General features: G+C 71.2%; 206 protein-coding genes, 1 tRNA gene, 2 pseudogenes and 1 riboswitch (1 of these 210 running past the window's edge). Of the genes and pseudogenes, 143 read left to right on the top strand and 66 right to left on the bottom strand.

Going from position 1 to position 228,628, the window contains the following annotated elements; genetic code table 11:
• Positions 1-288 precede the first annotated feature (288 nt).
• The 10 genes from ACIP2X_RS31775 to ACIP2X_RS31820 all read left to right on the top strand — a co-directional run bounded on the left by ACIP2X_RS31775 (position 289) and on the right by ACIP2X_RS31820 (position 13,707).
• Positions 289-361 (top strand) — tRNA-Trp (locus tag ACIP2X_RS31775).
• A 105-nt stretch (positions 362-466) separates the two neighbouring features.
• The gene (secE, locus tag ACIP2X_RS31780) at positions 467-748 is read left to right on the top strand and encodes a preprotein translocase subunit SecE (RefSeq protein ID WP_401679706.1); all 282 of its coding nucleotides are present in this window, start codon (positions 467-469) and stop codon (positions 746-748) included.
• Positions 749-826: 78 nt separating this feature from the next.
• The gene (gene nusG, locus ACIP2X_RS31785; RefSeq protein WP_401679709.1) at positions 827-1,669 is read left to right on the top strand and encodes a transcription termination/antitermination protein NusG; all 843 of its coding nucleotides are present in this window, start codon (positions 827-829) and stop codon (positions 1,667-1,669) included.
• Between the two features lie 166 nt (positions 1,670-1,835).
• Positions 1,836-2,270: a 50S ribosomal protein L11 gene (rplK, locus tag ACIP2X_RS31790; RefSeq protein ID WP_033528316.1), complete on the top strand. Its 435-nt coding sequence runs from the start codon at positions 1,836-1,838 to the stop codon at positions 2,268-2,270.
• Between the two features lie 76 nt (positions 2,271-2,346).
• A complete protein-coding gene (gene rplA, locus ACIP2X_RS31795) occupies positions 2,347-3,072 on the top strand; it encodes a 50S ribosomal protein L1 (protein WP_399895389.1) in 726 nt (241 codons plus the stop codon).
• Positions 3,073-3,294: 222 nt separating this feature from the next.
• Positions 3,295-4,272 (top strand): hypothetical protein, encoded by a 978-nt coding sequence (locus ACIP2X_RS31800; protein ID WP_401679714.1) that lies wholly within the window; start codon positions 3,295-3,297, stop codon positions 4,270-4,272.
• A 290-nt stretch (positions 4,273-4,562) separates the two neighbouring features.
• Positions 4,563-5,093 carry a 50S ribosomal protein L10 gene (gene rplJ, locus ACIP2X_RS31805; protein WP_381276453.1) on the top strand — a complete coding sequence of 177 codons (531 nt, stop codon included), beginning with the start codon at positions 4,563-4,565 and terminating at the stop codon, positions 5,091-5,093.
• Positions 5,094-5,207: 114 nt separating this feature from the next.
• Complete coding sequence (gene rplL / locus ACIP2X_RS31810; RefSeq protein WP_401679717.1) at positions 5,208-5,597, top strand: 50S ribosomal protein L7/L12; 390 nt, start codon at positions 5,208-5,210, stop codon at positions 5,595-5,597.
• A 623-nt stretch (positions 5,598-6,220) separates the two neighbouring features.
• Positions 6,221-9,706, top strand: a complete 3,486-nt coding sequence (gene rpoB, locus ACIP2X_RS31815; protein ID WP_401679720.1) for a DNA-directed RNA polymerase subunit beta — start codon at positions 6,221-6,223, stop codon at positions 9,704-9,706.
• A gap of 101 nt (positions 9,707-9,807) precedes the next feature.
• On the top strand, positions 9,808-13,707 hold the full coding sequence (locus ACIP2X_RS31820; protein ID WP_401679723.1) for a DNA-directed RNA polymerase subunit beta': 3,900 nt from the start codon (positions 9,808-9,810) through the stop codon (positions 13,705-13,707).
• 60 nt (positions 13,708-13,767) lie between these two features.
• On the opposite strand, the gene ACIP2X_RS31825 is transcribed toward ACIP2X_RS31820, so the two are convergent.
• Positions 13,768-14,655, bottom strand: coding sequence for a prohibitin family protein (locus ACIP2X_RS31825; RefSeq protein WP_401679726.1), 888 nt, complete (start codon positions 14,653-14,655; stop codon positions 13,768-13,770).
• Positions 14,656-14,790: 135 nt separating this feature from the next.
• The gene (locus ACIP2X_RS31830; protein WP_401679729.1) at positions 14,791-16,101 is read right to left on the bottom strand and encodes a hypothetical protein; all 1,311 of its coding nucleotides are present in this window, start codon (positions 16,099-16,101) and stop codon (positions 14,791-14,793) included.
• 420 nt (positions 16,102-16,521) lie between these two features.
• Between ACIP2X_RS31830 and rpsL the strand changes: the two genes are divergently transcribed.
• From rpsL to ACIP2X_RS31855, 5 genes are all read left to right on the top strand, one after another.
• On the top strand, positions 16,522-16,893 hold the full coding sequence (gene rpsL, locus ACIP2X_RS31835; RefSeq protein WP_003948652.1) for a 30S ribosomal protein S12: 372 nt from the start codon (positions 16,522-16,524) through the stop codon (positions 16,891-16,893).
• A gap of 2 nt (positions 16,894-16,895) precedes the next feature.
• Entirely contained in the window at positions 16,896-17,366 is a 471-nt protein-coding gene (gene rpsG, locus ACIP2X_RS31840) for a 30S ribosomal protein S7 (protein WP_053759523.1), read from the top strand.
• 39 nt (positions 17,367-17,405) lie between these two features.
• On the top strand, positions 17,406-19,532 hold the full coding sequence (gene fusA, locus ACIP2X_RS31845) for an elongation factor G (protein ID WP_401679733.1): 2,127 nt from the start codon (positions 17,406-17,408) through the stop codon (positions 19,530-19,532).
• 156 nt (positions 19,533-19,688) lie between these two features.
• Positions 19,689-20,882, top strand: coding sequence for an elongation factor Tu (gene tuf, locus ACIP2X_RS31850; RefSeq protein ID WP_401679735.1), 1,194 nt, complete (start codon positions 19,689-19,691; stop codon positions 20,880-20,882).
• Positions 20,883-21,182: 300 nt separating this feature from the next.
• Positions 21,183-22,361 (top strand): acyltransferase family protein, encoded by a 1,179-nt coding sequence (locus tag ACIP2X_RS31855; RefSeq protein ID WP_401679738.1) that lies wholly within the window; start codon positions 21,183-21,185, stop codon positions 22,359-22,361.
• 67 nt (positions 22,362-22,428) lie between these two features.
• On the opposite strand, the pseudogene ACIP2X_RS31860 reads toward ACIP2X_RS31855, so the two are convergent.
• A pseudogene (locus tag ACIP2X_RS31860) lies at positions 22,429-22,623 on the bottom strand (carbohydrate-binding protein); the annotation flags it as partial.
• A gap of 14 nt (positions 22,624-22,637) precedes the next feature.
• Positions 22,638-22,853: pseudogene (locus ACIP2X_RS31865) on the bottom strand (LysR family transcriptional regulator); the annotation flags it as partial.
• A gap of 185 nt (positions 22,854-23,038) precedes the next feature.
• Between ACIP2X_RS31865 and gdhA the strand changes: the two are divergent.
• A complete protein-coding gene (gene gdhA, locus ACIP2X_RS31870) occupies positions 23,039-24,406 on the top strand; it encodes an NADP-specific glutamate dehydrogenase (protein WP_401679741.1) in 1,368 nt (455 codons plus the stop codon).
• Positions 24,407-24,499: 93 nt separating this feature from the next.
• Here gdhA and ACIP2X_RS31875 read toward each other — a convergent pair whose 3' ends face one another.
• Positions 24,500-26,227 carry an NlpC/P60 family protein gene (locus tag ACIP2X_RS31875; protein WP_401679744.1) on the bottom strand — a complete coding sequence of 576 codons (1,728 nt, stop codon included), beginning with the start codon at positions 26,225-26,227 and terminating at the stop codon, positions 24,500-24,502.
• A gap of 177 nt (positions 26,228-26,404) precedes the next feature.
• Between ACIP2X_RS31875 and ACIP2X_RS31880 the strand changes: the two genes are divergently transcribed.
• From ACIP2X_RS31880 to truA, 32 genes are all read left to right on the top strand, one after another.
• The gene (locus ACIP2X_RS31880) at positions 26,405-27,124 is read left to right on the top strand and encodes a YoaK family protein (RefSeq protein ID WP_401679747.1); all 720 of its coding nucleotides are present in this window, start codon (positions 26,405-26,407) and stop codon (positions 27,122-27,124) included.
• Between the two features lie 419 nt (positions 27,125-27,543).
• Positions 27,544-27,852, top strand: coding sequence for a 30S ribosomal protein S10 (gene rpsJ / locus ACIP2X_RS31885; RefSeq protein ID WP_003948644.1), 309 nt, complete (start codon positions 27,544-27,546; stop codon positions 27,850-27,852).
• A 17-nt stretch (positions 27,853-27,869) separates the two neighbouring features.
• Positions 27,870-28,514 (top strand): 50S ribosomal protein L3, encoded by a 645-nt coding sequence (rplC, locus tag ACIP2X_RS31890; RefSeq protein WP_107465881.1) that lies wholly within the window; start codon positions 27,870-27,872, stop codon positions 28,512-28,514.
• A gap of 8 nt (positions 28,515-28,522) precedes the next feature.
• On the top strand, positions 28,523-29,179 hold the full coding sequence (gene rplD, locus ACIP2X_RS31895) for a 50S ribosomal protein L4 (RefSeq protein ID WP_401679750.1): 657 nt from the start codon (positions 28,523-28,525) through the stop codon (positions 29,177-29,179).
• The gene (rplW, locus tag ACIP2X_RS31900; protein WP_401679752.1) at positions 29,179-29,598 is read left to right on the top strand and encodes a 50S ribosomal protein L23; all 420 of its coding nucleotides are present in this window, start codon (positions 29,179-29,181) and stop codon (positions 29,596-29,598) included. Before rplD ends, rplW begins: the two co-directional genes overlap by 1 nt.
• 40 nt (positions 29,599-29,638) lie before the next feature.
• Entirely contained in the window at positions 29,639-30,475 is an 837-nt protein-coding gene (gene rplB / locus ACIP2X_RS31905) for a 50S ribosomal protein L2 (RefSeq protein ID WP_217143312.1), read from the top strand.
• A 12-nt stretch (positions 30,476-30,487) separates the two neighbouring features.
• Positions 30,488-30,769, top strand: coding sequence for a 30S ribosomal protein S19 (rpsS, locus tag ACIP2X_RS31910; protein WP_356692142.1), 282 nt, complete (start codon positions 30,488-30,490; stop codon positions 30,767-30,769).
• A gap of 41 nt (positions 30,770-30,810) precedes the next feature.
• Positions 30,811-31,158, top strand: a complete 348-nt coding sequence (gene rplV, locus ACIP2X_RS31915; RefSeq protein ID WP_401679757.1) for a 50S ribosomal protein L22 — start codon at positions 30,811-30,813, stop codon at positions 31,156-31,158.
• Positions 31,158-31,994 (top strand): 30S ribosomal protein S3, encoded by an 837-nt coding sequence (gene rpsC / locus ACIP2X_RS31920; RefSeq protein ID WP_037694120.1) that lies wholly within the window; start codon positions 31,158-31,160, stop codon positions 31,992-31,994. The genes rplV and rpsC overlap by 1 nt, the downstream gene beginning before the upstream one ends.
• Before the next feature lie 5 nt (positions 31,995-31,999).
• Positions 32,000-32,419, top strand: a complete 420-nt coding sequence (gene rplP, locus ACIP2X_RS31925) for a 50S ribosomal protein L16 (protein WP_005313579.1) — start codon at positions 32,000-32,002, stop codon at positions 32,417-32,419.
• Positions 32,419-32,643, top strand: coding sequence for a 50S ribosomal protein L29 (gene rpmC / locus ACIP2X_RS31930; RefSeq protein WP_007494763.1), 225 nt, complete (start codon positions 32,419-32,421; stop codon positions 32,641-32,643). The genes rplP and rpmC overlap by 1 nt, the downstream gene beginning before the upstream one ends.
• A complete protein-coding gene (gene rpsQ, locus ACIP2X_RS31935; protein ID WP_399107319.1) occupies positions 32,643-32,927 on the top strand; it encodes a 30S ribosomal protein S17 in 285 nt (94 codons plus the stop codon). Before rpmC ends, rpsQ begins: the two co-directional genes overlap by 1 nt.
• 100 nt (positions 32,928-33,027) lie before the next feature.
• Positions 33,028-33,396 (top strand): 50S ribosomal protein L14, encoded by a 369-nt coding sequence (gene rplN, locus ACIP2X_RS31940; RefSeq protein ID WP_003998823.1) that lies wholly within the window; start codon positions 33,028-33,030, stop codon positions 33,394-33,396.
• Between the two features lie 2 nt (positions 33,397-33,398).
• On the top strand, positions 33,399-33,722 hold the full coding sequence (gene rplX, locus ACIP2X_RS31945) for a 50S ribosomal protein L24 (RefSeq protein WP_401679762.1): 324 nt from the start codon (positions 33,399-33,401) through the stop codon (positions 33,720-33,722).
• Positions 33,722-34,279, top strand: coding sequence for a 50S ribosomal protein L5 (rplE, locus tag ACIP2X_RS31950; protein WP_030788262.1), 558 nt, complete (start codon positions 33,722-33,724; stop codon positions 34,277-34,279). Before rplX ends, rplE begins: the two co-directional genes overlap by 1 nt.
• Positions 34,280-34,284: 5 nt before the next feature.
• The gene (locus ACIP2X_RS31955) at positions 34,285-34,470 is read left to right on the top strand and encodes a type Z 30S ribosomal protein S14 (protein WP_003948630.1); all 186 of its coding nucleotides are present in this window, start codon (positions 34,285-34,287) and stop codon (positions 34,468-34,470) included.
• Between the two features lie 210 nt (positions 34,471-34,680).
• Positions 34,681-35,079: a 30S ribosomal protein S8 gene (gene rpsH, locus ACIP2X_RS31960; RefSeq protein WP_015658459.1), complete on the top strand. Its 399-nt coding sequence runs from the start codon at positions 34,681-34,683 to the stop codon at positions 35,077-35,079.
• Between the two features lie 24 nt (positions 35,080-35,103).
• Complete coding sequence (gene rplF, locus ACIP2X_RS31965; protein WP_365451861.1) at positions 35,104-35,643, top strand: 50S ribosomal protein L6; 540 nt, start codon at positions 35,104-35,106, stop codon at positions 35,641-35,643.
• Between the two features lie 3 nt (positions 35,644-35,646).
• Entirely contained in the window at positions 35,647-36,030 is a 384-nt protein-coding gene (gene rplR / locus ACIP2X_RS31970; RefSeq protein WP_401679765.1) for a 50S ribosomal protein L18, read from the top strand.
• Between the two features lie 64 nt (positions 36,031-36,094).
• Complete coding sequence (gene rpsE, locus ACIP2X_RS31975) at positions 36,095-36,700, top strand: 30S ribosomal protein S5 (protein WP_009190144.1); 606 nt, start codon at positions 36,095-36,097, stop codon at positions 36,698-36,700.
• 2 nt (positions 36,701-36,702) lie between these two features.
• Positions 36,703-36,885 (top strand): 50S ribosomal protein L30, encoded by a 183-nt coding sequence (gene rpmD, locus ACIP2X_RS31980; RefSeq protein ID WP_003974250.1) that lies wholly within the window; start codon positions 36,703-36,705, stop codon positions 36,883-36,885.
• A gap of 2 nt (positions 36,886-36,887) precedes the next feature.
• Positions 36,888-37,343 carry a 50S ribosomal protein L15 gene (gene rplO, locus ACIP2X_RS31985; RefSeq protein ID WP_003974249.1) on the top strand — a complete coding sequence of 152 codons (456 nt, stop codon included), beginning with the start codon at positions 36,888-36,890 and terminating at the stop codon, positions 37,341-37,343.
• A gap of 243 nt (positions 37,344-37,586) precedes the next feature.
• Positions 37,587-38,900, top strand: a complete 1,314-nt coding sequence (gene secY / locus ACIP2X_RS31990; RefSeq protein WP_401679769.1) for a preprotein translocase subunit SecY — start codon at positions 37,587-37,589, stop codon at positions 38,898-38,900.
• A complete protein-coding gene (locus ACIP2X_RS31995; protein WP_401679772.1) occupies positions 38,900-39,562 on the top strand; it encodes an adenylate kinase in 663 nt (220 codons plus the stop codon). The genes secY and ACIP2X_RS31995 overlap by 1 nt, the downstream gene beginning before the upstream one ends.
• Positions 39,563-39,699: 137 nt before the next feature.
• On the top strand, positions 39,700-40,536 hold the full coding sequence (map, locus tag ACIP2X_RS32000; protein WP_401679775.1) for a type I methionyl aminopeptidase: 837 nt from the start codon (positions 39,700-39,702) through the stop codon (positions 40,534-40,536).
• Between the two features lie 154 nt (positions 40,537-40,690).
• Entirely contained in the window at positions 40,691-40,912 is a 222-nt protein-coding gene (gene infA, locus ACIP2X_RS32005) for a translation initiation factor IF-1 (protein ID WP_003948620.1), read from the top strand.
• A gap of 64 nt (positions 40,913-40,976) precedes the next feature.
• A complete protein-coding gene (rpmJ, locus tag ACIP2X_RS32010) occupies positions 40,977-41,090 on the top strand; it encodes a 50S ribosomal protein L36 (RefSeq protein ID WP_003974245.1) in 114 nt (37 codons plus the stop codon).
• Positions 41,091-41,283: 193 nt separating this feature from the next.
• A complete protein-coding gene (rpsM, locus tag ACIP2X_RS32015; protein ID WP_164587875.1) occupies positions 41,284-41,664 on the top strand; it encodes a 30S ribosomal protein S13 in 381 nt (126 codons plus the stop codon).
• A gap of 66 nt (positions 41,665-41,730) precedes the next feature.
• Positions 41,731-42,135: a 30S ribosomal protein S11 gene (gene rpsK / locus ACIP2X_RS32020; RefSeq protein WP_003956432.1), complete on the top strand. Its 405-nt coding sequence runs from the start codon at positions 41,731-41,733 to the stop codon at positions 42,133-42,135.
• A 150-nt stretch (positions 42,136-42,285) separates the two neighbouring features.
• Positions 42,286-43,308 carry a DNA-directed RNA polymerase subunit alpha gene (locus ACIP2X_RS32025; RefSeq protein ID WP_003966937.1) on the top strand — a complete coding sequence of 341 codons (1,023 nt, stop codon included), beginning with the start codon at positions 42,286-42,288 and terminating at the stop codon, positions 43,306-43,308.
• A 167-nt stretch (positions 43,309-43,475) separates the two neighbouring features.
• Positions 43,476-43,985, top strand: a complete 510-nt coding sequence (gene rplQ / locus ACIP2X_RS32030) for a 50S ribosomal protein L17 (RefSeq protein ID WP_401679778.1) — start codon at positions 43,476-43,478, stop codon at positions 43,983-43,985.
• A gap of 140 nt (positions 43,986-44,125) precedes the next feature.
• A complete protein-coding gene (truA, locus tag ACIP2X_RS32035; protein WP_401679781.1) occupies positions 44,126-44,983 on the top strand; it encodes a tRNA pseudouridine(38-40) synthase TruA in 858 nt (285 codons plus the stop codon).
• Between the two features lie 25 nt (positions 44,984-45,008).
• Here truA and ACIP2X_RS32040 read toward each other — a convergent pair whose 3' ends face one another.
• Positions 45,009-45,890 (bottom strand): hypothetical protein, encoded by an 882-nt coding sequence (locus ACIP2X_RS32040; RefSeq protein ID WP_401679784.1) that lies wholly within the window; start codon positions 45,888-45,890, stop codon positions 45,009-45,011.
• 74 nt (positions 45,891-45,964) lie between these two features.
• On the opposite strand from ACIP2X_RS32040, the gene ACIP2X_RS32045 reads away from it, so the two are divergent.
• The 4 genes from ACIP2X_RS32045 to glmM all read left to right on the top strand — a co-directional run bounded on the left by ACIP2X_RS32045 (position 45,965) and on the right by glmM (position 49,053).
• Entirely contained in the window at positions 45,965-46,213 is a 249-nt protein-coding gene (locus ACIP2X_RS32045) for a hypothetical protein (RefSeq protein ID WP_401679787.1), read from the top strand.
• Positions 46,214-46,487: 274 nt separating this feature from the next.
• A complete protein-coding gene (gene rplM, locus ACIP2X_RS32050; protein ID WP_401679790.1) occupies positions 46,488-46,931 on the top strand; it encodes a 50S ribosomal protein L13 in 444 nt (147 codons plus the stop codon).
• A 42-nt stretch (positions 46,932-46,973) separates the two neighbouring features.
• Positions 46,974-47,486 carry a 30S ribosomal protein S9 gene (gene rpsI, locus ACIP2X_RS32055; protein ID WP_401679793.1) on the top strand — a complete coding sequence of 171 codons (513 nt, stop codon included), beginning with the start codon at positions 46,974-46,976 and terminating at the stop codon, positions 47,484-47,486.
• Between the two features lie 208 nt (positions 47,487-47,694).
• The gene (glmM, locus tag ACIP2X_RS32060) at positions 47,695-49,053 is read left to right on the top strand and encodes a phosphoglucosamine mutase (protein WP_401679796.1); all 1,359 of its coding nucleotides are present in this window, start codon (positions 47,695-47,697) and stop codon (positions 49,051-49,053) included.
• Positions 49,054-49,133: 80 nt separating this feature from the next.
• Here the strand turns inward: glmM and ACIP2X_RS32065 are convergent, their stop codons facing one another.
• The 6 genes from ACIP2X_RS32065 to ACIP2X_RS32090 form a co-directional block, all read right to left on the bottom strand.
• A complete protein-coding gene (locus ACIP2X_RS32065) occupies positions 49,134-50,075 on the bottom strand; it encodes a DUF389 domain-containing protein (protein ID WP_401679799.1) in 942 nt (313 codons plus the stop codon).
• Positions 50,076-50,109: 34 nt separating this feature from the next.
• A complete protein-coding gene (coaA, locus tag ACIP2X_RS32070; RefSeq protein WP_401679802.1) occupies positions 50,110-51,096 on the bottom strand; it encodes a type I pantothenate kinase in 987 nt (328 codons plus the stop codon).
• Between the two features lie 84 nt (positions 51,097-51,180).
• Complete coding sequence (locus ACIP2X_RS32075) at positions 51,181-51,831, bottom strand: hypothetical protein (RefSeq protein WP_401679805.1); 651 nt, start codon at positions 51,829-51,831, stop codon at positions 51,181-51,183.
• 36 nt (positions 51,832-51,867) lie between these two features.
• Positions 51,868-53,175, bottom strand: coding sequence for a hypothetical protein (locus ACIP2X_RS32080; protein ID WP_401679808.1), 1,308 nt, complete (start codon positions 53,173-53,175; stop codon positions 51,868-51,870).
• A gap of 48 nt (positions 53,176-53,223) precedes the next feature.
• Complete coding sequence (locus ACIP2X_RS32085) at positions 53,224-53,889, bottom strand: hypothetical protein (RefSeq protein ID WP_401679811.1); 666 nt, start codon at positions 53,887-53,889, stop codon at positions 53,224-53,226.
• Position 53,890: 1 nt separating this feature from the next.
• Positions 53,891-58,822 (bottom strand): ricin-type beta-trefoil lectin domain protein, encoded by a 4,932-nt coding sequence (locus ACIP2X_RS32090; protein ID WP_401679814.1) that lies wholly within the window; start codon positions 58,820-58,822, stop codon positions 53,891-53,893.
• Between the two features lie 501 nt (positions 58,823-59,323).
• On the opposite strand from ACIP2X_RS32090, the gene glmS reads away from it, so the two are divergent.
• Positions 59,324-61,171 carry a glutamine--fructose-6-phosphate transaminase (isomerizing) gene (glmS, locus tag ACIP2X_RS32095; RefSeq protein ID WP_401679816.1) on the top strand — a complete coding sequence of 616 codons (1,848 nt, stop codon included), beginning with the start codon at positions 59,324-59,326 and terminating at the stop codon, positions 61,169-61,171.
• Positions 61,172-61,319: 148 nt separating this feature from the next.
• On the opposite strand, the gene ACIP2X_RS32100 is transcribed toward glmS, so the two are convergent.
• A complete protein-coding gene (locus tag ACIP2X_RS32100; RefSeq protein WP_401679819.1) occupies positions 61,320-61,493 on the bottom strand; it encodes a CsbD family protein in 174 nt (57 codons plus the stop codon).
• A gap of 136 nt (positions 61,494-61,629) precedes the next feature.
• Between ACIP2X_RS32100 and ACIP2X_RS32105 the strand changes: the two genes are divergently transcribed.
• The 7 genes from ACIP2X_RS32105 to ACIP2X_RS32135 all read left to right on the top strand — a co-directional run bounded on the left by ACIP2X_RS32105 (position 61,630) and on the right by ACIP2X_RS32135 (position 67,798).
• Positions 61,630-61,800 (top strand): hydrophobic protein, encoded by a 171-nt coding sequence (locus tag ACIP2X_RS32105; protein WP_401679821.1) that lies wholly within the window; start codon positions 61,630-61,632, stop codon positions 61,798-61,800.
• A gap of 247 nt (positions 61,801-62,047) precedes the next feature.
• Positions 62,048-62,419, top strand: coding sequence for a holo-ACP synthase (locus ACIP2X_RS32110; RefSeq protein WP_401679824.1), 372 nt, complete (start codon positions 62,048-62,050; stop codon positions 62,417-62,419).
• 55 nt (positions 62,420-62,474) lie between these two features.
• Positions 62,475-63,914, top strand: a complete 1,440-nt coding sequence (locus ACIP2X_RS32115; protein WP_401679827.1) for an NAD(P)H-hydrate dehydratase — start codon at positions 62,475-62,477, stop codon at positions 63,912-63,914.
• Between the two features lie 476 nt (positions 63,915-64,390).
• On the top strand, positions 64,391-65,614 hold the full coding sequence (gene alr / locus ACIP2X_RS32120; protein WP_401679830.1) for an alanine racemase: 1,224 nt from the start codon (positions 64,391-64,393) through the stop codon (positions 65,612-65,614).
• 154 nt (positions 65,615-65,768) lie between these two features.
• Positions 65,769-67,016, top strand: a complete 1,248-nt coding sequence (locus ACIP2X_RS32125) for an alpha/beta fold hydrolase (RefSeq protein ID WP_401679833.1) — start codon at positions 65,769-65,771, stop codon at positions 67,014-67,016.
• Positions 66,982-67,494 carry a tRNA (adenosine(37)-N6)-threonylcarbamoyltransferase complex ATPase subunit type 1 TsaE gene (tsaE, locus tag ACIP2X_RS32130; protein WP_401679836.1) on the top strand — a complete coding sequence of 171 codons (513 nt, stop codon included), beginning with the start codon at positions 66,982-66,984 and terminating at the stop codon, positions 67,492-67,494. The genes ACIP2X_RS32125 and tsaE overlap by 35 nt, the downstream gene beginning before the upstream one ends.
• Before the next feature lie 136 nt (positions 67,495-67,630).
• Complete coding sequence (locus ACIP2X_RS32135) at positions 67,631-67,798, top strand: hypothetical protein (protein WP_401679839.1); 168 nt, start codon at positions 67,631-67,633, stop codon at positions 67,796-67,798.
• Between the two features lie 60 nt (positions 67,799-67,858).
• Here ACIP2X_RS32135 and ACIP2X_RS32140 read toward each other — a convergent pair whose 3' ends face one another.
• Positions 67,859-68,419, bottom strand: a complete 561-nt coding sequence (locus tag ACIP2X_RS32140) for a hypothetical protein (RefSeq protein WP_401679842.1) — start codon at positions 68,417-68,419, stop codon at positions 67,859-67,861.
• A 174-nt stretch (positions 68,420-68,593) separates the two neighbouring features.
• On the opposite strand from ACIP2X_RS32140, the gene tsaB reads away from it, so the two are divergent.
• From tsaB to ACIP2X_RS32180, 8 genes are all read left to right on the top strand, one after another.
• Positions 68,594-69,247, top strand: coding sequence for a tRNA (adenosine(37)-N6)-threonylcarbamoyltransferase complex dimerization subunit type 1 TsaB (gene tsaB, locus ACIP2X_RS32145; protein WP_401679845.1), 654 nt, complete (start codon positions 68,594-68,596; stop codon positions 69,245-69,247).
• Between the two features lie 5 nt (positions 69,248-69,252).
• Positions 69,253-69,762: a ribosomal protein S18-alanine N-acetyltransferase gene (rimI, locus tag ACIP2X_RS32150; RefSeq protein ID WP_401680229.1), complete on the top strand. Its 510-nt coding sequence runs from the start codon at positions 69,253-69,255 to the stop codon at positions 69,760-69,762.
• On the top strand, positions 69,755-70,840 hold the full coding sequence (gene tsaD, locus ACIP2X_RS32155) for a tRNA (adenosine(37)-N6)-threonylcarbamoyltransferase complex transferase subunit TsaD (RefSeq protein WP_401679848.1): 1,086 nt from the start codon (positions 69,755-69,757) through the stop codon (positions 70,838-70,840). Before rimI ends, tsaD begins: the two co-directional genes overlap by 8 nt.
• Positions 70,837-71,094 (top strand): hypothetical protein, encoded by a 258-nt coding sequence (locus ACIP2X_RS32160; protein WP_401679851.1) that lies wholly within the window; start codon positions 70,837-70,839, stop codon positions 71,092-71,094. The genes tsaD and ACIP2X_RS32160 overlap by 4 nt, the downstream gene beginning before the upstream one ends.
• A 1,318-nt stretch (positions 71,095-72,412) precedes the next feature.
• The gene (locus tag ACIP2X_RS32165) at positions 72,413-73,492 is read left to right on the top strand and encodes a LacI family DNA-binding transcriptional regulator (protein ID WP_401679854.1); all 1,080 of its coding nucleotides are present in this window, start codon (positions 72,413-72,415) and stop codon (positions 73,490-73,492) included.
• A 57-nt stretch (positions 73,493-73,549) separates the two neighbouring features.
• A complete protein-coding gene (locus ACIP2X_RS32170) occupies positions 73,550-74,608 on the top strand; it encodes an LCP family protein (RefSeq protein WP_401680232.1) in 1,059 nt (352 codons plus the stop codon).
• Positions 74,609-74,775: 167 nt separating this feature from the next.
• On the top strand, positions 74,776-75,132 hold the full coding sequence (locus ACIP2X_RS32175; RefSeq protein WP_401679857.1) for a YciI family protein: 357 nt from the start codon (positions 74,776-74,778) through the stop codon (positions 75,130-75,132).
• A gap of 53 nt (positions 75,133-75,185) precedes the next feature.
• Positions 75,186-76,466: an RNA polymerase sigma factor gene (locus ACIP2X_RS32180; RefSeq protein WP_401679860.1), complete on the top strand. Its 1,281-nt coding sequence runs from the start codon at positions 75,186-75,188 to the stop codon at positions 76,464-76,466.
• Between the two features lie 26 nt (positions 76,467-76,492).
• On the opposite strand, the gene ACIP2X_RS32185 is transcribed toward ACIP2X_RS32180, so the two are convergent.
• A complete protein-coding gene (locus tag ACIP2X_RS32185) occupies positions 76,493-77,656 on the bottom strand; it encodes a methyltransferase domain-containing protein (protein ID WP_401679863.1) in 1,164 nt (387 codons plus the stop codon).
• A 90-nt stretch (positions 77,657-77,746) separates the two neighbouring features.
• Between ACIP2X_RS32185 and ACIP2X_RS32190 the strand changes: the two genes are divergently transcribed.
• From ACIP2X_RS32190 to groL, 4 genes are all read left to right on the top strand, one after another.
• Complete coding sequence (locus ACIP2X_RS32190; RefSeq protein WP_401679865.1) at positions 77,747-78,664, top strand: polysaccharide deacetylase family protein; 918 nt, start codon at positions 77,747-77,749, stop codon at positions 78,662-78,664.
• Complete coding sequence (locus ACIP2X_RS32195; RefSeq protein ID WP_401680235.1) at positions 78,664-79,458, top strand: polysaccharide deacetylase family protein; 795 nt, start codon at positions 78,664-78,666, stop codon at positions 79,456-79,458. Before ACIP2X_RS32190 ends, ACIP2X_RS32195 begins: the two co-directional genes overlap by 1 nt.
• Positions 79,459-79,726: 268 nt before the next feature.
• Positions 79,727-80,035 carry a co-chaperone GroES gene (groES, locus tag ACIP2X_RS32200; RefSeq protein WP_053135717.1) on the top strand — a complete coding sequence of 103 codons (309 nt, stop codon included), beginning with the start codon at positions 79,727-79,729 and terminating at the stop codon, positions 80,033-80,035.
• 116 nt (positions 80,036-80,151) lie between these two features.
• Positions 80,152-81,777: a chaperonin GroEL gene (gene groL, locus ACIP2X_RS32205; protein WP_401679869.1), complete on the top strand. Its 1,626-nt coding sequence runs from the start codon at positions 80,152-80,154 to the stop codon at positions 81,775-81,777.
• A gap of 68 nt (positions 81,778-81,845) precedes the next feature.
• Here groL and ACIP2X_RS32210 read toward each other — a convergent pair whose 3' ends face one another.
• From ACIP2X_RS32210 to ACIP2X_RS32220, 3 genes are all read right to left on the bottom strand, one after another.
• Positions 81,846-82,553 (bottom strand): ester cyclase, encoded by a 708-nt coding sequence (locus ACIP2X_RS32210; RefSeq protein WP_401679872.1) that lies wholly within the window; start codon positions 82,551-82,553, stop codon positions 81,846-81,848.
• 63 nt (positions 82,554-82,616) lie between these two features.
• Complete coding sequence (locus ACIP2X_RS32215; RefSeq protein ID WP_401679875.1) at positions 82,617-83,390, bottom strand: SDR family NAD(P)-dependent oxidoreductase; 774 nt, start codon at positions 83,388-83,390, stop codon at positions 82,617-82,619.
• An 82-nt stretch (positions 83,391-83,472) separates the two neighbouring features.
• Positions 83,473-84,141 (bottom strand): MOSC domain-containing protein, encoded by a 669-nt coding sequence (locus tag ACIP2X_RS32220; RefSeq protein ID WP_401679877.1) that lies wholly within the window; start codon positions 84,139-84,141, stop codon positions 83,473-83,475.
• 80 nt (positions 84,142-84,221) lie between these two features.
• On the opposite strand from ACIP2X_RS32220, the gene ACIP2X_RS32225 reads away from it, so the two are divergent.
• Entirely contained in the window at positions 84,222-85,118 is an 897-nt protein-coding gene (locus ACIP2X_RS32225; RefSeq protein ID WP_401679880.1) for a LysR family transcriptional regulator, read from the top strand.
• Positions 85,119-85,177: 59 nt separating this feature from the next.
• On the opposite strand, the gene ACIP2X_RS32230 is transcribed toward ACIP2X_RS32225, so the two are convergent.
• On the bottom strand, positions 85,178-85,504 hold the full coding sequence (locus ACIP2X_RS32230; protein WP_401679883.1) for a WhiB family transcriptional regulator: 327 nt from the start codon (positions 85,502-85,504) through the stop codon (positions 85,178-85,180).
• Positions 85,505-85,885: 381 nt separating this feature from the next.
• Between ACIP2X_RS32230 and ACIP2X_RS32235 the strand changes: the two genes are divergently transcribed.
• The 4 genes from ACIP2X_RS32235 to ACIP2X_RS32250 all read left to right on the top strand — a co-directional run bounded on the left by ACIP2X_RS32235 (position 85,886) and on the right by ACIP2X_RS32250 (position 90,663).
• Entirely contained in the window at positions 85,886-86,497 is a 612-nt protein-coding gene (locus tag ACIP2X_RS32235) for a response regulator transcription factor (protein WP_003948568.1), read from the top strand.
• A 690-nt stretch (positions 86,498-87,187) separates the two neighbouring features.
• Entirely contained in the window at positions 87,188-87,775 is a 588-nt protein-coding gene (locus ACIP2X_RS32240) for a sigma-70 family RNA polymerase sigma factor (RefSeq protein ID WP_401679886.1), read from the top strand.
• Positions 87,776-87,919: 144 nt separating this feature from the next.
• Positions 87,920-89,422 carry an IMP dehydrogenase gene (gene guaB / locus ACIP2X_RS32245; protein WP_401679889.1) on the top strand — a complete coding sequence of 501 codons (1,503 nt, stop codon included), beginning with the start codon at positions 87,920-87,922 and terminating at the stop codon, positions 89,420-89,422.
• A gap of 116 nt (positions 89,423-89,538) precedes the next feature.
• Positions 89,539-90,663 (top strand): GuaB3 family IMP dehydrogenase-related protein, encoded by a 1,125-nt coding sequence (locus ACIP2X_RS32250; protein WP_401679892.1) that lies wholly within the window; start codon positions 89,539-89,541, stop codon positions 90,661-90,663.
• A gap of 71 nt (positions 90,664-90,734) precedes the next feature.
• Here the strand turns inward: ACIP2X_RS32250 and ACIP2X_RS32255 are convergent, their stop codons facing one another.
• Together ACIP2X_RS32255 and ACIP2X_RS32260 are read right to left on the bottom strand one after the other, a co-directional pair.
• Entirely contained in the window at positions 90,735-91,229 is a 495-nt protein-coding gene (locus ACIP2X_RS32255; RefSeq protein WP_401679895.1) for a hypothetical protein, read from the bottom strand.
• A gap of 124 nt (positions 91,230-91,353) precedes the next feature.
• A complete protein-coding gene (locus ACIP2X_RS32260) occupies positions 91,354-92,562 on the bottom strand; it encodes a nucleotide sugar dehydrogenase (RefSeq protein ID WP_401679898.1) in 1,209 nt (402 codons plus the stop codon).
• Between the two features lie 306 nt (positions 92,563-92,868).
• On the opposite strand from ACIP2X_RS32260, the gene ACIP2X_RS32265 reads away from it, so the two are divergent.
• From ACIP2X_RS32265 to ACIP2X_RS32305, 9 genes are all read left to right on the top strand, one after another.
• Complete coding sequence (locus ACIP2X_RS32265; protein ID WP_401679901.1) at positions 92,869-94,575, top strand: glycerol-3-phosphate dehydrogenase/oxidase; 1,707 nt, start codon at positions 92,869-92,871, stop codon at positions 94,573-94,575.
• An 83-nt stretch (positions 94,576-94,658) separates the two neighbouring features.
• Complete coding sequence (locus ACIP2X_RS32270; RefSeq protein ID WP_401680238.1) at positions 94,659-96,701, top strand: protein kinase; 2,043 nt, start codon at positions 94,659-94,661, stop codon at positions 96,699-96,701.
• A 172-nt stretch (positions 96,702-96,873) separates the two neighbouring features.
• Positions 96,874-99,816 (top strand): protein kinase, encoded by a 2,943-nt coding sequence (locus ACIP2X_RS32275; protein WP_401679904.1) that lies wholly within the window; start codon positions 96,874-96,876, stop codon positions 99,814-99,816.
• Between the two features lie 152 nt (positions 99,817-99,968).
• Positions 99,969-101,582 carry a serine/threonine-protein kinase gene (locus ACIP2X_RS32280; RefSeq protein WP_401680241.1) on the top strand — a complete coding sequence of 538 codons (1,614 nt, stop codon included), beginning with the start codon at positions 99,969-99,971 and terminating at the stop codon, positions 101,580-101,582.
• Between the two features lie 137 nt (positions 101,583-101,719).
• Positions 101,720-102,769: a serine/threonine-protein kinase gene (locus ACIP2X_RS32285; protein ID WP_401679906.1), complete on the top strand. Its 1,050-nt coding sequence runs from the start codon at positions 101,720-101,722 to the stop codon at positions 102,767-102,769.
• 88 nt (positions 102,770-102,857) lie between these two features.
• Positions 102,858-104,621: a serine/threonine-protein kinase gene (locus tag ACIP2X_RS32290; RefSeq protein ID WP_401679909.1), complete on the top strand. Its 1,764-nt coding sequence runs from the start codon at positions 102,858-102,860 to the stop codon at positions 104,619-104,621.
• A 43-nt stretch (positions 104,622-104,664) separates the two neighbouring features.
• Positions 104,665-106,290, top strand: a complete 1,626-nt coding sequence (locus tag ACIP2X_RS32295; RefSeq protein ID WP_401679912.1) for a protein kinase — start codon at positions 104,665-104,667, stop codon at positions 106,288-106,290.
• Between the two features lie 104 nt (positions 106,291-106,394).
• Positions 106,395-108,020, top strand: a complete 1,626-nt coding sequence (locus ACIP2X_RS32300) for a succinic semialdehyde dehydrogenase (RefSeq protein ID WP_401679915.1) — start codon at positions 106,395-106,397, stop codon at positions 108,018-108,020.
• Positions 108,021-108,061: 41 nt separating this feature from the next.
• Complete coding sequence (locus ACIP2X_RS32305; RefSeq protein WP_401679917.1) at positions 108,062-109,858, top strand: GMC oxidoreductase; 1,797 nt, start codon at positions 108,062-108,064, stop codon at positions 109,856-109,858.
• Positions 109,859-109,948: 90 nt separating this feature from the next.
• Here ACIP2X_RS32305 and ACIP2X_RS32310 read toward each other — a convergent pair whose 3' ends face one another.
• Both ACIP2X_RS32310 and ACIP2X_RS32315 read right to left on the bottom strand, forming a co-directional pair.
• Positions 109,949-110,974 carry an LAETG motif-containing sortase-dependent surface protein gene (locus ACIP2X_RS32310; RefSeq protein ID WP_401679920.1) on the bottom strand — a complete coding sequence of 342 codons (1,026 nt, stop codon included), beginning with the start codon at positions 110,972-110,974 and terminating at the stop codon, positions 109,949-109,951.
• Between the two features lie 621 nt (positions 110,975-111,595).
• Entirely contained in the window at positions 111,596-111,898 is a 303-nt protein-coding gene (locus ACIP2X_RS32315) for a chorismate mutase (protein ID WP_401679923.1), read from the bottom strand.
• A gap of 304 nt (positions 111,899-112,202) precedes the next feature.
• On the opposite strand from ACIP2X_RS32315, the gene guaA reads away from it, so the two are divergent.
• Positions 112,203-113,777 (top strand): glutamine-hydrolyzing GMP synthase, encoded by a 1,575-nt coding sequence (gene guaA / locus ACIP2X_RS32320; RefSeq protein ID WP_401679926.1) that lies wholly within the window; start codon positions 112,203-112,205, stop codon positions 113,775-113,777.
• 6 nt (positions 113,778-113,783) lie between these two features.
• Here the strand turns inward: guaA and ACIP2X_RS32325 are convergent, their stop codons facing one another.
• Complete coding sequence (locus tag ACIP2X_RS32325) at positions 113,784-114,257, bottom strand: pyridoxamine 5'-phosphate oxidase family protein (RefSeq protein ID WP_401679929.1); 474 nt, start codon at positions 114,255-114,257, stop codon at positions 113,784-113,786.
• A gap of 144 nt (positions 114,258-114,401) precedes the next feature.
• Between ACIP2X_RS32325 and ACIP2X_RS32330 the strand changes: the two genes are divergently transcribed.
• The 3 genes from ACIP2X_RS32330 (at position 114,402) to ACIP2X_RS32340 (ending at position 117,415) form a co-directional block, all read left to right on the top strand.
• Complete coding sequence (locus ACIP2X_RS32330) at positions 114,402-115,196, top strand: class II aldolase/adducin family protein (RefSeq protein ID WP_401679932.1); 795 nt, start codon at positions 114,402-114,404, stop codon at positions 115,194-115,196.
• Positions 115,197-115,419: 223 nt separating this feature from the next.
• A complete protein-coding gene (locus ACIP2X_RS32335; protein WP_401679935.1) occupies positions 115,420-116,715 on the top strand; it encodes a hypothetical protein in 1,296 nt (431 codons plus the stop codon).
• Between the two features lie 166 nt (positions 116,716-116,881).
• Positions 116,882-117,415, top strand: a complete 534-nt coding sequence (locus ACIP2X_RS32340; protein WP_401679938.1) for a DoxX family protein — start codon at positions 116,882-116,884, stop codon at positions 117,413-117,415.
• A gap of 187 nt (positions 117,416-117,602) precedes the next feature.
• Here ACIP2X_RS32340 and ACIP2X_RS32345 read toward each other — a convergent pair whose 3' ends face one another.
• A complete protein-coding gene (locus tag ACIP2X_RS32345) occupies positions 117,603-117,827 on the bottom strand; it encodes a hypothetical protein (protein ID WP_401679940.1) in 225 nt (74 codons plus the stop codon).
• The gene (locus ACIP2X_RS32350) at positions 117,814-119,247 is read right to left on the bottom strand and encodes a PspC domain-containing protein (protein ID WP_401679943.1); all 1,434 of its coding nucleotides are present in this window, start codon (positions 119,245-119,247) and stop codon (positions 117,814-117,816) included. The genes ACIP2X_RS32345 and ACIP2X_RS32350 overlap by 14 nt, the downstream gene beginning before the upstream one ends.
• Positions 119,248-119,426: 179 nt before the next feature.
• On the opposite strand from ACIP2X_RS32350, the gene ACIP2X_RS32355 reads away from it, so the two are divergent.
• A complete protein-coding gene (locus ACIP2X_RS32355; protein WP_401679946.1) occupies positions 119,427-120,725 on the top strand; it encodes a PspC domain-containing protein in 1,299 nt (432 codons plus the stop codon).
• The gene (locus ACIP2X_RS32360; RefSeq protein WP_401679949.1) at positions 120,722-121,468 is read left to right on the top strand and encodes a LuxR C-terminal-related transcriptional regulator; all 747 of its coding nucleotides are present in this window, start codon (positions 120,722-120,724) and stop codon (positions 121,466-121,468) included. Before ACIP2X_RS32355 ends, ACIP2X_RS32360 begins: the two co-directional genes overlap by 4 nt.
• A 10-nt stretch (positions 121,469-121,478) precedes the next feature.
• Here the strand turns inward: ACIP2X_RS32360 and ACIP2X_RS32365 are convergent, their stop codons facing one another.
• Positions 121,479-122,546, bottom strand: coding sequence for an NlpC/P60 family protein (locus tag ACIP2X_RS32365; protein WP_401679952.1), 1,068 nt, complete (start codon positions 122,544-122,546; stop codon positions 121,479-121,481).
• Between the two features lie 513 nt (positions 122,547-123,059).
• Here ACIP2X_RS32365 and ACIP2X_RS32370 point away from each other — a divergent pair.
• On the top strand, positions 123,060-123,413 hold the full coding sequence (locus ACIP2X_RS32370) for a hypothetical protein (RefSeq protein WP_401679955.1): 354 nt from the start codon (positions 123,060-123,062) through the stop codon (positions 123,411-123,413).
• Positions 123,414-123,502: 89 nt separating this feature from the next.
• On the opposite strand, the gene ACIP2X_RS32375 is transcribed toward ACIP2X_RS32370, so the two are convergent.
• Complete coding sequence (locus tag ACIP2X_RS32375; RefSeq protein ID WP_401679958.1) at positions 123,503-124,699, bottom strand: NlpC/P60 family protein; 1,197 nt, start codon at positions 124,697-124,699, stop codon at positions 123,503-123,505.
• A gap of 7 nt (positions 124,700-124,706) precedes the next feature.
• A riboswitch (cyclic di-AMP (ydaO/yuaA leader) is annotated at positions 124,707-124,861 on the bottom strand.
• 311 nt (positions 124,862-125,172) lie between these two features.
• On the opposite strand from ACIP2X_RS32375, the gene pcrA reads away from it, so the two are divergent.
• The gene (pcrA, locus tag ACIP2X_RS32380) at positions 125,173-127,656 is read left to right on the top strand and encodes a DNA helicase PcrA (RefSeq protein WP_401679961.1); all 2,484 of its coding nucleotides are present in this window, start codon (positions 125,173-125,175) and stop codon (positions 127,654-127,656) included.
• A 67-nt stretch (positions 127,657-127,723) separates the two neighbouring features.
• On the opposite strand, the gene ACIP2X_RS32385 is transcribed toward pcrA, so the two are convergent.
• Together ACIP2X_RS32385 and ACIP2X_RS32390 are read right to left on the bottom strand one after the other, a co-directional pair.
• Positions 127,724-129,418: a M23 family metallopeptidase gene (locus ACIP2X_RS32385; protein ID WP_401679964.1), complete on the bottom strand. Its 1,695-nt coding sequence runs from the start codon at positions 129,416-129,418 to the stop codon at positions 127,724-127,726.
• A 301-nt stretch (positions 129,419-129,719) separates the two neighbouring features.
• Positions 129,720-130,619, bottom strand: a complete 900-nt coding sequence (locus tag ACIP2X_RS32390) for an esterase/lipase family protein (protein ID WP_401679967.1) — start codon at positions 130,617-130,619, stop codon at positions 129,720-129,722.
• A 666-nt stretch (positions 130,620-131,285) separates the two neighbouring features.
• Between ACIP2X_RS32390 and ACIP2X_RS32395 the strand changes: the two genes are divergently transcribed.
• Positions 131,286-131,702: a cobalamin B12-binding domain-containing protein gene (locus ACIP2X_RS32395; RefSeq protein ID WP_401679970.1), complete on the top strand. Its 417-nt coding sequence runs from the start codon at positions 131,286-131,288 to the stop codon at positions 131,700-131,702.
• 357 nt (positions 131,703-132,059) lie between these two features.
• Here the strand turns inward: ACIP2X_RS32395 and ACIP2X_RS32400 are convergent, their stop codons facing one another.
• On the bottom strand, positions 132,060-133,670 hold the full coding sequence (locus tag ACIP2X_RS32400; RefSeq protein WP_401680244.1) for a DUF5691 domain-containing protein: 1,611 nt from the start codon (positions 133,668-133,670) through the stop codon (positions 132,060-132,062).
• Between the two features lie 155 nt (positions 133,671-133,825).
• Positions 133,826-135,178 (bottom strand): SWIM zinc finger family protein, encoded by a 1,353-nt coding sequence (locus ACIP2X_RS32405; protein WP_401679973.1) that lies wholly within the window; start codon positions 135,176-135,178, stop codon positions 133,826-133,828.
• Between the two features lie 133 nt (positions 135,179-135,311).
• Here ACIP2X_RS32405 and ACIP2X_RS32410 point away from each other — a divergent pair, with 133 nt between their 5' ends.
• The 6 genes from ACIP2X_RS32410 to sucD all read left to right on the top strand — a co-directional run bounded on the left by ACIP2X_RS32410 (position 135,312) and on the right by sucD (position 144,437).
• A complete protein-coding gene (locus ACIP2X_RS32410; protein WP_401679976.1) occupies positions 135,312-136,451 on the top strand; it encodes an AAA family ATPase in 1,140 nt (379 codons plus the stop codon).
• A gap of 90 nt (positions 136,452-136,541) precedes the next feature.
• Positions 136,542-138,956 carry a DUF5682 family protein gene (locus ACIP2X_RS32415; protein WP_401679979.1) on the top strand — a complete coding sequence of 805 codons (2,415 nt, stop codon included), beginning with the start codon at positions 136,542-136,544 and terminating at the stop codon, positions 138,954-138,956.
• A 70-nt stretch (positions 138,957-139,026) separates the two neighbouring features.
• Positions 139,027-140,208, top strand: coding sequence for a VWA domain-containing protein (locus ACIP2X_RS32420; RefSeq protein ID WP_401679982.1), 1,182 nt, complete (start codon positions 139,027-139,029; stop codon positions 140,206-140,208).
• A 709-nt stretch (positions 140,209-140,917) separates the two neighbouring features.
• On the top strand, positions 140,918-141,625 hold the full coding sequence (locus ACIP2X_RS32425) for a hypothetical protein (protein ID WP_401679985.1): 708 nt from the start codon (positions 140,918-140,920) through the stop codon (positions 141,623-141,625).
• 721 nt (positions 141,626-142,346) lie between these two features.
• Positions 142,347-143,525, top strand: coding sequence for an ADP-forming succinate--CoA ligase subunit beta (gene sucC, locus ACIP2X_RS32430; RefSeq protein WP_401679988.1), 1,179 nt, complete (start codon positions 142,347-142,349; stop codon positions 143,523-143,525).
• Between the two features lie 27 nt (positions 143,526-143,552).
• Positions 143,553-144,437 (top strand): succinate--CoA ligase subunit alpha, encoded by an 885-nt coding sequence (gene sucD / locus ACIP2X_RS32435; RefSeq protein ID WP_365445882.1) that lies wholly within the window; start codon positions 143,553-143,555, stop codon positions 144,435-144,437.
• Positions 144,438-144,550: 113 nt separating this feature from the next.
• Here sucD and ACIP2X_RS32440 read toward each other — a convergent pair whose 3' ends face one another.
• Positions 144,551-145,741, bottom strand: coding sequence for a helix-turn-helix domain-containing protein (locus tag ACIP2X_RS32440; protein ID WP_401679992.1), 1,191 nt, complete (start codon positions 145,739-145,741; stop codon positions 144,551-144,553).
• Positions 145,742-145,837: 96 nt separating this feature from the next.
• Between ACIP2X_RS32440 and ACIP2X_RS32445 the strand changes: the two genes are divergently transcribed.
• The gene (locus ACIP2X_RS32445) at positions 145,838-147,820 is read left to right on the top strand and encodes a DUF6350 family protein (RefSeq protein WP_401679995.1); all 1,983 of its coding nucleotides are present in this window, start codon (positions 145,838-145,840) and stop codon (positions 147,818-147,820) included.
• Here ACIP2X_RS32445 and ACIP2X_RS32450 read toward each other — a convergent pair.
• Complete coding sequence (locus tag ACIP2X_RS32450) at positions 147,817-148,614, bottom strand: hypothetical protein (RefSeq protein WP_401680000.1); 798 nt, start codon at positions 148,612-148,614, stop codon at positions 147,817-147,819. The two genes, ACIP2X_RS32445 and ACIP2X_RS32450, sit on opposite strands and share 4 nt — an antisense overlap.
• A 411-nt stretch (positions 148,615-149,025) precedes the next feature.
• Between ACIP2X_RS32450 and purN the strand changes: the two genes are divergently transcribed.
• Together purN and purH are read left to right on the top strand one after the other, a co-directional pair.
• Positions 149,026-149,664 (top strand): phosphoribosylglycinamide formyltransferase, encoded by a 639-nt coding sequence (gene purN, locus ACIP2X_RS32455; RefSeq protein WP_401680003.1) that lies wholly within the window; start codon positions 149,026-149,028, stop codon positions 149,662-149,664.
• Positions 149,661-151,226: a bifunctional phosphoribosylaminoimidazolecarboxamide formyltransferase/IMP cyclohydrolase gene (purH, locus tag ACIP2X_RS32460; protein ID WP_401680005.1), complete on the top strand. Its 1,566-nt coding sequence runs from the start codon at positions 149,661-149,663 to the stop codon at positions 151,224-151,226. The genes purN and purH overlap by 4 nt, the downstream gene beginning before the upstream one ends.
• A 123-nt stretch (positions 151,227-151,349) precedes the next feature.
• Here purH and ACIP2X_RS32465 read toward each other — a convergent pair whose 3' ends face one another.
• Positions 151,350-151,907 (bottom strand): hypothetical protein, encoded by a 558-nt coding sequence (locus ACIP2X_RS32465; RefSeq protein ID WP_401680008.1) that lies wholly within the window; start codon positions 151,905-151,907, stop codon positions 151,350-151,352.
• A 262-nt stretch (positions 151,908-152,169) separates the two neighbouring features.
• On the opposite strand from ACIP2X_RS32465, the gene ACIP2X_RS32470 reads away from it, so the two are divergent.
• The 5 genes from ACIP2X_RS32470 (at position 152,170) to ACIP2X_RS32490 (ending at position 157,110) form a co-directional block, all read left to right on the top strand.
• Positions 152,170-153,024, top strand: a complete 855-nt coding sequence (locus ACIP2X_RS32470; protein WP_401680011.1) for a bifunctional methylenetetrahydrofolate dehydrogenase/methenyltetrahydrofolate cyclohydrolase — start codon at positions 152,170-152,172, stop codon at positions 153,022-153,024.
• Between the two features lie 223 nt (positions 153,025-153,247).
• Entirely contained in the window at positions 153,248-153,682 is a 435-nt protein-coding gene (locus ACIP2X_RS32475; RefSeq protein ID WP_401680246.1) for a DUF3017 domain-containing protein, read from the top strand.
• Positions 153,683-154,050: 368 nt separating this feature from the next.
• Complete coding sequence (locus ACIP2X_RS32480; RefSeq protein ID WP_401680014.1) at positions 154,051-155,184, top strand: DUF2690 domain-containing protein; 1,134 nt, start codon at positions 154,051-154,053, stop codon at positions 155,182-155,184.
• 451 nt (positions 155,185-155,635) lie between these two features.
• Positions 155,636-156,625 carry a malate dehydrogenase gene (locus ACIP2X_RS32485; protein ID WP_401680017.1) on the top strand — a complete coding sequence of 330 codons (990 nt, stop codon included), beginning with the start codon at positions 155,636-155,638 and terminating at the stop codon, positions 156,623-156,625.
• Between the two features lie 155 nt (positions 156,626-156,780).
• Entirely contained in the window at positions 156,781-157,110 is a 330-nt protein-coding gene (locus ACIP2X_RS32490; RefSeq protein WP_401680020.1) for a hypothetical protein, read from the top strand.
• 14 nt (positions 157,111-157,124) lie between these two features.
• Here ACIP2X_RS32490 and ACIP2X_RS32495 read toward each other — a convergent pair whose 3' ends face one another.
• On the bottom strand, positions 157,125-158,015 hold the full coding sequence (locus ACIP2X_RS32495) for a GNAT family N-acetyltransferase (RefSeq protein WP_401680023.1): 891 nt from the start codon (positions 158,013-158,015) through the stop codon (positions 157,125-157,127).
• 177 nt (positions 158,016-158,192) lie between these two features.
• On the opposite strand from ACIP2X_RS32495, the gene ACIP2X_RS32500 reads away from it, so the two are divergent.
• The 5 genes from ACIP2X_RS32500 to ACIP2X_RS32520 all read left to right on the top strand — a co-directional run bounded on the left by ACIP2X_RS32500 (position 158,193) and on the right by ACIP2X_RS32520 (position 165,362).
• Positions 158,193-159,728, top strand: coding sequence for an aldehyde dehydrogenase family protein (locus ACIP2X_RS32500; protein WP_401680026.1), 1,536 nt, complete (start codon positions 158,193-158,195; stop codon positions 159,726-159,728).
• A gap of 109 nt (positions 159,729-159,837) precedes the next feature.
• The gene (locus tag ACIP2X_RS32505; RefSeq protein ID WP_401680029.1) at positions 159,838-161,367 is read left to right on the top strand and encodes a GMC family oxidoreductase; all 1,530 of its coding nucleotides are present in this window, start codon (positions 159,838-159,840) and stop codon (positions 161,365-161,367) included.
• Positions 161,367-162,473 carry a glycine betaine/L-proline ABC transporter ATP-binding protein gene (locus ACIP2X_RS32510; RefSeq protein ID WP_401680032.1) on the top strand — a complete coding sequence of 369 codons (1,107 nt, stop codon included), beginning with the start codon at positions 161,367-161,369 and terminating at the stop codon, positions 162,471-162,473. Before ACIP2X_RS32505 ends, ACIP2X_RS32510 begins: the two co-directional genes overlap by 1 nt.
• On the top strand, positions 162,473-164,407 hold the full coding sequence (locus ACIP2X_RS32515; protein ID WP_401680035.1) for an ABC transporter permease: 1,935 nt from the start codon (positions 162,473-162,475) through the stop codon (positions 164,405-164,407). Before ACIP2X_RS32510 ends, ACIP2X_RS32515 begins: the two co-directional genes overlap by 1 nt.
• A 1-nt stretch (position 164,408) precedes the next feature.
• Positions 164,409-165,362 (top strand): ABC transporter substrate-binding protein, encoded by a 954-nt coding sequence (locus tag ACIP2X_RS32520; protein WP_401680038.1) that lies wholly within the window; start codon positions 164,409-164,411, stop codon positions 165,360-165,362.
• Between the two features lie 3 nt (positions 165,363-165,365).
• On the opposite strand, the gene ACIP2X_RS32525 is transcribed toward ACIP2X_RS32520, so the two are convergent.
• From ACIP2X_RS32525 to ACIP2X_RS32535, 3 genes are read right to left on the bottom strand one after another with little or no spacing between them, the layout of a single operon-like run.
• Entirely contained in the window at positions 165,366-166,094 is a 729-nt protein-coding gene (locus ACIP2X_RS32525; RefSeq protein ID WP_401680041.1) for an isocitrate lyase/phosphoenolpyruvate mutase family protein, read from the bottom strand.
• Entirely contained in the window at positions 166,091-166,537 is a 447-nt protein-coding gene (locus ACIP2X_RS32530) for a carboxymuconolactone decarboxylase family protein (protein WP_401680044.1), read from the bottom strand. Before ACIP2X_RS32530 ends, ACIP2X_RS32525 begins: the two co-directional genes overlap by 4 nt.
• Positions 166,534-167,040, bottom strand: a complete 507-nt coding sequence (locus ACIP2X_RS32535) for a carboxymuconolactone decarboxylase family protein (protein ID WP_401680047.1) — start codon at positions 167,038-167,040, stop codon at positions 166,534-166,536. Before ACIP2X_RS32535 ends, ACIP2X_RS32530 begins: the two co-directional genes overlap by 4 nt.
• Positions 167,041-167,086: 46 nt before the next feature.
• Here ACIP2X_RS32535 and ACIP2X_RS32540 point away from each other — a divergent pair, with 46 nt between their 5' ends.
• The gene (locus ACIP2X_RS32540; RefSeq protein WP_401680050.1) at positions 167,087-168,520 is read left to right on the top strand and encodes a PLP-dependent aminotransferase family protein; all 1,434 of its coding nucleotides are present in this window, start codon (positions 167,087-167,089) and stop codon (positions 168,518-168,520) included.
• Between the two features lie 266 nt (positions 168,521-168,786).
• Here ACIP2X_RS32540 and rocD read toward each other — a convergent pair whose 3' ends face one another.
• On the bottom strand, positions 168,787-170,007 hold the full coding sequence (gene rocD, locus ACIP2X_RS32545) for an ornithine--oxo-acid transaminase (protein ID WP_401680053.1): 1,221 nt from the start codon (positions 170,005-170,007) through the stop codon (positions 168,787-168,789).
• A gap of 225 nt (positions 170,008-170,232) precedes the next feature.
• On the opposite strand from rocD, the gene ACIP2X_RS32550 reads away from it, so the two are divergent.
• Positions 170,233-171,681: a glycine hydroxymethyltransferase gene (locus ACIP2X_RS32550; RefSeq protein ID WP_401680056.1), complete on the top strand. Its 1,449-nt coding sequence runs from the start codon at positions 170,233-170,235 to the stop codon at positions 171,679-171,681.
• Positions 171,682-171,785: 104 nt separating this feature from the next.
• Here the strand turns inward: ACIP2X_RS32550 and ACIP2X_RS32555 are convergent, their stop codons facing one another.
• The 4 genes from ACIP2X_RS32555 to ACIP2X_RS32570 form a co-directional block, all read right to left on the bottom strand.
• Positions 171,786-172,490: a hypothetical protein gene (locus ACIP2X_RS32555; protein WP_401680248.1), complete on the bottom strand. Its 705-nt coding sequence runs from the start codon at positions 172,488-172,490 to the stop codon at positions 171,786-171,788.
• A gap of 35 nt (positions 172,491-172,525) precedes the next feature.
• Complete coding sequence (locus tag ACIP2X_RS32560; protein WP_401680251.1) at positions 172,526-173,215, bottom strand: hypothetical protein; 690 nt, start codon at positions 173,213-173,215, stop codon at positions 172,526-172,528.
• Positions 173,216-173,428: 213 nt separating this feature from the next.
• Positions 173,429-174,352, bottom strand: coding sequence for a hypothetical protein (locus ACIP2X_RS32565; RefSeq protein ID WP_401680059.1), 924 nt, complete (start codon positions 174,350-174,352; stop codon positions 173,429-173,431).
• Positions 174,345-174,947, bottom strand: a complete 603-nt coding sequence (locus ACIP2X_RS32570) for an RNA polymerase sigma factor (RefSeq protein WP_401680062.1) — start codon at positions 174,945-174,947, stop codon at positions 174,345-174,347. The genes ACIP2X_RS32565 and ACIP2X_RS32570 overlap by 8 nt, the downstream gene beginning before the upstream one ends.
• A 558-nt stretch (positions 174,948-175,505) precedes the next feature.
• Between ACIP2X_RS32570 and trpS the strand changes: the two genes are divergently transcribed.
• A complete protein-coding gene (gene trpS, locus ACIP2X_RS32575) occupies positions 175,506-176,519 on the top strand; it encodes a tryptophan--tRNA ligase (RefSeq protein ID WP_401680065.1) in 1,014 nt (337 codons plus the stop codon).
• Between the two features lie 203 nt (positions 176,520-176,722).
• The gene (locus ACIP2X_RS32580; protein WP_401680068.1) at positions 176,723-177,301 is read left to right on the top strand and encodes a 2'-5' RNA ligase family protein; all 579 of its coding nucleotides are present in this window, start codon (positions 176,723-176,725) and stop codon (positions 177,299-177,301) included.
• A 35-nt stretch (positions 177,302-177,336) separates the two neighbouring features.
• On the opposite strand, the gene ACIP2X_RS32585 is transcribed toward ACIP2X_RS32580, so the two are convergent.
• Positions 177,337-178,092, bottom strand: coding sequence for a decaprenylphospho-beta-D-erythro-pentofuranosid-2-ulose 2-reductase (locus ACIP2X_RS32585; protein ID WP_401680071.1), 756 nt, complete (start codon positions 178,090-178,092; stop codon positions 177,337-177,339).
• Positions 178,093-178,218: 126 nt separating this feature from the next.
• Positions 178,219-179,649, bottom strand: a complete 1,431-nt coding sequence (locus ACIP2X_RS32590) for an FAD-binding protein (protein ID WP_401680074.1) — start codon at positions 179,647-179,649, stop codon at positions 178,219-178,221.
• Positions 179,650-179,894: 245 nt separating this feature from the next.
• Between ACIP2X_RS32590 and ACIP2X_RS32595 the strand changes: the two genes are divergently transcribed.
• Positions 179,895-180,830, top strand: a complete 936-nt coding sequence (locus ACIP2X_RS32595; RefSeq protein WP_401680076.1) for a YihY/virulence factor BrkB family protein — start codon at positions 179,895-179,897, stop codon at positions 180,828-180,830.
• A 218-nt stretch (positions 180,831-181,048) separates the two neighbouring features.
• Here ACIP2X_RS32595 and ACIP2X_RS32600 read toward each other — a convergent pair whose 3' ends face one another.
• Positions 181,049-182,347: a D-alanyl-D-alanine carboxypeptidase family protein gene (locus tag ACIP2X_RS32600; RefSeq protein ID WP_401680254.1), complete on the bottom strand. Its 1,299-nt coding sequence runs from the start codon at positions 182,345-182,347 to the stop codon at positions 181,049-181,051.
• Between the two features lie 103 nt (positions 182,348-182,450).
• Between ACIP2X_RS32600 and ACIP2X_RS32605 the strand changes: the two genes are divergently transcribed.
• The 3 genes from ACIP2X_RS32605 (at position 182,451) to ACIP2X_RS32615 (ending at position 184,997) form a co-directional block, all read left to right on the top strand.
• Positions 182,451-182,690 carry an SCO4848 family membrane protein gene (locus tag ACIP2X_RS32605; RefSeq protein ID WP_401680079.1) on the top strand — a complete coding sequence of 80 codons (240 nt, stop codon included), beginning with the start codon at positions 182,451-182,453 and terminating at the stop codon, positions 182,688-182,690.
• Positions 182,691-182,727: 37 nt separating this feature from the next.
• Positions 182,728-184,059, top strand: a complete 1,332-nt coding sequence (locus ACIP2X_RS32610) for a metallophosphoesterase (protein ID WP_401680082.1) — start codon at positions 182,728-182,730, stop codon at positions 184,057-184,059.
• Positions 184,060-184,583: 524 nt separating this feature from the next.
• Complete coding sequence (locus tag ACIP2X_RS32615) at positions 184,584-184,997, top strand: ATP-binding protein (protein ID WP_401680085.1); 414 nt, start codon at positions 184,584-184,586, stop codon at positions 184,995-184,997.
• 62 nt (positions 184,998-185,059) lie between these two features.
• On the opposite strand, the gene ACIP2X_RS32620 is transcribed toward ACIP2X_RS32615, so the two are convergent.
• Positions 185,060-186,526 carry a sensor histidine kinase gene (locus tag ACIP2X_RS32620; RefSeq protein ID WP_401680088.1) on the bottom strand — a complete coding sequence of 489 codons (1,467 nt, stop codon included), beginning with the start codon at positions 186,524-186,526 and terminating at the stop codon, positions 185,060-185,062.
• Positions 186,523-187,212, bottom strand: coding sequence for a response regulator transcription factor (locus ACIP2X_RS32625; RefSeq protein WP_401680091.1), 690 nt, complete (start codon positions 187,210-187,212; stop codon positions 186,523-186,525). The genes ACIP2X_RS32620 and ACIP2X_RS32625 overlap by 4 nt, the downstream gene beginning before the upstream one ends.
• A gap of 167 nt (positions 187,213-187,379) precedes the next feature.
• Between ACIP2X_RS32625 and ACIP2X_RS32630 the strand changes: the two genes are divergently transcribed.
• Entirely contained in the window at positions 187,380-189,782 is a 2,403-nt protein-coding gene (locus ACIP2X_RS32630) for an MMPL family transporter (protein ID WP_401680257.1), read from the top strand.
• Here the strand turns inward: ACIP2X_RS32630 and ACIP2X_RS32635 are convergent.
• From ACIP2X_RS32635 to ACIP2X_RS32655, 5 genes are all read right to left on the bottom strand, one after another.
• Complete coding sequence (locus ACIP2X_RS32635; protein ID WP_401680094.1) at positions 189,775-190,392, bottom strand: Uma2 family endonuclease; 618 nt, start codon at positions 190,390-190,392, stop codon at positions 189,775-189,777. The genes ACIP2X_RS32630 and ACIP2X_RS32635 overlap by 8 nt on opposite strands.
• A gap of 91 nt (positions 190,393-190,483) precedes the next feature.
• The gene (locus ACIP2X_RS32640) at positions 190,484-191,254 is read right to left on the bottom strand and encodes a TetR/AcrR family transcriptional regulator (protein WP_401680097.1); all 771 of its coding nucleotides are present in this window, start codon (positions 191,252-191,254) and stop codon (positions 190,484-190,486) included.
• A gap of 9 nt (positions 191,255-191,263) precedes the next feature.
• On the bottom strand, positions 191,264-191,722 hold the full coding sequence (locus ACIP2X_RS32645) for a thiol-disulfide oxidoreductase DCC family protein (RefSeq protein WP_401680099.1): 459 nt from the start codon (positions 191,720-191,722) through the stop codon (positions 191,264-191,266).
• A 122-nt stretch (positions 191,723-191,844) separates the two neighbouring features.
• Entirely contained in the window at positions 191,845-192,252 is a 408-nt protein-coding gene (locus ACIP2X_RS32650; protein WP_401680102.1) for a hypothetical protein, read from the bottom strand.
• A 110-nt stretch (positions 192,253-192,362) separates the two neighbouring features.
• Positions 192,363-192,773 carry a VOC family protein gene (locus tag ACIP2X_RS32655; protein ID WP_401680105.1) on the bottom strand — a complete coding sequence of 137 codons (411 nt, stop codon included), beginning with the start codon at positions 192,771-192,773 and terminating at the stop codon, positions 192,363-192,365.
• A gap of 68 nt (positions 192,774-192,841) precedes the next feature.
• Between ACIP2X_RS32655 and ACIP2X_RS32660 the strand changes: the two genes are divergently transcribed.
• Complete coding sequence (locus ACIP2X_RS32660) at positions 192,842-193,234, top strand: hypothetical protein (RefSeq protein WP_401680107.1); 393 nt, start codon at positions 192,842-192,844, stop codon at positions 193,232-193,234.
• On the top strand, positions 193,234-195,720 hold the full coding sequence (locus ACIP2X_RS32665; protein ID WP_401680110.1) for a DUF4132 domain-containing protein: 2,487 nt from the start codon (positions 193,234-193,236) through the stop codon (positions 195,718-195,720). Before ACIP2X_RS32660 ends, ACIP2X_RS32665 begins: the two co-directional genes overlap by 1 nt.
• Positions 195,721-195,783: 63 nt before the next feature.
• Here ACIP2X_RS32665 and ACIP2X_RS32670 read toward each other — a convergent pair whose 3' ends face one another.
• From ACIP2X_RS32670 to ACIP2X_RS32690, 5 genes are all read right to left on the bottom strand, one after another.
• Positions 195,784-196,545: a succinate dehydrogenase iron-sulfur subunit gene (locus ACIP2X_RS32670; protein WP_401680113.1), complete on the bottom strand. Its 762-nt coding sequence runs from the start codon at positions 196,543-196,545 to the stop codon at positions 195,784-195,786.
• Positions 196,545-198,299, bottom strand: a complete 1,755-nt coding sequence (sdhA, locus tag ACIP2X_RS32675) for a succinate dehydrogenase flavoprotein subunit (RefSeq protein ID WP_401680116.1) — start codon at positions 198,297-198,299, stop codon at positions 196,545-196,547. The genes ACIP2X_RS32670 and sdhA overlap by 1 nt, the downstream gene beginning before the upstream one ends.
• A gap of 22 nt (positions 198,300-198,321) precedes the next feature.
• Entirely contained in the window at positions 198,322-198,804 is a 483-nt protein-coding gene (locus ACIP2X_RS32680) for a succinate dehydrogenase hydrophobic membrane anchor subunit (protein WP_401680119.1), read from the bottom strand.
• 5 nt (positions 198,805-198,809) lie between these two features.
• Positions 198,810-199,190, bottom strand: a complete 381-nt coding sequence (gene sdhC, locus ACIP2X_RS32685) for a succinate dehydrogenase, cytochrome b556 subunit (protein ID WP_401680122.1) — start codon at positions 199,188-199,190, stop codon at positions 198,810-198,812.
• Positions 199,191-199,390: 200 nt separating this feature from the next.
• Entirely contained in the window at positions 199,391-199,909 is a 519-nt protein-coding gene (locus ACIP2X_RS32690) for a 2-oxo-4-hydroxy-4-carboxy-5-ureidoimidazoline decarboxylase (RefSeq protein ID WP_401680125.1), read from the bottom strand.
• A 212-nt stretch (positions 199,910-200,121) separates the two neighbouring features.
• On the opposite strand from ACIP2X_RS32690, the gene ACIP2X_RS32695 reads away from it, so the two are divergent.
• The 7 genes from ACIP2X_RS32695 to ACIP2X_RS32725 all read left to right on the top strand — a co-directional run bounded on the left by ACIP2X_RS32695 (position 200,122) and on the right by ACIP2X_RS32725 (position 206,277).
• Positions 200,122-201,741 (top strand): glycoside hydrolase family 20 protein, encoded by a 1,620-nt coding sequence (locus ACIP2X_RS32695; protein WP_401680128.1) that lies wholly within the window; start codon positions 200,122-200,124, stop codon positions 201,739-201,741.
• 186 nt (positions 201,742-201,927) lie between these two features.
• Positions 201,928-202,536, top strand: a complete 609-nt coding sequence (locus tag ACIP2X_RS32700; protein ID WP_401680131.1) for a hypothetical protein — start codon at positions 201,928-201,930, stop codon at positions 202,534-202,536.
• Positions 202,537-202,777: 241 nt separating this feature from the next.
• A complete protein-coding gene (locus ACIP2X_RS32705; protein ID WP_401680133.1) occupies positions 202,778-203,179 on the top strand; it encodes a hypothetical protein in 402 nt (133 codons plus the stop codon).
• Between the two features lie 162 nt (positions 203,180-203,341).
• Complete coding sequence (locus ACIP2X_RS32710; protein ID WP_401680136.1) at positions 203,342-203,956, top strand: RNA polymerase sigma factor; 615 nt, start codon at positions 203,342-203,344, stop codon at positions 203,954-203,956.
• Positions 203,953-204,159: a hypothetical protein gene (locus tag ACIP2X_RS32715; protein WP_401680139.1), complete on the top strand. Its 207-nt coding sequence runs from the start codon at positions 203,953-203,955 to the stop codon at positions 204,157-204,159. Before ACIP2X_RS32710 ends, ACIP2X_RS32715 begins: the two co-directional genes overlap by 4 nt.
• 352 nt (positions 204,160-204,511) lie before the next feature.
• Complete coding sequence (locus ACIP2X_RS32720) at positions 204,512-205,180, top strand: RNA polymerase sigma factor (RefSeq protein ID WP_401680142.1); 669 nt, start codon at positions 204,512-204,514, stop codon at positions 205,178-205,180.
• Complete coding sequence (locus tag ACIP2X_RS32725; RefSeq protein WP_401680145.1) at positions 205,180-206,277, top strand: hypothetical protein; 1,098 nt, start codon at positions 205,180-205,182, stop codon at positions 206,275-206,277. Before ACIP2X_RS32720 ends, ACIP2X_RS32725 begins: the two co-directional genes overlap by 1 nt.
• Before the next feature lie 144 nt (positions 206,278-206,421).
• Here the strand turns inward: ACIP2X_RS32725 and ACIP2X_RS32730 are convergent, their stop codons facing one another.
• The gene (locus ACIP2X_RS32730) at positions 206,422-207,255 is read right to left on the bottom strand and encodes a L,D-transpeptidase family protein (protein ID WP_401680147.1); all 834 of its coding nucleotides are present in this window, start codon (positions 207,253-207,255) and stop codon (positions 206,422-206,424) included.
• Between the two features lie 128 nt (positions 207,256-207,383).
• Between ACIP2X_RS32730 and ACIP2X_RS32735 the strand changes: the two genes are divergently transcribed.
• Positions 207,384-208,964 (top strand): methylmalonyl-CoA mutase, encoded by a 1,581-nt coding sequence (locus tag ACIP2X_RS32735; RefSeq protein ID WP_401680150.1) that lies wholly within the window; start codon positions 207,384-207,386, stop codon positions 208,962-208,964.
• Positions 208,965-209,003: 39 nt separating this feature from the next.
• The gene (gene leuE / locus ACIP2X_RS32740; RefSeq protein WP_401680153.1) at positions 209,004-209,651 is read left to right on the top strand and encodes a leucine efflux protein LeuE; all 648 of its coding nucleotides are present in this window, start codon (positions 209,004-209,006) and stop codon (positions 209,649-209,651) included.
• A gap of 55 nt (positions 209,652-209,706) precedes the next feature.
• Here leuE and ACIP2X_RS32745 read toward each other — a convergent pair whose 3' ends face one another.
• Together ACIP2X_RS32745 and ACIP2X_RS32750 are read right to left on the bottom strand one after the other, a co-directional pair.
• Positions 209,707-210,651 carry a class I SAM-dependent methyltransferase gene (locus tag ACIP2X_RS32745; protein ID WP_401680156.1) on the bottom strand — a complete coding sequence of 315 codons (945 nt, stop codon included), beginning with the start codon at positions 210,649-210,651 and terminating at the stop codon, positions 209,707-209,709.
• A 307-nt stretch (positions 210,652-210,958) separates the two neighbouring features.
• The gene (locus ACIP2X_RS32750; protein WP_401680159.1) at positions 210,959-212,125 is read right to left on the bottom strand and encodes an acyltransferase family protein; all 1,167 of its coding nucleotides are present in this window, start codon (positions 212,123-212,125) and stop codon (positions 210,959-210,961) included.
• A 286-nt stretch (positions 212,126-212,411) separates the two neighbouring features.
• On the opposite strand from ACIP2X_RS32750, the gene ACIP2X_RS32755 reads away from it, so the two are divergent.
• Together ACIP2X_RS32755 and ACIP2X_RS32760 are read left to right on the top strand one after the other, a co-directional pair.
• On the top strand, positions 212,412-213,917 hold the full coding sequence (locus tag ACIP2X_RS32755) for a glycosyltransferase family 29 protein (RefSeq protein ID WP_401680162.1): 1,506 nt from the start codon (positions 212,412-212,414) through the stop codon (positions 213,915-213,917).
• Positions 213,914-216,250, top strand: a complete 2,337-nt coding sequence (locus ACIP2X_RS32760) for a glycosyltransferase (protein WP_401680165.1) — start codon at positions 213,914-213,916, stop codon at positions 216,248-216,250. Before ACIP2X_RS32755 ends, ACIP2X_RS32760 begins: the two co-directional genes overlap by 4 nt.
• A gap of 113 nt (positions 216,251-216,363) precedes the next feature.
• Here ACIP2X_RS32760 and ACIP2X_RS32765 read toward each other — a convergent pair whose 3' ends face one another.
• The 3 genes from ACIP2X_RS32765 to ACIP2X_RS32775 form a co-directional block, all read right to left on the bottom strand.
• Complete coding sequence (locus ACIP2X_RS32765) at positions 216,364-217,206, bottom strand: FkbM family methyltransferase (RefSeq protein ID WP_401680168.1); 843 nt, start codon at positions 217,204-217,206, stop codon at positions 216,364-216,366.
• 185 nt (positions 217,207-217,391) lie between these two features.
• Positions 217,392-218,723, bottom strand: a complete 1,332-nt coding sequence (locus ACIP2X_RS32770; protein WP_401680171.1) for an alpha-2,8-polysialyltransferase family protein — start codon at positions 218,721-218,723, stop codon at positions 217,392-217,394.
• The gene (locus ACIP2X_RS32775; RefSeq protein ID WP_401680174.1) at positions 218,723-219,709 is read right to left on the bottom strand and encodes a glycosyltransferase family 2 protein; all 987 of its coding nucleotides are present in this window, start codon (positions 219,707-219,709) and stop codon (positions 218,723-218,725) included. Before ACIP2X_RS32775 ends, ACIP2X_RS32770 begins: the two co-directional genes overlap by 1 nt.
• A 198-nt stretch (positions 219,710-219,907) precedes the next feature.
• On the opposite strand from ACIP2X_RS32775, the gene ACIP2X_RS32780 reads away from it, so the two are divergent.
• Genes ACIP2X_RS32780 through ACIP2X_RS32795 form a run of 4 tightly spaced genes read left to right on the top strand, consistent with a single transcriptional unit; the run spans position 219,908 to position 224,646 of the window.
• Positions 219,908-221,257 (top strand): DUF6716 putative glycosyltransferase, encoded by a 1,350-nt coding sequence (locus tag ACIP2X_RS32780; RefSeq protein WP_401680177.1) that lies wholly within the window; start codon positions 219,908-219,910, stop codon positions 221,255-221,257.
• A 32-nt stretch (positions 221,258-221,289) separates the two neighbouring features.
• Positions 221,290-222,570: a cytidylyltransferase domain-containing protein gene (locus ACIP2X_RS32785; RefSeq protein WP_401680181.1), complete on the top strand. Its 1,281-nt coding sequence runs from the start codon at positions 221,290-221,292 to the stop codon at positions 222,568-222,570.
• Positions 222,571-222,584: 14 nt separating this feature from the next.
• Entirely contained in the window at positions 222,585-223,523 is a 939-nt protein-coding gene (locus ACIP2X_RS32790; protein WP_401680184.1) for an N-acetylneuraminate synthase family protein, read from the top strand.
• Positions 223,524-223,581: 58 nt separating this feature from the next.
• Positions 223,582-224,646 carry a hypothetical protein gene (locus ACIP2X_RS32795; protein ID WP_401680187.1) on the top strand — a complete coding sequence of 355 codons (1,065 nt, stop codon included), beginning with the start codon at positions 223,582-223,584 and terminating at the stop codon, positions 224,644-224,646.
• 20 nt (positions 224,647-224,666) lie between these two features.
• Here ACIP2X_RS32795 and ACIP2X_RS32800 read toward each other — a convergent pair whose 3' ends face one another.
• Positions 224,667-225,365, bottom strand: a complete 699-nt coding sequence (locus ACIP2X_RS32800) for a class I SAM-dependent methyltransferase (protein WP_401680188.1) — start codon at positions 225,363-225,365, stop codon at positions 224,667-224,669.
• 266 nt (positions 225,366-225,631) lie between these two features.
• Here ACIP2X_RS32800 and ACIP2X_RS32805 point away from each other — a divergent pair, with 266 nt between their 5' ends.
• From ACIP2X_RS32805 to ACIP2X_RS32815, 3 genes are all read left to right on the top strand, one after another.
• Positions 225,632-226,879 (top strand): amidohydrolase, encoded by a 1,248-nt coding sequence (locus tag ACIP2X_RS32805; protein WP_401680261.1) that lies wholly within the window; start codon positions 225,632-225,634, stop codon positions 226,877-226,879.
• Positions 226,880-227,144: 265 nt separating this feature from the next.
• The gene (locus ACIP2X_RS32810) at positions 227,145-228,197 is read left to right on the top strand and encodes a BMP family protein (protein WP_401680190.1); all 1,053 of its coding nucleotides are present in this window, start codon (positions 227,145-227,147) and stop codon (positions 228,195-228,197) included.
• A 330-nt stretch (positions 228,198-228,527) separates the two neighbouring features.
• Positions 228,528-228,628 carry the 5' portion of a BMP family protein gene (locus ACIP2X_RS32815; protein WP_401680193.1) on the top strand. The gene runs 949 nt beyond the window's last position, so only the first 101 of its 1,050 coding nucleotides appear in the window; its start codon is at positions 228,528-228,530; its stop codon lies off the right edge, out of view.

Here is a 228,628-nt window from a genome sequence, read left to right on the forward strand (position 1 = left end):
ATCGTTTCAGACCGGAAACCGGCCCGGCACACGGGTTTCACGGACTGAACAGCCCGGGGCAAACCGTTGAACAACAGTACGGATACCTCGGGTGGCCTCGGCGATCTTCGGCCGGTCCGCACGCCGCGGGGCGGTGATCTGCCCACAGCGCGGGGCGCACGGGGCCATTTCTGTTCGACGCCCGGCCCAGGACCACGTACACTCACACCTCGTTGGCCTCCAGCGGGCCCGCGTCGACCGGTGCACACCGAGCACCCGGTTGGATGCGGTACGTTGGGGGACACATGAAGGGTCGTAGCTCAATTGGTAGAGCACCGGTCTCCAAAACCGGCGGTTGGGGGTTCAAGTCCCTCCGGCCCTGCTACACACACCGCCAGGATGTGTGCGCAGGTACGTACAGCATTGCACCGCCGTGCGGCTCAAACCGGGCGCGGCACGGCCACGACCCGGGATCAGGTGAGGACGAATGACGGACGCCGTGGGCTCCATCGACACGCCTGATGCTCAGGATGAGGCACCGGAGAAGAAGACCCGCAAGGGTGGTAAGCGCGCCAAGAAGGGCCCGCTGAAGCGCCTCGCCCTCTTCTATCGGCAGATCGTCGCCGAACTCCGCAAGGTCGTCTGGCCCACCCGCACGCAGCTGACGCGATACACGACTGTCGTGATCATCTTCGTCGTCGTCATGATCGGACTGGTCACCGTGATTGACTATGGGCTCGACCACGCCGCCAAGTACGTCTTCGGCTGAGCCAAGAGCGAAGGGCGCCGGGACCCGGCGCCCCTTTCGCGTGTTCCACCCCTCTGTATCCAGGAAGAAGCAGCCACCGTGTCTGACCCGAACGTGAACGACGACGCCATCGAGCCGGTCGAGTCCGTGGAAGACGAGCTCGACATCGTCGAGGGTGCGGACGAGGACCTGGACCAGGCCGAGGCTGCCGACGCCGCAGCGGGTGAGCCCGCCGAGGAAGCCGCCGTGCACGTGGAGGACGAGCCCGAGGACGAGGCGGAGCCCGAGGACCAGGCCGCCGAGGAGGCCGAGCCGGAGCCCGAGCTCGACCCCATCCAGAAGCTCCGTGAGGAACTGCGGACCCTGCCCGGCGAGTGGTACGTGATCCACACCTACGCCGGTTACGAGAACCGCGTGAAGACCAACCTCGAGCAGCGCGCCGTCTCGCTGAACGTCGAGGACTACATCTTCCAGGCCGAGGTGCCGCAGGAAGAGGTCGTCCAGATCAAGAACGGCGACCGCAAGACCATCAAGCAGAACAAGCTGCCGGGCTACGTCCTGGTCCGCATGGACCTGACGAACGAGTCCTGGGGCGTCGTCCGCAACACCCCCGGTGTCACCGGCTTCGTGGGCAACGCCTACGACCCCTACCCGCTGACCCTGGACGAGATCGTCAAGATGCTCGCCCCGGAGGCGGAGGAGAAGGCCGCCCGCGAGGCAGCCGAGGCCGAGGGCAAGCCGGCGCCGCAGCGCAAGGTCGAGGTCCAGGTGCTGGACTTCGAGGTCGGCGACTCGGTCACCGTCACCGACGGCCCGTTCGCCACGCTGCAGGCCACGATCAACGAGATCAACCCCGACTCCAAGAAGGTCAAGGGTCTGGTGGAGATCTTCGGCCGGGAGACGCCGGTCGAGCTCTCGTTCGACCAGATCCAGAAGAACTGACCCTCTGGACATATCGCTTCCGCGCAGGTCAGGTGGGCTCTCGGAGCCTGTCTGACCTGCACGGTTTTTAGCCGCGCATCTATACCCGTTATCGTTGTGCGGTATGCCTTCTGCCGAGACGCGACTCGGCGGACGGTAGACCCGAATCGAAAGGACCCGGAGAGCTATGCCTCCCAAGAAGAAGAAGGTCACGGGGCTCATCAAGCTCCAGATCCAGGCCGGTGCCGCCAACCCGGCTCCGCCGGTCGGCCCCGCGCTGGGTCAGCACGGCGTCAACATCATGGAGTTCTGCAAGGCCTACAACGCGGCGACCGAGTCGCAGCGTGGCTGGGTCATCCCGGTGGAGATCACGGTCTACGAGGACCGCTCCTTCACCTTCGTGACCAAGACCCCGCCGGCCGCCAAGATGATCCTGAAGGCCGCGGGTATCGAGAAGGGCTCCGGCGAGCCGCACAAGACCAAGGTCGCCAAGATCACCGAGGCGCAGGTCCGCGAGATCGCCACCACCAAGATGCCCGACCTGAACGCCAACGACCTGGACGCCGCCGCGAAGATCATCGCCGGTACCGCGCGTTCCATGGGCGTCACGGTCGAGGGCTGAGCCCCAACCTCCCAGTGCAGTAGTGGCAGGGCCTGCTCGGCCTGGACCACAACTCCTCAGAATCCCAGGAGCAGTAGTGAGCAAGCGCAGCAAGTCTCTCCGCGCTGCGGACGCCAAGATCGACCGGGACAAGCTCTACGCCCCGCTCGAGGCCGTCCGTCTCGCCAAGGAGACCTCCACGACCAAGTTCGACGGCACCGTCGAGGTCGCCTTCCGTCTGGGTGTCGACCCGCGCAAGGCCGACCAGATGGTCCGTGGCACCGTGAACCTTCCGCACGGCACCGGTAAGACCGCCCGGGTCCTGGTCTTCGCGACCGGCGACCGTGCCGAGGCCGCGCGTGCCGCGGGCGCCGACATCGTCGGCGCCGACGAGCTGATCGACGAGGTGTCGAAGGGGCGTCTGGACTTCGACGCCGTCGTCGCCACCCCGGACCTCATGGGCAAGGTCGGCCGCCTCGGCCGTGTCCTCGGCCCGCGTGGTCTGATGCCGAACCCGAAGACCGGCACCGTGACCCCGGACGTGGCCAAGGCCGTGACCGAGATCAAGGGCGGCAAGATCGAGTTCCGTGTCGACAAGCACTCGAACCTGCACTTCATCATCGGCAAGTCGTCCTTCGACGACACGCAGCTGGTGGAGAACTACGGCGCGGCCCTGGAGGAGATCCTCCGTCTGAAGCCGTCCGCCGCCAAGGGTCGCTACATCAAGAAGGCCGCCATCACCACCACGATGGGCCCCGGCATTCCGGTCGACCCGAACCGCACCCGCAACCTCCTCGTCGAGGAGGACCCGGCCGCGGTCTGAGCCCTCAAGGCTCGCTGAAGTCGGTCACGGGCCCCGCACCTTCGAGGTGCGGGGCCCGTTCGCGTGTCCGCGGCGGCGACCGGGACTGTCACCGCGCCGTCGGGGCACCGGTAAATCCCAGGGGCCCTGTCGGACCCCTGGGATAGGCTCACAGCTCAATCAGAGACACGTGGTTCATACATGTGATCCAGGGTGTGCACAGACTTCCCGTGGGGGGAATCGATGAAGCTTTCCGCGCGCACGAGGAACAGGGCGGGGATCGCCGCGCTGGCGGCCCTGACGCTGGCCGGCGGAGCCGTCGGCTGTGGGGCCGGCAAGGGGGACGGGGCGTCCGGCTCGCGGAGCGTCCAGCAGGTCCTGACGGTGGCCTACGAGAAGACCGCCGAGGCCAAGTCCGCCAAGGTCGAGATGACCATGTCGATGCCCGCGGGCATGGACGGCGGCGGCGACATGACCATGTCCGGAGTGATGGGCTGGGACCCGACCGTCATGGACGTGACCATGAAGGGCTCCATGCTCGGCGCCGAGCCGGACATGCCCGAAGCGGTCCGCATGGTCTGGCGGGACGAGGTCATGTACATGGACATGGGTGACTCGGCCGCCCTGGAGATGGACGGCAAGAGCTGGATGAAGCTGGACCTCAAGGCCGCCGCCGAGGCCGCCGGGGACCCGGCCCTGACCCGCCAGATGACCTCCGGCCTGGACAACATGAACCAGAGCCCGGCCGAGCAGCTCGCCCTGCTCCTGGAGTCGCCCAACCTGAAGCACGTCGGCAGCGAGAAGGTCGACGGCGTGGACGCCGAGCACTACAAGGGCACGCTCACCGTCAAGGAGATGATGGAGAGCAACAAGAGCCTGGACTTCCTGGAGCCGGGGGACCGCAAGAAGCTCCTGGAGAACGTCGAGAAGTCCGGCATCAAGGGCTACGACACCGAGGTCTGGGTCAACGAGGACGACCTGCCGGTCCGGATGGACGTCACCATGACGTCGTCGGCCGGGGACGTCGACATGAGCATGAAGCTCTCCGACTACGGCGCCAAGGCCGAGGTGGAGGTGCCGCCGGCCGCGGAGACCTTCGACCTGTTCGAGATGCTCAAGGGGCTGGGCGAGGCCGCGAGCGGTGAGGGCGCCTTCGGCGAGGACGCCCCGGAGATGGATCTGAGTGGGCTGGAGGGCCTGGAGACCGGGTCCGAGTTCTAGCTGCTCCGGGACCGGATTTGCTTGACAGCGATCCGGTCCCGTACGCTTCCCCAGAAGCCAAAGACCGCTGGTCGTTGCCGTGCGCTCGTACGAGGGCGCGGTGGCCGAAGGATCCGCTGAACAGCGGACGACCCGCGCAGGTGACTGTGGAAGTGCTCCCGGAGTGCGTACGCCAGCGTATGCGCGGCCGGTCGAGTCCGCCCCGTGCGCCTGCGCCGGGGCGTTTCGTTTTTCCCAGTCCTCCTTCGGGTCCGCGCGGTCCGAATCACCCGGAAGGAGGCCGAGGCTCTATGGCGAGGCCCGACAAGGCTGCCGCGGTTGCCGAGCTGACGGACAAGTTCCGCAGCTCCAACGCCGCCGTGCTGACCGAGTACCGCGGTCTCACCGTGGCGCAGCTCAAGACGCTGCGTCGTTCGCTCGGTGAGAACGCCCAGTACGCCGTGGTGAAGAACACGCTGACCAAGATTGCGGCCAACGAGGCCGGGATCACGCTCGACGACCAGCTCTTCGCTGGTCCGACGGCCGTCGCCTTCGTCACCGGTGACCCGGTGGAGTCGGCGAAGGGTCTTCGTGACTTCGCCAAGGACAACCCGAACCTCATCATCAAGGGCGGTGTCCTTGACGGCAAGGCGTTGTCCGCCGATGAGATCAAGAAGCTTGCGGACCTCGAGTCCCGCGAGGTTCTGCTCAGCAAGCTGGCCGGTGCCTTCAAGGGGAAGCAGTCCCAGGCTGCCTCCGTCTTCCAGGCACTGCCGTCGAAGCTCGTCCGCACCGTGGACGCGCTGCGCGCCAAGCAGGCCGAGCAGGGCGGTGCCGAGTAACTCGGCTCGCACATTGACCGCCGCGGCCTGAACGCGACGGTCACAGCGGGCCAGACGTACGCCCGCCAGACATGTACATCCGGCACCAGCCGAATTAGTGGAAGGACCGCCATCATGGCGAAGCTGTCTCAGGAAGACCTGCTCGCGCAGTTCGAGGAGATGACCCTCATCGAGCTCTCCGAGTTCGTGAAGGCGTTCGAGGAGAAGTTCGACGTCACCGCCGCCGCGGCCGCCCCGGTCATGATGGCCGGCGGTGCCGCCGGCGGCGCTGCCGCCGAGGCCGTCGAGGAGAAGGACGAGTTCGACGTCGTCCTCACCGGCGCCGGTGACAAGAAGATCCAGGTCATCAAGGTCGTGCGTGAGCTCACCTCCCTGGGTCTGAAGGAGGCCAAGGACCTCGTGGACGGCGCCCCGAAGCCGGTTCTCGAGAAGGTCGCCAAGGACGCCGCGGAGAAGGCCGCCGAGGCCCTCAAGGGCGCCGGCGCCTCCGTCGAGGTCAAGTAAGACCTCTCGGGTCCCGCACGGACCCTCGCGCGCGCACCACGGCCCGTAGGCCGTGAACCGGCCCCCTGGGGCTGTAACGCGAACGCACCGAAGAGCGATCATCCATCCGGGTGGTCGCTCTTCGGCGTTCCGAGGGCCCGGCGGCGGCTGCCTTGCACCCGTGGATGCGAGGGGTAAGGTGATCTTCGTCGTGCCTCTCGGCGCCCCTGGTGGCGGGCTGCACGTGACGAGCGCAGCACCCCCGCTTGGGCATGGGGGCCTTGACGAACCGCACGCAGCGCGCAATTCTCAGGACGCGTCGTCACAAGGATCCGAATCCGAGGCATGGATCGACGGCGAAGAGGGCAGTATCACCGTGGCGTTGAGGGCGTGGCCTTGTCGCAGGGGTTGAGTACAACGAGGGCATCGAGGGTCTTCGAGAACCCGCACTGGACATCAGTGTGCCAAGTGGCTACACTGACCCTTTGCGCTGCCTGTTAGCTGTCCCCTGCCCGTCACCAGGGGCATGCCCTCGCTTGAGCACCGACGATCGGACCGTCCCTGACCTGGGACTATCTGTCTCTGTGCATCGGTGAGGGGCCGGTACGCGCGTAGTGAGTCCGAGCCCTCGGAAGGACCCCCTCTTGGCCGCCTCGCGCAACGCCTCGACCGCGAATACGAACAACGGCGCCAGCACTGCCCCGCTGCGCATCTCTTTTGCAAAGATCAAGGAGCCTCTCGAGGTTCCGAACCTGCTCGCGCTGCAGACCGAGAGCTTCGACTGGCTGCTCGGCAACACGGCCTGGCAGAGTCGGGTCGAGGAGGCTCTGGAGAACGGTCAGGACGTCCCCACCAAGTCCGGGCTCGAGGAGATCTTCGAGGAGATCTCCCCGATCGAGGACTTCAGCGGGTCGATGTCGCTGACGTTCCGCGACCACCGCTTCGAGCCGCCGAAGAACTCGATCGACGAGTGCAAGGAGCGTGACTTCACCTACGCGGCTCCGCTCTTCGTCACCGCCGAGTTCACCAACAACGAGACCGGCGAGATCAAGTCCCAGACGGTCTTCATGGGCGACTTCCCGCTCATGACGAACAAGGGCACCTTCGTCATCAACGGCACCGAGCGTGTCGTGGTGTCCCAGCTGGTCCGTTCGCCGGGTGTCTACTTCGACTCCTCCATCGACAAGACGTCCGACAAGGACATCTTCTCCGCCAAGATCATCCCGTCCCGGGGTGCCTGGCTGGAGATGGAGATCGACAAGCGCGACATGGTCGGTGTCCGTATCGACCGCAAGCGCAAGCAGTCCGTCACCGTCCTCCTGAAGGCGCTCGGCTGGACCACCGAGCAGATCCTCGAGGAGTTCGGCGAGTACGAGTCGATGCGCGCCACCCTGGAGAAGGACCACACCCAGGGCCAGGACGACGCGCTGCTCGACATCTACCGCAAGCTGCGTCCGGGCGAGCCCCCCACCCGCGAGGCCGCGCAGACGCTGCTGGAGAACCTGTACTTCAACCCCAAGCGCTACGACCTCGCCAAGGTCGGCCGCTACAAGGTCAACAAGAAGCTGGGTACGGACACGCAGCTCGACGCCGGCGTCCTGACCGTCGAGGACATCATCGCGACGATCAAGTACCTGGTGAAGCTGCACGCCGGTGAGACCGAGACCGTCGGCGAGTCGGGCCGCTCGATCATCGTCGAGACCGACGACATCGACCACTTCGGCAACCGTCGTATCCGCAGCGTCGGCGAGCTGATCCAGAACCAGGTCCGTACGGGTCTCGCCCGTATGGAGCGCGTCGTGCGCGAGCGCATGACCACCCAGGACGTCGAGGCGATCACGCCGCAGACCCTGATCAACATCCGGCCGGTCGTCGCCTCCATCAAGGAGTTCTTCGGCACCAGCCAGCTGTCGCAGTTCATGGACCAGAACAACCCGCTGTCGGGCCTGACGCACAAGCGTCGTCTCAACGCCCTCGGCCCGGGTGGTCTGTCCCGTGAGCGGGCCGGCTTCGAGGTCCGTGACGTCCACCCCTCGCACTACGGCCGCATGTGCCCGATCGAGACGCCCGAAGGCCCGAACATCGGCCTGATCGGCTCGCTCGCCTCGTACGGCCGGGTCAACGCGTTCGGTTTCGTCGAGACGCCGTACCGCAAGGTCGTCGAGGGCCGGGTTTCCGACGACGTCGACTACCTAACGGCCGACGAGGAGGACCGCTTCGTCATCGCGCAGGCCAACGCCACGCTCAACGACGACATGCGGTTCGTCGAGAACCGCGTGCTGGTCCGCCGCCGTGGCGGCGAGGTCGACTACGTCGCCGGTGACGACGTGGACTACATGGACGTCTCGCCGCGCCAGATGGTGTCGGTCGCGACCGCCATGATCCCCTTCCTGGAGCACGACGACGCCAACCGTGCCCTCATGGGCGCGAACATGATGCGTCAGGCCGTTCCGCTGATCCAGGCGGAGTCCCCGCTCGTCGGCACCGGCATGGAGTACCGCTCCGCCGTCGACGCCGGCGACGTGGTCAAGGCCGAGAAGGACGGTGTGGTCCAGGAGGTCTCCGCGGACTACATCACCACCGCCAACGACGACGGCACGTACATCACGTACCGCCTGGCCAAGTTCTCCCGGTCCAACCAGGGCACCTCGGTCAACCAGAAGGTCATCGTCAACGAGGGCGACCGCATCGTCACGGGCCAGGTGCTCGCCGACGGTCCGGCCACCGAGAACGGCGAGATGGCCCTGGGCAAGAACCTGCTCGTGGCGTTCATGCCGTGGGAGGGTCACAACTACGAGGACGCGATCATCCTGTCGCAGCGCCTCGTGCAGGACGACGTCCTCTCCTCGATCCACATCGAGGAGCACGAGGTCGACGCCCGTGACACCAAGCTCGGCCCCGAGGAGATCACCCGGGACATCCCGAACGTCTCCGAGGAGGTCCTCGCCGACCTCGACGAGCGCGGAATCATCCGTATCGGTGCCGAGGTCGTCGCAGGCGACATCCTCGTCGGCAAGGTCACGCCCAAGGGTGAGACCGAGCTGACGCCGGAGGAGCGCCTGCTGCGCGCGATCTTCGGTGAGAAGGCCCGTGAGGTCCGTGACACCTCGCTGAAGGTCCCGCACGGCGAGATCGGCAAGGTCATCGGCGTCCGCGTCTTCGACCGCGAGGAGGGCGACGAGCTTCCCCCCGGTGTGAACCAGCTGGTGCGCGTGTACGTGGCGCAGAAGCGCAAGATCACCGACGGTGACAAGCTCGCCGGCCGCCACGGCAACAAGGGCGTCATCTCGAAGATCCTCCCGATCGAGGACATGCCGTTCCTCGAGGACGGAACCCCGGTCGACATCATCCTCAACCCGCTCGGTGTGCCGTCCCGAATGAACCCGGGACAGGTTCTGGAGATCCACCTGGGCTGGCTCGCCAGCCGTGGCTGGGACGTCTCCGGTCTCGCCGACGAGTGGGCCGAGCGTCTGCAGGCGATCGGCGCCGACAGCGTCGAGCCCGGCACCAACGTCGCCACCCCGGTCTTCGACGGTGCGCGTGAGGACGAGCTCGCCGGTCTGCTGGAGCACACGATCCCGAACCGCGACGGCGAGCGCATGGTGCTCCCGAGCGGCAAGGCACCGCTGTTCGACGGCCGCTCGGGTGAGCCGTTCCCGGAGCCGATCTCGGTCGGCTACATGTACATCCTCAAGCTCCACCACCTGGTCGACGACAAGCTGCACGCCCGTTCGACCGGTCCGTACTCGATGATCACCCAGCAGCCGCTGGGTGGTAAGGCCCAGTTCGGTGGCCAGCGGTTCGGCGAGATGGAGGTGTGGGCGCTGGAGGCTTACGGCGCCGCGTACGCCCTCCAGGAGCTGCTGACCATCAAGTCCGACGACGTCACCGGCCGCGTGAAGGTCTACGAGGCCATCGTCAAGGGCGAGAACATCCCTGAGCCCGGCATCCCCGAGTCCTTCAAGGTGCTCATCAAGGAGATGCAGTCCCTGTGCCTCAACGTGGAGGTGCTGTCCAGCGACGGCATGTCCATCGAGATGCGTGACACCGACGAGGACGTCTTCCGCGCAGCGGAGGAGCTCGGCATCGACCTGTCCCGGCGCGAGCCGAGCAGCGTCGAAGAGGTCTGACGGAGTCCGGCGGGCCCTCTGAACACCCACAGAAGGCCCGCCGACCCCGGGACCCCGTTTCAGACCCCATGACTTACGACCCTGAGAGGGATTGACGCATAGTGCTCGACGTCAACTTCTTCGACGAGCTCCGGATCGGCCTGGCCACCGCTGACGACATCCGTCAGTGGAGCCACGGCGAGGTCAAGAAGCCCGAGACCATCAACTACCGCACCCTCAAGCCCGAGAAGGACGGACTCTTCTGCGAGAAGATCTTCGGTCCGACCCGGGACTGGGAGTGCTACTGCGGCAAGTACAAGCGCGTTCGCTTCAAGGGCATCATCTGTGAGCGCTGTGGCGTCGAGGTCACGCGCGCCAAGGTGCGCCGTGAGCGGATGGGCCACATCGAGCTGGCCGCTCCCGTCACGCACATCTGGTACTTCAAGGGCGTTCCGTCGCGGCTGGGCTACCTGCTCGACCTCGCCCCGAAGGACCTGGAGAAGGTCATCTACTTCGCCGCGTACATGATCACGTACGTGGACGAGGAGCGCCGTACGCGCGACCTGCCCTCGCTGGAGGCCCACGTCTCCGTCGAGCGTCAGCAGATCGAGCAGCGCCGCGACGCCGACCTGGAGGCCCGCGCCAAGAAGCTCGAGACCGACCTGGCCGAGCTGGAGGCCGAGGGCGCCAAGTCCGACGTGCGCCGCAAGGTGCGCGAGGGTGCCGAGCGTGAGATGAAGCAGCTGCGCGACCGCGCGCAGCGCGAGATCGACCGTCTCGACGAGGTGTGGAACCGGTTCAAGAACCTCAAGGTCCAGGACCTGGAGGGCGACGAGCTGCTCTACCGCGAGCTGCGTGACCGCTTCGGCACGTACTTCGACGGCTCGATGGGTGCCGCGGCGCTGCAGAAGCGCCTGGAGTCCTTCGACCTCGACGAGGAGGCCGAGCGTCTCCGCGAGATCATCCGCACCGGCAAGGGCCAGAAGAAGACCCGCGCGCTCAAGCGCCTGAAGGTCGTCTCCGCGTTCCTGCAGACCAGCAACAGCCCCAAGGGCATGGTGCTCGACTGCGTGCCGGTCATCCCGCCGGACCTGCGTCCGATGGTGCAGCTGGACGGTGGCCGCTTCGCGACCTCCGACCTGAACGACCTGTACCGCCGTGTGATCAACCGGAACAACCGGCTGAAGCGGCTTCTCGACCTCGGCGCGCCCGAGATCATCGTGAACAACGAGAAGCGCATGCTCCAGGAGGCCGTCGACGCGCTGTTCGACAACGGCCGTCGCGGCCGCCCGGTCACCGGTCCCGGCAACCGCCCGCTGAAGTCCCTCAGCGACATGCTGAAGGGCAAGCAGGGTCGTTTCCGTCAGAACCTGCTCGGCAAGCGTGTGGACTACTCCGCGCGTTCCGTGATCGTCGTCGGTCCGCAGCTGAAGCTGCACCAGTGCGGTCTGCCGAAGGCGATGGCGCTGGAGCTGTTCAAGCCGTTCGTGATGAAGCGCCTGGTCGACCTGAACCACGCGCAGAACATCAAGAGCGCCAAGCGCATGGTCGAGCGCGGCCGCACCGTGGTGTACGACGTCCTCGAAGAGGTCATCGCCGAGCACCCGGTGCTGCTGAACCGTGCGCCCACCCTGCACCGCCTCGGCATCCAGGCCTTCGAACCGCAGCTGGTCGAGGGCAAGGCCATCCAGATCCACCCGCTCGTCTGCACCGCGTTCAACGCGGACTTCGACGGTGACCAGATGGCCGTGCACCTGCCGCTGTCCGCGGAGGCGCAGGCCGAGGCCCGCATCCTGATGCTGTCCTCGAACAACATCCTCAAGCCCGCCGACGGCCGTCCGGTGACGATGCCGACCCAGGACATGGTGCTGGGTCTGTACTTCCTCACCACGGACGCCGAGGGCCGCGACATCAAGGGCACCGACCGTCCGTTCTCCTCGGTCGCCGAGGCGATCATGGCGTTCGACGCCGGCGAGCTGTCGCTGCAGGCGCCCGTCGACATCCGCTTCCCGGTGGGCACCATCCCGCCGCGTGGCTGGGTGCCGCCGGTCCGCGAGGAGGGTGAGCCGGAGTGGCAGCAGGGTGACAGCTTCACGCTGAAGACCACGCTGGGCCGTGCGCTCTTCAACGAGCTGCTGCCCGAGGACTACCCGTTCGTCGACTACGAGGTCGGCAAGAAGCAGCTCTCCCAGATCGTCAACGACCTGGCCGAGCGCTACCCGAAGGTCATCGTGGCGGCGACGCTCGACAACCTGAAGGCGGCCGGCTTCTTCTGGGCCACCCGTTCCGGTGTCACCGTGGCCATCTCCGACGTCGTCGTTCCCGAGGCGAAGAAGGAGATCGTCAAGGGCTACGAGGCGCAGGACGAGAAGGTCCAGAAGCAGTACGAGCGCGGTCTGATCACCAAGGACGAGCGCACGCAGGAGCTCATCGCGATCTGGACCAAGGCGACCAACGAGGTCGCCGAGGCGATGAACGAGAACTTCCCGAAGACCAACCCGATCTTCATGATGGTGAACTCGGGTGCACGAGGCAACATGATGCAGATGCGTCAGATCGCCGGTATGCGTGGTCTCGTGTCGAACGCCAAGAACGAGACGATCCCGCGTCCGATCAAGGCCTCGTTCCGTGAGGGTCTGTCCGTGCTGGAGTACTTCATCTCCACGCACGGTGCCCGTAAGGGTCTGGCGGACACCGCTCTGCGTACCGCCGACTCGGGTTACCTCACCCGTCGTCTGGTCGACGTCTCGCAGGACGTCATCATCCGCGAGGAGGACTGCGGCACCGACCGTGGTCTGCGGCTGTCGATCGCCGAGCGTGGCGGCGACGGCGCGCTGCTCAAGGCGGAGGACGTCGAGACGTCGGTGTACGCGCGCTGCCTCGCCGAGGACATCGTCGTGGACGGCAAGGTGCTGGCCCCGGCCGGCACCGACCTGGGCGACGTGCTCATCGACGAGCTGATCCGGCACGGTGTCTCCGAGGTCAAGACCCGCTCGGTCCTGACCTGCGAGTCCGCCGTCGGCACCTGCGCCATGTGCTACGGCCGCTCGCTGGCCACCGGCAAGCTGGTCGACATCGGTGAGGCGGTCGGCATCATCGCCGCCCAGTCCATCGGTGAGCCCGGTACCCAGCTGACGATGCGTACCTTCCACACCGGTGGTGTGGCCGGTGACGACATCACCCAGGGTCTGCCGCGTGTCGTCGAGCTCTTCGAGGCCCGTACCCCGAAGGGTGTCGCCCCGATCTCCGAGGCCTCCGGCCGCGTGCGGATCGAGGAGACCGAGAAGACCAAGAAGCTCGTCATCACCCCGGACGACGGCAGCGACGAGACGGCGTTCCCGATCTCGAAGCGTGCCCGGCTCCTGGTCGGCGAGGGCGAGCACGTCGAGGTGGGCCAGAAGCTCACCGTGGGTGCCACCAACCCGCACGACGTGCTGCGCATCCTGGGTCAGCGTGCCGTCCAGGTCCACCTGGTCGGCGAGGTCCAGAAGGTCTACAACTCGCAGGGTGTGTCGATCCACGACAAGCACATCGAGATCATCATCCGGCAGATGCTCCGCCGTGTGACGATCATCGAGTCCGGCGACGCCGAGCTGCTGCCCGGCGAGCTGGTCGAGCGCTCGAAGTTCGAGACCGAGAACCGTCGTGTGGTCCAGGAGGGCGGTCACCCGGCCTCCGGTCGTCCGCAGCTGATGGGTATCACCAAGGCCTCGCTGGCGACCGAGTCGTGGCTGTCGGCGGCGTCCTTCCAGGAGACGACCAGGGTCCTGACGGACGCGGCGATCAACGCCAAGTCCGACTCCCTGATCGGCCTCAAGGAGAACGTCATCATCGGTAAGCTCATCCCGGCCGGTACGGGTCTGTCCCGCTACCGCAACATCCGGGTGGAGCCGACCGAGGAGGCCAAGGCCGCGATGTACTCGGCCGTCGGCTACGACGACATCGACTACTCGCCGTTCGGCACGGGCTCCGGCCAGGCCGTGCCGCTGGAGGACTACGACTACGGTCCGTACAACCAGTAAGCGAGTCGCATGAGTCGAGGGGCGGTCCCGTTCGGGGCCGCCCCTCGGGCGTTCGCTCGGCTAGTTCTTGGTGCCGTCCACGATGACCGGGGTGCCGTCGGCGCCCGTGCCGCACGGCACCGCGTAGACCGGGTTGGCCCGGGAGGCCTCCTTGAAGGCCTCCAGGCACTGGTTGTAGAGCACCTTGTCGCTGAGCGAGCGGTCGATGATCTTGTTGGCGCGGGCGATGCCCTCCGCCTCGATCCGCTTGCGCTCGGCCTCGGCCTTGGCCGTCCGCGCCGCCTCGGTGGCCCGCTGGGTGTCCTGCTCCTGCTGGATCTTCTTGTCGATCTGCTCCTGGAGCTTCTCGGAGGGCTTCACGTTGCGCAGGTTGACGGCCGTGACGTCGATGCCGCGCGGTGCCAGGCGCTCCTTGACCAGGGCGGCGATCTCCGCGCTGATCTGCTCGCGGGCGGAGGCGTACCCCTCCTCGCTGGTGTGCTGTGCGAAGACGTTGCGGATGATCTCGCGGCTGTCCGGCAGCACCAGCCGCTCCTGGACCGCTTCCTCACTGCCCGCCAGCCGGTACAGCTCGACCGACTTCGCCGGCACCACGGCCCACTTGATCGTGACGTCCGCGTAGAGCACGCCGCCCTGGGAGGAGCGGACCTCGACCACGTCCTTGTCGTAGAGGTTGAGGTCGACCGGACGGGTCGAGAAGGCCGTCACGTCGGTGAACGGTGACTTGAAGTGGATGCCGGAGGTCAGCGGCTTGCCGATCTTTCCGAAGGTCACCGGCACACCGACCTCGTAGGCGGTCACGACATGGACGCAGGCGAAGACGCCGGCCAGCAGGCCCGCCACGGCGCTCAGCGCCGCTCCCAGCTTCCAGCCTCCCTCGGCACGGGCACGGCCGATGAAGAAGGCGACGATCGCCGCTATGAGCAGCAGGATGGACAGCACGAACACGGTTTTCCCCCTCCGGAACACGGGTCCGCGCCCCTCCCCGGGCGCGGTCGGCAGCGCAGCCTAGCCGTCGGGTGATCGCGCCGAGGGGATACCGGGTGAACAGCCGCCCGGACATATGTCCTGATCGTGCGACGCCTACGGGATGCCCAGTTCGAACAGCACGAAGTGCGCGTACCAGCCCGACGCCGGGGCCGCGGTCGCGAAGAAGACCGTCAGCACCGGCCAGGAGAGCCGGCTCATGGCGGCGGCGGGGGCGAGCAGAAGGGGGAAGCAGGGCAGCAGATAGCGCGAGGTGTTGCCGAAGATCTGCTGGGTCCCCAGGACACTGACGACGCTGGCGAGCGTGTACGCGACGAGGACCAGCGGCGGCCGCTTGCGCAGCATCAGCACGATCAGGAAGGGCAGCGCCAGGACGAGTTGGAACGCGAGGAGGTCCGGCACGGAGAAGGCGAAGATGTAGTCGTGCTTCCCGATCGCCGTGTTGCCCAGTACGTCCAGGGTGTACGCGCCGAAGTCGAAGAAGTGCAGCCAGCCGTCGCGCTGGAGCGTGAAGTACGCCGTCAGCTCGCCCATGCTGAGCCCGACCCAGACGACGTAGGTGAGCAGGCCGAGCGGCGCGGCGCACATGGCGTACACGGGCCCCGCCACACCGTGCTTGCGCCGTCCCTCCCGGCGGGCCAGCGTCACCAGCGCGGCGAGCCCCACGGCGCCGATGAGCGCGGCGGAGGTGGGGCGGTTCAGGCCGGCCACGAAGGCGAGCAGCCCGGCGGCGACCCAGCGGCCCTTCATCACGCAGTAGCAGCACCAGGCGGCGATCGCCACGAACACGGACTCGGAGTACACCGCCCACTCGACGCCCGAGCCGGGCGCCACCGCCCACAGACCCGCGGCGATGGTGCCCGCCCGGGCTCCCGCGAGCAGCGAGATCACGGCGTAGATCCCGGCGGCCGCGACGAATGAGGCGATCACCGAGACGAGGATCCCGGAGCCGTACAGCCCGAGCCCGGTCACTTCGGAGGTGCCGCGGATCAGTCCGGGGTAGAGGGGGAAGAACGCGACGGAGTTCTGCTCGACCGTGAACATCCCGCCGGGATCCAGCCGCCGCAGCGGCCCGGGGTCGTATCCCTTCTCGGCGACCTGGAGGTACCACCAGCCGTCCCAGGTGGCGAGGACGTCCCACCAGTGGGCGCCGCCGCCGAAGCGCGGGTTCTTCTCCCGGTACTCGCCGGAGGCCATGAGCAGGATGGCGAAGACGACGGTGCCGACGAGCTTGGTGGCGCCGTAGAGGAGGAGGGGGGCGCCGTAGGGCCGCAGCCCGTCCGGGACCCTCGGGGGCCAGGAGACCCGCGGTATCCGGGGGAGCGGCATCCGTGAGGTGCGGGACGCCCCGTCGGGCTCCCCGGACACGGGGGAATCCGTCGCCTCGGAACTGGCGGCCGTGCTCATGACTGTGGTCCCCCTCCGGCCCGATCACCGGGCCCCGGGCGGGGGGCGTCACAGTCCGGGTGATCGCGAAACATCTGCCATAAGATCCCCACAGCGTCGCACATGTGTGCAAGCCCCAGGGGCTCGGGTGCGGCCGTGCTCGGCCGAACAGGATATTTGGCGTGGTCAGTGCCGCCCGGTGGGCGACGGGCATTTGTTTTGACCGCAGCGTATGCGGTAGGTACGCTCAGACCTTGTGCCTGGGGTGTGCCCTGGCTTCCGTGCGTGCCTTCAACCGCACGGGGTCCGAGAGCGGCCACCGTAATCTGCGCTTCCTGCTGCCTCGCGGTGGGGGTCCGCGGGATTCGACACACCCGACCGCGTGGGTCGGCGACGTTCCAGGTTAGCTGTACCTATCGGCACACAGAAACCGGAGAAGTAGTGCCTACGATCCAGCAGCTGGTCCGTAAGGGCCGGCAGGACAAGGTCGAGAAGAACAAGACGCCCGCACTCGAGGGTTCCCCTCAGCGCCGGGGCGTCTGCACGCGTGTGTTCACGACCACCCCGAAGAAGCCGAACTCGGCCCTGCGTAAGGTCGCGCGTGTGCGTCTGACCAGTGGGATCGAGGTCACCGCTTACATTCCGGGTGAGGGACACAACCTGCAGGAGCACTCCATCGTGCTCGTGCGCGGCGGCCGTGTGAAGGACCTGCCGGGTGTTCGCTACAAGATCATCCGCGGCTCGCTCGACACCCAGGGTGTCAAGAACCGCAAGCAGGCCCGCAGCCGCTACGGCGCCAAGAAGGAGAAGTAAGAATGCCTCGTAAGGGCCCCGCCCCGAAGCGCCCGGTCATCATCGACCCGGTCTACGGTTCTCCTCTGGTGACCTCCCTCATCAACAAGGTGCTGCTGAACGGCAAGCGCTCCACCGCCGAGCGCATCGTCTACGGCGCCATGGAGGGCCTGCGTGAGAAGTCGGGCAACGACCCGGTCATCACGCTGAAGCGCGCGCTCGAGAACATCAAGCCGACCCTTGAGGTCAAGTCCCGCCGTGTCGGTGGCGCCACCTACCAGGTGCCGGTCGAGGTCAAGCCCGGCCGCGCCAACACCCTGGCGCTGCGCTGGCTGGTCGGTTACTCCCGCGCCCGTCGCGAGAAGACCATGACCGAGCGTCTCCTCAACGAGCTTCTCGACGCCTCGAACGGCCTCGGTGCGGCCGTGAAGAAGCGCGAGGACACCCACAAGATGGCCGAGTCCAACAAGGCCTTCGCGCACTACCGCTGGTAGTCGCAGACCCCATCGAGACCGAGAGAAGACTGAAGCCTTATGGCTACCACTTCACTTGACCTGGCCAAGGTCCGCAACATCGGGATCATGGCCCATATCGACGCGGGCAAGACGACCACCACCGAGCGGATCCTCTTCTACACCGGCGTCAGCTACAAGATCGGTGAGGTCCACGACGGCGCTGCCACCATGGACTGGATGGAGCAGGAGCAGGAGCGTGGCATCACGATCACCTCTGCTGCCACCACCTGTCACTGGCCGCTCGAGGACAACGACTACACGATCAACATCATCGACACCCCGGGGCACGTCGACTTCACCGTCGAGGTGGAGCGTTCGCTGCGCGTCCTCGACGGTGCCGTGACGGTGTTCGACGGTGTCGCCGGTGTCGAGCCGCAGTCCGAGACGGTGTGGCGTCAGGCCGACCGTTACGGCGTGCCGCGGATCTGCTTCGTCAACAAGCTGGACCGTACCGGCGCCGAGTTCCACCGCTGCGTGGACATGATCTCGGACCGCCTTGGCGCCCAGCCGCTCGTCATGCAGCTTCCGATCGGTGCCGAGGCCGACTTCAAGGGTGTCGTGGACCTGGTCCGCATGAAGGCGCTCGTGTGGTCCGCCGAGGCGGCGAAGGGCGAGATGTACGACGTCGTCGACATCCCGGCCACGCACACCGAGGCCGCCGAGGAGTGGCGCGGCAAGCTGGTCGAGGCCGTCGCGGAGAACGACGAAGAGGTCATGGAGCTGTACCTGGAGGGCGAGGAGCCCACCGAGGAGCAGCTGTACGCCGCGATCCGTCGCATCACCATCGCGTCCGGCAAGTCCGACGGCACCACGGTCACCCCGGTGTTCTGTGGCACCGCGTTCAAGAACAAGGGCGTCCAGCCCCTGCTCGACGCGGTCGTGCGCTACCTGCCGACCCCGCTCGACGTCGAGGCCATCGAGGGCCACGACGTCAAGGACCCCGAGGTCGTCGTCAAGCGCAAGCCCTCGGACGACGAGCCGCTGTCCGCGCTCGCGTTCAAGATCATGAGCGACCCGCACCTGGGCAAGCTCACCTTCGTCCGGATCTACTCCGGTCGCCTGGAGTCCGGCACCGCGGTGCTGAACTCGGTCAAGGGCAAGAAGGAGCGCATCGGCAAGATCTACCGCATGCACGCGAACAAGCGTGAGGAGATCGACTCGGTGGGCGCCGGCGACATCGTCGCCGTCATGGGCCTCAAGCAGACCACCACCGGTGAGACGCTGAGCGACGACAAGAACCCGGTCATCCTGGAGTCCATGGACTTCCCGGCGCCGGTCATCCAGGTCGCCATCGAGCCCAAGTCCAAGGGTGACCAGGAGAAGCTGGGTGTCGCCATCCAGCGTCTCGCGGAGGAGGACCCCTCCTTCCAGGTTCACTCGGACGAGGAGACCGGCCAGACCATCATCGGTGGCATGGGCGAGCTGCACCTCGAGGTGCTGGTCGACCGTATGCGCCGTGAGTTCAAGGTCGAGGCCAACGTCGGCAAGCCGCAGGTCGCCTACCGCGAGACGATCCGCAAGGCCGTCGAGCGCGTGGACTACACCCACAAGAAGCAGACCGGTGGTACCGGTCAGTTCGCCAAGGTGCAGATCGCGATCGAGCCCATCGAGGGCGGCGACGCCTCGTACGAGTTCGTGAACAAGGTGACCGGTGGTCGCATCCCGAAGGAGTACATCCCTTCGGTCGACGCCGGTGCGCAGGAGGCCATGCAGTTCGGCATCCTCGCCGGCTACGAGATGACGGGCGTCCGCGTCACGCTTCTCGACGGTGCCTACCACGAGGTCGACTCCTCCGAACTCGCGTTCAAGATCGCCGGTTCGCAGGCCTTCAAGGAGGCCGCGCGCAAGGCCAGCCCCGTGCTGCTCGAGCCGATGATGGCCGTCGAGGTCACCACGCCCGAGGACTACATGGGTGAGGTCATCGGCGACATCAACTCCCGCCGTGGTCAGATCCAGGCCATGGAGGAGCGGGCCGGTGCCCGCGTCGTGAAGGGCCTCGTGCCCCTTTCGGAGATGTTCGGCTACGTCGGGGACCTCCGCAGCAAGACGTCGGGTCGCGCAAGCTACTCGATGCAGTTCGACTCCTACGCCGAGGTTCCGCGGAACGTCGCCGAGGAGATCATCGCGAAGGCCAAGGGCGAGTAACGCACCGCGTTCATACGCCGTAGGCTTGACTCCGGAGCCTCTCGGGGCATTCACCCGCAATCCTGGATGAATGCCCCGGGGCCCGGGACTTAACAGCAAAGATCACCTGGCGCCGATGAAGTAAGGCGTACAGAACCACTCCACAGGAGGACCCCAGTGGCGAAGGCGAAGTTCGAGCGGACTAAGCCGCACGTCAACATCGGCACCATCGGTCACATCGACCACGGTAAGACGACCCTCACGGCCGCCATTACCAAGGTGCTGCACGACGCGTACCCGGACCTGAACGAGGCCACCCCGTTCGACAACATCGACAAGGCGCCGGAAGAGCGTCAGCGCGGTATCACCATCTCCATCGCGCACGTCGAGTACCAGACCGAGGCGCGTCACTACGCCCACGTCGACTGCCCTGGTCACGCGGACTACATCAAGAACATGATCACCGGTGCCGCGCAGATGGACGGCGCGATCCTGGTGGTCGCCGCCACCGACGGCCCGATGCCGCAGACCAAGGAGCACGTGCTCCTGGCCCGCCAGGTCGGCGTGCCGTACATCGTGGTCGCCCTGAACAAGGCCGACATGGTGGACGACGAGGAGATCCTGGAGCTCGTCGAGCTCGAGGTCCGTGAGCTGCTCTCCGAGTACGAGTTCCCGGGCGACGACCTGCCGGTCGTCAAGGTCTCCGCGCTCAAGGCCCTCGAGGGCGAGAAGGAGTGGGTCGACTCCGTCCTCAACCTGATGAAGGCTGTCGACGAGTCCGTCCCGCAGCCCGAGCGTGACGTCGACAAGCCGTTCCTGATGCCGATCGAGGACGTCTTCACGATCACCGGTCGCGGTACGGTCGTCACCGGCCGTATCGAGCGTGGTGTCCTCAAGGTCAACGAGACCGTCGACATCATCGGCATCAAGACCGAGAAGACCACCACCACGGTCACCGGCATCGAGATGTTCCGCAAGCTGCTCGACGAGGGCCAGGCCGGTGAGAACGTCGGTCTGCTGCTTCGCGGCATCAAGCGCGAGGACGTCGAGCGCGGCCAGTGCATCATCAAGCCGGGCTCGGTCACCCCGCACACCGAGTTCGAGGCCCAGGCCTACATCCTGTCGAAGGACGAGGGTGGTCGTCACACCCCCTTCTTCAACAACTACCGTCCGCAGTTCTACTTCCGTACGACGGACGTGACCGGCGTGGTGACCCTCCCCGAGGGCACCGAGATGGTCATGCCGGGTGACAACACCGAGATGACGGTGGAGCTCATCCAGCCCGTCGCCATGGAAGAGGGCCTGAAGTTCGCCATCCGTGAGGGTGGCCGGACCGTGGGCGCCGGCCAGGTCACCAAGATCACCAAGTAAGTCCGCTTGCTTGAGGGTCGCCTGACCTGAAAAGGCCTGAAGGGGCCCGTACGACTTCGGTCGTACGGGCCCCTTTGCCGTGCCCGGCCGCGCTCGAACAACCGGAAGGTTGTCCCGCTCCTGAGTGAAACCTGGTCGAACACTGTGCGGCGGAATGGCGAGAGTTACGGCAACTTCCCTGTGCGCACGGGGGGATTGTTCTTTTCTGTCCCCGTGGGGCGGAAAGTACCGACGTAGCGTGAAGCGTCGTTCAGTGGCCGTCGGGCCCCGAGTCTCTCCCGAGGATGGCTAGGACTCCTGATGCAGGGTGCGCGCAGCGGATTGTCGATACCTATGCCGGTCGCGGTGGCCGAACGCCCGCCGCAGCCGCTGGGCGCGCCGAAGGTGGACACCTCGGCCCGGGCCCGCCGGCAGCGGCCCCGGCTGTACGTGGTCGACGGCATCCGGCTCGTCGCCGCCCTGATGGTCGTGCTGCACCACTTCGTCGGCACCCGGCGGGCGAACGGCGCCGGCAACATCATCTGGGACCGCCCGGTGTCGGAGCTGATGCCGACCGTGTTCCGCGTCGCCTCCTTCGGCTGGATAGGCGTCGAGATCTTCTTCGTGATCAGCGGTTTCGTCATCTGCATGTCCTGCTGGGGCCGGACGCCGAAGGACTTCTTCGTCTCCCGCGTGATCCGCCTCTACCCGGCCTACTGGTTCGCCGTCCTCTTCACGACGGCCGTGCTGGTGCTGCTGCCGGGGGTGCAGGAACGGCTGCGGCTGCGGGAGATCCTGTTCAACCTGACGATGCTGCAGTCCGGTTCGAAGGTCCCGAACGTCGACCCCGTGTACTGGACGCTCTGGTCGGAGCTCCGCTTCTACCTGCTGTTCCTCGTCGTCGTCGCCATGGGTCTGACGTACCGCCGGGTCGTCGTGTTCTGCTGCGTCTGGGGCGCCGCGGCGATGCTGGCCCCGATCTCCAAGTTCCCGCTGCTGACGCTGGTCGCCGACCCGAGCGCCGCCTGGTACTTCATCGCGGGTCTCGCCCTGTACCTCATGCACCGCTTCGGCCAGGACCTGCTGCTGTGGGGCATCCTCGCGATGTCCTGGCTGATGGGGCAGCTGGAGCTGGGGGAGCGCGTCGAGTACGAACAGGTCAGCAGCTGGCGCGGGGCGGTCGTCATCTTCACCGTCTTCATGCTGCTGATGGTGGGCATCGCCCTCGGCTGGACCGACCGGATCCGCTGGAAGTGGCTGGTGACGGCGGGCAGTCTGACGTATCCGCTGTACCTCATGCACTACCTCGCGGGCATAGTGCTCATCCATCACCTCCGAGGCACGATGGATCCCCGGCTCCTGGTCGCGAGTCTGATCGCAGGGTTCCTGGTGCTGAGCTGGCTGGTGCACCGTCTCGTGGAGCGACCGGTGGCGCGGGCGCTGAAGAAGGGGCTGGAGTCCTCGTTCGTACGGCTGCGGAGTTTCCAGCGGGCGGCGTGACGGCGTCGGGCCCGGGTGCCCCGTGCGTGCACCCGGACCCGCTCACCGCTCACTTCGTCTCACTTCGTCAGGCGCGCTGCCACAGCGCCGGTACGTTCAGGGGCTCCCAGCCCGGCTGGGCCTGGTGTCCTTGCAGACAGCGGTAGGGCTCGCCGGGGTCGCCCGGATCACCCGGGTCCGTCGTGGTCCTCAGGGTGAGGCCGTAGTTCTCGAGCAGCGGGTTGATCGGCTGGAAGAAGGTCGTACCACCGGCGGCGCAGTTGCACCCGAGCCGCCGACACGGGTGCGTTCGAGGACGAGTTCACCGAGCGCCGTCGCCCGCACTCCGTGCCGGCCCCGTTCGAAGAGCTCGCCTCCCAGGGCCCGCTCGATGCGCTTGAGCTGTGCGCTCAACGCGGGCTGCGCGAGCCCGAGGGCCGTGGCCGCCCGGGTGAGACTCCCGGCGTCGGCGATGGCCCGGACCGTCCTGAGATGGCGCAGCTCCAGCTCCATGAGCCGAGCTTGCGGCGGGGGAGGAGCAGGGCAGGAGGTTGGTGCAGACCAATTGGGGAGGTCTTGGGGCGGTCTTCCGGCGCGCGATCGGGTATCCCTGGCAGCAGGCCTCGTGCGTCCTGAACGCGCGGGTCGGGCAGGCCGTACCAGCGGTCGTGCCGGAGGAACCGGATGAAAGGGAGCCCGTGACGAAGCGACGCGACGAGAGCAGGACGACGGACACGCTGAACCGCCTCCGCGCGGAGATCGAGGACCGCAACCCCGCCCAGCCGGAGTTCCTCCAGGCCGTCGCCGAGGTGCTGGACACGCTGGCACCCGTGCTGGCGGACCGCCCGGAGTACGCCGACGCGGGGCTGGTGGAACGGCTGTGCGAGCCGGAGCGGCAGATCGTCTTCCGGGTGCCGTGGCAGGACGACCGGGGCCGGGTCCACGTCAACCGGGGCTTTCGCGTGGAGTTCAACAGCGCCCTCGGCCCGTACAAGGGCGGTCTGCGCTTCCACCCCTCGGTGAATCTCGGCATCGTCAAGTTCCTGGGCTTCGAACAGGTCTTCAAGAACGCGCTGACCGGCCTCGGCATCGGCGGCGGAAAGGGCGGCAGCGACTTCGACCCGCGGGGGCGCAGCGACGCGGAGGTCATGCGGTTCTGCCAGTCCTTCATGACGGAACTGCACCGCCACATCGGCGCCCACACGGACGTGCCGGCGGGTGACATCGGCGTCGGCGGCCGGGAGATCGGCTACCTCTTCGGCCAGTACCGCCGTATCACCAACCGCTGGGAGGCCGGCGTGCTCACCGGCAAGGGCCCGGGCTGGGGCGGCTCGCTGATCCGCCCGGAGGCGACGGGGTACGGGAACGTCCTGTTCACGGCGGCGATGCTGCGGGAGCGCGGGGAGGACCTGGAGGGCCAGACCGTGGTGGTGTCGGGCTCGGGGAACGTCGCTATCCACACCGTCGAGAAGCTGACGGCCCTCGGCGCCAACCCGCTCACCTGCTCGGACTCCTCCGGTTACGTGGTCGACGAGAAGGGTGTCGACCTGGAGCTGCTACGGCAGGTCAAGGAGGTCGAGCGGGCCCGGATCGCCACCTACGCGCAACGCCGCGGCGCCTCCGCGCGGTTCGTGCCGGACGGCCGGGTCTGGGAGGTGCCGGCCGACGTCGCCCTGCCGTCCGCGACCCAGAACGAACTCGACGAGAAGGACGCCGCGGCCCTGATCCGCAACGGCGTGAAGGCGGTCTCGGAGGGCGCGAACATGCCGGCGACCCCGGGTGCCGTCCAGTTGTTCCGGCAGGCCGGGGTCGCCTTCGGCCCCGCCAAGGCGGCGAACGCCGGCGGCGTGGCGGTCAGCGCCCTGGAGATGGCCCAGAACGCCTCCCGTACGGCCTGGCCCGCGGCCCGTGTCGAGGAGGAGCTCGCCCGCGTCATGACCGACATCCACACCACCTGCCGTGAGACCGCCGCCCGCTACGGCAGCCCCGGCGACTACGTGACGGGCGCGAACATCGCGGGCTTCGAACGGGTGGCGGAGGCGATGATCGCGCAGGGGGTCATCTGAGAGGCGCGGGGGCAAGGTGGGGCGGCCGGCCGAGCGGAGTCAGCTGCGCGCGGCCGGCCGGGCGCAGCCACGTACGCGGCCGTCCGCGCCGGGTCAGAGGCGGTGGACCGTGTGCAGCGTGGTCGCGTACGTGCCCGTGCCGTCCAGGAGCGACGCGCCGCCGAGGTCGGACATCGTCGGGCCGTCGACCGTCTTGCGGCTGGAGAGGAAGCGGCGGCCGCCCGCCGTGTCCTTGCCGAGGTAGATCCCGACGTGGTCGACCGTCACCGTGGCGTTGTCGTCGCCGGAGTCGGCGTTGAACAGGACCAGGTCGCCGGGCTGGAGCTGGGACGCGGCGGGCGGCTTCGTTCCGTCGGTACGGTCGACACGGACGCCGGGCGCGTGGTCGGACATGTCGCGGGACCTGCGCGGTATCCGGGTGCCGGAGGTGTCCTCGCCGGCGGCCAGCGGCACGCCCATGTGGAAGCCGTACACCATCCGCGTGTAGCCCGAGCAGTCCAGATTGCCCACCTGCCGGGTGGACGGGCCGGTGTGGGTGCCGTCGGGGAAGGTCCAGCCGAGGTTCATGTACTCGTGGAAGTCCGCCCCCTCGTAGCGGTTGCCCTGCGGGTCCAGGTAGCCGTACCCGGACTCCCCGAGGACCTGCCTGCCCTCGGCCGGTCCGGAGCCGGCGGTGACCGCGGGCGCGCCGGTGAGGAACATCGCCGCGTGCGCCAGGACGTCCGGCGCGGTCGAACCGGCCCAGCCCCGGACCGTTTCCTCGACCTCCGGCGTCCAGGTCCCGTCGAAGGGCTGCGGCAGTACGCGCACCCAGTCGCGATGGGTGACCGTCGGCGGTGCCGCCCACCGCGCGGCGCTCACCTCGAAGTGGCCGACGAGCAGCCGGACCGGCAGGTTGGTGCAGCCGTCGCCCGCGAGCGCGCGCAGGCCGACCCGCCCCTTGCCGAAGGTGGGATCGCTGACGTCGGCCGTCCAGGCGGAGGGCTCCGTACCGGCCGAGCGCCAGGCCTTCACGCGGATACGGGTGCCCTCGCGGCGTACCCGGATCGTCCAGTCGGTGCCCGCGGGGACGCCGGTGGCGAGGGTGACGGCGGTGGTCAGCTGGGTGACCGCGTCGGCGACCTCCTTCTCGATGCGCAGTTCGACCGCGCCGGTGGTGAGGAAGGAGAGCCGGGCCCGGTAGTTGTCGTGGGTGTCCTGGTAGCCGAACGACAGTGCGTAGGAGCAGGCCTGGCCGGTGGGCACCTTGTCGAACCGGGCCACGGAGCGGACGTCCACGTCCGTGAGCTCACCGTCCCGCACGGTCGCGTGCCGGCTGGCGTAGTCCGTGGTCAGGGCGATGACACCGGCGCCCGGCTGCACCGAGTAGTCCCCGTCGGCCGGGCCGAGCGTGGACCAGCTCCCGCCGCCGGGGGAGTTGCCCCAGGAGTCCTGCAACGTGCGCCCGAAGTCGTCGGCGAAGGGCTTCTTGTCCTCCGTGAACGTCCGCTCCGGGCCGGGCAGTACGACGGTCCGGGCCCCGTGCGTCAGCAGCGCGACACGCCGGCCCGCCGAGGTCACCTCGGTGCGGGCCGGGGTCCCCGGCAGCACGGTCGCGGTGAGCGGCGTGGCCAGCGTCACCTGCGTGAAGTAGGAGGCGTCCAGCGGCGGCATCGCCACCGAGGACCGGGCCGGACCCGGACCGGCGGGCGCGGCGAACGGCTCGACGGCGTGGACCGGTTCGGCGGCCCGCGCCGGGGCGGCGGCGAGAGCGCCGAGCGGGACGGAGGCGGCCGAGGCCGCGAGGGCGGCGAGCAGGCCGCGCCGTGAGGTGATCGACATGCCGACCATGATCACGTCACGCCGGTCGCGGAAGACAGCCCTCCGCCCGACCGGCTCGCCCGGGGCGGCGCCGGGGCCCTTGCCGGGGGCCGCACCTGATCGGCGTAGCGGCCCGCGGCAGCGCAGGCCCGACGCGCCGGTCGCGACGTACGGTCCCCGTATGAAGCGGACCCCCGCATGAAGCCCAGGGCGGGCGTCGGGCTGACCTCGGCCATGGTGCTGCTCACCCTGGTGACCGGCATGATCGAGGCCGTCAGCTTCCTCGTGCTGGGCCCGGCCTTCACCGCCGTGCAGACCGGCAACCTCCTCTTCCTCGCCTTCGCGCTCATCGGCGCCGCCGAACTCTCCCCGGCCGCGGCGGGGGTCTCCGTCCTCGGTTTCATGGCCGGCGCGGTGGCCGGCTCCCTGTTCGAGGCCTACGTGGACGTCCACGGCCGCCGCTGGCTCGTGCCCGGTCTGATCACCGAGGCGCTGCTCCTCGCCTGCGGCGGCCTTCTCGCGTGGCACATCGGCGCCGACGACCCGGACGCCGGGCGTGGCACCGGTCGCCACCTGGTCGTGATCGCCCTGGTGTCGGCGGCCATGGGCGTACGCAACGTCACCACCATGCGGGTACAGGTCCCGGACGTGCCGACCACGGTCTCCACACGGGCGCTCACGGCGTTCCTCGGCGGGCTCGTCCCGGCCGCCGACCACCGCATCGGCTCCGGCCCGCGCGCCGAGGGCCGTCGCCTCGTGTCGGTCGGCGCGATGTTCGTCGGGGGCCTGGTGGGCGCCTGGCTGCTCCGCGAGGCGGTGCGCCCGGCCGTGCTCCTGCTGGTGCCCGCCGCGGTGGCCCTGGGCCTGGGAGCGTTGTTCTGGGCGCTGCCGCGACGGCGGGCGTGGGAATCGGACTGAGCGGCGCCGGCGCCCCGCACCGGGGTTTGACCTGCGTCACGCCCGGGGTATTCTCTCCGGCTCGATTGGCGTCGGCACTGCCCCATATGGCAGACTGTCCGAGTTGCTCGGTCGAGTGTTGATGCTGCGCGCCTCCCGCCGGGAGGACCGGAAGCGAGTCCCACAGTACTCGTCGTCCCCATGTGGGGCGGACGTACGGGAATCTTCCGGGAAGTGTCAGTGCGGCACCGGCCAGGCACCCGGTGGGCCTCTCGCCCCCGGTTCACGGTTCCGGCAGGGCTGTGTGCAATCCCGCAGGGATGTTCGAACAAGGGACATTTGTGTCAGCGAGAGTGCGACACGCCCGACCGCGTGGGTCGGAGAAGAGAACAGGAACACCGGGTTCCAGAGCTGTAGAGAGACAGGACTACGAAGTAGCCATGGCGGGACAGAAGATCCGCATCCGGCTCAAGGCCTACGACCACGAGGTCATCGACTCCTCGGCGAAGAAGATCGTCGAGACGGTGACCCGCACTGGTGCGTCGGTCGCGGGCCCGGTGCCGCTGCCCACTGAGAAGAACGTGTACTGCGTCATCAAGTCGCCGCACAAGTACAAGGACTCGCGCGAGCACTTCGAGATGCGCACGCACAAGCGCCTGATCGACATCCTCGACCCGACTCCCAAGACCGTTGACTCTCTGATGCGACTCGACCTCCCGGCCGGTGTCGACATCGAGATCAAGCTCTGAGGCCGGTGATCTGAGAGATGGCTAAGCAGATCAAGGGCATCCTGGGCGAGAAGCTCGGCATGACGCAGGTGTGGGACGAGAACAACCGCGTTGTTCCCGTCACCGTCGTCAAGGCCGGGCCCAACGTCGTCACCCAGGTCCGTACGAACGACGCCGACGGCTACGAGTCCGTCCAGATCGCGTTCGGCGAGATCGACCCGCGCAAGGTGAACAAGCCCCTCAAGGGCCACTTCGCCAAGGCCGACGTCACCCCCCGTCGCCACCTCGTCGAGATCCGCACCGCGGACGCCTCCGAGTACACGCTGGGCCAGGAGATCACCGCTGAGGTGTTCGAGGCCGGCGTGAAGGTCGACGTGACCGGCAAGAGCAAGGGCAAGGGCTTCGCCGGTGTCATGAAGCGCCACAACTTCCGTGGCCTCGGCGCCGGACACGGCACCCAGCGCAAGCACCGCTCGCCCGGTTCCATCGGTGGCTGTGCCACCCCGGGCCGCGTGTTCAAGGGCCTCCGCATGGCGGGTCGCATGGGCAACGAGCGGGTCACCACCCAGAACCTGACCGTCCACGCCGTTGACGCGGAGAAGGGTCTGCTGCTCATCAAGGGCGCGGTTCCCGGTCCGAACGGCGGCCTCGTCCTGGTCCGCACCGCGGCCAAGGGGGCCTGAGGTAACCGATGAGCACTGTTGACATCCTTTCGCCGGCGGGCGACAAGGCCGGTTCCGTCGAGCTCCCCGCGGAGATCTTCGACGTTGAGAAGGTCAGCATTCCGCTGATCCACCAGGTCGTCGTCGCGCAGCTGGCCGCTGCCCGCCAGGGCACGCACAAGACCAAGACCCGCGGTGAAGTCCGTGGTGGCGGCAGGAAGCCGTACCGCCAGAAGGGCACCGGCCGCGCCCGTCAGGGCTCGACCCGTGCGCCGCAGTTCGCCGGCGGTGGCGTCGTCCACGGCCCGCAGCCGCGTGACTACTCGCAGCGGACCCCGAAGAAGATGAAGGCTGCCGCGCTGCGTCACGCCCTCACCGACCGGGCCCGCCACAACCGCATCCACGTCGTCTCCGGCGTCGTCGAGGGTGAGAACCCGTCGACGAAGGCCGCCCGGACGCTGTTCGGCAAGATCTCGGAGCGCAAGAACCTGCTCCTGGTCGTCGACCGCGCCGACGAGGCCGCGTGGCTGTCCGCCCGCAACCTGCCCCAGGTCCACATCCTGGAGCCGGGCCAGCTGAACACGTACGACGTTCTCGTCTCGGACGACGTGGTCTTCACCCAGGCCGCCTTCGAGTCCTTCGTGTCCGGCCCGAAGGCCACCGACACCGAAGGGAGCGAGGCCTGATGGCTACGCGTCACCCGAGCATCGCCTCCAAGGCGGCCAAGGCCGCCAAGGCCGCGCGCGTCGCCAAGGCGCGTCGCCACGAGGCCGAGGGCAAGAACACCGTCGTCACCCCGGTGAGCAAGTCCTTCACGGACCCCCGTGACGTCCTGCTCAAGCCGGTCGTGTCCGAGAAGAGCTACGCGCTTCTCGACGAGGGCAAGTACACGTTCATCGTGGCCCCGAACGCCAACAAGACCCAGATCAAGCAGGCCGTCCAGGCGGTCTTCTCGGTCAAGGTGACCGGCGTGAACACGATCAACCGCCAGGGCAAGCGCAAGCGCACCAAGACCGGCTTCGGTCAGCGTGCCGGCACCAAGCGCGCGATCGTGACCCTCGCCGAGGGCGACCGTATCGACATCTTCGGCGGTCCGACCTCCTGACGGAGGTCCGGATCGTCCGATATCGGACGAGGACTGAGAAATGGGAATCCGCAAGTACAAGCCGACGACTCCGGGCCGTCGTGGCTCCAGCGTCGCCGACTTCGTCGAGGTCACGCGGTCCACGCCGGAGAAGTCGCTGGTCCGCCCGCTGCACAGCAAGGGCGGCCGTAACAACGCCGGTCGTGTGACCGTTCGCCACCAGGGTGGCGGACACAAGCGCGCCTACCGAGTGATCGACTTCCGTCGTCACGACAAGGACGGCGTGCCGGCGAAGGTCGCGCACATCGAGTACGACCCCAACCGCACCGCGCGCATCGCGCTGCTGCACTACGCCGACGGCGAGAAGCGCTACATCCTCGCCCCGCGCAACCTGCAGCAGGGTGACCGCGTCGAGAACGGCCCCGGGGCCGACATCAAGCCGGGCAACAACCTGGCGCTGCGCAACATCCCGGTCGGTACCACGATCCACGCGATCGAGCTCCGTCCCGGTGGCGGCGCCAAGTTCGCCCGCTCCGCCGGTGCCTCCGTGCAGCTGCTCGCGAAGGAGGGCTCGATGGCCCACCTGCGCATGCCGTCCGGAGAGATCCGCCTGGTCGACGTGCGCTGCCGCGCCACCGTCGGCGAGGTCGGCAACGCCGAGCAGTCGAACATCAACTGGGGCAAGGCGGGCCGCAAGCGGTGGCTGGGCGTTCGCCCGACCGTCCGTGGTGTGGTCATGAACCCGGTGGACCACCCGCACGGTGGTGGTGAGGGCCGGACCTCCGGTGGTCGTCACCCCGTGTCCCCGTGGGGCAAGAAGGAAGGCCGTACTCGTTCGCCCAAGAAGGCGTCGAACAAGTACATCGTCCGCCGCCGCAAGACGAACAAGAAGCGCTAAGGACGGGTTGAGATGCCTCGTAGCTTGAAGAAGGGGCCCTTCGTCGACGACCACCTGCTCAAGAAGGTGGACGCCCAGAACGAAGCCGGCACCAAGAACGTCATCAAGACCTGGTCCCGTCGCTCGATGATCGTGCCGGCCATGCTCGGCCACACGCTCGCGGTGCACAACGGCAAGACCCACATCCCGGTGTTCGTCACCGAGTCGATGGTCGGCCACAAGCTCGGCGAGTTCTCGCCGACGCGCACCTTCCGGGGCCACGTCAAGGACGACCGGAAGTCGAAGCGCCGCTAACGCGGATCGCATTCAGACAAAGAAACCTGAAAGGGACAACCATGGACGCCAGGGCCCAGGCGCGGTACATCCGCGTCACGCCCATGAAGGCCCGCCGTGTGGTGGACCTCATCCGTGGCATGGATGCCACGGAGGCCCAGGCGGTCCTGCGATTCGCTCCGCAGGCCGCCTCCGTACCGGTCGGCAAGGTGCTCGACAGCGCCATTGCCAACGCCGCGCACAACTACGACCACACCGACGCCGACAGCCTCTTCATCTCCGAGGCGTACGTCGACGAGGGCCCGACCCTGAAGCGGTTCCGGCCGCGTGCCCAGGGCCGTGCCTACCGGATCCGCAAGCGGACCAGCCACATCACCGTGGTCGTCAGCAGCAAGGAAGGAACCCGGTAATGGGCCAGAAGGTTAACCCGCATGGGTTCCGCCTCGGCATCACCACGGACTTCAAGTCCCGTTGGTACGCCGACAAGCTGTACAAGGACTACGTCAAGGAAGACGTCGCCATCCGTCGGATGATGACGTCCGGCATGGAGCGCGCCGGCATCTCGAAGGTGGAGATCGAGCGCACCCGTGACCGCGTGCGTGTGGACATCCACACCGCTCGTCCGGGCATCGTCATCGGCCGCCGTGGCGCCGAGGCCGACCGCATCCGCGGTGACCTCGAGAAGCTCACGGGCAAGCAGGTCCAGCTGAACATCCTCGAGGTCAAGAGCCCCGAGACGGACGCTCAGCTGGTTGCTCAGGCCGTCGCCGAGCAGCTCTCCTCCCGCGTCTCCTTCCGTCGCGCCATGCGTAAGAGCATGCAGGGCACGATGAAGGCCGGCGCCAAGGGCATCAAGATCCAGTGCGGTGGCCGCCTCGGCGGCGCCGAGATGTCCCGCTCGGAGTTCTACCGCGAGGGCCGCGTGCCCCTGCACACGCTCCGCGCGAACGTGGACTACGGCTTCTTCGAGGCCAAGACGACCTTCGGCCGCATCGGCGTGAAGGTCTGGATCTACAAGGGCGACGTCAAGAACATCGCCGAGGTCCGCGCCGAGAACGCTGCCGCCCGTGCGGGTAACCGCCCGGCTCGCGGTGGTGGCGGCGCCGACCGCCCGGCCCGTGGTGGCCGTGGCGGCGAGCGTGGCGGGCGCGGTCGCAAGCCGCAGCAGGCTGCTGGTGCCGAGGCCCCCAAGGCCGAGGCCCCCGCGGCTGCCGCTCCGGCTGAGAGCACCGGAACGGAGGCCTGACCGACATGCTGATCCCCCGTAGGGTCAAGCACCGCAAGCAGCACCACCCGAAGCGCCGCGGTATGGCCAAGGGTGGTACGACGGTTGCGTTCGGCGAGTACGGCATCCAGGCCATGACTCCGGCGTACGTGACCAACCGCCAGATCGAGGCGGCCCGTATCGCGATGACCCGCCACATCAAGCGTGGCGGCAAGGTCTGGATCAACATCTACCCGGACCGCCCCCTCACCAAGAAGCCCGCCGAGACCCGCATGGGTTCCGGTAAGGGTTCTCCGGAGTGGTGGGTCGCGAACGTGCACCCGGGTCGGGTCATGTTCGAGCTGTCGTACCCCAACGAGAAGATCGCCCGTGAGGCGCTGACTCGTGCGGCCCACAAGCTGCCGATGAAGTGCCGGATCGTCAAGCGCGAGGCAGGTGAAGCGTGATGTCGGCCGGTACCAAGGCGTCCGAGCTGCGCGAGCTGGGCAACGAGGAGCTTCTGGCGAAGCTCCGCGAGGCCAAGGAAGAGCTGTTCAATCTCCGCTTCCAGGCGGCGACCGGCCAGCTCGAGAACCATGGCCGTCTCAAGGCGGTCCGCAAGGACATCGCCCGGATCTACACCCTCATGCGTGAGCGTGAGCTCGGCATCGAGACGGTGGAGAACGCCTGATGAGCGAGAAGAACGTGACTGAGAACGCAGAAGCGCGCGGCTTCCGCAAGACCCGTGAGGGCCTTGTCGTCAGCGACAAGATGGACAAGACCGTCGTCGTCGCCGTCGAGGACCGCGTCAAGCACGCGCTGTACGGCAAGGTCATCCGCCGTACCAACAAGCTCAAGGCGCACGACGAGCAGAACGCCGCGGGCATCGGCGACCGTGTCCTCCTCATGGAGACCCGGCCGCTGTCCGCGACGAAGCGCTGGCGCGTCGTCGAGATCCTCGAGAAGGCCAAGTAATCCCTCCTAGGGGGACCCCCTAGGCATCGTTCCGCCAGGCTCGGGGCGGGCGCGTCCTGCGCGCCCGCCCCGGGAACCGGCAGACAACCAGGAGATAGACGTGATCCAGCAGGAGTCGCGACTGCGTGTCGCCGACAACACTGGTGCGAAGGAGATCCTTTGCATCCGTGTGCTCGGTGGCTCCGGTCGCCGCTACGCGGGTATCGGTGACGTCATCGTCGCCACCGTCAAGGACGCGATCCCCGGTGGCAACGTGAAGAAGGGTGACGTCGTCAAGGCGGTCATCGTTCGCACCGTCAAGGAGCGCCGCCGTCCGGACGGCTCGTACATCCGCTTCGACGAGAACGCCGCCGTCATTCTGAAGAACGACGGCGACCCTCGCGGCACCCGTATCTTCGGCCCCGTCGGCCGTGAGCTGCGCGAGAAGAAGTTCATGAAGATCATCTCGCTCGCGCCGGAGGTGCTGTAAGCATGAAGATCAAGAAGGGCGACCTGGTCCAGGTCATCACCGGCAAGGACAAGGGCAAGCAGGGCAAGGTCATTGCCGCTTACCCGCGCGACGAGCGTGTCCTGGTCGAGGGTGTCAACCGGGTCAAGAAGCACACCAAGGCCGGTCCCACGGCTCGCGGTTCGCAGGCCGGCGGCATCATCACCACCGAAGCCCCCATTCACGTGAGCAATGTTCAGCTCGTCGTGGAGAAGGACGGCAACAAGGTCGTGACCCGCGTCGGTTACCGCTTCGACGACGAGGGCAACAAGATCCGCGTTGCCAAGCGGACGGGTGAGGACATCTGATGGCTACCACCACCACTCCGCGTCTGAAGACGAAGTACCGCGAGGAGATCGCGGGCAAGCTGCGTGAGGAGTTCTCCTACGAGAACGTCATGCAGATCCCCGGCCTCGTCAAGATCGTGGTCAACATGGGTGTGGGCGACGCCGCCCGCGACTCCAAGCTGATCGAGGGCGCCATCCGCGACCTCACCACGATCACCGGTCAGAAGCCGGCCGTCACCAAGGCCCGCAAGTCCATCGCGCAGTTCAAGCTGCGTGAGGGACAGCCGATCGGTGCCCACGTCACGCTCCGTGGCGACCGCATGTGGGAGTTCCTGGACCGCACCCTGTCGCTCGCGCTGCCGCGCATCCGCGACTTCCGTGGTCTGTCCCCCAAGCAGTTCGACGGCCGTGGCAACTACACCTTCGGTCTCACGGAGCAGGTCATGTTCCACGAGATCGACCAGGACAAGATCGACCGCGTCCGGGGTATGGACATCACCGTGGTCACCACGGCGACCAACGACGCTGAGGGCCGCGCGCTCCTTCGTCACCTCGGCTTCCCGTTCAAGGAGGCGTGAGCGAGATGGCGAAGAAGGCTCTGATCGCTAAGGCTGCTCGCAAGCCCAAGTTCGGTGTGCGTGGCTACACCCGCTGCCAGCGCTGCGGCCGTCCGCACTCCGTGTACCGCAAGTTCGGCCTGTGCCGCGTGTGCCTTCGTGAGATGGCTCACCGTGGCGAGCTGCCGGGCGTGACCAAGAGCTCCTGGTAATTCCTGTAATAGGGGATTCCTGAAGCTCTCGGTAAGCATCTGGGTCGGCAGGGGCCCTTCTCCGCATGCATTAAGCTTGCGGGGTTGGGCGTCTGCCGCCCGTACGACTTACTACGCCGTAGGTCCACCGCGCCGCACCCGTCCCGTCTCGGATCGGGGAGAGGGATGGCGCACCAGGAAACCCCGGCGAGAGAGGCCGAAGGCCAATTCATGACCATGACTGATCCGATCGCAGACATGCTTACGCGTCTGCGGAACGCGAACTCGGCGTACCACGACACCGTGGCGATGCCGCACTCGAAGATCAAGTCGCACATCGCGGAGATCCTCCAGCAGGAGGGCTTCATCACGGGCTGGAAGGTCGAGGACGCCGAGGTCGGCAAGAACCTCGTCCTGGAGCTGAAGTTCGGCCCCAACCGTGAGCGCTCCATCGCGGGCATCAAGCGGATCTCCAAGCCCGGTCTCCGGGTCTACGCGAAGTCCACCAACCTGCCGAAGGTGCTCGGCGGCCTCGGCGTGGCGATCATCTCCACGTCGCACGGGCTCCTCACCGACAAGCAGGCCGGCAAGAAGGGCGTAGGCGGAGAAGTTCTCGCCTACGTCTGGTAACGGAAGGGAACGGAGGAAACAGCTATGTCGCGCATCGGCAAGCTCCCCATCGCGGTTCCCGCCGGCGTGGACGTCACCATCGACGGCCGTACGGTCAAGGTCAAGGGCCCCAAGGGCGAGCTGACCCACACCGTCGTGGCACCGATCGAGATCGTCAAGGGTGAGGACGGCGTTCTGAACGTCACCCGCCCGAACGACGAGCGTCAGAACAAGGCCCTCCACGGCCTGTCCCGCACGCTGGTGGCGAACATGATCACCGGCGTGACCCAGGGTTACGTGAAGAAGCTCGAGATCAGTGGTGTCGGTTACCGCGTGACCGCCAAGGGCTCGAACCTCGAGTTCGCGCTCGGCTACAGCCACCCGATCGTGGTCGAGGCCCCCGAGGGCATCTCCTTCAAGGTGGAGAACCCGACCCGTTTCTCGGTCGAGGGCATCGACAAGCAGAAGGTCGGCGAGGTTGCGGCCAACATCCGCAAGCTGCGCAAGCCCGACCCGTACAAGGCCAAGGGCGTCAAGTACGAGGGCGAAGTCATCCGCCGCAAGGTCGGAAAGGCGGGTAAGTAAGCCATGGCATACGGACAGAAGATCCTCAAGGGCGACGCCTACAAGCGCGCCGCGATCAAGCGCCGTCACATCCGGATCCGCAAGCGGATCGCCGGTACGGCGGAGCGTCCCCGTCTGGTCGTTACCCGCTCCAACCGCCACATCGTGGCCCAGGTGATCGACGACATCAAGGGTCACACCCTGGCGTCGGCGTCCACCCTGGACACCTCGGTGCGCGGTGGCGAGGGCGACAAGTCCACGCAGGCCAAGCAGGTCGGCGCCCTGGTCGCCGAGCGCGCCAAGGCCGCGGGCGTGGAGGCCGTCGTGTTCGACCGTGGTGGCAACCAGTACGCCGGGCGCATCGCCGCCCTGGCGGACGCCGCCCGCGAAGCCGGACTCAAGTTCTGAGTCCCCGTCGCGCAGCGACTGATGTCACTGCGTAGCTAGCGGAAAAAAGAGAGAGGTAATTCCAATGGCTGGACCCCAGCGCCGCGGTGGCGGTGCCGGTGGCGGCGAGCGGCGGGACCGGAAGGGCCGTGACGGCGGCGCAGCTGCCGCCGAGAAGACCGCGTACGTTGAGCGCGTCGTCGCGATCAACCGCGTCGCCAAGGTTGTGAAGGGTGGTCGTCGCTTCAGCTTCACCGCGCTGGTCGTGGTGGGCGACGGTGACGGCACCGTGGGTGTCGGTTACGGCAAGGCCAAGGAGGTGCCGGCCGCCATCGCCAAGGGTGTTGAGGAGGCCAAGAAGCACTTCTTCAAGGTCCCCCGTATCCAGGGCACCATCCCGCACCCCATCCAGGGTGAGAAGGCTGCCGGCGTCGTGCTCCTGAAGCCCGCGTCGCCCGGTACCGGTGTGATCGCCGGTGGTCCGGTGCGTGCCGTGCTCGAGTGCGCCGGTATCCACGACGTGCTGTCGAAGTCGCTCGGCTCCGACAACGCGATCAACATCGTGCACGCGACCGTGGAGGCCCTGAAGGGTCTGCAGCGTCCCGAGGAGATCGCGGCCCGCCGTGGTCTGCCGCTCGAGGACGTCGCCCCCGCGGCTCTTCTCCGTGCACGTGCCGGGGCGGGTGCGTAATCATGGCGCAGCTCAAGATTACGCAGGTCAAGTCCTACATCGGCAGCAAGCAGAACCACCGTGACACCCTGCGTTCCCTTGGCCTCAAGGGCATCAACACGCAGGTCGTCAAGGAGGACCGCCCCGAGTTCCGCGGAATGGTGCACACCGTCCGCCACCTCGTGACGGTCGAGGAGGTCGACTGATCATGGCGGAGAACAACCCGCTCAAGATCCACAACCTCCGTCCCGCCCCGGGCGCCAAGACCGCCAAGACCCGTGTGGGTCGTGGTGAGGCGTCGAAGGGTAAGACGGCCGGTCGTGGTACCAAGGGTACGAAGGCCCGTTACCAGGTTCCGGAGCGCTTCGAGGGTGGCCAGATGCCCCTCCACATGCGTCTTCCGAAGCTGAAGGGCTTCAAGAACCCGTTCAAGACCGAGTTCCAGGTCGTGAACCTCGACAAGCTGGCCGCGCTCTACCCCGAGGGTGGCGAAGTCACCGTCGAGGGTCTGGTGGCCAAGGGTGCCGTTCGCAAGAACAGCCTCGTCAAGGTCCTCGGCCAGGGCGAGATCTCCGTGGCGCTGCAGGTGACGGTCGACGCCGTCTCCGGCTCCGCCAAGGAGAAGATCACCGCCGCCGGCGGTACCGTCACCGAGCTCGTCTGAACACAACAGGCGCCTCGATGACTTGAGCGATCCCGACCGGGGATACCCCACAAATGGGGTATCCCCGGTTGGTCGTTCCAAGGGTGGCAGTCGCGCGGGTAAGGTGGCCTGCACTGCCAACTTTCACAGCTGTCGCACGTCGGGCACTTTGAGCGGCAGTTGACCGTTATCCATGTCGTTGTTCTATTGGAACCTCAAGACCGTCACCCTTGACGCAGACGCGCGGGGGTCGCAGGAGGCACCGTGCTCACCGCGTTCGCCCGGGCGTTCAAGACGCCCGACCTGCGCAAGAAGCTGCTCTTCACGCTCGGCATCGTTGTGGTGTATCGAGTCGGTACACACGTCCCGATTCCGGGCGTCGACTACCAGAACGTCCAGACCTGTATCGACGTAGCCAAGGGCAACCAGGGTCTGTTCGGTCTGGTCAACATGTTCAGCGGCGGCGCCCTGCTGCAGATCACGATCTTCGCGCTCGGCATCATGCCCTACATCACCGCGAGCATCATCCTGCAACTCCTGACGGTGGTGATCCCCCGCCTCGAGGCCCTCAAGAAGGAGGGGCAGGCGGGTACGGCGAAGATCACGCAGTACACCCGCTACCTGACCGTGGCGCTCGCCATCCTGCAGGGCACCGGCCTCGTCGCCACCGCCCGCAGCGGCGCCCTGTTCCAGGGCTGCCCGGTCGCCGGCCAGATCGTCCCCGACCAGTCGATCTTCGTCACCATCACCATGGTGATCGTCATGACCGCCGGTACGGCCGTCGTGATGTGGCTCGGTGAGCTCATCACCGACCGCGGCATCGGCAACGGCATGTCGATCCTGATGTTCATCTCGATCGCCGCCACCTTCCCGTCCGCCCTGTGGGCCATCAAGCAGCAGGGCACGCTGGCCGACGGCTGGATCGAGTTCGGCACGGTCATCCTCGTCGGCCTGTTCATGGTCGGCCTGGTGGTCTTCGTCGAGCAGGCCCAGCGCCGGATCCCGGTGCAGTACGCCAAGCGCATGATCGGCCGCCGCGCCTACGGCGGTACGTCCACCTACATCCCGCTCAAGGTGAACCAGGCGGGTGTGATTCCCGTCATCTTCGCCTCGTCGCTGCTCTACATCCCGGCGCTGATCGCGCAGTTCTCCAGCGGGAACTCCGGCTGGAAGAGCTGGATCGAGGGTCACCTGGTCCAGGGCGACCACCCGATTTACATCTCTCTGTACTTCTTGCTCATTGTTTTCTTCGCGTTCTTCTACGTGGCGATCTCCTTCAACCCCGAGGAAGTCGCCGACAACATGAAGAAGTATGGTGGCTTCATCCCGGGCATCCGGGCTGGCCGACCGACCGCTGAGTACCTGAGTTACGTACTCAACCGGATCACCTGGCCGGGTTCGCTGTATCTGGGTCTGATCGCTCTCGTGCCGACGATGGCGTTGGTTGGTTTCGGGGCAAACCAGAACTTCCCGTTCGGTGGCACCAGCATCCTGATCATCGTGGGTGTCGGTCTCGAGACGGTGAAGCAGATCGAGAGCCAGCTCCAGCAGCGCAATTACGAAGGGTTCCTCCGCTGATGCGAATCGTCCTCGTCGGCCCGCCGGGTGCCGGTAAGGGTACGCAGGCCACTCGCCTTGCCGAGAAGCTGTCGATCCCGCACATCTCCACCGGCGACCTGTTCCGCGCCAACATCAGTCGGCAGACGGAGCTCGGCAAGCTGGCGAAGTCCTACATGGACGCCGGCAACCTGGTGCCGGACGAGGTCACCATCGCCATGGCGAAGGACCGCATGGAGCAGCCGGACGCCGAGAACGGCTTCCTGCTGGACGGTTTCCCGCGCAACGTCTCGCAGGCCGAGGCGCTGGACGAGCTGCTCCGGAGCGAGGGCATCACCCTGGACGCCGTGCTCGACCTGGAGGCGCCCGAGACCGAGGTCGTCAAGCGGATCGCCGGGCGGCGCATCTGCCGCAAGGACTCCGCGCACGTCTTCCACGTGACGTACAGCGCGCCGAAGCAGGAGGGCGTCTGCGACGTCTGCGGCGGCGAGCTCTACCAGCGGGACGACGACACCGAGGAGACCGTGCGCAAGCGGCTGGAGGTCTACCACACGCAGACCGAGCCGATCATCGACTACTACAAGGCGCAGGGGCTGGTCGTCACCATCTCCGCGATGGGTGCGGTCGACGAGGTCACGGGGCGTGCGCTGGAGGCGCTCAAGCGCGAGGACGACGGTCAGTAGTCGTTCGTCGTACGTAGTCGGCGGCCGCGGTTCCCCCTGAGGGGACCGCGGCCGCTGTGTGGGGTGGGACCGGCGCGACCGCCCCGTATCGTGGAAGCAGTCCGTCCCCTCCCGGTCCAAGAAAGGCCGTCGTCCTCATGGTGCAGATCAAGAGTCCCGAGCAGATCGCCAAGATGCGTGAGGCCGGGCTGGTCGTCGCCGCCATCCACGCGGCCACGCGTGCGGCGGCGGTGCCCGGGGCCAGCACGAAGGATCTGGACGAGGTCGCGCGCAAGGTGCTCGCGGAGCACGGGGCGAAGTCGAACTTCCTGGGGTACGGCGGCTTCCCCGCGACCATCTGCACCTCGGTGAACGAGGTCGTCGTGCACGGCATCCCGTCCGAGGACGTCGTCCTCAAGGACGGCGACATCATCTCCGTCGACTGCGGCGCGGTCGTCGACGGCTGGCACGGCGACGCGGCCTACACGGCGTTCGTGGGCTCCGGTCACGCTCCGGAGCTGATCGAGCTGTCGCGGGTGACCGAGGAGTCGATGTGGGCCGGCATCGCGGCGATGAAGCAGGGCAACCGGCTGGTCGACATCTCCCGGGCCATCGAGACGTACATCCGCCGCCAGCCGAAGCCCGGCGGCGGCCGCTACGGGATCATCGAGGACTACGGCGGCCACGGCATCGGCACCGAGATGCACATGGACCCGCACCTGCTGAACTACGTCGACCGGCGACGGGGCAAGGGCGCGAAGCTGGTTCCCGGGTTCTGCCTCGCCATCGAGCCGATGGTGTCGCTGGGGACCCCGCGCACCGAGGTCCTCAAGGACGACTGGACGGTCATCACCACCGACGGCACCTGGTCCTCCCACTGGGAACACTCCATCGCCCTGACCGAAGAAGGCCCCCTGGTCCTGACGGCCCCCGACGGCGGCAAGGCGAAGCTCGCGGAGTACGGGATCACGGCGGCGCCCGATCCGGTCGCATAATGACCATGGGCTCGGGGCAGACTGCCTCGATTCGTCTTTCCGGGTGCGCTGACGTAGACTGACTCGTCGGCTCTTGTGTACCCGCATGTCTGCATGCGCCCGTAAGGGAAAAGTCCAGGGGTCGATCAAGGTAGTCGATTCCGAAGGGCGAAGCGTGGCCAAGAAGCAAGGTGCCATCGAGATCGAGGGCACTGTCGTCGAGTCTCTGCCGAACGCCATGTTCAAGGTCGAGCTCCAGAACGGCCACCAGGTCCTGGCACACATCAGCGGCAAGATGCGCATGCACTACATCCGCATCCTCCCTGACGACCGGGTCGTGGTGGAGCTGTCTCCGTACGACCTCACGCGTGGCCGGATCGTCTACCGGTACAAGTAGATCTTGCCCTCGCCCCGTGTGTGTACGCGGGGCCGTCGGCAACTGACCCGGAGAACCTCACCCCATGAAGGTCAAGCCGAGCGTCAAGAAGATCTGCGACAAGTGCAGGGTGATCCGCCGTCACGGCCGGGTCATGGTCATCTGCGACAACCCGCGCCACAAGCAGCGCCAGGGCTGACCGCAGGACCTCTCCCTCTGCACCTCTTTCGCAGAGATTCGCGCGACGCGAGCTGAATATGTTCATACGCAGGGCCCGAGCCGTCGTGTGGCTCGACACCCCCGGTCGGAGGCCGGGGACCCAGTTCGTACCTGATACGGCGGCTGGGAACCGGTTCTGCGGAAGACCTCCGAAGATCACCAGGAGCCATTGAATGGCACGCGTTTCCGGTGTCGACATCCCGCGCGAAAAGCGCGTGGAGGTCGCCCTCACCTACGTGTTCGGCATCGGCCGGACCCTCTCGCAGGCGACGCTGGCCGCCACGGGCATCGACCCGAACACCCGCGTCCGCGACCTGAGCGAAGAGCAGCTCGTCGCGATCCGCGAGTACGTCGACAGCAACATCAAGACCGAGGGTGACCTCCGTCGCGAGATCCAGGCCGACATCCGCCGCAAGGTCGAGATCGGCTGCTACCAGGGTCTGCGTCACCGCCGCGGCCTGCCGGTCCGCGGTCAGCGCACCAGCACCAACGCCCGCACCCGCAAGGGCCCGCGTCGCGCCATCGCCGGCAAGAAGAAGCCGGGCAAGAAGTAGTCCGCAGCGGACTCGCCGTCCAGCGGTCTTCGCTGTAGGACCGACCACCTCCCGTAGGAGTAAGAGATGCCCCCCAAGGGACGTCAGGGCGCTGCCAAGAAGGTGCGCCGCAAGGAAAAGAAGAACGTCGCTCACGGCCACGCGCACATCAAGAGCACGTTCAACAACACGATCGTTTCGATCACGGACCCCTCGGGCAACGTGATCTCCTGGGCCTCCGCCGGCCACGTCGGCTTCAAGGGCTCCCGCAAGTCCACGCCGTTCGCCGCGCAGATGGCCGCCGAGTCGGCTGCCCGCCGCGCCCAGGAGCACGGCATGCGCAAGGTCGACGTGTTCGTCAAGGGCCCGGGTTCCGGTCGTGAGACCGCCATCCGTTCGCTCCAGGCGACCGGTCTCGAGGTCGGCTCCATCCAGGACGTCACCCCGACCCCGCACAACGGCTGCCGTCCGCCCAAGCGCCGCCGCGTCTGATCTTCGCGCGGGCCGCTTGGTCACAGGTTTTCGGGCGGTACGACTCCTTCGGGTCGTATCGCCCGTACCCTTGTAGGAAATCGACATCGGGCTACCGCCCGGTGGCTCAGGGCGTCAAATAGCGGGCGCCCCTGACAGAAGGAACGCAACATGCTGATCGCTCAGCGTCCCTCGTTGACCGAAGAGGTCGTCGACGAATTCCGCTCCCGGTTCGTGATCGAGCCGCTGGAGCCGGGCTTCGGCTACACCCTCGGCAACTCCCTGCGCCGGACCCTCCTGTCCTCGATCCCGGGTGCGGCGGTCACGTCCATCCGCATCGACGGCGTGCTGCACGAGTTCACCACCGTGCCGGGCGTCAAGGAGGACGTCACCGACCTGATCCTCAACATCAAGCAGCTGGTCGTCTCCTCGGAGCACGACGAGCCGGTCGTGATGTACCTGCGCAAGCAGGGCCCGGGTCTGGTCACCGCCGCCGACATCGCGCCCCCGGCCGGTGTCGAGGTGCACAACCCCGACCTCGTCCTCGCCACGCTCAACGGCAAGGGCAAGCTGGAGATGGAGCTGACGGTCGAGCGCGGCCGCGGTTACGTCTCCGCCGTGCAGAACAAGCAGGTGGGCCAGGAGATCGGCCGTATCCCGGTCGACTCCATCTACTCGCCGGTGCTCAAGGTCACGTACAAGGTCGAGGCCACGCGTGTCGAGCAGCGCACCGACTTCGACAAGCTGATCGTCGACGTCGAGACCAAGCAGGCGATGCGTCCGCGTGACGCCATGGCCTCCGCCGGTAAGACGCTGGTCGAGCTGTTCGGTCTCGCCCGCGAGCTGAACATCGACGCCGAGGGCATCGACATGGGTCCGTCCCCGACGGACGCCGCGCTCGCCGCCGATCTGGCGCTGCCGATCGAGGAGCTGGAGCTCACCGTTCGGTCGTACAACTGCCTCAAGCGCGAGGGCATCCACTCCGTGGGTGAGCTCGTGGCGCGTTCCGAGGCCGACCTGCTCGACATCCGCAACTTCGGTGCGAAGTCGATCGACGAGGTCAAGGCGAAGCTGGCCGGCATGGGCCTGGCCCTCAAGGACAGCCCGCCCGGATTCGACCCGACCGCCGCCGCCGACGCCTTCGGCGCCGACGACGACGCGGACGCCGGTTTCGTGGAGACCGAGCAGTACTGATCCGGCTGCCGGTCCGCCGTGGCCGGTCGCGCAGTTCCCCGCGCCCCTCACGGGGCGCGGACTCTTCCGGCGCTCGCGAGGGCGCCGGATCTCCGACGGGCAACCGCCCGCTCGGATACTGACCTCGGTACCTGATACGGCCGGGGCAGAGACACAGGAGATGGAAAATGCCGAAGCCCACCAAGGGTGCCCGTATGGGCGGCAGCGCCGCGCACGAGAAGCTGCTCCTCGCGAACCTCGCGAAGGCGCTCTTCGAGCACGGCCGTATCACCACCACCGAGGCGAAGGCGCGCAAGCTGCGTCCGTACGCCGAGCGTCTGGTCACCAAGGCGAAGAAGGGCGACCTTCACAACCGCCGTCAGGTGCTCCAGGTCATCACGGACAAGAGCATCGTCCACACGCTCTTCACCGAGATCGGCCCGCGCTACGAGAACCGTCCGGGTGGCTACACCCGCATCACCAAGATCGGTAACCGCCGTGGCGACAACGCGCCCATGGCCGTCATCGAGCTGGTCGAGGCGCTGACCGTCGCGCAGCAGGCCACGGGCGAGGCCGAGGCCGCCACCAAGCGTGCCGCCAAGGACGCCGAGGCCACGGAGGCCACCGAGGCCAAGGTCGACACGACCAAGGCCGAGGACGCCACCGAGGCTCCCGCCGAGGAGTCGAAGGACGCTTAAGCGTTCTGCCGGGGGCTGTTCGTCGGTGGCTGCGGGTTCGCGGCGGCTGATCGCGCAGTTCCCCGCGCCCCTTCAGGGCGTTGCGGGCCCGCTCCTTTCGAGGAGCGGGCCCGCTCTTTCGTTGCTGAGAGGATCTGTACGTGAGTGATGTAGCAGCACCCGGTGACGTGCGTGTCCGCCTCGATCTGTCGTACGACGGCGGCGCGTTCCACGGCTGGGCCAAGCAGGCCGGTGGGAAGCGGACCGTGCAGGGCGAGATCGAGGACGCCCTGCGGACCGTGACGCGGACGCGGCACACGACGTACGAGCTGACCGTGGCCGGGCGGACCGACGCCGGTGTGCACGCGCGGGGCCAGGTGGCGCATGTCGATCTGCCCCGTGAGGTGTGGGCGGAGCAGAAGGAGAAGCTGCTCAAGCGGCTCGCCGGACGGCTGCCGAAGGATGTGCGGGTGTGGGCCCTGCGCGAGGCCCCGGCCGGCTTCAACGCCCGTTTCTCGGCGGTCTGGCGCCGCTACGCCTACCGGGTCACCGACAACCCCGGTGGTGTCGACCCGCTGCTGCGGGGCCATGTCCTGTGGCACGACTGGCCGCTCGACGTCGACGCGATGAACGAGGCGGCCCGGGCGCTGCTCGGGGAACACGACTTCGCCGCCTACTGCAAGAAGCGGGAGGGCGCCACGACCATCCGCACGCTGCAGGAGCTGAGTCTGGTGCGCGGTGACGACGGGATCGTCACCGCGACCGTGCGAGCCGACGCCTTCTGCCACAACATGGTGCGCTCCCTGATAGGCGCCCTGCTGTTCGTGGGGGACGGGCACCGGCCGGCCGACTGGCCGGGGAAGGTGCTCGCCGCCGGCGTCCGGGACTCGGCGGTGCATGTCGTACGGCCGCACGGGCTCACGCTGGAGGAGGTCGGCTACCCCGCGGACGACCTGCTGGCCGCGCGCAACAAGGAGGCGCGCAACAAGCGGTCGCTGCCGTCCGCGGGCTGCTGCTGACCCCGGGGCGCCGCCCGGCGGCGGTCTACTCGTTCGCCGCCGCCGAGGCCTGGGCCTCGCCCCTCCTGCGGATCTGACGGAAGGTGAACTCGGCCAGGTCGTCGCCGGTGGAGAAGACCGCCGTGTCCTTGGGCGTCACGTCGTTGCCGTTGGTGAAGCCGGCGATGGTGAAGTAGGCGTAGCGGCCGTAGGAGTTGGTCGTGGAGCGGCAGACCGCGGCGTTGCAGAAGGGCTTGACGCCGCCGCCCGACAGGGACTTCACGATGCTCTTGCTGTCGGCCTGCTCCTTGACCTTCGCCGCCTGGGCCTCGGTGTCGAAGACCGCCACGCCCACCGTCACGGCCATGCCGTCCTTGGTGTAGGTGACGCGCAGCAGCCGGGTGCAGTCGTTGGCCTTGAGCACCTTCGGCAGGCTCCGCGCGGCCGCCGAGCCGCAGTTCTTGGTGTCGGCCGTCGGCCCCTTCTTGTAGACGGTCTCGCCCATGGTCAGCTGGGTGCCGGGGAAGAGACCGGCCGCGCTCAGCGGGGCGGTGTCCTTGGCCTTGCTGGAGATGAAGTCCTTCGGGTCCAGCGGCGGCGGCGCGCTGGTCGGCGCGAAGGACGGCGCGGGGGCGCCGGACTCGCTCGGGATGTCGGCCGTCGCGGGCAACTGGGAGGACGGGTCGTTCGCCGCCTTGTCGTTGCCGTTCGCGGAGACGACGGCCACCGCCACGGCGGCGCCCACCGCGACGGTCGCGAGCGCGCCGCCGCCGATGAACAACAGCCGGCGTCGCTTGTGGCGCGACTCGGACGCCTCGGCGAGTGCCGCCCAGTCCGGCGTCTGGTCGCTGCCGCTGTTCCAGGGCTGCTGCGATTGCGGTTTCCAGGGATCCCACTGGGACTGGGGTCCCCCCTGCCCATAGCTCATGGGGCGCAGTTTAGACGGGCCGAGGGGTGTGCTGGTCCGTCTCAACCAGCCCTGGAAGGCCTAGCGTTCGCTCCATGAGCGCGGGCAAATACGGCATCTCCGGGTGGTTGGTACGAAGGGTCGCGGGCGGTCTGTGGGGGGTGCTCGTCGAGATCGTGGTGGGGATGGCGCTCTCGGGGACCCGCGTGCCGGGGCCTTCGTACGACCTTCTGCTGCTGGTCGTGCCGCGTTGCTGCTCCGCGCGGGGGCGCCGGCGGGCGAGGCGGGCGCTCACTTTCTGTGCGGCGGCCGTCACCGTGCGGTGCGAGCGGCCGGGGTCCTGAAAAAAGGCGGGTGGCGAGGCCGTAAAGTGGGGAGGAGAACTGGATGCCGTGGCCGTGGCGCACCCGTTTTGACCGGGTGGACACGCCACAGGTATCCTGCTTCTTCGTTGTGTATTGGCTTGCTCATTCTCACGGGACGGGCCCTTACACCGGTCCACCGGGCCGATGACCAGCGACCAGCACGCGGTTTGCGTCACCGCTGTGCGGTCAGGGCTGTCGTGATCGTTTCGGTGACCTGTTCAGGACCATTCACTCGAAGCGAAGGCTACGAACCGTGCGTACGTACAGCCCCAAGCCCGGCGATGTGACGCGCCAGTGGCACGTCATCGACGCTCAGGACGTCGTCCTGGGTCGTCTCGCCACCACCGCCGCGTCCCTTCTGCGGGGCAAGCACAAGCCGATCTACGCGCCCCACGTCGACACCGGTGACTTCGTCGTCATCATCAACGCCGACAAGGTGCACCTCTCCGGCAACAAGCGGACCCAGAAGATGGCGTACCGCCACTCCGGCTACCCGGGTGGTCTGCGCTCCGTCCGTTACGACGAGCTGCTCGACAAGAACCCCGAGAAGGCCATCGAGAAGGCCGTCAAGGGCATGCTTCCCAAGAACACCCTGGGCCGTCAGATGCTCTCCAAGCTGAAGGTCTACCGCGGCGAGAACCACCCCCACGCTGCCCAGCAGCCGGTTCCGTTCGAGATCACCCAGGTCGCGCAGTAAGTCCGGCCACCCCCTAAGACTGAAGAGAATCTGAGGAGAATCGTGGCCGAGACCACTGCCGAGCAGCCGCTCGAAGAGCTTGACATCGACAGCTACACCACCGAGTCCGAGGTCCCCGTCGAGGGTGAGTACACCTCGGAGTCCATGGCCTCCCGCTTCGGCGACCCGCAGCCGGCCGCCGGCCTGGGCCGTCGCAAGAACGCCATCGCCCGCGTCCGGATCGTTCCGGGCTCCGGCAAGTGGAAGATCAACGGTCGCACCCTTGAGGACTACTTCCCGAACAAGGTGCACCAGCAGGAGGTCAACGAGCCCTTCAAGGTGCTCGAGCTCGAGGGCCGCTACGACGTCATCGCCCGTATCGCCGGTGGCGGCGTCTCCGGCCAGGCCGGTGCGCTCCGTCTCGGTGTCGCCCGTGCGCTGAACGAGGCGGACGTCGACAACAACCGCGGTGCCCTGAAGAAGGCGGGCTTCCTGCGCCGCGACGACCGTGCGGTCGAGCGCAAGAAGGCCGGTCTGAAGAAGGCCCGTAAGGCTCCGCAGTACAGCAAGCGCTAAACCGCGGGCTGTACTCCGAACGCCCCGGCGGCACGCCACTGTGCCGCCGGGGCATTCGTTTATCAACGAGCACAGGCGTATAACGGCACAAGACGCTCAAAGTCTTGTGTGATGGGATGGCCAGGCATCATGTGCCTGGGAATCCGGAGCCCCGAGCACGGGCCGCACCCGCGGGGCTGCCGGAACTGACGTTTCCTCAGGAGGACAAGTGGGACGACTCTTCGGCACGGACGGCGTTCGCGGTGTCGCCAACGCGGATCTGACGGCCGAGATGGCGCTCGGCCTGTCCGTCGCGGCGGCCCACGTGCTGGCCGAGGCGGGCACCTTCGCCGGCCACCGGCCGACGGCGGTGGTCGGGCGGGACCCGCGCGCGTCCGGAGAGTTCCTGGAGGCCGCAGTGGTCGCCGGCCTCGCCAGCGCGGGCGTGGACGTCCTGCGGGTCGGCGTGCTGCCGACGCCGGCCGTGGCGCATCTGACCGGTGCGCTGGGGGCCGACCTGGGCGTCATGCTCTCCGCCAGCCACAACGCCATGCCGGACAACGGCATCAAGTTCTTCGCGCGGGGCGGGCACAAGCTGGCGGACGACCTCGAGGACCGTATCGAGTCCGTCTACGAGGAGCACCGGCGCGGTGAGCCCTGGGAGCGGCCGACCGGGTCCGGGGTCGGGCGGGTGCGCGACTACGAGGAGGGCTTCGACCAGTACGTCGCCCATCTCCTCGCCGTCCTGCCGAACCGGCTGGACGGGCTGAAGATCGTCCTGGACGAGGCGCACGGCGCGGCGGCCCGGGTGTCGCCGGAGGCCTTCGCGCGGGCCGGTGCCGAGATCGTCACGATCGGGGCCGAGCCGGACGGGCTGAACATCAACGACGGGTGCGGTTCGACACACCTGGACCTGCTGAAGGCCGCGGTGATGGAGCACGGGGCCGACTTCGGTGTCGCGCACGACGGCGACGCGGACCGGTGCCTCGCCGTGGACCACACCGGCGAGGAGGTGGACGGCGACCAGATTCTGGCCGTGCTCGCGCTGGCGATGCGGGAGCGTTCCGCACTGCGCTCCGGCACCGTTGTCGCGACCGTGATGTCGAATCTGGGCTTCAAGCTGGCCATGGAGCGCGAGGGCATCCAGCTGGTGCAGACCGCGGTGGGCGACCGGTACGTGCTGGAGGAGATGAAGGAGCACGACTACGCCCTCGGCGGTGAGCAGTCCGGGCACGTGATCGTCCTCGACCACGCCACGACCGGTGACGGCACGCTCACGGGGCTGCTGCTGGCGGCGCGGGTCGCGCAGAGCGGGCGGTCGCTGCGGGAGCTGGCCGGTGTGATGGAGCGGCTGCCGCAGGTGCTGGTCAACGTCCCGGACGTGGACAAGTCGCGGGTGGGCACGTCCGCGGACCTGGCTGCCGCCGTCGGGGAGGCGGAGCGGGAGCTGGGAGCGACCGGGCGGGTGCTGCTGCGGCCGTCGGGGACCGAGCCGCTGGTCCGGGTCATGGTCGAGGCGGCGGACATCGACCAGGCGCGGTCCGTGGCGGGGCGGCTGGCCGATGCGGTGAAGTCGGCGCTGGGCTAGCGCCTGGCGGGGCGGGGAGCTGCCGGTGCCGGGCCGTGGGTCGGCCGTGGCTTGTCGCGCAGTTCCCCGCGCCCCTTCTTTTATCCGGCCTCGGTCATCTGGGGTCGGCGGGACGACCAGAACCACTTCTGGGCCAGCAGGGTGAGGGTCCCGGCGAGGATGATGCCGAGCAGGTTCAGCAGAAGCTGTTCGGTGGAGCCGACGGTCTGCTGGGTGTCGCCGTAGCTCAGGGCCACGGCGGCGTTCGCGGCGGCCGGGACGGTCGTGACGGAGATGGCCACCCCGACGAGGGCGCCGGACTTCGCGGAGGTCAGGGAGAGGGTGCCGGCGGCGCCCGCCAGGACCGCCACCACGAACGAGAACCAGTCGGGGGCGTAGACGAACCCGGTCTGCGGCCGGTCGCCCTCCAGCTTCTGCTCCGTGAACAGGCCCACGGCGTCCATGAAGAGGCTGAACGCCACCGTCACCGCCATCGCCACCGCGAAGCCCACCAGCAGCGCGATCAGTGAGCGCAGCGCCAGGCGGGGCCGGCGTTGCACCATCGCGGTGCAGATGCCCGCCAGGGGGCCGAACTCCGGGCCGACCGCCATCGCGCCCACGATCAGGATCGCGTTGTCGAGGACGACGCCGCAGGCCGCGATCATCGTGGCCAGCGTGATGAACGCGAGGTAGGTGACCGAGAGGGTCGACTCCTCGTGCGTCGCCTCGGTCAGGTGCTCCCACAGCACGGCGTCCGCGGCCTCGCCGGGGGCGTCCTTCTCGGCCTTGACGGCGCGCTTGGACAGCGACAGGTCGATGTCCTCGACGGCGATCGAGCCGCAGTCCTCGATGCCCAGTTCCTGGAGCCGGCTGAGCAGTTCGTCGCCCGCCTCCCGGGCGACGTCGCATGTCACCACGTCCCCTGCCGGGTTGCGGGCGGCGCCCGTCAACACGCACAGATGCGTGGTGCCGACGGTTTCCTCGATGACACCGATCACGGCGTCGGTCCGGTCGGACGGTGTGATCACCCGGAGATGCAGCATGACGCCTTTCTAACAGCCCGGCGCGTGGCGTGGGTCAGAGCTTGCGCAGCCGGAGGCGTTGCACCTTGTGGTCGGGGCCCTTGCGGACGACCAGGGTCGCGCGGCCGCGGGTCGGGGCGATGTTCTCCACCAGGTTGGGCTTGTTGATGGTGCGCCAGAGGGTGCGGGCGTAGTCGACGGCCTCGTCCTCGGAGACCTGGGTGTACTTGCGGAAGTAGGAGTCCGACTTCTGGAAGGCCGTGTGGCGGAGCTTCTTGAAGCGGTTGAGGTACCAGCGCTCGATGTCCTCGGCGGTGGCGTCGACGTAGACGCTGAAGTCGAAGTAGTCGGCGAGACCGACGCGGGTGCGGCCGTCCTTGCCGGGGAGGGCGGGCTGGAGGACGTTCAGGCCCTCGACGATCAGGATGTCCGGGCGGCGCACGACGAGCCGTTCGCCGGGGACGATGTCGTAGATGAGGTGGGAGTAGACGGGGGCGGTGACCTCGTCCTTGCCGGCCTTGATGTCGGCGACGAAGCGGGTCAGGGCGCGGCGGTCGTACGACTCGGGGAAGCCCTTGCGGGACATGAGGCCCCGGGCTTCCAGCTCCTTGGTGGGGAGCAGGAAGCCGTCGGTCGTGACCAGTTCGACGCGCGGATGCTCGGGCCAGCGGGAGAGCAGGGCCTGGAGCAGGCGGGCGACGGTGGACTTGCCGACGGCGACCGAGCCGGCGACGCCTATGACGAAGGGCGTGCCGGACTGGGAGCCCTGCTCGCCGAGGAAGGTGTTGAGGGCGCCGCGGAGGGCGTCGGTGGCGCCGACGTAGAGATTGAGGAGACGGGAGAGCGGGAGGTAGATGTCCCGCACCTCGTCGAGGTCGATGACGTCACCGAGGCCGCGCAGCTTCTCGACTTCCTCCGCCGTCAGGGGCAACGGGGTCTTGTCGCGCAGCGCGCTCCACTCGGCGCGGGTGAGGTCGACGTAGGGAGTCGCCTCCGGCCGGGGCCGGTGGGCGCTCCGCGTCGGGGAGACCGGAGAGATCACAGTCCATTGTTACGGGAGTGTGGACGGCAGGGGGCGTGGGATGCGTCACGCGGGGGATCGTCGGCGGGCGGATGAACGGATCCGTCAGTCCGTGCAGGGGACCGATTGCAGTGTGCCGTCGTCGACGACGAGCTCGTGGTAGCCGAAGTCCTCGCCGAGCTCGTGGTACCGCAGGTAGCGCGACTCCGTGATCGGCACCCGGTACGCCTTGAGGACCCGTAGGAAGAGGCGGAAGCCGAGGTCGGGGTCGACCTCGACGACCACGCGCCGCAGCGCGGCCACGGCCTCGGACCCGCCCGGGTGGCCGGCGGCCTCGACCGCGTTCAGCATGGACGGCTCGGCCTCGCGGATCTCCTCCAGGACCGCGTCCCTCGACGGCCCGCCCGTGATCGGCTCCGGCGGGGCGGGAGTGAAAGATGGCTCGTCGCGGCGTATCCGTGCGGCGCAGATCCGGACGATCTCGTCCAGCCAGGCGCGTCCGTCCACCGGCACGGCTGCCGGGTCGTACGGCAGGCCGATCGCCGCACACCACAACCGGTCGATCACCGGCGTCGGCAGCTGCGACCCCAGCAACCGCGAGGCGTCCTGCAGGAGGGTCGGCGCATAGGCGCCGTCCCCCCAGTTCGCCGCCTCCGAAAGCAGTTCCTCGGGTGTGACCTCACCGACCCAGGGGGCGGCGAACCACTTGGTCAGTCCGCTCAGCCCGAAGTCGATCCAGATGTCCTGTCGTCGCATCGTCACTTCACGCCTCGCCGCTTCGTCGGCCGTCGTTCACCAGACCAGGTGCTCGACCTCGTCGACGTGGTACTCGCCGAAGCCGAATCGTTCACCGATGGACTGGTACCGCTCGTACTGGCCCCGCGTCACCGACGCGGACAGCACCCGCAGGAGCCGGAGGAACAGCCGGAACCCGAGGTCGGGATCGACATGGCTGACCACCTGTTCCAGCGCCGACAGGGCCTGCGCGGCGGGTACCGGCTGCCAGTGGGCGCTGATGACTTCCTCCGCCAACGCAGGTGTCACCTCCCGGAGTTCCCTCAGCACCGTGTCGGCCGGCTCCGCAGATGTCGGCGGTACCACGGGGGTGTACGTGGGGGCGACGTCCCTCAGCCGTTCCCCGCACACCTCCGCGATCAGCCGCAGCCAGTCCCGCCCGTCGACACGCAATGCCGCGTCCGACACCGCGAGCCACAGGGTCGTGATCGTGTCGTCGGACAGGGGGGAGTGCAGCAGCCGCAGTGCGTCCTCCAGGAAGAGGTCCGCCGCCGAACCCGGGGACTGCAGGGGCTCGTCCGTATCGCTCACGCACCGGATCTCGCTCCGGGCCCGGTCCGCACGCCAGTCCTGGTGGGCGTTGCCGGCGAGACGGGAGAGACCGAAGTCCCACGACGTGCCGCGGTGTGTGGTGTCGATGGGCGGCCAGTCCACGTCGAGGCCGTCGCGAACGGTCCCGACCGGAAACCCGAGCCACTCGCCGAGCCTGAGGAACCGGTCGTACCGCTCCTTCGAGACCTGGACGGAATTCGCCTTGAGGGTCCGTAGGAAAAGGCGGAATCCGAGGTCGGCGTCGGTTCTGCCGGCCACCCGCACGAGGCTCGGGACGAGGTCGCGCAGCCCGGTGGCGCCGGTCAATCCGGCGGAAGGATCCTGGATCTCCGCCACCACGTCCCCGCACAGGTCCTCGCTTCGCACGGGCTGGACCGGCGGGGGGACGTAGGAGGCCTTGTTCCGCCGGAGGCGATCCGTGGCCAGGTCCGAGACCGTCTCCAGCCATGTGCGAACGTCCATGCCGTGGTCGGCCGGATCGAAAATCCGGCCGACCGCGGCCAGCCACACCATGTGGAGGACATCGTCCGGCACCTGGCCGTCCAGCAGTCGCCGGGCGTCCTCCCCCAACTCCACGGCTTCCTCGCCGTCGGACTCGTCCGCCGACCGGGCCGCGACCGCGAGCGCGGCCGGGAGGTCGACGGTGGTGCCGGCGGCGGGGCCGCCGGGGGAGCACAACCGCTCGGTCAGACCGGTGAGCCCGAAGTCACCGGAGTAACCCAGTTCGACGTACGTCGGACGATTCAGTGGCATGGATGATGTCCTGCACGGGTCGTGGCCTGAACGAGCCGGAAGCCCTCGTCACCCGCCGAGGTTCAGGCCGGGATCCACCAGTTCCCGGGGGCGCCCCAGGCGTTCGGCGAGGGCGACGAGCGAGACATGACGGGTCTCGTCGACCGCTACGAAGGACGCCTTCAACGCCCGTAGGAAGAGCCGGAAGCCGAGGTCCGCACAGGACGAACGGACGACCTGCTCCAGCGCCGGCACCAGGCCGTGCAGGGGGACGGGATAGGTTCGGTTCTCGGTCGCGTCCGTCAGGGCGCCGGCAGCCGAGTGGATCGCCAGTACGACGACTGCGCGCAGTCCCTCGTCCGTCACCGCGTCGGGCGGCGGCGGAACGAAGTCGGCATCGCGGTGGCGCTCGGCCGACGACCAGGCCTCCTCGATCCTGAGCAGCCAGGCGCGGGAGCTGACGCCGTCCCTGGCCGGATCGAAGACGTTGTCGGTGGCGCCGAGCCACACCGTGCGAAGCGTCGCGTCCGGGAGGGGTGCGTCGAGCAGACGCCGCACATCCCGCCCGAGTTGCGACGCCGCTGCGCGGTCCAGTTCGCCCACGTACCGCTCCGTGATGCGCACCATGGCCTCGACAGGGCCGTGCCGGGCAAGGCAGTCGAGCTCCGCCGGAGGAAGGTCCTCCAGGTCGTCGCACTGCGCGGCCAGCCAGGTCAGCCCGACGTCGTCTGCCATGTCAGCCCTCCAGATAGGCGGTGTAGACGACGTACTTGCTGGGCTTGTGCGCCTTGCCCACGTACTTCAGCTGGATGACCACGGTAGTGCCGGCAGGTACGCCTTGCGGTCCGTTCCTCACCCACTTCTTGCCGAGCGAGCTTCCCATGTCCCGGATGTCCCAGCGGATGGTCTTCAGGTCCCGGGTCGGAACGAAGGGCTCCTTCTTCCCGATGCGCTGCGCCTGCTTGATCTTCCAGGCGTCCAGCTCCTGTGCCTTGCCGGCCTGTTTGATCCACGCGTCCATCGCCTTCTGGACGGCCTCGGCGGCGGTGGCCTCGTCGGTCCACCTCGTGGCTACGCCGCTCCTGTTCCTCGGGTCGTTCGCCTTTGCCGCCATGTCGCTGTCGGAAGGCCTGACATGCTGATCGAGGGTGTGGGCACCGTCGATGCCCTCGTCGGCCACGATGTTGGTGCAGTTGTGGACCAGGACGTTCTGCGGCCGGAGGCCCTTGGTCCCGACGTAGAACGTGTGCGGACCGTCGACCGAGAGGTCGTACACCGTGCGAGGAGCCAGACCGTCGCGGTCCCGGACATCCGTCACCGTATGGCGCGTGCCGTCCGGTGTGCGCAGTCGGTCGCCCACGCGCAGTTCGGAGACCAGGGTCCAGCCCTGCCCGTCGACGTGGAACCGGTGTCCGGCCGTGCTGGTCAGCAGTCCGCCGGACACCGTGATGTCCACCAGCCTGCGGGTGTCGTGCCGGAACGTGTCGGTCACCGGCTGCGTGGCGGCCCGCCCGTTCTCGGGGTCCGTGGCCAGTACGAGGTCACCGACCCGGACGTCACGGATCGCCTTGCCGGTGCCGTCCGCCATCAGGACACGGGTGTCGCCGGGGAAGCTGTTGACCCTGCACGCGGTGACGACGTCCTCGTAACCGTTGACCGTGCTCTCGATCTTGGACAGGGTCGAGGGGTCGAGGTCGAGTGCCTTCAGCGCGGTGAACGCCTCGCGTACCCCGATGCCCGTGCGCATGGCGGCATCGAGGGCATGGAGTGCCTCGACCGCCTTGCCCAGCGCCTTGCCGGGGATGAAGTTGGAGGCCGCCCAGGCGCAGCCGCTGACGCTGCCGTGCCAGCAGTCCACGAAGTCCTGGACCAGCAGTTGCTTGCCGATCTCGAGATAGGTGTCGATGAGCCCCTTGAGGATGTCCGCCTGGGTGAAGGTGCGCGTCACCTTCTTCTGCAGGCCCTTGAACGGCTCCGAACCGAGGAAGACCGTTGCCGAAGACGGGCAACCCGAGCTGGTGGCCGGCATATCGGGGTCGGCGCACAGGTAGAAGTCGACCGTCGCGTCGAACGTGAACGTGAAGGTGACGGTGCAACTGGTGCCGAAGCCGGGCGGCAGTTCACACGGGTGGTCCTGCTTCGCGCCGGTGACCTCGATGCTGTCCTCGTCGACGACGTACCAGGTGCCGCCGATGCCCGTTCCGGCGCCGTCGGAGACCTGTTGGTTGGCCTGTTTGCGCTCCGCGGCCTCCGCGGCGGCCTGGGCCTCGTCGGCGTACTTCTGGGCGTCCTTGGCCGCCTCCTCGGCCTCGGTCGCCGCCGCGTCGGCGCGTTCGGCCGCCGCTCGGGCGTCCTTCGCCGCCTCCTCGGCCTCGGCCGCGGCCGCGCGGGCCGCCGAGGCGTCCAGGGCGGCCTGGTCGGCCGAGTCGCGGGCCTCCTCGGCGTAGCCCTCGGCGCGTCCGGCCGCCCGGTCGGCGGCGGCCGCGTCCTCGGTGGCCTGGCGGTCGTACTCGATCGTGCGGGCCAGCGAGGCCGAAGCCGCCGACGCCGCCTTGGCGGCGTCCGCCGCGTAGCCGAGGGCCTCCTTGGCGTAGCCGCGGGCGGTCGCCGCGTGGGCGGCGGCGTTCGCGGCGTGGACGTACGCCTGCTTCGCGTCGCCCTGCGCCTGTTCGGCGAGGTTCTTCGCGGCCGCTGCCTCCGCCTGCGCGTTCTGGGCGTGCGCGTCGGCGACGGCCTTCTGCTGGTCGGCGATCGACTTCGACGCCTGTCCGGACAGGACGACCAGGGAGGCCGCCGAGTCGGTGTCGACGTACGGCGAGCCGATCTGGATGGCGTCGTTGGCCGGCTGGGCGACCTGTGCGGCGGCGGCGTGCGCGTCGGCCGCGGCCTGCGCGGTGACGTACGCGAAGCCGGCGGCCTTCGCCGAGGCGGCGAGCGCCTTGGCGGCCTCCTTGTTCGCCTCGTCCGCGTGGGTCTTCGCCGACTTGGCCTGCTTCTCCGCCTCGTCGGCCATGGCCACCGCGGCCTTCGCCTCCGACGCGGCGTGCTCGGCCGCGTCGATGGCGTCCGCCACCGCCGCCGTCGCGGTCCTCACCGCGGCGTCGGCCTTCAGCTTCGCCGCCTGGGCGCCGTCCGCGTGCGCGCGGGACCGCTTGGCGGCGGCCTCGGCGCGGGTGGCGGCGGCATCGGCGTCCGCGGCCGCCTCGGTCGCGGCGTCGGCCGCCGTACGGGCCCGTCCCGCGGCCGCCTCGGCGTCGTCGGCGTGCCCGGCCGCCGCGTCGGCCGCGGCCCTGGCCTCCTGGGCGTTGCCGTCCGACTCGTGGGCCTGGGCGTAGGCCTCCTTGGCGTCGGCCTTGGCGCGCGCGGCGTCGGCCTTCTGCTCGGCGTCCCAGGCGTCGTCCCGCAGGTCGCGGGCGTTGTCGCGGGCCTTGACCGCGGCGTCCCGCCTCTCGACCGCCGTCGCCTCGGCGGCCTCCGCCCTGGTCCTCGCGTCCTTGGCGTTCGTCGCCTCGGTCTCTGCGGTCCGCCGGTGCTGGGCGGCCTCGGCCTGCTTGGCGGCGGCGGTCTCCTTCTCCGCCTTCGCCGTCTTCTCCTCCGCCTCGGCGGCCAGCCGCTCGGCGTGCGCGTCGGCCGCGGCGGCCTTCGCGTCGGCCTCCGCCTTCACCGCCACGGCCAGCTTCGCCTCGGCGGTCTCCTTGTCCTTCTTGGCGTTGTCCCGGTGCAGCTTGGCCGCGTCGGACGCCGCCTTGGCCTGCAACTCGGCCTTGTGAGCGGCTTCCTTGCGGAACTCCGTGTTGGACTGTGCGGCCTGGGCGAGGGCCCGCTGGGCGATGGTCTGACTGTCGCCGGCGGAGGCGCGGGTGGCGGCCTCGGCGGTCTCGGCGGCCTTGACCATCGCCGTCAGCGCGGCCACAGTACCCTTGGTGACCTGCGCCTTCTGCTGGCCGACCAGCAAGCCGCGACCACGCGGCACACCTGCGGCATCCGCGATGCCGTACGCCGCCTGCTCAGCGGAGTCGGAGGCCGTCGCCGCCTTCTTGGCGTTCTCCAACTGGTCCCTGAGGGTGGTCAGATACTGCTTTGCCGATGTCTGGGCGCCGGTGACGACCTTCTTCGCCTTGTCGAACTCGGCCTTCTCCGGGTACAGAGGGCTGTCCGTGCCCTGGTGACCGGACGGTTTGATCAGGAACTTCTGCGAGCCGGCGTCCTTGCAGTCCCACAGCCGCGCGTCCGTGCCCTTGGTGAACGCGCTCAGGTCCAGGCACTTGCTCGTGGTGAGGCTCTTCAGCGGCGAGGTGGCACGGACGTCGCCCTTCCACGACTGCCCCGCGGACTTGTAGCAGTCATAGATCTGGATCTTCGTGCCGTTCGCCGAGGCGTTCCCGGCCACATCCAGGCACTTGAGCGAGCCCACGTTACGGAGGTGGAGGTCGTCCTCACTGCCCTCCAGCGTCCACTGCTGGGCCGCGCCGCCGTTGCACGTGTAGATCTGCACGGGCGTGCCGTTGGTCTTGGCGCCGCCCGCGACGTCCAAGCAGCTGCCGCTCGCGCCCGGCACCTGAATCGTCACATGGCTGTCACCGATCCAGCCCAGGCCGCCCGCGGACCAGTAGTCCTGCCAGCGGGTGGCGTAGTCCGCGAGCCACGACTGGCCGAGGACCTGGCCCAGGACGAACGAGCCGTCCTGCAAGGCCTTCGTGGCGGTGGCACTGGCGGCGAGAATCTGCTGGCGCTGCGTGGCCTGCGAGGTGATCTCCTGCTGCCACTCGGCGGACGCCTGCGCCACCTCCTTGCCGAGAACGCGGTTCGGGTCGATCGGGGCGTGCCACGCACACGACGCGAAGCGCGCCTTCAGGTCCTCGACCGCGATGCGGAACTCCGGGGTGTCCGGGGCCGGAGCCGTGCGGGGGAAGCCGCCCGAGGACAGGAAGATGCGGGCGTCATCGGCGAACACCTTGGGAACGAAGAACTGGTTGGGCTCGATCTTCCCGGAGTTCTTTTTCCACAGGGCCCACGCCTCCTTCTCCTGTGGCGTGCCCCCCGTGGTGTACAGCCGTTCGCCGATGGCGAGAGCGGCGACCTTCGTCCGGTCGTCGGCCGTGGGCGACGGATCGTAGTACGGGGAGAACAAGTCGACCGACTTGCCGTACGCCTGCCACAGCCACGGCAGCATGCCGGTCCTGTCGTAGATCTCGTTCTCGCCGCGCGGCTCGTCAGGGTAGGAGCTGAGGCCGGAGACGGTGGAGGTGAACGCGCGCTCTTGGTCGTTGACCTTCTTGACCCACTGGTCGGTGCCGGCGCTGTCCGCGTAGTAGGCCTGGTGCAGGGGTGTGGAGTCGTCGAACAGGTCCCGCTTCAGCCTCTGGTGGAGCTGGTCGGGGGGCAGTCCGATGGAGTTCTGCGCGAGGGCGAACAGATCGGGGCCACCCGTGCGCAGTGCTTCGGCGGCCACACACTGGTCCTCGCGGAGCTGTTCGGCCGCTTTCGTGTCGAAGCCGTCGTACGAGTCGCCCGCAGCGGCCACTCGCTGTTGGCTGTCCTGGCCGGGCAGGCCCGGCTGGACGGTCAGGCCGCCGAGCACGGCCAGGGCGGCGACGGACGTTACAACGGACGTGAACGCCGCCGATGTTCGTGATCTGGGGTTGCGCAACCCTGGTCTGAGTCGCAAGTGGGCATCCTTCGGAGCGAACGAAGGCAGGCGGGGGTGACCGCAGGAAGAAGTGACGGGACACGCCTTTCCAGCAGGCGTTCCCAGCAGGCCGGTGTTCGCGGCTTGGTGACCCTTCCCCCGTGACGGCACCGTTCCCCCGGCCGCCGAATGACGTGCGCGATCACGGAACTGGTCATGATCCGGTCAGGCGCGGCGCAACCATAGTCATATGCCGACAGGTTGCAGCAAGGGTGATTTCAGTTGCCGAGGAGGGCTGGCGCGAACGGTACTACCGTTCGGTAACCCAGCCGCCGTCTTCACTTCGTGCTCACATGGGGCCCAGCTGTGTGTTTTCTGTGAGGCAGGAGTGGTGGCGTCGCCCGTCGAGTCTCGCTAAGAATGGCTGGATATCGGCGGCCCGGTCGGGGCGCCTGGCCGGGTTCGTACCGTCGTGGGAATTTCCGATTTCGGGCACGCGGGAGCACTTTTGAGTGTCTGTCTGATCGTAGGCTGCCCGTCATGTGCGGAATCGTGGGATACGTGGGATCGCAGTCGGCGATCGAGGTCGTGACCGCCGGGCTGAAGCGGCTGGAGTACCGGGGGTACGACTCGGCGGGCGTCGCCGTGCTCGCGGACGGCGGGCTGGCGTCGGTGAAGCGGGCCGGGAAGCTGCTCAACCTGGAGAAGGAGCTGGTGGAGCGGCCGTTGCCGGCCGGCTCGACGGGGCTCGGGCACACGCGGTGGGCCACGCACGGCGGGCCCACGGATGCGAACGCGCATCCGCATCTGGACAACGCCGGGCGGGTCGCCGTCGTCCACAACGGGATCATCGAGAACTTCGCCGCCCTGCGGGCCGAGTTGGCGGAGCGCGGCCACGCGCTGGCGTCCGAGACCGACACCGAGGTCGTCGCCCATCTGCTCGCCGAGGAGTTCGCGGCGAGCGCGGACCTCGCGGAGGCGATGCGGCGGGTGTGCCGGCGGCTGGAAGGGGCGTTCACGCTGGTCGCGGTGCACGCGGACGTGCCCGACGTGGTCGTGGGGGCGCGGCGGAACTCGCCTCTGGTGGTGGGCGTCGGGGAGGACGAGTCCTTCCTCGCCTCGGACGTCGCCGCGTTCATCGCCCACACGAGGTCGGCGATCGAGCTGGGGCAGGACCAGGTGGTGGAGCTGCGCCGGGACGGGGTCACGGTGACGGGCTTCGACGGCCGGCCCGCGGACGTGCGGTCGTACCACATCGACTGGGACGCGTCGGCCGCGGAGAAGGGCGGCCATGACTACTTCATGCTCAAGGAGATCTCCGAGCAGCCCAAGGCGGTCGCCGACACGTTGCTGGGACGCATCGACGCGTCCGGCTCGCTGACGCTGGACGAGGTGCGGATCTCCCCGGAGGCGCTCCGGGAGGTCGACAAGGTCGTCGTCGTCGCCTGCGGCACGGCCTTCCACGCGGGGCTGATCGCGAAGTACGCCGTCGAGCACTGGACGCGTGTCCCGTGCGAGGTGGAGCTGGCGAGCGAGTTCCGCTACCGGGACCCGATCCTCGACCCCCAGACGCTCGTCATCGCCATCTCCCAGTCCGGCGAGACCATGGACACCCTCATGGCGCTGCGGCACGCCCGCGAGCAGGGCTCCCGGGTGCTGGCGATCTGCAACACCAACGGCTCGACGATCCCACGGGAGTCGGACGCGGTGCTGTACACCCACGCCGGACCGGAGGTCGCGGTGGCGTCCACGAAGGCCTTCCTCACGCAGCTGGTGGCCTGCTACCTCGTCGCGCTGTACCTCGGGCAGGTGCGGGGCACCAAGTGGGGGGACGAGGTCCAGGACGTGATCCGGGACCTGTCGAACATCGGGGGCGCGGTGGAGCGGGTCCTTGAGACGATGGAGCCGGTGCGGGAGCTGGCGCGCTCGCTCGCCGCGAAGGACACGGTGCTGTTCCTGGGGCGGCACGTCCTGTACCCGGTCGCTCTCGAAGGCGCGTTGAAACTCAAGGAACTGGCGTACATGCACGCCGAGGGCTTCGCGGCGGGCGAGCTCAAGCACGGGCCGATCGCCCTCATCGAGGAGGATCTGCCCGTGGTGGTCGTCGTCCCCTCACCGCGGGGGCCGTCCCTGATCCACGACAAGATCGTGTCCAACATCCAGGAGATCCGGGCCCGGGGCGCGCGCACCATCGTGATCGCGGAGGAGGGGGACGAGGCGGTCGTGCCGTACGCAGACCATCTGGTGCGGATCCCCCGGACGCCGACGCTGCTTCAGCCGCTGGTGGCCACCGTGCCGTTGCAGATGTTCGCGTGCGAGTTGGCGACGGCGCGCGGGAACGACGTGGACCAGCCGAGGAACCTGGCCAAGTCGGTGACGGTGGAGTGAGGCGGGCCGCGGGCTGGGGAATTCGTACGCTGTGAGGTAGGTGCAGCGTGAACGGGAACGGGAAATGGGTGCGGGCCCCCGATAACACGGGGGCCCGCACCCATTTCCCGTCCCTGTCCCGGCGTCCCTTCCGGGAGCAGTGACGGAATCAGTGGCGGAAGGCGTCCTTCGCCTTTTCCCAGGCCTGGCGCGCGTCGCCCTGGGCGCTCTGCGAGCGGCCTTCGGCGTGCATGCGGCGGTTGCCCGACGTGCGGCCGAGGGCTTCCTTGGCCCTGCCCATCAGCTGCTCCGCCTTGGCCTTCGCCTTCTGGTTGCCAGTCATGAGTTTCCACATCCCAACGTCGTCACGGCGTTTGGTGATGTTCGGGTTACCGCTTCGGCGAGGGCTAAACGACCCGGAATCTCGTGTGCTTGTCCGCTCGGAAGCGGGGAACTCGTCGTCCTGGAGGTTGATAGATATGGTTCCCCTTCTTCTCGTTCTTCTGCTGGCTCTGATCCTTTTCGGTGCCGGCTTCGCACTCAAGGCCCTGTGGTGGATCGCGATCATCGTGATCGTGCTGTGGCTGCTGGGCTTCCTGGTCCGGCCCGCGGGCGCAGGAGGAAAGCGCGGTCGGTGGTACCGCTGGTAGGGCGCTGCCGGTAGGTCACCGAGCAGCGCGCGCGTCGACACGAAGGGCCCGGTCACCGACCGGGCCCTTCGTGTGTCCGGCCCCAGGGACCCCAGAGATGTGACCCACCGGGGAGCACAGTGCGCGGAACATGTGAAATCGGGCATCACTTCCCGCCCGGCGGGCACCCGCGTCGCACCGGGCGCCGGTGCGCAAGGGAACCAGCGCCTCCATGCCGGCGCCCGGCCCCGCGCTTAGGGTGCTCGGCATGAGCATCATCGGGGTCGGGATCGACGTGGCGGAGATCGACCGGTTCCGGGCGTCGCTGGAGCGCACGCCCGCGCTGGCCGAGCGGCTCTTCCTGCGCAGCGAGTTGCTGCTGCCGAGCGGTGAGCGCCGCGGCATCGCCTCGCTGGCGGCGCGGTTCGCCGCGAAGGAGGCGGTCGCCAAGGCGCTCGGCGCGCCGGCCGGGCTGCACTGGACCGACGCGGAGGTGTACGTCGAGGAGAGCGGGCAGCCACGCTTGCGGGTCACCGGGACGGTGGCCGCGCGTGCCGCCGCTCTCGGCGTCCGGTCCTGGCACGTGTCGCTCAGTCACGACGCGGGCGTCGCCTCGGCGGTCGTCGTCGCGGAGGGCTGAGGCCCGCCCGTGGCTGGGCGCGACGGTGACCGCCGGGTGCGGGAGACTCGAACGTATGCGTACTGCGTACAGCGTGGAGACGGTCCGGGCGGCCGAACGGGAGTTGATGGCGCGGCTTCCTGAGGGGGCGTTGATGCTGCGGGCGGCGGCCGGGCTCTCGGCCGCCTGCGCGGATCTGCTCGGACGGGTGTACGGCAGCCGTGTGGTGCTGCTGGTCGGGAGCGGGGACAACGGGGGTGACGCGCTTTACGCCGGGGCGCGGCTGGCCCGGCGGGGCGCCGGGGTGACGGCCGTGCTGCTGTCGCCGGAACGGGCGCATGCGGGCGGGCTCGCCGCGCTGCGGCGGGCCGGGGGCTCCGTGGCGGGCGTCGACGGCGCCGAAGGGCTGATCGAGCGGGCCGATCTCGTCGTCGACGGGATCGTGGGGATCGGGGGAAAGGGCGGGCTGCGGTCCGAGGCCGTGCCGTTGGCGCGGGCCGCCGACCGGGCGCGGGCGGCCGTGGTCGCCGTCGATCTGCCGAGCGGTGTCGACGCCGGCACCGGCGAGGTGCGGGGGGCGGCCGTCCGGGCGGATCTGACGGTGACGTTCGGGACGCACAAGCCGGGGCTGCTGGTGGATCCCGCGCGGGAGTACGCCGGGTCGGTGCGACTCGTCGACATCGGGCTGGAGCTGCCGGACGGGGGCGCCGAGTTGGAGGCCCTGCAGCACGCCGACGTGGCCGCGTTGCTGCCGTTGCCGGCTCCCGAGAGCGACAAGTACCGGCGCGGGGTCGTCGGGATCGCCGCCGGGTCGGCCCGCTATCCGGGCGCCGCCGTGCTGGCCGTCGCCGGGTCGCTGCGCGGTGGGGCGGGCGCCGTGCGGTACGTGGGGCCCGCCGCGGACGCGGTGATCGCGCGGTTCCCCGAGACGCTGGTGTCGGACCAGGGGCCGCGCCGGGCGGGGCGGGTGCAGGCGTGGGTCGTTGGACCGGGGGCCGGGGACGACGCGGACACGGTGGCCGAGGTGCTGCGGGCCGACGTACCGGTGCTGGTGGACGCGGACGGGTTGCGGCTGGCGCCGCAGAAGGCGGTGCGGGAGCGCAGCGCGCCGACGCTGATGACGCCGCACGCGGGCGAGGCGGCGGCGTTGCTGGGGGTGAGCCGGGAGGAGGTCGAGGGCGCCCGGCTCGGCGCCGCGCGGGAGTTGGCGGCGCGGTACGGGGCGACGGTGCTGCTGAAGGGGTCGACGACGCTGGTGGCCGACGCGCGCAGCGGAGCCGCCGTACGGGTGAACGCGACCGGGACGGGCTGGCTGGCCACCGCCGGGAGCGGCGACGTGCTGTCGGGGTTGTCGGGGTCGTTGCTGGCGGCCGGGCTGCCGGCGCGGGACGCGGGCAGCGTGGGGGCGTATCTGCACGGGCTGGCCGGGCGGCTCGCTGCCGACGGCGCGCCGGTGGGCGCCCACGACGTGGCGGAGGCGATCCCGGCGGCCTGGCGGGATGTGCGCAGGCAGTGAGCGGCCGGCCTCGCACGGGGCCGGGGCGGAAAGCGAGCAGGCGGGTGACGGCGCGGGGACGGCGGGTGGGCAGGCGAGGGGCCGTGCGGGGTCGGACGGGCGGGCAGGCGATGTGCCGCGCTTCGGGACGGACGGGCGGGCAGGCGGGTGACGGCGCCGGGGGTGACGGGCGGGCAGGTGGGTGACGGCGTGGGGACGGCGGGTGGGTAGGCGAGGGGCCGTGCGGGGTCGGATGGGCGGGCAGGCGATGTGCCGCACTTCGGGACGGATGGGCAGGCAGGTGGGTGACGGCGCCGGGGGTGACGGGCGGGCAGGTGGGTGGCGGCGCGGAAGTGGATGGGCGGGTAGGCACGGGGTGGCGCGGTGGCGGACGGGCGGGCAGGTGGGTGACGGTGCCGGGCGGCGAGCCGGGGGCACGGCCGGTCCGTGGGGTCGGGGTCGAAGAGACGTCCGATCGCTCTGAGAGACTGGGCGCGATGAGTACCACTGCACAGCTGCCGAGCACCGCCCCGTTGCGCGGTCGGGCCGAGATCGATCTTGGCGCGCTGCGCGCCAACGTGCGGGCGCTGCGCGCCCATGCGCCCGGCGCGGCCCTGATGGCCGTGGTGAAGTCCGAGGCGTACGGGCACGGCGCGCTGCCGTGCGCGCGGGCGGCCGTGGCGGCCGGCGCGGCCTGGCTGGGCACCGCCACGCCCGAGGAGGCCCTGGCACTGCGGGCCGACGAGGGCATCCCGGCGGACGTCCGGATCATGTGCTGGCTGTGGACGCCCGGCGGGCCCTGGCGCGCGGCCGTCGAGGCCGGCATCGACGTGTCCCTGAGCGGTATGTGGGCCCTGCGCGAGGTCACCGAGGCCGCCCGGCAGGCGGGCCGGCCCGCGCGCGTGCAGCTCAAGGCCGACACCGGGCTCGGGCGCAACGGCTGCCAGCCCGGCGAGGACTGGGCCGAGCTCGTCGCGGCGGCCGTGCAGGCGGAGGCCGAGGGCCTCGTCCGGGTCACGGGACTGTGGTCGCACTTCGCGTGCGCCGACGAGCCGGGGCACCCGTCCATCGCCGTCCAGCTCGGCCGCTTCCGGGAGATGGTGTCGTACGCCGAGGGCGAGGGCGTCCGTCCCGAGGTGCGGCACATCGCCAACTCGCCCGCCACCCTCACGCTTCCCGAGTCCCACTTCGATCTCGTCCGCACGGGCATCGCGCTCTACGGCATCTCGCCCAGCCCCGAGATCGGCACGCCCGCCGACTTCGGGCTGCGGCCGGTGATGACGCTGTCCGCGTCGCTGGCGCTCGTCAAGAAGGTGCCCGGCGGGCACGGGGTGAGTTACGGCCACGGCTACACCACGCCGGGCGACACCACCCTCGGCCTCGTCCCGCTCGGTTACGCCGACGGCATCCCGCGGCACGCCTCAGGGACCGGGCCGGTGCTGATCGGCGGGAAGTGGCGGACCGTCGCCGGACGGATCGCGATGGACCAGTTCGTCGTCGACCTCGGCGGGGACGAGCCGCCGGTGGGTGAGCGGGCCGTCCTGTTCGGGCCCGGCGACGGGGGCGAGCCCACGGCCGAGGACTGGGCGCAGGCCGCGGGGACGATCGCGTACGAGATCGTGACCCGCATCGGAACCCGCGTTCCGCGCGTCTACGTCGACCCGGAGACCTCGACGGGGCGAGCGGCGACAGGTCGGCCGGGAACAGCCCCTCAGGGGTAGGTGAACGGGGAACAAGACGGGTATCCGGGCCGGTGCCACCGGCATTCGGCGCGGGCCCGCACCGGCCGGCCCGACGGGGGTCGGCCCGACGGGGGTCGGCGGGCGGGCGGTGGGCCCGGCGCAGTACTGAGGATCCGGCGAAGAGGAGCGGTACGTGAGCGAGAGCAGTGCGGAGGGCGTCGCCGACGCCGCCGCGGCCGTCGCTTCCGCCACGGGGGTGGCCGGAAACTGGCGCAAGGTGACCGGCGTCGCCGGTGCCGCGATAGGTGTGATCGCGGCCGGCGCGGCCGCCGGCGTCGCGATAGAGCGGATGACCGTGGGCCGCGGCATGCGCCGCAAGGCCCGGCTCGCCCTCGACTCGACGGGACCGTACGGCGCGCTGCGCGGCACCCCCGGACGGGCCTACGGCGACGACGGCACCGAGTTGTACTACGAGGTGGACGAGGTCGAGGCGGAGGCCGGCGTCGCGCCACGGCGGCGCCGGCTCTTCGGGCGCAAGGCCCCCGCCCCCGTCACCGTCGTCTTCAGCCACGGCTACTGCCTCAGCCAGGACTCCTGGCACTTCCAGCGGGCGGCGCTGCGGGGCGTCGTGCGCACCGTGCACTGGGACCAGCGCAGCCACGGCCGGTCCGGGCGCGGGGCGGCGCAGCTCCAGGAAGGCGCCCCGGTCACCATCGACCAGCTCGGCCGGGACCTGAAGGCCGTGATCGACGCGGCCGTGCCCGAGGGGCCGATCGTGCTCGTCGGGCACTCGATGGGCGGCATGACGATGATGGCCCTGGCCGCGCAGTGCCCCGAACTGATCCGGGACCGGGTCGTCGCCGTCGCCCTCGTCGGTACGTCCTCGGGAAGGCTCGGCGAGGTCAACTTCGGGCTGCCCGTCGCCGGGGTCAACGCGGTGCGACGGGTGCTGCCCGGCGTGCTGCGGGCGCTGGGGCAGCAGGCGGAGCTGGTGGAGAAGGGGCGCCGGGCGGTCGCCGATCTGTTCGCCGGGATCATCAAGCGGTACTCGTTCGCGACCCGGGACGTCGACCCGGCCGTGGCGCGCTTCGCCGAGCGGATGATCGAGGGGACGCCCATCGACGTCGTCGCCGAGTTCTATCCGGCGTTCACCGACCACGACAAGACCGAGGCGCTCGCGCACTTCGCGGATCTGCCGGTGCTGGTGCTCGCCGGGCTGGGGGACCTGGTGACGCCGAGCGAGCACAGCGAGGCCATCGCCGCTCTGCTGCCGGACGCGGAACTGGTGCTCGTGCCCGACGCCGGGCACCTGGTGATGCTGGAGCACCCGGAAGTGGTCACCGACCGGCTCGCCGACCTGCTCACGCGCGTGGGTGCCGTGCCCGCAGGAGCTACCGTGGGTGGCTATGGAAGCACCAGCGGCACCGCACAACCCGGCTGAGACCGAGCTGATCGTCCACTCGCCCGAGCAGATGCGCGACCTCGGCCGCCGGCTCGCGAAACTGCTGCGCGCCGGGGACCTGGTCATGCTCAGCGGCGAGCTCGGCGCGGGCAAGACCACGCTGACCCGGGGGCTCGGCGAGGGGCTCGGCGTGCGCGGAGCGGTCACCTCGCCGACCTTCGTGATCGCCCGCGTGCATCCGTCCCTGGTGGCCGGGCCGCCCCTCGTCCACGTCGACGCGTACCGCCTGGGCGGCGGCCTGGACGAGATGGAGGACCTCGACCTCGACGTGTCGCTGCCCGAGTCCGTGGTCGTCGTGGAGTGGGGCGAGGGCAAGGTCGAGGAGCTGACCGAGGACCGGCTGCAGGTCACCATCCACCGGGCCGTGGGCGACACCACGGACGAGGTGCGGCACGTGACGCTCGCGGGCCTCGGTGAGCGCTGGGCACCGGTGGACCTGGAGTCGCTGTCCGCGTGAGCGCATGAACATTCCGACATGACGTCGGCAAGATATTGCGTCCGGTGTCCCGGACGTGTTCACATGGTATCCAGCGCTGGTTAGGTGTACCTAAGTTGCACCCACTGGCTCCGCCCCCGCCACTCAGGAGGCGTCCATGTCGACCACGGACCGCACACCGCAGCCGCGCCCGCTCGCGCCCGCCGGAGTGCCCATGCGCGATCTGCTGGCCTCCTGCGTCGCGGCGAGGGCGATCTCCACTCCGCCGCCCGCCCCCGAGCCGCCGGCACCCCGGCAGGACGTGGACCACCGCGAGGCGGCGTAGCGCGCGGCGGCGACGCCCGGCACCCACCGGGACGGCGGCCGCCCACGGACGCCCGGGCGCCTACCGGATGACGACGACCTTCTGGCCGATCGTCGCGAACATCCACATGGCGTCGCCGTCCTCCTGCGTCTCCCGGATGCCCCCGGTCCGCACCGACGGGTCCGGTGGCACGGTCGAGCCGTCCGTCGCCGCGCTGAAGCCGATGACCACGCCGTCCACGCTGGTGAAGCGGACGACATGTTCCACCTGGGTGCCGTCGGAACCGGTGGTCTCGCCGGAGCGGGACGTCACCGCGTAGGTGCCCGGCGCCGGGTCGACCGTGCTGGGCATCACCTTGAACGTGTGCTGGACCCGGTTGCGCGGGCCGACCAGCCAGACCCGGTCGTCGTCGAGCGAGTACACGACCCGTTCGCCGACGCCGGAGCCGCCGGGCAGGGCGGTGGGGTGGCGCTTGTCGCGGGGGGCCTTGGACGCGGCCGCCGCGGGCGAGCCGCCGAGGCCGTTCGGCGACCCGCTCAGCTCGGCGGGGACGGTCGCCGACGCCTGATAGGCGAGGAAGCCGACCGCCGTGAGGGCGGCCGCCGTCAGCCCGGTCACGATTCCGGCGCTGGTGCTGGCCACGGCGCCCACCTCCGCGTCGTAGGTCTGGCTTGTGGTTACCGTAGGTGACGGTAGCAGCACGGAGCGGGAGGAGCCGGGCGGCCGAGCCCCCGACCGGACACCGTGTCGGGCCCCGAACGGGCCGTCGGCGCGATGGCGTCCGCCGCCGGGCGCGAGGAGCCGTACGCTGAATGCGTGCTCTTGCTCGCTCTGGATACCGCCACCCCCGCCGTGACCGTCGCCCTGCACGACGGCACGGACGTCATCGCCTCGTCGAGCCAGGTGGACGCCCGCCGGCACGGTGAGCTGCTGCTTCCGGCCGTCGACCGGGTACTGAACGACGCCGGGCTGAAACTCGACGCCGTCACCGGGATCGTCGTAGGGATCGGCCCGGGGCCGTACACCGGCCTGCGCGTCGGGCTGATGACCGCGGACACCTTCGGGCTCGCGCTCGGCGTCCCGGTGCACGGCGTGTGCACGCTGGACGGGCTCGCCTACGCGGCCGACATGGAGGGCCCCTTCGTCGTGGCGACCGACGCCCGGCGCAAGGAGGTCTACTGGGCGCGGTACGACGACTCGCGCACCCGCGTCACCGACCCGGCCGTCGACCGGCCCGCCGACATCGCCGCCGAGGTCGCGGGCCTGCCCGCGGTCGGCGCGGGCGCGCTGCTCTACCCGGACACCTTCCCGGTCGCGCACGAGCCCGAGCACGTCTCGGCCGCCGCGCTCGCCCGGCTGGCCGCCGAGCGGCTCGCCGAGGGCGCCGAACTCCCGCCCGCCCGGCCGCTGTACCTGCGCCGTCCGGACGCGCAGGTGCCCAAGAACTACAAGGTGGTCACCCCCAAGTGACCGAGGTGACCGAGCCCGTGGCGCCCGTGCTGCGGGAGATGCGCTGGTGGGACCTCGATCCCGTGCTGGAGCTGGAGCGGGACCTGTTCCCCGACGACGCCTGGTCGCGGGGCATGTTCTGGTCCGAGCTCGCCCACGCCCGCGGTCCGGGGGCGACCCGGCGGTACTTCGTCGCCCAGGACGGCGACCGCGTCGCCGGATACGCCGGACTCGCCTCCGCCGGTGACATCGCCGACGTCCAGACGATCGCCGTCGCCCGCGCGTACTGGGGCACCGGCCTCGGCGGGCGGCTGCTGACCGAGCTGCTGCGGGCGGCGACCGCGTTCGAGTGCGCCGAGGTGATGCTCGAATGCCGGGTCGACAACGTCCGCGCCCAGAAGCTCTACGAGCGCTTCGGCTTCGAGGCGATCGGTTTCCGGCGCGGCTACTACCAGCCCGGCAACGTGGACGCCCTGGTGATGCGCCTGACCGACCCTGCAACCTCCGTACAAGGAACCGAGATCCGACATGGCTGACGAACCCCTGGTCCTGGGGATCGAGACCTCCTGCGACGAGACCGGCGTCGGCGTCGTCCGCGGCACCACCCTGCTGGCGGACGCCGTCGCCTCCAGCGTCGACGAGCACGCCCGCTTCGGCGGTGTGGTGCCGGAGGTCGCGTCCCGCGCGCATCTGGAGGCGATGATCCCCACCGTCGACCGGGCGCTGAAGGAGGCGGGGGTCAGCGCCAGGGACCTCGACGGCATCGCCGTGACGGCCGGGCCGGGACTGGCCGGCGCGCTGCTCGTCGGCGTCTCGGCGGCGAAGGCGTACGCCTACGCGCTCGGCAAGCCGCTGTACGGCGTCAACCACCTGGCCTCGCACATCTGCGTCGACCAGCTGGAGCACGGGGCGCTGCCCGAGCCGACGATGGCGCTGCTGGTGTCCGGCGGCCACTCGTCGTTGCTGCTCTCCTCCGACATCACCTCCGACGTGCGGCCGATGGGTGCCACCATCGACGACGCGGCCGGCGAGGCCTTCGACAAGATCGCCCGGGTGCTGAACCTCGGCTTCCCCGGCGGTCCGGTCATCGACCGGTACGCGCGCGAGGGCGACCCGGACGCGATCGCGTTCCCCCGCGGTCTGACCGGCCCGCGCGACCCGGCGTACGACTTCTCCTTCTCCGGTCTGAAGACGGCCGTGGCCCGCTGGATCGAGGCCAGGCGGGCGGCCGGTGAGGACGTGCCGGTGCGCGATGTGGCGGCGTCGTTCCAGGAGGCCGTCGTGGACGTGCTGACCCGCAAGGCGGTGCGGGCCTGCCGTGACGAGGGCGTCGACCACCTGATGATCGGCGGTGGCGTCGCCGCCAACTCCCGGCTGCGGGCGCTGGCCGCGGAGCGCTGCGAGGCGGCCGGGATCCGGTTGCGGGTGCCCCGGCCCAAGCTGTGCACCGACAACGGGGCGATGGTCGCGGCGCTCGGCGCCGAGATGGTCGCGCGGGGCCGGGCGGCGTCGAGCTGGGACCTGTCGGCGGACTCGTCCCTGCCGGTGACGGACCCGCACGTGCCCGGGCACGACCATGTGCACGAGGTCAGCAAGGAGAACCTCTACTCGTGACGGTCGCGTTGATGTGGGAGGCGCGGGCGGCGCACGGGCGGGGGGAGGAACTGCTCGCGTGGGCACGCGCGCAGCGCCTCGTCCCCGGCCCGCTGCGCCGGGAGACCTTCCGCGCGCCGCAGGACCGGGTCCTCGTCATCACGTGGTGGGACGCGGCCCCCGACGCCACCCTCCCGGAACTGCCGGAACCGGCCGACGGGTTGGTGACCCGTGCGGTGCACCGGTGGCGGTTCGAGCCGGTGGACGACGAGTGAGGGGCGCTCCGCTCCGGCCGGCGACAGCCGATCAGGCCCCTGGCGGAAGCCGGTGCCGCGGACGGGCCGCGAGGTACGGAAGCGGCGCGACGTGACGGCGGAGCACCGCCGCCCCGCCGATGGGCGGAAGCCCGGCCACCGCAGCGGGCCCGCCACAGCCGACCCGCCGGGCACGGCAGACCCGAACCGGCTCGGCCTGTGACGGCGGCCCGCCACGGCGGCCGACGCTCCGAATGACGGGCCCCGCCAGCCGGCCGATGGGCGAAGCCGGCCACGTCGGCCACCGGGGCGGGCCCGCCACAGCCGACCGGCCGGTCACGGCTGACCCGAACCGGCTCGGCCTGCGCTGGCGGCCCGCCACGGCGGCCGACGCTCCGAATGACGGGCCCCATCCAGGCCGTCGATGGGCGAAGCCGGCCACGTCGGCCACCGGGGCGGGCCCGCCACAGCCGACCGGCCGGTCAGGGCTGACCCGAACCGGCTCGGCCTGCGCTGGCGGCCCGCCACGGTGGCCGACGCTCCGAATGACGGGCCCCATCCAGGCCGTCGATGGGCGAAGCCGGCCACGTCGGCCACCGGGGCGGGCCCGCGACAGCCGACCCGCCGGTCACAGCTGACCCGAACCGGCTCGGCCTGCGACGGCGGCCCGCCACGGTGGGCCGCCAGGGAAGGGGCGCGACGGGTGGACGCCACGGTAGGGCCGCGACCGTAAGACCCCCGACACAGGTGTCAGGGACCGCCGTGCGGGCCGACGACGGTCGGCCCGACAGGTAGGGCCGCGAGGCCGTACCGCCGCCGTGAGGCGCGATGCAGGCCTGCCGCAGCGGGCCGCCGGGCTGGACCGCCATGAGGCTCAGACGCAGGCCCGCCATGGTGGATCATCGCGCTGGGCCGCGACGGCCCGCCACGCCGTGACCGTGAGGGCTGGCCTGCCAGGCTGGAACGCCGCTGTAGGGCTCCGGCGCAGGCCGCCACGCCACGGTGGGACCGCCGGGCTGGGCCGCGGTGGGTGGTCCGCCGGGCTGGACCGTCGCGCCGGACGTCAGGGCGTGACCGCGTGGGCTGGTCTGCCGGGCTGGAGCGTTGCCGTAGGGCTTCGGCGCATGCCCGTCACGATCGGGCTGGGCCGCGGCCGGAGGACCCCGTCGTAGGCCCGCCACGGTAGGAACCCGCGCGTGACTGCTACGTGGGCCCCCGGCGTGGAGCCCTCTCCAGGTCGTGGCCGGGGCGAATCTTTTGGAGAGATGGCCGAATGTTTCGGCAGGGCTTGGTGACGGGCGGGCCCGTAAAAGGGGGGTGCGGGGATACGATCGCCGGCATGACTCCACCGGAAAGCCCTCAGACCCGGACGGCAGGGCGGTCCTCGCAGAGCGCGACGCTCGCCGAGATCGCCCGCGAGGCCGGAGTCTCCGCGCCGACTGTTTCGAAGGTGCTCAACGGCCGGGCCGACGTCGCGCCCGCCACCCGCACCCGCGTCGAGGGGCTGCTGCGTGCCCACGGCTATCGGCGGCGCCGGGCCGAGGCGGCCCGCTCACCGCTGATCGACCTGGTCTTCCACGAGCTGGACAGCGCCTGGGCCCTGGAGGTCATCCGGGGCGTGGAGAACGTGGCCAGGGAGGCAGGCCTGAGCGTCGTGCTGTCCGAGAGCGCGGGCCGGCTGACGCCCGGGCGGACCTGGGCCGACCAGGTCGCCGCCCGCCGCCCGCACGGCGTGATCCTGGTGCTGAGCGAGCTCGACGAGTCCCAGCGGGCGCTGCTGACCAGCCGTTCCATCCCGTTCGTCGTGATGGACCCGGCGGGTGACCCGGGCACCGACGTGCCGTCGATCGGCGCGACCAACTGGCAGGGCGGGCTCGCCGCGACCCGGCATCTGGTCGAGCTGGGGCACACCCGGATCGGAGCGATCACCGGGCCGTCGCGGATGCTGTGCAGCCGGGCCCGGATGGACGGCTACCGGGCGGCGCTGGAGACCGCGGGACTGCCGGTCGACCCCTCGCTGGTCGTGACGGGCGACTTCCACCACGACGCCGGCTACCGGCTCGGTCTCCAGCTGCTGCGCCGCCCGGACCGGCCCACCGCCGTCTTCGCCGGCAACGACCTCCAGGCGCTCGGGCTGTACGAGGCGGCGCGCGAGCTGGGGCTGCGGGTGCCGCAGGACGTGAGCGTGGTCGGGTTCGACGACCTGCCGGTGGCGCGCTGGGTGGGCCCGCCGCTGACGACCGTACGGCAGCCGCTGACGGAGATGGCGGAGGCGGCGGCCCGGCTGGTGCTGGACCTGGGACGCGGGGACGCGGCCGCCGCCGCGACGCGGGTGGAGCTGGCCACGAGTCTGGTGGTGCGCAGCAGTACGGCCGCACCGCCGAAAATTTCGGACGGCCTTGTCCAGGAGAAGTCTTAGATTTTCCGAAGAAAAAGGGGTTCGCGTACCCGCTCGACATAATTCGGACGTACGTTCCTGTCCGTGACGGGACACATAACGGAACATGGCGGGGACGGGGACGAGGGTCCAAGAGGCGGACGGCCGAGGGCGCTGAGGATCGTGGGCCTGGCGCTCGCCGTCGCGCTGGTGCTCGGGGGCGCGGGGGCGGGCTGGGTCTACTGGCGGCTGAACGACAACATCACGAGCGTCGACATCAACGGCGCCCTCGGCGACGACCGCCCGGCGAAGCCGACGCCCTCCCTGGCCGCGTCCGCGTCGTCGCCGCCCCAGGAGGCCCTGAACATCCTGGTGCTGGGCTCGGACTCGCGCGGCGGCGCCGAGAACCAGGCCCTCGGGGGCGGCGACAGCGAGGGCGCCCGGTCGGACACCGCGATGGTCGTGCACCTCGGCCCCGGCCGCACCGAGGCGACCGTCGTGAGCATCCCGCGCGACACCCTGGTCACGCGCCCGTCCTGCCCGCTGGAGTCGGGCGGTGAGACGGCCGAGGCCCACGGCGTCATGTTCAACACCGCCTACGAGCGCGGCGGTCCGGTGTGCGCGGTGAAGACCGTGGAGTCGATGACCGGCGTCCGTATGGACCACTACATGGAGATCGACTTCGCCGGTTTCGCCGGGCTCGTGGACGCGCTCGGCGGGGTCACCGTCACCACTGAGGAGGACATCGACGACGAGGACAGCCATCTGACCCTGGAGGCCGGCACCCATCACCTCGACGGCAAGCAGGCGCTCGCCCTCGCCCGCACCCGGCACGGCATCGGGGACGGCAGCGACCTGGGGCGCATAGGCCTTCAGCACCTGTTGGTGAAGGCGTTGCTGGAGCAGATCGCCTCGACCAGCCTGCTGTCGGACCCGGCCCGTCTGTACGAGGTCGCGGACGCGGTGACCGGGAGCCTGACGACCGACACCGGTCTCGACTCGCTGCCGGAGCTGGTGGGGTTCGGGGAGAGCCTGCGGGGCCTGCGGGCGCACGCCATGAAGACGGTGATGATGCCGGTCCTCCCGGCGGCCTCCGACCCGAACCGGGTGGTGGCCGACGAGCCGGAGGCGGGGGACCTGTGGGAGTCGCTGCGGTAGGTGGGTCCGCGGGCGGGCGGTGCGGTACGCGGAGGGGTCGCTGAAAGTAGTTCAGAGAATTCTCGGCGGTGGTGTCGATAGGGGCCGGCGCCGTTCGACGCATGGGTGAGAGCAACATCCACGGCAGCCGCCACCACGGCAGCTGCCATCACGACCGAGGAGCCACCATGCCCCGTTACCTGTCGCTCGTGCAGATCGACGAGAAGAACGCCCCCGCCGAGGGCCCCAGCCCCGAGCTGATGCAGCGGATGGGGGAGCTGATCGAGGAGATGACCAAGGCCGGTGTGCTGCTGGACACCGCCGGGCTGACACCGACCGCGCAGGGCACCCGGGTGCGCTACGAGGGCGGGCAGATCTCCGTCACCGACGGGCCCTTCACCGAGACCAAGGAGGTCGTCGGCGGCTACGCCCTGGTCCAGGCCAAGGACATGGCCGAGGCGATCGAGTGGACCAAGCGGTTCCTGAAGGTCCACGAGGCGCACTGGACGGTCACCTGCGAGGTGCGTGAGGTCGCCGAGGGCTGAGTCCACCCGGTTCCGCTTGGCCCGGGGCCGCACGGGGTGTTCGATGGTGGGCTGTGGAACCACAGCCCACCGCCGCCCCCGGCGGCAGCGCGGACGCCGCCCGGCACGCCGTCGGGACCGTCTTCCGTATCGAGTCGCCCCGGATCATCGCCGCCGTCGCCCGGATCGTCCGGGACGTCGGCATCGCCGAGGAACTGGCGCAGGACGCGCTGGTCGCGGCGCTGGAGCAGTGGCCGCGGGACGGCGTGCCGGACAACCCCGGCGCCTGGCTCATGACCACGGCCCGGCATCGCGCCGTCGACCTGGTCCGGCGGCGGGAGAACTACGCCCGCAAGCTCCGGGAGATCGGCCGGGACCTGCCGGTTTCGGCCCCGCCCGAGGAACCCGCCGACCCGGACGACATCGACGACGACCTGCTGAGGCTGGTCTTCACGGCCTGCCACCCGGTGCTGTCCTCCGAGGCCCGCATCGCCCTCACCCTGCGCCTGCTCGGCGGCCTGACGACGCCCGAGATCGCCCGCGCGTTCCTGGTACCGGAGGCGACGGTCGCCCAGCGCATCGTCCGCGCCAAGCGCACGCTCGCGACGCGGAACATCGCCTTCGAGGTGCCCCACGGCCCCGACCGCGAGGCGCGTCTGTCCTCCGTCCTGGACGTCATCTACCTGATCTTCAACGAGGGGTACGCCGCCACGGCCGGCGACGACCTCCTGCGTCCCGGCCTCTGCGAGGACGCGCTGCGCCTGGCCCGCGTGCTGTCCGCTCTGATGCCCAAGGAGCCCGAGGTTCACGGTCTGACGGCCCTGCTGGAGTTCCAGGCCTCGCGCACGGCCGCCCGCACCGGCCCGCACGGCGAACCCGTGCTCCTGCGGGACCAGAACCGGCGCCGCTGGGACCGCCTCCTCGTCGCCCGTGGCATCACGGCGCTCACCCGTGCCGACGCCACCGCCGCCGGCCCCCCGGGCCCGTACGTCCTGCAGGCCGCCATCGCGGCGTGCCACGCCCACGCGTACACCTACGAGGAGACCGACTGGTCCCGCATCGCGACGCTGTACGGCCTGCTCGCCGCCCGCGCCCCGTCGCCGGTCGTCGAACTGAACCGCGCGGTGGCCGTCTCCCTGGCCGAAGGCCCCTCGCGCGCCCTGGAGATGGTCGACGCCCTGGCCGCCGAACCCGCGCTGCGCGACTACCACCTGCTGCCGAGCGTCCGCGGCGACCTGCTGCTCCGGCTGGGCCGTGCGCGGGAGGCCCGTGCGGAGTTCGAGCGCGCGGCGGCACTCGCCCGCAACGGGCGCGAACGTGAGCTGCTGCTGCGCCGGGCCGCAGACTGCGGCTGACCGGAGCCGTCGCCGCCGCGGGCCGGTCAGGCCACCGGGTGGCCGATCAGCATCGTCGGGGCACCCGCGACCCGGGTCAGGAACACCGTCGCGGAATGGGGGCCCTGCGGCTTCACCTTCCTGCGCAGTTCCTCCGGCTCCACCGCCGAGCCCCGCTTCTTCACGGTCAGGATCCCCACCTCCCGTTCCCGCAGCAGCGCCTTCAGCTTCTTGACGTTGAAGGGAAGCCGGTCGGTGATCTCGTAGGCGGAGGCGTACGGCGTCGGGTGCGCCTCGTCGGAGGTGACGTAGGCGATGGTCTCGTCGAGCAGCCCGCCGCCGACCTCGGCGGCCACCTCGGCGACCAGATGGGCGCGGACGACGGCGCCGTCGGGCTCGTACAGATAGCGCCCGACGGGGCGGACCGCCGGATTCGGCAGGCGCCGGGAGCGCAGGGTGCGCGGGCCGGGCAGAAGGGTGGCGCGCACCAGGCCGGGCTCCGTGCCGAACCACAGCACCGCCTCCTTCACGTCCCCGCCGTCCGAGATCCACTCCGCCTCGGCGGCCTCGGGCACCGCCTCGTGCGGGATGCCGGGCGCCACCTTGAGGGCGGCGTACCGGGCGGCGGCGGCCATCCGGACCGCCGAGGACAGGGGCGGCGAGTACGCCTCCGGATCGAAGATCCGGCCCCGCCCGCCGCGGCGCGCCGGGTCCACGAAGACGGCGTCGTACGCCGACACGTCCACGTCGGTGACGTCCGCCTCGCGCACCTCGATCAGCCCGTCCAGGCCCAGCGCCTCGGCGTTGGCCCGCGCGACGGCCGCCGTCAGCGGGTCGCGGTCCACGGCGAGGACACGGATCCCGGCGCGGGCGAGGGCGAGCGCGTCCCCGCCGATCCCGCAGCACAGGTCGGCCACGGAGGCCACGCCCAACTCGGCGAACCGCCGGGCGCGATGGGCCGCGACGCTCGCCCGCGTCGACTGCTCGACCCCGCCCGGTGTGAAGTACATCCGCTCCGCGTCCGCGGGACCGAACTTGGCCACCGCCCGCTGTCGCAGCCGCGCCTGGCCGAGCGCCGCCGACACCAGGTCGGCCGGGTGGTCGCGGCGCAGCCGGGTGGCGACGGCGAGTTCCTGGGCGGGGTCGGTGCCGCGCACCTCGTCGAGGAGGGCCCGGCCTTCGGGGGTGAGGAGAGGGGCGAGGTCGTTCACCGGGACATTGTCGGCCAGTCGGTGGATGGTCCGCCTCCGGCGGTGGTGTCAGCGGGGGTTCGGGGGTGTGGCCTGGGAGGATCCGGCCCCATGGAACTAGTAGTACAAAATGACAAAAAAGGTCCGAATGGCCGCCGGAGAGCCACGACGGTCATGGCGGGGGTCGCCGTGCTGGCCGCCGCCGCCGTGGCCTCGGGCTGCACCAGGAGCACCGAGGCGCCCCCGCCCCTCAAGGCGCCCCCGGCCCGGGCCCTCGACGGATACGCCGCCAAGCTCCGCGCCGAGCAGGCCGCCAGGGTCGCCGCCGCCAAGCGCTGGGGCCTGAAGGAGACCCCGCTGCGGGCGCCGGCACCGCCCGGGCGGAAGCCGGAGATCACCACCCGCGAGGGCTTCGAGGTGGACGGGCACGAGGAGCAGGGGCTTCCGCCGGTCTTCACGACCGTCCCCACCAAGGAGAAGGTCGTCTTCCTCACCATCGACGACGGCGCCGAGAAGGACCCGGCGTTCCTGCGGATGATGAGCGAGCTGAAGATCCCGTACACCGCGTTCCTCAGCGACTACCTGGTCAGCGAGGACTACGACTACTTCCGGCGGATGCAGGACAGGGGGGTGACCCTGAACAACCACACCCTGACCCACCCCTACCTGCCCGGACTGTCCTACGACGAGCAGAAGCACGAGATCTGCGGCATGCAGGACGTCATCGAGGAGCGCTACGGCAAGCGCCCGCTCCTGTTCCGCCCGCCCTACGGCAACTACAACTCCGACACCCTGCACGCCGCCAAGGACTGCGGTGTCACCCACGTACCGCTGTGGAACGAGGAGGTCTTCGTCGACCGCTGGGACTACCGCGAATGGGACCGGGACATCCACCCCGGCGACATCGTCCTCAGCCACTTCCGGGGCACCGACGACTGGGCGGGCGAGATGCCCGACATGATCCGCGTCTTCCTCGACAAGATCACGGCGAAGGGCTACGCGGTGGGCCGCCTGGAGGACTACCTGTGATTCGGCGCGGGTGGACGGCCGGGGCCGCGGTACTGCTGGCCCTGCTCGCCGGCTGCGCCCTGCCCGACGGCCCGCGCGGGCGGTCCGTGGAGGCGGGGGCGGCACCCGGCTCGGCGGCCTCGGGGCTGCCGCCCCACCTGCGCTGGGGGCTGTCCGCGCCGTTCTCCCCGCCGCCCTCGCCCGTGCGGCACCTGGCCCGGCCCGCGGACGGTCTCGCCCCCGTGCTGGACCGCATCCCGACCACCCACAAGGTCGTCTTCCTCACCTTCGACGACGGCGCCGAGAAGGACCCCCGCTTCGTCGACATGGTCCGTGAACTGCGCCTGCCCGTCAGCATGTTCCTCACCGACAGTGTCGTCGGCCCCGGCTACGGCCACTTCGCGCGGCTCCGCTCGGTCGGCGCGAGCGTGCAGAACCACACCCTCGACCACGCCGCCCTGCGCGGGGTGCCGTACGCCGGCCAGCGCGCCGAGATCTGCGGCCAGCAGCAGAAGCTCCGGGCCCGCTTCGGTCTCCGCCCGCATCTGTTCCGCCCGCCCTACGGCACGTACGACACGACGACCCGCAAGGCGGCCGTGGACTGCGGCATCAAGGCGATCGTCCTGTGGCGCGCCACGATGGACGCGGCCGACCTCACCTTCACCGAGGGCCCCGCCCGGCTGCGCCCCGGCGACATCGTCTCGGTCCCCTCGACCGAGACCCCCGAACCCAAGCTCCGCGAACGCACGACCCGCCTGCTGCGCCGGGTCCAGGAGGCGGGGCTGACGGTGGGGCGGCTGGAGGACTATCTGTGACACCGGCGCTCCCGGGGACGCGCCGCTGAATCCGTGACGGACGCGCCGGTGAAGGGGCCTGACGGGGCGCCGCGGGGCCGACGCGCCGCGACCGATTGGCACTCCGCTTGACCGAGTGCTAATCGCAGTCATAGTCTCGGCTCTGGCACTCCCCACTGGAGAGTGCCAACACAGCGACGGGCAGGTCCGGCACCCGCGACGACGGATCCACCTGGTCGCCACCTCAGACAGTTAACCCCGTGAGATCTCCGAAGGGGGAGGTCGGATCGTGACGACCACCAGCTCCAAGGTTGCCATCAAGCCGCTCGAGGACCGCATCGTGGTCCAGCCGCTCGACGCCGAGCAGACCACCGCCTCTGGCCTGGTCATTCCGGACACCGCCAAGGAGAAGCCCCAGGAGGGCGTCGTCCTGGCCGTGGGCCCGGGCCGCTTCGAGGACGGCAACCGCCTTCCGCTCGACGTTTCCGTCGGCGACGTCGTCCTGTACAGCAAGTACGGCGGCACCGAGGTGAAGTACAACGGCGAGGAGTACCTCGTCCTCTCGGCTCGCGACGTCCTCGCGATCATCGAGAAGTAGTTCACCCACAGCACACCGTTTTGAGCTGCGCCCCTGGCCCCCGCGACCGTTAACGAAGCCGGGCGTCCGGGGCGCAGTTCGTTTACCGCAGACTTTCCGAGAGGGCTCCCGCTGCCATGGCGAAGATCCTGAAGTTCGACGAGGACGCCCGTCGCGCCCTCGAGCGCGGCGTCAACAAGCTCGCCGACACGGTGAAGGTGACGATCGGCCCCAAGGGCCGCAACGTCGTCATCGACAAGAAGTTCGGCGCTCCCACCATCACCAACGACGGCGTCACCATCGCCCGTGAGGTCGAGGTCGAGGACCCCTACGAGAACCTCGGCGCCCAGCTGGTGAAGGAGGTGGCGACCAAGACCAACGACATCGCGGGTGACGGTACGACCACCGCGACCGTCCTGGCGCAGGCGCTGGTCCGCGAGGGCCTGCGGAACGTCGCCGCCGGCGCCTCCCCGGCCGCCCTGAAGAAGGGCATCGACGCCGCGGTCAGGGCCGTCTCCGACGACCTGCTGGCCTCCGCCCGCCCGATCGACGAGAAGTCCGACATCGCGGCCGTCGCCGCGCTGTCCGCCCAGGACCAGCAGGTCGGCGAGCTGATCGCCGAGGCGATGGACAAGGTCGGCAAGGACGGTGTCATCACCGTCGAGGAGTCCAACACCTTCGGTCTGGAGCTGGACTTCACCGAGGGCATGGCCTTCGACAAGGGCTACCTGTCGCCGTACTTCGTGACGGACCAGGAGCGCATGGAGGCCGTCCTCGACGACCCGTACATCCTCATCCACCAGGGCAAGATCGCCGCGATCGCGGACCTCCTGCCGCTGCTGGAGAAGATCATCCAGAGCAACGCCTCGAAGCCGCTGCTGATCATCGCCGAGGACGTCGAGGGCGAGGCCCTCTCCACCCTCGTCGTGAACAAGATCCGCGGCACCTTCAACGCCACCGCCGTGAAGGCCCCCGGCTTCGGCGACCGCCGCAAGGCGATGCTCCAGGACATGGCGACCCTCACCGGCGCCACGGTCATCTCCGAGGAGGTCGGCCTCAAGCTCGACCAGGTCGGTCTGGACATCCTCGGCAGCGCCCGCCGCGTCACCGTCACCAAGGACGACACCACGATCGTCGACGGTGCCGGCAACAAGGCGGACGTCGAGGGCCGGATCGCGCAGATCAAGGCCGAGATCGAGGCCACGGACTCCGACTGGGACCGCGAGAAGCTCCAGGAGCGCCTCGCGAAGCTGGCCGGCGGCGTGTGCGTGATCAAGGTCGGCGCCGCCACCGAGGTGGAGCTGAAGGAGAAGAAGCACCGTCTGGAGGACGCCATCTCCGCGACCCGCGCCGCGGTCGAGGAGGGCATCGTCTCCGGTGGTGGCTCCGCGCTCGTCCACGCCGTGAAGGTGCTGGACGACAACCTCGGCAAGGAGGGTGACGAGGCCACCGGTGTCGCCGTCGTCCGCCGCGCCGCCGTCGAGCCGCTGCGCTGGATCGCCGAGAATGCCGGCCTGGAGGGCTACGTCATCGTCTCCAAGGTGGCCGAGCTGGAGAAGGGCAGCGGCTACAACGCCGCCACCGGCGAGTACGGCGACCTGATCAAGTCCGGTGTCATCGACCCGGTCAAGGTCACCCGCTCCGCCCTGGAGAACGCCGCCTCCATCGCCTCCCTGCTGCTCACGACCGAGACCCTGGTCGTCGAGAAGAAGGAAGAGGAGCCGGAGGCCGCGGCCGGCCACGGTCACGGCCACGCGCACTGACCTCAGCCGTACCAGGTGAGGCCCGGCACCCGAGGGGTGCCGGGCCTCCCTGTTTCCCCTCGCGGGCTCTAGCGCTCCATCTCCTCGAAGACGCCCAGCTGTTCCATCAGCCCCAGGCGGTCGTACTCCCACCAGCCCTCGGCGAGCTTTCCGTCCCCGCCGCACCGGAAGACCGTGGTCCCCGTCATCGTGACGTCCTTGCCGGTGGCCGCGATGCCCAGGAACTCGCCCTTGTGCCTGGCCCTCCAGAACCACCGGGCGCACACCCGGTCGCCTTCCGCGATCAGGTCCTCGATGCTGAAGGCGAAGTCGAACCCGTCCCGCCAGACCCGCATCTCGCGCCGGACGTGGTCCATGCCGACCGTGTCCTGCGCGGTCGCCGGATCATGACTGCGATAGTGCTCCGCCATCACCTCGTCGAGCGGCGGCAGCTCACCGGGCGTCCCCGCCAGGTCGAAGAACCGCCGCACGACGGAGCTTGAGACCTGCTCGTCCCGGACCACGTCCAGATCGGTGAACGTCGGCTTCCCGTCGCACAGCGCGACCATCTCCTGGAAGATCCGGTCCGTCTCCGGGAGCGTCGAGTTCCGCACCGCCTCCTCGTACGAGGGGAACTCCACGATCTCGATGAAGTGCGACGCGTCGCCCCGGTCCTTGCCGATCAGGCTGTGTGTCGCGGTCCGCTTGCCCTTGGTCTGCTCGACCCAGGCGTCCATCAGCCGATCCAGCTCCTGGAACCGGGTGGTCTTGCAGTCGATGACCTGCACGAATGTCATGGCGCCGCCTCCCGTCCCCCCTGGGTCCCGGTCCACGGCTCCATTCTCCCACCAGGGCGCCGGCTACTGCGGGCCGTACTTCCGTCCGGCCCGCGAGCTGACGCCGCCGAGCAGTGCGCGCGGCGCCACCTTCACCATGCCCATCAGGGCCTTGTAGCGGGGGTCCGGGATCGAGACGGTCCTGCCCCGGGCCAGGTCCGCGAGGGCCGCCGCCACCAGCTTGTCGGCGTCGAGCCACATCCAGGACGGGATGCTGTCCGTGCCCATGCCGGCCCGCTGGTGGAACTCGGTACGGACGAAGCCGGGGCACAGCGCCATCAGCCGGACGCCGGTGCCCGCCAGGTCACGGGCCACGCCCTGGGTGAACTGGACGACCCAGGCCTTGGAGGCCCCGTAGGTGCCGCGCGGGACGAAGGCGGCGACCGAGGCGACGTTCACGACCCCTCCCCGCCCGCGCTCGCGCATGGCCTCGGTCGCCGCCGACGTCAGCCGCAGGACGGCCTCGCAGTGCACCTTGAGCATCTTGAGCTCGTCGGCCATGGAGACGTCGAGGTAGCGGCCCTTGTTGCCGAAACCGGCGTTGTTGATCAGGAGATCGACGGGGTTCCTGCGATCGGCGAGACGGCCGGCGACCGCCTCGATGCCGGCGTCGGTCGCCAGGTCCGCGGTGAGGACCTCCGCCTCGATGCCGTGCCGGTCGTGCAGTTCGGTCGCCTGCTCGCCAAGGCGCTTGGTGTCGCGGGCCACCAGGACGAGGTTGTGCCCGTCCGCCGCCAGCCGCCGCGCGAACGCGGCACCGATTCCCGCGGTCGATCCCGTAATCAGAGCCGTTGTCATGGGCCAAGGGTAGTGACCCGGACCGCCCGCCGACGGTGGCCGACGGTGAAGTTTTCGCGCATGACACCCTTGTGACCTGCGGTCAGGCGTCCTGGGGGGCCGCGTACCCGCTCGCCATGTCCCGCCACTCCGGGTGCAGGGCGGAGCCCGCCGCGAGGAGCCGCGGCAGCAGCGTCCGCTCCGTCGTCCCCGCGCGGAACGTGAGCGCGACGGACACCTCGTGGTCCGGCCGGTGCACGATCTCGACCGGGTCGCCCGCACGGATCTCGCCGGGCTCCAGCACCCGCAGATACGCCCCCGGAGCCGCCCGTCGGGTGAACCGCTTCACCCAGCCCCGTTCCTCCAGATGGCTCTGGAAGGTCCGGCAGGGGATCCGCGGCGAGGTGATCTCCAGCAGCACCTCGCGGCCGATCCGCCAGCGCTCGCCGATCAGCGCCGCGGAGACGTCGAGGCCCGCTGTCGTGAGGTTCTCGCCGAAGCAGCCGTTGGCCAGCGGGCGCCCCAGCTCGCGCTCCCACGCGTCGAGGTCCTCGCGCGCCATCGCGTACACGGCCTGGTCGTCACCGCCGTGATGGCGGGTGTGGCACACCGCGTCCCCGGCCAGCCCGCTGCCCCCGACACCTTTGGGGCCGGGCGCCGCCACGTGGACGGGCACATCCACCGGGCGCTTGTCGATCCCGGTCAGGCCCTGGGGATGGTCCGTGTAGGTGACGGCCTGCGCGCGGCCCAGGTTCACAGACAGAAGCCTCATGGCCGCACCGTAGGCGACCAGGAGCCAAAGTGTCGACGCATTATTCGGCGTCGTACCCAAGCTTCGCTTATGCTTGAGGAGTGATCGAGGCTCGTCATCTGCGCGTCCTGCGCGCCGTCGCCGCCACCGGCTCCTTCTCCGCCGCGGGGCGCGAGCTGGGCTGCACCCAGCCCGCGGTCAGCCAGCAGATGAAGGCGCTGGAGACCTCCGTCGGCACGCCCCTCCTGGTGCGCACCGGACGGGAGATGCGGCTGACGCAGGCCGGCGAGGCCCTCGTGCGGCACGCCTCGGGCATCCTCGCCGGGCTCACCGCGGCCGAGGAGGAGGTCGCGGCCATCGCCGGGCTGCGCGCGGGGCGGGTGCGGCTGGTGTCGTTCCCCAGCGGCAGTTCCACGCTCGTGCCGACCGCGCTCGCCGCGCTGCGCGCCGCGCACCCGGGCACCCGGGTCTCCCTGGAGGAGGCCGAGCCGCCCCAGTCCGTCGACAAGCTGCGGGCCGGCGACTGCGATGTCGCGCTCGCGTTCCGCTACGAGGGTGCGGCGGGCGCCGAGGAGTGGGACGACCTGGTCGTACGGCCGCTGCTGAGCGACCGTCTGGTGGCACTGGTGCCGGAGCGGCACCGGCTCGCCCGCTCGCGTTCGGTGGCCATCGGGGAACTGGTCGACGAGCCGTGGATCGCGGGCTGTCCGCGCTGTCGCGGCCAGTTGATCGAGGTGTGCGCGGGGGCCGGGTTCACACCGCGCATCGACTTCGCCACCGACGACTATCCGGCGGTGGTCGGCCTAGTGGGCGCGGGGCTGGGGGTGGCGGTGCTGCCACAACTGGCGATCGAGTCCGTGCGACCCCGGGGAGCTCGGGCGATGGCGCTGGAACCGGCGGTGCGGCGGGAGATCGTCGCGCTGACGCTGCCCGATCTGGCGCAGGTGCCGGCGGTGCGGGCGACGCTGGATGAACTGGCGCGGGCGGCGACCCGCTAGCCGCGCGCGTCGGAAGTCAGAGACACGTTCAGGCGTGCTCCATCTGGAGAAACGTTCCTTCAGGTGTTCGAAGCGGTGCTGCCGCCCGTCGACGCCGGCACCAGCCGGTGGCGGGCCCTGCCCATGAGCTCCTCGCGCTCGTCCTCGGTCAGTCCGCCCCACACTCCGTACGGTTCGCGCACCGCCAGGGCGTGCGCTGCGCACTGGGCGCGGACCGGACACCTCATGCAGACCTCTTTGGCCGAGTTCTCGCGAGCGCTCCGCGCCGCCCCGCGTTCGCCCTCCGGGTGGAAGAAGAGCGAACTGTCGACCCCGCGACAGGCAGCCAGGAGCTGCCAGTCCCACAGGTCCGCGTTCGGTCCGGGAAGGCGGGAGAAATCTGCCATTGTGTGACCCCTTGTAGCCGTTCTGAGCGGATACGGTGCCCACGACCGTACATCTACGATCTAAGGAGATGAAAATATGACTCATTGCGAATCTAGCCTCAGACACCAGCAGATGGGAAGAAATGGGTCTAAATGGGGCATGGGTTGTGATGAAAGGCTGCGGGTCCCTTGTGCATGTCTGCGCCGTGTCCGCGCCCTCACGTAGAGTGCCGAAGAGGGCACACAGCCCCGTAACTCTTTCGAGTGACCGTCGTTGAGAGTGCGGAGGCGGTTGAAAACACAAGCGCTCGGGCAGGCGTCCGAGACGGTCGACCGCACAGGTGACGATTTCGTACCAGCCTGGAGGCTCAAGGTGACGCGCATCAGCTGCGGAGGGCGGCCATGACTTCCGTCCTCGTCTGCGACGACTCCCCGCTTGCCCGAGAGGCGCTCCGCCGCGCGGTCGCGACCGTGCCCGGTGTCGAGCGCGTGACGACGGCGGCCAACGGCGAGGAAGTCCTCCGCCGCTGGGGTGCCGACCGCTCGGACCTGATTCTGATGGACGTACGCATGCCCGGACTGGGCGGCGTCGAGACGGTGCGGCGGCTGCTGTCCGCCGACCCCGGTGCGCGCATCATCATGCTCACCGTCGCCGAGGACCTCGACGGCGTGGCCCTCGCGGTCGCCGCCGGCGCCCGGGGTTACCTGCACAAGGACGCCTCACGGGCGGAGCTGCGCGCCACGGTCACGCAGGCCCTGGCCGACCCGACCTGGCGGCTCGCCCCCCGGCGGCTGCGGTCCGCCGAGATGGGCGCGGCGCCCACGCTCACCGCGCGTGAGATCCAGGTGCTGGAGGGCATGAGCCACGGCCGCTCCAACGCCGAGATCGGTCGCGAGCTGTTCCTCTCCGAGGACACGGTCAAGACCCACGCCCGCCGTCTGTTCAAGAAGCTCGGTGCCTCGGACCGGGCGCACGCGGTGGCGCTGGGCTTCCGCTGGGGTCTGGTGCGCTGACGCGTGTCCCGGTGGGCGGGGGCGCGACGAGCCCCCGCTCGGGCGGGGGAGGAGGCGACACGATGGGGGTACCTCCCCGCCGGTCCGGGAACGACGGCCCGCCGCACGGCGACGCCGCGCGTACGCCGGCGGCCGGTGACCTGGATGCCGGCTGCTCCGGTGCGCCGGGGTCCGGTGGGCCGCCCGTCCGGCGCCTGGATGCGGCCGTGTTTTCCGGTCCGTGCGACGGGCGTGAGGGCGCCGCGTCTTCTGGTCCCGGTGCCGCGGGCTCGGGTGCGGCGGCTGAGACGACGGTCCGTGGGATCCGTACCAGGTGCTCGGAGGGGGCAGGTGTCCCCGAGGAGACCTCGTCCGCTGCGGATTTCGTCGTGTGTCCGGTGACGTCCCGGCGTTCGGGTGGGCGCATGGCCCGTGGCGCCGTCGTACGTGGTCACAGGGGTCGTGCCCATGGGTCGGTCCGGCGCCGGTCACGCACCGACGGCAGTCGTGGCGGGGCGGCCCGCAGGGCGGGCGCTGCTTGTTTCGGCGCGGATGCCGCATCCTTGAGGTGTGGAGTTCCTCGGGGACGAGTCGGTCGAGCGGAAGGGGAGGGCGCAGGGGATGACTTCCGGCGCACCTACTCATAACGCTTCGGTGCACAACAACGGAGGCAGTGCCGCGGGCCGCCCGGCCGCAAGGCACCATGGACCGATGCGTGAAGACGAGGCGGCCACGGCCCCAGGGGGCATCGGTGCGCTCGTCCACCGCGCGGTCGACGGGGACGAGCAGGCCACGCACGACCTGCTCGCCCATGTACACCCCCTGGCGCTGCGCTACTGCCGCACCCGGCTGTCCCGCCTCCCGGGGGACGCGCGCCACTTCGTGGAGGACCTGGCCCAGGAGGTCTGCGTCGCCGTCCTGCTCGCGCTGCCGCGCTACCGGGACACCGGACGCCCCTTCGAGGCCTTCGTCTTCGCCATCGCCGCGCACAAGGTCGCCGATCTCCAGCGGGCGGCCATGCGGCACCCCGGCTCGACGGCGGTCCCGTCCGACGAGATGCCCGAGCGGCCGGACGACTCGCTCGGTCCCGAGGAACGGGCGCTGCTCAGCAGCGACGCCGAGTGGGCCAAGAAACTGCTGGCCAACCTGCCGGAGAACCAGCGCGAGCTGCTGCTGCTGCGCATCGCCGTGGGCCTCACGGCGGAGGAGACCGGTCAGATGTTGGGAATGTCACCAGGCGCGGTCCGGGTGGCCCAGCACCGCGCGCTGAGCAGGCTGCGGGCGCTCGCCGAGCAGTAGCCGGGCCCGGCGGATGAACACGCGCGAGCGGCCTTCCGTACGAACATACGAAGCCCTCGGCCGTCCTGCATCGTGGAATTTGCTGGCCGCGCTTCCCGTTAGCATGGACATCCGCACCGAGCAAGGCCATTTGGGGAAGGTGTCATGACTGCGAACGTCGACGGAGTGCCCGGAAAATTCGCGACCCTCGGGCTGACCTACGACGACGTGCTGCTGCTGCCGGGCGCGTCCGAGGTGCTGCCCAACGCGGTCGACACCTCGTCCCGGATCTCCCGCAATGTGCGGGTCAACATCCCGCTCCTGTCCGCCGCCATGGACAAGGTCACCGAGTCGCGCATGGCGATCGCGATGGCCCGTCTGGGCGGCGTCGGTGTACTGCACCGCAACCTGTCCGTCGAGGACCAGGTCAACCAGGTCGACCTGGTGAAGCGCTCCGAGTCGGGAATGGTCACCGACCCGATCACAGTGCACCCGGAGGCCACGCTCGGGGAGGCGGACGCGCTGTGCGCCAAGTTCCGCATCAGCGGTGTCCCCGTCACCGACCCGGCCGGCCGGCTGCTGGGCATCGTCACCAACCGCGACATGGCCTTCGAGAGTGACCGCAGCCGTCAGGTGCGCGAGGTCATGACGCCGATGCCGCTGGTCACCGGCAAGGTCGGCATCTCCGGGCAGGACGCCATGGAGCTGCTGCGCCGCCACAAGATCGAGAAGCTGCCGCTCGTCGACGACGAGGGCGTGCTCAAGGGTCTGATCACGGTCAAGGACTTCGTCAAGGCGGAGAAGTACCCGAACGCCGCCAAGGACGCCGAGGGCCGGCTGCTCGTCGGTGCCGCGGTCGGCGCCAGCCCCGAGGCGCTGGAGCGCGCCCAGGCGCTCGCCGCCGCCGGCGTGGACTTCCTGGTCGTCGACACCTCCCACGGCCACAGCAGCAACGCCCTGAGCTGGATGTCGAAGATCAAGTCGAGCGTGGACGTCGACGTGATCGGCGGCAACGTCGCCACCCGCGACGGCGCGCAGGCCCTGATCGACGCCGGTGTCGACGGCATCAAGGTGGGTGTGGGCCCCGGCTCGATCTGCACCACGCGCGTGGTGGCGGGCATCGGCGTACCGCAGGTCACCGCCATCTACGAGGCCTCGCTCGCGGCCCGTGCGGCGGGCATCCCGCTGATCGGCGACGGCGGCCTGCAGTACTCCGGCGACATCGGCAAGGCGCTCGCCGCCGGTGCCGACACCGTGATGCTCGGCAGCCTCCTCGCGGGGTGCGAGGAGTCGCCCGGCGAGCTGCTGTTCATCAACGGCAAGCAGTTCAAGTCGTACCGCGGCATGGGCTCGCTCGGCGCCATGCAGTCCCGCGGCCAGGCCAAGTCGTACTCAAAGGACCGCTACTTCCAGGCGGAGGTCGCCTCCGACGACAAGCTCGTCCCCGAGGGCGTCGAGGGCCAGGTGCCTTACCGCGGCCCGCTGGCCAACGTCCTGCACCAGCTCGTCGGCGGCCTGCGCCAGACCATGGGCTACGTGGGCGCCGCCACCATCGAGGAGATGGAGTCCAAGGGCCGCTTCGTGCGGATCACCTCCGCGGGCCTCAAGGAGAGTCACCCGCACGACATCCAGATGACGGTCGAGGCGCCGAACTACAGCCGCACGTGACACGCACGCGCGCGTGAGGCGTTTCCAGGGCGGCTCCGGAGCATCCGGGGCCGCCCTTGTCGTACCCGTCGGGGATACTGGAAGGCGCTGAAACGCATCAGGGAAAGGCCACACACGTGACTGAGATCGAGATCGGGCGCGGCAAGCGCGGCCGCCGGGCGTATGCCTTCGACGACATCGCCGTCGTCCCCAGCCGCCGTACGCGGGACCCGAAGGAGGTCTCGATCGCCTGGCAGATCGACGCCTACCGCTTCGAGCTGCCCTTCCTGGCCGCTCCCATGGACTCCGTCGTCTCGCCGGCCACGGCCATCCGCATCGGCGAGCTCGGCGGCCTGGGCGTGCTGAACCTCGAAGGCCTGTGGACGCGGTACGAGGACCCGCAGCCGCTGCTCGACGAGATCACCGAGCTGGACGCCGACAGCGCGACCCGCCGCCTCCAGGAGATCTACGCCGCGCCGATCAAGGAGGAGCTGATCGGGCAGCGCCTCAAGGAGGTGCGCGACTCGGGCGTGGTCACCGCGGCCGCGCTCTCCCCGCAGCGCACGGCGCAGTTCTCCAAGGCCGTCGTGGACGCCGGCGTGGACATCTTCGTCATCCGCGGTACGACGGTGTCGGCGGAGCACGTCTCCGGCTCGCACGAGCCGCTGAACCTGAAGCAGTTCATCTACGAGCTGGACGTCCCGGTGATCGTCGGTGGCTGCGCGACGTACACCGCGGCCCTGCACCTGATGCGCACCGGCGCGGCGGGCGTGTTGGTCGGCTTCGGCGGCGGCGCCGCGCACACCACGCGCAACGTCCTGGGCATCCAGGTCCCCATGGCGACGGCGGTCGCCGACGTGGCGGCGGCCCGGCGGGACTACATGGACGAGTCCGGCGGCCGCTACGTGCACGTGATCGCGGACGGCGGTGTCGGCTGGTCCGGCGACCTGCCCAAGGCGATCGCCTGCGGTGCCGACTCGGTGATGATGGGCTCCCCGCTGGCCCGCGCGACCGACGGTCCCGGCAAGGGCCACCACTGGGGCATGGAGGCCGTGAACGAGGAGCTGCCGCGCGGCAAGAAGGTCGACCTCGGCACGGTCGGCACCCTGGAGGAGATCCTCACCGGCCCGTCGCACACCCCGGACGGCTCGATGAACCTCTTCGGCGCCCTGCGCCGCGCCATGGCCACCACCGGCTACAGCGAGCTCAAGGAGTTCCAGCGCGTCGAGGTGACGGTGGCGGACTCGCAGCACCGCCGCTAGGGCACGTCGTGAAAGGGCCCGGCCACCGTTCGGTGGACGGGCCCTTCGCTCTGCCGGATCGAGCCGGCGCGTTACGCCGCCGCCTTCTTGGCGGCGGAGTACGCGGTGAACGCGCCGATGGCCAGGAACAGGAACGTCATCGGGTCGGCGGACTCCTGCCAGGCCTCCATCAGCAGGTCCAGGTGACCGGTGAACATCTCGGTCACCGAGACGCCGAGCAGGTCGGCGGCGAGTATCGCGGCGCCTACGAGCTGCCCGAGGTAGACGGCGCCGAGCGAGAGCAGGCCGCTCAGCACGGGCAGCGCCGGGTTCGCGCCGCCGACCTTGCCGGCCGCGAAGCCGACGACGAAACCGACGCCGATCGCCGCGAAGCCGATCTCGTACTCGGTGGCGCCGACGATCGCGCCGTAGATCCCGGCGGAGACAAGGGCCGCCACGACGGCGGCGAGCACGCCGAGGGCGACGTTGCTCCGCGCGGGGGCGGGCGGCGCCGGCGGGACGGGGACGGGCTGCTGCTGGGCGAACGGGTTGCCGTCGGTCGGCTGCGGTGGCACTGACTGGGTCATGACAGAAATCCCCCCACGGGACTGATGAGCGAGTGGCGTCCGCGCACAGGTGTGCGACAGGGACGCCGAAGGGTAACAGGCGCACCCGACCGCTCCACCAGCGAATTCCCCGCCGCCGGGCCGGTCAGAGACGGTGTGCCGCTCCGGTGGGGGTGGTGCCCCGGGTGTCGAGCAGGAGCTGCGCCTTCACCGACAGGCCCTGGAGGTCGTAGGTGCGGTGGTTCTGGAGCAGGATCGTGAGATCGGCCTCCGCGGCGGCCTCGTAGAGGGAGTCGGCGCGCGGGACCGGGCGGTCCAGGATGCTCCAGGACGGGATGTGCGGGTCGTGGTAGCTGACGGAGGCGCCCAGCTCCATCAGGCGGATCGCGACCTCCTGGGCGGGAGTGGCCTGCTGGTCGGCGAGGTCGGGCTTGTAGGTGACGCCGAGCAGGAGCACGCGCGCGCCGCGGGCGGACTTGCCGTGCTCGTTGAGCAGGGTGGCGGCGCGCTGGACGACGTAGCGGGGCATGCGGCCGTTGACCTGCTGGGCCAGTTCCACCATGCGCAGGCCGCGGCCCGCGCGGCCGGTCAGGTCCTGCGGGACGGCGTGGCCGCCGACGCCGGGGCCGGGGCGGAAGGCCTGGAAGCCGAACGGCTTGGTCTCCGCGCAGCGGATGACGTCCCACAGGTCGACGCCCAAGTCGTGGCAGAGGACGGCCATCTCGTTGACCAGGGCGATGTTGACGTGCCGGTAGTTGGTCTCCAGGAGCTGCACGGCCTCCGCCTCGCGGGGGCCCCGCGCGCGGACGACCTTGTCGGTGAGCCGGCCGTAGAAGGCGGCGGCCGACTCGGTGCAGGCGGGGGTGAGGCCGCCGATGACCTTGGGGGTGTTGGCCGGGGTGAAGTCGCGGTTGCCCGGGTCGACGCGGCTGGGCGAGTACGCCAGGTGGAAGTCGCGGCCGGCGCGCAGCTGTGAGCCCTCCTCCAGCAGGGGGCGCAGGAAGTCCTCGGTCGTGCCCGGGTGGACCGGCGACTCCAGGATGACGGTGGTGTGCGGGCGCAGCCGGGCGGCCAGGGTGCGGGCGGCCGCCTCCAGCTGGCTGAGGTCCAGGCCGCCGTCCGCGCTCCTCGGGGTCGGGGCGCAGATGACGGCGGTGCGCACCCGGCCGAGCTCGCTCGGACCCACCGCGTGCCGGAAGCCCCCCGAGAGCATCCGGCGCAGTTCGGCGGGGCTGAGCGAGCCGGGCTCGGGGCCGGTCTTGTAGCCGACGGTGGGGATGCCGGCGGCGACGGCGGCCTGGGCCAGCGGCAGGCCGAGCGGGCCGAGTCCGATGACGGCGAGATCTGCGGGCATGGAGTGGGCCGTCCTTCCCAGTAACCGAAGCGGGACAGGTGCGCAAGCCCTGTGGACAGGACGAGCGAGCGCACAGTCAGACTAGGAGTAAATATGACCGTTTTGCGGTATTGCGCTCGGCCGTGTCCGTGCTCGTTTCCGTCTTCTCGCGGCTTCCGGCCGCCGGTGTCGGGGCAGGTTGTCCACAGGCTGGAGATGTGTGGTGGCTGAAGTCGGACGACGCGGTCAGACTTTGAGCGTGGGGGATGTGGACCGGGTCACGCCCGACGGGTGCGGCCGACGCGAGGCGATGAGCGGGAGGCAGCAGTGAGGACAGGGACACTGGGGCCGGCGCAGCGCGCCGAGTCGCTCGCGGCGATGGCCGATCGGGAGCTGGACCTGCTGGTCGTGGGCGGCGGAGTGGTCGGCGCGGGCACCGCGCTGGACGCCGTGACACGCGGCCTGTCCACGGGTCTGGTCGAGGCACGGGACTGGGCGTCGGGCACGTCGAGCCGCTCCAGCAAGCTGATACACGGCGGCCTGCGCTATCTGGAGATGCTCGACTTCTCCCTGGTCCGCGAGGCGCTGAAGGAGCGCGGCCTGCTGCTGGAGCGGCTGGCGCCGCATCTGGTGAAGCCGGTGCCCTTCCTCTACCCCCTGCAGCACAAGGGCTGGGAGCGGCTCTACGCGGGCTCGGGCGTCGCGCTCTACGACGCCATGTCGATGGCCCGCGGGCACGGCCGGGGCCTGCCGGTGCACCGGCACCTGAGCCGCAGTCACGCCCTGCGCGTGGCACCCGCGCTGAAGAAGGACGCGCTGGTCGGCGCCCTGCAGTACTACGACGCCCAGATGGACGACGCCCGGTTCGTCGCCACGCTGGTGCGCACCGCCGTGTCCTACGGCGCCAAGGCGGCCAACCGCGCCCGGGTGACCGGCTTCCTGCGCGAGGGCGAGCGCGTGGTCGGGGCCCGCGTGCAGGACGTCGAGGGCGGCGGGGAGTACGAGATCCACGCCAAGCAGATAGTCAACGCCACCGGAGTGTGGACCGACGACACCCAGGCCATGGTGGGGGAGCGGGGACAGTTCCACGTCCGCGCCTCCAAGGGGATCCACCTGGTGGTGCCCAAGGACCGCATCCACTCCAGCACCGGCCTGATCCTGCGCACCGAGAAGTCCGTGCTGTTCGTCATCCCGTGGGGCCGGCACTGGATCATCGGCACCACCGACACCGACTGGGACCTCGACAAGGCCCACCCCGCCGCCTCCAGCGCCGACATCGACTATCTGCTGGAGCATGTGAACTCGGTGCTCGCGGTGCCGCTCACCCGCGACGACGTCGAGGGGGTGTACGCCGGACTGCGGCCGCTGCTGGCCGGGGAGTCCGACGCCACCAGCAAGCTGTCGCGCGAGCACACCGTCGCGCACCCGGTGCCGGGGCTGGTGGTGGTGGCGGGCGGCAAGTACACGACCTACCGCGTGATGGCCAAGGACGCCGTGGACGAGGCGGTGCACGCCCTGGACCTGCGGGTCGCCGAGTGCGTCACCGAGGACGTACCGCTGATCGGCGCGGAGGGGTACCGCGCGCTGTGGAACGCGCGGGCCCGCATCGCCGCCCGCACCGGACTGCATGTCGTCCGCGTGGAACACCTGTTGAACCGGTACGGCTCCATGGCGGAGGAACTCTTCGACCTCATCGGAGGGGACTCCTCGCTGGGCGAGCCGCTCACCGGCGCCGACGACTATCTGCGCGCCGAGGTCGTCCACGCCGCCTCGCACGAGGGCGCCCGGCATCTGGACGACGTGCTGACACGGCGCACCCGCATCTCGATTGAAACCTTCGACCGGGGTACCCGTTGTGCGCGTGAGGTCGCGGAGTTGATGGCGCCGGTGCTCGGCTGGGACAAGGACCAGATCGAGCGCGAGGTCCAGCACTACGAGAAGCGGGTGGAGGCGGAGCGCGAGTCGCAGCGCCAGCCCGACGACCTGACGGCGGACGCGGCAAGGCTCGGGGCACCCGACATCGTGCCGTTGTAGGAGCGGGGGCACCCGGGGCGAGAGCCGCTTGTCGGGTGAGGGACAATGGAGGCTCTGTCAGGGCGGGTTGCATGAGGGGACGCATGTCGGAGGCGGAGCGGGCGGGGACATCCCGTCAGGACACTCGTCAGGACAAGAGCGAGCGTCTTCTCGCCGGGCGGTACCGGCTGGGAGACGTGCTCGGCCGAGGCGGCATGGGCACGGTGTGGCGCGCCGAGGACGAGACCCTCGGCCGGACGGTCGCGGTCAAGGAGCTGAGGTTCCCGACCAACATCGACGAGGACGAGAAGCGCAGGCTCATCACGCGCACGCTGCGCGAGGCCAAGGCCATCGCGCGGATCCGCAACACGAGCGCGGTGACGGTCTTCGACGTGGTCGACGAGGACGACCGGCCGTGGATCGTGATGGAACTGGTCGAGGGCAAGTCCCTGGCCGAGGTCATCCGCGAGGACGGCCTGCTGGAGCCGCGGCGCGCCGCCGAGGTCGGCCTCGCCGTCCTCGACGTGCTGCGCTCCGCGCACCGTGAGGGAATCCTGCACCGCGACGTGAAGCCGTCGAACGTGCTGATCGCCGACGACGGCCGGGTCGTGCTCACCGACTTCGGCATCGCCCAGGTCGAGGGCGACCCGTCCATCACCTCCACCGGCATGCTCGTCGGCGCGCCCTCCTACATCTCCCCGGAGCGCGCCCGCGGCCACAAGCCCGGCCCCGCGGCCGACCTGTGGTCGCTCGGCGGTCTGCTGTACGCGGCGGTCGAGGGCGTCCCGCCGTACGACAAGGGCTCCGCGATCGCCACGCTCACCGCGGTGATGACCGAGCCGCTGGAGGAGCCCAAGCACGCCGGCCCGCTCAGGGACGTCATCTACGGGCTGCTCACCAAGGACCCCGACAAGCGCATCGACGACGCCGCTGCCCGGGCCATGCTCAAGTCGGTCATCAACGCGCCCGACGCCAAGACCGCCGAGCCGGCCGACGCCACCAAGGTCGTGCCGCTGCCCCCGCAGCCGGACGGGCCCGCCAAGAGCGGGAGTGCGGCGCGCGGCGAGGGCCGGGACGGAGCCGACCGGCTGCGCGGGGCGCTGCGGTCGGCCCGCAAGGCCGCGGCGGCGACCGGCGCGGCGGCCGGGGCGCGCGCGGCCACCGGGAAGGGCGCCGGGGACGCGGGCGGCACGGACGCGCCGGGCGGGCGTACGGGCGCCGGGTCGGCGTCGGACTCCGGCACGCAGAGCGGCGGCACGCAGGGCGGCAAGGGCACGCAGGGCGGTAACGGCACGACGGCGGGCCGGAGTTCCGGCTGGCCCGTGATGACGCCGCCGGACCTTCCGCCGCGGCCGGTGCCGAGAGCGCCGCTGACGGACGTGGTGCCCCGGCGGACCCTGGCGGTCATCGCCGTGGTCGTGGCGCTCGCCGTGCTCGGTGTCGTGCTGGCCGTCGTGCTCAACTCGGGCGGCGAGGGCTCCGAACGCGGCGCCGGCGGCGGCAGGACGGCCGCCGAGGCCAGCGGCGGCTCCGACACCAAGTCGGACGAAGGCGGCACCCGCACCGACGGCACGGCGACGGAGTCGTCCGGAGCCACGCCCGATGACTCCTCGGGCGCGAACGGCGGGGCGGCCCCGGGGAACACGGGCGACGAGACCGGCGACTCCTCTGACGGCGAGGGGTCTTCGGACGGCAAGGGCTCCTCGGAGGGCGCCGCCGCCGAGTCGACGCACGACGGCGACCAGGGCTACTCCATAGGACTGCCCAAGGGCTGGAAGTACGGGTCGTCGGACGCGGCGGGCGACCGGTTCACCGGACCCGACGGACAGAAGCTGCTGATCGCCTGGACCTCCACGCCCAAGGACGACCCCGTCCAGGACTGGGAGAACCAGGAGCGCTACATGACGCGCTCGCAGTACGACCGGATCCGTATAGCGCAGGTGGACTACCGCGGCTGGAACACCGCCGACTGGGAGTTCACCTACGTCGACGCGGGCACGAAGTACCGGACGATCGACCGCGGGTTCGTCGTCGACGAGCAGCAGGGCTACGCGCTGATGTACACGGCGAAGGCCGCGACGTGGGACGGAGCCCTGCGGAAGTCCACGTGGCGGACGCTGACCGACACCTTCCGGCCGAAGGCCTGATCGGGCTCGGAAGCGGACCGGGTGCAGGAGATCTCGTGAGATCTCCCATCCTTCCGTGCGGGTTGCCTCCGGCACGTATCGTGAGTGGTTGCGAACCGTACGCATCGGGAACGCATCGAGAACGAGACGCCACACGAACGGAATTGACCACCGGGCGGCCGGGGGAGGCAACGTGGACGACTATGCGGGGCGCGTACTCGCCGACCGCTACCGCCTGCCGCTTCCCCCCTCCGACGAGTACGAACTCACCGAGACGCGGGCCTTCGACACCTACAGCGGGCAGGAAGTCCTCGTACGGCAGGTGCCGTTGCCGGAGGTCGTCGAGGCAGAGGTGCTCGACGCGGAGGGACTGCCCGAGGGGTTCACGGCGCGTGACCGCACGGCCCGGCGGCCGTCCGCGCGCGGGGGAGCCGTCCGGCGGCCCACGGACCCGGCGGTCCGGCGCGCGGTGGAGGCCGCGCAGGCGGCTGCCGCGATTCCCGATCACCCGCGGCTCGACCAGGTCTTCGACGTGTTCGCCGAGGGCGGCTCGCTGTGGGTCGTGAGCGAACTGGTGGCCGCGCGACCGCTGGCCGCGCTGCTCGCCGAACAGCCGCTGACGCCCTATCGGGCGGCGGAGGTCGCCTCCGACGTGCTGACGGCGTTGCGGGCGCTGCACGCGCACGGCTGGGTGCACCGGAACATCACCGCGCGGACGGTACTCGTCTGCGACGACGGGCGGGTCATGCTGACCGGCCTGGCGGTGGGCGCGGCCGAGGAGGCGCTGTGCGGCTACGACCCGGTGCCGCCGCCCCTGTACGACGACGCGGGCGGAGACGACGGCGGGACGGCCGGGGCCCTGGGACCGGCCAGAGGGACGTTCGGGGCCGCCGGGACACCTGAGCTGAACACGGTCGGTGGGCCCGGCGCGGGCGCGCTCGGCGGCGGTGACCCCGAGGCCGCGCGGCGGGCCGCCATCGAGGCGCGGGCGGCCGGCGGGCTGCCGGTGCCCGGCGTGGACGCGGCGGAGAGCGTGGGCGGTTCGGCCGCGCTGGCCCGCAGGGCGCAGGAGACCGGCGGGGACATCCGGGCGGCGCGGGCCGGGGCGATCGCCGCGTACCGGGCCGGAGCGCGGGCCGCGGCCCGGGTCCAGGAGGCGGAGCAGAGCGGTCGCGCGGCCCTGCCCGGTGCCCGTCCCGCACCCGAGGGGAACCCGCCGGGGCAGATAGCGGACCCGTACGGCGTGCGCGCCACGCCCTGGCACGGCGCGACACCGCGCAACACCGGGGCCGGAACGACCGGAGGGCGTCACGGCCAGGCCCAGGGCGGTACCGCCCAGCCGGTGGTGCCCCCGCACGGCAACGGTCCGGCCCAGCCGGGCGCGTCGGCGTATGGCAACGGTCCGGTCCCGCCGGGTGGGTCGGCGTACGGCAATGGTCCTGTGCAGCCGGGTGGGTCGGCGTACGGCAATGGTCCGGTCCCGCCGGGTGGGTCGGCGTATGGCAATGGTCCTGTGCAGCCGGGTGGGTCGGCGTACGGCAATGGTCCGGTCCCGCCGGGTGGGTCGGCGTACGGCAATGGTCCTGTGCAGCCGGGTGGCCCGGCGTATGGCAATGGTCCGGCCCAGCCCGGTGGGTCGGCGTACGGAAACGGTCCCGTCCAGCCGGGCGTGGCGCCGCTTCACAACGGCCTGGCCCAGCCCGGCGTGGCGCCGCATCACGGCGGTCCGGCGCAGCCGGGTGTGCCGGCCCAGGGCGACGGGCTCGCGCGGCCGGGTGTCCTGTCCTCGGCCCGCGGAGGCGGCCCCGTCGTACCCGCGCCCGCCCACGAGGCGGGGCCGCCGGAGTCTCGGACCGGTGCCGGCGCCCGCTGGGACGACCTCGTGACCCCCGCGCCCCGCCGTGGCCCCGCCACCGCGCTCGCCGCGGAGCGGGCGCGGCAGGCGCGCATGGCCGTGGTCGGGCCGGTGACCGAGCGGTGGGCGCCCGAGCAGGCCGGCCCCGTGCACGAGAACTGGCAGCTCGCGCCGCCCATCGGCCCGGCGACCGACCTGTGGGCGCTCGGAGCGCTGCTCTTCAGGGCCGTGCAGGGGCACGCGCCCTACCCGGAGGAGTCGACGGCCGAGCTGGTGCAACTGGTGTGCGCCGAGCCGCCGGCCTTCGCCGAGGAGTGCGGGCCGCTGCGCCCCGTCGTGGAATCGCTGCTGCGTCAGGACCCCACCGAGCGGCTGGACTTCGAGGAGCTGCGCGGCTGGCTGCGTTCCCTCGTGCGGTCCGCTCCGGAGCCCGAGGCCGGCGTGCATGTGGTCGCCGCGCCACCGCCCGACGCCAGCCGGCTGCCGATCGTGCGACGCAAGGGCGAACTGGTGCGCAGGCGCCGTGCCGGGCTGCCCGCCCGGCACGGGCGCCACAAGCGGGACCGGGAGAGGACGCGTTCGCCGCGCAGCCTGGGCCGCACGCTGCTCCTGCTGATACTGCTCGCGCTGGCCGGGGCGATCGCGTACGCCGTGCTGTTCATGCCGAAGGCCGGGGAGGGCGCCGGTGGCGCGAGCCCCGAGCGGACCGGGGCCGCCGGGCAGGTCGGCGAGGCACCGGAGCCGACGCCGACGCCGGAGGCGAGCAGCGAGCCGCGCCCCGACCAGAACTCGCCGGACGACGAACCGAGCGGCACCGGGTCCGACGTGGCCGAGGGCTTCACCCTGCAGGAGGACCCGGAGGGCTTCCGGGTGGCGGTGGCCGAGGGCTGGCAGCGCGCGCCGAGGAACGGCAGCGGCCAGGTCATCTACTCCCAGGGCGACTTCGAGCTGATCGTCGTACCGGGCCGGGACGGCTCGGCCGAGTACGGCGGCGATCCGATGGCCTATCAGCGGGAGCGGGAGCCCGAGCTGCGGCCGTACCGGGAGTCGAGCTGGGCCACCTCCACCGGTCTGAAGACGATCGAGGTGGGCGGACGCACGATGGCCGAGGGACAGTTCACCTGGAGTGACGACGCGGGCCGCGATCTGTTCGTGCGCAACCTCGCGATGCTGCTGGACGGGCGCTACCACGTGGTGCAGGTGCGCGGCCCGGAGGCCGAGCGTGACGAGGTGACCCGGCTCTACGAGCAGGCGGCGGCGACGTATCAGGCCACGGGCTGAACACCGCGGGCCGGTCGGCCGGATGGTTGCTTGTCGTCACCGAAAGCGACAACCGTCACAGTGCGGTTTCCGAAGGGCCCCCGTGGTTCCCCGTAAGCGGGCCTGTCCCTACGCTGAACCTGTCAAGAACATTGCGGGGAAACGTGAATCAGATGCAGGGCCGCCTCGTCGGGGGCCGCTACCGGCTCACCGACGCCATCGGCAGCGGCGGCATGGGACGGGTGTGGCGCGCCCATGACGAGGTGCTGCACCGGGCCGTCGCGATCAAGGAGTTGACCGCCGCCCTCTACGTCTCCGAAGGCGACCAGGCCGTTCTGCTGGCCCGTACCCGGGCGGAGGCGCGCGCGGCCGCACGGATCAACCACTCGGCCGTCGTCACCGTCCACGACGTGCTGGAGCACGACGGCCGGCCGTGGATCGTGATGGAGCTGGTCGAGGGCCGCTCGCTCGCCGACGCCGTCAAGGCGCAGGGTCGCGTCGATCCGGCCGAGGCCGCCCGGATCGGTCTGTGGGTGCTGCGCGCCCTGCGGGCCGCACACACCGCCGGAGTCCTGCACCGGGACGTCAAGCCCGGCAACGTCCTGCTCGCCGACGACGGCCGGGTCCTGCTCACCGACTTCGGCATCGCGCAGATCGACGGCGACACGACGATCACGCGCACCGGCGAGGTCGTCGGCTCGGTGGACTACCTCGCCCCCGAGCGGGTCCGCGGCCACGACCCGGGACCGGCCTCCGACCTGTGGGCGCTCGGCGCGACGCTGTACACGGCGGTGGAGGGCACCTCGCCGTTCCGCCGCACCTCGCCGCTGTCCACGATGCAGGCCGTCGTCGAGGAGCACCCCGCCGAGCCCCGGTACGCCGGTCCGCTCGGGCCCGTGATCACCGCGCTGCTGCGCAAGGAACCGGCCGCGCGCCCCTCGTCCGGCGAGGCGGAGCGACTGCTCGCCGAGGTGGCCGACGGGGGCCGCCCGCAGGTGACCGAGGTGCTCACGCCCCCGATGCGGCAGCCGGAAGCGGTTCCGGTGCGCCAGGAGACGCGCGAGCACTCCCGGCCGGGCCCGCTCGGGTCCTCGACGCCGGCCGTACCGACCGGGCGGCGGCGCCGGCTGCGCACCGTGGCCCTCGTCGTGGCCATGGCGGCGGTCGTCGGCGGGGCCGGCGCGGTGCTGGTGCAGCAGTGGGAGGCGGGTCGGGGCTCGGACGGCGCGTCCCCGTCGGTCAGTTCGACGGCGCCGGTCACGCCGTCGGGCTCCCCCTCGGACTCCCCGGAGCCGCAGGAGTCCGTCCCGGACACCTGGGTGCGCAAGGACGACCCGGCGGGTTTCAGCCTCTCCCTGCCCGACGACAGCTGGCAGCGCGAGGTGTACGGCGTCCAGGGCGACCTCACGCAGATCGACTACTCGCCCGACGGCGGTACGCACCTCCTCCGCATCGCCATCGACAAGTCACCGGACTTCGACGATGCCTACGAGCACCAGCGGGACCTGGAGCAACAGCTCCAGCGGCTGGCGCAGTACCAGCGCGTGACCATGGAGAAGAACATCTACCGGGACCGCGAGGGGTCCCTGTGGGAGTACACGTGGACCGCGCTGGAGACCGACCCCGGTCCGTACGCGGGGCCGCGCCGGGCCATCGAGGAGATGTACCTGACCCGCGACGGGGTCGAGTACGCGATCTACATGTCGGCGCCCGCGGCGGACTGGGAGACCACGCGCGAACAGTTCGACACGCTGCTGCGGGGATGGCGGCCGGGGGACACCTCGTGACGGGCGGACCGGTCCGTCCGTAAGCGGTACGCGCCAGGTCGTTGACCGCGCAACGTACCCGCGCGACATGGGCGTTTGTCGGCCATGCCACCCGTTCGGCCCGGAGCGTCACGCTCCGGCTGGGGCATGATGTGCTCATGGGGAGCGAGGGGTCCGACGAGCGCGTCATCGCGGGCCGCTACCGGCTGCGGGCGACGCTCGGGCGGGGTGGCATGGGCGTGGTCTGGCGCGCCACCGACCAGTTGCTCGGCCGCGAGGTGGCCGTCAAGGAACTCGTCACCGACGACTCCCCGTCGGCGGCCCGCGCCCGCTCCTCACGCGACCGCACGCTGCGCGAGGCCCGTGCCCTGGCCCAGCTGCGGCACCCGCACATCAGCGTCGTCCACGACGTCGTCGAGGACGACGAACGCCTCTACATCGTCATGGAGTTGATCGACGGCGGTTCCCTCGCCGACCGGATCGCCGCGGACGGCCCGGTCGACGCCCGCGAGGCCGCCCGGATCGGCATCGCCCTGCTCGGCGCGCTGAGCGCGGCGCACGAGGCCGGAGTCCTGCACCGCGACCTCAAACCGGCGAACGTCCTCATCGAGTCCGGCAGCGGACGGGTCGTCCTCACCGACTTCGGCGTGGCCCAGGTGGAGGGCGCCACCACGCTCACCGAGTCGGGGAGCTTCGTGGGCTCGCCCGAATACACCGCGCCCGAGCGGATGTCGGGGTCGGGGACCGGTCCGGCCTCCGACCTGTGGTCGCTCGGCGTGCTGCTGTGCACGTCGGTCAGCGGCGAGTCGCCCTTCCACCGCGACTCGCTGGGCGGCCTCCTGCACGCCGTGGTCGCCGCGCCGATCCGGCCGCCCGCGCAGGCCGGCCCGATGCTGCCCGTCGTACGCGGGCTCCTCGAACGCGACCCGGAGCGGCGCCTGGACGCCGCGCGGGCCGAGCGGATGCTGCGGGACGTCCTGGAGACGGGCCGGGCGCCGGAGTTGTCCCGCCCTCCACGCGCGCCGCGGGACCGGCTGGTGATCGCGCTGCTGGTCGCGGCGATGGTGGCGGCGGGGGTGTCGGCGGCGCTGCTCGCCGACGGGGGCGGCGGGGACGGTGACGGGCCGCCTGCGAGTCCGAAGCCGAGCACGTCCCTGAGCACCTCCGTGTCTCCGTCCGCCACAGGGTCCGGCAACCCACCTGAATAGGAGATAAGCCGCGACCTGGGTCACGGGTCTGTGACCGGTGCCCCCTCGCGGTGGATGCGGAGCCACCCGCCGCGATATGCATGGACGCATGAGCAGCAACGGGGGAGCCCGCCACGGGGCCGACGAGCCAACGAGTTTCGGTCTGCAACCGCCGGTCCGGCCGGCCGCCGTACCGCACCCGGACAACCCGTACGCGTCGCCCGCCCCGGCCGTGCCGTCGCAGCAACCCGCCCAGCAGGCGCCGGGGCAGCCCGCGCAGCAGGCATCCGGGCAACCCGCGCACCAGGCGCCCCAGTCGGCACCCCAGCAGCCCGGGCACCAGGCGCCGCAGCACCCCGCCTACCGGCCGGCGCAGGACGACCCGGGCGCGGGACGGCTGATCGCCGGGCGCTACCGGCTGCTCGCCAAGCTCGGGCACGGCGGTATGGGCACGGTGTGGCGCGCCACGGACGAGACGGTGGACCGGGAGGTCGCGGTCAAGGAACCCCGCGTTCCGGACCACCTTCCCGAGCGCGAACGCGACAATGTCTTCGAGCGGATGCGCCGCGAGGCCCGCGCCGCCGCCCGGCTCGACCACCCTGCGGTGGTCGACGTGCACGACGTCGCCGTGGTGGACGGCAGGCCGTGGATCGTGATGGAGCTGGTGCGGGGACGTTCCCTCGGCAGCGCGCTCCAGGAAGGCACCCTCTCCGCAACTGAGGCGGCCAGGATCGGCCTGGAGGTGCTCGGCGCGCTGGAGGCCGCGCACGCCGCCGGCATCCTGCACCGGGACGTCAAGCCGGACAACGTCCTGCTCGGCCGGTACGACCGCGTCGTGCTCACCGACTTCGGCATCGCCCAGATCGAGGGCGAGACCAACCTCACCGACACCGGCGGCTTCGTCGGCTCGCCCGAGTACATCGCGCCGGAGCGGGTGCTGGGCCAGCGCCCCGGCCCGGCGTCGGACCTGTGGTCGCTGGGCGTCGTGCTCTACGCGGCCACGGAGGGCGTGTCGCCGTTCCGGCGCAGCAACACGCCGGCCACCCTCCAGTCCGTCCTCAACGCCACGCCCGCGCCGCCCGCGTCGGCCTCCGGACCGCTCGCCGAGGTCATCAACGGCCTGCTCCAGAAGGACCCGGCGCGCCGTCCGAACGCCGCCCAGGTCCGGTCCCTGCTGGAGGCGGCCGCGAACCCGCCCGCCCCGGTGGCCACGCAGGTCGTGACCGTCGGCGGCGACAACGGGCGCGGCGGCGGTGTCCGGATCGGCCGCAAGACGCTGCTCGGGCTGGGCGCGGCGGTCGTCGCGGCCGCGGTGGCGGCGTACCTGGTGCTCGCCGACCCGTTCGCGGGCCCGCTGCCCGACGGCTGGGAGACCAGGGCCGAGAAGGACGTCGCCGCGACCCTCGCGTTCCCCGCCGGCTACGAGCGGCAGGTGCCCGAGGACACCGACGACGGCCACTGGGTGACGTACACCGATCCGAGCGGTGCCGTCTGGATCGGGCTGAGCCTCGACAAGAAGTCCGAGGACACGGCCGACTCCATCCAGGCGTCGGCGGGCGCCGAGATGTACGAGGACAACCGCGTCTTCGAGGAGAGCGGCAGCTACGACTTCGGCATGCCGGAGAACCCGGTCACCCAGCCCGACGACGCGGTCACGTACCAGGGCAAGGACGCCGCGAAGAACACCGTCGGCTACAAGACGACGGACACTCAGAATCCGCGCCCCCGCGAGGTGCAGATCTTCTACTACAAGAACTCCGACGACAACATGTACAAGCTGACGATCAGCTACCCGGGCAAGGGCGACTTCGCCGAACGCGGCCGTGAGGTGGCCCGGGTGGCGATCGCCAACCTCGACGTCGACAAGGTCTGAACTCGCGTCGACAAACACGTGTCCCGCGGGGTAGGCATGGGGCATGAGTGACGGCGGCGAACACCAGCGCGACGGACGTCTGGTCGGCGGACGCTACCGGTTGATCGAACGCATCGGCTCCGGCGGCATGGGTGTCGTCTGGCGTGCGCTCGACGAACTGGTGGAGCGTGAAGTCGCCGTCAAGCAGCCCCGGTTGCCCGGGGACCCGGAGGACGAGGCCCACCGCCGGGCCGCCCACCGCCTGTATCGCGAGGCGCGGGCCGCCGCCCGCGTGGACCACCGGTCCGCCGTCACCATCCACGACGTGGTGGAGGAGGACGGAATCCCCTGGATCGTCATGGAGTTGGTCCAGGGCGAGTCCCTCCACGAGAGACTGAAGCGGGGCCCGATGGCGCCCGCCGAGTCCGCCCGCGTCGGTCTCGATGTCCTCGGCGCACTGCGCGCCGCCCACGCGGTCGGCATCGTGCACCGGGACGTCAAACCCGCCAACGTCCTGCTCGGCCGGCAGGGCCGTGTGGTCCTCACCGACTTCGGCATCGCCCATGTCCAGGGCGAGGAATCGCTCACCGTGAGCGGCGAGTTCGTCGGCTCCCTGGAGTTCATCGCGCCCGAGCGCATGTCCGGCCGCAGTGCCGGTCCCGCCTCCGACCTGTGGTCCCTGGGCGTTCTCCTGTACGCGGCCGTCGACGGCTCGTCGCCCTTCCGGCGGACGACGCCGGAGTCGACGCTCGCCGCGATCCTCGCCCCCGATCCGCCCGAGCCGAAGCGGGCCGGGCCGCTGGGGCCGCTTCTCGTACGGCTCCTGACGAAGGATCCCGAGCGGCGGCCGGCGCCCGAGGAGGTCGCCGAGGTGCTCGCCACCGTCGCGGAGGCGGACCCCGCAAGCGCCGAAGCCCCCAAGCCCGCTCCTCGCTCGGCCCCTGTCCCGGCCTCCGAGCCGGCCCCCGACTCGGCCACCGCCCCGGTCTCCCCGCCCCCCACCTCCGAACAGCCGCTGCCGTCCCGCCGCACCCGGCACCCCTGGCGCCGCCCCGCCCCCGCCGTCCTGCTCGGCGTCCTGGTCACCGGCGGCGTCTGGCTCGGCACGTCCTCCTTCCGCCCCGACCCCGGCGAGCAGCAGGCGGCGAACGGGACCGCCGCCTCCCCCTCGGCCCCGGGCGCTGCCGCACCCCGCAGTGCGGCCCCGGACGCCGCCGCGTGGACCGCGCACCGTGAGAAGGACCTGGCAGCCGTCCTCTCCCTGCCCGGCGACTACGCGGAGGCCGCCCGCGAGGGCAGTGCCGACGATCCGCCGCATCTGGTCGTCTACGACCTCGACAACACGATCCAGGTCCGTCTGACCCACTGGGACGAGGCGCCCGGCTCCCCGATGACCCGGGCGCGCGAGGCCCACGCCACCTGGGACAGCTACGACGGCGACGCCCGCACGCAGTACACCCGTACGACCTTCGACGGCCGTGAGGCCGTCCTCGCCGACACCACCTACAACATGACCGAGGACCCGACCCGCGTCCTGCAACTGGTGATCCTCACCGACGAGAGCCGCATGTACGAGCTGCGCGTCGACATGCCCAAGGGCACGCCCGACGAGAAGAAGGGCACCTCGGTGTTCCGCGGCGCCCGCGACCGACTGGAGATCGAGGGCGGTCAGGGCTCGCCAACGCCCTGATCAGGGCGTTTGTTGCCAGTGATCACTGGCGGCATGTGTGCACTCGGTGAATCCCTATTACCGACGGGTACACAAAGCCTCCGCCGCGGCATACCCTGCGGCTCATGACGGACTCGCAGGCCCTGGATCAGGCCACGCACACGACCGGCACCAACCCCCTCGCCGCCGCCCCCGAGGGCGTCCGCACCGCCGCGGACGTGGTCACCCCCGAGCTGATCGCCCAGCTCACCCGGGGCGTGGCAGGTTCCGGCCGTACCGCCAACCACTCGCCCTTCACCGGCGAGAAGCTGGCCGACCTGCCCGAGTCCACTCCGCAGGACGTACGGGAGGCGTTCGCCGCGGCCCGTGCCGCACAGGCGGTGTGGGCGCAGGTGCCGGTACGGCGGCGCGCGGCCGTCCTGCTCCGCTTCCACGACCTGGTGCTGGAGCGCCAGGCCGAGGTCCTGGACCTGATCCAGCTGGAGACCGGCAAGGCCCGGCTGCACGCCCACGAGGAGGTGCAGGCCGTGGCCGTCGCGGCCCGGCACTACGGCCGCAAGGCCCCCGCCTACCTCAGGCCCAAGCGGCACACCGGCGCCGTCCCGACCCTCACCAAGGTCACCGAACTGCGCCATCCACGCGGCGTGGTCGGCCAGATCGCCCCCTGGAACTACCCGCTGGAGCTCTCCGTCGGCGACGCCCTGCCGGCCTTCGTCGCGGGCAACGCCGTGGTGATGAAGCCGGACACGGAGACCTGCCTGACCGCGCTCTGGGCGCGCGACCTGCTCATCGAGGCGGGGCTGCCCGCCGAGGTCTTCCAGGTCGTCCTCGGCGAGGGTCCGGTCGTCGGCCCGGAGGTGGTCAAGCACGCCGACTACGTCTCCTTCACCGGCTCCACCCGCACCGGCCGGGAGGTGGCGCAGGGCGCCGCCGCGCGCCTGGTCGGTGTCTCCCTCGAACTCGGCGGCAAGAACGCCATGGTGGTGCTGGCGGACGCGGACGTGGAGAAGGCCGCCGCCGGAGCCGTCCGCGCGTGCTTCTCCTCCGCCGGGCAACTGTGCATCTCCATCGAGCGGTTGTACGTCCACGAGTCGGTGGCCGACGCCTTCCTGGAGCGCTTCGCCGCCCGCACGAAGGCCATGCGGCTGGGCAGGTCCCTCGCGTACGGGGCGGACATGGGCTCGCTGGTGGGCGAGCGCCAGCTGGAGACCGTCAAGCGGCATGTGGAGGAGGCGGTGGCCAAGGGCGCGAAGCTCGTCGCGGGCGGCACCGCGCGCCCGGACATCGGTCCGTACTTCTACGAGCCGACCATCCTCGACGGCGTCGAACCGCCGATGGCCGTCTGCACCGAGGAGACCTTCGGCCCGGTCGTCTCCCTCTACCGTTTCACGTCCGACGACGAGGCGGTCGAGCACGCCAACTCGACGCCGTACGGCCTGAACTCCTCGGTCTGGACCCGGGACGCCCGCCGCGGCCGCGAGGTCGCCGCCCGGCTGCGCACGGGCACGGTCAACATCAACGAGGGCTACGCGCCGGCGTACGGCAGCGTCCAGTCCCCCATGGGCGGCATGAAGGACTCCGGCCTCGGCCGACGCCACGGCTCCGAGGGCATCCTCAAGTACACCGAGGCCCAGACGATCGCCCACCAGCGCCTGCTGCCGATGGCCCCGTCGCTGGGCATGGACGACGAGAAGTACGCGGCGTTCATGAGCCGCAGCCTGCGGGTGATGAAGTCGCTCGGGTTCCGCTGACGTCCCCCAGGCCCCGCACGCACACTCAATGAGGAGAACACGTGCCACAGGACGCCTATGACTACGACGTCATCGTCGTGGGCTCCGGCTTCGGCGGTTCCGTCACCGCCCTGCGCCTGACGGAGAAGGGGTACCGGGTCGCCGTGCTGGAAGCCGGCCGCCGCTTCACCCGCGCCACCCTGCCCAAGAACTCCTGGGACCTGAAGAACTACCTCTGGGCGCCCAAGCTCGGCATGTACGGCCTGCAGCGCATCCACCTGCTCGGAAACGTCATGGTGCTGGCCGGCGCCGGCGTGGGCGGCGGCTCGCTCAACTACGCCAACACCCTCTACGTCCCGCCGAAGCCCTTCTTCGAGGACCCCCAGTGGGGCCACATCACCGACTGGCAGCAGGAGCTGGCGCCGTACTACGACCAGGCCCAGCGCATGCTCGGCGTCCGGCTGAACCCGACGACGACCCCCTCCGACGTCCATCTGAAGGCCGCGGCGCAGCGGATGGGCGTCGGCGACACCTTCCACATGGCGCCGGTCGGCGTCTTCTTCGGCGACGGCAAGGACGCCGACGGCAAGGCCACGGCGCGTCCCGGCGAGGAGGCCGCCGACCCCTACTTCGGTGGCGCGGGACCGGCCCGCCGCGCCTGCGCGGAGTGCGGCGAGTGCATGACCGGCTGCCGCCACGGCGCGAAGAACACCCTGAACGAGAACTACCTCTACCTCGCCGAGAAGGCCGGCGCGGTCGTCCACCCCATGACCACGGTCGTCTCCGTCACCGACGACTCGCAGGGCGGGTACGCCGTCACCACGCTGCCCACCGGCAAGCGCAGGAAGACCGGCGGGCGCACCTTCCGCGCCGGGCACGTGGTCCTGGCCGCCGGCACCTACGGCACCCAGACCCTGCTGCACCGCATGAAGGCCGGCGGCCAGTTGCCGCACCTCTCCGACCGCCTCGGCGAGCTGACCCGCACCAACTCCGAGGCCCTGGTGGGCGCCCAGACCACCAACCGCCGCTACCGCAAGGCCACCGGCGAGCGGAAGGTCGACTTCACCCGCGGCGTCGCCATCACGTCGTCCATCCACCCGGACGCCAACACCCATATCGAGCCCGTCCGTTACGGCAAGGGCTCCAACGCGATGGGCGGCATGGCGATCCTGCAGATCCCCTACGCGGAGGGCTCCTCACGCGCCGTGGCGTTCCTGCGCAACGCCGCCCGCCACCCCCTCCAGATGCTCCGTTCCCTGAACAACCACCGCTGGTCGGAGCGGACCATCATCGGTCTGGTGATGCAGTCGCTGGACAACTCGCTGACGACATATCTGAAGCCGGACGGCGTCGGCAAGGGCCTGCTGACCGCCAAGCAGGGGCACGGCGCGCCCAACCCCAAGCAGATCAAGGCCGCTTCGGAGGGCGCGTCCGCGATCGCCACGGAGATCAACGGCTTCGCCGGCAGCAACGTCGGCGAACTGATGGGCACCCCGCTCACCGCGCACTTCCTCGGCGGCTGCCCGATCGGCGACTCCCGCGAGACCGGCGTGCTCGACCCCTACCACCGGCTGTACGGCCACCCGGGGATCTCCGTGGTCGACGGCGCCGCCGTCACCGCCAACCTGGGCGTCAACCCGTCCCTCACCATCACGGCGCAGGCCGAGCGCGCGATGTCGTACTGGCCCAACAAGGGCGAGGCCGATCCACGTCCGCGGCAGGGGGCGGCGTACGAGCGCCTGAAGCCGGTCGAGCCGCAGTCGCCGGCGGTCCCGGCGGAGGCCTTCGGGGCGCTGCGGCTGCCGTTCCTCGGCATGCCGACGGTGCCGCCCAAGAAGTCGGCCCCTGACAAGAAGTAGAGGCAAAAGAAGTAGAGGCAAAAGAAGAGAGAGGGACCTGCGCCCCCCTCCGAGCGCAGCTCCCTCTCCCTTTGTCTGGTTCAGGCGCGACTACGCCTGCACACCGGCCTTCTTGCGCCGGACGACGAACACCGCGCCCGCGCCGGCGACGACGGCGACCCCGCCGACCAGGCCGATCATGGGCAGCGCGGAGCTGGAACCGGTCTCGGCGAGGCTGCCGGTGGCGTCCACGTCGTTGACCTCGTCCAGGTCCTCCATGCCGCCCTGCGGCTTGGCCTCCTCCGGGTCACCGGCGTCCGAGCCCGCGGCGAGGATGTCGAAGAAGTAGATCCAGCCGTTCGGGTCGTCGGCCATCCAGCAGCCCTCGGCGTCCGAGTACTGCGCGAAGCCGCCGGTCAGACCGATGGCGTCCGGCACCTTGCCGCTCACGCTCAGGCGCAGCGGGTAGGAGGTCGACTGGCCCGCGCCGAGGCTGAACGCGGGGAAGGTCCCGCCCTCGCCGGCCGCGTCCGCCAGCGTGTTCCAGCCGCCCTTGGCCTTGTCGAAGACCTGGACGGTGATCTGGCCGGAGTAGTCCTTCTCGTCCCAGCCGAGCGCGGCGACGCCGATCAGCGGCTTGATGTTCTTGATCTCCTCGTCGCCGTCGTTGGAGACGTCGAAGGAGAACTCGGTCCAGCCGCTGCCCGCGACGATCGTGTCGGGCAGGCCCGACAGGCCGCTGGTCAGGTCCTCGCTGAGGCCGACGGACTCCTCGTCCGCGTTCTCGCAGAGGTCCTGCTCCGGCGCGGAGCTGCTCGGGGAGGGGCTCACCGAGGCGCTGGCCGAGGGCGAGGTGGAGCCGGACGGCTCGGTGGTGGCGGTCGCGGAGGCGCTGCCCGTCGCGGTCGGGTCCGTGGTGGCCGACTCACTGGTGCCGTCGGACGGCGTGCCCGGGTCGCTCGCGGTGGGCGACTGCGTGTCGGACGGGGGCGGGGAGACGGTCGCCGTCTCGGTGACGGACTCCGAGACGGTGGGGCTCGGCGAGTCCGTCGCGTACGCGGCCGGTGCCGCGAGCAGCGCCATCGGGGCTATCGCGGCGGTCGCTGCGGCGGCTGCCAGGGCACGGCGAAGCTTCATCAAGACCTACCTGCTGAGTCGAAGGGCTCCGCGTATGGGGGTACGGCTGTTGCCCTGGGTTCTTGCAGGTTTGATCACTGGAGTCACTGAATGGTTGTCCGCGCTTCACACAGAATTTATGTGAGCTGGATCACTTCGATGGGGTGCGGTTTGGGTGGGGAGACCCGGGGCAGCCGGTGGGACGGGTGAGTGGGCAAGAGAAGGGCCCCGCGGGGCGGAGCCGCGGGGCCCTTCTTTCGTCAGCACCGGCGTCAGGGCAGCGCCGGTGCCTGGGAAGCGGCGCCGGGGGGTTGCGCCGCCTGCCTCCGGATGGTCTCGACCTCGGGTACGTCTCACTTCGGGCAGTTCCGCCGGCCGGCCCCGGGCGTCCCCGGAGCCGACCGTTCTCTTGGGTGACCGGGCTGCTGTCCCCTGCCGTCCGGTCACTTCCTGGAGCGAGGTCCCACGACGCACGGCACGATCCGTACGTCTCATCGCCCCAGCGAGCCACGCGTGGTTCTTTCGGGCCCGCCCCTGGCTGGCACGGACACCGGGACCAACGAAGCCCGCCGGGCGGCGGTCACGCGCCGTACGGGTGAGAGGGGGTGCGAACTCAGATGCGACCTCTGGACAGTTCGAACCTCAGACACGGCCGCGGCAGAGTTCGAGCAGCGTCATGGCGAGCGTGGTGCCCGGCTTGCCGAGCTCCTGCCGGTACCGGCCGAGCACCTCCATCTCGCGGGACAGGTTCACGCGCCGGCCCCCGGAGGTGATGCGGGCCTCCTGGATCACCGCCGAGACGGCCATCCGTTCCTGGATCAGCCCGATGATCCGGTCGTCGAGCGCGTCGATGCGTTCCCGCGCGCCGCTGATCACCTCGGCGGCCTCAGCGGTACGGGCGCCGGTCTTGTCGCCTGCGGCGGTGGTGGTGGAGGTGGGGGTCATGATCGGGGCTCCTCGTCGGGTGGGCCCCGGAACGGACAAGGCTCCTGGAACGCCGAACGCCCCGGACCTTGTCGGCCCGGGGCGCCTGGGAAGTCGCTTGTCAGTTGCTCAAGCAGCACGACCATGGCAGCCGGCGGGCCGGTTGCCATAGGTAAAGCGGAAGGTCGCGTGCGAGAGCATGCCCCCAGTATGCCGCGGCCTCCCACGGCGGCCAATCCGGTTCGGATCCTGAGACGGCGGTCACGTGCGGCAGCCCCGTTAGAATCGGTGGTACAGCCCTTTTCAAGCCGCCGGAAGGCAACCCGTGTCATCAGCGACCCCCGCCGCCCCCGACACCGTCCTGGTCGTCGACTTCGGTGCGCAGTACGCCCAGCTCATCGCCCGTCGCGTCCGCGAGGCCCGGGTCTACAGCGAGATCGTGCCGAGCACCATGCCGGTCGAGGACATGCTCGCCAAGAACCCGGCGGCGATCGTCCTGTCCGGCGGCCCCTCGTCGGTCTACGAGGAGGGCGCCCCCCGCCTGGACCGCGCGATCTTCGAGGCCGGGGTCCCGGTCTTCGGCATGTGCTACGGCTTCCAGCTGATGGCGCAGAGCCTCGGCGGCACCGTGGACAACACCGGCGCCCGTGAGTACGGCCGCACCGAGCTGCACGTCTCCCGGTCGTCCTCCACCCTCTTCGAGGGCACCCCGGACGAGCAGGCCGTGTGGATGTCGCACGGCGACGCCTGCTCCGCCGCCCCCGAGGGCTTCTCCGTCACGGCCTCCACGGACGTCGTCCCGGTCGCCGCGTTCGAGAACGACGAGAAGAAGCTGTACGGCGTCCAGTACCACCCCGAGGTCATGCACTCCACGCACGGCCAGCAGGTCCTTGAGCACTTCCTGTACCGCGGCGCCGGTCTCTCCCCGTCCTGGACCACCGGCAACGTGATCGAGGAGCAGGTCGAGGCCATCCGCGCGCAGGTCGGCGACAGGCGCGCCATCTGCGGCCTGTCCGGCGGTGTGGACTCCGCCGTGGCCGCCGCCCTCGTCCAGAAGGCCATCGGCTCCCAGCTGACCTGCGTGTACGTCGACCACGGCCTGATGCGCAAGGGCGAGACCGAGCAGGTCGAGAAGGACTTCGTCGCGGCCACCGGCGTGCAGCTGAAGGTCGTCGACGCCGAGGAGCGCTTCCTGAACGCCCTCCAGGGTGTCTCCGACCCGGAGGAGAAGCGGAAGATCATCGGCCGGGAGTTCATCCGCGTCTTCGAGCAGGCGCAGGCGGAGATCATCGCCGACGCGGGCCCGGCGGTGGAGTTCCTGGTCCAGGGCACGCTCTACCCCGACGTCGTCGAGTCCGGCGGCGGCACCGGCACCGCCAACATCAAGTCCCACCACAACGTCGGCGGGCTGCCCGAGGACCTCGAGTTCCAGCTGATCGAGCCGCTGCGCAAGCTGTTCAAGGACGAGGTCCGGATGGTCGGCCAGGAGCTGGGCCTGCCGGAGGAGATCGTCCAGCGCCAGCCCTTCCCGGGACCGGGCCTCGGCATCCGTATCGTCGGCGAGGTGACCAAGGAGCGGCTCGACCTGCTCCGCGACGCCGACGCCATCGCCCGCGAGGAGCTGACGGCGGCCGGCCTCGACCGGGACATCTGGCAGTGCCCGGTGGTGCTGCTCGCGGACGTCCGCTCGGTCGGCGTCCAGGGCGACGGCCGGACGTACGGCCACCCGATCGTGCTCCGCCCGGTCTCCTCCGAGGACGCCATGACGGCCGACTGGTCGCGCCTGCCCTACGACGTCCTCGCCCGGATCTCCACCCGCATCACCAACGAGGTGCGCGACGTCAACCGGGTCGTGCTCGACGTGACGTCGAAGCCGCCGGGCACCATCGAGTGGGAGTAGCGGGCCCTACGTGCGCTTGAGCGTGCGCAAGGGAGAGCCGGGCTGCCAGATCTGGACGACCAGGTACCTGTCGTCCTCGACGTAGGTCCTCACGACCTCGGTCAGCTCGGTGCGGAAGAGGTGGAACGGCTCCGGCGGTTCCACCTCTTCGTGGTACCGGGCCTTGGTCGCGTCGTCCTCGACCTCGACGGCCCGCCCGGCGACCCGCACGTCGCCGCCGCCCATCGACGTTCCCTCCCCGGGGTTCGCCTGGAGCGCGAAGCGCGCGTCGCGGCGCAGGTCGAGGGCCTTGAGCGAGTCCGGCATCATGCCGAGCCACAGCTCACCGGCGAGAAAGCGCACCTCGATCCCCGTGGTGCGCGGGGCGCCGTCCTTGCGCAGGGTCGCGAGGACGTGGTGGGTGTAGGAGCCGAAGCGTCCCTCGACGGTCCTCGCGAGATCGGGTTCGGCGGTGGTGAAGGATGCCCAGTTCGCTGCCATACGAGGAGTCTGGCGCCGAAACCCGACACCTTCTGTCCGGTATGCGCGGCGCCGGAGTGTCGTTCATCCCGGCCGAAGCCCTGGTCTCCTGCGCTGACCGCGGGTAACTTCCGCTCCGTACCGGAACCCAGCGCCGGAGGACCCATGTCCGCGCCCACCCCGCCCCAGCCCCTGCCCACCGACCGGCTGCAGTTCGCCATGCCGCCGATGTACGAGTCGGTCGACGACGAACGCCGGCACCGCAAGGAACGGCTCGCGGGGGCGCTGCGCATCTTCGGGCGGTACGGCCTGGAGGACGGCGTCTCCGGGCACATCACCGCCCGCGACCCCGAGTACTCGAACTGCTTCTGGGTCAATCCGTTCGGCATGCCCTTCCGCCACGTGACCGTCAGCGACCTCGTGCTGGCCAACGCGGAGGGGCAGGTCGTGGAGGGCCGCTACCACGTCAACCAGGCCGCCTTCACCGTGCACGTCCAGGTGCACGACGCCCGCCCCGACGTCGTCGCCGTCGCCCACTGCCACTCCGTGCACGGCCGCGCCCTGTCCGCCCTCGGCGACCTGCTCGACCCGATCACCCAGGAGAGCTGCGCCTTCTACGAGGACCACGCGCTCTACGACGCCTACAGCGGTGTGTCCGTCAACCCCGAGGAGGGCCGCCGGATCGCCGCGGCGCTCGGCACCCGCAAGGCCCTCGTCCTGCGCAACCACGGCCTGCTGACCGTGGGCGACTCGGTGGACGCGGCGGCCTGGTGGTTCGTGTCCATGGAGCGCTCCTGCCAGGTGCAGCTGACGGCGAAGGCCGCGGGCCGCCCGGTCCTGATCGACCACAAACAGGCGGTGGCCACCCGGGAGCAGCTGGGCGGCGACCTGGTCGCGTGGATCAACTACCAGCCGCTGTGGCAGGACATCACACGCACAGAGCCCGACCTGCTGTCCTAGGAGAAGCTCTCCGTCGTTCTCCCAGCCGGGTCAACACGGCGACCCGCCGTTCACCCGAGCCGACAGAGGTGACCCGACCTGCCGAACGCGGGCCGGGTGTCGTAGGGCACAATTCGCAGACATCGCGGGGGAGTTGCACGGGCCCGCCGGGAGTGGCCCCGACTCACCGACGAGCGGGGCGGACCAGTGGGGCACGGGGATTCGCGGAAGGCGGGCGTCGGGCGTGGCGGTGCAGGAGGCGAGGCAGGGCGCGGAGGCGCGCACGGGCGCGTTCGGGAGCGCCCACGACGGTGGCTGCACCTGCGGGGACTGTCCGCACGGCGCCCGTGCGGGACATCGGCGGGCGGTCGCCGCCTTCCTGCTCCAGCGTGACGAGTTCGCGGCCGGGCAGAACCTGCCCGCGGCCGTGGCCCACTCGGCGTCGGCCTCCCGCCAGTGGGTCTCCGACGAACTGACCCAGTCCGCGGCCGCGGTCGCCGAACGCGCCCGCGCCGAGGGCGAGGCCTGGCTGTCCCGCCTGTGGCGGCGCACGGCGGTCGTGGTCTGGGCGCTGGTCCTGCTGTTGCTGCTCGGGCAGTCGCTGACGGCGATCGGCGCGGGCTGGACGTCGGCGCGCACCGCAGGACTGCTCGCCGCGGCACTGGTCGCGCTGGCCCTGACGGCGGCCTCCTTCTTCCACCGGGCCCGGGGCGGCGTACTGGCCCCCGTCATCGGCGAGGACAACCGCCTGTCCACCTCCCGCGCCGTCGCCGCGATGTGGGTGCTCTTCGTCGCCTACGCCGTCCTGGTGCTGGCGGGGCGACTCGCCGCCGCCTCCTCGCCCGGTGCGCGCGACGAGCTGATCACCGGCCTCGAACTCGCCCGGGGCGCCGGGGTGGTCACCGTCCTCGCCGTCGCCTGCGGCATCGCCGTCGTGGTCCGGCGGGTGGTCGGGCTGCGCGTCCTCGGGCAGCGGCTCCAGAAGGTCCGCGCGGACCGGCCGAGGGCCGCCGACCTGCTGACGGACGACTCGGGCCGGGGCACCTTCGCCGACATCCAGTACGTCGTCATCAGTGCCGTCGCCCTGGTCTTCGCGGCGGTACGGCTGGCCCGCCGTCCCGACCAGCTGCCCGACCTGCCCTGGGGGCTGGCGGTGGTCGTCCTCGTGTCGGCCGCCACCTATCTCGCCGGCAAGTACGCCGAGGGCGGGCGGCCCGTCGTGCTCTCCGTCGTCCGCGCCCGGGAGGCCGGTGACCTGGACGCGCCCATCCGCACCGGCGAGGACATCGAGATCCGCGGCGCGGGCTTCGTCCCTCCGGGCGCCGGCACCGCCGACCGCCTCTCCCGCATGGTCGTCCGGATCGGACCAGTCCACGTCCATGTCCCGCTGGTGCCGATCACCGGCGGCTTCAGCAACCCCACGGACGCCCTTCTGACCGTGCCGGTACCGGCCGAGGTGGAACCGGGCCGGGTGGAGGTACGGGTGGTCACGGCCGCCGGAGTGGAGACGAACGCGTACGTCATCGACGTGACGGAGTAGCGGCGTCGGGGGTCGCGCTGACAGCCGCGTCCCGCGCGAGCAACGACTCGAACGAAGCGCCGAGCGTTATGCAATCGGGCCTGTTCGTGGTTGAGCGGGTTCTTCCTTTCATACGTATGGTCTTGTGAGGGCCACGGCACGGCGTGCGAGAGGCGGCTACGCATCGATGACTCACAGTATTCGTACCGATACCCGAAGTGCCCCCTACGACGGCGGTCGCGGCGACTGGCGCGACACGGCCACCCGCTTCGCCCTGCTTCCCCTGCGCATCTTCCTCGGCATCACCTTCATCTACGCGGGGCTCGACAAGCTCACCGACAGCGCGTTCCTCCAGGAGGCCGGCTCGGGCTCCATCGGCGACACGATGCGCACCGTCCGGGACTCCTCGGCCATCCCGGCCCTCGTCGACCTCGCCCTGGAGAACCCCGTCGCCTTCGGCTACGCCATCGCGGCCGGTGAACTCGCCGTCGGCATCGGCACCCTGCTCGGCCTCCTCTCCCGCCTCGCCGCCCTCGGCGGGGCGCTGATCTCCCTCAGCCTCTGGCTCACCGTCAGCTGGGCCTCCGACCCGTACTACTACGGCAACGACCTCGTCTATCTGATGGCCTGGATCCCCCTCGTCCTGGCCGGTGCGTCGGTCCTCTCCGTGGACGCGGCGTTGCGGTCCCGGCGGCGGCAGCGGTCGGGCGGATACCACTAGCCCGGTCCCTTCCGGTTCCTACCGGTCCCTCCCGGTTCCTACCGGTCCCCGCGCGGGCCTGCTCGGGCTCGTTCGGGCGTAGGCAGGAGGCCCTGAGCGGGCATCGTGGCGCCGGGCTTCCACGGTCCGTCAGCGAGTGGGCAGGGGCGGGCAGGAGTGCCGGTGCGCGCCGCGGCGGCGGAACGTGTCAGCGGGCCGCGCCCGCCCGCTCCCCGCGGCGCGCGCGGCGGCGTATGCCCCGGCCCACCATCCCCGCCACGGCGGCCAGGCACAGGCCGCCCACCATCAGGGGGAGCACCGCGAACCACGGCGTCTCCCAGGCGCCCTCCGCGTCACCGGCGTACACGACGCCCGCCGCGGTGGCGACGACTCCCACCACCAGCCTGCCCGGCTGGAACTCATGACGCGGCACGACTCACCTCCACCTGACCGACGCCCACCTTGAGGTCGAGATCGACCGTGCCGGCGTCCTTGGCACCCGCGGCCGGAGCGAGCGTCACCTCGCGGTACTTGCCCGGCTCCACGTCCACGTCCTTCTTCCGGTCGCCCGGCAACTGGATGTCGCCCACCCCGACGTCGATGTTCGCCCGCACGGTCACGTCCGGCGGCACGATCACCCGCAGCCGGCCCACACCCACCTCGGCGTCCGTGGACACCGTCTGACCCTTCGCCGGATCCAGGCGGCTCAGGTCAAGGGTGCCGACGCCGGTGCCCAGGTCGTATCTCGGTGCCACCTCGGTCACCGCTGCCGGCCGCCAGGTCGTGCGCATCCACTCCGTGCCGATGTTCTTGGGCAGCGCCGCGGCGGCGGCCAGCAGCCCCGCCGTGAGGACGGCCAGGAAGATCGAACCGGCCCCCGTACGGCCGAGGAACGAACTGACGGCGATACCCAGCCCGATCACGGCGAGGGCGCAGGCCAGCCCCGTCTGCAGACTCGTCCCCAGCGGCTGGTCCTGCCAGGTCACACGGGTGCCGAGGGCCCCCGCGACCAGGGCGAGCAGGAAGACCCAGCCGCCTATCCAGCGCGGACCGCGCTGCTTGTGCGGTGCCGTGCGCGGAGTGAAGGTGGCCTCGGGGCCGGTGTCCGTGGCGAAGCTGATGTTGACCGCGGCCGCGATGTCGCGGTCGGCGGAGTCGCTGGGGCCCCACAGATAGCCGGTGCCGCCGACGTGCGTGCCGTCCTTGACGATCGGGTCCCGCCACCAGGAGGGGTAGGCGTCGGCGACCGGCGGCGCCATCGCCTCCGGCGGCGCGTCCGCCGCGGCCTGCGCCGCCAGCGGGTCGGGATCGGGGGCACCCCGGCGCTGCGACCAGTAGCCGGCGCCCGCGAGCAGGAGGGAGAGGATGACGGCGAAGGTCAGCACACCGCCGTTCTTCAGCATCGCCAGGAAGATCCCGCAGCCGACCAGCGCGAACAGCACGGCGGCGAGGGCCTGTCCGTCGACGCGGCCGGTCAGGAGCTTGCGGACCTCGTTCTGGTCCCTGTCGTCGTAGGGGACGAAGAGCCAGGCGAAGCCGTAGAAGAGGAGACCGATACCGCCCGTCGCGGAGAGCACGGCGAGGGTGATCCGGAAGATCACCGGGTCCATGTCGCACTGCCGCCCCAGTCCGGCGCACACACCGGCGATCATCTGGTGCCGCCGGTCCCGCCGGAACCGGTGCGGGGGCTCCAGCCGCGTGCGGCCGTCGGGCGATCCGGGATCGCCGGGTGCTCCGGCTCGGCCGGGCGATCCGGGTCGGCCGGGCGCTCCGGGATCGCCGGGCACGCCAGAGCCCTCGGGTACGCCGGCACCGCCGGGCACGGCATCCGTGGCGTGCTGGTGATCGGTCATGGGTCCATGGTGACGGGCGAGTCGCCGTGGCGGGAGTCGGTATGACCCTGGCCGGACCCTGATATCACCCCTGAGCCGGGACGGGGGAGGCGTTCGACCGGCCCGCTGTTCGAAGATCAGGGGAGTCTCGGGGGTCGACCCTGATGCTCCGGCCCGCCGGTCGTGTGACCATCAATGGCATGCCGGAAGCCGCAACCGCAGCAGCGCCTCTCGACGAACCGCGGCCGCCGCGCAAGCTCTACCGCAGCAGTGACGGACGCTGGCTGGGTGGCGTGGCGCGGGGGCTCGCCGGCCATCTCGGCCTGCCCGTCATCTGGGTGCGTCTGGTGTTCGTCGGCCTGTTCACGGCCGACGGTCTCGGCGCGCTGCTGTACGCCGCCTTCTGGTTCTTCGTGCCGCTCGGCGTCGGTGGCGTCGAGGCGCAGAGGCCGCCGTCGCTGGTCGCCACCGAGACTTCTCCCGACGGCCGCAGGAAACTCGTGACCCGCAGACCGGACAAGGGCCAGATCGTCGCCCTTCTCCTCATGGTCGTCGTGGCCATGGTCTTCGTCGGCAATGTGAACCTGGGCGGCGGCGCCCAGGCCTACCTGCTGCCCGCCGTGCTGGTCGGTGCCGGTGTCGCCCTGGTCTGGCGCCAGGCGGACAACGCCCGCCGGGCCCGCTGGGTCGAGGTCGGCCGCCGCAAGCGCACCCTCAACCTGCTGCGCGCGGTCGCCGGCGTCCTGCTGGTCACGGCCGGTGTCACGGGCGTCTTCGTGCTCCAGGGCTCCGCGGCCCACCTCGGCTCGGTGCTCCAGGCGGCCCTCGCGGTGCTCGTCGGGATCACGCTCCTCGCCGGTCCGTACCTGGTCCGTATGACCCAGGACCTGTCCGAGGAGCGCCTGATGCGTATCCGCGCCCAGGAGCGCGCGGAGGTCGCCGCCCACGTCCACGACTCGGTGCTGCACACCCTGACGCTGATACAGCGCAATGCGGAGAACCCCGGCGAGGTGCGCCGCCTGGCCCGCGCCCAGGAGCGCGACCTGCGCACCTGGCTCTACAAACCGGAGGGCACCGGCAAGGACGAGGCCGACGAGCCGACCACCCTCGCCGACGCGGTGCGGCGCAACGCCGCGGAGATCGAGGACAAGCACGGAGTCCCCATAGAGGTCGTCGTGGTCGGCGACTGCCCACTCGACGAGCGGATCGGCGCACAGATGCAGGCCGCGCGCGAGGCAATGGTGAACGCCGCCAAGTACGGTGGCGACGGCGGCGCCGTACAGGTCTACGCCGAGGTCGAGGGAAAGACGGTCTTCGTGTCCGTCCGGGACCGCGGTCCCGGCTTCGACCTCGACTCGATACCCGCCGACCGCATGGGCGTCAGAGAATCGATCATCGGCCGCATGGAGCGCAACGGCGGCACGGCCCGGCTGCGGGCGGTGCCGGACGGCGGCACGGAGGTCGAGCTGGAGATGGAGAGGGCGGAGAAGACGTCATGAGCGACCCGACCGAGGCGAACGGAACGGCGGGAGCGGACGAGTCGGCCGAGCCCGCGCGGACGACGGGCGGCGGTGAGGGCGGGCGGCACGTGCGCGTGGTGCTCGTCGACGACCACCGGATGTTCCGCACGGGCGTGCAGGCCGAGATCGGCCGGACCGACGAGACCGGCGTCGAGGTCGTCGGCGAGGCCGCGGACGTCGACCAGGCGATCACGGTCATCACCGCGACCCGCCCCGAGGTCGTCCTCCTCGACGTGCACCTGCCGGGCGGCGGCGGCGTCGAAGTGCTGCGCCGCTGCGCCCCGTTGATGGCCGACCCCGAGCAGCCGGTCCGCTTCCTGGCGCTGTCCGTCTCGGACGCGGCCGAGGACGTGATCGGCGTGATCCGCGGCGGCGCCCGGGGGTACGTCACGAAGACGATCACGGGCACCGACCTGGTCGACTCGATCTTCCGGGTCCAGGAGGGCGACGCGGTCTTCTCGCCGCGTCTGGCCGGCTTCGTGCTCGACGCCTTCGCCTCCACCGACGCGCCGCCGGTCGACGAGGACCTCGACCGCCTCACCCAGCGCGAGCGGGAGGTCCTGCGCCTGATCGCCCGCGGCTACGCCTACAAGGAGATCGCCAAGCAGCTGTACATCTCGGTGAAGACGGTCGAGTCGCACGTCTCGGCGGTGCTGCGCAAGCTCCAGCTCTCCAACCGGCACGAGCTGACCCGCTGGGCGACGGCCCGTCGGCTGGTGTGACGAACCCGCGTCACACCACCCTGGTCGCCCCGGCGAACGGCATCTGGTCGATCGGGGCCAGGCGCACCGGGGCCGAGGGGTTGGGTGCGTGGATCATCTGGCCGTTGCCGACGTAGAGGCCCACGTGGCTGATGCCGGAGTAGAAGAACACCAGGTCGCCGGGGGCCAGTTCGGAGCGGGAGACGCGACGGCCGGCGTCGATCTGGGCGTAGGTGGTGCGGGGCAGGGCCACCCCGGCGGAGCGGTACGCGGCCTGCGTCAGGCCCGAGCAGTCGAAGGCATCGGGGCCGGTGGCGCCCCAGACGTAGGGGCTGCCGAGCTTCTGGTAGGCGTACGAGACGGCCGCGGCGGCACGGGAGCTGGGTGCCGCCGTCGTGGCGGAGCCCGGGGCCTCAAGGGCGTCGCGGCCGGCCGTCGAGGCGCGCGAGGCGCGGTCCGTGCCGTCGCCCTCGGCGAAGCGCGCCCGCTCCTCGGCGGTCAGCCGGGACAGTAACCGCCGCGCCTCGTCCAGCTTGCCGGTGACGGTCCTCTTGTGCCGGTTCAGCTCGGCCTGCCGGGACTGGAGGGAGGCCAGTTCGACGCGGGCGGCGCCGCGCAGTTGCTCGATCTCCCGCAGCTGCCGGCGGACGCGTGTGACGGCGGCCGCCTGCCGGTCACCGGCGCGCTCGGCGAAGGCGGCGCCGTCGAGATACCGGTCCGGGTCGTCGGAGAGGGCCAGTTGCAGCGCGGGGTCCAGGCCGCCGTCGCGGTACTGGGCGGCCGCGTACGAACCGAGCGCGTCCCGGGCCGAGTTGAGCCGCTCCTCCTTGCGGGCCGCCTCGTCCTGGAGGCCGCCCAGCCGTTTGCGTGCCGCCCGGGCCTCCTCCTGCACGCCGTTGTACTTCTCGGTGGCGACCTCCGCCTCCTGGTACAGCTTGTCCACCTTGGCCTTGACCTGCTCCGGCGTCAGCTGGGGCTCGGCGTGGCCGATCCCGTCGAGGCCCGTCGCGGTCGCCGCGCCCGCGAGGGCGATCGTCGCCGCCGTGCGGGCCTTGGTGCCGTGGGCCGAGCGTGGTCGGGGCTTGCGGTGGGCTGCCACGTGGACTGCACGTCCTTTCGTACGACTCGGGCGACCGCCGGTCCGTACGGCCACCGGGTGGACGTACGACCGCGCCGGGGCGGCTGACGCGTCCGGCGGCGCCCCGCACAGGGGATGCGGGGCGCCGCCGGACCTTCTCGGCGGTGGTGTCCGGCTGCCGCCTCTGGCCTGGGGCGGCGGTGGGGAGCCGGTCACCTGGTGGAGGACGCTAAACCCGGGCGTGTCGCTGTGGTGACGTCTTGTGCGGAAGTGACGTCAGGGGAACGCCGGGTGACCGTATGTGATCGGGCGCGCGATTCGGCGCCGACTCCTTCACGCGGCGCGATGACCGATGCGGCGATTCCGGGCCGGGCGGGAGCGCGGGGCTGCTATGGGGCGCATATATGCAGACGCATTGCGCCAGGGCGGGCCGGTGCCAGGTGGCCCGGTGTCGGGAGGCCGCATGTAGGGGAGCCCGGTGTGAGGCAGCCCGGTGTGGGGCGGGCGCGCCCCTCCTGATTAGGCTCCGGCCCCATGGACGTACTCATCCACCTCTTCGTCGGCCTGCACATCATCGGCATCGCCGCCCTCCTCGGTGGCTTCCTGACCCAGATGAAGGCGATGGGCCAGGGCACCGCGCGATTCGTCCCGGCGATGCTGCACGGCGCAGTGACCATGCTGGTCACCGGCGTGATCCTGGTAGGCCTCAACCAGGCGGACGACCAGCCCGTCGACAACATCAAGATCGGCGTGAAGCTGGCGCTGCTGATCGTGATCCTCGGCCTGGTCTACGTGAAACGGGACGACGAGAAGGTCGACAAAGACATGTTCGGCCTGGTGGGACTGCTGACCGCGGCGAACGTCTTCATCGCCGTGCTCTGGACCTGACGCCCGCCCCACGCGCGCGTGCCGCGGAAACCGCCGCACGCGCGCGTGTGCCCTTCGGCCGCCTCCGCGACCGCCTCGCCGTGCCGGTGTCAGGCCGGGCGGACGACGCTGTGGATGGAGGACTCGCCGTCGTAGTAGACGGACTCCTCGCGGACGTACGCGCCGGGCTTCGGGGCGTGGATCATCATGCCGTTGCCGATGTACAGGCCGACGTGGGTGACGTCGTCGTAGAAGAAGATCAGGTCGCCCGGCTGGGCGGCGGTGACGGAGACCGTCGTGCCGGCGTCGACCTGGTCGTAGGTGGTGCGCGGGAGGGTGACGTCGGCGGCCTTCCACGCGGCCTGGGTGAGGCCCGAGCAGTCGTAGGACTCGGGTCCGGTGGCGCCCCAGACGTACGGCTTGCCGATCTGCGCGCGGGCGAAGGCGAGCGCCTTCTCCGCCTTGGTGGCGTACCCGGTGTCCGAGGCGGAGTCGCCGGAGCCGGTATCGGTGCCCGTGCCGGTCGAGGAACCGGCGCCCGGGGAAGCGGCGCCCGAGGACTCCTGCTCCTGCTGGGCCGCCTCCTGGCGCCGCTGCTCCTCCGCCTGCTGCCGGGCGAGCTCGGCGGCCTTGCGCTCGGCCTCCTCCTGCTTCTTCTTCTCGATCGCCGCGAGGCGGGCCTTCTCCTCGGCGGTCAGGTCCGACAGCAGCTGCCGCGCGTCGGCGAGCTTCTTCTGGACGGTGGCCTTGGCCGACTGCAGATCGCTCTGCGACTCGGTGAGCGTCTCCAGGCTCCGTGTGGCCTCCTGGCGCTTCTTCATCGTCGCCGACTGCTCGCTGAAGTACTCGTCGACCGCGCCCTTCTGGCGGTTGGTCAGACGGCCCATCAGCTGGTTCTGGTCGAAGTAGTCCTGCGGGGAGTCGGCGAGCAGGAAGGTGGCGGTGTCGGGGACGGAGGCCCCGGTGCGGTACTGGGCGGCCGCGTACGTCCCCAGTTCCTCACGCGCCTCGTTCAGCTTCTGGGTGCGCTGGGCGACGTCGTCCAGGAGGGTGTCGACGCGCTTGCGCTGTTTCGCGGTCTTCTCCTTGGCCGCGTTGTACTTCTCGGTCGCCGACTCCGCCTGTCGGTAGAGATCGTCGACCTTCTTCTCGACCTCCTCGAGGCTCGGCTTGTCGTCGGCCGAGGGCTCGGCATGGGCGGTCTGGGAGAGCAGGGCCACGGAGGTCAGGGCAGCGGTGGCGAGGGCCGGTGTGCGTATGCCTGCCACCCGCGCGCCGGTGGGGCGCGACTTGCGGTGCGACGCCAAAGGAGGCGACTCCTTCCATCTGCCGCCTACCGGGTTAGCTGTCGGGTTCGGGCGGGTGGTTCGGAAGGGTTGCCCTACGACCCGCTCCCCGGAGGGATATGGGTCGATTCACCCCAAGTTCGGTGGGTCCCCGGCTCCGGCTGCCTTGGGCGCATCGGACTCGGCGGAGGCCGCGCGGCCCGGCGACGTTCGCCGGTAAGAGTCGTGCGGCCTGTCCGGCACCGTAGCCAACTCGTGTGGCCCGTGTGAAGGTTGGTGGGTGATATGCCCGATACATTTTCGTGACCTTCAGTCAGTGGTCACGCGCCGCGTGAGGCCGTGTTCGGACCGTGAGCGCTGGTCGGCGCAGAGGTCCTGGTGACGGCGGGCCGGGCGGTGGCGGGCCGGGGCCGCGGTGGCCGTCGGCCCCGGGGCCCGGGATGTTTCCGGGGCGGCAGCGGGTTGTCGGTGGGGCGCCCTAGACTCGGAGAGCGATGAGCAGCCTCTTTGACGACAGCTTCCTGGCGGACCTCCAGGCCCCACGGGCCCACGAGGAGCCTCCGCCGCCGCCCGAGGACGATCACGCTCCGGAGTCGCTGCCGGACGATCTGTTCGGCGGGAAGTTCGACGCGCCCCCGGACCGTGACGCCTACTACCGCGACGGCGCCCCGCGCCCCGCCCTGGACGCCGCCACGCTCCTGGAGGGGCTGAACGACAACCAGCGCGCCGCCGTCGTCCACGCCGGGTCCCCCCTGCTCATCGTGGCGGGCGCGGGTTCCGGCAAGACGCGTGTCCTCACCCACCGCATCGCCCACCTCCTCGCCGAGCGCGGGGTGCACCCCGGCCAGATCCTCGCGATCACCTTCACCAACAAGGCCGCGGGCGAGATGAAGGACCGCGTCGAGCGGCTGGTCGGCCCCCGGGCGGGCGCGATGTGGGTGATGACCTTCCACAGCGCCTGCGTGCGCATCCTGCGCCGGGAGTCCAAGAAGCTCGGTTTCACGTCGTCCTTCTCGATCTACGACGCCGCCGACAGCAAGCGCCTGATGTCCCTGGTCTGCCGCGACCTGGACCTCGACCCCAAGCGCTACCCGCCCAAGTCCTTCAGCGCCAAGATCAGCAACCTCAAGAACGAGCTGATCGACGAGGAGGACTTCGCCGCCCAGGCCACCGACGGCTTCGAGAAGACCCTCGCCCAGGCCTACGCGCTGTACCAGTCACGCCTGCGCGAGGCCAACGCCCTCGACTTCGACGACCTGATCATGACGACGGTCAACCTGCTCCGCGCCTTCCCGGACGTCGCCGAGCACTACCGCCGCCGCTTCCGGCACGTCCTGGTCGACGAGTACCAGGACACCAACCACGCCCAGTACGCCCTCGTGCGCGAGCTCGTCGGCACCGGCGAGCGCGCCCCCGAGGACGCCGACGTACCGCCCGGCCCGGACGACCTGCCGCCCGCCGAGCTGTGCGTGGTGGGCGACGCGGACCAGTCGATCTACGCCTTCCGCGGCGCGACCATCCGCAACATCCTCCAGTTCGAGGAGGACTACCCGAACGCGACGACGATCCTGCTGGAGCAGAACTACCGCTCCACCCAGACGATCCTCTCCGCCGCCAACGCCGTCATCGAGCGCAACGAGTCCCGCCGCCCCAAGAACCTGTGGACCAACGCCGGCACGGGCGCGCGCATCACCGGCTACGTCGCCGACTCCGAGCACGACGAGGCGCAGTTCGTCGCCGACGAGATAGACCGTCTGACGGACGCCGGCGACGCCAAGGCGGGCGACGTCGCGGTCTTCTACCGCACGAACGCCCAGTCCCGCGTCTTCGAGGAGATCTTCATCCGCGTCGGACTGCCCTACAAGGTCGTCGGCGGCGTCCGCTTCTACGAGCGCAAGGAGGTCAGGGACGTCCTGGCCTACCTGCGGGTGCTCGCCAACCCGGAGGACTCGGTGCCGCTGCGCCGGATCCTCAACGTCCCCAAGCGGGGCATCGGGGACCGGGCGGAAGCCATGATCGACGCGCTCTCCCAGCGCGAGAAGATCAGCTTCCCGCAGGCGCTCAAGCGGGTCGACGAGGCGTACGGCATGGCCGCGCGCTCCACGAACGCCGTCAAGCGGTTCAACACGCTGATGGAGGACCTCCGCACGATCGTGGACTCCGGTGCCGGACCGGCGACGATCCTGGAGGCCGTGCTGGAACGCACCGGCTATCTGGCCGAGTTGCAGACCTCCACCGACCCCCAGGACGAGACCCGGATCGAGAACCTCCAGGAACTCGCCGCCGTCGCCCTGGAGTTCGAGCAGGAGCGCGCGGAGGGCGAGGCCGGGACGCTGGCCGACTTCCTGGAGCAGGTCGCGCTGGTCGCCGACTCCGACCAGATCCCCGACGAGGAGGACGGCGACGGCGTCATCACGCTGATGACGCTGCACACCGCCAAGGGACTGGAGTTCCCGGTCGTCTTCCTCACCGGCATGGAGGACGGCGTCTTCCCGCACATGCGCGCCCTCGGCCAGACCAAGGAACTGGAGGAGGAGCGGCGGCTCGCCTACGTCGGCATCACCCGCGCCCGCGAGCGGCTGTACCTCACCCGGTCGGTGATGCGCAGCGCCTGGGGCCAGCCGCAGTACAACCCGCCGTCCCGCTTCCTGGAGGAGATCCCGGGAGCGCACCTGGACTGGAAGCGCACGGGCGCACCCGCCGCCCCCGCGGGCCCGGTGTCGGGCGTGGCGGCCTCCCTGTCCTCGTCCCGCTCACGCTCCTCGGCGGCCGGCGCGTCGGGCTTCGCCACCCGGCGTACGGCCGAACAGCCGGTCGTCGCGCTGGCGGTGGGGGACCGGGTCACGCACGACCAGTTCGGGCTCGGCACCGTCGTCGCGGTGAAGGGCACGGGTGCGAACGCCGAGGCGACGATCGACTTCGGGGACACCAAGCCGAAGCGGTTGCTGCTGCGGTACGCGCCGGTGGAGAAGCTGTAGCCGCACGGGCCGGATCCGGGGGTTCCGTCATCCGTCACGGAGCCCCCGCACTACGGCGCGGGACGCCTTACGAGGGGTCGATCCCGTGGCTGCGCAGCCAGGACAGCGGGTCGATCGCCGCGCCGCCGCCGGGGCGCACCTCGAAGTGCAGGTGCGGGCCGGTCGAGTTGCCGGAGTTGCCGGAGAACGCGATCGCGTCGCCGGCCTTGACGGTCGTACCGGAGGCGACCTGGTAGCTGGAGAGGTGGCAGTACCACGTCTCCGTGCCGTCCATCGCCGTCACGATCATCATGTTGCCGTACGCGCTGTTGTACTCGGTGCGGACCGTGCCGTCCGTCGCGGCCATCACCGTCGTGCCGTACGCGACGGGGAAGTCGATGCCGGTGTGCACGGACATCCAGTTGATGCCGGACTGGCCGTAGTAGGCGCTGAGCCCGTGCTGTGCGACCGGCAGCGCGAACTTGGGGCGCAGCCGCTCCTTGCGGGCCGCCTCCTCCGCCGCACGCTTCTTCTCGGCCTCCTGCTGGGCCTTGAGGTCGATGCGTTCCTGCGTGCGGCTGACGCGGTCGCCGAAGTCGTCCGCCTCCGCGGTGAGGCTCGTGAGCTGGGTGTCCAGCTGGTTGTTTGCGGCGGATGGTTTCACCGCCTGCGCGTCCGCGGCCGTCGTCGTGGTGGCGTCCTGCTCGTCCCCGGTGAAGGTGCCGACGGAGGCGGCGGCGATACCCGCCACGCCCATCACGCACGCCGAGGGCACGGCGACGGTCAGCAGCGCGGACCGCTTGGCGGGCGAACGGCGACGGGAGCGGGACCCGCTGCGACCGGCCGCACGGCCCGCCGGGAGAGGGGTGACCTCCTCCTGGCCGTCGAGGAGGACAGGGGCATCGGGCCCCTCGCCGGTGCCGTCCGCCCGGCCGTGGCCGGCTTCACCGGGGTCGACCTGCTCGAACGTCGCGGTCGCCAGCTGGTCGAAGGGGACGGCGTGCTGCTCGAAGTCGTTGTTCTGCTGGGTGAACTCGCCGGTGTGCGGGTCGAATTCACCGGTGTGCTGGTCGAACGAGCCGGCCTGCTGGGGGAACGAATCCGCCTGCTGGGACAGCGGGTCCGACTGCTGGGGGAACGACTCGGTCGGGTGGTGGAAGGCCTCGGCGTGCTGCTCGAACGCCTCCGAGTGCTGCTCGAAGTCCTCGGTGTGCCCGCTGCCGCGCCCGCCTCCGTCGGAGTTCCACTGCGTGGCGTCGTAGGCGCCGGTGTCGAAGACCTGTGTGCCCCACGCCCACTGCTGGGTCGGGTCGGCGGGGCCGCCCTGCTCGGGCTGGAGCCACGCGCTCGCGTCCCACTGACCGCCGGCGTCGACCGAACCGGCCTGCGGCGGGATGAGGGGGAGCTGCTGATGGTCTCCGCCGGTCCAGGCGGTGGCGTCGTAGGCGCCGGTCTCGTAGGCGGTCGGGTGCTGGGCCGCGTACGGGTCGTAGCCGACCGTGTGGTGGCCGCCGGTGGACCACTGCGTCGCGTCGTACGCGCCGGTGCCGTGGCCGCTTCCCGTGAGGTCCCCGAAGAGGGGGTCGGCCTCGAAGGTCGTGGTGGCGGTCGGGGCGTTCGGAGCGGGGTGGCCGCCGGCGCCGAAATCGGCGGCGGGGTAGGCGGCATAGGGGGTGAAGTCGCCGTACTGGGCTTCCGGGGCGTACGACGCGTAGTGCGCCGAGGCGGCTTCGGAAGCCGGAGCCGGGGTGGTCATGGACCCCGACGGGTGACGGTCGTTCACCAACTTCTCTTTCGCCTCGACAACAGGGGCTGGCAGAGCAGTGCGGCGACTGTACCCGGCGGTACGCGGGCACGACAATCTTCCGCAGGTTTCGCGCGCGCAGGAAACGGGCATTCGGCCGTGTTTCGGGGGACTGCGGGCACGGCTTTGGGGCTGTGTTCGAAGAATGTTCGACGTCGACGGCTGTGCCGAGGCGCCGAGTTGGCCCTGCTGCCCGGTGGCCGTCAGGTGTCCGGGGAACGACGGCGAGGGGCCGATGGGTGACGCGTGGGCGACTGGACGGATACCGGCGGGGGGTCCGTCAGGCCACGGTGAGGCCGCCGTCGTGGGCGGTGGCGGAGGGCTCGGTGTCCTCCGCGGGACCGTGGTACGTGCCGTCGAGGGCCTGGCGTATGCCGGACGCGACGGCGGGGTGCACGGGAAGTGCCAGGTGGCCGATGCCGGTGACCCGGACGTTTTGCGACAGCAGGTCGGGATGGTCCAGGCAGGCCGCTTCCAGCGGGTCCATCAGGTGATCGAGGTCGCTCCAGAAACTCACGAACCGCGTACGGCAGCCGGGCGTGGGCAGCGCCAGCTCGTCGAGGACGGCGGAGCCGGGGCGCATCTGGCGCACTATGGGGTGCGCGTTCGCCAGCGGCGCGACCCGCGTCCCGGAGTGCGGCGTACCGAGCGTGACGAGCGTGCGGACGCGGGCGTCACCGGCGAGTCGCTGCACGTAGTAGCGGGCTATCAGCCCACCGAGGCTGTGGCCCACGATGTCCACCTGGTTGCTGTCGGTGCGCTCGCAGATCTCCTCTATGTGCCGGCCGAGCAGTTTGGCGGCCGTGCGGATGTCGCAGGTCAGCGGGGAGTAGTTCAGGGAGACGACCTGGTCCCTGCCGTGCTGGGCCAGGGAGCGGCGCAGCAGCAGGAAGACCGAACGGTTGTCGATGAAGCCGTGCAGCAGGACGACCGGGGGCTTGCTGTCCGTGGGGAGCTGGGCGGCGCCCTCGGGGACGGGGAGCCGGACGGCCGGCGCGCGGCGCTCCTGGATGATGCCGGAGGGGTACAGGATCAGGTGCCCGGCCAGGATCGCGATCTCCAGGGCGGTGGCTTTCAGCAGGGCCATGGACAGTCCCGCGAGGCTGCCCGGGATCGGGAGCAGCTGGCGGTAGAGCGGTTCAAAGGGCTGCAGAGCCCTGGTGACCTGCGTGACCTTCATGGCCGACCTCCCGTCGGCACACGGTGGACGTCTCTGTCCGTCGTGTGCGTCCGTGGGAGTCGCGGTGGAGGATCGATGATCGACGGGGCGCGAAGGGTGGGCGCGGGGCGCTGGGTGGTTCGGGATCTGCGCGGGATACGGGTTGGTGCGGGGGTGGAACGGGTTTGCAGGTTCTGTTGTCCCGGTGCTCCGGCGGCGGGTCACGCGCTGTGCGGTCGCTGCCGCCTGTCTGCTGTTGTTCTGCGCTGTGCCTTTGCGTGAGGCCTCTTGAGTGCGGTGAGGCTGATGGGATCTCGGTGATGGATTGTGTGGCCTGCGCTACGTGCCGTTGATGCCCTTCGTACCTGCGTCGATGTGCCTCACCGTCCGCGGCGCGCGGCTCGCGGCGCGGGGGTGGGGCGCCTCGTTGCGGCTCCCGTTGCGCGGGGTCCCTGAACTCCGCGCGTACGAATGTGTCCCACTATGTGATTTCCCCCTCGGTCCACATCGTAAAACTGCCGGTGATGGGCTGCTAGCGATAACGTTCGTTCACTTCCTCGGTGGAGGTGGGGTCCGGCGGCACGCTCCGGGGCCCTCGGCGCGGGTGGCGCGCCACACGTACGGGCATCAGGGATCTGTGCGGTACTTGTCGGTACGGATGGATGTATTCGCTTCATGGAGGCAGTGATGGGTGTGGCAGCCGGTCCGATCCGCGTGGTGGTGGCCAAGCCGGGGCTCGACGGTCACGATCGCGGGGCCAAGGTGATCGCGCGGGCGCTGCGCGACGCCGGTATGGAGGTCATCTACACCGGCCTGCACCAGACGCCCGAGCAGATCGTCGACACCGCGATCCAGGAGGACGCCGACGCCATCGGGCTGTCGATCCTGTCCGGAGCGCACAACACGCTGTTCGCCGCCGTGATCGACCTCCTCAAGGAACGTGAGGCGGAGGACATCCTGGTCTTCGGCGGCGGGATCATTCCCGAGGGGGACATCGCTCCGCTGAAGGAGAAGGGTGTCGCCGAGATCTTCACGCCCGGCGCGACGACCGCCTCCATCGTGGAGTGGGTCCGGGCGAACGTGCGCCAGCCCGCGGAGGCGTGAGGTCTGCGCTGGTGGGGCGGGGTCGCGCCTTCGCGCGCCGCGTTTCGCAGGACCGCCGGGGCGGGGTTTTTTCGGGGCGCTGAGGTGTGGTTCCGGTCGATTGCTCCATTCGGGTGACGGGGTGGGGCGGGGGCGGGTCGGGGATCCGTGCGTGCCTTGTTTCCGTGATCGCCCGTGATCACCGTGAGCGCGGGGGCGGGCGCCTGGGCGGGGCCGGTGGGTCCCTGGTGTGCGGTCGGTCCGAGGGGTGGGCCGTCCGAATGATGGGGCCGTCCGAATGATGGGGCCGTTCGAGTGGTGGGGCCGTTCGGATGGTGGGGCAGGCCGGGCGGCGCGTGGGATCCCCCGCGGGGCGGGTCAGGGACTCAGCTCGGCGGCCAGCGCGGCCCGCAGCCGCAGGGTCGTCACCAGGCGCTGGAAGGCTTCTGCCCAGTAGCCGCCAGCTCCCGGTGACGCGTTCTCCGCCTCCTCGGGTATCGCCAGGAGGCCGTCGAGACGGTTGGCCTCGGACGGGTCGAGGCAGCGCTCCGCCAAACCCATCACCCCGCTGAAGCTCCAGGGATAACTCCCCGCGTCCCGCGCGATGTTGAGGGCGTCGACGACCGCCCGTCCCAGGGGAGCGGACCACGGCACCGCACAGACGCCCAGCAGTTGGAACGCCTCGGACAGGCCGTGCGCGGCGATGAATCCCGCTACCCAGTCGGCCCGCTCCTCGGCCCCGAGGGTGTCCAGCAGCTTGGCCCGCTCGGCCAGCGAGACCGCGCCGGGGCCGCCGGCCTCCGGGGCCGACGGCGCGCCGAGCAGGGCGCGGGACCAGGCGGCATCGCGCTGTCTGACCGCCGCCCGGCACCACGCGGCGTGCAGCTCGGCCTGCCAGTCGTCGGTCACCGGGAGTGCCACGATCTCCTCGGGCGTGCGGCCGCCGAGCCGTTCCCGCCAGGTCGCGAGAGGCGCCGCCTCCACCAGCTGCCCGAACCACCAGGAGCGCTCACCCCGGCCCGCCGGTGCCTTGGCGATCACGCCGTCCCGTTCCATGCTCGCGTCGCATTCGTGCGGCGCCTCGACGGTGAGCGACGGGCCGTCCCCCGCCCGGTCCGTGCCCGTGCGGTCCACGGCCACGCAGGCGCCGGCCCGGACCGCCATCCGTGCGGCGAGCGCCGAGCCGGGCAGTGCGGAGAGCAGCTCCGCCGCGGTCGCCCGTACGTTGCGGCTGCGGTCGGCCAGGGCCTGCTCCAGGAACGGCTCGTCCTCGGCGGTGAGGTTCTTGCGCAGGGAGTCGAGGAACATCAGGCGGTCCTCGGCCCGTTCCGTGGACCAGGTCGACGCGAGCAGCTCCCGCGCGGTGGCGGGTGCCTGGGCGCGCAGTGCGCCCAGGAGCGAGACCCGCTCCGCGAACAGCCCCTCCTGCCAGAGCTGCCGCACCTTCTCCGTGTCCTCCAGGTGCGGCAGCGCGGTGCCCCCGCCCGGGGTCGCGCGCAGGGCGAAACGCCACTCCTGGTTCAGTCGCGCCAGCCACAGCGCGCGCGGGCCGGCGAAGGTCAGGGCGGCGGGGCGGAGGTCCGTACGACCCCGCGCCGCGTCCAGCAGGGCCGGCAGCGCTTCCGGGGGTGACGCGTAGTGGTGGGCGTTGGCCAGCGTGAGCCACTGGGGCAACAGCTCCATGAGATCCGGCGCCGTGCCCCGGCGGCCCCCGCCGGACACGCCGGGACGGTCGGCCAGCAGCAGGGCGAGTCTGCGGGCCGCGGCGGCGGGGAGCGGCGGACGCGGGTCCTCCGGGGCAGGCTCCGGCCGGGGCGCCGGCCGTGCGGGACGCAGGCCGGCCCTGCGTCGTACGGTCTCCGCGGCGGCGGCGTCCAGCAGCGCCACCGGTGCTTCGCGGTCCGGCGCGGAGGCCGAGGGCGGCGGGGTGCGGCGGTCCGTACCCAGCAGGGCGGTGGTGACCAGGTCCTCCCAGAGGGTGGCGCTCACGTGTCCGTGGTCCTGGGTTTCACCTGCGTGACCGTGGTCGGCGGTGGTGCTCGTCCGTCCGTCGTCGGCGGCGCCTTCCGGGGCCGACGGCGTCACCGGGGTCGTGGTCCTGTTCACGAGAGTCCTCTCGGGTCCGGTGGAGTGGAGCGGAGCGGTCAGCACAGCGGTACCGCCGTTCCCTCGTCCCGCGCCCAAGCGGTCAGCGGAGTGAAGCCCTGATGTCCGCACTCGCCGAAGACCTTGACGGGCGCGCCGCCCGAGAGGGCGACGAGGCGCCAGAGGCCGGCGCGGGAGCGGGCGGCAGGCGTGAGGGGCAGCGCGGCGTCCTCGTCGGCGTCCGCCAGTTGCCAGGAGTCGCCGTCCGGGGTCGGTATGACGCGCTCCAGGGTCACCGGAACCGAGTCGAGCCAGGGGTCGGCACGCAGGGCTTCCCCGTAGCGGGCGGCGGCCTCGGCGGTCGTCACGCCCCGGGGTCGTACCGCCGCCGGTGCCGGTGGAGCGAACCGTTCGCCGAGGGCCGCCCGCACCTGACCCGCCCCCGGGTAGGCGGACACCTCCGCCTCCAGGGCCAGGCCGACCGGCAGCGCGAGCTCCGGAGCGCGGCCCGCCACCCCGTAGGAGAGGAGAAGGGCGGTGCGGTCGGACTCCACGCCGTACAGCCAGATCCGACGCGTCGTCAGCCGGGTGTCCGCCGTGTCGTACTGGGCGAGGACCAGCCAGCGGTCGCGCACCGGCGGGCCGTCCGCCGCGGCGGGCAGACCGATCCGGGAGCGCACCGTCGCCGCCAGGGGCTCCGGCAACCGGTCGCGACGCAGCCAGCCCTGGTCGAGCAGGTGGAGGAGCGCGCACTCCTCCAGCAGCCGCACCGGCCAGCCCGGCCCCGACCCCGGAACCGCGCCCAACTCCCTTACCCGAGCAGCCAGTCCGGGTGCCTGGGCGTCGACCATGCGGGCCGCGGTCTCCTCCCACAGCCCGTACCCCGCCTGCTCGGCAGCGGCCAGGCCGCCGCGCAGCAGGTCCGTCAGACGCTGCTCCAGCTCGGTCGCACCCGCCGTGATCCGCTCGGCGCGGCGCTCGGCCCGGCGCCGGGCGGCCTCCGGATCAGCGGCGGCAGGAGAAGCCGCGGTGCCCGACGTCCGCTTCTCCGCGGCGCGTTCCCGTCTGCCGGCGATCCACTGCTCCGCCCAGTCCGGCGCCTGGCCCGGCGGCACCGCGCCGTCGTCGCCCGACCAGAGCAGCAGCAGCCCGAGCGCGTGCTTGCACGGGAACTTGCGGCTCGGACAACTGCACTTGTACGCGGGGCCGGACGCGTCCGCGATGTCGATGATCGTCTGGTACGGCTTGCTGCCGCTGCCCTTGCACAGTCCCCATACCGTCCCCTCCTCGGAACACCCCGTCTCGGACCACGGCCCGGCCGCCCCGAGTTTGCTTCCCGCCTTGCGTGACGTGGCGTCAGGCGCCAGTGCCAGCACCTGATCCGCGGTCCAGCGCACCCCCTGCTGAGTCATGTCTTCGACGGTAGATCCCCCCACTGACAATCGGCCCCGCGAGCGCGTTCGTGCAGGTCGGAGCGCATTGTCAGTGGTGTGGTGCAACGTGGATGCCAGATCCGAACCGGCCGAGCTGGAGGGGGACTCAGCCATGTCTGTGTCCGTGGAAACGACATCCGTCGAGCTGACCGAGACCACGCCCGAGCAAGAGACTGAGGCGCTGCGACCGCATGCCGAGGACGCCTTCGCGGGGGAGCTCGCGGCGCTGGCCGCGCAGGACGACCGGCCGCGCCCGGCCCGTTGGAAGCTGTCGCCGTGGTCGGTCGCCACGTACCTGCTGGGCGGCACCCTGCCCGACGGCACGGTGATCACACCGAAGTACGTGGGACCGCGCCGCCTCGTCGAGGTCGCCGTCACCACGCTCGCCACCGACCGTGCCCTGCTGCTGCTCGGTGTGCCCGGCACCGCGAAGACCTGGGTCTCCGAGCACCTGGCCGCGGCGGTCAGCGGCGACTCGACCCTGCTGGTCCAGGGCACCGCCGGCACACCGGAGGAGGCGATCCGCTACGGCTGGAACTACGCGCAGCTGCTCGCCCACGGTCCGAGCCGGGACGCCCTGGTGCCCAGCCCCGTCATGCGGGCCATGGCCGAGGGGATGACCGCCCGGGTCGAGGAGCTGACCCGGATCCCGGCCGACGTGCAGGACACGCTCATCACGATCCTGTCGGAGAAGACGCTGCCGATACCGGAGCTGGGGCAGGAGGTGCAGGCCGTCCGGGGCTTCAACCTGATCGCCACGGCCAACGACCGTGACCGCGGGGTCAACGAGCTGTCCAGCGCTCTGCGCCGCCGCTTCAACACCGTGGTGCTGCCGCTGCCGGACAGCGTCGAGGCCGAGGTCGACATCGTCTCTCGCCGTGTCGACCAGCTCGGCCGCTCCCTCGACCTGCCGGCCGTGCCCGACGGCGTCGACGAGATCCGGCGGGTGGTGACGGTCTTCCGGGAGCTGCGGGACGGGATCACGGCCGACGGCCGTACGAAGGTGAAGTCGCCCAGCGGCACCCTCTCGACCGCCGAGGCGATCTCCGTCGTCACCAACGGCCTGGCGCTCGCCGCCCACTTCGGGGACGGAGTGCTCCGGCCGAGCGATGTCGCCGCGGGCATCCTCGGCGCGGTGGTCCGGGATCCGGCGGCGGACCGGACCGTGTGGCAGGAGTACCTGGAGGCGGTCGTGCGTGAGCGGGACGGCTGGAAGGACTTCTACCGGGCCTGCCGCGAGGTGAGCGCATGAGCGTCGCAGGAGGGCGGATGGCGGTCGTGAGGAGGTTCGGCGCCGTGGGCGAGGACGACCTGGGGTGGCCTCGGAGGCGAGGGGGACGGCGTGACGGGTGTTGAGGACGCCGCCGGCGGCGGACGGTCCGGCGCCGAGCCGCTGCTGCTCGGCGTACGGCATCACGGGCCGGGCTCGGCTCGGGCCGTGCGGGCGGCGCTGGACGCGGCCCGGCCGAGGGTGGTGCTGATCGAGGGTCCGCCCGAGGCCGACGCGCTGATCGAGCTGGCGGGCGACGAGGAGATGCGGCCGCCGGTCGCCCTGCTCGCCCATGCCGTGGACGAGCCCGGCCGTTCGGCGTTCTGGCCGCTGGCCGAGTTCTCCCCGGAGTGGGTCGCGATCCGGTGGGCCCTGGAGCACGACGTCCCGGCCCGCTTCATCGACCTGCCGGCCACGCACACGCTGGTGTGGGGGAGCGGCCCTGAGGCGGAGTCCGACGCCCCAGCGGCCCATACCGATACGGAGGCGGATACGGAAACGGGTGCCGGTGACGATCCCGACGCCGAAGCTCGCGAGGGCGTGCGGATCGACCCGATCGGCGTGCTCGCCGAGGCCGCCGGCTACGACGACGCCGAGCGCTGGTGGGAGGACGTCGTCGAGCATCGAGGGCTCGGCGCGGGCGACGCGTTCGCTCCGTTCACCGTGGTCGAGGAGGCGATGGGGGCGCTGCGGGAGGTGTACGGGAGCGGGGGACACGACCGGGACCTCGTCCGGGAGGCCTGCATGCGGCTCCAAATGCGGACGGCACAGCGGGAGTTCGAGGGCGGCGTCGCTGTGGTGTGCGGGGCGTGGCACGTCCCCGCGCTGCGGCAGAGGTCCACGGTCGCGGGCGACCGCGCCCTGGTGAAGGGGCTGCCCAAGGTCAAGGTCGACATGACTTGGGTGCCGTGGACGAATCGGCGACTCGCGAGGGCCGGCGGCTACGGCGCGGGGATCGACTCGCCCGGGTGGTACGGGCACCTGTTCGCGGCCCCGGACCGGCCCGTCGAGCGATGGATGACGAAGGTCGCGGGGTTGCTGCGGGACGAGGACCGCGGCGTCTCCTCGGCGCACGTCATCGAGGCGGTACGGCTGGCGGAGACGCTCGCCGCGATGCGCGGGCGCCCGCTTGCCGGACTCGGTGAGACCACGGACGCGGTACGGGCGGTGATGTGCGAGGGGTCCGACGTGCCGCTCGCGCTGGTGCACGACCGGCTGGTGGTGGGGGACGTCATGGGCGAGGTGCCGGAGGCGGCGCCTGCGGTGCCGCTGCAACGTGATCTCGCCCGGCTGCAAAAGCGGTTGCGGCTGAAGCCGGAGGCGTTGGAGCGGGAGCTGGAGCTCGATCTGCGCAAGGAGACCGACGCCGGGCGCAGCAGACTGCTGCATCGGCTGCGGCTGCTGGGCGTGACGTGGGGCGAGCCCGCGACGTCGCGGGGCAGCACGGGGACGTTCCGGGAGACCTGGCGGCTGCGCTGGGAGCCCGAGCTGTCGGTGCGGGTCGCCGAGGCGGGGGTCTGGGGGACGACCGTGCGGGCCGCCGCGACGGCCAAGACGGAGACCGACGCCACGACGGCACAGGGCCTCGCCGAGGTCACCGGCCTCGCCGAGCGGTGCCTGCTGGCCGAACTGCCGGACGCACTCCCCGTGGTGATGCGGATCCTCGCCGACCGGGCGGCACTCGACACCGACGTCGGCCATCTCGCGCAGGCGCTGCCGGCGCTGGTGCGCTCGCTGCGCTACGGCGACGTGCGGGGTACGGACACCGGCGCTCTCGCCGAGGTCGCCGCGGGCCTCGCGGAGCGGATCTTCGTCGGGCTGCCGCCCGCCTGCGCCGCGCTCGACATGGACGCTGCCGAGGAGATGCGGCGTCATCTGGACGCGGTGCACACGGCGGTGGGGCTGCTCGGCGAGGTTCCGGCGGCGGTCCACGCCGGCCTGCGCGGCCGGTGGCACGCGGTGCTGCGGGTGCTCTGCGCGCGGGACACCGTGCCCGGCGTGATCCGGGGACGCGCGGTGCGCCTGCTGCTGGACGACGGGGAGCTGGCGCAGGACGAGGCGGCGCGGCTGATGGGGCTGGTGCTGTCGCGGGGGACGCCCCCGGGGGACGCGGCCGCGTGGATCGAGGGGTTCGTCGGCGGGGGCGGCGGCGGAATGCTGCTGGTGCACGACGAGCGGCTGTTGGAGCTGGTCGACGGTTGGCTGACCGGGGTGCCGGCGGAGGCGTTCACGGATGTGCTGCCGCTGCTGCGGCGCACCTTCTCGGCGTACGAGCCGGGGGTCCGCAGGACGCTGGGCGAGTTGGTGCGGCGCGGGCCGGGCCGACGCGGCAGCGCGGAAGCGGGGGCAGGAGCGGCACCGGGCTTCGGTACGGGCCTCGACGCCGAGCGGGCTGATGCCGTGCTGCCGGTGGTGCGGTTGCTGCTGGGGCTGGACGAAGTGGCGGGACCGGAGGACGGCGCGGCACTCGTGGGGGTGGCGTCATGAACGGGATCCACAGGATCCGTGGGATTCGTGTAGTGCGCGGGATCCGTGGGGTGCGTGGGGAGGAGGCCGGATGACTGTGGGGGCCCTGGTGGGGGCGGAGGCGGACGACGCCGGGCGGGAGCGGTTGCGCCGGTGGCGGCTGGTGCTCGGCGGTGACGCGGCGGACGGCACCGGGTGTGCGCTCGGCGGGCGGGACGCCGCGATGGACGGGGCGCTGGGCGCGCTCTACGGAAAAGGGGACAAGCCGCAGACGGGCAAGGAGCGTGCGGCCGGGCTGGGTGCCTCGGCGCCGTCCGTGGCGCGCTGGCTCGGAGACATCCGCACGTACTTCCCGTCGTCCGTCGTACAGGTGATGCAGCGGGACGCGATCGACCGGCTGGGGCTGTCGGCGCTGCTGCTGGAGCCCGAGATGCTGGAGGCCGTGGAGGCCGACGTCCACCTCGTCGGCACGCTGCTGTCGCTGAACAAGGCGATGCCGGAGACGACGAAGGAGACGGCACGGGCCGTCGTGCGCAAGGTGGTCGAGGACCTGGAGAAGCGGCTCGCCACCCGGACGCGGGCCACTCTCAGCGGCGCGCTCGACCGGAGCGCGCGCATCAGCCGGCCGCGCCACCACGAGATCGACTGGAACCGCACGATCGCGGCCAACCTCAAGCACTACCTGCCCGAGTACGGAACGGTCGTCCCGGAGCGGCTGATCGGTTACGGGCGGGCGTCCCAGTCAGTCAAGAAGGAGGTCATCCTCTGTATCGATCAGTCGGGATCCATGGCGGCTTCGGTGGTGTACGCGTCGGTGTTCGGGGCGGTGCTCGCGTCCATGCGGACGATCAACACGCGACTCGTGGTGTTCGACACCGCGGTCGTCGACCTCACCGACCAGCTTGACGACCCGGTGGACGTGCTCTTCGGCACGCAGCTGGGCGGCGGTACCGACATCAACCGCGCGCTGGCGTACTGCCAGTCGCAGATCACGCGGCCCGCGGAGACGGTGGTCGTGCTGATCAGCGATCTCTATGAAGGGGGGATCCGGAACGAGATGCTGAAGAGGGTGGCGGCGATGAAGGGGGCGGGGGTGCAGTTCGTGACGCTGCTCGCGCTGTCCGACGAGGGGGCGCCCGCGTACGACCGGGAGCACGCGGCCGCGCTGGCGGCGCTCGGGGCGCCGGCCTTCGCCTGTACGCCGGATCTGTTCCCGGAGGTGATGGCGGCGGCGATCGAGAAGCGGCCGCTGCCGATACCGGAGACCGAGTGACGGCTGGGTGAGGGACGGGTGGGGAGCGGGTGGGAGCCGCGTGAGGGGCATCCGAAAAGGGACATGACTACCCATCGGTAACGCGGGGCTTGCGCAACCTCGGGAGTCACAGCGAGGATCGACGCCTCATCAGCGGTGCGGTGGCTCCGCTTGCCCGTACCGCGTGGTCGTCGACGTGTAGCCGTCGACGCGTGACTTGTTCCGCCGCACGGGAGGTTCCCCCCTCTTGATCTGGTCAGCCGCGCTGTCCGGCGCCGTCCCGCGTGTGGTGCGCGGGGCGGCGCGGCGGCGTGCGCTGCCCGTGGTCCTGCTGGTGGGTGGGCTGTTCGTGCTGGGAGTGCTGTGCGGCGAGCGGGCGGACGCGGCTGAACGGGTGCCGGGTTCGGGGGCATTGGCTCGGGTGGTCGCGCCGGTGGCCGCGGAGTCGGTCCAGCCTGTGGTCCAGGGTGTCGCGCGACCTGTGGTCGAAAGTGCCGGGCGGGTTGTGGGCGAGGTGTCGGCCTCGTCCGGGGTGCCTTCACGACCGGGGTCGCCGTCGCGGCCTCCGGTGTCGCAGGCGCCCGCTTCCCCAGGCGCACCTGACTCATCCGAGGCGGCTGACCCGTCCGACGGGCCTGATTCATCCAGCTCGTCGGCTTCGGCCGACGCGGCTGATGCAGCTGACGCATCCGACCCGTCCGACGCCGCAGGCGCGCCTGCCGCACCTGACGTGTCCGATGTGACTGACGCGCTCGACCTGCCTCGTCTGCCCGAGCTGTCCGGCGGTCCCGAGCTTCCTGGCGGCCCTTCGCTCCCCGCGCTTCCCGTGCTGCCCGCTCTTCCCGACGTCCCAGCTCTTCCCGTACTCCCTGGCCTGGGCCTGCCCGCCCTTCCCGGCTTGCCCACCCTCCCCGCTCTCCCCACCTTCCCTGCTCTCCCCGCTCTCCCCGTCCTCCCCGAGGTGCCGGTGCTCCCCGGCGACTCCTTGGTGCCCGGCGTGCCCGGCGTGCCCGAGCTTCCCGGGGTTCCCGAGCTGCCCGTCGCGTTCGCGCCGCCCGGCGTTTCCGTGCCTCCGGGGCAGACGTTGCCTCTTCCCGAGGCCGAGGCTCCATGGACGGGTGCGGGGTCGGCTGCTCATGGGCCCGGTGCCGTGGCGGCGCTCGGCGGTGCGGGCGCCGCGGTGCACCAACGCGAGGTCGGGCAGCGTGCGGACGGCGGGGCGCGGTACACGCCTGTGCGTCCGGCGCCGCCCGGTGGTGGTCGCGGGGTGCTGGGCAGCCGGTCGTCGGCGGACGGCGGTGCGCCCCGGCACGGCGACGCGCACGCGGTGACGGTGAGCAGGCGCACGCCGTTGTTGCTCGTGCCGGGTCCGGTCGCGCGCGTCGAGGCGGGCGGGACGCGGGACCGGCACCGCGACGTCCTCGTTCTCCCCGGCTAGCGAAGCCCCGGGTCTCCTCGCGCGTGGTGCGGCCGACGAGGCCGCCCCGTCGCCCCCTGCCGCCCTCTGCCGCCCCCTGTCGTCCTCTGCAGCTCTCGTGCCCTGCCGCCTCCTTCATCCCTCGGCCGGCCGGGGCGGGACCGTCGGCCACGGCAGTTTTCAGGCCGGCGTGCCGCGCAGACCCCCGCCGAGGCGCCCCTCGCGCGCCCCCATGACCCGCACGCCGCCCCAGGCGTGCGACCCGACCCCGCAGGCACCCGGCGCGGGCGGCCGAAACCATCGGCTCGCCCGGACGGAAGCCCTGCGGACGGGGTTCGGCGGTCCCCATTGGGGTGGGGATCGCCGAACCGAAGCCCTCGAGAAGGACCGTCGGGTCCCTCATCGGGGCAGCTCAAGGGGCCTCACCGGGTCAACCCCAGCCCGGTGAGGCCCTGAGCCGGCCCCTGAGTCGGCTCCGGGGCGCGCACCGCGACGCCCTCCCCCTGGCCCCTCCGCGGCACCCCGTGCCAGCGATTCCGGCATCATGTGACAGGTATCACCGCTCACATGTGACCCGCGATTTAGGGGCCCCCCGCAAGCAGAGATAACCTGCGAGACGGACATGCCGCGCGCTCGGACACCGTGTGCGCATCCCCTGTGACACATGCGGTCGTCACGTTGCCCTTCGCGGCACGCCCACGCATCCAACGAACCGCGAGATCACTGATAGGGACGGAAGCGCGTGGACCTGTTCGAGTACCAGGCGAGGGACCTCTTCGCCAAGCACGATGTACCGGTGCTGGCCGGTGAAGTCATCGACACGCCTGAGGCGGCGCGCGAGATCACCGAGCGGCTCGGCGGCAAGTCCGTCGTCAAGGCGCAGGTGAAGGTCGGTGGCCGCGGCAAGGCCGGTGGTGTGAAGCTGGCCGCCACCCCGGACGAGGCCGTCGCCCGCGCGACGGACATTCTCGGCATGGACATCAAGGGCCACACGGTCCACAAGGTCATGATCGCCGAGACCGCTCCGGAGATCCTCGAGGAGTACTACGTCTCCTTCCTCCTCGACCGTGCCAACCGCACCTTCCTCTCCATCGCCTCCGTCGAGGGCGGCATGGAGATCGAGGAGGTGGCGGCCACCCGCCCCGAGGCCGTCGCCAAGATCGCGATCGACGCCATCGACGGCGTGGACGAGGCCAAGGCCCGCGAGATCGTCGAGGCCGCCAAGTTCCCGGCCGAGGTCGCGGACAAGGTCGTCAACGTCCTGGTCACGCTGTGGGACACCTTCATCAAGTCGGACGCCCTCCTCGTCGAGGTGAACCCGCTGGCCAAGGTCGCCTCCGGGGACGTCATCGCCCTCGACGGCAAGGTGTCGCTGGACGACAACGCCGAGTTCCGCCACGACTGGGACGAGCTCCACGACAAGGCCGCGGCCAACCCGCTCGAGGCCGCTGCCAAGGAGAAGAACCTCAACTACGTCAAGCTCGACGGCGAGGTCGGCATCATCGGCAACGGCGCGGGTCTCGTGATGAGCACCCTGGACGTCGTCGCGTACGCCGGTGAGAAGCACGGCAACGTCAAGCCGGCCAACTTCCTGGACATCGGCGGTGGCGCCTCGGCCCAGGTCATGGCCAACGGTCTGGAGATCATCCTCGGCGACCCGGACGTCAAGTCCGTCTTCGTCAACGTCTTCGGTGGCATCACCGCCTGTGACGAGGTCGCCAACGGCATCGTCCAGGCCCTGAAGCTGCTCGAGGACCGCGGTGAGAACGTCACCAAGCCGCTGGTCGTCCGTCTCGACGGCAACAACGCCGAGCTCGGCCGGCAGATCCTCACCGACGCGGGCCACCCGCTGGTCCAGCGCGTCGACACCATGGACGGGGCGGCCGACAAGGCCGCCGAGCTGGCTCACGCCGCCAAGTAAGCACTCAGGACGAGGACACAACACACCATGGCTATCTGGCTCAACAAGGACAGCAAGGTCATCGTCCAGGGCATGACCGGTGCCACCGGCATGAAGCACACCAAGCTCATGCTCGGCGACGGCACCCACGTCGTGGGCGGCGTGAACCCGCGCAAGGCGGGTCAGTCCGTGGACTTCGACGGCACCGAGGTACCCGTGTTCGGGACCGTCAAGGAGGCCATCGAGAAGACCGGCGCGAACGTCTCCGTCATCTTCGTGCCGGAGAAGTTCACCAAGGACGCGGTCGTCGAGGCGATCGACGCCGAGATCCCGCTGGCCGTCGTGATCACCGAGGGCATCGCCGTGCACGACTCGGCGTCCTTCTGGGCGTACGCCGGCAAGAAGGGCAACAAGACCCGCATCATCGGCCCGAACTGCCCCGGCATCATCACCCCGGGCCAGTCGAACGTCGGCATCATCCCGGGCGACATCACCAAGCCGGGCCGTATCGGCCTGGTCTCGAAGTCCGGCACGCTGACGTACCAGATGATGTACGAGCTGCGCGACATCGGCTTCTCCACCGCCGTCGGCATTGGTGGTGACCCGATCATCGGCACCACGCACATCGACGCGCTGGCCGCCTTCCAGGACGACCCCGACACCGACCTGATCGTGATGATCGGTGAGATCGGTGGCGACGCCGAGGAGCGGGCCGCGGCCTTCATCAAGGAGAACGTGACCAAGCCGGTCGTCGGCTACGTCGCGGGCTTCACCGCCCCCGAGGGCAAGACCATGGGCCACGCGGGCGCCATCGTCTCCGGTTCGTCGGGCACCGCCCAGGCGAAGAAGGAGGCCCTGGAGGCCGCGGGCGTCAAGGTCGGCAAGACCCCGACCGAGACCGCGAAGCTGGCGCGCGAGATCCTCGCCGGCTGACGCCACCCAGCAGGGCGCGGCGCGCGGGGCAACCGGCCGCGGCGCGCAGCAGCAGGGCCCGCACCCCGGCCGTCCGGCCGCGGGAGCGGGCCCTTCCGCATGCGCTCACCTGTTCATCTCGCCTCCGGGATCAGCCGCTCCGGTCCGCTCGCCGCGGCCTGCCGCAGCTTCTGGCGCAGCTCCAGCTGGGCGTACGACAGCGGGCCAGGCGCGGCCCGCGGGGGCACGCCCCGCACGGTCTCACCGGGGGCCACCGGCGGCTCGTACTGGGTCGGGGCCGTCCGCAGGGTCAGGGCCGTCGCGCCGATCAGGGTGACCGTGAAGGCGATGGCGGCCCGGGTCCAGAACTGCGCCCGGCGCTCCCCGCCGGTGCGGACCGCGAGAGGCCGGGCCGCGCGCAACCGCTCCGTGGTGGCCAGTTCGCCGAGCCGCCGCTGCAGGTGGGCGGGATCGGCGAGGTCGGGCAGCCGGGAGGCGACGGCCTCGCGGGCGTACAGCAGACGGTTGGCCGCCGCCGGAGTGGTCGCCTCCGTCTCCGCCGCGGTCTCCGGCAGATCGAGGCCCACGCCGTCGTAGAGGAGGAGGGTGCGGCGGTAGGGCGGGGGGAGTTGCAGGATGACGTTCATCAGGGTGCGGTCGCGCAGGTCGGTCGGTGGTGGCTCCGGTTGGCGGTGGCGGCGCCGGTAGCGGTGCCACGGGGAGAGCGCGTACTCGTACGCCGCCGCCCGCACCCAGCCCGCGGGGTCCCGGTCGACGGCCACCTCGGGCCAGCGCTGCCAGGCGAGTTGGAAGGCCCGCTCGACCGACTCGCGCGCCAGTTCGCGCCGCCCGGTGAGCACGTACGTCTGCCGGACGAGGCCGGGCGCGCAGAACGCGTAGAGCGCGTCGAATGCCTGAGCGGGCGTCAGGGGTTCGGCGGCCGGTTCCGGTTTGGGTGGGGGGTGCGGATCGGGACCGGCGTCGGTCACGGGCAGGCGCTCGGTGTCGGCCGTGGGTCCGGCGGTTCGTACGGCGGTGGCGGCGGCCGCGGTCGCCACGGCCGGCCCGTCGCCCTGGTGGACCGGCTCGTCCGTGAGGGACGTGAGGGACGTGAGGGAGGTGAGGGAGGTGAGGGAGGCGAGCAGTTGGGCGTACGCCTCCGCCTTCTCGCCGTCGGGCGTGGTGCGACCGGTCTCCCACGCACGCACCGTCGCCTTGGAAACGCCCAGCCGGACCGCCACCTGAGCCTGCGTCAGGGAGGCGTCCTGCCGCAGGCGTCGGCGCTCCTTGGGTGGGGGGAGCGGGGTTGCAGGGCTCTGTGTCACGGTTCGCCCCTTCGTACGAAAAAACACATAAGCACATATTGAGCGACACATCGGTGGTTCGCCTGTTGCGCCGGGAAAGCGCGTGTCGTTGGGAGCATGGCCGTCGTGATCCTGATGACCGACCGCCGTACACCGCTCCCTCCCCGCCTCACCCGGATGCGCCGCCGGTCCCCCGGGTTCGCCCCCTGCCTGTTCAGCGGCGTGGTGGCGGCGGGGCTGGGGCTGGGCTCGTTCGCCGTGCTGGTGATGGCGCTGTGGATCAGCTCGCCGTATCCCGACAGCGGGCCGGGCGGCGCCCTCCACGTGGCCGCGGCGCTGTGGCTGCTGGCGCACGGCGCGGAACTCGTCCGCACCGACACCCTGACCGGCGTCCCCGCCCCGGTGGGGCTCACCCCGATGCTGCTGCTCGCGCTACCGGTGTGGCTGGTGCACCGGGCGGCCCGGGACGCGGTGGACGGGGCCTTCGCGGGGGACGGGCCGGCACCCCTGGTCGCCGGGCGTACCGCCTGGGCCGGGGTGGTGCTCGGCTATCTCACCGTCGGGGCGGCTGCGGCGGCCTACACGGCGGGGGGTGTGCTGCGGCCGGACTGGAAGGCGACGGCGGTGTGCGTGTCGCTCGTCGCGGTGGTGGCGGCGGGGGCCGGGGTGTGGACGGCGAACGGGCGTCCGCGCCGGCCGGTGGACCGGCTGCTGAACCTGCTGGGGCCGCTGCGCGGGCTCCTTGCCGGCCCGCGCAACGAGGAGCGGCTCGCAGCCGCGGCGCGGGCCGCGACGGCCGGGGTCGCGGTGCTGGCCGGGGGCGGGGCCCTGCTGGTGGCGGTGTCGCTGGTGTGGCACGGACCGGCCGCCCGGGTGGCGTTCGCGCAGCTGACGGAGGGGTGGTCGGGGCGGTTCGCGGTGCTGCTGCTGTGCCTCGCGCTGGTGCCGAACGCCGCGGTGTGGGGCGCGGCCTACGCCCTCGGACCCGGCTTCGCGCTGAGCGCCGGGCACATGGCCGGGCCGTTGTCCGCGGGCTCGGCGCCTCCCCTGCCGCAGTTCCCGCTGCTGGCGGCGGTGCCGGGGGCGGGCGCCCTGACGGCGTCGCAGTGGGCGGTCGTCGCGGTGCCCGCGGCGGCCGGCGTGACCGTCGGGTGGTTCACGGGCCGGTCCGCAGTGAGGGCGGGGGAGGGGGCTGGCGCCGGGCCATGGTCGCGGGGGCGGACGGCGGGGTGCACCGGAATGGCGGCGGTGCTGTGCGGGGCGTTGTCGGCCTTGCTGGCCGTGCTGGCGGGCGGGTCCCTCGGGGTGGGCGCGCTGAGCCGGTTCGGGCCGGTGTGGTGGCAGGTGGGCCTGGCGGCCCTGGTGTGGGTGACGGTGGTGGCGGTGCCCGTCGCGCTGGTGGTGCGGTGGTGGGGGTGCCGGGAAGGGGCCGGCTCGGACCCGGCGGACTCATCCACCGCCGGCGGGCAGCGGCTCATGGCGGGCGTGCTGTCCGGGGGGAAGGTGAAGACGGCCGTCGGCACGGTGGTGGACGACACCGAGCCCGAGCTGCTCCACGTCCCCGCGTCGCGCCCGTCGTTCCCCGACCTCGAAGACCTGCGAGACCTGCCGGACCTGCAAGACCTGCGAGACCTGAAAGCCGAGAAAGCCTCCGCCCCCGAGGTCCTCGAAGCCCCCCCCGCCGCAGTCGGCGGTCACGACACGAGCACCACGGACATCACGGACGGCGACGCGGACGAGACCGCCGCCGACACCCACGACGACGCGATCCCGCACGAGGACGGCGCCCCGCACGAGGACGCCGATCCGGACGACGACGCCTACGACGAAGTGGACACCTACGACGAGGGGGACGCCTACGACGACGCCGACACGTACACGGCGTACGAACCCCTCCCCCTCGGCGCCCCGCCCCCCTGGCCCCACGACGACGCCGCCCGCGAGGCCCGCTGGGCGGCGTTGCGTGAAATCTCCGCGAAGACCGAGGCGGAGCCGGAGACGGCCGAGCCGGAGGTGGTGGTGCCGGCGGAGCAGCCCGGCGTCCGGGCGCCCGTCGACCTGACGAAGCCGCAGTCCGGGAACCGCCAGGGAAGTGCCTAGGCGTTGGCCCCGAGCACGTTCCGCAGCGGCTCCGGCAGCAGCGTGCTGCACGCCTGCCGTGCCTCGTTGGTGAGGGCGTCGCTGGTGCACGTGTAGTAGTCGCGGTACACCAGCTGCGCCGTGAAGGCCGCGCCGACGAGCGCGATCGCCAGCGACGCCGTGACCAGACCGCTCACCGCGGCAGCGGTCTGCGGCCGGGCCGGCGTCGCGGCGGCCGGAGTGTCGGGCGACGGCGTGCGCGGCTTGGCGCGCAGGGCGCTGATGCCCCAGTACAGCGACAACGCGCCCAGCAGCAGTGCCACGTACGTCCAGCTGAACAGCGCGAAGAAGAAGGCCCACATGCCTCCGAGCAGCGCGTAGCGCGCCCGGCGCTGTGCGGGGTCGGTGGGGTCCCAGCGCATGCCCGGGGCCGGACCGCCGGAACCTTCGGGCTTGTTGCCCCCGGGCCGGTCGCCGAAGCCGCCGCCGGAAGCGCGGCCGGGCTGCCGGTCGCTCCACTGGCCGCCCCACGCCGGACGTCCGCCGTCCCCGCGCGAGCCGTCCGGGCCGGAGGAGGAGTCGCCGTTGTCACCCGACGGTCGCCGCGGCTGCCACGGACGGTCCGGGGTGCCCTCGGGCGGCGGTGCGAACGGGTTGTCGTCCTGGCCCGTACCGCCCCGCCGGCCGCCGCCGGCGTCGCCCGACGTCGCGTCGGACGACGAGCTGGGGCGCTCCCGCAGCAGCACGTCGGCGCGCACCCCTGGCTGCGCCGACTGCTGGGGGAGCGTGAGGAGTCGCAGGCTGCGGTCCGACATCAAGTGAGCGTCTTCCCCTTGTGGAAACAACTGGAATCAACCGGTTCAACTGGAAACGACTGGAAACGACTGGAAAGGTCTGCAAACAACTGGAAGCAACTGGGAACAACTGAAAACAACTGAGAACAACTGGCGACGAGTGGATCTGCTGGACCGGACACGACTGGATCCGGCGGTGGAACTGACCGGATCGTGACGGGAGCCGTCCCCCCGACAACGCGTCGCACACCTCCCGCGTTCCCGAGACCGCTGTCCCAGACGCTACCTCCCGGCCACGCCCCCGTCCCGTGGGGGCCGTCCGGTGTGCCGGTATCGTTGCTGGCGGTCGACCGCTTCGTAGGCTTCCCCGTATCCGGGGGCCCGAAGCATTCGTACGACCATACAAACGCTTCCCCGAGAAAGGGCTCCACCGTGGCCGCCAAGCCCGTGGCCAGGAGCGCCAGGCGCCTCGTCGTGCTGGTCTCCGGATCCGGCACCAATCTCCAGGCGCTGCTGGACGCGATCGCGACGGAGGGCGCCGAGGCGTACGGTGCCGAGATCGTGGCCGTGGGGGCGGACCGCGACGGGATCGAGGGGCTGGCGCGTGCCGAGCGGGCGGGGCTGCCCACGTTCGTGTGCCGGGTCAAGGACCACGCCACCCGCGAGGAGTGGGACGCCGCCCTCACCGACGCCGTCGCCGCGTACGAGCCGGACCTCGTCGTCTCGGCCGGATTCATGAAGATCCTGGGCAAGGCGTTCCTGGCCCGGTACGGCGGGCGCTGCGTCAACACCCACCCCGCCCTGCTCCCCAGTTTTCCCGGCGCCCACGGCGTCCGTGACGCACTCGCGTACGGCGCCAAGGTCACCGGCTGCACCGTCCACTTCGTCGACGACGGCGTCGACACCGGGCCGATCATCGCTCAGGGCGTGGTCGAGGTCCGGGACGAGGACGACGAGAGCGCGCTGCACGAGCGCATCAAGGAAGTCGAGCGAAGGCTGCTCGTCGAGGTCGTGGGGCTTCTCGCCCGCAACGGCCATCGCATTGAGGGACGAAAGGTAGTTATCCAGTGACCGCCGAGAGCAACAAGCGGCCCCTTCGCCGGGCGCTCGTCAGCGTCTACGACAAGACGGGCCTCGAAGACCTCGCACGCGGCCTGCACGAGGCGGGTGTCGCCCTCGTCTCCACCGGGTCCACCGCCGCCCGCATCGCCGCCGCCGGCGTCCCCGTCACCAAGGTCGAGGAGCTCACCGGCTTCCCCGAGTGCCTGGACGGCCGGGTCAAGACGCTGCACCCGAGGGTGCACGCGGGCATCCTGGCCGATCTGCGCCTGGAGGACCACCGCCGGCAGCTCCAGGAGCTCGGCGTCGAGCCGTTCGATCTGGTCGTGGTCAACCTCTACCCGTTCCGTGAGACCGTCGCCTCCGGCGCGAGCCCCGACGAGTGCGTCGAGCAGATCGACATCGGCGGCCCCTCGATGGTGCGCGCCGCGGCCAAGAACCACCCGTCCGTGGCCGTCGTCACCAGCCCGGCACGCTACGGCGACGTCCTGGCCGCGGTGCGCGGCGGCGGCTTCGACCTCGCCACCCGCAAGCGGCTCGCCGCGGAGGCCTTCCAGCACACGGCGGCGTACGACGTGGCGGTGGCCTCCTGGTTCGCGAGCGAGTACGCGCCCGTCGACGAGTCCCGCTTCCCGGACTTCCTCGGCGCCACCTGGGAGCGCAAGGACACCCTCCGCTACGGCGAGAACCCCCACCAGCCCGCCGCGCTCTACGTCGACGGCGCCGGCCGAGGTCTGGCCGAGGCGGAGCAGCTGCACGGCAAGGAGATGTCGTACAACAACTACACGGACACGGATGCCGCCCGCCGTGCCGCGTACGACCACGACGAGCCGTGCGTCGCGATCATCAAGCACGCCAACCCGTGCGGCATCGCGATCGGCGCCGACGTCGCCGAGGCGCACCGCAAGGCGCACGCCTGCGACCCGCTGTCCGCGTTCGGCGGCGTCATCGCGGTGAACCGCCCGGTCAGCAAGGAGATGGCCGAGCAGGTCGCGGAGATCTTCACCGAGGTCGTCGTCGCGCCCGACTACGAGGAGGGCGCGCTTGAGGCCCTCACCAAGAAGAAGAACATCCGGGTGCTGCGCTGTCCCGAGGGGCCGTCGAACCCCGTCGAGGTCACGGCCGTCGACGGCGGCGCCCTGCTCCAGGTCACCGACCGTCTCCAGGCCGAGGGCGACGACCCCGCGGGCTGGACGCTGGCGACCGGTGACGCGCTGAGCGCCGGGGAACTGCGCGAGCTGGCGTTCGCCTGGCGGGCCTGCCGGGCGGTGAAGTCCAACGCGATCCTGCTGGCCAAGGACGGCGCCTCGGTCGGTGTCGGCATGGGGCAGGTCAACCGGGTCGACTCCGCGAAGCTGGCGGTCGAGCGGGCCGGCGCCGAGCGGGCGCGGGGTTCCTACGCGGCCTCCGACGCCTTCTTCCCGTTCCCGGACGGGCTGGAGATCCTCACCGAGGCGGGCGTCAAGGCCGTGGTGCAGCCCGGCGGTTCGGTCCGTGACGAGCAGGTCGTGGAGGCCGCGCGCAAGGCGGGCGTGACGATGTACTTCACGGGGACGCGGCACTTCTTCCACTGAGGATTCGCTCGCGCACCCGCTGCCGCGGACGCACCAGGGCCGTGTCCCCCGCGCAAGGGTGGGACACGGCCCTCGGGTGTCAAGGGTGCGAGACCCTTCGTGCGCGGGCGTCCGCGGGGACGCTCAGTAGCGCGGGCGGTTGAACCAGGCGCTGCCGTTGGAGTTGCCGACGAACACGGCCACCAGGACGGCGAGCACGGTGTGGATCAGGCCGACCAGGATGAACGGGTAGATGCCGAGGATCGCGGTGATGATGCCGAACACCATGGTCGTGATGCGCACGCCGTTGCCGCCGGTGCGGAACTTCAGCGCCAGGACCAGCGCGAACACACCCCAGGCGACGGCGAACAGCGTCAGGCCCCACAGCATGCCGGAGGAGTAGTCCGCCAGCTGCTGGAACGAGGCGTCGTTCTGGAGCGTCTCGTCGTTCTTCGCGGCCTCGACGCCGATGGCGCTGAAGGCGAACAGCGCCACACCGAGGACCTGGAGGCCCACGATGACCCACAGCAGGACGCGGGCCGTGCTGACGGTGCTGGGCATGGACGTCGGCACCGGGGCGCCGGGGTAGCCGACGGGCGGGGCCTGCGGGTAGCCGTAACCGGGCTGCTGCTGGGGGTAGCCGTAGCCCTGCTGCTGGCCCTGCGGCGCGCCGTAGGGGTTGTTCGGATCGCCGAAACTCATGGCGGTGTTTCCTCCGTTGGCTCAGGTGCGGGGACGACGCGCGGCGGATGCGGAGGAAGGTTGCTACAGATGCGGTGCGTCCCCCCGGTACTGCCCGCGGCACTGTGGCCACAATCGTTCTTCAGCCATGGGTTGCTTGTCCAGCCGCATTCCCTATGTGTTGTGCAAGTGCAACATCGCCGATCATGGGCGGAAACGCCGGGAGCGGGCCCCTCGTGACCCGGATTGGAACCGGGAGGCGGTCATCCGGGAGGATGGGGCCATGACCGCCCAGATTCTCGATGGCAAGGCCACCGCAGCCGCGATCAAGTCCGATCTGACCGCCCGCGTGGCGGCGCTGAAGGAGAAGGGCGTCACGCCCGGCCTCGGCACGATCCTGGTCGGGGAAGACCCCGGCAGCCAGAAGTACGTCGCCGGCAAGCACCGTGACTGCGCGCAGGTGGGCATCGCCTCCATCCAGCGCGAGCTGCCCGCCACGGCGACGCAGGAGGAGATCGAGGCGGTGGTGCGCGAACTCAACGAGGACCCGGCGTGCACCGGCTACATCGTGCAGCTGCCGCTCCCTCGGGGCATCGACGAGAACCGCATCCTCGAACTCATGGACCCGGACAAGGACGCCGACGGCCTCCACCCGATGAACCTCGGCCGGCTCGTCCTGAACGAGCCCGCGCCCCTGCCCTGCACCCCGAACGGCGTGCTGACGCTGCTGCGCCGCTACGGCGTCGAGATCAAGGGTGCGGAGGTCGTGGTCGTCGGCCGGGGCGTGACCATCGGCCGGCCGATGCCGCTGCTGCTGACCCGGCGCAGCGAGAACGCGACGGTGACGCAGTGCCACACCGGTACGCGGGATCTGTCCGCCCACCTCCGGCGCGCCGACATCATCGTGGCCGCCGCCGGGTCCGCCCACCTCGTGCGGCCCGAGGACGTCAAGCCGGGCGCGGCCGTCCTCGACGTCGGCGTCTCGCGCAGCGCAGAGGGCAAGATCGTCGGGGATGTGCACCCGGACGTCGCCGAGGTCGCCGGCTGGATCTCCCCGAACCCCGGCGGCGTCGGTCCCATGACCCGGGCCCAGCTGCTCGTCAACGTGGTCGAGGCGGCGGAGCGCAGTGCCGGCTGAGCGGCCCGAGGAGAACGGGACCACCGAGCGACAGGGCACCGCGGCGCACCACGGCACCGCGGCGTCCGACGGTGCGGCGGCGCGGGGCGGCCCGTCGCACGACGGCGTGCCGCGGGGTGGCGGCGTGTCGCTGGAGGAGGCAGCCCCGAACGGCGTCTCCGGCAACGGCTCCGCGCCCGGCCGGGAGGCCGCGGACGGGGCCGACGAGGGCGACGAGCTCGTCGTGCGGGACGCGATCAGCGTCGTCGACGAGGACGGCACGCCCCGGCGGGCCACCCGCCGCTTCCCCTTGTTCACGCGGGACACGGCGCGACCCGAGGGCGGCGGCCGGGCGGCCGGGGGCGACGCGCCCGCGCCCGCGCGGCAGTGGCCGATGCTCGCCGTGCTGGGGCTGGTCGGTCTCGGCCTGCTGCTGACGGCGTTCGACGCGTTCCGGATCGGCACCCTGCTCGTCGGCGTCGCGCTGGTCGGCGGAGCCGTGTTGCGGTGGGTGCTGCCCGGCGTCGGCATGCTCGCCGTACGCTCCCGCTTCACCGACATCGCCACCTACGGCGTCCTCGGCCTGGCCATCGCCCTGCTGGCGCTGATGGCCCAGCCGAACCCGTGGCTGGAGGTCCCGTTCCTCAAGGACACCCTGCATTTCACCGTGCGCGGCTGACCGCGTCCCGACGCCTCGCACGAAAACGGCGGCCCATCCCCTCCCCCGAGGCAGGACGGGCCGCCGTCGCACCCAAACTCCCGCACGACGAACGGCCTGTTCAACGGTTGTCCGCGCGCTGTGGCACGGAAGTGACCGTTCCGCTACGGTGTCCGCGCTCCGCGACAGCCGGGGGCCGGTGGCGTCAAGGTGCGTTGCGTACCGCCGGGACGTCGGAGGTCACCGGTGTGTGCCCGTTGTGTCGATGTATGGACAGCTTCGGGAAGCCGGTTCAAGGCGCTGCGCGGCGCGGCTAATCTGCCCGATCGGGGATGGTTCGGGACGTCCCGCGCCGCAGTGGCGCACTCGGGGGAAACAGGGGGGAAGCGATGCCTCGTTGGAAGGCCTTGCCGGAGGAACTCGATCCGCAGATCGGTGAATTCGCCGGGCAGTTGCGGCGGCTCGTGGACCGCAGCGGTCTGAGCATCGCCGCGGTCTCCGACCGCACCGGGTACAGCAGGACGTCCTGGGAGCGCTATCTCAACGGCCGGCTGCTCGCGCCCAAAGGCGCGGTCGTCGCGTTGGCCGAGGTCACCGGCACCGATCCGATCCATCTGACGACGATGTGGGAGCTCGCCGAACGGGCTTGGAGCCGCTCGGAGATGCGGCACGACATGACCATGGAGGCCCTCCGGATCTCCCAGGCCCGCGCGGCACTGGGCGAGTTCGGCGCGGCCCCGGGAGCCGCCCGGGGCAGGACGGCCCGTAAGGGTGGCCGCGCGACGGCGACACCGGGCGTCGCGAGCCCGGCGGGTGTCTCCCCGACGGTCCCGGCCCAGCCGACGGCGTCGGAAGCCGACGCCCGCGACGCCGGATCCCGGCCGGGCGTGAACTCGTGGGGACTCGGGGGACGTGGCGGACCGCCCCGCGCGGGCGTCCGGGCCGGCGCGGGTACGGGGGCGGCGTCGGGTGCGGGGGCACCGGGCTCCGGCGTGCCGACGCAGGACCCGCCGGGCGCCCCTTCCGGGGGTGCGGGCAGGCGGCGGCTCGCGATGTTCCTCGTCGGCGCCGCCGTCGTGGTCGTCGCCGCCGGTGCCGTGCATTACGTCATCGGCGACGGCACGGACAGGGCGGACGCCACGAGCGCCTCGCCGTCCCCGACCGCCACCCCCGGCCCCGACCTGCCACCCGGCGTGAAGTGCGCGGGGGACGGGTGCACCGGCAAGGACGCGGAGGCCATGGGGTGCAGCGGTGAACTGGTCACCACCGCCCGGTCGGCGACCGTGGGGGCCGCGGTCGTCGAGGTCCGCTACAGCGAGACCTGCGGGGCCGCCTGGGGCCGTGTCACCCAGGCCGTGCCGGGCGACGAGGTCCGGGTGACGGTCGGCGGCACCAGCCGGAGCGGCTCGGTCACGACCGTCGGTGACACCCTCGCGTACACCCCGATGATCGCCGTCGAGGACCCGCAGGAGGCCACGGCGTGCGCGACGCTCGCGTCGGGGGAGCGGGGCTGCACGCGGTAGGGGCGACGGAGACGGGGGACCGGTGAGGGTGCCCCGAAGCGTCGGTGAAGGTGCCTGGCGGGCGTCGGCGAAGGAGGCCCGGAAACCGGCGGTGAAAGGTGCCTGGAAACACCGGCGAAGGGTGCCCGGAAGGCGCCGTGAAAAAGTCGCCGGACGCACGCATGCGTGAGGCGATCCCGGGCACGCGCACAGTACCCCCACGGGAGTCCGGCAACGGTACCCCCACCCGGCGGTCGCCCCGTCTCTCCTCTCCCGGACGGGCGGCCGCCGTTCTTCTCCGTCGGCACTCGCGAGTCCTTCGTGGGCTCTGTGGGCCGGGCCACACCGACCCGGACGTCCGGGATACCGGAGGCGCGATAGCCTGACCGCTGGATCTCTCTTGACGCCAAGAGATCGATCAAAAAAGCCGGGGCAGGGACGCCCCACCGCCAGCTGTCATACGGAGAACGCCATGACCCGCACTCCCGTGAACGTCACCGTCACCGGCGCGGCCGGCCAGATCGGTTACGCCCTGCTCTTCCGCATCGCCTCCGGCCAGCTGCTCGGCGCGGACGTGCCGGTCAAGCTCCGCCTCCTGGAGATCACCCCGGCCCTGAAGGCCGCCGAGGGCACCGCGATGGAGCTGGACGACTGCGCGTTCCCGCTCCTCCAGGGCATCGAGATCAGCGACGACCCGAACGTCGCGTTCGACGGCGCCAACGTCGCCCTCCTCGTGGGCGCCCGCCCGCGCACCAAGGGCATGGAGCGCGGTGACCTCCTGGAGGCCAACGGCGGCATCTTCAAGCCGCAGGGCCAGGCCATCAACGCGCACGCCGCCGACGACATCAGGGTCCTCGTGGTCGGCAACCCGGCCAACACCAACGCCCTGATCGCGCAGGCCGCCGCCCCGGACGTACCGGCGGAGCGCTTCACCGCGATGACCCGCCTGGACCACAACCGCGCGCTGACCCAGCTGGCGAAGAAGACGGGCACGCCGGTCTCCGAGATCAAGAAGCTGACGATCTGGGGCAACCACTCCGCCACCCAGTACCCCGACATCTTCCACGCCACGGTCGCCGGCAAGAACGCCGCGGAGGTCGTGAACGACGAGAAGTGGCTGGCCGAGGACTTCATCCCGACCGTCGCCAAGCGCGGTGCCGCCATCATCGAGGCCCGCGGCGCCTCCTCGGCCGCCTCCGCCGCCAACGCCGCCATCGACCACGTCCACACGTGGGTCAACGGCACGCCCGAGGGCGACTGGGTCTCCATGGGCATCCCGTCCGACGGCTCCTACGGTGTCCCCGAGGGCCTCATCTCCTCCTTCCCGGTCGTCTGCAAGGACGGCAAGTACGAGATCGTCCAGGGCCTGGACGTCAACGAGTTCTCGCGCGCCCGCATCGACGCCTCCGTCAAGGAGCTGGAGGAGGAGCGCGAGGCGGTCCGCGGCCTCGGCCTCATCTGACCTGCTCGGTCACCAGCCGTACGACCCCCGGTCCGCCGCCACGGACCGGGGGTCGTCGTTTCTCTTCTCCCCCGCGACCGGCGCCGTCGCCCACGAGGCTCAGAAGCTGCTCAACTCCCTGGCCCGGCAGGCGGACCGGCGGCAAGGATGGCCCGATGTTCGGACGTGGGAAGCACCCGGAAGCCGAGATCCTCTTCGTGCGCGACGCCGATGTCGCGGTGACGGCGCTGCGCCGCGCCCTGGCCGACGCGGGACCGGAGGAACGGCCGGGCCTGGAGCGGGCCGTGGCGCTGGCCGAGCGGGCCGCGGCGGCCACCGACACGGACGTACGCGCCCGCTGGGTGCGTGAGCGGCTGGCCGCCGTCGGCTACGAAGGGCCCGCCGACTCCATCGCGGCGATCAAGCACCTGCGCGAGGCGGCTCCCGGTCTGCGCCTGCTGAGCGCCGTGCAGCTCGCCAAGTCGGCGGTCGCGAAGGACGCGTAGGCCTCGGTCGGAGGTCAGCCGGTCCGGCGCAGCCGCTTCTCGAACCAGTGACCGGCGTAGACGTGCTCGGCGTAGGCGGGGATCTCCGTGTAGCCGGCCGCCCGGTACATGGTCCGCGCCTCCGTGAGCACGGAGTGCGTGTCCAGCCGTACCGTGCCGAGGCCGCGTTCGAGCGCCTCGCGCTCCAGTTCCGCCAGGATCCGGCGGGCCAGCCCCAGGCGCCGGGCGTCCCGGTGGACCCAGACGTGCTTGATCTCGCCCACGCCGGGCGCGAGCCGGCGCAGCCCGCCGCAGCCGACCGGGCGCCCGTCCTCGTACGCCACGAAGAAGGCACCGGCGTCGCCGGACACCTCCTCGGGGCGGACGAGATCGGTGGCGTCGAAGCCCTCGGGGAACCGTTCGTCCAGTTCGGCGGCGTAGGCGGCGAGGCCGGCGCGGGCGTCCGGGCAGGCCCCGTCGACGCGTTCGACGCTGATGCCGGCCAGGCGCAGCAAGCGTTCCGTGCTGGTCATCGCCTCCGTGAGGCGGGCACGCTGGGCCGGGGTGAGGCCGTCCAGCATGCCGCGGACCAGCGCGTCGGCCCGGCGGTTCTGCTCGGCGACCTCGACGCGGCCGGCCGGGGTCAGCTCGATCATGCGCACCCGGTTGTCGCCGGGGTGCACGCTGAGCCGGACCATGCCCTGCGCCTGGAGCGCCTTCGCCATCCGGCTCAGGTAGCCGGCGTCCAGGCCGAGCCGGGCGCGCAGCTCCCGTAGCGGGACGCCGTCGCCGATCTCGAAGAGCAGGCGGGCCTCGCCGAGGGGGCGGTTCTGGCCAAGGTACTGGTCGTCGAGGGCGCCGATGCGGCGGGTGAAGTAGCGGTTGAAGCGGCGGAAGGTTGCGACATGCTCGGACACTGCCTCCATTCCTTTGACTTTAGTCAAAGAGTTTGGGGCGGGTCCAGAGATCCGGCGTGTCGATTTACTGCCGTATGTCGGAATTCGCCGTGAGGCAGCACACTTTCGGCCATCGATTGCGCATGCCTGAAAGGGGTACGGGCAGGCGCTCACACTCCTGAACAGGAACGGAAGGCAACACCGAGCATGTCGGACAGAGCGGAGAACCAGGTGCCTCAGGCGCGCGACACCATCCACGTGGCAGGACAGTGGCTGCCCGCCGCCTCCGGTGCCACGCGCGAGATCCTCGACCCCGTGGACGCCCTGCCGTTCGCGGTGGTCGCCGAAGGGGACGAGAAGGACACGGACCTGGCCGTCGCGGCCGCGCGCAGCGCCTTCGACGGCGGTCGGGGCGCGTGGCCCCGCACCCCCGTCGCCGAGCGCTCAGCCGTGCTGCGCCGCGTCGCCGACCTGCTGGTCCGCGACCGCGAGGAACTCGGCCTGCTGGAGAGCCGCGACGCCGGCAAGACCGTCGAGGAGGGCCGGGTCGACATCGACTGCGTGGCCGACGCCTTCCGCTACTTCGCCGACCTGGTGGCGGGCGAGGGCGCCGGCCGGGTCGTCGACGCGGGCTCGCCCGACATCCACAGCGTCGTGGTGCACGAACCGGTCGGCGTCTGCGCGCTGATCACGCCCTGGAACTACCCGCTGCTCCAGGCCAGCTGGAAGATCGCGCCCGCGCTCGCGGCCGGCAACACCTTCGTGGTCAAGCCGAGCGAGATCACGCCGATGACCACCGTCGCCCTGATCGACCTGCTCGCCGAGGCCGGCCTGCCCGCCGGGGTCGCGAACATCGTCACCGGCCCCGGGCACACCGTCGGCGCCCGTCTCGCCGAGCACCCCGACGTCGACCTGGTCTCCTTCACCGGCGGCCTGGTCAGCGGCACCAAGGTCGCCGCGGCCGCCGCGCCCACCGTCAAGAAGGTGGCCCTCGAACTCGGCGGCAAGAACCCCAACGTCGTCTTCGCCGACGCCTGCGCCACCGACGAGGACTTCGACACCGCCGTCGACCAGGCCCTCAACGCGGCCTTCATCCACAGCGGCCAGGTCTGCTCCGCCGGCGCGCGCCTGATCATCGAGGAGTCGGTCAGGGAGCGCTTCGTCGCCGAACTCGCCGACCGCGCGACGAGGATCCGCCTCGGCCGCGGCACCGGCTCCGGCGTCGAGTGCGGCCCCCTCGTCTCCGAGCAGCAGCGCGCCAAGGTGGAGTCGTACGTCGCCTCCGCGCTGGCCGAAGGGGCGGTGCTGCGCTGCGGCGGCAAGCGGCCCGAACCCACCGAATCCCGGCCCGCCACCGGCTACTTCTACGAGCCGACCGTGCTCGACCAGTGCCACCGCGAGATGAAGGTCGTCCGTGAGGAGGTCTTCGGCCCGGTCCTCACGGTGGAGACCTTCCGCACCGAGGACGAGGCCGTCGCCCTCGCCAACGACACCGAGTACGGACTGGCCGGCGCCGTCTGGACCGCCGACGCGGGACGGGCCCGCCGGGTCGCGGGGCTGCTGCGGCACGGCACCGTCTGGATCAACGACTTCCACCCCTACCTCCCGCAGGCCGAGTGGGGCGGCTTCGGCAAGAGCGGCGTCGGCCGCGAACTCGGACCCGCCGGGCTCGCCGAGTACCGCGAGACCAAGCACGTCTACCAGAACCTCGCGCCCAAGCCGGTGCGCTGGTTCGCGGGCTGAGGCGTCCTACGGGTCCCACACGCGCCGCACACGCCCCACACGCCACCGGTCCGCGGGCCCGTCCCGCCCCCGTCCCCACCCCCCACTGGAACACCGGAGTTACGACCCCATGTCCGAGAACACCCATAGCTACGACTACGTCGTCGTCGGCGGCGGGACCGCCGGCTCCGTGATCGCCGCCCGCCTCACCGAGAACCCCGACGTCACCGTCGCCGTCATCGAGGGCGGCCCGAGCGACGTCGACCGCGAGGACGTCCTCACGCTGCGCCGCTGGATGGGCCTGCTCGGCGGCGAGCTCGACTACGACTACCCGACCACCGAACAGCCGCGCGGCAACTCCCACATCCGGCACAGCCGCGCCCGGGTCCTCGGCGGCTGCTCCTCCCACAACACCCTCATCGCCTTCAAGCCGCTGCCGTCCGACTGGGACGAGTGGGAGGCGGCCGGCGCCGAGGGCTGGGGCGCCGTGCAGATGGAGGCGTACTACGCGCGGCTCCAGAACAACATCGTCCCGGTCGACGAGAAGGACCGCAACGCCGTCGCCCGCGACTTCGTCGACGCCGCCCAGGCCGCGCTCGGCGTGCCCCGCGTCGAGGGCTTCAACAAGAAGCCGTTCACCGACGGCGTCGGCTTCTTCGACCTCGCCTACCACCCCGAGACCAACAAGCGCTCCTCGGCGTCCGTGGCGTACCTCCACCCGGTGATGGACGAGCGGCCCAACCTGACGCTCCTGCTGGAGACCTGGGCGTACCGGCTGGAGCTGGACGGCACCCGCGCCGAAGGCGTCCATGTGCGCACCAAGGACGGCGAGGAGATCCTCGTGCGCGCCCGCAAGGAGGTCGTGCTGTGCGCGGGCGCGGTCGACTCGCCCCGGCTGCTGCTCCACTCCGGCATCGGCCCGAAGGCCGACCTGGAGGCGCTCGGCATACCCGTGGCGCTCGACCTGCCCGGCGTCGGCGAGAACCTCCTCGACCACCCCGAGTCGGTGATCGTCTGGGAGACCGACGGCCCGATCCCGGAGAACTCCGCGATGGACTCCGACGCGGGCCTGTTCGTGCGCCGGGACCCCGAACACGCGGGCCCCGACCTGATGTTCCACTTCTACCAGATCCCCTTCACCGACAACCCCGAGCGCCTGGGCTACGAACGCCCGCCGCACGGCGTCTCGATGACCCCGAACATCCCCAAGCCGAAGAGCCGCGGCCGGCTGTACCTGAAGAGCGCCGACCCCGCAGAGAAGCCCGCGCTCGACTTCCGCTACTTCACCGACGAGGACGACTACGACGGCCGCACCCTCGTCGACGGCATCCGCATCGCCCGCGAGATCGCGCGGAGCGAGCCGCTGGCGGGCTGGCTGAAGCGTGAGGTGTGCCCCGGACCGGACGTCACGAGCGACGAGGAGCTCGGCGAGTACGCCCGCAAGGTCGCGCACACCGTGTACCACCCGGCGGGCACCTGCCGGATGGGCGCCACCACCGACGAACTGGCCGTGGTGGACCCGGAGCTGAGGATCAGGGGACTGCGGGGCATCCGGATCGCCGACGCGTCCGTGTTCCCGACGATGACCGCCGTGAACCCGATGATCGCAGTGCTGATGGTCGGGGAACGGGCCGTGGAACTGATCGGAGGGGGCGCGTGATGACCGACACCACTGTGAGCGAGGCCGCCGTCGGCAGCACCGGGGCGGACGCCCCCGTGTTCTCGGTGGACGGACTGTGGAAGGTCTTCGGACCGAAGTCCGACCGGGTGCCCGCCGACCCCGAACTGACCGCCCTGCCCGCCGACGAGCTGCGGGCCCGCACCGGTTGCACGGCCGCCGTCCGCGACGTCTCCTTCGACGTGCGCAAGGGCGAGGTCTTCGTCGTCATGGGCCTGTCCGGCTCCGGCAAGTCCACCCTGGTGCGCTGTCTGACCCGGCTGATCGAACCGACGGCCGGGACCATCGCCATCGACGGCGAGGACGTCCGCGCCATGGACCGGGCCCGGCTGCGCGAACTGCGCCGGCACCGCGCCGCGATGGTCTTCCAGCACTTCGGCCTGCTCCCGCACCGCACCGTCCTCGACAACGTGGCCTACGGCCTGGAGATCCAGGGCATGGGCAAGGCGGAACGGCGCGAGAAGGCGGCCGAGGTCGTCGCCAAGGTGGGCCTCGCCGGCATGGAGCAGCGCAGGCCCGGCCAGCTGTCCGGCGGCCAGCAGCAGCGGGTCGGCCTCGCACGTGCGCTGGCGGTCGACCCGGAGGTGCTGCTCTTCGACGAGCCGTTCAGCGCCCTCGACCCGCTGATCCGGCGGGAGATGCAGGAGGAGGTCGTCCGGCTCCATCGCGACGAGGGCCGCACGATGGTCTTCATCACCCACGACCTGAGCGAGGCGCTCAAGCTCGGTGACCGGATCGCCCTGATGCGCGACGGCCGGATCGTCCAGCTCGGCACGCCCGAGGAGATCGTCGGCTCGCCGGCCGACGACTACGTCCGCGAGTTCGTCCGCGACGTGCCCCGCGAACAGGTCCTGACCGTGCGCACCGCCATGCGGCCCGCGTCCGCGCAGGAGGCGGGGGCCGGACCGGCGGTCGCCCCGGCGGCGACGGTGTCCGAGGCCATCGAGGCGGTCGCGCGCAGCGGCGGACCGGTCCGTGTGGTCGACCAGGGCCGCTGCCTCGGGGTCGTCGACCACGAGGGGCTGCTGGGCGTCGTGGCCGGTACGGAACCCCGTACCGTCCCGGGGCCGGGCAAGGAGGTGGTGTGATGGCCACCGTCACCGCCTCGGCGCCCCGTGCCGTCCCCGCCCTGCTCAGGAACCGTGTCGTCGTCAAGCTCGTGCTGCTGGCCCTGGCCGCCGCGATCCTCGTACCGCTGGCCGACGCCCGCTGGGCGAGCGGGAGCTGGCCCGACGCGCTCACCGTCGACCTGACGCAGCCGCTGACCGGCGCCAGCGACTGGATCATCGACAACCGGGACAGCCACCCCCTGTTCCTCTACTTCTTCGGCCACGTCAGCAACGCGGTCGTGCTGTCCGTACGCGCCGTCTACCTCGGCCTGCTCGCCATCGGCTGGCTGGGCGTCACCGCGCTCGGCGCCTTCCTGGCCTGGCGCGTCGCGGGTGTGCGGCTAGCGCTCGGCACGGCCGCGGCGTTCCTGGCCTGCGGCCTGCTCGGCATGTGGGTGCCGACCATGCAGACCCTGGCCCTCATGGTCGTCGCGGTGCTGGCGTCGGTGGTCGTCGGCGCCCTGCTCGGCCTCGCCGCCGGACTGTCCGACCGTATGGACCGCGCGCTGCGCCCGCTGCTCGACACCATGCAGGTGCTGCCCGCGTTCGCCTATCTGCTCCCGGTCGTCCTGGTCTTCGGCATCGGAGTACCCGCCGCCGTCCTGGCCACCGTCGTCTACGCCGCCCCGCCGATGGCCCGCCTCACCGCCCTCGGCCTGCGCGGCGCCGACAAGGGCGTCCTGGAGGCGGTGGAGTCGCTCGGCGCCACCTCGCGCCAGCGCCTGCTGACGGCCCGCATTCCGCTGGCCCGCAAAGAACTCCTGCTCGGCCTGAACCAGACGATCATGATGGCGCTGTCCATGGCCGTCATCGCCTCCGTGATCGGCGCCGGCGGTCTCGGCGACCGTGTCTACCAGGCGCTGGCCTCGGTCGACGTCGGCGCGGCCCTCGCCGCGGGCATCCCGATCGTGCTCCTGGCCGTCGTGCTGGACCGCGTGACCGGGGCCGCGGGCAGCGGCACCGGCGAGCGCCCGCACGCCGGATGGCCCTACGTCCTGGCCGGCGCCGTGGCCGCCGCGGTCGCCGCCCGTCTGCTGGGCCGTGCCGACTGGCCGGACGCCTGGACCCTGAACATCGCCGAGCCCGTCAACCGTGCCGTCGACTGGATGACCGCCCATCTGTACTCGGGTGTCCCGGTCGTCGGCGGCACGGCCGACTGGGCCGGCCACTTCACCACCTGGGTTCTGGACCCGCTGCGCGACGGCCTGCAAGGGCTGCCGTGGTGGTCGGTGCTGCTCGTCGTCGCCGCCCTGGCCTGGCTGATCGGCACCTGGCGCACCGCCCTGACCGCCGTGCTCGCCATGGCCGCGATCGGTGTCCTCGGCGTCTGGGAGCCCTCCCTGGACACGCTCTCCCAGGTCCTCGCCGCCGTCGCCGTCACCCTCGTCCTGGGCTTCGCGACCGGCATCGCGGCCGCCCGCAGCGAACGCTTCGAGCGTGCCCTGCGCCCCGTCCTCGACGTCTTCCAGACGATGCCGCAGTTCGTGTACCTGATCCCGGTCGTCGCGCTGTTCGGCGTCGGCCGTGCCCCGGCGGTGGCCGCGGCCGTCGTCTACGCGCTGCCCGCCGTCGTGCGCATCACCGCCCAGGGGCTGCGGCAGGTCGACGCCGCCGCCCTGGAATCGGCCCGCTCGCTCGGTGCGACCGGCGCACAGCAGCTGCGCCAGGTCCAGCTCCCGCTGGCCCGCCCGGCGCTGCTGCTGGCGCTCAACCAGGGCGTCGTGCTCGTCCTCGCCGTCGTCATCATCGGCGGCCTGGTCGGCGGCGGTGCCCTCGGCTACGACGTCGTCTTCGGCCTCGCGCAGGGCGACCTCGCGACCGGTCTGGTGGCCGGCGGCGCGATCGTCTGCCTCGGGCTGATGCTCGACCGGGTGACACAGCCGACGGAACGCCGTGCGAAGAAGGGAGCCTGACATGCGTACGCGTACGACCGTCCTCGCGGCGGCGGGGCTGCTCGCCCTGACCACCGGCTGCGGTGCCGCCGACATGACCAAGCAGGCCTCGCCCTTCGCGAACGCGCAGGGCACCAAGAGCCTGACGCTGTCCGTGCAGTCGTGGGTGGGCGCCCAGGCGAACGTCGCGGTCGCCCAGTACCTGCTCGAACACGAACTCGGCTACCACGTCGACACCGTCCAGATCGACGAGGTCCCCGCGTGGGACGCCCTCAGCCAGGGCCGCGTCGACGCGCTCCTGGAGGACTGGGGACACCCCGAGGAGGAGCAGCGCTACGTCAAGGACAAGAAGACGATCGTGGGCGCCGGCGACCTCGGGGTCACCGGGCACATCGGCTGGTACGTCCCGACCTACTTCGCCGAGCGGCACCCCGACGTCACCGACTGGAAGAACCTGAACAAGTACGCCGACCAGTTCCGCACCCCGGAGAGCGGCGGCAAGGGCCAGCTGATGGACGGCTCCCCGTCCTACGTCACCAACGACAAGGCGCTGGTGAAGAACCTGGACCTGAACTACCAGGTGGTGTTCGCCGGGTCCGAGGCCGCGCAGATCACGCAGATCAAGCAGTTCGCCAAGGAGAAGAAGCCCTTCCTGACCTACTGGTACGCACCGCAGTGGCTGTTCAAGAAGGTCCCCATGACCGAGGTGAAACTGCCCGCCTACAAGGAGGGCTGCGACGCGGACCCGGCCAAGGTGGCCTGCGCCTACCCGCACACACCGCTGCAGAAGTACCTGAACGCCGACTTCGCGAAGGACGGCGGGGCGGCGGCCCGGTTCCTGAAGAAGTTCCGGTGGACCACCGAGGACCAGAACGAGGTCTCCCTCATGATCGCCGAGCAGAAACTCAGTCCTGAGGAGGCGGCCGGGAAGTGGGTGGACCGCCACGAGTCCACATGGAAGCAGTGGCTGTCCTGACGCTCACGCCCTCGCGGTGACCTCGGCCGCGATCCGGCGCAGCGCCTCGGTGGCGCGGCGCTGGAGTCCCGGCCCGAAGGTGATCCTCGTCGCCCCTCGCTCGCCCAGCTCGGCGAGCGAGGGGCCCGCCCCGTCCAGCCGCGCGAACGCGTTGATCGGACCCTCGATCCCGGCCCGCAGCAGCGGCAGCACCTCGGGCGGCGCCCCGATCGGGTACACGCAGTCGGCGCCCGCCGCGACGTACGACGCGGCCCGCTCGAGAGCCCGTTCGGGGTCCCCGTCCCCGTACAGGAACGTGTCGATCCGGGCGTTGACGAACAGGCTCGCGCCCGCCGCCGCCCGCACCTCGGCCAGCCACCCGGCGTGCGCGTTCGGGTCCTTGAGGACGCCGTCGGCGGAGTCCTCCAGATTGCAGCCGGCGACGCCCGCCTCCAGCAGCCGCTCGACCAGTTCCCGAGGCGCGATCCCGTACCCGTCCTCGACATCCGCCGACACCGGCACGTCCACCGCCCGCGCGATCCGGGTGACCGCCGCGAACATCTCGTCCGCGGGCGTCTGCCCGTCCTCGTACCCGAGCGAGGCCGCGACCCCCGCGCTGGGCGTCGCGAGCGCCGGGAAGCCGGCGTCCACGAAGGCCCGGGCACTGGCCGCGTCCCACGGCCCCGGGAGGATCAGGGGGTCGGCCGGGTCGGGCCGGCGGTGCAGCGCGCGTAGCGTCTCCGTCTTCCTCACCACTCCACACTGCCCACCGGGATGCGCCGGCTCACCATCAACCGGTTCCAGCTGTTGATCACGGTGATCAGCGCGACGAGATGGGCCAGTCGGCGCGCGTCGAAATGCTCCGCCGCCCGCTCGTACACCTCCTGCGGCACGAAGCCGTCCGTCAGGACGGTCACCGCCTCCGTCAGGGCGAGCGCCGCCCGTTCCCGGTCGTCGAACAGCTCCGGTGCCTCCTCCCGGGCGGCCAGCAGGTCGAGTTGCCGTGCGCTCACCCCGAGCCCGCGGGCGATCGAGAGATGCATGTCGAGGCAGAACGCGCAGTGGTTCAGCTGGGAGGCGCGGATCTGCACCAGTTCGGCGAGCGCGGGATCGCCGAGCCCCCGCTTGGCGGCGGCGCTCATGCCCTGCAGCGCGGTGCGGACCGCCGCGTCCAGATGTGTGGTGCGTACGGTCACTTGTGCCGCCCCGGCCGGTAGTGGCCCGGCACGGGACGGCAGGTCACACCGAACCTGTTCCACGCGTTGATCACGGTGATCACGGCGATCAGCCGTGCCAGCTCGGCCTCCTCGAAGTGCTTCGCCGCCCGCTCGTACACCTCGTCCGGCACGAAGCCGTCCGTCAGGACGGTCACCGCCTCCGTCAGCTCCAGCGCCGCCAGCTCCTTCTCCGTGTAGAAGTGCGCCGACTCCTCCCAGGCGTCGAGCTGGACGATCCGCTCCACGCTCTCGCCCGCCGCCAGCGCGTCCTTGGAGTGCATGTCCAGGCAGAAGGCGCAGTGGTTGAGCTGCGAGGCACGGATCCGCACCAGCTCGCGCAGCTTCGGGTCGACGCCCTGCTGTGTGGCCGCGTCCAGCCGGACCATCGCCTTGAACACGTCGGGGGCGAGCGCCGCCCAGTCCAGACGCGGGGCGGGCTCGGGGGCGTGGCCGACGCTCCCGCCGTGATCGTTCGTAGTCATGCGCCGACCCTACGAGTGAGGCAGCCCAGGAGTATGGTCCACTTCCATGGCGAAACCTCGGGCCACTCTGGGCATTGACCTGCACCTCGAACCGGCCGGGCCGGGCCTGCGCCGTGGTCTCACCGACGCGCTGCGCGAGGCCGTCCGCACCGGCCGCCTCACCCCGGGCGTCCGGCTCCCCTCCTCCCGCTCGCTCGCCACCGATCTGGGCATCGCCCGCAACACCGTCGCCGAGTCCTACGCCGACCTCGTCGCCGAGGGCTGGCTCACCGCACGGCAGGGCTCCGGCACCCGGGTCGCCGACCGCACCGTCCCCCCGCCGCCCGACCCCCCGGCACCGCGGCGCCGGGAGCCCGTCCGCGCCGCCCACAGCCTCGTCGCCGGCGCCCCCGACCTCGCCTCCTTCCCCCGGGCCGACTGGCTCAAGGCCACCCGCCGCGCCCTGACCGCCGCCCCGAACGACGCCCTCGGCTACGGCGATCCCCGCGGCCGCGTCGAACTGCGCACCGCGCTCGCCGACTACCTCTCCCGCGCCCGCGGCGTCCGCGCCGACCCCGACCGCATCATGATCTGCGCCGGATTCGCCCAGGGCCTGCGCCTGCTCGCCGAGGTCTTCCACACCCGCGGCCTGCGCACCCTCGCCGTCGAGTCCTACGGCCTGGACGTGCATTGGGACCTCGTGGAACGCGCCGGCCTGCGCACCCTCCCGCTCCCCTTCGACGCACACGGCACCCTGCCCCAGGCCCTCGACTCCCGCCCCGGGCGAGCGGCGGGGCGCACCCTCGGCGCCGGCCTCGCCGCCACACGGGCCGTGCTGCTGACGGCCGCCCACCAGTTCCCCCTGGGCGACGCCCTGCGCCCCGCGCACCGGGCCGCCGTCGTGGACTGGGCGCGGCGCACCGGCGGACTGATCCTGGAGGACGACTACGACGGAGAGTTCCGCTACGACCGTCAGCCCGTCGGCGCCCTCCAGGGGCTCGACCCGGACCACGTCGTCCATCTCGGCACCGCCAGCAAGTCCCTCGCCCCCGGCCTGCGGCTGGCCTGGATGGTCCTGCCGGCCTCGCTGGTACCGGAGGTCGCCGAGTACGCCGGCGGCCCCACCACCGGGGTCCTCGAACAGCTGACCCTCGCCGAGTTCCTCACCTCGGGCGCCTACGACCGCCATGTCCGCGCCGCCCGCCTGCGCTACCGGCGCCGCCGCGACGACCTGATCGCCGCCGTCACCACCCACGCACCCGACGTCCGCGCCACCGGCATCGCGGCCGGCCTGCACGCCCTCCTGCGTCTCCCGCCCGGCACCGAGCAATCGGTCGTCCGCGCGGCCCACTGGCACGGCGTCGCCGTCCACGGCCTGTCCCGCTACCGCCACCCCGCGGCCGCGGACCCCCACTTCGACGCCCTGGTCGTCGGCTACGGGACCCCGCCCGACCACGCCTGGAAGGGCACCCTGGAGGCCCTGTGCAAGGCGCTGCCCTGAGCGGCCCTGCGACCACCCCCGGCCTCGGCGGCGCCCGCGCCGCCCCGGCCGCCCGGCCGACGAGAACGACCCGGCCGGCCCTCGACAACCGGTGAGCGTTCCCGGCCTCAGCACCCGCAGATGAGCCCTCCCGGGCCATGGCGCACGGTGAGTCCTCCGGGCCTCGGCGCACGGTGAGTCCTCCGGGCCTCGGCGCCCGGTGAGCCCCCTCGGCCCGGTCGGTGAGCCCCCGGCCTGGGCGCCGGCGAGTCCCACCCACCCGGCTCCTACGCGTCGGATCCCTCCACACCCAGCACGGCGCGGAGTTGGGCCAGCCCCCAGTCCAGGTCCTCCTCGCTGATGACCAGTGGCGGCGCGAGCCGGATCGTCGCACCGTGGGTGTCCTTCACCAGCACACCCCGGTCCATGAGCTTCTCGGACACCTCCCGCCCGGAGCCGAACCCCGGAGGGATGTCCACACCGGCCCACAGCCCGCGCCCGCGCACCTGCGACACCCGCCCGGTGCCTCGCAGCGCCGCCAGCTCGCGGTGCAGATGCCCGCCCAGCTCGGCCGCCCGCGCCTGGTACTCGCCCGACCGCAGCATCGCGATCACCTCCAGCGCCACCGCGCAGGCCAGCGGATTGCCGCCGAACGTCGACCCGTGTTCCCCGGGCCGGAACACCCCGAGCACCTCCGCCGAGGACACCACCGCGGACACCGGCACGATCCCCCCGCCCAGCGCCTTCCCCAGCACGTACATGTCCGGCACGACACCCTCGTGCTCGCAGGCGAACGTCCGTCCCGTCCGCCCCAGCCCCGACTGGATCTCGTCCGCGACGAACAGCACCCCCCGCTCCCGGGCCAGCTCCCGCACCGCCGGCAGATAGCCGGCCGGCGGCACGATCACCCCCGACTCGCCCTGGATCGGCTCCAGCAGCACGGCGACCGCGTTCTCCGTCATCGCCGCCCGCATCGCCGTCAGGTCCCCGTACGGCACGATCTCGAAGCCCGGTGTGTACGGTCCGAAGTCCGCCCGCGCCTCCGGGTCGGTGGAGAAGCTGATGATCGTCGTCGTACGGCCGTGGAAGTTGCCCGCCGCGACCACGATCTTCGCCCTCTCGGCGGGCACGCCCTTGACCCGGTACCCCCACTTCCGGGCGGTCTTCAACGCGGCCTCCACCGCCTCCGCGCCCGTGTTCATCGGCAGTACCATCTCCATCCCGCACAGCGACGCCAGCTCCGTGCAGAAGGCCGCGAACCGGTCGTGGTGGAAGGCGCGGGACGTCAGCGTCACCCGTTCCAGCTGCGCTTTCGCCGCCTCGATCAACCGCCGGTTGCCGTGCCCGAAGTTCAGCGCGGAGTAGCCGGCCAGCAGATCCAGATAGCGCCTGCCCTCGACGTCCGTCATCCACGCCCCGTCGGCCGTGGCCACGACCACGGGCAGCGGGTGGTAGGTGTGCGCGCTGTGCGCTGCGGACCCGGCGATGTGGCTCTCCGTGGCGTTCACGGCGACTCCCGGACATGAGACGGAGCCCCCTTCCTATCGTCGCTCGCATGGTGGACTGGGGAACTGGACCTTCCGGCGCGCCCGGTAGGCTGGCCGCGGGCCGTGACTGGCGCGCTGGGATGGGACCGACCATCGGGGAGCGGCCTGGAACAGTGAGCGAGTGCCGTGCGCCTGGGCCGAACCGTGAACCGTGACCGCTGTAAGCCACGCCGCCCGGAGGCCGAGATGTCAGAGCAGCCCCTCTCCACCGAGTCCACCGCCTTCCGTTCCGCTCTGGATGTGATCCGCGCCGTCGAGCCGCGCGTCGCCGACGCGATCGGCCAGGAGGTGGCCGACCAGCGCGAGATGCTCAAGCTCATCGCCTCGGAGAACTACGCGTCGCCGGCCACCCTCCTCACGATGGGCAACTGGTTCAGCGACAAGTACGCCGAGGGCACCGTGGGCCGCCGCTTCTACGCCGGCTGCCGCAACGTCGACACCGTCGAGGCGCTGGCCGCGGAGCACGCCCGCGAGCTCTTCGGCGCCCGCCACGCCTACGTCCAGCCGCACTCGGGCATCGACGCCAACCTCGTCGCCTTCTGGGCCGTCCTCGCCGACCGTGTCGAGGCCCCCTTCCTGGAGAAGACCGGCGTCCGCCAGGTCAACGACCTCTCCGAGGCCGACTGGTCGGAGCTGCGCCAGGCCTTCGGCAACCAGCGCATGCTCGGCATGTCCCTGGACGCCGGCGGCCACCTCACCCACGGCTTCCGCCCGAACATCTCCGGCAAGATGTTCGACCAGCGCTCCTACGGCACGGACCCGGCCACGGGCCTGATCGACTACGACGCCCTGCGTGCCCAGGCGCGCGACTTCAAGCCGCTGATCATCGTCGCCGGTTACTCCGCCTACCCGCGGCTGGTGAACTTCCGGATCATGCGCGAGATCGCCGACGAGGTCGGCGCCACGCTCATGGTCGACATGGCGCACTTCGCCGGTCTCGTCGCCGGCAAGGTCCTCACCGGTGACTTCGACCCGGTCCCGCACGCCCAGATCGTCACCACCACCACCCACAAATCGCTGCGTGGCCCGCGCGGCGGCATGGTCCTGTGCGACGACTCCCTCAAGGACCAGGTCGACCGCGGCTGCCCGATGGTCCTCGGTGGTCCGCTCCCGCACGTCATGGCCGCCAAGGCCGTCGCCCTCGCCGAGGCCCGTCAGCCCTCCTTCCGTGACTACGCCCAGCGCATCGTCGACAACTCCCGCGCCCTCGCCGAGGGCCTGACGCGGCGCGGCGCCACCCTGGTCACCGGCGGCACCGACAACCACCTCAACCTGATCGACGTGGCCTCCTCCTACGGCCTCACCGGCCGCCAGGCCGAGGCCGCCCTCCTCGAGTCCGGCATCGTCACCAACCGCAACGCCATCCCGGCCGACCCCAACGGCGCCTGGTACACCTCCGGCATCCGCGTCGGCACCCCCGCCCTGACCACCCGCGGCCTGGGCACCGCCGAGATGGACGAGGTCGCGGGCCTCATCGACCGTGTGCTTACCACCACCGAGCCCGGCACCACCAGCAAGGGCGCGCCCTCCAAGGCCCAGCACATCCTGGACCCGAAGGTCGCGGACGAGATCTCCCACCGCGCCACCGACCTCGTGGCCGGCTTCCCGCTGTACCCGGAGGTCGACCTCGGCTGAGGCCTCCGGCGGTTCCGGGGAGCGGCCCCTGTCGCGTGGCCGTCGGGACCTCGCGGTCCGACCCCTTCCGCTCCCCGCCGCCGATCAGAGGTCGCTCAGGTCGCTCAGAGGTCGATCAGCTCCTGACGTGGCTCCACTCGCGGCGGTCCGGCTCCCGGCTGGGCCGCCGCGCGGCCTATCAGGCGCGTGCCGCCCACCCCGAGCGCCAGACCGGCCGCCAGGCCGGGTATCGCCCACCAGATGCCCGGTAACGCGCCCGCCGCCGTCCTGGGCGCGGCCCCGCTCGTGGCCGTGCCCAGCAGTCCCTCGTCGTCCAGCCGCTCGTACAGCTGTCGTGGTGCCCGGTGCCAGCGGATGTCGTCGTCCGCCACGTCCGGCGCCGGGTCCGTGCGCACCCAGGGCGTGCCGTCCTCGGCGAGGAACAGCTGGTCCTGGCGCTCGATCGCGACGTCGCCGCCCGGGGCGCTGTTCGTCTGGGGATAGCCTCCGACACCCGTCAGACCCCACATGACGGTGATCCGCACCGGCGGATGCCGGCCCTCCGTCCATGGCGCCGGCACCCGCTCCGTTCCCGGATACAGCGGCTGGAGCAACTGCCAGAAGCGGGCGAAGCGCGATTCGCCCGAGCGCAGCACCGTCGTCCGGCCGGAGTCGCCCGCCGTGACCAGCGCCAGATCGGGCACGTCCGGGGAGCCTGGAGTCCGGGCCGCCGCCTCCGTCGCCGACAGCCCGCCGAGCGCGACCGCCAGCGCGGCGGCCGACGCGAGCCTGACCCACGTCGTCGTGCGTCGTCTCCCGCACCGGACCATCTCTCCGCCTCGCCTCTCTCGCTCCTGGTGCCTTCTCATAGATCACGCAGCTCCTGCCTCGGACCGGGCTCCGGTCGCAGCCGGGCCGTAGGGATGCGGCCGGCCAGCGGGCGCAGCGCCAGCGCGAGCACCGCGCCGGCTACGACACCCGGCAGCGCCCACCACCAGCCGGTGGTGCGATCCGGATCGGCGGCCGTGACGCGGGATGCGACGGCCTCGTCCGCGGGGCCCGAATCCGCGCCGGCTTCCGCGCCCGCCTCGGGGACCGTCGCCAGCTCGTCGTCCGGGGCCACGCCGGCGTAGCCCGTGTCCGACGCCGGGCCCATGACGCCCAGGTCCTTGAGCAGGGCGAGCAACTGGGTGGGGTTCTCGGCGCGGTGCCAGTGGCCCTTCATCGTCCGGGGCAGGTCGGCCGCCGTGTGTATCCAGATGTCCCGCTCCTGCGAGGAGGCGTAGAGCTGGTCGTGCCGCCAGGGCGTGATGTCGTGGAGCAGCCAAGTGACGTTGATCAACCGCCCGGCGGCCAGATCGGCCTCCGGCGGCTTGACCGCCGAGCCGGTGCGGGGGCCTTCCAGCAGGCGCTGCAACTCCCCGTACTCCTCCTCCGAGTTGTACAGCCCCGTCGCCTGAGCACTCTGCGGGGAGGCGACGAGCACGCTCGTCGGCCCGCCCGCCGAGGCCGACGGAGCGACCCCTGTCAGCAGGGCGAGCGTCGCCGTCAACATCCCTGCCACCACCGCCAGTTCACGACGCCTGCTCTTCCACCACATCACATGCCTGCGCATCCCAACCCCCAACCGGGCGATCCCGTGCGGCCCGCCCGCGAGCCGCGTGTCACTTCTGGTACACCGCCCGACCCCTGCCGGTTCCCATCCCGCGTCCCCGATGCGCAAGATTCTTCGGGGGGCCGGACGGAAGGCCGCGCCCTTGCTCGGCGTTCAGCCCTCCGCTTCCGGTTCGCCGCCCGTGCCCTTCTCCAGCGAGCGCGCCACCTCCAGGGCTCGCTCCCTCGCTGTCACACCCTCCAGCCGGAGCGTCACCTCCCTGCCCTGGGTCCGCTCGGCCCACAGCAGGGTGGGGCCCGCCGTGCGCTCCTCGCGGGTGTGGCGGGTGCCGTCCGCGTCCACCAGCCAGAAGCTGAGCAGATGGGGGCGGGGGAACCACAGGGCCGTGTCCGGTACGTCACCGGCCGAGGTGCCGGCGTTCAGGGAGAGCCATTGCGGCTGCTCGCGCACCGTCTTCGCGAAGGTCATGTCGAGACCAGCCGCGTACTGGTCGAGCCGTATGGTGCGCCCCCGCTCGGTCCAGCACAGGCTCACCAGGAAACGCCCCCGCGGCAGCGCGGACACCGACACCGCCTCGGGAGCGCCGAGCGCCTTTGGCACCAGCGGCTCGAAGCCCACCCGCCGGGCGGCCTGCGTGAGGGGGACCGACCGGCCGCAGCCGGGCACGTCGGCGCCGGGGGAGGGCTCCGCCGACGGGTCGTACCGCACCTCGACCCCGCCGAAGCCGAACCAGTCGATGACCGCGGCGCGCACCGGAGGCGTGAGCACCAGCACCGCGAGCAGACCGCACAGCGCCGCCGTCAGGGAACGCCTGCGGGCCCGCAGGCGGCGCCGCACCGCCCGCAGCCGCTCGGTGGGGCCCGGGGGCTCGGAAACCGGGACCGGCACCCGCTCGGCCAGTATCTGCCCCAGCACCCGCTCGACCATCGTCTCGGAGCCGCTCCCGGCCGGGTCCAGGGAACGCCCGAGCGCCCGCAGCTCCTCCGGCAGCCGGTCCGCACCGTCGCGGCCACCGCGCCCGCTGCCGGTGCGTCCGCTGCCGGTGCCGCGAGCACCGTCGTACGACCTGTCACCCACGCTCGTCACCCCCTTCCCGAGGCTGGAGGTCCGGCAGCAGCCGGCCCATCTTCCGCAGTGCTCGATTCAGCCGGGACTTCACCGTGCCCCGGGGCCAGCCCAGGGCCTCGGCGGTCTCGGACTCGTCCATCTCCAGGAGATAGCGGTACGTGACGACCAGGCGGTGCTCCTCGCTCAGTTTGTCCAGGGCCGCCACCAGGGCGGCACGGCGCTCCGTCTCGAGCGTCGCGACCGCCGGGTCGGCCGCCTCCGGTATCAGCGGCTCGGCCCCGGCGTACGCCGCCTCGCGGCCGGCGAGCGTGCGCTGGCGCGCCGCCGTCCGCACTGTGTTCCTCGTCTCATTGGCGACGATCGACAGCAGCCAGGGCCGGAACGCCGAGCCGCCCCTGAACCGGCCCAGCGCGCAGTACGCCTTGACGAACGCCTGCTGCACGACGTCCTCCGCGTCCGCACCGGCCCCGAGCGCCGCGGCCGCCCGCAGGGCGATGCCCGTGTGGGCACGCACCAGCTCCGCGTACGCCTCCGGGTCTCCGGCGCGTACGCGGGCGATCACCGCGGCCTCATCGACGATGCGGCCCCCCTCCCGCGTCCTCACGCTCTTGTTACACCGCTCGGCGCGAATCGGTTCCCACCCGTGCGGGACCGAGTTTGGACCGGTCGCACAGCGGTCCCCGAGCGGCCCCGGCCCGGAAACGAGGGGCGGTCCCCGGCCCGGAGCGAAGGGCGGCCCCGGCCCGAAGAGATCGGCGGCCCCGGCCCGGAGAGATGGGCGGCCTCCGGCCCGGAGTGAAGGGCGGCCCCGGCCCGTAGAGATCGGCGGCCCCGGCCCTGAGAGATGGGCGGCCTCCGGCCCGGAGTGAAGGGCGGCCCCGGCCCGTAGAGATCGGCGGCCCCGGCTCGTAGAGATCGGCGGCCCCGGCTCGTAGAGATCGGCGGCCCCGGCCCTGAGAGATGGGCGGCCTCCGGCCCGAAGTGAAGGGCGGCCTCCGGCCCGGAGAGATGGGCGGCCCCCTGCCTTGAGTGAAGGGTGGTCTCCGGCATCGAGTGAAGGGCGGCGCCCGGAGCTGCGGGAAAGGCGGTCCCGAGCCCCGGCGAAATGCCGCCCCCAGCTCTGCGAGACGAGCTGTGCCCCAGCTCTGAGAGAATGGTGGACATGGCCTCTGATCGACCCCGTGTGCTCTCCGGAATCCAGCCCACCGCAGGCTCGTTCCACCTCGGCAACTACCTGGGCGCCGTCCGCCAGTGGGTGGCTCTGCAGGAGACCCACGACGCGTTCTACATGGTCGTCGACCTGCACGCGATCACGATCCCGCAGGACCCCGCGGAGCTGCGCGCCAACACCAGGCTCGCCGCCGCGCAGCTGCTCGCGGCCGGGCTCGACCCCGAGCGCTGCACGCTGTTCGTCCAGAGCCACGTCCCCGAGCACGCCCAGCTCGCCTGGGTCATGAACTGCCTCACCGGCTTCGGCGAGGCCTCCCGCATGACCCAGTTCAAGGACAAGTCCGCCAAGCAGGGCGCCGACCGGGCCTCCGTCGGCCTGTTCACGTACCCGATCCTCCAGGTGGCGGACATCCTCCTCTACCAGGCCAACGAGGTCCCCGTCGGTGAGGACCAGCGTCAGCACATCGAGCTGACCCGCGATCTCGCCGATCGCTTCAACGGCCGCTTCGGCCCGACGTTCACGGTCCCGAAGCCGTACATCCTCAAGGAGACGGCGAAGATCTACGATCTCCAGGACCCGGCGATCAAGATGAGCAAGTCGGCGTCCACGCCGAAGGGCCTGATCAACCTGCTCGACGAGCCCAAGGCGACGGCGAAGAAGGTCAAGAGCGCGGTCACGGACACCGACACGGTGATCCGCTTCGACCCCGAGGCCAAGCCGGGCGTCAGCAACCTCCTGTCGATCTACTCGACCCTCACCGGGGCGGGAATCGCGGAACTGGAGGAGAAGTACGTCGGCAAGGGCTACGGTGCGCTCAAGACGGATCTCGCCGAGGTCATGGTCGACTTCGTGACGCCCTTCCGGGAGCGGACCAACCAGTACCTCGACGACCCGGAGACGCTGGACTCGATCCTGGCCAAGGGCGCGGAGAAGGCGCGCGCCGTCGCGGCGGAGACCCTGGCACAGGCCTACGGCAGGGTGGGGTTCCTGCCGGCCAAGCACTGAGCCGGGCCGTACGCCCGCACCCCCCGGTCGTACCCCCACGACCCCGGGTCGTACGCCCGTACCCCCGCACAGCGCTGCACATCACTTCGGCTGCGCCTGCCCACGGCACGGCCGGAGCCGTACAGTCGATAGCCGGACGGCCGCGACAACGGCCACCTGTGCCCGCCCGAAAATGCGTACCCGACACGACGACAGGAGACGACGTGGGGACCGTAACGATCGGTGTGTCGATCGCGGTCCCGGAGCCGCACGGCAGCCTGCTCCAGCAGCGGCGCGTGGGCTTCGGCGACGCCGCGGCTCACGGTATCCCCACGCATGTCACCCTGCTGCCGCCGACCGAGGTCGACCACGCGGAACTGCCCGCCGTCGAGGCGCACCTCGCCGACGTCGCCACCGCCGGGCGCCCCTTCGCGATGCGGCTGTCCGGCACCGGGACCTTCCGGCCCGTCTCGCCGGTCGTGTACGTCCGGGTCGTCGACGGCGCCGAGGCCTGCACCTGGCTGCAGAGGCAGGTCCGGGACGCCTCCGGCCCCGTGGCACGCGAACTGCAGTTCCCCTACCACCCGCACGTCACCGTCGCCCACGGCATCGACGAGGCGGCCATGGACCGTGCCTTCGAGGAACTCGCCGACTACCAGGCCGAATGGGCCTGCACCGGGTTCGGTCTCTACGAGCAGGGCGCCGACGGGGTGTGGCGCAAGCTGCGGGACTTCACGTTCGGGGCGGCGGTGGTGCCTCCGCAGGCGGGACGCGTGGAGCGGGGCACCATCTCCAGCCGCTGAGCCTGTCCTGGGGAACGTGCGCCGGCGCCGGGCCGCTACAGCGGCAGACGCCGGAACACCCGGCGCGGAACGTGCCGCAGCGCCGCCATCACGAGGCGCAGCGCCCCCGGTACCCACACCGTCTCCGAGCGGCGGCGCAGGCCCAGTTCGACGGCCGTCGCGACCGCTTCCGGGCTGGTGGCGAAGGGGGTCTCGGCCAGATCCTCGGTCGTCTTCGAGCGGACGAACCAGGGGCGCACGACCATGACGTGCACCCCGGTCCCGTGCAGCGCGTCGCCCAGACCCTGGGCGAAGGCGTCGAGGCCGGCCTTGCTGGAGCCGTAGATGAAGTCGGCCCGGCGGGCGCGCTCGGCCGCGACGGAGGACAGGACGACCAGGGAGCCGTGCCCCTGCGCCTGCAACGCGCGGGCACTGACCAGGCCCGCCGAGACGGCCCCCGTGTAGTTGGTCTGCGCCACGCGGACCGCCCCCGCCGGGTCGCGCTCGTCCTGCGCCTGGTCGCCGGGGATCCCGAACGCGAGCAGCACCATGTCGATGTCGCCCTCCGCGAAGACCTTGCCGAGCACGGTCTCGTGGGACTCGGGGTCGAGCGCGTCGAAGGCGACGGTGTGCACCTCGGCGCCGCGGGCGCGCAGGCCTTCCGCGGCCTCCTCCAGGGCGGGAGAAGGGCGTCCGGCCAGCCACACGGTACGGGTCCGGCGCATGAGCAGACGGCGGGCGGTGGCCAGCGCGATCTCGGACGTGCCGCCGAGGACGAGGAGGGACTGGGGGAGACCGAAGACGTCCTTCATGACAGCTCCTGGGGAGGTGCGGGGTACGGGCTCGGCAGGGGGTTCGACAGGGGGTTCGATGCCGACCGGGCGGCGGGGAGGAGTGCGGCGGCGGGCCGGAGGGCCTTTGCGGTTGGGGCGGGTGGACTACAGCCCGAGTCGGCGGGAGAGGTCCGAGGTGAAGACCCCGCGGGGATCCAGCTCCGCGCGCAGCGCGCGGAACTCGGCGAGCCTCGGGTACATCGGGGCGAGCAGGTCGGGGCGGAGCCGGGAGTCCCCGGCGAGGCAGACCCGGCCCCCCGCGGCCGCCACCTCCTCGTCCAGTTCGTCGAGGAAGGCGGCGAGGCCCGGCAGGGCGGCCGGGATGTCCAGGGCCAGCGTCCAGCCGGGCACGGGGAAGGAGAGCCATCCCGGGGCGGCGTCACCGAAGCGTTCGAGGACGGCCACGAACGCGGGGCAGCGGCGTGCGGCGATACGCCGCACGATCCGGCTCAGGGTGTCCTCCTGGCCGTGCCCGACGACGAACCGGTACCGCACGACACCGCCCCGGCCGGGGAGCGGGTTCCGGTGCGGAACGCCGTCCAGGAGGGGGAAGAAGGCGGAGAGCCGCTGGAGTCGGGCGGTACGCGCGCGTGGCGCCTTCCAGAACCGCAGGTCGTTGAGCAGTCCCGCCGTACGACGGTTCAGCAGGCCCTCCGGCACGAGGCCGGGGAAGCCAGGCAGGCCGGCGAGGCCGGGCGCGGCGAGGGCGGCGGGGAGTTCGGTGAGGTGCGCGGGACGGGACGCCAGCGGGTCCCTCCGCGCGCGTGTGCCCCCGCGCAGCGCCTCCGACGGCGCGTGGTCGGCCCGGGTCAGCACCGCCCGCCCCGTGGCCGCGCCGCGGGCCAGCAGATCGATCCAGGCGGACGCGTAGGTGGGGCGGTGGGCGTCGGCCGTCAGGCGGGCGAGCAGATCGTCGAGGTCGTCGGCGCGCTCGGTCTCGACCCTCATCCACGCCGTCTCGACCGGCTGGAGCCGGAGGCCCGCCGTGAGGATGACGCCCGTGAGGCCCATGCCGCCCGCCGTCGCGTCGAACAGGGGCGTGCCCTGGGCGACGGTGCTGATCTCGCCGTCTGCGGTGAGGAGTTCGAGGGAGGGCACGTGACGGCTGAAGGAGCCGGCGGCGTGGTGGTTCCCGCCGTGGACGTCGGCGGCGATCGCCCCGCCGACCGTGACGTGGCGCGAGCCGGGTGTCACCGGCACGAACCAGCCGAGCGGCAGCAGCACTTGAGCCAGACGGTGCAGGGAGACGCCCGCGTCGCACAGGACGGTCCCGCCGGCGACGTCGATGGCGTGGACGCGGTCGAGGCCGGTCATGTCGAGGACCGTCCCGCCGGCGTTCCGCGCCGCGTCGCCGTACGCCTGCCCCAGGCCCCTCGGGATGCCGCCGCGGGCCCCGCAGTCCTGGACGGCCGCCACGGCCTCCTGATAGGTGCGGGGGCGGATCAGGCGGGCGGTGGCGGCCGTGGTGCGACCCCACCCCGTCGCGGCGGAGCGGGGGGCCGGGGGCGCGGTGTCGGGGGCGGTGTCGGCAGACATGGTGGTGACCGTAACGCCCCATGTGTCGTATCGATCCTGGAACATCCACCACCTACCCGGAATGGGTGATTAATGGGATGTCTCCCAATATTCACGTATTTCCGGGAGGTTGGCGCGAACAGTGCCGCGGTGTCGGTCACGAACTCCCGCTTCCGGGGCACCAGGACAGTGGAGTTCGGCATCGGCCGTGGGGCCGGCGGCCGCGTCGGCCGTATCGGCGGTGAAGCGGAGGGCAGGCTCGGATCATGGACTGGCTGAAAAGGCTCCCCGTCATCGGCCCCCTGGCCACTCGGCTGATGGTCACGCACGCGTGGCGGTCGTACGAGCGGCTGGACCGTGTGAAGTGGACACGGCTGGCCGCCGCGATGACGTTCACCAGCTTCGTGGCGCTGTTCCCGCTGCTCACCGTCGGCGCCGCGATCGCCGCCGCCACGCTGAGCACGGAGCAGCAGAAGGAGGTCCAGGACAAGATCGCCGAGCAGATCCCCGGCATCTCCGACCAGTTGAACATCGGCGCCCTGGTCGACAACGCCGGCACCGTCGGGGTCATCGCCGGCGCGCTGCTGCTGTTCACCGGCATCGGCTGGGTCGGCTCGATGCGTGACTGCCTGCGCGCGGTGTGGGAGCTGCCGGACGAGGAGGAGAACCCCCTCCTGCGCAAGGCGAAGGACACCGGCGTGCTGCTCGGACTCGGCGGTGCGCTGCTGGTCACGCTCGCCGCGTCCACCGTCGCGTCGGCCACGGTCGGCTGGAGCGCCCGCCGGACGGGCCTGGAGGAACACGGGTGGGGGAGCGTGCTGCTGCGCACCGCCGCGTTCGCCGTCGCCGTGCTCGCCGCCTTCCTGCTCCTGCTGTACGTCCTCACACTGCTGCCCGGCGTCGAACCGTCCCGGCGGCGGCTGGTGGTGGGCGCGTTGCTCGGCGCGGTCGGGTTCGAGCTGCTGAAGCTGCTGCTCAGCAGTTACATCCAGGGGGTCGCCGCGAAGAGCATGTACGGCGCGTTCGGCGTTCCCGTCGCGCTGCTGCTGTGGATCAACTTCACGTCGAAGCTGGTCCTGTTCTGCGCGGCGTGGACGGCGACGCCGAGCAAGGAGGCGGAGGCCGAGCACGCGGAGGCCGGCGGGGCCGACGGCATCGACGGGAACGGCATGGCGGGCGCGGCCGTTCCCGGCGGAGGCTGACCAGCGACCCCCGCGCACGCCGTCCGCTCCCGCGGCCCCCCGCTCACACCTCGAACGGCACCCCGGCCACGCCTGGCCGACGACCACTGGCCACGCCTGGCCGACGCCCACCGGCGGCGCAGGCATCCCCCGTTGACCAGCTCACCGCCTTTGCAGGCCACCCCGGCTCGGCTGGCTCACCGCCTACGCAGGCACCCAGGCTCGCCCGGCTCCCCCGTTCACCGCCTGCGCAGCGGCCACCGCCGGTTGACCAGGACCGCGCCGGCCGCGATCAGTGCAAGGAGTCCCGCCGTGACGGCGAGGGCGATACCGACGCCGGTGGAGGCGTTCCCGGCCGTCGAGCTCGCCACCGGCTTGCCCGACTCCCCGGCGCTCCCGGAGCCCCCGCCCGCCTCGCCGGACGCGGCCCCCTCGGAGGCGGACGCGGTGGCGCCGGACTCGGCGCCCGCCGCGCCCCTGGGCGGCACCAGCTCACCCACCGGCTCCACCTTCCCGGCCGCCTTGAAGCCCCAGTCGAACAGTCGCGCGGTCTCCTTGTAGACCTGGTTGTGCTCGCCCTTCCCGGGGTTCATCACGGTCACGAGCAGCACCTTGCCGCCCCGTTCCGCGACGCCCGTGAACGTGGCGCCCGCGTTGGTGGTGTTGCCGTTCTTGACGCCCGCGATCCCCTGGTACTGGGAGATGTCGGAGTCGCCGGTCAGCAGCCGGTTGGTGTTCTGGATCTCGAAGGTCTCGCGGACCGGCCGGCCCTTCTTGTTCTTCGTGGTCTGCCCCGGGAACTTCGCGCTCACCGTCGAGCAGTACTCGCGGAAGTCCTTCTTCTGCAGCCCGGAACGGGCGATCAGCGTGAGGTCGTACGCGGAGGAGACCTGTCCTGCGGCGTCGTAGCCGTCGGGGGTGATCACATGCGTGTCGAGGGCCTGGAGCTCCTCGGCGTGCCGGTTCATCTCCTGCACGGTGTTGCGGACGCCCTTGTTCATGGCGGACAGCACGTGCACGGCGTCGTTGCCGGAGCGCAGGAAGACACCGAGCCACAGGTCGTGGACGGTGTACGTCTCGTTCTCCTTTATCCCGACCATGCTGGATCCGGAGCCGATGCCCGCCAGGTCGGTCGGCGCCACCTTGCGGGTCATCGTCTTGGGGAACTTCGGCAGCAGCGTGTCCGCGAACAGCATCTTCAGGGTGCTCGCGGGAGCCAGCCGCCAGTGCGAGTTGTGCGAGGCGAGCACCTCGCCCGACTCGGCGTCGGCGATGATCCAGGAGCGTGCGGAGACGTCCTTGGGCAGCACCGGGACCCCGCTCGCCAGGTTCACCTGCGTCCCCGGACGGCCCAGTCGCGCGCCGCCCACCGTCGACATGTTCGCCGGGGGAGTCGCGGACGGGCTGGTCGAGGAACTCGGTGACGGGCGGGGCGCCGCGAGAGCGGCGGGCGCGGTCAGCGAAACGGTCAACAGGGTCGCGGATGCGAGCAGCAGGGAGCGCCGGGCGGTCGTTTTCGGTGCGCGGGCGGTCTTCATCGGTGCGGGCACGACCGAGAACGTACATGTACGGTCCCCGGAAGTCCCGTCGCCCGCCCCACCCCGGCGTACGAACCGGACACCCGGCGGTGATACTGAACGCATGAAACTCAGCCGCCCGATCTCCTGGTTCCTGCTCGCCTTCGGGGTGTGGAGTTGGGTCATCTGGGTCACTTTCGTCAACAACCTGATCAAGGACAGCAGCGGGCTGGCTTTCGAGGACGGTCGACCGACGGCGTACTTCTGGGTGCATCTGACGCTCGCCGTCGTCTCCCTCGTATTGGGGACGGTCGTCGGGGTCATCGGGTTGCGCGGAGTGCGCGCACTGCGCCGCAAGTCATAGCAATCCGCAGGACCTTGGCCAAGGAGAGAACAACGGCATGGTGATCGTCTTCCTGCTCGTCGTGGTGAGCGTCATCGTCGGGGCGAACTGGTACGTGTGGCGCCGCCTGTTCCGCGACACCACCCGGACCCCGGGCGGGCGCCGGGCGGGCGCGGTGGTGCTCGCGGGCGGCTGGGCGCTCGCGATCGGCGCACTGGTGGCCGAACGCGCCGGCGCGCCCTTCTGGCTCCAGCGCACCCTCGCGTGGCCGGGCTTCCTGTGGCTGGCGCTCTCGATCTATCTGCTCCTCGGCGTGGTGGCCGGTGAGGTCGTACGACCGCTGCTGCTGCGTCTGCTGGAGCGCCGGGACGCGCGCCGAGGGCCGGCCGACGCCGGAGTGGCACGCCCCGCGCCGCGGCCCGAGCCGATACCGGCAGGCGCGCCGCCCCAGGAGGCCGTGTCGCAGGAGCCGCCCGACGGGCCCGTCCCCGACGAGCCGCCCACGGAGGGCGCCGGCCCGGAGACCGGGACGACGACCTCCGGCGAGGAACCGGCGCACTCCGGCCCCTCCCGCCGGCTGTTCGTCTCCCGTGTCGTCGCGGGTGCCGCCGCCGCGGCGGCCGTCGGCACGGTCGGTGCCGGTACCTACGGCGTCCTCGACGGTCCCGGCGTCAAGCGCGTCACCGTTCCGCTGGCCAAGCTCCCGCGCGCGGCACACGGTTTCCGGATCGCCGTGGTCAGCGACGTCCACCTGGGCCCGGTGCTCGGCCGTGGCTTCGCCCAGAAGGTCGTGGACACGATCAACAGCACCCAGCCGGACCTGATCGCGGTCGTCGGTGACCTCGTCGACGGCAGCGTGAAGGACCTGGGCCCCGCGGCCGCGCCCCTGGCCCGGCTGCGCGCCCGGCACGGTACGTACTTCGTCACCGGCAACCACGAGTACTTCTCCGGCGCCGGGCAGTGGATCGAGCAGGTGCGGCGGCTGGGCATGCGCCCGCTGGAGAACGCGCGGACGGAACTTCCCTGGTTCGACCTGGCGGGCGTCAACGACGTCGCGGGCGAGAGCGAGGGACAGGGCCCCGACTTCGCCCGGGCGCTCGGCGACCGCGACACCACGCGCGCGTGCGTGCTCCTGGCCCATCAGCCGGTCCAGATCCACGAGGCCGTCGAGCACCACGTGGACCTCCAGCTCTCCGGCCACACCCACGGCGGTCAGCTCTGGCCCGGCAATCTCGTCGCGGCGGCCGCGAACCCGACGCTGGCGGGCCTGGAGCGCTACGGCGACACCCAGTTGTACGTCAGCCGCGGCGCCGGCGCCTGGGGACCGCCCACGCGCGTGGGTGCACCCTCCGACATCACGGTGATCGAGCTGGCGTCGGCTCAGGCGTAGACCGCCCGCCGGCGACGGCCGGGCACTTCCGGGCGGGAATGCGTCCACCGCGCATTCCCGCACAGCCACCCCCTCGTGAACAGCGTGTGAAACCCCCCGGAAGCAAACACCCGACAAGTTCGCCCCCCTCTCGACCAAGTCGCCTTCCGTACCGGAAGCACTCCGTGATGGAGTGGCCATGCCATGGGGAAGTGGCACCTGGGGCCTTGGGGAGGGCACCGATGCGATCGGTTCGCACGCGGATCGCCGCGACATCGACGGTGAGCGCCGCGACATCGACGGTGCTCGGGGCCGTTTCGGCCGCCGGCTCCCCGCCGCACCCCATCCGCGGCCACCCGTGTCCCACCGACGGCGCCCGGGTGCCGCGCGTATGGCGGCTCACCCGGATCTGACGCCCGCCCGGCCCGCCGGCGAACGGACGCCGTTGCGCGGCATCGACAGTCACCGGATCCGCCCAAGTGATGCCGGACAGCCCTCGGACACAGCACCATGTGTCGCAGGTGTGTGCGGGGTGAGGAGTGAACGTGGTGAGACGCTACGCCTTCCGGCTGCCCCGGCACCCGGCCTCCGTCGGTCTCGCCCGGCGCAGGGTGCGGGACCATCTGACCGACTGGGGACTCGGCGCCGGGAGCCCGGCGCTGGCCGACGCCGTGCTGCTGGTGTCCGAGCTCGCCACCAACGTCGTACGCCACGGCCCGCTGACGGAGGCCGAGTTCGAGATAGCGGTGACCGCTCTCGCCGACGGCTCCTGCCTCATCGAGGTCTCCGACGAGGGCGCCCGCATGCCCCGCCTGCGGACCGTCGACGACGACCAGGAGGCCGGCCGGGGCCTGCACCTCGTGGAGCACGTCGCCACCGCGTGGGGCGTCTGGAGCAGGGGCACCCACGGCAAGACGGTGTGGGCCCTGGTGCACTCCGAGCCGCAGGCCCCGGCGTAGGGGGCCCGCGCAAGCCCCTCACCCACGCGCCGCCCCACTCACCACGGCGCCCCGCTTCCGCGCTACGCCCCCACTCGCGCCCGCACCGGCAGCGTCACCGTCACCGCGAGTCCCTCGCCCGGCGCCGTACGCACCCCCACCCCGCCCCCGTGGGCGTGGACCACGCCCTGCACGATCGCCATCCCCAGCCCGCTGCCCGCGCCGCCTCCGGTGCGGAAGAAGCGGTCGAAGATGCGGGCCGCGTCCTCCGCGTCCAGCCCCGGCCCGTCGTCGGCGACACACAGCCGCACGGCCCCGTCGTCCGCCCGCTCCACCCCGAGCCGCACCGGCACGTCGGCGGGCGTGTGGATGCGCACGTTGGTCACCAGGTTGCCGAGGACCTGCCGCAGCCCCGACTCGTCGGCGTGCACCAGCACCGAGCCCTCGGCCCGCACGGATATCGGCCGCTCCGGCTGCTGCACACGCAGGTCCTCGGCCGCGTCGCGCACCAGGCGGCTCACGTCCACGTTGCGGAACCGCAGTTGGGGTTCCTGGTCGAGGCGGGCGAGCGTGAGCAGTTCGTCGACGAGCCGGCCCATGCGGTCGGCCTCCGCCAGCACCCGCTCCCACGCGCGCCCCCGGTCCGCCGGGTCGCGCAGCATGCCCTTGTCGTAGAGCTGGAGATAGCCGCGTATCGCGGACAGCGGGGTGCGCAGTTCGTGCGAGGCGTCCGCGACGAAGCGGCGCAGCTGGGCGGCGCTGTGCTCACGGGTGCGGTACGCCGACTCCACCTGGTGGAGCATGGAGTTGAGGGCGAGCCGCAGCTGCTCGACCTCCAGGGTGGGCTCGCGGCTGGAGGGCACACGCCGGGTCAGGTCGCCCTCCGCGATGGCCGTGGACGTCTCGACCATGTCCTCCAGCGGCTGGGTGCGGCGCCGCACGCTGAACATCGTCAGCCAGGCCAGCATGGCCGTCAGCAGGATGCCGGCCGCGATGTCGAGCTTCAGGGCCCGGGCGACCACCTCCCTGAGGGACTCGGTCGAGGCGGCGAGCAGCACGGTCGTGCCGTCGGCGAGCTGTCCGGCGGTGACGCGGTAGTGGCCTCCCCGCATCTGCAGGTCGTGCGGCTCGGTGTCGGCGGCGAGGGCCGCCGGGTCGTCCACGGCGTCGGCCAGGGCCCGCTGGATGCCGGTCGGGGCGATGCCGCCGATCGTCCGGGCCCGCCCGTCGCGGTCGACGGCCACGAAGAGCGAGCCCTGCACCAGGGAGTCGGTGTCGTCGCCGGAGGCCTCCGCTCCCATCTTTTCGCTCAGGGCGAACAGCGCGGTCAGGGAGTCGACCTGCTCGAAGGTCAGCGGGGTCTCCCCGATCGAGTCCCGTGACACCATCAGCTCCCGGTCGACGGCGTCGAGCAGGTAGAGCCGCATGCCCATCACGCTGACGCATGTCGCGACGACGACGCCGAGTGCCAGCAGCAGCACGTTCGCCATGGTCAGCTTGCCGCGCAGGGAGCGTGGGCCGCGCGCGCGGCGCCCCTTCGGCCACCTCATGCCAGGCCGTACCCGACGCCGCGCCGGGTGGTGATCACGGGCGGTCCCAGGGTGTCCAGCTTGCGCCGCAGATAGCTGATGTAGGTCTCCACGACGGTCGACTCGGACGGCGCGTGCTCGTACTGCCAGACGTGCCGCAGGAGTTGCTCCTTGGGCACGATCCGGCCGCCGTTGCGCACCAGGAAGCGCAGCAGCGCGTACTCGGTGGGGGTCAGCTCGACCGACCTGCCCGCGCGGTGCACGCGGTACGTCGTCTCGTCCAGCTCCAGGTCGCCGTAGCGCAGGGGCGGGCGCTGCGGCAGGACGTCGGCGGACCGGGTGCGGCGCAGCACCGCGGTGACCCGGGCGACCACCTCGTCGATGTTGAAGGGTTTGGTGATGTAGTCGTCGCCGAAGCCGAGGGCGCCGACGATCTCCGCGGGCGAGTCGCGCGCGGTGAGGAAGACCAGCGCCAGGTCGGGCCGCCGCGCGCGCAGTTCGCGGCCGAGTGCCCGGCCGTCGCCGTCCGGGAGCATGACGTCGAGCAGCGCCGCGTCGGGCCGGGTGCGCTCGGCCAGGGCGAGCGCCTCGCGGACGGTGCCCGCGGTCATGACCTCGAAACGGTGGTAGCGCAGGGCGATCGCGAGGACGTCGGCGATGCTCACCTCGTCCTCCACGACCAGCACGGTGCCGGGAGCCGTCGTCATGTCCCCAGTATCGGCGCGGCCACCGACAACGGGGCCCGGGATCGCTTTGGAGTTCCTTGAGAGTCATGGCCGCGTCGTGTCCACACCCGCGCGCCGCCACCAATCCTGTTGCGCAGGACCTGGGGGACCGACCGACTTGCGACGAAGGAGCGTAGAGCGTGGCGACATTGGCACGCTGGTGCTATCGACACCGGCTGGTGGTCCTGGTGCTGTGGGTGGGGGCGTTGTTCGGCCTGGGTGTCACGGCGACGACGGCGGGGACGGACTACGCGAACGTCTTCTCGCTGCCCGACACCGACTCGAAGCGCGCGTACGACCTGATGGAGAAGGCCTTCCCGGAGAGCGCCGGGGACACCGACACGGTGGTGTGGAAGGTCGACGAGGGCTCGGTCCGGGACGAGGAGGTACGGTCCCGGATCGAGCCCGCGCTGGCGAGCATCGGCGCGATGGACGGCGTCGGCGAGGTCACCGGCCCCTACGCCGGTGAGCGGGGCGCGACACAGATCAGCCGGGACGGGCGGATCGCGTACGCCCAGGTGACCTTCACCGAGCAGGTGAACGCCGTGCCGATGGAGCTGATCGAGGACGTCATGGACACCGCGCGGGCGGCGCAACGCGACGGACTCCAGGTCGAGCTGGGCGGGCAGGCGATCGCGCGCACCCAGGAGCCGCCCACCGGCACCGCCGAACTGGTCGGCATCGGCGCGGCGGCGATCGTGCTGTTCCTGGCGTTCGGCTCGCTGTTCGCGATGGTGCTGCCGATCGTCGTGGCGGTCTTCGGCGTGGGCACCGGCATGCTCTCGACGATGCTGCTCAGCCATGCCACGAACGTGCCCGACGTGGCCCCGCTGCTCGGCTCGCTGATCGGTCTCGGCGTCGGCATCGACTACGCGCTGTTCATCGTGACCCGCCACCGGCGCGGCATCCTGCGCGGCACCAAGCCCGAGGAGGCGGCCGTCACCGCCCTCAACACCTCCGGCCGCGCGGTGCTGTTCGCCGGTGGCACGGTCTGCATCGCGCTGGCGGGCATGCTGGTGATGAACCTGCGCTTCCTGGACGGTGTGGTCGTCGCGACCTCCCTCACCGTCGTGTTCAGCGTCCTCGCGGCCGTCACGCTGCTGCCCGCGCTGCTCGGTCTGCTCGGCATGCGGGTGCTCAACCGCCGCCAGCGCGCCCGGCTGGCCCACGCGGGGCCGGAGCCGGAGGAGGCGAGCGGCCTCGCGGCACGCTGGTCGGCCTACGTCCAGCGGCGTCCGCGCACGATCGCGGCGCTCGCGCTGGCGGTCATGGTGGTGCTGGCCCTGCCCGTGCTGTCCATCCGGCTGGGCGCCACCGACCAGGGCAACCACCAGGAGACGCAGACCACCCGGCAGGCCTACGACCTGCTCGCCGAGGGCTTCGGGCCCGGCTTCAACGGGCCGCTCCAGGTCGTGGTGGACGGCACGGCACCCGACACGCTGGTGCCGCGCATCGAGTCGGCCGACGGTGTCGCGCAGGTGGCCGCGCTGCCGCCCGCGAACGACGTCACGGTGATCCAGGTGGTGCCGACGACCTCACCGCAGTCCGAGGAGACCGACCGGCTGATCGACGTGCTGCGCGACGAGGTGATCCCGGCGTCCGGCGCCGAGGCCCATGTGGGCGGCGTGACGGCGGTCTTCAAGGACTTCGCGTCGGTGACCGGCGACCGGCTGCCGTACTTCGTCGCGACGATCATCGCGCTCGGTTTCCTGCTGCTGCTGGTGGCCTTCCGCTCGCTGGTGGTCCCGCTGACGGCGGCGCTGATGAACCTGATCGCCGCGGCCGCGTCCTTCGGCGTCCTGGTGGCGATCTTCCAGTGGGGCTGGGGTACGGAGCTGCTCGGCATCGGCAAGGAGGGCCCGATCACGGCGTTCCTGCCGGTCATCATGTTGTCGCTGCTGTTCGGCCTGTCGATGGACTACCAGGTGTTCCTGGTGAGCCGGATGCACGAGGAGTGGGTGCACACCAAGGACAACGCGCGCGCGGTGCGTGTCGGCCTCGCGGAGACCAGCCGCGTCATCAACTGCGCGGCACTGATCATGATCTGTGTCTTCTCCGCGTTCGTGCTGAGCGGCGACATGGAGGGCGCGATGGCCGGCATCGGCCTGGCGGCGGCGGTCGCACTCGACGCGTTCATCCTGCGCACGGCGCTGGTGCCGGCCGCGATGCACCTGCTGGGCAACTCCAACTGGTGGCTGCCGGCGGGGCTGGAGAAGCGGCTGCCGCACCTGGCGGTGGAGCCGCGGGAGGAGGAGCCCGCCCACGAGACGAGCGGTCCCGCCTCCGTCGTCCACGGCTTCATCCGTACGGCGGACGGCGAGCCCGTCCCTGACGCCGTGGTGACCCTGCTGTCGCGTGGCGGACGCCAGCTGGACAGGGTGACGTCGCTCGCGGACGGCTCGTACATCGTGGCGGTGCCGGGGCCGGGGACGTATCTGCTGGCGGTGACGGCGGCGAGGCACCCCTCGAGCGCGGGTCATGTGGCGGTCGGCGAGGGGCCGTCGGTGTACGACGTGGAGCTGGCGGAGGGGGAGGTGGACGCCGTCAGTTAGCCTTCCGCTGCCCGGCCTTGATGATCTGCTCCACGTCGAGGGTGACCTCGGCGCCGATCGTCTCGGGCAGCGTGATCGTCTCGCCGGGAGCGTGAACGCGATGGTTCGCGTACTCGCTCCCGGTCGGCTCCGTGAGGACGTGGAGCCGCTGATGCTTGCGGTCGACGACGAGGTAGACGGGGATCTTGGCCTGAGCGTAGGCGCCGGGCTTGGTCCGCAGGTCGTCCTTCCAGTTGCTGGAGGTGACCTCCAGGACGAGGCGGAAGCAGACCGGGTCGTACGTGTTGTTCTCGACGAAGTGATCATCGATGTCGGAGTCCACCACCACGAGATCGGGGATGGCGTAGTCCTCGGTCCCGGTCGGCAGCCGGAGACCGACGTTCTGGAGAACCTCGGTTTCGCCGTCGTCCAGCCCTGCGGCGATGAAGGGTCGCATCAGCTTGGTCAGAGCGCGGGCGTGGGGGGCATCCGGTGATCGGGTCACGAGGAGGTGGCCTCCGATGATCTCGACGCGGTAGCCCGGATGGCGCTCCATGATCTCGTCGGCGATGGCCGTGAGAGAGAACGACTCGTCGTCGTCGAAGGGCTGCTCGACGGATGCAGCGGACATCGCGTGTCTCCCAGGGGCTGGTGTCGAGAGCATCATCGTGGGCAGGTGAGGCCCCGATCGTCCCGATCGCGAGGCTTCACCCGATCGTGGATCAGCCCGCCCGGCCCTTGCCTCCCGGATCCGGCAGCGCCTTGGTCATCCCGGGCAGGAAGTCCGTGAACAGCTCGTGCACCTCCAGCACCAGCGGCCGGAGCACCCGGAAGCGGGCCAGGGACACGCCGCGGGCGGTGAGCCGGGCGCCGCGTTCGGCCAACCGGTAGCTGCGCTCCCGCCCCTTGGTGCGGTCGAAGATCCAGTACAGGACGAGGCCCATCTGGGAGAGCCACATCAGCTCGGGAAGGATGTCGCGCAGCTCCGGCGCCACCTTGGTCCTCGAACCCGACAGCACCTCACGGTGGACGCTGATGGCCTCCTCGCGCGCGTGCTCCGACTCCGGGGAGAACGGGCTGAGCGGGCTGTCCGGGTCGGCGGCGTTCTTGAAGAACTGCACCGCGAACTCGTGGTACGGCATCGCCACGTCCAGCCAGGCCTTCAGGACGCCGGCGAGCCGTGACTCCAGGTCGGTCTCCCGCTCCAGCACGTCCCGGACCGCCGCCTGGTGCTCGGCGGCGACCCGGTCGTAGAAGCCCTGGATGAGGTGCTCCTTGCCGGCGAAGTAGTAGTACGCGTTGCCGACGGAGACCCCCGCCTCCTGCGCGATGGCCCGCATGGTGGTCTTGTCGTACCCGCGCTCCCGGAACAGCCGCATCGCGGTCTCCAGGATCAGTGCGCGGGTCTGCTCGGACTTGGTCTGCTCCGCCTTGGCAGGCGTGTCGCCGCCCGCGCCGGGGCGGTCGTTCGGGCTGTCGTTGTTCGCGGGCACGAAGAGAGCCTAGTCAGTGGGACAGGCGCCGTCCGCGCACCCCTTGGGGAGGTACACCCGGCCCAGGGACGGTTCGTACGTCCACCCCTCGGCGCGCTGGTACGCCTGTCCGCCCCACTGCCCGCCACGCCACTTCGCGGCGGCCAGCGCCGCTCCCCTGGCGAGGCGCATCCCCGCCGGCGTGCTCAGGCGATGGGCCAGCGGGCGGTGTTCGCGCAGCGCCCACAGGGTGACGATCCACGCGGCGGCCCCCCGGTAGACCTGCCCGCCGTCACCGACGACGGTGATGTCGTCCAGGGTCGTGCCGTGGTCGAGGCCGGGAAGGCGCCGCCGCGCCTCGGCGGAACCGGCGGGCACCAGGTCCAGCGGCACCAGCTGCCGCTGTCGTGCCAGCCAGTCGCGCAGGAAGGCGCACAGCGCGCAGTCGGCGTCGTACAGCACGGTCAGCCGGCGAACCGGGGCGCGCACCGCGCCCCGGACCACCACCGCCGCAGCGGCGTCGCTGCCGCCCCGACCCCCGTCCGGGGCGGCAGCACCGTCACCGCGACCGAGCCGCGGTCCGCGGCCCCCCTGCGCGGTCCCCACGGTGCTCACGCCCCGGCCGCCGGAGCGGCCCACCCCTGGGGCGCGACCGGCGGCTGCTGCTCACGCTCCATGACGCCGCGCCGCCGGATCCGGTTGAGCACGTACACGTTGCCCAGGTGCATCACCCCGAGCACCAGCAGCACCACACCGAGCTTGGTCGACAGCGCCTCGAAGACGCCGCGTGTGTCGCTTATGGTCTCGTCGCCGCTCAGGTACAGCGCGACGAAGCCGAGGTTGACCAGGTAGAAGCCGACCACCAGGAGATGGTTGACGGCATCGGCGAGCTTCTCGTTGCCGTGCAGCACGTCGGCCAGGAAGACCCGCCCGTTCCGGCTGAGCGTGCGGGCCACCCAGATGGTCAGGCTGATGCTGACGACCAGGTAGATGACGTAGGCGACGACCGTGCGATCCATGTCCCCCACCCTTTCTTGAACGCGTTCAAAACGCTGACGGGGATGACTGTAGCCCTGTTTTTGAACGTGTTCAAGTGGGGATGGGGGACCCGGTGCCGACGGGGCGCGCGTCAGGAGATCCGGCCCAACTCCGGCCGTTTGCTGTAGTCCGTGAACCCGACGACGTTCCCCCAGGGGTCGGCGATCTCGACCGTCCAGCCGGTGACCACGGGGGAGGGGGCGTCGAGCAGAGGGATGCCCGCGGCGGCCAGCGAGTCGGCCGCCACCCGCGCGTCCGGCACCTCCACCCACACGCGCGGGGACGGCCACGGCGGCGGCCGGTGCCCGAACTCCTCCTCCTCGCGCAGCAGGAGCCCGGGCGTCTCGCCGCCGACCCTCAGCAACGCGATCCCCGCCTCGTCGATCCGGAACCCCGTCGTGAAACCGGCCCGCTCGTAGAAACCGACGGCCTCGCCGAGGTCCCCGACGGGCAGCAGCACGTTGTCGAAACCGAGCAGCTCGTACGACTCGTCATCTGACATGCCGTCAGCGTAGGTCGGCGAGCGCCCGAACCCCGGCATTGTCAGTGGTGGCCCTTACCGTCGTCGTCATGGCAATCGTGACGTTCGTCGACGAGACGACGACGGGGGACAGGGGCGCGGGCTGGGAGCTCGAGGTCGCCGAGGAGCGGCTCACCGTGGGTGAGTTGATCAGGCGCCGGGTGTTCCAGGAGGTCGCCGAGTACAACGCGCGCACACCGGGCGTGTTCCAGGGCCTCGTGCAGCCCTCGGGCACCGAACGGGTGCTGAACGGGTACGCGTTGCGCACCCCCCGGCGCATGGACCCCGAGGCGCAGACCGCGCTGGCGCTGAAGGCCTTCGCGGGCAACGGCTTCCTGATCCTCGTGGGCGACCGCCAGGTCACGGACGTGGACGCGGAGATCGAGCTGGCGTTCGGCACCGAGGTCACGTTCCTCAAGCTCGTCCCCCTGGTGGGTGGCTGATGATCACATCGACCGCCGAGTACGCCGGACAGGTCAGGGGCGTCCTGGACCTGATCGCCGCCGGGGACGCCGAGGGGGCCGTGCCCCGGCTCCTCGCCCTCGCCGAGACGATCGACGACCACTGGAGCGGGGAGGGCCGCAAGGTCGTCACCGCCGTGCGGGACGCGCCCCCGCACTTCAAGGCGGCACTGCTGCACCGCCTGGCCGTCCGGTACCACGAGCTGGAGGAGAACACGGCCCTCCGCCGCCGCGTCGTGCACCTGGTCGACTGGATCCAGGGCGAGGGCCTGTTCGAAGGGCAACCGCGCGACACCCGCGCCGCGCTGATCCGGCTCGCCGCCGAGCGGGAGATGCACCACCACACCGAGCACCTGGTGCGCCTCGCCGAGCTGGAGCTGGCCGAGGGCCGTGACCTCCCCGGCGAGTTCGTCGCCGTCGTCCGCCGCTCCCAGCTCATGCTCTGGAACGGCTCCCAGCAGCTCGGACCCCTGGTGAAGCGCATGACCCACCCCGTCCTGAACCCCGGGGAGGCCTGGTCCGACCAGGCGCTCGCGGACATCTCCGGCCTCGACGAGGTCTGGCAGCGGCTGCTCGCCCACTCCGCCACCGCCACCGCCGCCCGCCCCTCGGCGAAGTGGGAGCGCACGGCACGGTCCCTGATCGACGCCGTCGGGCCCGAGGCCCTGCGGCAGCGGGCGCTGCCCTGGCTGAGCCTGGTGGGGCGGCCGCGCACCCAAGCGCTGGTGTCCACGTACTACGGCGCGAACCCCAACGACACCCTGGACCCGTACAACGCCAACGCGCTGCGCGGACTGACCTGGCTGCTGGCCCTGCTGCCCGCCCACGCCGAGACCGCGCGCACCCTCGGCACCCTGGTGGAAACCTGCCTGAAGAAGGTCCAGGGGCTCGGCCCGCGCAACCCCAAGGTCGCCAACGCCGCCGTCAACGCACTCGCCCGCCTCGACGGCGAGGCCGCCCTCGCCGAACTGGCGCGGCTCACCACCCGCGTCACCTACAAGGGCACGCTCAAGCTGCTCGACACCGCGCTCGACACCCGCGCGCAGGCGCTCGGCCTCGGCCGCGACGAGATCGAGGAGCTCGCCGTCCCCGCGTACGGCCTCACCGCCGTCGGCCACGCCCGGTACACGTTCGGCGAGGCCACCGCCGAACTGCGCGTCGAAGGTCCCCGCGCGGTGCTGAACTGGCGGAACGCGGCAGGCAAGCCGGTCAAGGCCGTCCCCGCCGCCGTCCGGCGCGACCACGCCGACGAGCTGAAGGAACTCAAGGCGGCGGTCAAGGACATCGACAAGATGCTCACGGCCCAGAGCGAGCGGCTCGACCGGCAGTTCCTCGCCCGGCGCACCTGGTCCTACGCCACCTGGCGCGAGCGCTACCTCGACCATCCCCTCGTCGGCACGCTCGCCCGCCGTCTGCTGTGGACCGTCGACGGCACCACCGTCGGGTTCGCGGACGGCGCCCCGCGCACCCTCACCGACGACCCCGTCACCGAGGGCACCGAGGTCGCGCTCTGGCACCCCGTCGACCACGAGCCGGCCCACGTCGTCGCCTGGCGGGACTGGCTGGAACGGCACCGGATCACCCAGCCGTTCAAGCAGGCCCACCGCGAGGTGTACCTGCTCACGGACGCCGAGCGCGCGACCGGCACGTACTCGAACCGGTTCGCGGCGCACATCCTGCGCCAGCACCAGTTCCACTCACTCGCCGCCATCCGCGGCTGGCGCAACAAGCTGCGCCTGTGCGTCGACGACGAGGCCCCGCCGGCCACCCGCGAACTGCCGCAGTGGGGCCTGCGCGCCGAGTACTGGATCGAGGGCGAGGGCGAGGACCACGGCGTCGACACCACCGAGTCCGGCAGCTACCTCCGGCTGCGCACCGACCAGGTCCGCTTCTACCCGATCGACGCCCCGGAGAACTCGGCGCACTGCTACGGCGGCGAGTACCGCATGTGGCTGCGCGACGGCGCCGACCCGGTCGGCCCGCTCCCCCTCGCCGGCATCCCGCCCCTCGTGCTGTCCGAAGTCCTGCGGGACGTCGACCTGTTCGTCGGAGTCGCCAGCGTCGGCAACGACCCGACCTGGCAGGACGGCGGCCCGGACGGCCGGTTCCGCGAGTACTGGACGTCGTACGGCTTCGGGGAGCTCGGCCAGAGCGCCGAGACGCGCCGCGCGCTGCTCGCCCGTCTGATACCGAGGCTCGCGATAGCCGACCGCTGCACGCTGGAGGGCCGCTTCCTCCAGGTGAAGGGCGAACGCCACACGTACCGGATCCATCTCGGCTCGGGCAACATCCTCAGGAGCCCGAACGACCAGTACCTGTGCATCGTCCCCAGGTCGGCCGCGGGCACCCCGCAGTCCGGCTACCTGCCCTACGAGGGCGACCGGATGCTGGCGGTCGTCCTCAGCAAGGCGATGATGCTGGCGGACGACACCAAGATCACCGATCCGACCATCCTGAGCCAGCTGTAGACGCGCGAGGGCCCCGCCTCCGGTGCCTCACCGGAAACGGGGCCCTCGCGAAAGAGACGGAGATCAGAAGCGGCGCGTGATGAGCGCCCGCTTCACCTCCTGGATCGCCTTGGTGACCTCGATACCGCGAGGGCAGGCGTCCGTGCAGTTGAACGTCGTGCGGCAGCGCCACACGCCGTCACGGTCGTTGAGGATCTCCAGGCGCTGCTCACCGGCCTCGTCGCGCGAGTCGAAGATGAACCGGTGGGCGTTGACGATCGCCGCGGGGCCGAAGTACTGGCCGTCGTTCCAGAACACCGGGCACGAGGAGGTGCACGCCGCGCACAGGATGCACTTCGTCGTGTCGTCGAAGCGCTCGCGGTCCTCGGCGGACTGCAGACGCTCACGCGTCGGCTCGTTGGTCTCCTTCGTGATCAGGAAGGGCATCACGTCGCGGTACGCCTGGAAGAACGGGTCCATGTCGACGATCAGGTCCTTGAGGACCGTCAGGCCCTTGATGGGCTCGACCGTGATCGGCTTCTCGGGGTTGATGTCCTTGATCAGCGTCTTGCAGGCAAGGCGGTTCTTGCCGTTGATCCGCATGGCGTCCGAGCCGCAGATGCCGTGCGCGCAGGAGCGGCGGAACGTCAGGGTGCCGTCCAGATCCCACTTGATCTTGTGCAGACCGTCGAGGACGCGCTCCTTGGGGTCGATCTCCAGCTGGAAGTCTTCCCAGGTCGCGTCCGCCGAGACCTCCGGGTTGAAGCGGCGGATCCGGAAGGTGACGGTGATGTACGGGGAGGCCGCGGACTGCGCCTCGGCCTTGTCCAGAACGGGTGTAGCCATCAGTACTTACGCTCCATCGGCTGGTAGCGGGTCTGGACGACCGGCTTGTAGTCGAGACGGACGGTTTCGGACCCGTCGGCGCCGACCTCGCGGTACGCCATGGTGTGGCGCATGAAGTTGACGTCGTCGCGGTTGGGGTAGTCCTCGCGGTAGTGACCGCCGCGGGACTCCTTGCGGGCCAGCGCGGAGACCGCCATGACCTCGGCCAGGTCGAGCAGGTTGCCCAGCTCGATGGCCTCCAGTAGGTCCGTGTTGAACCGCTTGCCCTTGTCCTGGATCGCCACGTTCTTGTAGCGCTCACGCAGCTCGGCGATCTTCTCGACGGCCGTCTTGATCGTCTGCTCGGTGCGGAACACCATGACGTTCGCGTCCATGGTCTCCTGCAGCTCCCGCCGCAGGGTCGCCACCCGCTCGTTGCCCGTCGACGTCCGCAGCCGCTCGATCTGCTCCAGGACGAGGGACTCCGGGGTCTCCGGCAGCTCGACGAAGGACGCCTTCTGCGAGTACTCCGCCGCCGAGATGCCGGCCCGCTTGCCGAACACGTTGATGTCCAGCAGCGAGTTGGTGCCGAGGCGGTTGGCGCCGTGCACGGAGACACAGGCGACCTCGCCGGCGGCGTACAGGCCCGGGACGACGGTGGTGTTGTCCGCCAGGACCTCACCCTCGACGTTGGTCGGGATGCCGCCCATCGCGTAGTGCGCCGTCGGCTGGATCGGGATCGGGTCCGTGTACGGCTCGATGCCCAGGTAGGTGCGCGCGAACTCGGTGATGTCCGGGAGCTTGGCGTCCAGCTGCTCCGGCGGCAGGTGGGTGAGGTCCAGGTAGACGTGGTCACCCTCGGGGCCGCAGCCGCGGCCCTCACGGATCTCGGTGTAGATGGAGCGGGACACGACGTCGCGGGAGGCCAGGTCCTTCATGACCGGCGCGTACTTCTCCATGAAGCGCTCGCCGTCCTTGTTGCGCAGGATGCCGCCCTCACCGCGGGCGCCCTCCGTCAGCAGGATGCCCATGCGCCAGATGCCGGTCGGGTGGAACTGGAAGAACTCCATGTCCTCCAGCGGCAGGCCCCGGCGGTAGACGGCGGCCTGGCCGTCACCGGTCAGCGTGTGCGCGTTCGACGTCACCTTGAAGAACTTGCCGGTGCCGCCGGAGGCGTAGATCACGGCCTTCGCCTGGAAGATGTGGATCTCGCCGGTCGCCAGCTCGTACGCCACGACACCGGCCGAGTGCTTGACGCCGTCGACCTCGGTGATCAGCTGGTCCAGGACGTAGAACTCGTTGAAGAACTCCACGCCCTCCTTGACGCAGTTCTGGTACAGCGTCTGGAGGATCATGTGGCCGGTGCGGTCGGCCGCGTAGCAGGAGCGGCGGACCGGGGCCTCGCCGTGGTTGCGGCTGTGGCCGCCGAAGCGGCGCTGGTCGATCGTGCCGTTCGGGGTCCGGTTGAACGGCAGGCCCATCTTCTCCAGGTCGAGGACCGAGTCGATGGCCTCCTTCGCCAGGATCTCGGCGGCGTCCTGGTCGACCAGGTAGTCACCGCCCTTGACCGTGTCGAAGGTGTGCCACTCCCAGTTGTCCTCCTCCACGTTGGCCAGCGCGGCGGCCATGCCGCCCTGCGCGGCGCCCGTGTGGGAGCGGGTGGGGTAGAGCTTGGTCAGCACGGCGGTGCGGCTGCGCTTGGTCGACTCGATGGCCGCGCGCATGCCCGCGCCACCGGCGCCGACGATGACGGTGTCGTACTTGTGGATCTTCATCAGTGGTACCTCAGCCCCGTGCCTAGCGGATGTTCGGGTCGAAGGTGAAGATCACCAGCGTGCCCAGCAGGATCGTGAACACCGTTGCGGTGTACAGCAGGCCCTTCAGCCACAGGCGCGTGTTCGCGCGCTCCGCGTAGTCGTTGATGATCGTGCGCAGGCCGTTGGCGCCGTGCAGCATCGCGAGCCACAGCATCAGCAGGTCCCAGACCTGCCAGAACGGGGACGCCCAGCGGCCGGCCACGAAGGCGAAGCCGATCTTGGAGACGCCGCCGTCCAGCACGAGCTGGATCAGCAGGTGGCCGATGACCAGGACGACCAGCACGATGCCGGACAGCCGCATGAAGAGCCAGGCGGCCATCTCGAAGTTGCCGCGCGTGCTGCGCGGGGTCTTCCTGGTGCGCTGGCGGGGCGGCTCGATGAGCGGCGCGGGGTTGTCGACCGTGTAGACGGAGGCACCCTCGACGGGGCCGATGCCGGAGGCGGTCTGCTCAGTGGTGGACATGCGCGTCAGCTCCCGAAGACTTCACGAGCGGCGTGGCCGAGGACGGGGTAGATCGCCCCGAGCATCAGCACGAGCCAGACGCCCACGACGGACCAGAGCATCTGCTTCTGGTAGCGCGGGCCCTTCGACCAGAAGTCGACGGCGATGACACGCAGGCCGTTGAGCGCGTGGAAGAGGATGGCGGCCACGAGGCCGTACTCCAGCACGGCGACGAGCGGCGTCTTGTAGGTGGCCACGACCTCGTCGTATGCCTCGGGGGAGACACGGACGAGAGCGGTGTCCAGCACGTGTACGAACAGGAAGAAGAAAATGAGGACGCCGGTGACTCGATGAGCCACCCAGGACCACATTCCTTCCCGGCCGCGGTACAGCGTTCCAGCCGGCACGGAAGAACCCTCCGGGAGCGGGGACTGGGGCCTGCCGGCTTCGGTGTCGGACGGGCCCGGCCGGGTACGGTCCACCGGCCCCCAGCATCGTAGCGACGCGCTGCCGCTCGGCTGAGCCCGGGTCTGGCGATGTGATCAAACTGGCAGTCGAACGGGCTATTCGGGTGGGCTGTTCCGTTATGTTCCGGATGGGCCCCCGTCTAGGTGCCGGACGGGCCCGCATCGTGGCTGGTCGCACGGCCTCTCGCGCCTCTGAGCAGCTCCAGCAGCCGCCCCCTGGCCAGGTGGCGGAGTTCTTCCGCCGCCACGACCCGCTCCTCCTCGGGATCGTTCGTCAATCGTGATCGCACCGCGGCGAGCATCCGGTCGGGGATCTCGTCCGGATGTGTGGCGTCCAGACAGATGACGAACACATGGCCGAATCGGGCCTCGTATGCCGCGTGGGCCGCGCCCAGCGCCGTGTGCGCGGCCGAGTACGCGTCCTCCGGAAGGGCCGGCAGGGACTCGGTCGACAGCGCTTCGGCCAGGTCGGCGGCGGTGAGGTCGTAGGCGGCCTCGTCCGAGGCGGCGAGGAGGGCGGCCAGGTCGGGGTAGGGGCGGTGGGCCGTGACGCGGTCCGCCCAGCGGAGGCTGTTCAGGCAGCCGAGGAGGGCCTGCCGGAGTTCCGCGGCGGGGGCGGCGTTGAAGTGCGCCAGGACGGGTGGCGGGCCGGTCCGCACCGGTATGGCGACTCGGCCGGGGAGGTCTGGGAGACGGTGCGCGGGCAGCGTGATTCCTCGTGGGCGTCGCGTGTGTCGGCAGGGGATGCTGTGGGAGATGTGCCGTCACGTTATCGAGAGTGTTCACGGCGTGTCCGAGCGATGCCTGAATTTCACCCGGACGGGAGAGTTTAAGGACGCGCGGTGGACGCTCCACGACGTACGTTGGGGGAGTGAGCCAGCACAGGCGCCGGGCGCCGGCGCGTAGCGACATACGGACGCGGTGGCTGATCGTGGCGGTCGCCACCGCGGTGGTGCTCGTGGGTCTCGGTCTGGGCCTGTGGACCGGCAAGGGGGCACCGGGGGGCACGTCCGCCGACCCCGCCGCGGCCGCGCCGACCCCCACCCCGACGCCCACCCGCTCCTACGCCCTGTCCACGGCTCCGCGCACGATCCCCGCCGTCCGTGAACACTCCCCGGCACGCGGTCCGGGATGGCAGCCCGAGCAGGGCGGGCGGGTCGTGGTGGGCGCCGCCGGGCTGGCCGACGAGGGCCGGCTGATAGCCGGGGAGCTGGGCCTGACCTATGCGGGGGAGAAGAGCGACTCCCGGGCCGGTGACGTCCGGCTGTCGCTCAGCGGGGCCGACGGGGCGGACCCGGAGTCGTACACCATGACCGTCCGCGACGGGCGGGTCGCCATCAGCGGGGCCGGTGAGGCCGGGGTTTTCTACGGGACCCGCACGCTGAAGCAGACGGTGCACGACGGTGCCACGGCGCCGGAGGGGGTCGTGCGGGACGAGCCGGCCAAGGAGCGGCGGGGCCTGATGGTGGACATCGCCCGCAAGCACTTCACGGCCGGCTGGATCGAGGACCGGATACGCGAGCTGGGCGACCTCAAGTTCAACGAACTGGGGCTGCACTTCTCCGACGACCAGGGGTTCCGGATCGAGTCCGCCTCGCATCCCGAGATCGTCTCCGAGCAGCACCTGACCAAGGCGGAGGTCCGGCGGATCGTCCAGCTGGCCGAGAGCCGGCACATCAGCATCGTCCCGGAGATCGACTCTCCGGGGCACCTGGGCGCGGTGATCGCCGCGCACCCGGACCTGCAACTGCGCAACGCGCAGGGCGTCGCGGCGACCGGGGCCGTGGACATCGCGAACCCCGAGGCCGGCAAGCTCGTCGACGAGCTGTTCAAGGAGTACGCCGGACTCTTCCCCGGTTCCCAGTGGCACCTCGGCGGTGACGAGTACCGGGCGCTCACCGTGTCCGACCCGCAGGCCTCCTACCCGCAGCTCGCCGCCGCCGCGCGCGAGGCGTACGGCCCCGGCGGCACCGTGGCCGACCTCGCCACCGGCTGGCTCAACGACCGCGCCGCCGCGGTCCGGGCGCTCGACCGTACGCCGCGGGCGTGGAACGACGGCTTCTACACCGACGCCTCCGTGCAGCCCGACAAGGACATCGAGGTCGCGTACTGGACGGGCAAGGAGATCGGCGCGCGGCAGCCGGCGGAGTACCTGAGCGCGGGGCGCAAGGTCATCAACTACAACGACGAGTTCCTCTACTACGTGCTCGGTCAGCCGCAGACCTTCGTCTACCCGACCGGGCAGCGGATCTACGAGCAGTGGACGCCGCGGGTGCTGCGCGGGACGGAGCCGGTCGCGGCGGGCTACGACGAGCAGATCCTCGGCGGCTCGTTCGCCGTGTGGTGCGACCTCGCGAACTCCCAGACGCAGGACCAGGTGGCGGCGGGGATCCGGATGCCGCTGCGGGCGACGGTCCAGAAGCTGTGGGACCCGCGCGAGCCGCAGCTCTCCTGGGCGGAGTTCAGCGCACTGGCCGACCGGCTCGGCTGAGCACCTGGCCTGTCGGGGCGCCGGGCGACGTGCGGGGCGCCGATCTCGACCCGTTGGCCGAAAACCCCTTCTTCCTGTTCCTTCATCGACTGGGTGTCGTGCCGGTGTGACAGTACGGCAGTATGGCGCGCAGTTAGGGGAAGTGCGGGCTCCGTAAGGGATGGCGCCCCGGAACGGGAGGCGTGGATGAGCCTGGTGGAACTGATCGCGCAGGCCGATGAACGCGGGCTGACCGTGAGCGCGCTGGCTTGTTTGGACCGGTGCGTTCCGCTCCTCGGGGGTGATGACGAGGTCCTGCGCCCCTTGTGGGCGAACCTGGCGGACGACGGGGACACCGTCGAGTGGGGCGCGCTGCTGGACAAGGCGCGCGGGCAGTTGGGCGTCGCGGACGTCATGGACGCCGCTGACGTCGAGGACGAGGCCGCGCTGCTGGTCCGCCGGATGCTGGCCGCCGCCCCGGCCGTGCGGTCCACCGACGAGGCCCGGGCGTGGGCCGACGGCTGCTCGGTGGCGGCGCTGCAGGTGCACCGCCTGCTCGACCCGGCCGAGGACGGCGCGGCATCCGCCGAAACGTTCCCGCAGATTCTTGGGGCCGTCCGGTCGGAGACGGGGCCCGTCGCGGACCGCACGGCCGCCATGTCGCCGCTCGTCGCCGCCGAACTGCGCCGCCAGATCACCGTCCTGGAGCTCCTCACCGAGCACGGCACGACCGGTCTGCGCCGCGCTCTGGAGGTGTCGACGGAGGGCCGCAGGGTCCTGCGCGCGGTGGTCTCCCGCCGGGCGAGGAACGCCTGACGCACACGTCCCGGCGGCCCCCCGGCCCGCCGCGCACCTCGCCTTCGACGTAGCTGTCGACGCAGGCCCCGCCCCCGGGCCGGAGCCCCGGATCCGGGGGCGTAAACCCCGCCTCGCGCAAGGATCCTGTGACCGTCCTAGGGGTGCCGTGGGGCGGTCCTGCGCCGGTTGCGGGCAGTGGCCGAACCGGCGTGACGAATCGTCGCCGCGGGGCGCTTTTCCGAATGTGACGACCCAGACTGTGACGACGACCCAAGCGGGGGCGACCCCGGAGAACAGGCCCTCGGCCGCGACGAAGCCGGTGCGCTGGGCCGCGGACGCGGTGGCGACGCTGCGGGAGGGGGCGCGGCTGCGGCTCGACTACTCCGCGCAGTCCCTGTGGCGCGCCGACCGGCTGATCGACGAACTGCGCCGGGAGGGGACGCCGTACGCCGCCGCGGAACCCGTCCTGCGCGGACTCGGCGCCTATGCCGGTGAGGTGATCGCCCGTCAGGTGGGCGCCGAGTGGTGGGCGAGCGGCGGTGACCACTGGATCCGCACGCCGGACGGCCGCCTCTTCGACCCCATCGACGAGGCGCGCCGCTGTTTCACCGGCGACGGTTCGCTGCGCCTGCTGTGCCGGGACGCGAGCGACGGCCGGTGAGGGAGCCTCGCGGCGCCGGGTGACGCCGGGGACCGCGAGGGCTTCTGACGAGCTGTGACACTTCTGTGAGGCCTGACGCTGATGACCTTGGGGGCGTCGACACGGCCGGTTCGTGTCGCACGGTGCCGACTTCCTACGAACGCGGTGCGAACGAGGACGGTAGTGGGCCAGGGAGGGGAACCCCGTCGCGTGCGGGCGCACGACGGGGAATTGGGTGCCGCGGTCGCACGGGCGCAGGACGGCGACGAGCCCGCCTTCGCGGTCGCGTACCGGCTGGTGCAGCCGGGGCTGCTCGGCTATCTGCGCGGGCTGGTCGGCGACGACGCCGAGGACGTGGCGTCCGACGCCTGGCTGGAGATCGCCCGCGACCTCGGCCGGTTCCGGGGTGACGGGGCGGGCTTTCGCGGCTGGACCGCGACCATCGCCCGGCACCGGGCGCTGGACCATCTGCGCCGCACCCGGGCCCGGCCCCGGCCGGCCGCGCTCGAACCGGACGTCCTGGATCTGCCCGGCCCGCACGACACCTACGACCAGGCCCTGGAGTCCATCACCACCGAGCGGGCCCTGGCCCTGGTCCGCGAACTGCCGCGCGACCAGGCGGAGGCCGTGCTGCTGCGGGTGGTCGTCGGTCTTGACGGCCCCGCCGCCGCCCGGGTGCTGGGCAAGCGGCCCGGCGCGGTGCGCACGGCCGCCTACCGCGGTCTCGGACAACTCGCCCGCCGCCTCGGCGCCGAGGACGGTCCGGGCGACGGCACCCAGGGTGCGGAGGAGTCGTGAGGAACGAGGAGCAGCGGGTCGGGCAAGCGCGGCGCGGCAGCCGGTTCGCGGCGCTGCTGGGTGCCGTCCTGCGGGACGCCGGGGTGGACGCGGAGGCCGAGGGGCGGGCGATGGCCGCGTTCCGCGCGGCCCGGGAAGCGGGCGCCCACCGGGCCCGTACGCGCCGCCGGGACGACTGGCGGGCGCGGGGCGCAGGGCGTTGAGGCCGGGGGGACGCGAAGGGGCCAAGGCAACGGCCGGGGCCGCCACCCCCCACAGGAGAGGCCCCGGCCGTCGCGCGGCACGGGCCGCGCGGCGGCCCGTACTTCCTTCAGCGTCATGACTGCGTTTTCTGTCACACCCCACTGCGTCACGAGTTAGTTGCATCGACGACTACCTGCATGGACGGGAGGCAGTTTCAAGACGTAACGTGCCTTTCGCGCCGGAGTGCGGGGGCGGGACGACCACCGCAACCGCAGCGGTCCTCGAACGGCGACCACTGAGGTGACGAATCACGACGGCGAGATCCCGGTCCGTGCGAGCGGCGCCGGCTTGGCGCAAAGAAGGGCGCGCGCGGTGGGGGACGACGCGGAGCTGACGGCCGCGGTGATCGCGGCACGGAGCGGGGACGAAAGCGCGTTCCGCACGGTGTACCGCGCGGTGCACCCACGTCTGCTGGGTTACGTACGGACGTTGGTCGGCGACGCCGACGCCGAGGACGTGGCGTCCGAGGCCTGGCTGCAGATAGCCCGGGACCTGGAGCGGTTCAGCGGCGACGCGGACCGGTTCCGCGGGTGGGCCGCCCGGATCGCGCGCAACCGGGCCCTGGACCACATACGGATGCGTGGCCGGCGGCCCGCGATCGGTGGTGACGAGACCGAGCTGACCGGCCGGGCCGCCGAGTCCGACACGGCGGGCGAGGCCATCGAGGCCCTCGCCACCGACCACGCCCTCTCCCTGATCGCCCGGCTGCCGCAGGACCAGGCCGAGGCCGTGGTGCTGCGGGTGGTGGTGGGACTCGACGCGAACACCGCCGCGGAGACGCTCGGCAAACGGGCGGGTGCCGTGCGCACCGCCGCGCACCGGGGGCTGAAACGGCTCGCCGAGCTGCTCGGCGACCTCGGCGACGATCCGGAATCCGCCGGTGTGCTCGATGCCATGCCGCCCCAGCGAGAACCGCGCGGTCGCGCGTCGACGTCCGCGAGTGTGACGCCTACGCGCGCGCGGACGCAGAAGGACATGTGATGGCCGACGAGCAGCACAAGTGGCTGGACCGCGACACGGCGGAGCGTTTGCTGAGCGGGGAGCCACTGGACGCTGCCGACGACGCCACCCGCGAACAGGCCGACCGGCTCGCCCGCGCTCTCGGCGCACTGTCCGCGAAACCCCCGCTGACCAGCGACGAACTCCCCGGTGAAGCCGCCGCGCTGGCCGCCTTCCGCAAGGTGCGGGCGGACCGCGACAGCGAGCGCGCCACCCTTGACGCGCCGTGCGGTGTGCGGGCCCCCGACGCCGGACTGGTGCGCATCGGCGGCCGCGGGGGCGGCCGTACGCGCGCCGCCCGCCACCCGCGCAGGGGCCGCCCGCTGCGACTGGGGCTGGCCGCCGCGCTGGCCGTCGCGATGGTCGGCGGAGTGGCCGTCGCCGCCGGAACCGGAGCCCTGGACGCGCCGTTCCACGACGAGGACCCGCGCCCCGCCGCCTCCGTCTCGGCGGCCGAGCCGCCCGAGCTGCCGCTGGACCCGTCCGGGTCCACGGGACGTGCACGGCCCGGCTCGCCCACCCCGGACGGCGCCACGGGCGGCCCCGCCGTCGGCGGCCCCGGCGCGTCAGGGGGCGAGTCCCCGTCCGCCGGCCGGGAGAGCGAAGAGCACACGCGTGACGCCCGGGACCGGTGGAGGGTGCTCATCTCGGCCTGCCGCGACCTGTGGGAGGGCCGGAGCCTGGACCACGACGGCGAGCGCGCCCTGAGAAGGGCGGCGGGCGGCCCTTCGCACATGCGGGCCTACTGCGACACCGTGCTCGGCGACTTCGACGGGCGGCGGGACGAGGGCCGGGACAGGGACGCCGACGACCACTCGGACGGCAAGGGCGCGGACGGACCGTCGGACGGCAAGGGGGACGACGGCCCCACCCGGGGCGACGGCGACGGCAGGGACGGCCGGGGCGACGGTGACGGTCGGGGCGACGGCGACGACGGAGGTGGCAGCGGCGGCGACGGGCACGACGGGCCGGTGTCCGGCCGCGACGGCCCCGGCACCCGCACCTCCGCGTGGTCCCCGCCCCTCGTCCCTGACCTGCGGTTTCGCGAGCCCGTAGATATTTCTGTCCGAGGGGTGTGACGTTTCGGGCCTGCTCGGCGCAGTACAGAGTGAGCCGACTGGTCATCGGCTGTCGCACTGAGCCGGGGTTCCCCCCGTACCTACGGCTCGTGCACCTGAGCGCGGGCGGGACACGTTCCCCCGGTCCCGCCCGCGCCCCGAACCTCACCGGTGCACGACGACCCTGTCGCCGTCGCGCACCTCACCGAACAGCTGCGCGATCGCCGCCTCGTCCCGGACGTTGACGCAACCGTGCGAGGACCCGGCGTAGCCGCGGACGGCGAAGTCGGACGAGTAGTGCACGGCCTGCCCGCCGCTGAAGAACATCGCGTACGGCATCGGCGAGTCGTACAGCGTGGAGTGGTGGTCGCGGGACTTCCAGTACACCTGGAACTCGCCCTCCCTGGTCGGGGTGTACTCCGAGCCGAAGCGCACCGGCAGGGTCGTCACCGTGCGGCCGTCGACCATCCAGCGCAACGTGCGGCTCGACTTGCTGATGCACAGCACCCGGCCGGTCAGACAGCGCGCGTCCGGCGCGTCGGCCGGCTGACCGCCCATCAGGTACAGGTCCCAGTGACCGGGCTCGCGGGTCATGCCCAGCAGCCGCTGCCAGGTGACGGTGTCCGTGGTGCCCGTGCGGGGCAGCCCGCGCTTGCCCTGGAAGCCGCGTACGGCCTGCTCGGTCAGATCGTCGTACGTCCCCGTCGGGCCGTCGAACAACCACGCGACCTGCCGCAGCCGGGCCTGGAGTTCGCGCACGTCACGCCCGGTGTCGCCGGGGGACCAGAGGACCGGCGCCGGGGCCGGGGCCGGGGCGGCCGGCCGCTCGGGGGCCGGGGAGCGGGTGGCCGGCGGCGGCGCGGGCGCCGTACGGGTGACCTCGACATGGATCGGCCCGCGCGGGTTCCCGTCCGCGTCCACGGCCTGCGCGGTGCACCCGCACACCGCCGCCAGCGCCGCCAGCGCGGCCGCCGTCCTCCCCGTCAGTGCACTGCGCATGACCAGTCCCCGCCCTCTCACCGAAGTACGCCGGTGTCACCTGAGATGGTTCCCGCGCATGACGGGTCGCGAACGGCGCGGCATCGTGGTGGGCAAGGAGTGGTCACCGCACAGGGAAGGCACCCACGATGGCACGCGAGTCGGAGTCCGGACTGCCCGTCGAACCGGTCTACGGGCCGCGCGCCCTGGACGGCTGGGACCCGGCCGTGCGGCTGGGCGAGCCGGGTGAGTACCCCTTCACGCGCGGGGTCTACCCGTCGATGTACACGGGCCGCCCGTGGACCATGCGGCAGTACGCGGGGTTCGGTACGGCGGCGGAGTCCAACGCCCGCTACCGGCAGTTGATCGCGCACGGCACCACCGGTCTGTCGGTCGCCTTCGACCTGCCCACCCAGATGGGCCACGACTCGGACGCGCCGCTGGCGCACGGCGAGGTCGGCAAGGTCGGTGTGGCGATCGACTCGGTCGAGGACATGCGGGCGCTGTTCGGCGGGATCCCGCTGGACAAGGTGTCGACGTCGATGACGATCAACGCGCCGGCCGCCCTGTTGCTGCTGCTGTACCAACTGGTGGCGGAGGAGCAGGGGGTCCGTGCGGACCAGCTGACCGGCACGGTCCAGAACGACGTGCTCAAGGAGTACATCGCACGCGGGACGTACATCTTCCCGCCCAAGCCGTCGCTGCGGCTGACCGCGGACATCTTCCGCTACTGCCGGACGGAGATGCCGAGGTGGAACACGATCTCGATCTCCGGCTACCACATGGCGGAGGCCGGTGCGTCCCCGGTGCAGGAGATCGCGTTCACCCTGGCCGACGGCATCGAGTACGTCCGCACGGCCGTGGCCGCGGGGATGGACGTCGACGACTTCGCCCCGCGTCTGTCGTTCTTCTTCGTGGCCCGTACGACGCTCCTGGAGGAGGTCGCGAAGTTCCGCGCCGCCCGCCGGATCTGGGCCCGGGTGATGCGCGAGGAGTTCGGTGCGCGGAATCCCAAGTCGCTGATGCTGCGCTTCCACACGCAGACGGCCGGGGTGCAGCTGACCGCCCAGCAGCCCGAGGTGAACCTCGTCCGCGTCGCCGTCCAGGGCCTGGCCGCCGTCCTCGGCGGCACCCAGTCCCTGCACACCAACTCCTTCGACGAGGCCATCGCGCTGCCCACCGACAAGAGCGCGCGGCTGGCGCTGCGCACCCAGCAGGTACTCGCCCATGAGACGGACGTGACCGCGACCGTCGACCCGTTCGCCGGTTCCTACGCCGTCGAGCGGATGACGGACGACGTGGAGGCGGCGGCCGTCGAGCTGATGGCGAGGGTCGAGGAGCTGGGCGGTGCGGTCGCCGCGATCGAGCGCGGTTTCCAGAAGACGGAGATCGAGCGCAACGCGTACCGGATCGCCCAGGAGACCGACTCCGGCGAGCGGGTCGTCGTCGGCGTCAACCGCTTCACGACCGACGAGGACGAGCCGTACGAGCCGCTGCGCGTCGACCCCGCCATCGAGGCCCGGCAGGCGCAGCGCCTGGCCGCGCTGCGCTCCGGACGCGACCGGCGGGCGGTGGACGCCGCCCTTGCGGCGCTGCGCACGGCGGCCGAGGGCGAGGACAACGTGCTGCCCCCGATGAAGGAGGCGCTGCGGGCGCGGGCCACCGTGGGTGAGGTGTGCAACGCCCTGCGGGAGATCTGGGGGAGTTACGTACCGAGTGACGCCTTCTGACCGGACCCGCTGTCGTACCGGCGTGCGACACTCCTAGGCATGTTCGGCGTCATCGATCTTCCGACCTATCTGGCAGGGCTCGCCCTGATCGTCCTGCTGCCCGGGCCCAACTCGCTCTACGTGCTGTCCGTGGCCGCCCGGCGCGGGGTGCGCTCCGGGTACCGGGCCGCGGCCGGGGTGTGGTGCGGCGACGCCGTGCTGATGACGTTGTCGGCGGCCGGTGTGGCCTCGCTGCTGCAGGCGAACGCGCTGCTGTTCGGCATCGTGAAGTACGCCGGAGCCGGCTATCTGACCTGGCTGGCGATCGGCATGATGCGCGCGGCGTGGGGGATGTGGCGGACCCGGCGGGAGAGCGTGGCGGCTCCCGCCGCGCCGCAGCCGGGGGACGAGCGGCCGTTCCGGCGCGCCCTGGTCATCAGCCTGTTCAACCCCAAGGCGATCCTGTTCTTCGTCGCCTTCTTCGTGCAGTTCGTCGACCCCGGGTACGCCTACCCCGCGCTGTCCTTCGTCGTGCTCGGGGCGTTCGCGCAGCTCGCCAGCTTCCTGTACCTGAGCGCACTGATATTCGGCGGAACGAAGCTGGCCGCCGCCTTCCGCCGCCGCAGGCGCCTCACGGCGGGGGTCACCTCGGCGGCGGGGGCGCTGTTCCTCGGCTTCGCGGTGAAGCTGTCGCTGACCAGCTCCTAGCTGTCGCCGACCAGCGGCCGGGAGAGCGGGGCGGCGAGGACGGCGGCGGGCGGCGTCAGCGTGTGGCCGCCGCCCGCTTCGACGCGCGGGCCTTGCGGATCGCACGGGTCAGCAGCGGAGGCAGCAGGTCGACCGCCAGGCGGCGGGCGCGGGTGCCGGCGCTCCGGGAGAGGACGGACGGGGCCGCCCCGGACGCGGCGGGCTGTGAGGGCCTCGGCACGGCGGGCTCGGGCGTCTCGCGTGCGTGCCGGGACGGCGGGAAGTCGGGGGCCTGCATCCCCTTCGACTTCAGCCGGACGAGTCGGTGCCCGGCGGCCTGCTGCACGCTGAGCCCGCAGTCGTCGCGCCCGCGCACCATCGCCAGCAGTTCGTCCTGCACCGGCTTCGGGTCGCCCCAGGTGCCGTAGAGCTTCTGCGTGGTCAGGCAGATCGGGCGCAGACCCCGGCTGAGCACGGCCTCCCAGACGGCGACGGAGACACCGGGGGTGTGCTCCGAGCGGAAGTCGTCGAGGACGACGATCCCGTCCGGCCGCAGCACGTCGCGCGCGGCGGCGATGTCGTCGTACACGTGCTCGTAGAGGTGCGAGCCGTCGATGTGCACGAAGCGGCACGAGTCCCGTTCGACCTCGCCGGGCACGAGCGAGCTGGGGCCCTGCACGACGCGCGGGAGTTCGTCGTGGAAGGAGAGGTAGTTGGTCTCGAAGACCTGGCGCGTGAGCGCGCTGTACGACTTCGTCGACTCGGCCCGGTTGGCGCGGTCCGGGGCGTCGCCCTCGAAGAGGTCGCACACGGTGTAGCGCTCGCCCTCCCGGAGATGACGGCCCAGGAAGATCGCGCTCTTGCCCATGTAGACCCCGACCTCCAGCAGGTCGCCGCGGACGCCCGCTGCCTCCTGCCGGGTCAGGAGCCAGTCGAAGAGCGTCTGGTCGAGTACGGGGAACCAGCCTGGGACGTCGTCGAGCAGGCGGGGCCGCGGGGGCGCCTCATGTGCAGTGGTCATGAAAGGCGAGCACTTCCTCGTTGCGGTGTGCGGTCAGGAGTTGCCCGGCGCCTGCCCGGGAGGAGAACCCATCCAAACCCCCAAGAAGGTGAATACCGGGTCAATTCCCTACGTACCGTACGCGTTCCCGCCCCCGCGGGTGGCGCGAACGACGCCACGCCCGGTGAACGATTACCAGGATGGCTCGGCTACCCCCGCCCGGGCCGCGTATTGCGCAAGGTGCGTGGGCGGGGGCCCCGGGTCGGGTGCCCCGCGGTACGCGTCGAACAGCCGTACCGCACCCGCGATCACGCCCGACCGGGCGAGGTCAGTCCTTCGGCGTCCGCACCTGCGTCAGCGACCGCCGCAGCAGCGGCGTCGCCCACTCCTCCACGTACCGGTTGAACAGCCACGCCAGCACCAGCATCGTGGTCAGCGTGCCGGTCATCGTCATCCACGCGGGGAGCCCGAGGTGCTGGTGCAGCAGCTCGACGACGGGCCACCCCAGGTGCTCGTGCACCAGGTAGAAGGGGTACGTCAGCGCTCCCGCGACCGTCAGCCAGCGCCAGTCGGCCCGGTTCAGCCAGCCCAGCGCCACCGCGAGCACCGCGACGAAGCCGAACGTGACGATCAGGATGATCACCGAGGCGGAGCGGTAGGAGAACTGGTCCGGCTGCGGGCTGTGCCACAGGTGGGACACCGCCTGGTGCTGCCCGGTCAGCCAGCTCACCGCGACGATGCCCCACGCGGTGACGTCCCGCCGGTTGCGGTGCAGTAGGTAGATGCCCATGCCGCCGATGAAGAACGGCGCGTACTCCGGCATCAGGACCAGATCGAGGAACGGCTGGTCGGCGGCCTGCGTGATCGCCGCCAGCAGCGTCCAGACGGCGCACAGCATGACGACCCGCCGGCGGTTGGCCCCCGGCAGCACGATGCACACGGCGAACAGCGCGTAGAAGCGGATCTCCACCCACAGCGTCCAGCACACGCCGAGCACCCGGTCGGCGCCGAGCGGCTGCTGGAGCAAGGTCAGGTTCACCAGCGCTTCGCTCGGTGACACCGCCGCGTAGGCCACGCCCGGCAGCGCGAAGACGGCCGTCACCAGGACGACGGCCACCCAGTAGGAGGGCATCAGGCGGGCGACCCGGGAGGCGAAGAAGGAGCGCAGCGGCCGGCCCCAGCCGCTCATGCAGATGACGAACCCGCTGATCACGAAGAAGATCTGGACGCCGAGGCAGCCGTAGGCGAACCAGGAGTGCAGCGTCGGGAACTGGATCTTGGGCGAGGATCCCCAGGCATGGGTGATCTCACCGCCCCGGCCGCCGTAGTGGTACAGCGCGACCATCAGCGCGGCCAGCAGCCGCAGCCCGTCCAGGGCGCGCAGCCGGCCCCCCGTCGTTCTGGGCCGCGGCCGGACGCCGCCGACCTCGAGCGGCCGCGCGGGCGCGGCGGTGGCGGTGGGGGGCTTGGCTGTGGTGACGACCGTCTCGGTCACGCTGGAATACCTCGGCTACCTCGTCTGTCCGTGGGCCCGCATGCGCGCCATCCTGCCCAAAGCGCCCGTAACCGGCATAACCCCGGAGGTGTGTGTCAACGTCCTGCGACGCCGCCCGCCACCCTAGGACGTCGGTTGACGGAATTCCGTTCGACGGAAACACGATTTGCCCACCGGCCCCTATCGGTTCACCTTTTCGTCGTATTGGTTTCTTAGTGTTCTCCAACCCACCACGTTTACCGAGGCAGATCCTTGCCTGCTTCGTCACATCCAGAGCAGGAGCACCATGACGGTTCGCAGCAGATGGTCACGTTCCCGAACAGGGGACACGGCATCGGCGAGCACTGACGCCGGTCCGCCGACCGCCCAGGTCACTCCGGTGGAGCTGGAGGACTGCCTGCGCGCCTGCGCGGTGCACAGCGGCAAGCTCGTGGGCAGCCTCGACTCCCGGCGCATCGCGCTCGCCGAGAAGCTGCGGGAGCTGCTCGCCCTGTGGGCCGCCCAGGAGCAGCCCCAGTCGGCGTCCGCGAGCGCGGGCAGCCTGATCCGGCGTGGCGCGAAGGCCGTCGGTGGCGCCGGCCTGACCAACGAGCTGCTCGACGCGCTCCTCGCCGTCGGCAACAAGGCGCTCGACTGCGGCTACGACGACGAGCTGAACCTCTCCCTGCTCATCACCGACACGGTGCTGTCGCAGCGCAAGAACTCCCGGGCCGGCTGGCGGCTGCGCGGCCGGCTGCTGGAGGCCATGGGCCGCCCGGCCGCCGCCGTCGACGCCTTCGAGCGCTACCTGAGCCTCACCACGGAGGACGGCTTCGGCGTCCGCGCCAAGGTCGCCGGCCTGCGCACCGCGCAGGAGAAGCGTGGTGAGCTGCTCACCCTGCTGAAGCGCACCGTCCCGGACGCCGCCGCGTACGCCGCCGGCCCGGCGACCGACGTGTGGGCCGACGGTCTCGCGACGCACGCCGCCGGGGACTGGGAGCGGGCCCAGGCGCAGCTGGTGGGCGCGCTGGTCGCGCTCGACCGTACGGAGGCGCCCGAGCAGGAGTTCCAGGAGGCGCTCAGCCACTACCTGGACCTCAGCACCGGCGTCCAGCACCGCCCCAGCCCCGAGCTGATCGAGGCGATCGGCCTCTTCGCCGAGCAGCGGCGCAACCGGATGCGCGGACCGCTGGACGACCCGACCTTCGGCAATCTGCAGTGGATCAGCCTCGGTGAGTTCCGCAACCGGATAGCCGGCAAGTCCATCGCCCTGATCGCCAACTCCGGCAAGGTCGGCGAGAGCGGCAAGGGCACCGAGATCGACGCCTACGACCTGGTCGTGCGCTTCAACTCGTACAAGATCGACGCGGCGAACACCGGCAAGCGGACCGACATCCACGTCACGATCCACAAGCACGGCTTCAACTGGGACCAGCAGGTCGACACGCGGCTGGTCTTCGGCGGGATCTCCGGCGACTGGAAGTACTCGCTGCGCAACCGCCTCGTGCCGGGCGCGCAGAAGTACCTGGGCGACGAGTCGCTGCGCTGGCCCGTGCGCAACATCGGCAAGTGGGGCACGGACAAGTGGCCGTCGATCCCCACCTCCGGCTTCAACATGCTGTGGCTGCTCGACTTCCTCGACGTCAGCAGCGCCATCGACCTGATCGGCTTCGACTTCTACGAGAGCGGTGCGTACCGCCTCGACGCGGCGATGAAGATGCCCATCACGTCCGTCCACGAATACACCAGCGAGAAGGCGTGGGTCATGGAACGGGCCCAGAGCGTCTCCGGCATGAGGATCTCCCTGCGATGACCGCGACCCACATAGCCCCCGCCGAGCCTCGCAGCGCGGCCCCGGCCACCGACGCCAGCGCGCTGACCGGCAAGCGCCGCATCGCCTTCGCCAGCTTCGTCGACGAGAACTACCTGCCGGGCTTCCTGGCCCTGCTGCGCTCGCTCGCGCTGTCGAACCCGGGTGTGTGCGAGGACTTCATCGTCCTGCACGACGACCTCAAGCCGTCCTCCGTCGCCAGCATCCGCGCCCTGCACCCGCGCGTCAGCTTCCGCCGGGTCGACGCCGAGCACTACGACGGCTACGCCAAGGGCGACCAGGACAACTACCTGGTCCGCAAGGCGTACTTCATCCTCGACGTCTTCAAGATCCGCGACTACGACACCGTGATCACCCTGGACACCGACATGGTGGTCCTCGGGTCGCTCTCGGAGCTGCTGTCGCTGCGCGAGGGCCTCGCCGCCGTACCGCAGTTCTTCTACGGCCAGCACAAGCTCAACAGCGGTCTGCTCGTCATTCAGAAGGAGTACCTGAGCGACGAGTTCTACGCGAAGATCGACCACGTCGGCCACACCGGTGCCTACGAGCTCGACAAGCACGACCAGGGCATCCTCAACGCGGTCCTGAACGGCGACTTCGTCCGCCTCGACCCGAAGTACAACTTCGTCAAGCGGCGCCTCTCCGGTGACCTCGCGGTCCCGGACGACACCGCGATCCTGCACTTCACCGGCCGGCACAAGCCCTGGCAGGGCGGCGAGTCGGGCTACGACAAGGCGCAGGAGCGCTGGCGCGAGTTCGACATGACGGACGCCGAGCTGCACGCGGCGTACGTGGGCGCGGGCGGCACGACGCACCGCGACCTGCTGGTGCACTTCGGCACCCCGTACGTCGAGCGCACCGGTGACGTCGACGCCGCCCGCCGGGTCGCGCTCGCCCACATCGGCGCCGGCGACTACCAGGCCGCCGTGGACATCATGGAGCGCGTCCACATCCCCGTCGACGAGGCCTGGCCGCACGAGGTCTACGGACACGCCCTGCTGGCCGTCTCCCGCTACGAGGAGGCCAAGGCCCAGCTGCTGCTGGCCACCGCCGCACCCAACCGCGCGGCCACCGCCTTCGCCCGGCTCGCCCTGATCTCCTGGGTGCACGGCGAGGACGCCACCGCGCACAAGCACGCCGTCCAGGGTCTGACCGTCGACCCGACGCACCGGGCCAGCCGCATCTGGCACCAGCGCACCATCGGCATGCCGGCCCAGCAGTCCGGCAGTGCCGTCGAGCAGCTCGCGCACGTCGCGTTCTACATGGACCGGCAGGGCAACGCGGGCGACAAGCTGCTCCCCGAGAGCGTTCGCCTCGCCTTCGACCCCGACACCACGGGACGCCGCTGGCACTCGGTGCACGCCCACCGCCTGTTCGACGAGGCGGCCCTGGAGCGCGTCAACTCCCGGCGCGGCATGGTCATCGGCGGCGGCGGCCTGTTCATCCCGGACACCATGCCGAACGGCAACAGCGCCTGGCAGTGGAACGTCCCCGACGAGCTGCTGAAGCGCATCGACGTGCCCATCGCGGTGTACGCCGTCGGCTTCAACGCCTTCGACGGGCAGAGCTACCGCGCCCAGCGGTTCCGTGAGTCGCTGCGGCTGCTCGTGGAGAAGTCCGCCTTCTTCGGGCTGCGCAACCACGGCTCGATCGAGAAGGTCCGGGCCATGATCCCGGCGCACCTGCACGACAAGGTGCGCTTCCAGCCGTGCCCGACCACGGTCACCCGCCAGCTCGTCGCAGGCTGGCAGGACCCGGTGAAGCGGGACGACACCATCCTCATCAACGCCGCCTACGACCGTGCCACCCTGCGCTTCGGCCACGACTACGGCCACTTCCTCGCGCAGATGGCCAAGGCCGTGCGCGAGCTGGGCGACCTCGGTGAGGTGCAGTGCGTGGCGCACTCGCTCGACGACGAGCGGATCGCCTTCGACCTGCGCCGTGAGCACGGCGTGTCGATGCCCGTCATCCCGATGTACGACTTCGAGAACGACGAGATCCGCGAGCTGTACGCGCGCACCCGGCTGGTCATCGGTATGCGCGGCCACGCGGGCATGATCCCGTTCGGCTGCGGCACGCCGATCATCAGCCTGATCTCGCACCCGAAGATGGCGTACTTCCTGCGCGACATCGAGCGCCCCGAGTGGGGTGTCTCGGTGCACGAGCGCAACCTCGCCGAGGTGCTCGTCGAGCGCTCCCGCGACCTGCTCGCCGACCACGCCAAGACGGTGGCCGACGTGCACGGCCGTCAGCAGGAGCTGTGGAAGGTCACCCAGGCCAACGCCGCGGAGCTGCGGACCCTCCTGGGCGGCTGACCCACCCGGGCCCGCAGGACGCGGAGGGCATAGCGCAGAACCCAGAACGCAGAACCCAGAACGCAGAACGCTCCCGGAGTCGGCAGGCTCCGGGAGCGTCTCGTGCGCTCGCCCTAACGGCGGGGCGTGAACAGCAGGTTGCGGGTGCCGCTCGGCCGGGGACGGTCGGCCGGGATGAGGGTGTCCTCCTCCTCGGCGACCCAGTGCGCGTCGTACCCGAGCGGCCCGAACTCGGCGAGCAGCGGGTCCAGCGGGGCACCCACCAGCGCCTCCAGCATCACGGTGGGCCGGTCCCGCTTCAGCACCTGGCGCGCGCCCTCCAGCACCGACATCTCGTGGCCCTCGACGTCGATCTTGATCAGGTCGAGCTTGGTGTCGGCGAACACCTCGTCCAGCGTGACCAGCTGGATCCGCTTCATCTCGGCGTCGCCGGCCGCGTGTTCCAGGGAGGAGCCCGTCGACAGCAGGTTCCCGGAGAAGCGGACGCTGATGTCGGCCCAGCCCGGCTCGCTGGAGACGCCCGCCTGGTAACGGCGCACGTTCTGCACGTTGTTGAGCCGGATGTTCACCGCGAGCCGCGCGTGCACCTGGTCCACCGGCTCGAAGGCGTGCACCTTGGCCTTGGGGTTGGTGAGTGCGGCGATCATCGAGAAGTAGCCGACGTGCGCGCCGACGTCGGCTATCGTCGCGCTCTTCGCCGCCAGCCGCGCCCAGGTGGAGAGGCTGCCGGGCTCGTAGCCGAAGGTGCCGTTCCACAGGGTGTCCAGGGCGACCGCGTCGTCGTTCACGCAGAACATGACGAACGGCGGGCAGTACGGCGAGTCGATCTCGGCAAGGCCCCGGTACGGGTGCTTCTTGCGATGCGTGCGGATGATGTCGCTGGTGGCGACGGGCCGGACGGACGGGGCGTAGGCCAGCATCCGGGCATTGGCGGCTTCGACCTGGGAGATGCGCATGGGCGCGATCGTAGGCCTGAGATCATTGCTATTTGAAGGTTTGGGAAGTATTCGGTACGGAAATTAACGCAGCCGCTGGTCAAAGGCGGCGGCGGCTTCCCGGGACCGAGATCCGGAAAAGCCGCCGCACGCATATTCTCTTTTCGGTTCCCGCCGATGTGGCGCCTTGTTCACGCCCTCTTCATCTACCGCTTGACGGCCTTCTTCAACGCCCGTGCCCGGCGCACCACCCGGCGCGCCGTACTGTTGCGGGGCAGGAAGGACAGCCGCTCGGGGATGCCGCCGGGCAGGCCCAGCGAGGTGAGCCGGCGCTTCTTGAAGTAGCGCTGGGTCCGCGGGCCGAGGTGCTGGGAGAGGAACCGCTCGGCGGCGGGCCGCAGACCGGACTGGATCTGCGGCTGCATGGTGAAGCCGACCGCGGCGACCAGCCCGTTGAGCAGCTCGTCCGCGAGCGGCTCCTCGCTCCCGCGGCTCTCCAGGTCGGGCAGCAGCGCGTCGGCCAGGGTGACCGGCAGCCGGTTGCTGTTCTGGTACGGCGTGAGCCGGTCCAGCAGCGGCTCGGTGCCGATGCGCGCGACCGGCAGGTCGTAGAACGCGGACGCGGTGAACAGCGCGGTGGAGAAGCAGCCGACGACCAGGGCGGGCCGGGCCTTGGCGAAGAGCACCTCGGCGAGGACGGGGGAGTCCAGCACGGTGAGCTCGACGCCGAGTTTGTCGGCCTCCGCCTCCAGGGCGCGGCTGTAGCGGGCCGGCGCGGTCGGGTGCGGCTTGAACACGACGGCCCGGTGCCCGCGCTGCACCGCACCGCGCAGCATCCGCACGTGGAGGTTCTCCTCCTCGGCGGCGGACATGATGTTGAGGGCCGACAGGTACTGGCCGAGCAGCAGGGCTGCGTTGTCCGGCAGGGCCGGCAGGTCCCCGGCGACGTCCGTGAGGCCGCTCATGACCTTGAGGAACGCGTCCGTCGGCACCAGCTGCGCCGGCACGTCGAACTCGGTCAGCAGCAGCGGGGTGAGACCGGGTACGAGGTCCAGGTGCAGCAGGCGCCGGACGCGGGTGCCGACCAGGGGGTCGAGCTTGTTGCGGGTGGGGCCGTAGCTCATCAGGCCGTCGGCGTAGACATGGACCGGGGCGCCGGTGAAGATCTGCGCCAGCCCGAGCGCCGGGTTGACCTGGATGGACTCCATCACCAGCTCGACCCGGTCGTCGCCCAGCCCCCACAGCAGCCGCAGATAGCGCTCGAACAGCGGCAGGTCGTCGGGGCGCGGCTGCCAGGCACCGGGGTGGAACGGGTGGATCGCCTCGTTGAACGACAGCACGTCGTCGAAGTGGTCGCGCAGCGTGTCGAAGCCCGGCATCTCGTCGACCGCCGGCGTGGTCTCCGGCGTCGCCGAGTTGTTGAAGACCAGCAGCACGCGCCGGTCGGATTCCTCGAAGCAGTCGGAGTCGATCGCGGCGGCCAGCGTCGCCGCGCCGTACAGCGTGGAGACGCAGAAGATCTGGGTGGTACGGGACATCAGGCAGCCGCCTTCGCTGTGGTGATCCGGCGCCGCAGCCGCCGCAGCTTGGAGGCGCGCCGCAGGTCCATGGTGTCGAGTACGTCGCCGAGTGCGTCCTGGGGCATGCGCTTTATGGCCGCCGCGCTCATGATCCGCAGCTGCTTGGCCACGGACGGCTCGAACTTGTCGATCTCCGAGAGGTGGTGGGCGATGATCGCGCAGTAGGTGCGTACGGCCTTGGGTAGCAGCCGCTCGGCGTCGCGGTCGGCCGCCGTCTCCTCGATCACCTGGTCGAAGGCGCGGATGAAGTCGAGCTGGCGGACGTCACCGATCTGCGTGAGGGAGCCGGCCACGCCGCGCCGGTAGAACACGCCGAGCAGGCCGACCACGGCGAAGGACTCGGCCTCACGGTGCAGCTTCCAGATCCACGGCCGGTCCTCGGCCGTGCGCAGCCCGTCGGTGAAGTGCAGCAGGCCCTTGTCCAGGAGCCGCCGGTGGAAGGCGCCGGCCCAGGCGTAGGCGTAGTCGACGGAGGTCGTGCGGTCGGCGGGCAGGATGGCGTCACGGGGGTTCATGACCTCGTCCCGGAGCCCTACGGGGACGCGGTGCACGGTGCGGGCGCGGTGGGTGGCCTGGACGTGGTCGGTGCGGACGAAGTCGCAGCCCAGCCGCTCGATGGCCGTGACCAGCTCGCCGTAGTAGCCGGGGGCGAGCCAGTCGTCACCGTCCAGGAAGGTGATGTATTCGCCGGTCGCCACCTCGAGGCCGGAGTTCCGAGCGGTGGCCAGCCCTCCGTTTTCCTCTCTGCGGATATAGCGCACCTGAGCGACCGCGGAGAGCTCTTCGGCCGCGCGTTCGAGAATGGCCGGCGTCTCGTCCTTCGATTTGTCGTCCACCAAGATGAACTCGAAGTCCTGGCGGGCGTTCGCGCGAAGGCTTCTCAGGTTGTCCGGGGCGTATTGCTGCACGTTGTAGAACGGCACGATCACGGAAAGCTTTGGCACCTGCGAAAGCCTAGGAGGCGGCCCCGCTGCGGAACTTTCCGGTGAGGGTACAGAGGGTGAACTCGATGTGTCGGAACGGTGCATCCCGTGTACTTCCTGGGCTTCGGCGAGCCAGTTCGGCTCTCGGTGGGTTGCTGTTAACTTTTCGTTGAGGCGTGGTTGGCCGGCAACTAGAAATTGCTTCCTAGCGTCTTGGCTGTGCCACCAAGTACAACGAAGCCCACGCGGATCGCAGTACTCGCCGACTCGGACACCCGATGGAAATGGGGTGCTCTGACGGCGAGCCGTATCGCTCCGGGCCCGTCCATGGAAGCCGGATCGCAAGGCGGGACGCAAGTCGCCCCCGCCCTGGACGGATTTCTGCTGCGCGGCCGGGCCACCCCCACGCCCCGCCAGCTGGCGGAAGTGGGCGTGCGCGCCGACTCCCTCACGGAGGTCACGGCCGTCGAGTTCCTGCGCGTCATGGCGCGGGAGTCGTACGACGTGCTCGTCCTCTCCCTGGTCGGCGGCGGTGTGCAGGCGATGCTGCACGGCCTGCGGCAGGTCTGGGCGGACCGCGAGAAGCGGCCCGTCGTCGTCACCGGCTACGTCGGCGTCGTCTACGAGAAGCTCGCCGACGGCCTGCTGCTGCGGCACGGCGCGGATCTCGTCCTCGCCAACTCGCGCCAGGACGCCGAGCGCTTCCGCGCGGTGTACGACGGGGTCGGCGCCGACTCCACCGCGGTCACCGAGGTCGCACTGCCGTTCCTGGGTGGCGCCGCGTACTCGGGTGAACACGACCCGTACACGGTGGTCTTCGCCGCCCAGCCGTCGGTCCCCGAGAACCGCAAGGACCGCACCTACCTGCTGAACCGCCTCGTCCAGCACGCGCGGCTGCACCCCGAGCGCGAGGTGCTGCTCAAGCTGCGCTCCAGGCCCGGTGAGCACACCACCCACATCGAGGAACTGCCGTACCAGAAGCTGGCGCAGCGGCTCGGCGAGCTGCCGCCCAACTTCAAGCTCGTCTACGGCAACATGGGCGAGGTCCTGGACCGCACGGACCTGCTCGTCACGGTCAGCTCGACGGCCGCGCTGGAGTCGCTGCACCGCCGGATCCCCACCGTCGTCCTGTCCGACCTCGGGATCCGCGAGACGCTCGGCAACCACCACTTCGTCGGCTCCGGCTGCCTTGCCTCCTGGGACCAGCTCGACGCCGGGCACCGGCCGGTGCCGGACACCGACTGGGTGTCCCGGCAGGGTGTCGCCGCCGACGGTTCGTACGAGACCGCCTTCGACGCGGCCCGGGAGCGGATCGCCAAGCTGCTGCGGCAGCCCGGGGGGCTGGCCCCCCTGGCGCCGTACTACACGCCGGTGACCGCCCCCGGCTATCTGCCCGGCATCCTCGCCCGGCACCACCTCGGTCCCGACGGCACCCCGCTGCCCGGCGCCCCCGCGCACGACAAGGAGCCCGGCCCGGTGCGCCAGATCGTGCGTCGCGCCGCGCGCGGCGCCTACCGGCACGGCGTCCAGCGGGTCGCGCCCGTCATCCGGCGGATGGGGGAGCTGTGAGCCGTATCAACCCTGGTCAAGGAGTAGTTCCCATGTCCCACCCGGAAGCGGGCCAAGGCGCGACCGTACGCCGTGTGCTCGCGGTGATCCCCGCGCGCGGCGGCTCCAAGGGCGTGCCCGCGAAGAACCTCGCCCCGGTCGGCGGCGTGCCGCTGGTGGCCCGCGCGGTGCGCGAGTGCCGGGCCTCCCGGCTGGTGACCGACGTCGTCGTCTCCACCGACGACCAGGCCATCGCCGCCGCCGCCCGCTCGGCCGGCGCCGAGGTCGTGCTGCGCCCCGCCGCCATCGCCGGCGACACCGCCACCTCCGAGGCCGCCGTCCTGCACGCCATGGACGCCCACGAGGCGCTGCACGGCTCCCCGGTCGACGCGGTGCTGCTCGTGCAGTGCACCAGCCCGTTCCTGATCCACGAGGACATCGACGGGGTGGCCGGCGCGGTCGTCGAGAACGGCGCCGACACCGCCGTCACCGTCGCGCCCTTCCACGGTTTCATCTGGCGCGACGCCGACGCCGAGGCGGCCACCGACGAGGTGGTCACCGCGGCCGACTCGCGCAGCACCGGCGGCGGCTACGGCGTCAACCACGACAAGTCCTTCCGCCCGCGTCGCCAGGACCGGCCCCAGGACCTGCTGGAGACCGGCGCCGCCTACGCGATGGACGCGGCCGGCTTCCGCGAGCACAAGCACCGCTTCTTCGGCCGCACCGAACTGGTGCGCACCGACCCCGCGCGGGTCCTGGAGGTCGACGACCCGCACGACCTCGCCCGCGCCCGCGCCCTGGCCCCGCTCTTCGACGCGGACCGGCCCGGCGCCCTCCCGACCGCAGACGACATCGACGCGGTCGTACTCGACTTCGACGGCACCCAGACCGACGACAGGGTGCTGATCGATGCCGATGGACGGGAGTTCGTCTCCGTGCACCGCGGAGACGGCCTCGGCATCGCGGCCCTGCGGCGCAGCGGCCTGAAGATGCTGATCCTGTCCACGGAGCAGAACCCGGTCGTCGCCGCCCGGGCCCGGAAGCTGAAGATCCCGGTGCTGCACGGCGTCGACCGCAAAGACCTCGCGCTGAAGCAGTGGTGCGAGGAGCAGGGCATCACGCCGGAGCGCGTGCTCTACGTCGGCAACGACGTCAACGACCTCCCGTGCTTCGCCCTCGTCGGCTGGCCCGTCGCGGTCGCGAGCGCCCACGACGTCGTACGCGGCGCCGCACGCGCGGTCACCACCGTCCCCGGTGGTGTCGGCGCGATCCGAGAGATCGCCGGCTGGATCCTCGGTCCCTCTCTCGACTCTCTCGACCCCTCCACCAAGTAAGGAAAGTTCCTGCCATGAGCACCAACTCCCGCCTCCGTACCTTCGGCTCCCGCGAGGTCGGCCCCGGCAAGCCCGTCTACATCTGCGGCGAGATCGGTATCAACCACAACGGTGACCTGGAGAACGCCTTCAAGCTCATCGACGTGGCCGCCGAGGCGGGCTGCGACGCGGTCAAGTTCCAGAAGCGCACCCCGGAGATCTGCACCCCGCGTGACCAGTGGGACATCGAGCGCGACACCCCCTGGGGCCGGATGACCTACATCGACTACCGCCACCGCGTGGAGTTCGACGAGGACGACTACCGCAAGATCGACGAGTACTGCAAGTCGAAGAACATCGACTGGTTCGCCTCCCCGTGGGACACCGAGGCCGTCGCCTTCCTGGAGAAGTTCGACGTCCCGGCCCACAAGGTCGCGTCCGCGTCCCTCACCGACGACGAGCTGCTGAAGGCGCTGCGCGCCACCGGCCGTTCGGTCATCCTCTCCACCGGCATGTCGACGCCGAAGCAGATCCGCCACGCCGTCGAGGTCCTGGGCAGCGACAACATCCTGCTGTGCCACGCCACCTCGACCTACCCGGCGAAGGCCGAGGAGCTCAACCTCCGCGTGATCAACACGCTGGAGAAGGAGTACCCGAACGTCCCGATCGGCTACTCCGGCCACGAGACCGGCCTGCAGACCACGCTGGCCGCCGTCGCCCTCGGCGCCACCTTCGTCGAGCGTCACATCACCCTCGACCGCGCCATGTGGGGCTCGGACCAGGCCGCGTCCGTCGAGCCGCAGGGTCTGCAGCGCCTGGTGCGCGACATCCGCACCATCGAGGCCTCCCTCGGTGACGGCGTCAAGCAGGTCTACGAGTCGGAGCTCGGCCCGATGAAGAAGCTGCGCCGCGTCCAGGGCGTCGTCGCCGAGGCGGAGATCGCCGCCGCGGCCGGCGAGCCGCTCCAGGTCTGACCGCCAGGTCAGCCACCACCACTCCCACCACGCCTGATCACGGGACGGTCGTAAGCCGATGAGCCCCCGCGCCGGGAATGCCGGCCCTCGCACCCTCGCCTTCGTCGAGAGTCCGGTACAGCTCCTGAACGTGCTGGAGTGGGCGCATGTCCACGCGCCCGGCGCGGGGCTCACCCTCGTCGTCCTCTCGCCCGTCGATCCGATGACCCGCGGCCAGCTGCGGCGGATGGCGGAACTGGCGCGCGAGGAGGGCTACGAGGTCCGCTGGGAGGAGGCACGCGGCGGCGCGTCCGCACCCTTCCAGACGATCGGCGGGCTCATGGGAGTGCTGCGCCGCGCGGACCGGATCGTGATGGGCGATCCGTTCTCGCGGTACGTGCAGCTGCTGCTCACCATCACGCGGGCGAGCGAGCTCGTGGTCGTGGACGACGGGACGGCGACGATGGAGTTCGTCACCCAGCTCGCCCGCGGCGAACGTCTGGTGCGCTGGCACCGGCGGGGCGCCCGCCCCGGTCCGCGTGATCTGCTCTTCGCCCCGGTGTCGTCCTCGGCCCGGCGTCGCCTGACGCCGGGCGGGGGCCGCCGGGTCGAGGTGTTCTCCTCCATGCCCATCGAGGAGACGCCGGGCGGTGTCACGGTCACCGCGAACGACTTCGCCTGGACCCGTGCCCGCTTCGGCCCGCCGCGCATCACCAAGGGCGCGGACATGGTCGGCACCTCGCTGGTGGAGACCGGCGTCGTGGACGCCGACCGCTATCTGGAGGCGGTGCGCTCCCTGGCCAAGGCGCACGGGGCCCGCCGCTACTTCGCCCACCGCCGCGAGAGCGTCGAGAAGCTCCACCGGCTGGCGGTGGAGACCGGCCTGGAGGTCGTCCGCCCCGACCTCCCGCTGGAGCTCATCGCCCGCCGCGGCCCGGTGGGCCGCACCATCCTCAGCTTCCCCTCGACGGTGGTCCACACCCTGCCGCTCGCGCTGGCCGGCACCGAGGTCCGCGTCGCCGTCTGCGACATCGACCCCGACTGGCTCACCCAGACGGCCTCACCGCGCGCCCAGGGCTTCCTGGACGGGGTGACGGGGACCGCACGGGACGTGCACCGCCTGTCCGCGGTGCAGGCCGTCTAGGGCCGCTTTCGCAAGAGGCCCTAGGGGGCCTGACGTCCCGGGCCCGCCTGCGACGGGCGCTGGTGCGCCTTGCGGAACAGCAGGAACGCCCGCGGGTGGCGCTCCTTCTCCTCCGGCTCGCGCAGGACGCTCGCGTACAGGTCGAGACCGGCCTTGCCGAGCAGCAGCGCCACCTCTTCGGGCGAACGCCAGTGGTAGTCCAGCGCGATCTCGTGCCCGAAGCGCTCCGTCACGTGGAGCCGGTCCTGCCCGTCGGGCACCTGGAAGGACAGCAGCACGGGGGCGCCGGGCCGCAGCACGCGGTGGAACTCGGCGAAGGCGTCCGGCAGGCGGTCGTCCGGCACATGGATGATCGAGAAGAGCGCCAGGACGCCGCCCAGCGACGCGTCCGGCAGGCCCAGACGGGTCATCGTGCCCACGTGGAAGCGCAGCGCCGGGTACGCGCGCCGTGCGAGGGCCACCATTCTGGGTGACAGGTCCACGCCGAACACCGGGACGCCGAGGTCGTGCACCAGTGCGGTCACATGGCCGGGCCCGGAGCCGAGGTCGGCGACCGGGGCGGGGGAGTGGGCGCGGGCCAGCTCCGCGAACGCGCCGACCAGGGCCCGGTCGAAGGGCACACCGCCCATCGCGTCGGGGAAGGCGGACGCGTAGTCGGCGGCGATGGTGTCGTACGAGGCACGGGTGGCCTGGAGGAAGGCCGCGTCCGGATCGGTCACGGTCGCGCACGCTACCGCGCCGGCCTCCGCCGCGGGGGTCCGTCAGGTGAACGAAAGCGCGCGGTCGGGTCCAGGCGTGGTATGCGTGGAGGAGTGGGTGGTACCCGTGATCAGCCCGACCGGAGGAAATCGGGCGAGTTTACCCACCCGAACCGATACCTATGCGCTCGGCGGCCGAGTTTTCTTCCCCTAACGGGCTGAACTTTTGTTGATCTCGGGGCAGTTGGCCGTGCGGGCGTCCTACCCTTCAGAGGGTGAAGCAACTGATGTCACTGGAGTCCGACGCCGACCTCCTCGGAGCCGCCCGAGCGGCGGGAGCCGCCCTTCCCGGCACGCTCCCCGAGCCGCTGCGTGCCGAACTCGTCGCGTTCCGACGCGACTTGCACATGCACCCGGAGCTCGGCAACCAGGAGTTCCGTACGACCGCCGCGATCAAGGCACGGCTGGAGAAGGCCGGCCTGCGCCCGCGCGTACTCGCCGCCGGCACCGGTCTGGTCTGTGACATCGGTGTGGAAGGGGACCAGTGGCGCGGCGGGCCCGAGATGCTCGCCATGCGGGCGGACATCGACGCCCTGCCCATCCCGGACGCGAAGACCGAGTGCCCCTACCGCTCGACCGTGCCCGACCGGGCGCACGCCTGCGGCCACGACGTGCACACCTCCGTCGTGCTGGGCGCCGGGCTGGTCCTCGCCGACCTGCACCGGCGGGGCCTGCTGCCGCAGCCCGTGCGGCTGGTCTTCCAGCCCGCCGAGGAGGTGCTGCCCGGCGGTGCCGCCGAGGCCATCGACTGCGGTGTGCTCGACGGGGTGAAGCGGATCATCGCCGTGCACTGCGACCCCCGGGTGGACGCGGGCATGATCGGCCTGCGCGAGGGCCCGATCACCTCCGCCTGCGACCGCCTGGAGATCGCCCTGGACGGTCCCGGCGGCCACACCGCCCGGCCGCACCTGACGACCGACCTGGTCACCGCCGTCGCCCGCGTGGTCACCGATGTGCCGGCGCTGGTCGCCCGCCGCGTGGACACCCGCAGCGGCCTCGCCGTGACCTGGGGACGGATCGAGTCCGGGCACGCCCCGAACGTCATCCCGCAGCACGCGGAGCTCTCCGGGACCGTGCGGTGCCTGGACATGGTGGCCTGGCGGGACGCACCCGACATCGTCCACGCGGCGATCGACGAGGTGGCCAACCTGCACCGCGCCAAGTCCGAGATCAACTACGTCCGCGGCGTCCCGCCCGTCGTCAACGAGCCCGGCGTCACCGAGCTCCTCGCCGACGCCATGACCGCGCGCAGAGGCCCCGACTCGGTCGAGGGCACCGACCAGAGCCTGGGCGGCGAGGACTTCTCCTGGTACCTGGAGCAGGTCCCCGGCGCCATGGCCCGCCTCGGGGTGCGCACCCCGGGCGAGCGCACGGTCCGCGACCTCCACCAGGGCGACTTCGACGTGGACGAGTCCGCGATCAAGGTCGGCGTGGAGCTGTTCACGGCCGCGGCCCTGCTCGACGCCGGCCGGTAGCCACCGGCGGGCCCGGGGGCCGCTCCGGTTGCGGCCCCTGTGCCCGCGCGGCAGCCTTGCCCGTAGCGGTCGGGCCCGCCCCGCGGGCGTGCCCGGATCGCCCCAGGCGCACCCTGTTCGAGCCGGTGGTTCACCTGTCCGTAACCGGCCACCGGCACGAATGGATAACGGCCACGGAGTACCCCGTTCCCAGGAGTGTCTACGCGCGTTAATGTGCGCCGAACCGAGCGCCCACTGCGGGGCTTTGGAGAATGGGGAACTTCAGATGCGTCGGATATCCAGACTGACCCGCGTCGCGGTGGGGGTCGCGTCGCTCGCTCTCGCCGCCACGGCCTGCGGCGGGACCAGCAGTGACAGCGGCGGAAAGAGCGACACCAAGGAGGACCTCGGCCTCGCCATCGCGTACGACATCGGCGGCAAGGGCGACCAGTCCTTCAATGACGCCGCGTACGCGGGCCTGAAGAAGGCCGCGGACGAGTACGGCTACAAGACCGCCGACATCGAGCCCACCGAGGGCGAGACCGACGCCGACAAGGAACAGCGCCTGGCCTCCCTGGCCAAGCAGGGCTACAACCCCGTCATCGGCGTCGGCTTCGCGTACGGCCCGGCGATGGAGGCCGTCGCCGCGAAGTACCCCGACACCACCTTCGGCATCGTCGACTCCGTCGTCGAGGGCAAGAACGTCGCCTCCCTCGTCTTCGCCGAGGAGCAGGCCTCCTACCTCGCCGGTGTCGCGGCCGCCAAGGCCACCAAGACCAACACCGTCGGCTTCATCGGCGGTGTGGACATCCCGCTGATCCACAAGTTCGAGGCCGGCTTCAAGCAGGGCGTCGAGGAGACCGGCGGCGGCAAGGTCAAGGTCGTCTCGCAGTACCTGACGCAGACCGCCGAGGAGGGCGGCTTCTCCAGCCCCGACAAGGGCAAGGCCGCCGCCGAGGGCCAGATCGAGAAGAAGGCCGACGTCGTCTACCAGGCGGCCGGGCTCTCCGGTCAGGGCGTGATCGAGGCCGCCGCCAAGGCGAAGGTCTGGGCGATCGGCGTCGACTCGGACCAGTACCAGCAGGAGGCGCTGGCCACGTACAAGGAGTTCATCCTCACCTCCGCGCTCAAGGACGTCGGCGGCGCGGTGTACTCGCTGGCCAAGTCCGTCGAGGGCGGCAAGCCGCTGACCGGCGTCCAGACCTTCGACCTGAAGGTGGACGGCGTGGGCCTGGCCGACAGCAACCCGGAGTACGCGAAGGTCGCGGGGCTCCAGGACGCCGTGGAGAAGGCCAAGGCGGCCATCATCGACGGCTCGATCAAGGTCAGGACCGAGTAGGACCCGGCCGCTGAGCAGGCGAAAAGTACAGATCCGTACGGAGCGGGCGGGTGCCGAGGGCACCCGCCCGCTCCGTCGTACCCGGGGTCCTCGCCCCCCTTTGCGGGTGGCAAGCTTCCGACCTGGCCCCCGAGTGCCGTTGGCCACGGGCGCATAACAAGGTGGACAGAAGGGGTTTTCAGGCTGGTCTACGCGCGTTAATCTGCGGCGAAGCCAGCGCCGAAGCTGAACCGTACGGCGCTGCATCCCGGGGAAGTGCGGGCACGCACTGAACGACGCGGGAACGCACCCGCACACTCCGGATCCGCCAGTACGACAGGAGCACCACACATGCGCCGGGTTTCCCGCATCGCGGTCGCAGGCGCAGCGACCGCCTCCCTCGCCCTCGCCCTCTCCGCCTGCGGCGGTACCTCGACCGAGAGTTCGACCTC

Origin of the sequence: Streptomyces sp. NPDC089424 (genome assembly GCF_044749345.1) — a bacterium.
Classification (GTDB): Bacteria; Actinomycetota; Actinomycetes; order Streptomycetales; family Streptomycetaceae; genus Streptomyces.

Excerpts from the sequence above, each read along its gene's own strand:
- rplK (WP_033528316.1), top strand. The coding sequence starts at position 1,836 with ATGCCTCCCAAGAAGAAGAAGGTCACGGGGCTCATCAAGCTCCAGATC.
- ACIP2X_RS31995 (WP_401679772.1), top strand. The coding sequence starts at position 38,900 with ATGCGAATCGTCCTCGTCGGCCCGCCGGGTGCCGGTAAGGGTACGCAG.
- ACIP2X_RS32100 (WP_401679819.1), bottom strand. The coding sequence starts at position 61,493 with ATGACTGGCAACCAGAAGGCGAAGGCCAAGGCGGAGCAGCTGATGGGC.
- ACIP2X_RS32470 (WP_401680011.1), top strand. The coding sequence starts at position 152,170 with ATGACCGCCCAGATTCTCGATGGCAAGGCCACCGCAGCCGCGATCAAG.
- rpsJ (WP_003948644.1), top strand. The coding sequence starts at position 27,544 with ATGGCGGGACAGAAGATCCGCATCCGGCTCAAGGCCTACGACCACGAG.
- ACIP2X_RS32135 (WP_401679839.1), top strand. The coding sequence starts at position 67,631 with ATGTCGACCACGGACCGCACACCGCAGCCGCGCCCGCTCGCGCCCGCC.
- ACIP2X_RS32075 (WP_401679805.1), bottom strand. The coding sequence starts at position 51,831 with ATGCGACGACAGGACATCTGGATCGACTTCGGGCTGAGCGGACTGACC.
- ACIP2X_RS32360 (WP_401679949.1), top strand. The coding sequence starts at position 120,722 with ATGAGCGACCCGACCGAGGCGAACGGAACGGCGGGAGCGGACGAGTCG.
- rplR (WP_401679765.1), top strand. The coding sequence starts at position 35,647 with ATGGCATACGGACAGAAGATCCTCAAGGGCGACGCCTACAAGCGCGCC.
- ACIP2X_RS32495 (WP_401680023.1), bottom strand. The coding sequence starts at position 158,015 with ATGGAGGCAGTGTCCGAGCATGTCGCAACCTTCCGCCGCTTCAACCGC.
- ACIP2X_RS32465 (WP_401680008.1), bottom strand. The coding sequence starts at position 151,907 with ATGAGTTTCGGCGATCCGAACAACCCCTACGGCGCGCCGCAGGGCCAG.
- rpmJ (WP_003974245.1), top strand. The coding sequence starts at position 40,977 with ATGAAGGTCAAGCCGAGCGTCAAGAAGATCTGCGACAAGTGCAGGGTG.
- secE (WP_401679706.1), top strand. The coding sequence starts at position 467 with ATGACGGACGCCGTGGGCTCCATCGACACGCCTGATGCTCAGGATGAG.
- ACIP2X_RS32665 (WP_401680110.1), top strand. The coding sequence starts at position 193,234 with ATGATCACATCGACCGCCGAGTACGCCGGACAGGTCAGGGGCGTCCTG.
- ACIP2X_RS32745 (WP_401680156.1), bottom strand. The coding sequence starts at position 210,651 with ATGACCACTGCACATGAGGCGCCCCCGCGGCCCCGCCTGCTCGACGAC.
- ACIP2X_RS32290 (WP_401679909.1), top strand. The coding sequence starts at position 102,858 with ATGAGCAGCAACGGGGGAGCCCGCCACGGGGCCGACGAGCCAACGAGT.
- ACIP2X_RS32755 (WP_401680162.1), top strand. The coding sequence starts at position 212,412 with ATGACGGTTCGCAGCAGATGGTCACGTTCCCGAACAGGGGACACGGCA.
- ACIP2X_RS32420 (WP_401679982.1), top strand. The coding sequence starts at position 139,027 with ATGACTGTGGGGGCCCTGGTGGGGGCGGAGGCGGACGACGCCGGGCGG.
- ACIP2X_RS32110 (WP_401679824.1), top strand. The coding sequence starts at position 62,048 with ATGAGCATCATCGGGGTCGGGATCGACGTGGCGGAGATCGACCGGTTC.
- ACIP2X_RS32040 (WP_401679784.1), bottom strand. The coding sequence starts at position 45,890 with ATGAGCTATGGGCAGGGGGGACCCCAGTCCCAGTGGGATCCCTGGAAA.
- rplV (WP_401679757.1), top strand. The coding sequence starts at position 30,811 with ATGGACGCCAGGGCCCAGGCGCGGTACATCCGCGTCACGCCCATGAAG.
- ACIP2X_RS32190 (WP_401679865.1), top strand. The coding sequence starts at position 77,747 with ATGGAACTAGTAGTACAAAATGACAAAAAAGGTCCGAATGGCCGCCGG.
- ACIP2X_RS32535 (WP_401680047.1), bottom strand. The coding sequence starts at position 167,040 with ATGACTACGAACGATCACGGCGGGAGCGTCGGCCACGCCCCCGAGCCC.
- ACIP2X_RS31875 (WP_401679744.1), bottom strand. The coding sequence starts at position 26,227 with ATGTCGATCACCTCACGGCGCGGCCTGCTCGCCGCCCTCGCGGCCTCG.
- ACIP2X_RS32340 (WP_401679938.1), top strand. The coding sequence starts at position 116,882 with ATGACTCACAGTATTCGTACCGATACCCGAAGTGCCCCCTACGACGGC.
- rpmD (WP_003974250.1), top strand. The coding sequence starts at position 36,703 with ATGGCGCAGCTCAAGATTACGCAGGTCAAGTCCTACATCGGCAGCAAG.
- map (WP_401679775.1), top strand. The coding sequence starts at position 39,700 with ATGGTGCAGATCAAGAGTCCCGAGCAGATCGCCAAGATGCGTGAGGCC.
- ACIP2X_RS32620 (WP_401680088.1), bottom strand. The coding sequence starts at position 186,526 with ATGAGGTGGCCGAAGGGGCGCCGCGCGCGCGGCCCACGCTCCCTGCGC.
- ACIP2X_RS32260 (WP_401679898.1), bottom strand. The coding sequence starts at position 92,562 with ATGCCCGCAGATCTCGCCGTCATCGGACTCGGCCCGCTCGGCCTGCCG.
- ACIP2X_RS32600 (WP_401680254.1), bottom strand. The coding sequence starts at position 182,347 with ATGAAGACCGCCCGCGCACCGAAAACGACCGCCCGGCGCTCCCTGCTG.
- rplP (WP_005313579.1), top strand. The coding sequence starts at position 32,000 with ATGCTGATCCCCCGTAGGGTCAAGCACCGCAAGCAGCACCACCCGAAG.
- ACIP2X_RS32505 (WP_401680029.1), top strand. The coding sequence starts at position 159,838 with ATGTCCGAGAACACCCATAGCTACGACTACGTCGTCGTCGGCGGCGGG.
- ACIP2X_RS32235 (WP_003948568.1), top strand. The coding sequence starts at position 85,886 with ATGACTTCCGTCCTCGTCTGCGACGACTCCCCGCTTGCCCGAGAGGCG.
- ACIP2X_RS32165 (WP_401679854.1), top strand. The coding sequence starts at position 72,413 with ATGACTCCACCGGAAAGCCCTCAGACCCGGACGGCAGGGCGGTCCTCG.
- ACIP2X_RS32760 (WP_401680165.1), top strand. The coding sequence starts at position 213,914 with ATGACCGCGACCCACATAGCCCCCGCCGAGCCTCGCAGCGCGGCCCCG.
- ACIP2X_RS32555 (WP_401680248.1), bottom strand. The coding sequence starts at position 172,490 with ATGGTCCGGTGCGGGAGACGACGCACGACGACGTGGGTCAGGCTCGCG.
- ACIP2X_RS32240 (WP_401679886.1), top strand. The coding sequence starts at position 87,188 with ATGCGTGAAGACGAGGCGGCCACGGCCCCAGGGGGCATCGGTGCGCTC.
- ACIP2X_RS32515 (WP_401680035.1), top strand. The coding sequence starts at position 162,473 with ATGGCCACCGTCACCGCCTCGGCGCCCCGTGCCGTCCCCGCCCTGCTC.
- ACIP2X_RS32220 (WP_401679877.1), bottom strand. The coding sequence starts at position 84,141 with ATGAGGCTTCTGTCTGTGAACCTGGGCCGCGCGCAGGCCGTCACCTAC.
- ACIP2X_RS32610 (WP_401680082.1), top strand. The coding sequence starts at position 182,728 with ATGGTGATCGTCTTCCTGCTCGTCGTGGTGAGCGTCATCGTCGGGGCG.
- ACIP2X_RS32480 (WP_401680014.1), top strand. The coding sequence starts at position 154,051 with ATGCCTCGTTGGAAGGCCTTGCCGGAGGAACTCGATCCGCAGATCGGT.
- ACIP2X_RS32445 (WP_401679995.1), top strand. The coding sequence starts at position 145,838 with ATGGCCGTCGTGATCCTGATGACCGACCGCCGTACACCGCTCCCTCCC.
- rpsM (WP_164587875.1), top strand. The coding sequence starts at position 41,284 with ATGGCACGCGTTTCCGGTGTCGACATCCCGCGCGAAAAGCGCGTGGAG.
- ACIP2X_RS32490 (WP_401680020.1), top strand. The coding sequence starts at position 156,781 with ATGTTCGGACGTGGGAAGCACCCGGAAGCCGAGATCCTCTTCGTGCGC.
- ACIP2X_RS32510 (WP_401680032.1), top strand. The coding sequence starts at position 161,367 with ATGACCGACACCACTGTGAGCGAGGCCGCCGTCGGCAGCACCGGGGCG.
- ACIP2X_RS32670 (WP_401680113.1), bottom strand. The coding sequence starts at position 196,545 with ATGGCTACACCCGTTCTGGACAAGGCCGAGGCGCAGTCCGCGGCCTCC.
- ACIP2X_RS32605 (WP_401680079.1), top strand. The coding sequence starts at position 182,451 with ATGAAACTCAGCCGCCCGATCTCCTGGTTCCTGCTCGCCTTCGGGGTG.
- sucD (WP_365445882.1), top strand. The coding sequence starts at position 143,553 with ATGGCTATCTGGCTCAACAAGGACAGCAAGGTCATCGTCCAGGGCATG.
- ACIP2X_RS32395 (WP_401679970.1), top strand. The coding sequence starts at position 131,286 with ATGGGTGTGGCAGCCGGTCCGATCCGCGTGGTGGTGGCCAAGCCGGGG.
- ACIP2X_RS32080 (WP_401679808.1), bottom strand. The coding sequence starts at position 53,175 with ATGCCACTGAATCGTCCGACGTACGTCGAACTGGGTTACTCCGGTGAC.
- ACIP2X_RS32585 (WP_401680071.1), bottom strand. The coding sequence starts at position 178,092 with ATGAAGGACGTCTTCGGTCTCCCCCAGTCCCTCCTCGTCCTCGGCGGC.
- ACIP2X_RS32115 (WP_401679827.1), top strand. The coding sequence starts at position 62,475 with ATGCGTACTGCGTACAGCGTGGAGACGGTCCGGGCGGCCGAACGGGAG.
- ACIP2X_RS32450 (WP_401680000.1), bottom strand. The coding sequence starts at position 148,614 with ATGTCGGACCGCAGCCTGCGACTCCTCACGCTCCCCCAGCAGTCGGCG.
- rpsE (WP_009190144.1), top strand. The coding sequence starts at position 36,095 with ATGGCTGGACCCCAGCGCCGCGGTGGCGGTGCCGGTGGCGGCGAGCGG.
- ACIP2X_RS32805 (WP_401680261.1), top strand. The coding sequence starts at position 225,632 with ATGTCACTGGAGTCCGACGCCGACCTCCTCGGAGCCGCCCGAGCGGCG.
- fusA (WP_401679733.1), top strand. The coding sequence starts at position 17,406 with ATGGCTACCACTTCACTTGACCTGGCCAAGGTCCGCAACATCGGGATC.
- rpsQ (WP_399107319.1), top strand. The coding sequence starts at position 32,643 with ATGAGCGAGAAGAACGTGACTGAGAACGCAGAAGCGCGCGGCTTCCGC.
- ACIP2X_RS32230 (WP_401679883.1), bottom strand. The coding sequence starts at position 85,504 with ATGGCAGATTTCTCCCGCCTTCCCGGACCGAACGCGGACCTGTGGGAC.
- rpsC (WP_037694120.1), top strand. The coding sequence starts at position 31,158 with ATGGGCCAGAAGGTTAACCCGCATGGGTTCCGCCTCGGCATCACCACG.
- ACIP2X_RS32595 (WP_401680076.1), top strand. The coding sequence starts at position 179,895 with ATGGACTGGCTGAAAAGGCTCCCCGTCATCGGCCCCCTGGCCACTCGG.
- ACIP2X_RS32725 (WP_401680145.1), top strand. The coding sequence starts at position 205,180 with ATGGCCGACGAGCAGCACAAGTGGCTGGACCGCGACACGGCGGAGCGT.
- glmS (WP_401679816.1), top strand. The coding sequence starts at position 59,324 with ATGTGCGGAATCGTGGGATACGTGGGATCGCAGTCGGCGATCGAGGTC.
- ACIP2X_RS32625 (WP_401680091.1), bottom strand. The coding sequence starts at position 187,212 with ATGACGACGGCTCCCGGCACCGTGCTGGTCGTGGAGGACGAGGTGAGC.
- rplC (WP_107465881.1), top strand. The coding sequence starts at position 27,870 with ATGGCTAAGCAGATCAAGGGCATCCTGGGCGAGAAGCTCGGCATGACG.
- tsaD (WP_401679848.1), top strand. The coding sequence starts at position 69,755 with ATGGCTGACGAACCCCTGGTCCTGGGGATCGAGACCTCCTGCGACGAG.
- rplX (WP_401679762.1), top strand. The coding sequence starts at position 33,399 with ATGAAGATCAAGAAGGGCGACCTGGTCCAGGTCATCACCGGCAAGGAC.
- ACIP2X_RS32560 (WP_401680251.1), bottom strand. The coding sequence starts at position 173,215 with ATGTTGACGGCGACGCTCGCCCTGCTGACAGGGGTCGCTCCGTCGGCC.
- pcrA (WP_401679961.1), top strand. The coding sequence starts at position 125,173 with ATGAGCAGCCTCTTTGACGACAGCTTCCTGGCGGACCTCCAGGCCCCA.
- ACIP2X_RS32325 (WP_401679929.1), bottom strand. The coding sequence starts at position 114,257 with ATGGCAGCGAACTGGGCATCCTTCACCACCGCCGAACCCGATCTCGCG.
- ACIP2X_RS32810 (WP_401680190.1), top strand. The coding sequence starts at position 227,145 with ATGCGTCGGATATCCAGACTGACCCGCGTCGCGGTGGGGGTCGCGTCG.
- guaB (WP_401679889.1), top strand. The coding sequence starts at position 87,920 with ATGACTGCGAACGTCGACGGAGTGCCCGGAAAATTCGCGACCCTCGGG.
- ACIP2X_RS32295 (WP_401679912.1), top strand. The coding sequence starts at position 104,665 with ATGAGTGACGGCGGCGAACACCAGCGCGACGGACGTCTGGTCGGCGGA.
- ACIP2X_RS32390 (WP_401679967.1), bottom strand. The coding sequence starts at position 130,619 with ATGAAGGTCACGCAGGTCACCAGGGCTCTGCAGCCCTTTGAACCGCTC.
- ACIP2X_RS32330 (WP_401679932.1), top strand. The coding sequence starts at position 114,402 with ATGTCCGCGCCCACCCCGCCCCAGCCCCTGCCCACCGACCGGCTGCAG.
- rpsK (WP_003956432.1), top strand. The coding sequence starts at position 41,731 with ATGCCCCCCAAGGGACGTCAGGGCGCTGCCAAGAAGGTGCGCCGCAAG.
- groL (WP_401679869.1), top strand. The coding sequence starts at position 80,152 with ATGGCGAAGATCCTGAAGTTCGACGAGGACGCCCGTCGCGCCCTCGAG.
- ACIP2X_RS32655 (WP_401680105.1), bottom strand. The coding sequence starts at position 192,773 with ATGTCAGATGACGAGTCGTACGAGCTGCTCGGTTTCGACAACGTGCTG.
- ACIP2X_RS32280 (WP_401680241.1), top strand. The coding sequence starts at position 99,969 with ATGCAGGGCCGCCTCGTCGGGGGCCGCTACCGGCTCACCGACGCCATC.
- rplE (WP_030788262.1), top strand. The coding sequence starts at position 33,722 with ATGGCTACCACCACCACTCCGCGTCTGAAGACGAAGTACCGCGAGGAG.
- ACIP2X_RS32175 (WP_401679857.1), top strand. The coding sequence starts at position 74,776 with ATGCCCCGTTACCTGTCGCTCGTGCAGATCGACGAGAAGAACGCCCCC.
- ACIP2X_RS32310 (WP_401679920.1), bottom strand. The coding sequence starts at position 110,974 with ATGAAGCTTCGCCGTGCCCTGGCAGCCGCCGCAGCGACCGCCGCGATA.
- ACIP2X_RS32350 (WP_401679943.1), bottom strand. The coding sequence starts at position 119,247 with ATGACCGATCACCAGCACGCCACGGATGCCGTGCCCGGCGGTGCCGGC.
- ACIP2X_RS31800 (WP_401679714.1), top strand. The coding sequence starts at position 3,295 with ATGAAGCTTTCCGCGCGCACGAGGAACAGGGCGGGGATCGCCGCGCTG.
- ACIP2X_RS32215 (WP_401679875.1), bottom strand. The coding sequence starts at position 83,390 with ATGACAACGGCTCTGATTACGGGATCGACCGCGGGAATCGGTGCCGCG.
- ACIP2X_RS32795 (WP_401680187.1), top strand. The coding sequence starts at position 223,582 with ATGAGCCCCCGCGCCGGGAATGCCGGCCCTCGCACCCTCGCCTTCGTC.
- rplQ (WP_401679778.1), top strand. The coding sequence starts at position 43,476 with ATGCCGAAGCCCACCAAGGGTGCCCGTATGGGCGGCAGCGCCGCGCAC.
- alr (WP_401679830.1), top strand. The coding sequence starts at position 64,391 with ATGAGTACCACTGCACAGCTGCCGAGCACCGCCCCGTTGCGCGGTCGG.
- ACIP2X_RS32065 (WP_401679799.1), bottom strand. The coding sequence starts at position 50,075 with ATGCTGCATCTCCGGGTGATCACACCGTCCGACCGGACCGACGCCGTG.
- ACIP2X_RS32355 (WP_401679946.1), top strand. The coding sequence starts at position 119,427 with ATGCCGGAAGCCGCAACCGCAGCAGCGCCTCTCGACGAACCGCGGCCG.
- ACIP2X_RS32085 (WP_401679811.1), bottom strand. The coding sequence starts at position 53,889 with ATGGCAGACGACGTCGGGCTGACCTGGCTGGCCGCGCAGTGCGACGAC.
- ACIP2X_RS32770 (WP_401680171.1), bottom strand. The coding sequence starts at position 218,723 with ATGTCCCGTACCACCCAGATCTTCTGCGTCTCCACGCTGTACGGCGCG.
- ACIP2X_RS32025 (WP_003966937.1), top strand. The coding sequence starts at position 42,286 with ATGCTGATCGCTCAGCGTCCCTCGTTGACCGAAGAGGTCGTCGACGAA.
- ACIP2X_RS32520 (WP_401680038.1), top strand. The coding sequence starts at position 164,409 with ATGCGTACGCGTACGACCGTCCTCGCGGCGGCGGGGCTGCTCGCCCTG.
- ACIP2X_RS32500 (WP_401680026.1), top strand. The coding sequence starts at position 158,193 with ATGTCGGACAGAGCGGAGAACCAGGTGCCTCAGGCGCGCGACACCATC.
- rplD (WP_401679750.1), top strand. The coding sequence starts at position 28,523 with ATGAGCACTGTTGACATCCTTTCGCCGGCGGGCGACAAGGCCGGTTCC.
- ACIP2X_RS32485 (WP_401680017.1), top strand. The coding sequence starts at position 155,636 with ATGACCCGCACTCCCGTGAACGTCACCGTCACCGGCGCGGCCGGCCAG.
- ACIP2X_RS32410 (WP_401679976.1), top strand. The coding sequence starts at position 135,312 with ATGTCTGTGTCCGTGGAAACGACATCCGTCGAGCTGACCGAGACCACG.
- ACIP2X_RS32765 (WP_401680168.1), bottom strand. The coding sequence starts at position 217,206 with ATGCGCATCTCCCAGGTCGAAGCCGCCAATGCCCGGATGCTGGCCTAC.
- rplO (WP_003974249.1), top strand. The coding sequence starts at position 36,888 with ATGGCGGAGAACAACCCGCTCAAGATCCACAACCTCCGTCCCGCCCCG.
- ACIP2X_RS32550 (WP_401680056.1), top strand. The coding sequence starts at position 170,233 with ATGTCAGAGCAGCCCCTCTCCACCGAGTCCACCGCCTTCCGTTCCGCT.
- ACIP2X_RS32105 (WP_401679821.1), top strand. The coding sequence starts at position 61,630 with ATGGTTCCCCTTCTTCTCGTTCTTCTGCTGGCTCTGATCCTTTTCGGT.
- ACIP2X_RS32045 (WP_401679787.1), top strand. The coding sequence starts at position 45,965 with ATGAGCGCGGGCAAATACGGCATCTCCGGGTGGTTGGTACGAAGGGTC.
- ACIP2X_RS32210 (WP_401679872.1), bottom strand. The coding sequence starts at position 82,553 with ATGACATTCGTGCAGGTCATCGACTGCAAGACCACCCGGTTCCAGGAG.
- rpmC (WP_007494763.1), top strand. The coding sequence starts at position 32,419 with ATGTCGGCCGGTACCAAGGCGTCCGAGCTGCGCGAGCTGGGCAACGAG.
- rpsS (WP_356692142.1), top strand. The coding sequence starts at position 30,488 with ATGCCTCGTAGCTTGAAGAAGGGGCCCTTCGTCGACGACCACCTGCTC.
- ACIP2X_RS32285 (WP_401679906.1), top strand. The coding sequence starts at position 101,720 with ATGGGGAGCGAGGGGTCCGACGAGCGCGTCATCGCGGGCCGCTACCGG.
- ACIP2X_RS32650 (WP_401680102.1), bottom strand. The coding sequence starts at position 192,252 with ATGGATCGCACGGTCGTCGCCTACGTCATCTACCTGGTCGTCAGCATC.
- ACIP2X_RS32300 (WP_401679915.1), top strand. The coding sequence starts at position 106,395 with ATGACGGACTCGCAGGCCCTGGATCAGGCCACGCACACGACCGGCACC.
- trpS (WP_401680065.1), top strand. The coding sequence starts at position 175,506 with ATGGCCTCTGATCGACCCCGTGTGCTCTCCGGAATCCAGCCCACCGCA.
- ACIP2X_RS32660 (WP_401680107.1), top strand. The coding sequence starts at position 192,842 with ATGGCAATCGTGACGTTCGTCGACGAGACGACGACGGGGGACAGGGGC.
- ACIP2X_RS31955 (WP_003948630.1), top strand. The coding sequence starts at position 34,285 with ATGGCGAAGAAGGCTCTGATCGCTAAGGCTGCTCGCAAGCCCAAGTTC.
- ACIP2X_RS32315 (WP_401679923.1), bottom strand. The coding sequence starts at position 111,898 with ATGACCCCCACCTCCACCACCACCGCCGCAGGCGACAAGACCGGCGCC.
- ACIP2X_RS31880 (WP_401679747.1), top strand. The coding sequence starts at position 26,405 with ATGAAGCCCAGGGCGGGCGTCGGGCTGACCTCGGCCATGGTGCTGCTC.
- ACIP2X_RS32730 (WP_401680147.1), bottom strand. The coding sequence starts at position 207,255 with ATGCGCAGTGCACTGACGGGGAGGACGGCGGCCGCGCTGGCGGCGCTG.
- ACIP2X_RS31830 (WP_401679729.1), bottom strand. The coding sequence starts at position 16,101 with ATGAGCACGGCCGCCAGTTCCGAGGCGACGGATTCCCCCGTGTCCGGG.
- rpsG (WP_053759523.1), top strand. The coding sequence starts at position 16,896 with ATGCCTCGTAAGGGCCCCGCCCCGAAGCGCCCGGTCATCATCGACCCG.
- ACIP2X_RS32540 (WP_401680050.1), top strand. The coding sequence starts at position 167,087 with ATGGCGAAACCTCGGGCCACTCTGGGCATTGACCTGCACCTCGAACCG.
- ACIP2X_RS32700 (WP_401680131.1), top strand. The coding sequence starts at position 201,928 with ATGAGCCTGGTGGAACTGATCGCGCAGGCCGATGAACGCGGGCTGACC.
- ACIP2X_RS32270 (WP_401680238.1), top strand. The coding sequence starts at position 94,659 with ATGTCGGAGGCGGAGCGGGCGGGGACATCCCGTCAGGACACTCGTCAG.
- ACIP2X_RS32790 (WP_401680184.1), top strand. The coding sequence starts at position 222,585 with ATGAGCACCAACTCCCGCCTCCGTACCTTCGGCTCCCGCGAGGTCGGC.
- tsaE (WP_401679836.1), top strand. The coding sequence starts at position 66,982 with ATGGAAGCACCAGCGGCACCGCACAACCCGGCTGAGACCGAGCTGATC.
- rplW (WP_401679752.1), top strand. The coding sequence starts at position 29,179 with ATGGCTACGCGTCACCCGAGCATCGCCTCCAAGGCGGCCAAGGCCGCC.
- rplJ (WP_381276453.1), top strand. The coding sequence starts at position 4,563 with ATGGCGAGGCCCGACAAGGCTGCCGCGGTTGCCGAGCTGACGGACAAG.
- ACIP2X_RS32680 (WP_401680119.1), bottom strand. The coding sequence starts at position 198,804 with ATGTCCACCACTGAGCAGACCGCCTCCGGCATCGGCCCCGTCGAGGGT.
- rplL (WP_401679717.1), top strand. The coding sequence starts at position 5,208 with ATGGCGAAGCTGTCTCAGGAAGACCTGCTCGCGCAGTTCGAGGAGATG.
- ACIP2X_RS32405 (WP_401679973.1), bottom strand. The coding sequence starts at position 135,178 with ATGACTCAGCAGGGGGTGCGCTGGACCGCGGATCAGGTGCTGGCACTG.
- ACIP2X_RS31855 (WP_401679738.1), top strand. The coding sequence starts at position 21,183 with ATGCAGGGTGCGCGCAGCGGATTGTCGATACCTATGCCGGTCGCGGTG.
- rplB (WP_217143312.1), top strand. The coding sequence starts at position 29,639 with ATGGGAATCCGCAAGTACAAGCCGACGACTCCGGGCCGTCGTGGCTCC.
- ACIP2X_RS32370 (WP_401679955.1), top strand. The coding sequence starts at position 123,060 with ATGGACGTACTCATCCACCTCTTCGTCGGCCTGCACATCATCGGCATC.
- ACIP2X_RS32255 (WP_401679895.1), bottom strand. The coding sequence starts at position 91,229 with ATGACCCAGTCAGTGCCACCGCAGCCGACCGACGGCAACCCGTTCGCC.
- ACIP2X_RS32785 (WP_401680181.1), top strand. The coding sequence starts at position 221,290 with ATGTCCCACCCGGAAGCGGGCCAAGGCGCGACCGTACGCCGTGTGCTC.
- ACIP2X_RS32635 (WP_401680094.1), bottom strand. The coding sequence starts at position 190,392 with ATGTCCGCTGCATCCGTCGAGCAGCCCTTCGACGACGACGAGTCGTTC.
- rpsH (WP_015658459.1), top strand. The coding sequence starts at position 34,681 with ATGACCATGACTGATCCGATCGCAGACATGCTTACGCGTCTGCGGAAC.
- leuE (WP_401680153.1), top strand. The coding sequence starts at position 209,004 with ATGTTCGGCGTCATCGATCTTCCGACCTATCTGGCAGGGCTCGCCCTG.
- ACIP2X_RS32735 (WP_401680150.1), top strand. The coding sequence starts at position 207,384 with ATGGCACGCGAGTCGGAGTCCGGACTGCCCGTCGAACCGGTCTACGGG.
- sdhA (WP_401680116.1), bottom strand. The coding sequence starts at position 198,299 with ATGAAGATCCACAAGTACGACACCGTCATCGTCGGCGCCGGTGGCGCG.
- rplF (WP_365451861.1), top strand. The coding sequence starts at position 35,104 with ATGTCGCGCATCGGCAAGCTCCCCATCGCGGTTCCCGCCGGCGTGGAC.
- ACIP2X_RS32590 (WP_401680074.1), bottom strand. The coding sequence starts at position 179,649 with ATGTCTGCCGACACCGCCCCCGACACCGCGCCCCCGGCCCCCCGCTCC.